Genomic DNA, 226,013 nt, shown 5'->3' with positions numbered 1-226,013 from the left:
CGCGTCCCCCGGCGTCGTTCGGGCCGATGAGGTCCGTGCCCGCCCTGAACCCGTTGTAGTAAACAGCCTGCGGATGGCCGGTTCCGTCCACATCGAACAGATGGCCGACATGGGAAAACGCATCCCATTGCGTCGAGTATTGCGTGTGAATGAGCACGGCGTCGTCGCACAGCACATCGGTCTGGCCCAGCGCTGCATCGCCGATCGGCAAATTGAACACGGGCCTGCCGTCCCGCACCGTCGGCGACAGCCGAGGAGGATGACGGCGTGGGTTCAGAACATTGCCCCCGGGAAGATTCAGCGGCAGGCTAAGGCAGAAGCTTTGCCCCGTTCGCACCTCCCGGATCGCGCGAAGCACGCTCTCGGGTGTGATCAGGTTGAGCCTCCCGAGTTGGTCGTCTTCGCCGAAATCACCCCAGTTCGACTGGGCCGGCCGGCGAACCCAGCGGCGAGTTCGCCCGGTGCCGGTCATGGCTCGCCGCTCTCGGACGCGGCGGTGGCCATGTTCCAGAGGTCCGGTCCGATGGGCCGGGTACGCTCCTCGAACGCGTGAGCGACCAGGCCGGCGACACGGCCGATGAGCGTGAGTGCCTTGCCGAACTCCGGACTCAGTCCCAGGTCCAGGAGCACGGCAGCCTTGCTGCCCGTGGCATTGAGCGGCATGGGTCGGCCGACATCGGCCGACAGCGACTTCTCGAGTTGCAGTGCAAAGCGAAAATGCCGGCCAAAGTAGCCCTCTTCCTCGGCGATGCGTTTCGCACGCAGGGTGCGCGGATCGCCATTGACGTGAATGGGGTGTCCGAAGCCGGGAATCTTGCGTCGCGCTGCGCGACTGCGCGCAACGGCGGCGTCGGCCAGCTCACCCAGTTGCGCGTCACTGGGATCGGCCACGCTTTTGAACGCGCCCATCGCTTCCTTCATGAAACTCGCGCTGACCTCGACCGTTCCAAGGAAGCGGCTGCCGGCTCCCAACAGACCCGCGGCCACCGCGCCCTGAAGCGATTCGGGCGCGCCATGCAAGGTCAGCCGCGTCGCCAGCGCACTGGGCGTCAGCCCGTGGTCGATCGATGTGACAAGGGAGTTGTTGATCACCCTGCGCATCTTCTGATCGGGGAACTCGCCCAGAATCGCCAGGCACAGGACATCCACGAAATCGTGCTTGTCCAGCAGGTCCTCGACAAGGTCGTGGCCGCGGATGCGGATGTGCTCGGCATCGCCGCCGCCGATGTAGCTCTTGAGCATGGTGTTCTTTCCCGGGACTCAGCGCGCCTCGGCGCCGGCGCTTTTGACGATCTCCCTCCATCGGGGCACTTCGGCCTCGACGAAGGACTGGAACGCGGTATCGGACAGGCCCATGGGGTAGCTCCCGATCTTTGCCATCGAAGCCTTCACATCGCTTGCTTCGGTTGCCTTGGCAATCTCCTTGGCGAGGCGGGCCACGATGGCGTCGGGCGTCCCGCGAGGAACAAACACGCCGGACCAACCTTCGAGTGCCGCGCCGGGATATCCGGCCTCTCCGACGGTCGGCACGTCCAGCAAGGCGCTCGGCCGGGTCTTGCCGTTGATGGCCAGCGCACGAAGACGCCCGCCCTCCAGGTGCTGCAGCACGCTCTCCGCATAGCTGAACGACAGATCCACGGTGCCCGCCAGCAGATCGGTCATCGACGACTGGTTGTTGTAGGGTACGTGGGTGAAGGTCACCTGCGTGGCGCCCTGGAATTTCGCCGCGGCCAGGTGCGTCTGCGTGCCGACGCCGGACGACGCGTAGGTCAGGTGCCCTGGCGCCACGCGTGCGGCATCCAGCATGTCCTTCAGCGTGCGCCAGGGCCGGGACGCCGGCGTCACCAGCACCGTGGATTGGCGAAACAACGAATGGACACCCCGCAGATCCTGAGCCGGATGGATGCGTCCGGTGGCATAGAGCGCAGAGTTGGCGGCCTGCGTCCCGTGCGTTCCGTACAGAAGCGTGTAGCCGTCGGCCGGTGCCCGCGCGACGAATTCGGTGCCGATGCTTCCGCCCGCCCCCGGCTTGTTCTCGACCACGACGGGCTGTCCCAGCGCTGCCGCCAGGGAGCGGGCGATCATCCGGCCCTGGTTGTCGGCAATGTTGCCGGTGCCAAACGGCACCACCAAGACGATTGGACGTTGGGGGTACGGCTGCACCTGCGCCTGCACCGCGCCGCTGCAAAGGACAAGGGCGGCGGTCCATCCGACCGCTCGACTGAAAAGACTTCCGCGCTGCAATTCGGTCTCCCTGGTTTTCAGTACGAATGACGGCCGGCCGTGGCGCCTGCATCCACGGGAACGATCGCACCCGTCACCCAACCGGACTCGTCGCTGGCCAGGTAGCGGATCGCGTGGCCCACATCCCAGCCGCTGCCCTCGGTCTGAAGGAACGAACGCTTGCGGCGAACCTCCCGGGTCTCCTCGCTCATGCCGCGGGCATAGACCATGGGCGTATGCACCATGCCTGGCGCGACGCAGTTGACGCGGATGCGCTGAGCGCCGTGGTGTGCAGCCATCGCCCGGGTCATGTTGACGACCGCTCCCTTGGACGTGGGATACAGAAGACTGGGGTGGCCGCCGATCAGACCGGCCACGGAGGCCACGTTGACGATCGCCCCCTTGCCGATGGCCTGCATGTGTGGAATGGCATGGCGCGCCATCAGCATCATCGACGTGACGTTCACACGCAGCGCCTGGTCCCAGGCCTCCAGGTCGAGATCGACGGCCGTGCCTTGCGGCCCGCCGATGCCCACGTTGTTCACCAGGATGTCGACGCGGCCCCATTGATCCACGGCCTGCGCCACGGCGCCCCGACAGTCTTCATCCCGACTGACGTCACACACACAGACGGTCGCCTCACCGCCTTCCTGGACGATCATCTCGCGCGTCCTTTCAGCCCATGCCTCGACGGCATCGATCAATAGCACGCGCGCGCCATCGCGCGCCAGGAGGATGGCCGCGGCGCGGCCATTGCCAATACCTTCCGCGCGTGCTCCTGCGCCGGTGACGATGGCGACCCGCTCCTCGAGGGAGCGATCGAATGAACGTTCGTTGGATTGCATATTTAGTGTCGCGTCACCGATCATCTGTCGGTCTGCGCTGGCCATCGAAGCGCATCGCGGCGTTGCATCGCTTGCCAATACGCTCGGTATGGGCCGCGCGATGCGCCTTGCGCTGCGCTCCGATGGCTGCGCGCAGCCTGCGACATCTGATCGGTGACGCGACACTAGAGTCCTCGAGGAAACCATCTTCAGTGAATCGATCTGGCCAAGCTGCCCCAATAGCGCTCGCGCAGCGCCTTCTTGTCGGGCTTACCGAGCGGGGTCAGCGGCAAGGCCTCCACGAAGTCCACGGTCTTGGGGGTGCACACGGCACCTTTTGCGTGACGCACGAACTCGCGAAGTTCTTCCGGGCCGACTCGTACGTCCGGCCGTATGACGACGATGGCTTTGACAGCTTCACCCCAGCGTTCATCCGGTACGCCAATGACGGCCACTGCGGCGACTGATGGGTGCTGGGCGATAACGTCCTCGATCTCCTTCGGATAGACGTTGAAGCCACCAGAAATGACCATGTCCTTGCGTCGATCCACCAGGTAGTAATAGCCGTGGGAATCGCGGCGCGCCATGTCGCCCGTGTGCAGCCAGCCATTGCGCAGCGCCTCTGCCGTCTGCTCCGGTTGTTTCCAGTAGCCGTCCATGACCAGGGGACTGCGCACACAGAGCTCGCCCACCTCATCAGGCTCGATCGGCTGATCGTTTGCGTCCAGTAGGGCCACCGTCACACCCGGATAAGGCATACCCGCTGATGCGAGCGTGTCCACGTCCGCACGGCAATGGTCCTCGGGCGTCAGGTGAAGGATGTTGCTCGGGCACTCCGTCTGCCCGTAACTTTGCGCCAGCACGGGCCCGATGCGGGAGATCGCTTCGCGAATGCGCGCGGGCGTCATGGGCGATGCGCCATATGACAACAGCTCCAACGAAGAGAAGTCGGCCGTCGCGCACCGTGGATGATCGAGCAACTTGTAGATCATCGTCGGCACCAGGAACACCGAACCAATCCGATGTTCTTTGACCGCGTCGATGAAGCGATCCGGATCGAATCCACGCTGCAGAACGAACGTGCCACCCAGTGCAAGCGTTGGCACGATCATGGCGCCCGCACCATGCGAGATCGGGGTCGGACACAGAACGCGTGTTCCTGGCCGAAGGCCGCGCGCGGCCATGAGCAGTACCGCCTGCATCCATACAGAACGGTTGGCGAGCATCACGCCCTTGGGCTTGCCGGTCGTACCACCGGTGTAGGCTAGGCGAATGATGTCGGTACTGGCTGCATGCGAGACCAGTGGGGCGGGCTCCATGGTGTCGGCCAGCTCCCAAAAATCGGCAAAGCCCTCGCAGGAACCGTGCGCGAACCATCGAGGCACTCCCGGACACCCCGCGCGCAGGGCCACCGCACGTTGCTGGTGAGCCTGCTCCGAGATGAACACGGAGGGATCGGCGTCGTTCACGATATAGACGTGATCGTCGTAGCCGCCCATGGCGTGCAACGTGACGGAACGCAGGCCGAGCAGGTACGCGGCGGCCATTACGACGAAGACTTCCACCCGATTGCCGGAAAGCTGCATCACGCCGTCGCCACGCTGCAATCCCAGCGATGAGAACGCAGCCATGGCCTTGCCGACGAGGCGACCCAGTTCCGTGTAGGTGATGGACCGATCGCCGTCGATGAACGCCACGCGATCGGGATACCGGCCGATGGCCGAGAGGATGATCCCGCCGATGCTCCCACCCTCGTGAGCCAGCGCTGCGAGCGTCGCGTTCGATGCCGTTGAAGAGACAGTCATTGCTTGGGCACTCCCGCTGCGGCCACGGCAAGCTTCCAGGTGGCCAGTTCATGGCGAATGAAGTCGCCGAACTCCTTCGGGGTTCCCCCTTTCAGCTCGCTGCCGGTGGCTGCTGCGCGCGAGGCGACCTCTTGCGATCTGATCGCCTGATTCCCGGCGGCGTTAAGGGCGCGGATGATGGACGCCGGCGTGCCCTTGGGCACCAGGAATCCGCCCCACGCGGCAACGTTGTAGCCTGGCACGCCTCCAGCATCGATGGTCGGCAGGTCCGGGAGGACCGGAGAGCGCTCCAGCCCACTGGTCGCAAGCCCGCGCAGCTTTCCGCCGCGAATGAAGGACAACGAGGCCGACAAGGTGTCGATCATGAAGTCGACCTGGCCCGACATGAGGTCGGTCAGTGCCTGCGAACTCCCTTTGTAGGGGACATGCAATGCGTCGACACCGGTTTTGCTGCAAAAGAGCGCCCCCGCCAGATGCTGTGTACTCCCCAGTCCAGCCGACGCATACGTGAGCTTGCCCGGCTTCGACTTGGCCAGTTGGATCAACTCCCGCGTGGAGGTCACACCCAGGTCGCTACGCACCAACAGCACCATGAGCGTACGACTCACAAAGAGCACCGGCTCGAAGTCCGCGACCGGGTCGTAGGGGAGCTTGGCGAACACATTGGGGTTGATGCCGTGGATGGTGCTGGTCGTATAGAACAGCGTGTAGCCATCCGGCGCACTGCGTGCAACGGCTTCCGCGGCGATGTTTCCCGAAGCGCCCGGCCGGTTCTCCACGACGATGGGTTGCCCCAACCCCTCAGCCATCTTCTGGGCGACCAGGCGGGCCGAATTGTCGGTGGCCCCGCCGGGAGGAAAACCCAGAACCAAGCGTATCGGCCGCTGCGGAAATTCACGCCCCTGCGCGCCCGCCAGGGCCGGCACGCAGCCCACGGCGGCCAACAGAAGAGCACGGCGCGAAAGCGGCGAAGCCGTGCAGATCTCGGAGGCGACCGAGCCCGAAGGAGCACAGTTGGTGAATCGATTCATGATGAGCCGAATCGTAGAATATGAATCGATTCACCAAATTGGGGTTTACCCGTTACCTCCTGCTCGGCTGATTGCCCCGCTGTGCTGAAATGCGTCCTCAAGCGAAGAAGAAAGCGCCTTTTCCCGTATGCAAGACAAGAAGATTCGAATTCAGGACGTCGCCGCGATGGCCGGCGTTTCGGTGGGCAGCGCCTCGCGCGTGCTCAATCAGGCAGCCAATGTCTCGCCAGATGTGCGCGCGAAGGTCGAGCACGCGATGGCGCAGCTGGAATATCAGCCGAGCCATACCGCGCGGGCTTTGCGCTCCAGAAGCAGCAGGACCATCGGATGCATGTTTTCCGACATCACCAATCCCCTTTATGCACGTGCATTCCGCACGCTTGAAGATGCTTTCCGCGCCGATGGGTACATGCTGTTGCTGGCGCATGGGCTGAACGATGTCGAACGTGAACTCGAAAGCCTGCGCACGTTCCAGACGCGCGGCATGGATGGGGTGATTTGTGCACCCGGACATGAGCGCGCTCCAGAGCTGGTGGCGTTGATGAACTCGATGTCGATGCCGATCGTGCTCTATGACCGAGAAATGCCTGATACGCGTGCCGATGCCCTCCTGTTCGACCATGTGCGTGGCATGAAGGACGCTTGCAACCAGCTGTTTGCATTCGGACATGAACGCATCGCGCTGGCACTGTGGAATGCAGACAGTCGGCCGGTCCGAAAACGCATCGAGGGCTACAAGGCGGCGTATTGCGCCGCGGGAATGGAACCACCGGATCTCATCCTGCGCCAGCCAACTCCGACCAGTTCCGTCTACGAAGACCTGCTGCGCATGCTCGAAGGTCCTGCCCCTCCTACCGCCCTGATCGCCCAAGGCACGCACATTCTTGTCAGCGCATTGAGGGCAGTCGCACGAACCGGGCGTCGAGTCCCGCAGGATTTCTCCGTCGTGAGCATTGGTGACAGCGACTTCACCCAAACACACGACCCGCCCATCACCGCACTGCGCACCGATGCGGAGCTTGTCGCTGCCCATGCCAAGGCACTACTTCTGGATCGTCTTTCTGGACGCGTTCAGATCGTCGCCCCTCCTCGCACCGTGGTAGCCCCATACGCTCTGATCGAGCGAGCCTCTTGGGCAACCAGGCGTTGAGCACCGCTGGATATGCGGCCTACGACGGCTGCTCTAGTGTCGCGTCATCGGTCAGATGTCGTAGGCTGCGCGCAGCCATCGGAGCGCAGCGCAAGGCGCATCGCGCAGCCAATACCGAGCGTATTGGCAAGCGATGCAACGCCGCGATGCACTTCGATGGCCAGCGCAGACCGACAGATGATCGGTGACGCGACACTAGCCCACGACGCCGTGGTGCAGGGGCTGAGCGAGTTGCCCTTCATGCGCGAGGTGAAGCACTGGGGCGTGCTGACCATCGGCACGGGGCTGGGCAACGCGAGCTTCACGAACCTGGCCTGAGGCCGCACTGGTGGGCTACAGGTCTTCCGGCTGCATCCCCTCGACACGCACGTTGACCGAAGCGCTGGCAACGTTACCCGCTGCATCGGCCGCAAGCACCTCGATGCTCGCGGCACCGGTCTTCGCAGGCGTCCACGAATAGGAATAAGGCGCGGCGCGCAGCGCGCACACGGCCTTGCCATCGATGATGAACTTCACCTCCGAGACGCCGACGTTGTCAGATGCCGTAGCCGTGAGCCGGCGTTGCCAACGCAACGGCAGGCACGGTGTCGGTCGGCGGATTGACGATCACGTTCGCGAAGGCGACCGCCGAGTTGCCGGCCATATCGAGCGCGATCACGCGAATCGTCTGCATGCCCGGCGCAGTCGGCGTCCACATGCAGGTGTACGGCGGCGCCGTGAAGGTGCAGATCGGCAGGCTGTTGGCACCGAGCACCTTGACGCCGAAGACGCCCACGTTGTCCACCGCCACCAGTGCAAGGGGCGTGGGCTGGCCCACCGTGGCCATGGCCGGCGCGGCCAGCGAAACGGTCGGCTTGTAGGCATCGGGAATGCCCAGCGGCAGGTCGATGGTGAAGGCCGCCTGGCCCTGCACCGCCTTCTGCTCGAACGCATCGAAGATGGTGAACCACGTCGCGCCCGGCGCACGGCCCGGTGCCTGCGCCTTCACGAGCAGGTTGGTCTTGCCGACCGCCAAGCAGTTGAAGCCGCAGCGCCAGTCGAACGCGAAGAGGCCGCTGGCATCGGCCACGCCTTGTGCGAGCGGCTCCAGCGGCTTCTGCGCACCGGGGTCGCGCCATACCGAGACCTGCGCGCCTGCCAACACCGCACCGGTCTCGCGATCCGTCACGCGCACCTGCGTGGCGGTGGTCGTGGCCATGTACTTCGAGCTGCCGAGCTTGGGCCAGTCGCTCCAGTCGGTGTTGATGTTGGCCTTGGTGCCTTCGGTGAAACGGATCATCTCCAGCGTGGCGACGCGGTTGACGGCGGGTCGAAGCGCTCTTCGAACACGGTCCCCAGCAGCGGGTCGAGGCGCCACTGCTGGCGCTGCCACCAGTAGCGGTCGGTGAGCTTGGCGAGTTCGAGGTCGGCCTTGGGCGCCACCTCGGTGGTGTCGGTCACGGCGATGGCGTTGTAGTACTCGCCGGAGCCGGCGCCGAACACGTGCTCCAGCTCGTGCAGCAGGGTCTTGAGCTGGCGGCCGAGGTAGTCCTTCTCGGTGGATTCGGGGGCGGCCCGCGTGATCGTGCGCGAGAGGCGCAGCGGGTCGTGGATCGCGGTCCAGTTGAGGTTCCAGGCTGCGGATTTCAGCGATCCCGGACAGCCATTTCAGGCTGATCGCGGACAGCGTTTCAGCGTGATGGCGGACGGGCGCAACGAGCGCGAGTGCCTAGGGCGTGTTAACAATCAAGTAATCCAGATATAAGTACAAACCAGATTGAGAAACGACAGGTAGTTACGCGCCAGCTTTTCATAACGAGTTGCGATTCTTCGGAATTGCTTGATCCGATTAAAAAAACGCTCGACCAAATTGCGCTCCTTATACAGATGTCGATCATAACTTCACTGTACCACACGATTGCGCCTGGGTGGAATGACCGCCGTCGCACCAGCGACCTGAATGCTGTCAATCAGGGCATCGGCATCGTAGCCCTTGTCAGCCAGTACCGCATCGGCTTTCAAGCCTTCCAACAGCGACTTGGCTTGTGTAATATCGGCTACCTCGCCACCCGTGAGCAGCCAACGCACTGGGCTACCGAGCGCATCGACAACGACGTGAATCTTGCTCGTCCATCCACCACGCGAACGGCCTATTGCCTGTGGCCCCTCTTTTTTTTGGCACCAGCAGCGTGTTGATGTGCACGCACCACCGTACTATCGATCATCAGCATTTTCAAATCTCTGTCGCCACTGACAATTTCGCAGACCCGCTGCCATACGCCCGACTCGCCCCAGCGTTTGAACCGCGTGTATGTCGTGTGCCAGTTGCCCAATTCTGCAGGCAAGTCTCGCCATGGTGAACCCGTGCGCATGATCCACAACACCGCTTCCAAAAATAGCCGATTGTCCTGGGCGGTCGCCCCAGGATCGCTCGGCTTACCCGGTAATAACGGAGATAATTTCTCCCATTGTTCATCACATAGTAGTTTTCTGACTTCTTGCATCTTGGACTCCTATTCATTCAAAGATCAAGTATAGACATAGTCCATTGATTGTTAACACGCCCTAGGAATTGCATAACGGGCAATCCCGATCTCGCAGAGGATCGCAGTCAGGCGTGGCCAGCTGATGGGTCTGGTCGATCAGCCGGGTCCGCAACGCAGGAGAGTGGACGCCGTTGATCCAATCAAGGGCCATCTCAGCACCCAAGCTGGCAGCCTGCACCGACACCGAAGCCGGAAATGGCACATACAAGCCCTCGCACCCATGGCCTGCCAAGATGTTAGGCAGAGCATCAAGGGTCGAGCGAAGTTCGCCTCTTCTGTAGCTGTGCCATAGGCATCGGTAGCACGCACCCGATGCGTTCGTTCTCAGGAGCGCACGCACAGCCGTTCCCGGCCCTTCGATCCAGACAGAAAGCATGGGCGTGGGTGCCATGAAGCGGCCGCACAGCCAATGTCCGAGGGATTCTTCGCCGGTGGCATCGATGAGTAGGTCCAGTTTTCCCAGTTGGGCCTGCCTGACATCCACGGGGAGCGCATGAACCTCGGCGCCTGGCGACAAGCGCTTGAGTTCCTTCACCATCGCCTCGGCCTTGTTCGACAACAGGTCCGGGAAGCCGAGGCGATGCCGTCCAATGTTTTGCGGAAGGAGGCCATCAAAATCCACCAGTGTGAGTTTCCCCCCGCATGAGCCTGCCCCGGCCTTGACCAGCATGTCCGAGAGGTATCCGCCGATCGTGCCGCAACCCACAAGTGCGATTCGCTTCCCTGCCAGCGTTCTCGACTTGGGGATGTTGCGCTGGGCCAGATACCGGTCATCAATTCGGATCACCGAGACGGGCATCACCTTCAGCCCAAAACTCGAATCCCTGCGATCAGCGAGCTTGGTCTTTTGACTCACTTGGTGGTCAAAGAGCACGGCAAAGCCGTAGGTCATCAGTGGCGATTCGATGATGATCAGGACGCCATTTGCTTTTTTGCTTTGCCCTTCCTTGACTCGTTCGTGAATCTTGCGCCGACACCGAGAGTCCAGGGTGCTTTGCCAAGCCAAGATATCCGCCACTGTCTCCGGTGGCCAGTGGCTGGTCAGTGGTCGGGGTTGTGCGGTGGTCTTGACCCGGTAAGTCAGCACCGTTTTATCGGTGACCTGGTAGCCGAGTGAATGCAGCTTTCTTGTTGTTCGATCTTCGTTGTCGGTTATGAACCAGAGCGGATTCCCATTGGCTTGCGCAACGATACAGTTCTGCCACCCCAGATCTTCGCCTTGCATGTCCACGAAGCAAAGCCAGCCGTTCCAGTAGGCAAAGAATTCTTCGGCAAGATCCTCGACTATCTCGCCTTTCAATATCTGCCCGAGCACCGCGGCCGCACGTTGCAGGCATGCCAAGGACTGCCCTACAGGGTCGTAGATGTCCATCACGACGGTTCCCTTGGCCAGATAGCAAAGGCCGCCATCCGCGCCAAGGTGAGGAACTGCGTTGGGCAGTGCAGGTGGTATTTCAAGCAGCCGAATGCGAGGCAGGTCGAAGAAGGTGGGGTCGAGCTGAACCTCACACAGACACCCCTTGTCTGCTCCGAGCGGGGTCAGCGGCCCCCGCAGCTTGAACCAACCGTCGTCCGTCTTACCGACAAACTCGAAGCCTTGCTGCTTGAAGGCTTCGATCACGTCCGCGACTGCGGCGACGCTGCTCATCCGGCTTTCGTTCGCCCGACCAATTCACTCGGACCATCTGTGGCCGGCGCTGCGGCAATGGTGGCGGCAACGGATACCACCTTGACCCGGTCCGGCTCGTTCGGAAAACGTGGACCGAACTCGCCTTGCATCCAGATGCAGGCCTGTGAAGGACTGCCGGCGTCGGTGGCACCGCGCAGCACCTTTTCCAATGCTTCGAACGCTTTCGCAGCCTCTTCGACGCCCTCTTTGCCAAGGCGTACAGTGAGTGACTCCGACTCATCCACTGGGTTGTTCACCCCCGCACGCAGCCGGGCCGGCAATGCCGCGACAACAGCCAACAATGCCAGGTCGTCGCGCCGATCCCGCTTCTCGAACAGCGGAGCCGCAGCGGCCATTAACAGAATCGAAGCCGGCCCGCCGCTGGACCACCGCCAATCACGGAACGCCTTCAAGTAGCGAATCACGCGGCGGAACTGTTCGCCCTTGGCTTCCACCTCGCCCAGAAACCATTCCTTCACGGGCCTGGGGTCCGAAGACATCCAGTTGCATTCACGATGCGCCAGCAGAACTTTGTCAGCGGGCAATGCCGTCCAGGCATCCCGCTCTGCCATATTCACCGCCTCCGTCAGCGAGTCATAGCCGTATCGCTCCATCGAGGCTTTCGCGAGCGTGACGAATTCTTCGTCGGGAATGGCGTACAGCGGAATGTCGATGTGGGCATACGCTGTAATGACGATCCGGATGCAGGTCGGCTTGTCGGTGACGAGCTTCCAGCGCTTTTCCTCGACCAGCGGCTTCAACGCTTCTTCTGCAGCGGCAAAGAACACCGTTGTTGCGCGGCTGGGACGCTTCGTCTGCGAGACAAAACTCAACGGCAGATAGCAACCATCATCGACATCCGCCTGCTGGGGCCGTTGTGCCGGGCCATTCAAGGTCTTGTACGCCCACGATCCTTGCGTGAAGAAGCGCGGCTGCGGCACGTCTTCCGTGTACCCACGTTCGCGCAGCACGCGCGGAATTCCGGTGCGAAGGCAGTTCCTGACATCATTTCGGGCGCTGGCGATCCAGGCTCGTTGCCCGGGCGACAGATCCAGCTCGTCATGCATGCAGGATTCGTCATCGACGGTGGTAAAGAAAAGCGGGCTCAGGTTCAGCATGTGGCCTCCGACACATTCTTGTTAGGGCCGTGATAGAAGGTGGGTGCGCCGGCCTTGTGCGCTCGAAACGGTTGGAAAAGCGGGTCGCCAAGCGCGCGCTGCGCAGCATGATTGCCGCGGTCCTTCAGCGTATTCGTGGCGCCGATGGAAACCCGGTCCAGCGCCTTCACGTCCTTGCTTTGATCGGGCGTGGCCTTGTCGTCGATCTGGAAGTAGTTGCTACCCAACGACTGGCGCAGCATGTAGTCCACCGACGACTCCTGGGCGGAGATCACCAGATCGAACAGCCCCCCGCGCCACTTGCCGAATCCGCGGTCGAGGCTGGCGCCGCCGCGGACTGTTGCACCGATCGTCATCGTGCCGATGGACAGCACCCGGACCAGTGCATTCTGTTTCGGCGCGAGGAACGTATTGACTTCGTGCAGCCCGAACAGTCCGGGCGCATTGCCGACCAATCCGCCATCAGCGAAGACGCCGCGGTCGTTGCGCGCCAGCGGAAAGTACACAGGCGCGGCGGCGGTAGCCAACGCCACATCGACGATCTTCAGGCGGTGATCCAACTCGAAGGAAGGATGGTGGGGCGTCTTGAAGAACTGTCCACGCCCCGTCGAGTAGTTGACGGTCGGCACGAGAACGCGGTGCTTCAAGTTGCCGATCGTGGTGTCTTGGAAGCGTTCGGTCAGCACACCCCGCAACCCTACCGAGTCGTGCTTGGCAGTCAACCAGAAACCCAGAAGGCGCCTCGCAAGACTGCGGCAACCAAAGATGCGGGAGCCTTGCTTTTCAAACAAAGCCTTGAGTTCAATGGCCGGGATTTCCGCGGCCAGCCCCAAGGCCAGCATCCCACCTGCGGAAGTGCCGCAGATCAGGTCGAAGTGCGAAGCGATGGGGCGGCCCAGCACGGCTTCGATCTTGGCCAGAACCGTCGCTGTGTACAGGCCGCGATAGCCGCCCCCAGACAGGGCGAGCACATGGTAGGTGGGCACGCCCGTCATGGCACTCAGCCTTTCGGCGGGAAGGAGTCGTTGCCGTGGCTGTCCTTGTCACGGATGCGGCCATCCGGGCGGTGGATGACCAGTTCGGACTGCTGGTTACGCGCGATGTCCCGCCCCGCGTCAATGGCCTGCTGCTGCGTGTCGTGCACGGAGGTTGCCCGCTGATTGCCGGCACCCTTGACGGCCCAACCGTCCTGGTGAGGAACTACATGCTGATTTTTGCCTGTCATGGCGAATTTCCTAAAGTTGAACCATCGAGACCCCGGCCAGACGGCCGGGTTGCCAATGACCACCTGTTGAAGCAAAATGCGTTGCTCTTGCAGACAACGGGCGAGTCAAGCCAAATCAACTTGCTGCAGTCGTAGAACTCACTTCTGTTGTCTGGCTGGACAACAATGTATCAGACTTGATGCCAGGCTGCAAATGGTGGGCTTGGTGCCGCAGAACGCAACTGCTGCGGACCGGACGCACAGCGGTGCCCGCCGCAGCCACAAGGAACGGAACGGATGTCACAAACAGGCCTAGGCGTCGCCCTCAAGACGCTACGCGAGCGCAGAACCCTCTCACTGCGCGAAATCGGTCAACTGTCTTCTGTGGACCATGCCTATGTCCACCGGCTGGAGTCCGGCGAGAAGACAAACCCCTCATCCGATTTAGTCGAGAAACTGCTGAAGGTTCTCAAACCAAGTGAAAGAGATGCTGCGCTGGTGATGTGGCTTGTCGACCATGCGGAGGCCGATCCCCGCCTTGTTGAATTCGTGCTGAACGATCCTTCCATCAGCATCGACATCTTTTCGGCTGCAGCAGGTGTGAGACATCGTGGAAATACAAGGCCCGATCCCGCGACACTGATCGCCCGTATACAGCGAGCATTCGAGGACGAGGACGACTGAACATGGATGAAGCGGATGTTAGACAGAAAGCGCGGGCCTTTGTTGCGAAGGTTGATGTGTCCGGCATCCGAGAAGACCTGACGCCCTATGTGGTCGCGGCCAACGCCAAGGTCAAAAAGGATGAACTTGGTGAGGGGGAGTCCGGCTACACGATCACCAAGCCGAATGGCAAGCACGTGATCACGGTGAATTCGCTGGAGACAGAAGAACGCCAACGCTTCACGGTCTGCCACGAAATTGCGCATATCGTCCTTGCGCTGGAATCGAGCCACGAAGAGGTGCCGTCCTGGTCCTATGCGAAGCGGCATCCGAACGAAATCGCGTGCGACACCTTCGCCGCTGAATTGCTGATGCCATATCAGCAATGGCTGTCGCTTGTGCCAAAGGAAGAACCTTCGCTGGAGCTAATCCAGCGCATGGCGGCCCTTTTCAGCACATCATTTCCCGCCGCAGCGTCGCGATTCGCCTCCCTCAGCGACATCCCTTGCGCCTTCGTCACCATGGAGCGCGGTGCAGTACGCTATGCGGCACGCTCCACCAGCTTGCGACAGGCGGGCGCTTGGATATCTCCCAGATCTGCCATCCCCGTCGGCTCCGTGGCTCACCGTCTCCGTTCTTCAGGCAGCAGTGCTGCGGACACGGATGAGGTTGCACAAGACATCTGGTTCGACAACTGGGAAAAGGGCCTCGACCTGTGGGAACTTTCCAGGCACTACGCAGGCACTGACACCACGACCTCGCTGCTGTGGTTCGACAACGAAGATTTACCCGAGGTCGAAGTGAACCGCTTCGGTGTACGCGTCGAGGACGATGGTGGCTTGGCTGAGCTTACTGGGCAACTGCCTTGGCCTGGGCGGAGCCGGCGTCGCTAGTAAAGCATGGCCAACGGCGACAACCACAACCCAAACTATTGAAGGAAGGCTGATGGGCCAAGCCTCGAAGCTGTTCAACGGAAATACCGACCAGACGCTCATCGGACGCGTCACCCCGACGACGGAGCAGCGAGAGTTCCTGCAGCAGCAATGGAACGACCTCGCCGACCACTTGAAGCAGGCACTTGCCAAGCACGGCTACACCATCTCCACGTGGCTTCAGGGCTCCTACAAGTACGCCACGCTCATCAAGCCGGTTCACCTCGGTGAAGAGTATGACGTTGACGTCGGCCTGTACTTCGAGTGGAACGACGACCAAGACGCAGAACCAACGCCCAAGCAACTCCGGGACTGGGTACAAGCCGAGCTTCTTGAGTACGAGAAGGCGTGCGAAGAGCTGAAGAAGGTGGAAGTGCCGCCTAAGGAGCGCTGCTCCCGTGCCTCATATATTCAACAGTTCCACATTGACACGCCGGTCTACCACCTCAACACAGACTCTGACGTCCGACGCTTGGCCTGTTTATCTGGGAAGTGGGAACACAGTGACCCGAAGAAACTCTATAAGTGGTTCAAAGAAGCGGTCAGCGGCGATGATCGTGACCAGCTTCGACGGCTTGTTCGGTATCTCAAGGCCTGGGCAGCAGTCTCCTTTGACGATGCTCCTGGATCCCGGCCGTCATCCATCTTCCTGACCGTCATTGCCACTGAGGCCTATCAGGACTTGTGGGCGCAGCGCCTTCTCGGCTTGGCTGATGACGATGCGCTCTTGGCAGTCATCAAGAAGATGCACGACCGATTGTTCGATGACCGCAAGGTCGAGAACCCGGTCGACAAGAACGAAGACCTCAATCGAATGACAGCGGAGGCATGGGACGGATTCTTGCCCCGGCTTGCTGCGTTACAGGACATTGCTGAGCGCGCTGGCGACGCCAAAGATGAAGCATCGGCCGCGCTTATCTGGTCGGAAGCATTCTCGTTCCTTATGCCGCTGCCGGAGACCGACCAAGTTGAGATAGTCGACGAAGGCTCCGGCCGAGCAGTCATGCAGTTGCCTGAGATTGAAGTCAAGGTGTGCACTGGGACTCCTCCTCGCCCCGTAGCAACGTATCGCAATGAGGTGCCAGGCGTGGCAAAGGACTGCATGCTCTCATTCGCCATTGTCAACCCGCATGTGGTCCCGGAGTTTGCGACGGTAGAGTGGACTGTCCGCAATGAGGGCCAAGAAGCCGACCAGCGGAGCGACTTGGGACACCGACGTGTTGGAATGCGTCTTCTCAGCGTTGAGGAGCACACCGCTTACGTGGGGCGGCACTTCATGGACTGCGTCGTTCGCTTGAACGGGCAGGTTTACGCAGTTCGGCGTGTGCCTGTCACCATTCGCGACGTTCAGCATGTGGCACGCAATCCTCCGAGACCTCCCTATACAAAGCTCCGGAGCCTTTTCCGCCGACGCCGGTGACACCTCGAGTTCGCACGGTGAGAGGGTGTCGTTGGCACGGTGTGAACAGCCTCACCAAGGAGTTGCGCCTGCAGCACATTGTCAGACTCAGGCGACTCAGGTAACTACCCGGGAAGGACATCAAACCAGCCCTGCTCTTACACAGAAGCCGACTTTGACTCAAGGCGTGCTTTGTCCCTCAGAGCATCCGTGAACGAGCGAATGTCGTCGCAATCCCGTGTCAGCAAGGTGAGGCTTATACGGCCAGTGGACGGCGAGTTCGTCCAGTAGTTACCTAAGAGTTCCTTGTCTTCGCCCCCGAGCACTAAATCCCCGTAGCCAAGGGTAGCCTTGTTCTCTGCGTTAGCCCTTCTGGTCATCTGATAGGCGTAGCGGAGGTTCGCATCTCCGGTCACCGGATGCGCATGGAGCGTTTCGAGGATGGATTCACCTGGTAAAGCAGACGTGTACGACTTGATGGACAAGGTTAGGTAGGTCTGCCTGACCTTGCCCCTGGAATCCGTACCCCATAGCGGAGTCACGAATTGGCTTGCTTGGCCTGAGCCGCATGCCAGTCTTGCTCGAACCGCACCGGGCTGACGTACGCCAGCGTGGAGTGCAGCCGGGTGCGGTTGTACCAGAGTACCCAGGCGATGACCTCGTCCTTGGCCTGGCGCCGCGTCACGAAGCGCTGCCCATGCAGTCGCTCCACCTTCAACGAACCGAACAGGGTCTCGCTGCAGGCGTTGTCCCAGCAGTTGCCCTTGCGGCTGCTTGAATTCCAGCGTGTAGCGCGCCCGCACTGTCTTCGTCATTTCCGTTTTCCTTGCTTGCATTGAACCACTCAGCAAGGGATACGTTTTTCGGGGGCAGGGTCACGCCTGCAGGCGCGACCAGGGCATACCAAATCGAAAACTCGTAGTTGGCCCATCCCGCTTCGGCGATCGTCGGCAGCGTCGGCAGTCCGGGAAAGCGCTGGCTGCTGGTGACTGCCAGTGGCCGCACCTTGCCAGTAGCGGCCTGAGGCAATGTGGTTTGCGGAGGATCGAACAGAATCGGAATCTGTCCTCCGACCAGATCGATCATGGCCGGTGCGTTACCTTTGTAGGGCACATGGCTGATCTCGATACCCGCTTGGCGGGCGAACAACGCTGCGGCAAGATACGACGCATTGCCAATGCCCGCAGAGCCATAGTTGAGTTTTCCCGGGTTGGCCTTGGCATACGCCACCAGTTCCTGAACCGTCTTGACTGGCAACGAGATTGCGACATTTAGCACCAACGGTGTCTCGCCAAAGCATGCCACATAGGAAAGATCCTTCAGGGGGCTATAGGGCAGATTCTTGTATTGGTGCGGCGCCAGCACAAGTGGTGACAAGCCGGAGATGCCAATCGTGTAGCCGTCAGCGGGCGCGCGGGCGATCTGTGAATGTGCGATCACGCCAGAGGCACCAGGCACGTTGTCTGCGACGATGGGCTCCCCCAACGAAGCCTCGGCCATTTTGGCGATGTTGCGGCCCACGATATCCAGCGTGCCGCCTGCCGGATATGGCACCACCAGTTTGATCGGACGTGATGGAAATTCGTTGGCGCTAGCCGCCACGGCGGCAACAGCGCCCGCCACTGCCAGCACCACCACTTGTATCCGCCGTCGCGCCGTTAAGAATTTTTCTTGATTCATCATGTGTAGCGTTCTATACGTAGGAAGTTATTCATATCTGGCAACGATTCGGCTGTATGGACCTCATGCACCAAAGAACCAAGGATGCGACTGGCGCCGAGCACGTTCGAAGTCGCCTATTTTTTTCGAGAGCGACAAGGTGGATCCGATTTCATCGATTCCCTCCAGGAGATGCGCTTTGCGGATGGAGTCCATTTCGAACTCAATGCACCATCCCGCAGGACAGGAGATCGTCTGCCGTGGGAGATCGACTTCGAGTTCGAAGCCGACTTGGTGGCTCACCTCATCGAAAAGTCTGTCCATCGTTTCGCTAGCAAGGACGATTGGCAAGAGTCCATTTTTGAAGCAGTTGTCGCGGAAGATGTCAGCAAAACTCGAAGCAATCAGCACACGGAATCCGTATTGCTCGATAGCCCATGGCGCGTGCTCGCGACTGGACCCGCAACCGAAGTTGGCCCCCGCGAGCAAAATTGACGCCTCGCGATAACGAGGCCAGTTAAGGATGAAATCGGGATTCTCAGGACGGCGACTGCAGTCCATGCCAAGCGAGCCAGCATCGAGGTATCGAAAACCATCGAACAGGTGAACTCCGAAGCCTGTGCGCTCAATCGACTTCATGAATTGCTTCGGAAGAATCGCATCCGTGTCGATGTTGGCTCGTGCCATCGGGACCGCGAGACCTCGGTGAAGGACGAAGGACTTCATAGGTGCGCTACTTTCGAAACTGACGTTCCTTGACCCTCACCAACTGCGTCAATGTGCTGTTGACAGGCGTCGCAATGCCCAGCTTGTTGCCCTGCGTCGGCACGGCTCCATTGATGACGTCGATTTCACTGATGCGCCCCGCCTCGTGATCCAGCAATGCCGAGGGCTTCGCGGCCGGCATCCGTGCCCCGAACGCCCTGACATGCGCCACGGGGTCGTCCACATCGATCTGAATTCCCAGCGCCCTGGCGACGCTCCACGCCTCAGTCGCCGCGGCCTGACTCACCGGCCCCATGCACGGGTCATTCATGACCTCCCCGACCGTCATGCCCGTCAACGCACAGGGCGCGCTGTATGCGACGTTGCAGATGAGCTTCTCCCACTGCATCACAGCGATATCACGGATTGCTTTCGCATCGAATCCCGCACTTTCCCATACGCGGGCCACGGCAACGACCCGCTCATACGGAAGACTTGAGTAGGCACCGAAGCGCAGCGCCTGCATCGCGTTGTGGTGAGCGTGCCCCGGCCCTTTCAGGGATGCCCCAAATCCGCTGGCGATGCCGACAGCAAGCCGGTCAACACCCACCACTTGCGCCACAGCATCAGCGCTGCCAAGGCCGTTCTGGATCGTCAAGACAATGGTTTCGGGGCCGATCATTGACAGCGTTTGCTGAGCGCCAGTTTCCACGTCGGAGGCCTTGACTGCGATGATGACCAAGTCCATCGGCTCGTCAGGCGCTGTCGTCGACGCGTGTGCGAAGGCCGTGAGATCACGCTGCGGTCCTTCCAGTCGCAACCCCCGACTGTTGATCGCCTCCACGTGTGCCTTCCAGCGATCCACGATCCATAACGAGTTCCCTGCGGACGCCAGCAATCCCGCATAGACGGAACCCATCGCCCCGCAGCCCACAATTGCGATTTTCATAACGACTTGCCCCTCACCTCTTGATCAGTTCAGCGATGGCCTCGCTCAACCCGGGCTTCTCCTCCAGGCCGAAGCCTGGTGCCTGAGTCGGCATGGCATAGCCTTCCGACACCATGCAGGCCGCCGAGTAACCGCCGAACGGCTGGAACACACCCGGATAGACCTCGCACCCGCCCAATCCCAGTCCGGTTGCGATGTGGAGGTTGATCAGATGCCCCCCATGCGGCTGAACCTGCTCACGAGAAAAGCCATGGGCTTCGAGTTCCTTCAGCGTTGCCATGTACTCCGTGAGACCGTAGCTCAGGCCTGCCTCCATCTGGAACACGTCGAGTCCTGGACGCATGCCGCCGAAGCGCATCAGATTGACGGTGTCGATCGTCGAGAACAAATTTTCCCCGGTAGCGATAGCGCCTCGATAACGGCTGGCGATTTCCGCGTTGAGTCGGAAATCCAGCGGGTCACCCACTTCCTCGTACCACCGCAGCGCCAGCGGCGCGATAGCATCGGCATAGGCGAGTGCAGTTTGCAGATCGAAACGGCCATTGGCATCGACGGCGAGGTGCTCTCCTCCCTCACTGATTTCGAGGGCCATGTGGATGCGTTTGAGATCCTCCTCGAGCGAGGCGCCACCGATCTTGATCTTGAAGTCGACAAAACCAAGGTCGCGGTACGCCTGAAGCTCACTGCGCAAGCGATTCGAGGAATCTTCCGGGTAGTAATACCCACCAGCCGCATAGACAGGCTTTGCCCTTGTTTGTGCAGGCCGCCCAGCTGCGCGTGCAATCGTCACATACGCGGGTTCATCGGCGAGCTTTGCATTGAGGTCCCAGATGGCGAGTTCGAGCGCCGCGACCGCGGTGGCGCGATCTCCATGTCCGCCCGGTTTCTCGTTCGTCATGGCGGCTCGGAAAATCGCCTTTGCAGAGAACGTTCTCCCGTCGCTCTCGAGCAGCGATTCGGGCGTGCACTTCAAAATGCGCGGGATGAACCGCTCATGAAGTAATCCATGTTGCGCAAAGCGGCCGATCGAGTTGAAGGCCACGCCAACCACCGGTTTTCCGTTGCGAACTACATCGCTGAAAACAGCAACCAGAGAAACAGTGTGCTCTGAAAAATTGACGAGCGCGTTGGATACGTTCCCTTTGAGAGGAACGGAGATTTCACGAATGTCTACGATACGCATAGAAGTTTGAGTGTGTGAAGGAATCGAATAAAAACGTCAGCGATGTCGCCAGGCGAACCACTTCGCAAACGACAGAAGGACCACTGACATGGCTTCGGAATTCGCGGGAGCAGGACTCATGACGATCGCCGGATGTCGACGAAGTGGCCCGCAATCGCTGCCGCGGCTGCCATCGCCGGACTAACCAGGTGAGTCCGACCTCCGACACCCTGCCGATCCTCAAAATTTCGGTTGGAGGTCGATGCGCAGCGCTCTCCGGACAGCAGGTGATCTGCATTCATGCCCACGCACATCGAGCATCCGGCATCGCGCCATTCAAAGCCTGCATCGATGAAGAGCTGGTGCAGGCCCTCGTTCTCGGCTTGTTGCTTCACGAGCCCCGACCCTGGGACCACCAGCGCCTGGCGGATCGAGGCCGCAACGTGCTTTCCCCGGATAACCTCGGCAGCGGCCCGCAAGTCTTCCAGGCGGGAGTTCGTGCACGAGCCGATGAATATTCTGTCCAGGCGAACATCGGTGATCGGCGTGCCTGGGGCAAGGTCCATGTAGCGCAATGCCCGCTCCATCCCCGCCCGTCGTGTACCGTCCTTCTCCGCCGCGGGGTCAGGGATTTTTTCGTCGACGGAGATCACCATGTCCGGCGATGTCCCCCAGGTCACGAGAGGGCCAAGCATGCCCACGTCGATCTCGATCTCGACATCGAACTGCGCGTCATGGTCCGAGACCAAGGCACGCCAGGTGCGCACGGCCAGATCCCAGCTTTCGCCACGAGGCGCCATCGGACGCCCTCGCAGATACTCGATTGTCTTGTCGTCGACAGCGACCATGCCACACCGGGCACCAGCCTCGATTGACATGTTGCACAGTGTCATTCGGGCTTCTACAGACAAGCAGCGAACGGCTTCTCCGGCGTACTCGATGGCGTAGCCTTGCGCGCCAGCGGCGCCGACCTTCGCGATCATGGCCAGCGCCATGTCCTTGGCGCTGACACCCGCTCCCGCAACACCGTGGAAGTTGACCCGCATGCGGGCTGGCTTGCGTGCCAGCAGGGTCTGCGTCGCCAGCACATGCTCCACTTCGGAGGTTCCGATGCCGTGGGCGATGGTGGCCAGCGCGCCATGCGTGCTGGTATGGCTGTCGCCGCAAACGATCACGCTCCCCGGCAATGACGCGCCTTGTTCGGGTCCGGACACGTGCACGATGCCCTGCCTGGGATCGGACAACCGGAACAACGGCACTGCGAATTCGGCGCAGTTCCGATCCAGTGCTTCGATCTGCGCACGCGCAAGGGCATCGTCGAGATGCGCAGCGCGATCCTTCGTGGGAACGTTGTGGTCCGGCATGGCAAGGTTGGCATCGCTGCGCCATGGCCTGCGGCCCGCTAGCTGCAGGCCGCGGAACGCCTGCGGACTCGTCACTTCGTGCAGAAAATGACGATCCACGTAGAGCAAGGTTGTTCCGTCCGCCCCCACATCCACCACGTGCTCGTCCCAGATCTTGTCGAACAAGGTGCGCTGGTTCATCTTGAATCTGCTCTTTGTAGAACGGTGGCGGCCCTCGACCGTTCGAGGGCCGGTTCACGCATCAATCGTGCAGTCCTCGCTCTGCGAGCCAGTCGAGGCAGATCGTTGCCGCTTGCTGCAACATCTCCGGCTGTCCGAGGAAGTAGTGCGTCGCCCCCTGAAGCACCGTCATGGACTTGTCGGTCGCGCTCGCAGCCTCGAATACCTGGCGCACATGGGACTGTGGCACGGCGTCATCGGCACTGTGCTCGATGGCCAGGAACGGAACAGTGAGAGACTTCGCACAGGTTACGCCATCTGCGTTGCTGTCATCCGGCGACCATTGGGACAACCAGGCGCGCAGCGTGGAAAAGCGCGCAATGCCCACGGGGCCGTTGTTCACCGTTTCGGGAATACCCATGAAGCACCGCCCGATCGGACGATCATTGGGCTCGATGGTCGGGTCGAGAAAGCGTGGATCCGCCATGGTTCGATGGGTAACAAACCCGCGCTCTACCTCCTGGCCACCTTTGCGACGGAGTGTTTCCAGGGTTTCCTTGACCCACGCGGTGCGTCGGCGCAGCCGTGCTCGCTGGCCCGCACGGAACGCGGCGAGGAAGTCGGCGCTGTATGGCGGACGGCATGTCGTCGCATACAAGTTCAGCCCAGGGTCAATGCGATCCGGATCGTTCTCATCCAACACCGAAGGGTCGATCCATTCCGAGAGCATCCGGGCCCTTCCCGTATGTGCTGCCTGGAAAATGAAGGCATCGGCGGGCATCAGGCCGGCTTGCTTGATACTGCAGGGGTCTCCAGCGGGCGTGGTGGATATTGTTGGATTTTCAGCTTGCGACTGGTACAGCAATGACAGCGATCCTCCACCGGACCAGCCAACAAGCACCACCTTCTCGTACTTCCAGACTTCCTTTGCATGGCGTATGTACGCGCCAAGGTCGACTACGACGTTTTCCATGATCAGCGCGCTGTCATTGCGTTGATATCGGCTGCCAGCGCACAGCACATGCGCCCCATGGCGAGCAAGTTCGCGGGGCATGGGCAGCAATTGCAAGGTCGACGCGGGATGCATGAACACAAGCAATGTCTTCGATGGGCGACCCACCGGGGTGTAACGAACCCCCTCCAGGTTCACCGTACCCTGTGTCCCTACAAAGCCGTAAACCTCCTTGAAGATGCTGGACTCAGCGTAGTGCAGGTGAACCCATTCAGTCTGGACCTCGTGGACCGGTGTGATTGTGCGCTTCATGGTGATATCTCCTTCAGCGCAAGACCGAGCCTTGGCCCGTCGCCCGCCGCAGCGACTTCTCCAATGTCCACGCGTCACATCCCGGGCGGGCCTCGCGGCGGTAACGCGCCATCTCGGTCGAGTCAGCGGTGTCGGTGGTCAGCTCCAGGCGAACACCGTTAGGGTCGAAGAAGTAGATTGAGCATACGAACCCATCGTGATCCACAGGCCCCAGTACCTTGACTCCAGCTTGCTCCAACTTGCGTTTGGCCTCTTCAACGGCAGCGACCGAGTCCACTCGCAGTGCCAGATGCTGTGCCCAGACCGGCGTGTTCGAGGAGGGCAACGGAACGGTGTCGTCGTCCAGATCGAAGAACGCGACGCAACTGCCATCCTTCATTTCAAAGAAGAGGTGCATATAGGGGCAGTATTCCCCCGTGCTCGGAACCTCTTCCGCGCGAACGACGTGAACCAGAGGCAGCCCCAGAATTCCTTCATAGAACTGCCGCGTCTCCTCCGCGTCACGGCAGCGATAAGCGAAATGGTGAAGACCTCGAACGGGAACGAATCCTGGCATGGTGAACTCTTGCAGTTGGTTTGAAAGTGAATGCGAAATCCGCCGGTGAACTAGTGTCGCGTCACCGATCATCTGTCGGTCTGCGCTGGCCATCGAAGCGCATCGCGGCGTTGCATCGCTTGCCAATACAGCTCGGTATGGGCCGCGCGATGCGCCTTGCGCTGCGCTCCGATGGCTGCGCGCAGCCTACGACATCTGATCGGTGACACGACACTAGCCCGACCCCAGATAAAGCTGAGAAAGATCGGTGCGCGCAGCGAGCTGGATCGATCGATCCGTGCAGACGATGCGTCCTTTGACAAGCACATAGGCGCGATCGCTGTGCTTCAGGGCAATGTCAAGTTTTTGCTCGACAAGCAACATCGTCATACCCGTCGAACGCAAGACTTGCAGCGCCTGGAGAATCTGCTGCACGACCATGGGCGCAAGGCCCATGAACGGCTCGTCCAACAGCAGCAGACGCGGCGCTGACATCAAAGCCCGCCCGATGGCCACCATCTGCTGTTCGCCGCCAGACAAAGTGCCGGTTCGTTGCAGACGCCGTTCCGCCAGTCGAGGAAATAGGTCGTACACATACTCGAAGCGGCTGCGGACCGCAGCGGCACTGCGCCCTTGTAGTCTGATGCTGCCAAGCAGCAGGTTGTCTTCCACGGTCATGGGTGCGAACACATGCCGGCCCTCGGGGATGAGCGCGAGTCCCTCGGCCACGATGCGATGACTCGGCATTCCGATCAGATCATGGCCGCTCATCTCTGCGCGTCCTGATCGAACAGGCAGGGTGGCGGTCAGAGCCGCCAACAGGGTCGACTTTCCAGCGCCGTTCGGCCCGAGCAGCGCCACGGTCTCCCCACGGCCCAGTCGCATCTTCACGTTGTGCAAGACCGGAGCCTGCCCGTAGCCCCCGCACAGATCATGAACATCAAGCATCAAGCGCTCCCTTCGGCGTTGTCGCCAAGATATGCGGCGGCTACGCCTGCATCGACGCGTATCTCGGCCGGTGTCCCATCGGCAATCTTTCGACCGAAGTTCAAGACGACGATGCGTTCCGTCAGCCCCATCACCAAGCGCATGTCGTGCTCGATCAGGAGTACTGCGACGCCCTGCTTCGCCACGCTGCGAATAATCTCGCAGAGGCGATCGCATTCGTCATGCGTCAGGCCTGCAGCCGGCTCGTCGAGCAGAAGCAATTTCGGCTTCGCCGCCATGCAGCGTGCGACTTCAAGCAGCCGACCCTGACCGAACGACAGTGTGCTCACGTCCGCCTTCTTGAAATCCCCCAGCCCGACAAATTCAAGGAGTCCATCGGCCCGGACCGCGGCCTCTCTCTCGGCGCATGCCGCCTGGTGCGAGAAGACAATCTCACGCCAAAGCGGCTTGTGCAGATGCAGATGCATGCCCGCCATGACGTTCTCGGTCAGCGACATGCCGGCAAATGGCCGGTTGTGCTGGAAGGTGCGGGCAATACCAAGCGCAGCCACTCGATGTGAAGGCAGACCATCCATGCGCCGGCCCTCGAAATGAATCGCTCCCGCCGAAGGTGGCAAGGCGCCGGCGAGCATATTGAAAGTGGTCGACTTGCCGGCCCCGTTGGGCCCGATCACACCAACGATCTCACCGACGTGAACCTTGAGATCGAGATCGCTCACGGCATGCAGCCCACCGAAGCGCCGCGACATGCCGAAAGTTTCCAGAAGAATTGAAGCGGTCAAGAGGAACTCCTGGCCGAGCGAGCACGCAGCCAAACGCCGACCAAACCACGCGGCTCCAGCAACATGATCAAGACCACGACGATGCCAAAGATCAGGGCGTGGTAATGCCCGATAAGAGGTGCAAGGAAAAGGGGCAGAACGAACACCAGAACCCCTCCGAAGATGGCGCCCCATTGGGAACCGACGCCGCCCACGATGACCGCAAAAAGCAGCAGGAATCCATACTCGATGCCAAACGCAGCGGGGTTCACGTTTCGATCAACGAAGGCGTAGCACATGCCTGCTGCGGCAGCCAGGCAACTGGCCAGCATGTATGCGGCGATCTTGGTCCGTGACACGTCGATGCCCATGGCCGAAGCCACGGCGGGATCGTCGCGCACGGCGCGGCACGCCCTGCCAAACTGCGAACGGTCGAGCCGACGCAGAAGCCCAAAGGTAAGCACCAGCAGCAAGATCACCGCGGCTGTGAGATTCATTCCTTCGAGGCGAAATCCCAAGACGCTCGGGACGCCGTAGTTGGCCAACCCGTTCGAACCGCCAGTCAGGGCCCCGCCTTCATTCAGCAACACGGTCACCAATTGCGCCAGTGCCAGTGTGGCCAGCGCCAGGTAGAAACCCTCCAGGCGCGTCGCGGGAATGGCCACTGCGGCTGAAACCACGATACACAACGCCAATGCCCCCATCGCAGCCAGCGGCAAAGGCAACCCCACCTGATGCGACAAGATAACGATTGCGTAGGCTCCTAACCCATAGAAGGTGAAATGAGACAACGCCAATTGCCCTGAAATTCCGAACAGGAAGTTGAAGCTCAATGCCAACGCACTCCACAGCAACAGCTTGCGGTAAACGTCTGTGTGGTACGCCCCCATCGGGATGGCGATAGCCAGCAACACCAGAACGACCAACAGATACTTCAGCGACGTTTTCACGCGCGCTCCTTTCTCAAGCCCAGCAATCCTTCAGGCTTGACCAGCAAAAATACAATCAGCACGATCAGCGGAACGCCCATGCTCAAACCTGCAGCGATCGGCAGATAGCGAATCGTGAGTTGTTCTACCAATGCCAGGAGCAGTCCGCCGAACAGTGCGCCGGCAACGCGATTCGCACCGCCAATCACCAAGGCGGTGAAGCCCTGGATGGCCAGCGGCAAGCCCATCATGTAGTGCACAGAGGTGGTCGGCGCCGACAGCAAACCTGCCATTCCCGCGACCACGGCACCACCGGCGAATGACATCGAGGTCACCCGGCCGAGGTTAATGCCCATCAATGCTGCAACGCGCCGGTCGATGGCAACAGCCGCGAAGCTCTTTCCAGTGAGGCTGCGCTCAAAAAATAGCCATGCCGCAGCGAAGATCGTCAAAGCCGTCGCGATGATGAAGAGGCTTTGGTAGGCTCCCGCGAACAGTCCAAATTCAAACCGGCCGAAGCCCAACCCAGCCGGGACGCTGTACGGGTCCGGACCAAATCCCAACGACAAGGATTCGCGAAAAACGACGAGCATGCCGAGCAGCACAAGCACTGGCGCCAGCGGTGGCGCGTGGCGTTCAATCAAGGGCCTCACCACTGTCCTTTCGGTGGCCCATCCTGCGAAGAACATGAATATGACGACTGCTGCCATCCCCACGGCATAGGGAAGTTCAAATTTCGACAGGGCCAGATAGCCAGCAAAACCACCCAAGGCTGCCCATTCGCCTACCGCGAAATTGATAATCCCTGTGGGACGAGCGATGAGCAGATAGGCCAAGGCAACAAGCCCGTAGATGCAACCGGTCGATACGGCGCTGACCAGAAGTTCGAAGAAGTCTTGCATAGCGAGAGCTGCGCTTGTTCAACGGGTTCCGGTGAATTGCACTTTGCCCTGGCGATCACCTTCGTAGATGCGCACCACCAAGCCATCACCATCGAAACCCGTGCGCTTTCCGTTGGCGAAGCCATAGCTTGCTCCCTGCGCTCCCAGCACGCCTACGAACCCCTTGGTTGCTTGCATCGCATCGCGGACCTTGAGCTTGTCCGTTCCGCCCGCACGGCGAATCGCGTCGGCCACAAGCATCACCCCGTCGTAACCGTAAGCATTGATGTTGTCGGGCGCAGTTCCGGCGGCCTTGGTATAGGTCGCGATGAACCGCTGCACTTGCGGCTTGGTGGGATCGAACGCATCGATGAAGACCAACCCGTCCAACAACCCCTTTGCGACCGATGCGTACTGAATGTTCGAGAAACTAAAGTTCCCGAGCAGTGGCGCCTTGAGGCCCAGCAGTCGATAGGCGCGCAGAATCAGTGTGTTCTCTGGAGCGAGGATTCCGGTGAGAAAGATCGCGTCCGGATTCGACGCCCGAACTCTCTGAATCTGGGCATCAGCGCTATTGGCGCCACGTGGAACCACTTCCTCACTGACAACTTGGATCTTTGCAGCTTCGATACCAGCCTTGAAAGATTGCGTCATCAGCTGGCCCAGCCCCGTGTTGTCACCAATGATCGCGACGCGTTTGAAGGACTTGCTTCGTGCATACGCGAGCAACGTCGAAACTTGCGAGGACGCAAGCGGTCCGGTCTGCCAAAAGTTGGGGTTGGCGATCTGCGTGGTCAGCGTATCGCCGCTGTTGCTGGGCGCGAGGTGCGGTGTACCTGTTTCAACGGTCACCGACTGCGCCTGCTGAGTGGCCGAGGTCCAGGAAATCGACAGGATGAAAGCCACACCAGAATCGACGAGCTTGCGTGCCGCTGTTGCCGAGAGATCCGGGCGGCCCTGATCATCTTCCACCAGGAGCTCGATCGGGCGTCCCAACACGCCACCGCTGGCATTGAGCTCCTTGGCGGCCACTTGCGCGCCCTGCAAAACAGGTTCCGCGTACGGCTTGGCGGCACCCACCCGGTCGGTAATGATGCCCAGCTTGATAGGTTGGGACGCTGCAGGCATCGCAGCGACGGAAATCAGCCCCGCCATCAGCAAGGAGGCGAGACGGGAAGTAGAAGAAAGGTGCATGGTGATGTCTCCGTTGTATTGATGTTCTTCAGGTTCAGACCGCAAGTGCGATGTGCGTTGCCGCGTCCGTCGTCACGGCCGAGCTGCCTGACTCCAGCAGTGAAATCCACGCGGCAAAGGCCTGCATCGCGGAGGCGATTGCTTGCTGCGTGGCGGCGTCGGTGAGGTTTCCGTTTTCATCGAACTTCGCCCGGCAATTGCCAATGAGAACTTCAGGGCGCTGCAGCACCAGCGCATCGAGCCCGAGCAGAACTTTGCGAAGCTCGTATTGATGCCTGGCGCCGCCGAAGGCGCCTGCGGTCGCCGAGAGAATCGCGACGGGCTTGCCCTTCAGCGGTCTTGACGGAAGTCGCGACAGCCAGTCGATGGTGTTCTTTAGCACGCCGCTGATTGAGAAGTTGTATTCGGGACTGGCGATCACAAGGCCGTTCGCGCTGCGAATTCGATCTCCCAGAAGCTCGACAACAGGCGGAATTCCCAGCCTTTCCTCATCTTCATTGAAGAGCGGAATGCCGGTACAGCAGGAAAATTCCATTGACATGCCGTGGGGAGCAAGAATTTCCGCTGCAGCGAGCGCGTGGCCATTGAACGAACCCGCCCTCAAACTGCCGTTGAGGGCGAGCACGGTCATCGGCGTTTGGAGTGATTGCCTCTGGAGATCGGTCATGGTCATGAACGGAAGAGGTGATTTGCCCATCAGAACGCGTGACGGATGCCGAAGTCATAGCCTGTCGACGTCTTCGGCAGGGCCTCCTGCCCTTGCGCGAACGCAGGGCCGGCCACCGACAACGCCGCACCGTGCTTGTTGCTCAAGCGGGCCACCGCTGCGTACAGCGCCGTGCGCTTCGACAGGTTGTGTACATAGCCGAGTGCGAACTTGCCGGCCTGCGGATTCTTGGCCGCATTCGACCCGGATGGCTGATTCTGGTCGTACTTGACTTGTGAGTACGACGCACGGATCAGCCCAGGTCCAATCGGAACAGTGACGCCCATGAGATAGCCTTTGAGCCCATTGTCTGGCGCCGAAACCCACGGGCGTGCCGAATCAACGGATTTCTTGGCACTCGAGTACTCTCCCATCAGCTTCGCAACACCGAAGTCGTACGACGCGCCGAGATTCCAGGTCTTCACTGCGGTAGTGGTTCCTGCGTAGAAATCATCCCCGATGATGGCGCTGCTGTAGGAGGCGGCGACATCCAGCGGTCCATTGGCATAGCCCGCACGGCCGCCGAGGTAGCGACCGGTGCGCTGCGTGTGCAATGTGGCCGGCGTCGCCGTACCCGGATCGAACTTTTCGCGCTCGTTGAAGGAGTACATCACCTGGCCATAGAAGCCGCCGAGGTTCGGAGGCAAGAAATAGCCAACGCTGTTGCCCGATCGAACATAGGTGCTGCCGGTTGCGGGTGTGCCTGCGAGCCATTTGCCAAAGCCGTGATTCGCCAAATAGAGCATGTTGGCGCCCACGCCGGCCGTGAAGAACGGATCGAACACAACGTCGTTTCGGAACGTCGGCGTGTAGTCGCGGCCTGCTCGGATTTCACCAAAGCCGCCCGATATGCTCACCGTCGATCGACGGGAAAACATCAAGATGCCCTGACCGTCATCGTTGGTGATCGGCGCTTCGAGCCAGAAACTGGCGGCCAGACCACCGCCAAGGTCCTCAGTCCCACGAAAGCCGAAGCGGCTGGCGTTGTACCCTGAGTTGGAGACAGCTTTCTGACTGGCCGTGACACCTGCGGTGTTCTCGTTTGCGTAGTAGCTGATACCTGCATCCACCACACCGAACATCGTGATGGAAGACTGAGCCGATGCGGAACCGGTGATGGCCAAGGCAGCCAGGGCGACGAGGGATCTTTTCACTGCGAGTCTTTCTGAGGGGGAAAAGCCAAAATGCGCGCTTTGCAATTCAGGCCATGCTGATATGTACGTCCGAAGAAGAGGACTGGAGGCGGCAGATGGGGAAAGGACTCTCGCGGACCCGAAGCGTCCCGCACCAAGTCCGCCTCGCGGCGTGATCTCTCTGCGTGGCGGCGGCAGGAGCGTCGACGACCTCGTTCAGGAGTGCCCTACGTTTCATCGCCAACGCATTCCGGCCATGCGCTGGCAGCTCACATGCACTCTGCGTGTGCTGTTGCCAAGAGTCTGCGCTCTGGGCTGAGTGCTTCTGCCATAGGAAGGCAGACCCGCTTGCACTGAAACTGCTCTCGATCTCATTTTTTGTCTCCATGGCTTTGCGACGATTTCGACTGAAGGAACGCCGTCGGCGCTCTTCCATCGGAAGTGGCACAGAGGGCCTTCAAGGCACCTTCTGGGAAAAAGTGTAAGAACCAGATCTCTTTTTTTATATCAACTGGATTGATACAATCAATCATCAGAATTTATATATCCCCACCTCATTCCGAGGAGACCAGTCATGGACCTGAGTGAATTCAATCTCAACTTGTTGACTTTTTTCGACGCTATCTACAGACATAGAAGCGTCTCGGCCGCAGCGCAAGAGCTTGATCTGACGCAGCCCGCTGTCACCGCGGCGCTCAACAAGCTCAGGGTGCATTTCGACAATCCGCTCTTCGTACGGACCTCCAACGGCATGCATCCCACACCATGGGCAGATGCGCTTGCTCCGAAGATTGCCCATGTGCTTGATTCAGTCCGAAGGCTGGACGAGCCGACACCGTTTCAACCGCAGTCGGCGAAGAATCAGTTCAAGATTTATGTGAACGACATCGGCATGATGTTGGCGCTCCCGAAGATCGTGCAGCTGTTGAACCAGGATGCACCGCATACTCAGCTGACCGTTATCGACCTTCGTCAAGACGAAGTCGTGAACGCGCTCGACGTTGGAGAAATTGATCTTGCGATCGGCTACTTTGTCGGTGTCCCAAACTGGGCGAGACAACAGCATCTGCGCGACACATCCTATGTCTGCGCAATGCGCAAAGATCATCCAAGCATCGGTGACACGATGACATTGACGCAGTACCTCAATGCGCGTCATGCGATGTACTGGACGCACGGCTCCACTTACGGCCGCCTGGACGAGGCACTAGCCAAACGTGGATTCTCCCGCGACATCGCCGTCCGAATTCCTCGTTTAGGAGCTATTCCTTTTTTGGCGGCTTTCTCCGACTTCGTCGTCACTATTCCGGAAGATCTGGGCCTTCTTTTCCGCGACCTCATCCCGATCAAGCTGGTTCCAGTGCCGATATCTCTGCCGAGCTTTCAGGTCAAACAGTACTGGCATGAGCGGCTCCACGCAGACTCCGCGCACAAGTGGCTACGGACACTCATATTGCAGATCATGAAGCAGCTGGATCTCGGGTGCGGATTTCAGCGATCCCGGACAGTCATTTCAGGCTGATCGCGGACAGCGTTTCAGCGTGATGGCGGACGGGCGCAACGAGCGCGAGTGCCAGGTGCAGCTCGTATTCCTCGTGGCAATGCCAGCGCGCCAGCGGCGTGGGAAAGCCGTGTTCCAGGCAGCGCACCAGTCCCACCTCGGTCGCGGGTTCGTAGTTGAGTTCGGGCGAGCGAGTGCATTCGACCTCGATCTCAGTCGGCCATTGAGATGAAGAGCGGTTGCAGGAACTCGTCATGGATTTTTCGTTGAGCAGTTGGGGAGCGTGTGCCCCATGTAGCGCAGCTCGCTGGCCGTCTTGCCCTTGCGGTACAGCTTTGAATCGGGGTCCGTCTTTGACTTGTGTGTTTCGTTGCTGCGTCGCTGCCCCTTGAAGTCCCCGCCGCTGCCGCCATCGTCGTCCCCGTCCTTGCGAACGAAGCTCTTGTGTCCGGCCCAGGCCTGAATCAACGTGCCGTCGACACTGAAGTGCTCGCCCGACAACCAATCCTTGTTCTCAGCCGTCTCCAGCACTTCGTTGAAGAAGGCGACCACCGCGTCGTGCTCGATCAGGCGCTGGCGGTTTTTGCTGAACACCGTCGGCACCCACACCGCGTCATCCATTGCCAGGCCGATGAACCAGCGAAACAACATGTTGTATTGGGTCTGCTCCATGAGCTGGCGCTCAGAGCGCACGCTGAACAGGATCTGCAGCAGCATCGCGCGCAGCAGCTTCTCCGGCGCAATGCTCGGGCGTCCGCCCTTGATGTCGGCCTCGTACATCCGAGAGAACAACCCGTCCATCTTGGCCAGTACTTCGTTGACCATCACTCGGATGCGGCGCAGCGGGTGATCGGCGGGAACGAAGTCGTCCAGCCGTCTCATGGTGAACAAACCTTCGGTGAATGTGTCGGGGCCGCGCATCAGAGGGTTTCGTGAGTCTGCAAAAACAACGCCTCAGGCCCACCTACGAGGGGTCCTTCGAGTGAGGTATTTCAGCAGCCTGCTAGTCCGCGAGAATCTGAGTGCACACTGACCCCATGATGACGGAAGTGAGGTCCAGCACGGATGCCGGCGAGCGCCTTTGTCGAGTGCGCGTTCATTCCGCCTGAATTCCCGCCTTGGCCGCGCGCGTCACCCATATGTCGCGCTGAGCCAATGCGAATTCTGCCTGCTGCTGCTGCGTATTTGGGCTGGCAACCATACCCAGGCGGGCGAGCTTGGCTACTACCTCCGGTTTGGACAGGGCCGAGGCGACCTCCTTGTTCCACAGCACCACGATCGGCTCGGGTGTACCGGCCGGGGCGGCCAGTCCCACCCAGACCACCAAGTCGAAACTGGGATAGCCGGCTTGTGTCATCGTAGGTACCTCAGGTAGGTCTTTCGCACGCTGCAGGCCCGTTATCGCTAGACCTCGGAGACGTCCAGCACGTAAAAAGCTAGTCACCACCGAGGCATCAGCCAACACGTAGTCGACCTGACCGCCCAGCAAATCCGTGATCGCCGGCGGCTGACTCTTATAGGGAATCGCGTCAGAAGGCGCATTGGCGACGATGCTGAAGGTTGCACCTGCGATCTGAGCCGAACCGCTGCCATAGGCGTAGCGCAGCGGGGTTTTGCGGGCCTGGGTCGCGAGTTCCTGCGCCGAATTGAAGGGTGCATCTGGCCGCACCACCAGGATCATCGGGATGGTGGCAATGCGCCCAATATGCACGAAGTCCTTGAGAGGATCGTAGCCAGGTTGCTTGAAGAGCGCACCAATACCCGAATGGGTGGAACTGCTAGTCAGCAGCAGCGTATAGCCATCTGGCACGGCCTTGGCGACGCTGCCCGCACCGATGATTCCGTTGGCACCCTGCTTGTTGTCCACGATGACAACGCCCATCCTGCTCCGCACCTCCTCCGCCACGATGCGTGCGACCGTGTCGGACGCGCTACCCGCGCCGAAAGGCACGACGAGTCGAACGTGTTTGTTGGGGTAATCGCCTGTGCTCTGCGCTAAAGCTGCTTGCCCAACGAGGGTAGCCGCTAGCAGCAGTCCTTTGACCAACTTCATGTACTTGTCTCCAGAATCGAAATGCGATGCTAGATACGACAGGCTAGTGTCGCGTCACCGATCAGATGTCGTAGGCTGCGCGCAGCCATCGGAGCGTAGCGCGCAGCTAATACCGAGCGTATTGGCAAGCGATGCAACGCCGCGATGCGCTTCGATGGCCAGCGCAGACCGACAGATGATCGGTGACGCGACACTAGGCTGGCGAATGAATAATTCGCATGACTCAATTGCTTTCTGGAATCAGTGACGATGCTCTGGAGCCATTGCGGACTGCCTCGGCAGTCTGCTCGCCTGAGGGAATGAGCCAGCGCAGCACAGGCTCCACCCCTTCAAAAATGTGCGTCTTGACGGATACGGCGCGCCTGTCGATCTCCCTACCGGGAACCTATCGCGCCTCGATGCCGAACTCCTGCATCCGTTTGATGATCACTTCGAAATCTCGTTTGTAGTTCCGGCCGAACTGCTCCTATGTCGTGTTCAGCATCTCGCGGCCGCGGTCGTCCGGCATCGCCGTCCGCACTGTGCAGGGCCGTGGGCATGCACAGTGCGGCTTCATCGAACTCGCCCTCGATCCCCAAGGCGGACGTGCCCGCATCGCGACGCTGACGCCGTCCGGCAGTGCCATACACGATCAGATCCGGGAGGCCGCGATGGAGAGCGAGCGTGCCTTCATGTCGGCCCTCGCGGCGGCGGAGCGCAAGCTTCTTCTGAACCTGCTGCGCCGCTTGCATGAGAGCCTGCCGGCGGTCGAGGCCGCTACCCGCGACCATTTCACCCAGCACCACCCTCACGCATTGCAGCGGCGAGGCCCCAAGGATTCGGAGTCCTGAACGCCTTCACTGCCGATGACCACCTCGCGGCAGATCGAACAGTCTGAGGGCGTTTTCTCCGAGCATCGCCGTACACCCTTGCGTACTCCAATCGGGCGCATCCCGGGAGCAACCAACGCAGGAGGGCTCAACCTCTGCACGTGCAGTCCATAGCTGTACCCAAGGCATCGCGCTCCTCATTCGGCCGTGATGTTCGCGGCCTTGATGATCTGCGCCCACTTGCGCGTCTCGCTGGCAATGAATGCACTGAACTCGGCGGCGCTGCCGCCACGCAGTTGCAGTCCCGCCGCCTCGGCCTTGCGGCGGACATCCGCGTCGGCCACCGCCGCGTTGATCTCCGCATTCAGCCGCTCGACGATGGGGGCCGGCGTTCCGGCCGGCGCGAGCATGCCGTACCAGCCATAGCCCACGACGGAAGGCAGGCCCTGCTCCCTGAAAGTCGGCGCGCTCGGGTATAGCGGCGAGCGCTCTTCTGTGGCCACGCCCAGTACCCGCAGCTTGCCGGCCTGGATGTGGGGAATTGCGGTCGAAATCGCCGTCAAGGTGGCGTCAATCCGCCCGGCCAGGAGCTCGGTGTAGGCCGGCGCATCGCCGCGGTACTGCACCACGATGCCCTTCGTGCCGGATGCGCGCAACAGGAACTCGGCCGTCAGGTGCGGCGCGGAGCCCGCCCCCGGCGATCCGAAGGTCGCGCCCTTCGGGTCGGCCTTCATCTGCTCGATGAACTCTGCGACCGTCTTGTACGGCGCGTTGGCATTGACTACCAGGAACAAGGGCGCGATGGCCGTGCTGGCGATCGAAGCGAAGTTCTTGTGCACGTCGTACGGCAGGCCCTTGTACAGCGCCTCGCCGATGGCAATCGGTGCGGCCGCGTGGAGCAGCGTGTAGCCGTCTGCCGGCGCCTTGGCCACGAAGTCGTTGGCAATGCGCGTGCCGGCACCGGCCTTGTTCTCGATGATGATGCCCTGGCCGAGCCGTCGGCCGAGGAAGTCGCCCAGCACACGCGTCAGGATGTCGTTCGACCCACCTGCACCGTAGGGAGAGACCATGCGGATCGGCCGCGCCGGCCATGCCTGTGCGTGGCTCGACGCGCTCCAGGGAAGTGCCAGACCGGCTGCAGCGGTGGCGAGAAGGTGTCGGCGGTTCATTGTGGTCATGCGTGCGTGTTTCCGTTGATTTTGTGGGTGTCAGATCGGCTGGATCGGCGGGTAGTCGAATCGCAGTTCCAGATGGTCGGCATGCGGTTGATACAGCCGCAGCACGACGTAGAACAGCTCGCCCTTCGGCGCCGGAAGCCAGTTGACGCCCGGCCCCGGGTCGTCGGCCTGCAGCCGCAGGGCCAGGCTGCCATCGGCGTCGTGGTGCAAGCCGGGCGTGCGATCGCCGATCGAATACCGGTGGATGGGGTTGGCCACGAAAAGACAGTCGCTGCGGCGGTACATCGTGAGCGACCAGAAGGCGCCCACCTTCAGTCCCTTGCCCGGCGCAAACCGCAGCTCGTAGCGCCGGGATCCATCGAGCGGCGCGCCGCGCGCGTCCACCTCGGCGGTGGGATACATCGCCTCCTCGACGCCCAGCGCGCCGATGAAGTTGCGCGCGATGCGGGCACGCGTCAGGTAGTCGTCGCTCCAGTGGGTCTTCACCATGACCGGGATCGCCCAGCCACCGCCCAGGTCGTGCGGCTGGTTGCTGGTGCGCAGCCGCTCGTAGACGGCAGGCAGCGACGCCTCAAGCTCGGCCGCGGCAGGAGGCCACGCCTGGCACTCCCCTGCCATCGGCGGATTGCGCCGCAGCGCAGCGCTCGTGATCGACAGGTACAGGTCGGCAGCCGGCGTGCCAGCATCGCGCCCGTCCATCCACGTGTCCACCCGCATCGCCGCGTCGCTGCCATCCAGGCGCACGAGCCGCATCTGGGCTTGTGTCTCGCGCACGCGCGCCGCGTCTTCGCCGTCGTCCTCCACGAGATGGCGCCCGATCAGCCACACGTCATCGCCCGGTGCGGCAATCGTCTGCGTGATGTCCACAGGGACGACGCCACGCCACGCGGGGCCATGCACCAGCGTGCGTTGGGGCCTGTTACCCGTCGTGCGGCGCCCGACGTAGGCGAAGGGATTCGTCCACGCGTCCAGCAGGCCGAGGGTCCAGTAGCGGTCGCCCATCTCGGGCGATTCGATGACGACCGGCCTTTCGGACAGGTCGAGCCAGGCATTGCTGTAGACCGTGTCGTTGTTGGGGCTGACGACCTCTTTGTCTTCCGGGCCGAGGCGACGGTGCGTGTGGGTGAACTGGTTGACCCACCGCATGGCCGACGCTGCATCCGGCGCAGCGAACCCGAGCACGGGGTGTCGGCGCGCGGTGGTCGCTGCGCGCATCCGCATCATCTCGAACAGCGGTAGCGTCTGGATCACGACGGCGTCGCAACCGTGCGCGAGGGGAACGATCTTCGAATTCATGGGGCTCTTCTTTTCCTGGGTCATGCCACCGCGCCAGCGCGGCGAAGTTCGTCGATCTCGTTCGCCGCAAGCCCGAGCTCGGCCAGGAGGCGATCGGTGTCGGCCCCGCACGCGGGTGCGGCGGGCGGCGTGGCACGCGGCGCGTCGCCCAGCCGGTAGGGCAATGCCAGCGACGGATAGCGTTCGCCGTCCGCCCCCAGTGCATCGACCAGTATTCCGCTGGCCTGCACGTCTGCGCTTTGCAGCACCTGCTGGTAGCTGCGGACAAAGCCGACCACGATCTGGTTGCGGCTCAGCAGCGCCACGCATTCTTCGCTGGTGAAGGACGAGAGGCATTCACGCAGCACGATGCGCAACTCACTGCGGTGCTGCACCCGCAGTGCGTTGGTGCAAAAGCGCGGGTCGGTCGCGAGCGGCTCGCGTCCCATCACACGACAGAACCGCGCCCAGTGCTCATCCGCATAGGCAGACAGCACGATGTGCCCGTCGCGCGTGGGCACCACCTCGGCCGCGGGCGCGTTGTTGGGCTGGCCGTCGCCGATGCGCGTCGGCTCGGGCGCGCCGCCCAGGTAGTCGCACCACGTGGTGGCCTGCAGATGCAGCGCCACCTCGAGCAGCGACGCACGCAGCGTCTCGCCGACACCCGTCTGCGCGCGGCCGTAGAGCGCAGCGAGCACCGCCTGGGCACCCAGGTGCGCCGCGGCCGCATCGATGATCGGTACCCCCACCTTCTGCGGGAGGCGGTCCGGCTCGCCCGTGACCGACATCAAGCCACTCTCGGCCTGTGCCGCGATGTCGTAGCCGGGACGCGCGCTCGAAGGCCCCAGGTCCCCGAAGCCCGAGATCGACAGGTAGATGACCTTGGGAAACCGTTCGCGCACCGCGGACGGCCCCAGGCCCAGCGCCTCGACGGCGCCGGGGCGCAGGTTCTGGATCACGACGTCGCTGTTTGCAATCAGCCGCCACGCGATCTCGCGACCCGCGTCGCTCTTCAAGTTGAGCGCGATGGACTGCTTGCCGCGGCTGTAGGCGCGGATCATCGACTCGCCGTAGCGGCCGATGTGCCGGGCCTGGTCGCCCGCAAGCGGTTCGATCTTGATCACCTGTGCGCCCAACTCGGCCAGGACCATGGCAGCGCCGGGCCCCGCGATGTACTGCCCCAAGTCGATCACGCGCACGTTCTTCAGTGGCGCTGCCGGGGCGGATCGGCCGGTTGTCTGTTTGGATTCGAAGTTCATTGGGCGCGACGTTATCGCCTTCTCCGATGATTGAAAATTCGATAATCGTGAGGGAGTGATCACGATTCGCTATACCCCATGGGGCCTGAAATGAACACCAAAACCGACCGCCTCGTCCGAACGCTGCGCCTGAGACACCTTGAGCTGCTCGTGGCGCTGGCCGAGACGCCCACGATGCGCGGTGCGGCGGCGCGGCTGCATCTGAGCCAGCCGGCCATCAGCAAGATGCTCGGCGAGCTCGAAAGCTGCTTCGGGGCCCGGCTGTTCGAACGCAGCCACCAGGGCATCCACGCCAACGCGCTGGGGACGAGCGCCGCGTTTCGCGCACGTGCCGTGCTGCATGAACTGGCCCGCGCCACCGCAGATGTGGACGCCATGCAAAGCGGCATCACGGCGGTGCTGCGCGTCGGCGCACCGTCGGTTACCGCCGCCGTGCCCGCCGCCATCGTCAAGCTGCGGGAACGGCTGCCGGGCGCCGCCGTGCAGTTGCGAGAGGGCCGCGTGCACGAACTCATTCATCGCCTGCTCGAAGGCGAGCTCGACTGCGTCTTCGGCGCCATCACGCCCGAGCTGATCTCCAGCGACCTGATCCCGCTGCTCGAGCCCGTCGTGCTGCTGAAAGACGAGCTGTGCGTGCTCGCCTCCGTGTCGAACCCGGGCGTCAACGCACGCAGGTTGCAGTGGGCCGACCTGCGTGCCGCTCAGTGGGGGCTGCCGCCCAAGGAAACGCTGGTCAGGCAGGCGTTCATGACCGTCTTCCTGAACAGCGGCGTGACGCCGCCCGTGCCGGTCATCGAGGCCATGTCCTCGGTCACGATCGGCACCTTGCTCCGCAAGGACCCTTCGATGCTGTGCGCGGTGCGGCTGGAGCATGCGCTGGACGAAGTCGCCCGCGGCGGCGTGCAGAGGCTCAAGGTCGGGCCCCAGGTCGTCCTGCCGTCGTTCGGCTTGTTCTTTCGGCGCGACGGCATGGCCCGGCCGGCGATCCTCATGGAGTTTGCAAATGCCATTCGAACCGTCAGTGGGGCCATCGCTCCGAAGAGGTGAGCAACGGTGCCGCATTCATGCGCTCCGCCGTTGCAAAGTCTAGTGAACCATAACGTTCAAATAGATAGTAAAATTACCTCCTTTGAGGACACGATGAACTTGACCGAAGCCGAAATCGTGGAACTGCGCCAGCAAGCCAATGGAAGGTCCGTTCGAGCGGATTTGGCGCGTCGTGCGCGTCTGATCTTGCTGCTTGCCGAGGGACTGACCTGGAGCGCCATCAGGGCCAAGCTCGATTGCAATGACAGCTACATTGCTCTCTGGAGCAAGCGCTTCGCCGCTGACCGTTTGGCAGGCTTGTTTTCTCGCCATGCCGGTCGCCAGCGCTACAAGGTCACCGACCGTCTTGAGGCGCGTGTGTTGGCGCGCACGACCAAGCACAAGCCCGCCGATGGCTCCACGCACTGGTCCACGCGCAAGCTCGCTGCCGAACTTGGTGGCAAGCCCATGCGCTACATCCGCAAGTACAACGAGCCACCCAAGTCCGTGCAGTGGAAGTACTTCGACCCAACTCGGAGAATTACTCCTTATTCAATCATTACAGTCCACTAGTATGTGTCCGCTTACGCCGACTGGATCGCGAAATGCTCGCGCCCAATAGCACCAATAACTCCCGATGGCTGCTCACTCCCAGGTGCTGGAACGCTCGATACCTGTAAGTCAACGCCGTTGTAGCGGAAATGCCCATCTCAAGGGCGGTCTCCTTCGTCGTCAGGCCAGAGAGCACGTGGGTGATGAGCTGGCGCTCTCGACCTGACAGCTTTGTCATGAGTTGGTCCTGCAGTGGGTGCTCTGCCATGGGTCGCCGGGTGAGCTCGACGTGGCGCATGACGGCCATCGCGATCACGGTGGAGTGTTGGCTTAGCCAATCTATGTCCTCGACTCCGTAGTCAGGGTACGAAAAGTTGCGGTACAGGTTGAAGGCGACGCGATAGCCATCCGGAAATACAGCCAGAAGCGACAAGCGTTCGCGGATGCCCGTTTCGCCGTAGCAGACACGACGATAGTTTTCATTGGCCACTTCGTTTGCCAGTTGGTGGCCTATCCACAACTGCAGCGCTTTGGAGGGCTTGCGCCGGGCCAGCCAAACCATGTTGGAGTCTTGCTGATCGAAGCCCAGACGCATGTACTCCACGGCGGTGAGTGATGCGACTTCTCCCACCGCGCTGGCGGTAGAAACGCGCTCCACTCGCCCGCTGCTGCGCAGTGCGAAAACAGTGCAATGGCTGACTGGCAACACGGCGCCTATCGCCCGCAATAGCAACCCCGCGAAGTCGTCCGCACCGATAGCCTGCAACAGTCCTACGGTCAATGCAACGGCTGGTTCAGGAGCCTGCCTTTGAAGCGCGGTCAGTTTCATTGCGGGTTTTCATGTCCTGATTTATTAGGACATTCTCGCACTGCCAGGCCAAGACAATACGGTCTGCTAAACGGTGAATTTGAGCAGGACGCAAATGCCACTTGAAAAAATTGGACCCTTCGAATACCGGCGCTTCGAGCCAACCTTGCCAGCGTTTGACAAGGTCGGCCACGAAGCCAAACGTCACCAGGTGCTTGTCGTAGGCGGAGGCCCTGTAGGGCTGGCCACCGCACTCGGCTTGGCGAACTGGGGCATTCGCAGCGTGGTGGTGGAAGCGGACGACTCTGTGTGCGAAGGAAGCCGGGCCGCCTGCATTTCGCGGCGTAGCCTTGAAATACTGGAGCGGCTGGGTGCTGTGTCGCCGTTCCTGCGCAAGGGCTTGCCTTGGACCCGCGGGCGCAGCTTCTACGGCGTGCAGGAGGTGCTGGTTTTCGACATGCCCACCGGCACAGGCGACAAGTACCCCCCAATGATCAATCTGGAGCAATACTACATTGAGCAGTACCTGCTCGACTCCATTGACGATGTCAACGCGCGTTCCCCCGGGATGGTCGAGATTCGCTGGGCAAGCAAAGTGGTGGAGTGCAGCCCAGGCAGCAATGGGGTGGAGCTGCGTGTCGAGAATGCCCTTGGCAACTACCAGACAGAGGCGGATTGGATCGTAGCATGCGACGGCGGTCAGAGCTTTGTCCGTTCCAGCCTCGGTCTCGAACTCAAGGGAATCGGTTACCAGGGGCGCTACGCGATCGTGGACATCGAACTTGCCAGCGACCAGCCTGCAGAGCGCCGTGCATGGTTTGACCCTCCATGGGCCCGTGGAACTACCATTTTGATGCACCGGCAGCCCGACGACATATGGCGTGTTGACTACCAGCTGGCTGCGGGCCTGGACGCTGCGCAAGTGCTTCAGCCAGAGCAGATCAGACAATTCGTGCAAACGCATCTGGACGCGATAGGTGAGGGCCACCTGCCATGGACTCCTGTGTGGACATCGCTCTACCGCGCGGGAGCGATGACGCTGGATGCTTACCGCCACGGCCGCATCCTCTTTGCCGGCAATGCCGCCCACGCCATGCCCATCTTCGGAGTACGAGGGCTCAACTCGGGCTTTGACGATGCGGACAACCTGATATGGAAGCTGGCCACTGTGGTGAAAGGGCTCGGCACGGAGGCTTTGTTGGACAGCTACAGCTCGGAGCGCGTACAGGCTTTTCACATCAATGCCGAGAGCGCTATGCGCAGCACCGAGTTCATGTCACCTCCCCACGGGGGGTTCGAGTTGATGCGCGAGGCATGCCTGTCTCTGGCAGGCCGCCATACCGGGATCGCACGTCTGGCCAACCCTCGCCAGACCCATGCCATTACCTATGCAGCGTCACCGCTCTCTTCCGACGGACGTGGCGGTGCTGGAGACTGGCCGCTGGGCGCGCCCCTGGCGGAGGCGGTGGTGCCGGGTGGCGGGCATCTCACGGACCTGCTGGCACGCAATGCATTCACCTTGCTGGCTTTCGGCCCCTGCCCAGCTATGGATGGTGTGGCCGCTGCAGTGGAGTCCCCGGACTGGCCCTACTTGCCTTGCGTTTGTGTGACGGTGCAAACAGACCCTGCGGCCCTCCCGGTGCCCTTCAACCCTCCAGAGGGGCCGGATGTGGTGTACCTCGTGCGGCCAGACGGGCACCTCTGTGGCCGCTGGGATTCACCCTCTGCAGAAACGGTACTGGCAGCCATTGAAGTGGCCTGCGGCGCCGAGAAAAGGACGCTCACATGAACGACAAAACCACCTACCAGGCCGCCGTGCAAGACCGTATCTACGCCCATTGCAGCAATGCCATCGCTGAAGCTGGGCGAGAACGGGAGTCGCTCTTCCTCGCGCGTTTGGCGCTGCTGCTTTTCGAGCAGGTCAGGGACGAGCAGCAATGCCTTGAAGCCATCGATGCAGCCTTGAATGAGTTGCCCACCCCTTCGCTTTCCGCCGGATGACCGGTTCGTACCGCCCACACGTAAAGGAAAAACCCATGAGTCGCCGTCACTTCGTTCTTCATGCCATTGCCGCCATAGCCCTGGCATCCAGCTCCTTTGCCCAAGCGCAGGGACAGTACCCGGACCAGATCATCAAGTGGGTGGTGCCGTACCCAGCAGGGGGTGGCACTGACAACCTGGCACGCACGCTCGCTGAAAGCATGCGAGTGGGTCTGGGCCAGCAGATCGTAGTGGACAACCGGCCAGGCGCCGCGACCAATATCGGCACCGAACTGGTAGCCCGCGCCAGACCTGACGGATACACCGTGATGTCCGCGGACAACGCGGTGCTCGCGTTCAACGAGCACCTGTTCAAGAAGCTTCCCTTCAGTCCGGAAAAGGATTTTTCCTACATCGGCGCCATCGGCAAGTTCCCTCTGGCACTGGTCGTTCACCCCAGCTTTCCTGCGCAAAACTTCAAGGACTTTCTCGCCTACGTCAAAGCGAATCCTGGCAAGGTGAGCTATGCATCAGTGGGGAACGGCTCGCCGCACCACCTGGCCATGGAGCTGTTCAAGAATCGTACTGGAACGTTCATCACGCACATTCCATACCGTGGGGCAGCTCCTGCCATGCAGGACCTCATGGGTGGGCAAGTGCCAGCGATGTTCCTGGATCTCGCCTCGGGCCTGTCCATCATCAAGAGCGGCAAGGTAAGAACGCTTGCGATCGGATCGCAGGCACGTTCACCGCTGCTGCCTGACGTACCCACTCTTGCTGAAAGCGGGGTGACCAATGCAGAGGTCTTCGCATTCCAGGGCCTTCTCGGGCCGGCGGGCCTGCCAGATCCCGTGGTGGTGCGATTGAATCAGGAACTGAACAAGGCCCTCGCCGACCCCGTAGTGCTCAAGCGCTTCACGGAGTTTGGCTTTGAACCCCTGCGAGGCACACCGGAGGACTTCAAGAAACTGGCTCGATCCGAATCTGCGCGTTGGGGCGAGGTGATTCGGACCAATCAGATATCTCTGGACTGAGCTAGCCATGACCATTGCATCCAACAACCCGCGCCCCGTCAGAGGCCTGCACCATTTCGCCTGGCGCTGCAAAGATGCCGAGGAAACCCGTCAGTTCTACGAAGACCTGCTGGGCATGCCGCTCGTGCATGTGATCCAGAACGACCACGTGCCGAGTACCGGTGAGCATTGCCCCTACGTCCACATTTTTTTCCGCATGCTGGATGGCTCCTTCATCGCATTTTTCGATCTTGGCGACAACACAGCCGCCTTGCCATCGCCAAACACGCCAAGCTGGGTCAACCACATTGCCCTGCGCGTAGCCAGCCGCGACGATCTCCACGCGATGAAGGCCCGAATCGAGAGCCACGGCGTGGATGTGGTGGGTGTCACCGATCATGACGGCTATATCGAATCGATCTACTTCTTCGACCCCAACGGGCTGCGCCTCGAGCTCACGGTCGAAGTGGCGAGCGCCGAGGTTGTGGCGGGGTTCGCTCGGGACGCGCACGAAGCGCTCGCTGGTTGGACGCACCTGAAACGCTCCAACTCCAGTTCAGCTGGGTCGGAGCGGAAGTCATCATGACGATGCCATTTCTGGATTTACGCCTGGCCACGCGCCGCAATGGCTCCCGTGATGGTGAGTTGATGCTGGTCAGTCCCTCAGGGCAGCGATGGCTGTCGGCAGGCCCCACAGTGAAAACCATGCAGGCGCTGCTCGACAACTGGGCTCTGCAGGCCCCCGAGCTGGAGAGCCGCCGCCGGTCGCTGGACGCCAGCGGTTGGAACGAGGGAGAGACATTCGACCCTGATGAATGCATGGCTCCGCTACCTCGGGCCTACCAGTGGGCAGATGCGTCGGTCTACCGCAACCACGCCCGGCTGATCTACCAATGGCGCAACGAACCCATCCCGCCACGCTATGAAGACGAGCCGCTGGTGTACCAGGGTGGTTCAGATGGGATGATCGGTCCGCGCGAACCCATCGTTGCGATCGACGAGGCCCATTTGGTGGATCTGGAGGCGGAGATAGCTGTGATCACCACAGATGTACCTATGGGGGTGACGATCGAGCAAGCAGCCGACCGCATCGCGTTGGTGGTGTTGCTCAATGATGTCTCGCTGCGCGGACTGATTCCTGGCGAACTGGCCAAAGGCTTCGGCTTCTACCAGAGCAAGCCTGCGACGAGCTTCGCACCGGTTGCCGTCACGCCTGGCGCGCTGGGTCCGGCGTGGAAGGACTGCATGCTGGATCTGCCCGTGCGCATCGAACTCAACGGCGAGCGCTTCGGCGAGCCGCATGCCAACAGCGACGTTGTTTTCAACTTTGCGCAGATCATCGCGCATCTGGCCCGTACCCGATGCTTGGTGGCTGGCAGCATCGTTGGCGCGGGCACCATCAGCAATGCGGACCCCGAATCGGGTAGCGCCTGCATTACGGAAGCGCGCGTACGTGAGCAACTCTCCGGCGTACCGCTGGATCGACTCCGCCCCTACCTTCGCCATGGTGACCGTGTGCGGATCTGCGCCATGGGGCCTCACGGAGAGCATGTTTTCGGTGCCATCGACCAGCAGGTGGTGATCCATTCGCCGGGCTGACAACTGCAAATCGCAAGCACGCGGCGCCGACATCACCGCACATGCGAGCCATGTGCGTGACGGGTCGGTGGTCGCATCTACGGAGGTCGCCATGAGTTCTGTTGAATTGAAGACTGGCTTGGCCGGCATGGCGGATGATCCAAGCGCTGGCTGTCGGTGGACTCTGAATGCTCCGGAAATACCGCTGGCGGACGGCTGGCGCAGCCGCACGTTGAGTCCAAGGATTGATGGGGAGATGCCCTTGGATGTGATGACGCAGCAACTACGGCAGTTCTGCGGCGACTTTTCGGTCGTGCCCATGGCGGGGCGGCGTGTGGTGCACGGGGGGATGGCTCCATCCCGTATCGGAGGGCTGGACGCTATCTTCATCGGTCAGGATCTGGAGCGCGTTGCCAGGGACGCGTATTGCATCCGACACGATCCGGGTGACAACTATTTTCTGATTTTCCAGGACCACGGGAAAGCACACATCTGCCAGGCTTGACTGCAATTCCAGATGCAGCCCGGTGACGTGGCGCTGGTCGATTCGACTCGCCCGATGGACTTTGTATTCGGCGGGCATCATTCACAGCAGATCTCGTTGCATCTCCCGCGTGAAGAAATGAGGAGCCGGTTCGGTCCACGTATCGAGAGCGGACTGGGCCTTCTTCGGCAGGATGCCCTCGGCCTGGCCATGCGCGCCATCCTCGCCAAGATGCTGGAGCCTGCCCATCAAGAGAGCTCTCACCTGAAGGAGGCATTCCTGGGGGTGTTGGGCTCTATGTTTTTGCCTGCGCCCCAGCTTTGCCATCCGCCCAAGGCTTGGCGTTCCTGCGTGTGCGGATGATCGCCGCAGCCTGTCGACCGGCGACGTGGCGATGGCCTTGCCGACCATATGCTCGGCGAGCGAGTCATAGAGCGGGCGGCTGATCATGCGGGAGATCAGGCTGGCCAGCAGGGCCCCGGCCATCAGGTTCAGCACCATCGCGTGCCCGTCGACCATCTCCATCACGATGATGAACGCGGTGAGTGGTGCCTGCGTCACCGCGGCCAGAAAGCCGGCCATACCCAGAGCAATCAACGCGGGGCCGAGATCGCTGCTGACCATCTACCCTACGGCATTGCCGATGTCCGCACTCATAGACGGCGAGGGCGCGCAGATGCCGCCCGGCACGCCGCACCAGGCCGTGGGCCAGGTGGCGATGAACTTGAGCACGGAGCGCGTGCCCGTCGATGGTGGTGTTGGGCGATAGCCAGCGCCGCGCGTACTGCACCAGGCCGGCGGCCACCTGCACCGAGGGGCCTTTTCGGCCAATCGACAGACCAGCCGCGAAACCTGCCGCGCTTACAGATTGAGATCGGGAGACTTAAATATATTCCAGAACAAGATTGCACCATGACAATTAATCAATTGCCGGAATGAAACAGGGTGCCAAAAATGTGAGTTCGGATGGCAAGAGCGCATTGCAGTTCACTTCATCCGGCGATCCATTCAATCAATCTTGCCCACATTGGCGTGGGTTCAGAGGCAACAAAGATGAAACTCAAAACCCTCGCGGTCTTCGGCCTGGTGGGCCTGATGGCATTGGCGTCCCAGGCGAGTGACTATCCGAATAAACCAGTAACGCTGGTGGTGGCGTACGCGCCGGGCGGGATGACGGATATCCTCACCCGCCGCATTGCGGCCACGCTGCAATCAAAGCTGGGAAGGCCGTTCATCGTCGAGAACCGGGCGGGGGCTACCGGCCAAATCGCGACGGACTACGTCCGTCGTCAAGCGCCAGATGGCTACACCGTCCTGGTGGGGGCCACTAGCCATGTCATCAATCCTGCGTTGAAGTCGTTGCCCTACGACGCCCGCAAGTCCTTCGCGCCTGTGGCACTTCTGGCTGTAAGCCCCAATTTTCTACTGGTCAACGCGAACAAGGGCATCAAGAACTTTGCCCAGTTTCAGGCGTACGCCAAGACTGGATCATCAATCAGCTACGGAACGGCCGGTACCGGCGGCGCGCCACACATTGTCGGCGAGCTGCTGCGCAAGCAGAGCGGACTGCCGCTGAATCACATTTCCTACCGCGGTGCCGGGCCGGCCATGGCCGACCTGATTGCTGGTCACGTGCCATTCGGCATTTCGGAGTCAGTCACTGCCAATGTCTATCTGGAATCCGGAAAGGTTCTTCCGCTGGCGGTGGCTTCCGCCAAGCGGCTGATACGTTACCCAAATGTCCCGACATTGAACGAGCTGGGTTTTCACAACTTCGATCTATCCACCTGGGTCGGCGTTTATGCGCCAGCGGAGACTCCGCAGCCCATTCTGGAGTTGCTCAATCGCGAGATGCGCGCCGCCATCGACCAGCCCGCCACTCGGGAGTACATCCACTCCACCGGATCCGAGCCTGGCGACCTGGATCTGCCCAAGTACCGGGCTTTCGTCGAAGCGGAGTTCGCCAAATGGAAGTCTGTCGTTACCGAAGCGGGTGTCAAAGATGAGTGAGCCCAGTGCGTCGCCTGAAGCGCGCTTCCATGCCGCGCTGGCCCAAGGGCGCTTCGAAGTTCAATGGTGTAAGGCGTGTGCGCGTGCGTTCTTTTTCCCGCGCACGCACTGCCCACATTGCCACGGTGCCGACCACGAATGGCGCCCGAGCACCGGGGTGGGCACGCTCTATAGCCACTCGGAGATTCCTGCCTCCAGCAAGACGCCTGGACGCAACGTCATCTTGGTCGACATGGACGACGGCTTCCGCATGATGTCCACGCTGCTCGACGCATGCGCCGCGGACCTGCAGATTGGCCTGCGCGTGCAGGCATCTATCGACCGCTTGGAAGACAAGCCACGCGTGGTGTTTCGAAGGATGACGACATGAACCACTGGGACACATCATTGCGAGGCAGCGTCGCCATCACAGGTTGCGCGACCGCGGCCATCGGCGATGCCGGTGGCTTGACAGATCTTGAGGCAACTTCTCTGGCTGTGCACGCTGCGGTCAAGGACGCCGGTTTGCAAATGAGCCAAGTGGACGGCCTCATGAGCGCCAGCCTCTCGTCTTCCATGTGGGTGGTCAAACTGGCGGAGTACCTGGGCATACGGCCCGCATTCTCCGAAAGTACTGGCATCGGCGGCGCCTCGTTCGTGGGGCACTTGTCAATCGCCGCAGCCGCGATTCGGGCCGGCCTGTGCCGCAACGTGGTCATCGCCTATGGCGCCACGCCACGCAGTGGGGGCAGCATCGCCGCGACTTCCCCCGTTCGCGCGCAACTGGACCCCTTTCCGTTCGAGGAACCTTACGCACCGTTCAATCCGCCCACGGGCTACGCACTGGTAGCGCAGCGGCACATGCACCAATACGGCACGACGCGCGAGCAATTGGCCCAGGTGGCACTGGCGGCCCGCTCGTGGGCCGCGCTCAACCCGGAGGCCTATCGCCGCGAGCCGATGGGCCTGGAAGAGGTACTGGGCGCACGCATGATTTCGTCACCGCTGACCGTGCGCGACTGCTGCCTGGTCACCGACGGCGCTGCGGCGGTGGTGGTGCAGGCGTCGGACGTTGCCCAGGATGGGCCGCGCAAGCCGGTCCATGTGCTGGGCACTGCCATGGCGCATTCGCACCGGCAGATCGCCTGCATGGAGGACCTGACCGTAACCGCCGCCCGTATCTCCGGGCCGTTGGCGATGGAGCGGGCGGGTATCACGACGAACGACATCGATGTCGTCCAGCTGTACGACGCTTTCACCATCAACCCCATCCTGTTTCTGGAAGATCTGGGCTTCTGCCAAAAAGGGGAAGGCGGCCCGTTCGTCGCCGATGGCCGTATCGCTCCAGGCGGCGCGTTGCCGGTCAACACCAACGGTGGCGGGCTGTCGTGCGTGCATCCAGGCATGTACAGCCTGTTCGGCATCGTCGAGGCGGTGCGTCAATTGCGCGCGGACTGCGGTGCGCGTCAGGTCGCGGGTGCCGCTACCGCGCTGGTGCAAGGCAACGGCGGCGTTCTGAGCGCGCAGGCCAGCACCGTATTTTCCATTCATCGAGGATAAATTCATGTTGCAAGAAAAAGTGGTTGTCGTGACCGGTGCCGCCAATGGCATCGGACGTGCTGCGGCAATGGCGCTGGCGGCCCAGGGCGCCCGCGTGGTGGTCAACGACCTGAGCGTGAGCCTGGATGGCACGAGTTCCGTGGGCCAGAGCGCGCAGCAGGTGGTGGACGAGATTCGCCAGGCTGGCGGCGAGGCCGTGGCCAATGGTGACTCGGTGTCGGAGTACACCTCGGCGCAACGCATCATCGAGGCCGCCATCGACACTTATGGACGCGTTGATGCGGTGGTGAACAACGCGGGCATCGTACGCGACAAGATGTTCCACCGCCTCACACCCGAGGACTTCGACGCGGTGGTCAAGGTGCATCTCTATGGCACGTTCAACCTGTGCCATGCGTCTGCCGAGCACTTCCGCAGGCAGGGTGGTGGCAGCCTGATAAACATGACGTCCAACTCGGCCGTCATCGGCAACCGGGGACAGGCCAACTACTGCGCGGCCAAGCTAGGCATCGTCGGTCTGTCCAAGGCGATCGCGCTTGACATGGCCGCCTTCAATGTGCGCTCGAACTGCATCGCGCCACTGGCCTGGAGCCGCATGACGGAAACCATTCCTTCCAAGACAGCGGAGCAGGCGCGCCACGTCGAGAAGATCCGCAGCATGGGCCCCGAGACGATCGCACCCCTCATCTGCTACCTGGCGTCCGACGCCTCGGCACACGTTTCGGGCCAGATCTTCGCAATCCGGTTGAACGAGATGTTCCTCATGAGCCAATCGCGCCCGGTGCGCTCGGTCCACCATTCGGGCGGCTGGACGCCTCAGACCATCGCCAGTCACGGCATGGCTGCGCTGCAGGCGTCCTTCATGCCGCTGGACACCTCGGCCCAGGTATTCGCCTGGGATCCGGTCTGAGGCGACATCCATGCTGGACTACCACCGCCTGAAGGCCACTCGCTTCGAGGAGATCGCGCAGACCTACGACGCCGATGCCACCATCCTGTACGCATTGGGTGTGGGCGCCGGCCTGGGCGGGGAGGGGGGGCTGGGCGACGAAACGGAGTTCCTGTACGAGGAGGTCCTGCGCGCGCTGCCCACCCAAGCTTCGGTGCTGGCCTATCCGGGCTTCTGGATGCGCTCGCCCGAGCACGGCGTGGCCTGGCAGCAAGTGGTGCACGGTGAGCAACGCATGCGTTTCCCAAGCCCCCTGACGGCCGCCGGTCAAGTGCGTTGCCAGATGGCGGTCAGCCGCGTTGCCGACAAAGGCGAAGGCAAGGGCGCGATCGTCGTGACGCGGCGCATCCTGTCTGACTCCATCACGCAAATGCCCGTGGCCATCATCGAGCAGACCAATGTCTGCCGCGGTGATGGTGGCTATGCAGGGGGCGATCCGGCGTTGAGCGATGTCCTGCCCCCGCCGATCCCCAGCCCCCCGGCGCGCGAGCCCGATCGCACGGTCCGCGTACCCACCAGTGCCCAACAGGCCGCGCTATACCGCCTCAACGCCGACCGCAACCCTTTGCACATCGACCCAGCAGCGGCGCGCCGTGCCGGTTATGACCGCCCGATCCTGCATGGCGCGGCCCTCCTCGGCTTGGTGGACCGGGTGCTGCAGCACGAGCTGCAGCAGCACCCGAACCACCGCCTGGGCGAACTGGACATGCGTTTTCGTGCCCCCCTCTTCCCCGGTGAAACTGTGGCCGTGGCGCTCTGGCGCACGCCGTGCGGGGTCATCTTCCGCTGCCGTTGCGAACAGGATCAGCGAGACCTCGCCACGGGTAGCGCGTCCTGGATTCAGATGGAACACCACGATGCGCGCTAAGACCTGCCACTCGGTCACCGAGGCGCTACGCGACGTGATGTCTGGCGCGTCGATCTACGTCGGCGGTTTCGGCGGTTCGGGCATTCCAGCCCGACTGCTGCGCGGTCTGCTGGACAAGCAAGGTGTGAAAGACCTCACCCTGATCAACAACAACGCCGGCGCGGGAGACACGAGTTTTCTGGGGCTGGTGCGTGCCGGCCGTGTGGGCCGCATCGTGTGCTCCTATCCCCGCATGCCCGGCAATGAGGTGCTGCGCGAACAGGTCGAAGCCGGTCGGCTGCAAGTGGACGTGATGCCACAAGGCACCCTGGTGGAGCGCATCCGTGCGGCCGGTGCGGGTCAGGGGCCGTTTTTCACACCCACCGGATTCGGCACGCCACTGGCGCAAGGCAAGGAGACCCGCATGTACAAAGGGCGTGGCTATGTGCTCGAGGAGCCGCTCGCGGCGGATTTTGCATTCGTGCGCGCCAGCCAGGCCGATACCACCGGCAACCTGGTGTCGCGTCACCGATCATCTGTCGGTCTGCGCTGGCCATCGAAGCGCATCGCGGCGTTGCATCGCTTGCCAATACGCTCGGTATTGGCGGCGCGATGCGCCTTGCGCTGCGCTCCGATGGCTGCGCGCAGCCTACGACATCTGACCGGTGACGCGACACTAGCGTACCGGTACGCGCAGCGCAACTTCGGTCCCATCATGTGCATGGGCGCAGCCACGACCATCGTGGAAGTCGAGCAGATTGTGGCACTCGGTGCGTTGGCGCCTGATGTGATCATCACGCCCAGCCTGTTCGTCAATCGACTCCTGCAGGACGATGCCGCATGAAACGCCTGGACCGTCGACAGATGGCCAAGCAGGTGGCCCGCGACTTGCCGAAGAACGCCGTGGTTGACCTGGGCATCGGCATGCCGACGCAGGTGACCGACTACCTGGCCGCGGAGCACGGCGTGTTCCTGCACAGTGAAAACGGCATTCTCGGCATGCGCCTGCTGGGCGGCGACGAGTCGCCGGATGTCGACCTCATCGACGCCAGCAAACAGTTCATCGCCTTGACCGAAGGGGCCGCCATCTTCGATCACGCCTGTTCGTTCGCCATCATGCGCGGTGGCCGCCTGGACGTGAGCATGCTGGGCGCCTTCGAAGTGTCCGCGAGCGGCGACCTGGCCAACTGGTCGCTCGGCCCCGATGATCCGCTGCCCTCCGTGGGGGGCGCCATGGATCTTGCCATCGGCGCCCGCGCGCTGTGGGTGATGATGCAAGCGCGCACGCGCGAAGGCCGGCCGCGCCTCGTGTCGCACTGCACCCTGCCGCTGACGGGTGCCGGCGTCGTCAATCGGGTCTACACCGATATCGGTGTCTTCGATCTGCGAGACGGCCACTTCGTCCCCCGGGCGCTGGTGCCGGGCCTGGACGTGAGCGCGCTGCACGAATGGATCTCCGGACCCGTGCGCCTGGACGGCCCAGTCGCGGTGATCGATCTGCCGCGCACACCGCCTTTGAAGGAAACCTCCACATGATTCGAACATCCCATTTTCTGGACGATGCGGCCACCTGGCTGGGGGAGGCACTGACGCTGCTGCGCGCGCAGCACGCCGAAGCGGCCTCGCACACGCCGTCCTGCAGGCAGGACTGGAACCGCATGCTGTGCGACACGGACCTCGTGGCCCTGACCTGGCCGGAGGACCGGGGCGGCCGCGCCCTGCCGACTGCCACGCTCATCGCATTTCATGAGATGTGCGCTCGGCACCGCGCGCCGCAACCCATCAACAGCATCGCGCACGCCATCCTCGCGCCAACGCTGCTGATGTTCGGCACGTCCGAACAGAAGGCGCGCTTCCTGCCGGGCATCCGCAACGGTACGGAGATCTGGTGCCAGGGCTACTCCGAGCCCCGCACGGGCTCCGACCTGTCTTCGGTGCGCACGCGAGCGGCGCGCCAGTCGAATGGCCACTGGCTTCTCAATGGACACAAAATCTGGACCACCCAGGGACACTTGGCGAAATGGTGTTTCGCGCTGGTGCGGACCGATCCTGCCGGCGTGGCACACCGCGGCCTGAGCTTCATGTTGGTCGACATGCAAGCACCGGGCGTTCGCGTCGAACCGATACGGCAGCTCACTGGTGAGACCGACTACGCCGAGGTGTTCTTCGAAAACGTCGAGGTGCCTGCCAATCAGGTACTGGGCGCCGAGGGCGAAGGCTGGCGCATCGCGATGGCTGCCGCCGAGTACGAGCGTGGCGTGTACTTCCTGCCGCGCGTGGTCATGCTCGAGCAGGAGCTGGCACAGTTACAGGACGAACTCGCCGCTGCCGCCGTGCCCCCCGCCGAACGGCATGTGCTGGAGCACCGACTGCAATCCATCGTCGACCTGTGCCGCGTCGTTCGATCGCGCGTGGACAAAGTGCTCGACGCGGTGGCGGCGGGTGAAACGCCCGGCATCGAGGGCGCCATGCTCAAACTGCTCTGGAGCGAAACCCGCCAGCAGGTTCAGGAGTTCCGCTTGGAGTTGCTCGGTGAGTCGGCTCTGTTGGGCCCGGAAGCCATCGACAGCCATCCCGAATCGGCTGCCGTGGTCCGCGAGTTCCTCTGGTCCCGCGCCGAAACCATCGTGGCGGGCACATCCGAGATCCAACGCAATATCGTGGCCGAGCGCACGCTCGGACTGCCCAAAGACCGAGGTGCCCATGCAAAGTGAAATGACAACCCTTCTGTTGTCCACCTTCGGCCGGCTCGTGGGTGAACGGCATCCCATTGCCCAAGCGCGCAAGGCACTGCCCTGCGACGCACCAGCACAGCAGGCGCTGTGGAGCGAACTGGCGGATGGTGGCTGGCTCGACGCCGGCTGCCGAGACTTTCAGCAGGAGAACGGTGCCCACACACTGCTGCTGGGCGAGATCACCGGCCGCTCGCTGATGACATTGCCCTACGCCAGCACGGCCTTCCTGCTCATGCCGCTGCTGGAAGCTGATGCCCGCCTGCTGGCTGATGGGCTGGTGTCGCCACTGCGCGACTTCCCCGCCAGTGTGCGGTGCAGCTCAGTGCAACAGGACGACGGTTGGATCGAGCATTTCGGCGAGGCCGCGCAATACCTGCACCTGCTGCCTGTGGAAGACGGCGCCTGGCGCCTGGAACGCCATGCGCCGTCCACCGTGGCCGTGCTGCCGGGCATGGACCCCACCATCGGCCTGGGACGACTGGGTCAGGTGGCTGTGACCGCCGGCACGTTGACATCCCAGGTGGTGCTGCCGGTGCTCCAGCGCCACTTCGCCTTCGAACTGGCCCATCTGGTGGGCGCGGCAGGCGCATCGCTCGATATGGCGATCGCCTACGCCAAAGAGCGTGAACAGTTCGGCCGACCGATCGGCCAGTTCCAGGCCGTCAAGCACGCACTGGTTGATGCCTGGATGGGGCTAGACAACGCCCGGTATGCGCTGCGCTCACTTCTGAGCGCAACTGCGGACGGCACGCTCGCGCCGGACCTCGCCGGCACCGCGCACCGACTCGCGGTAAGCGCCGGCCGGCGGGCTTGCAAGCTCGCCATACAGGTCCATGGCGGCATCGGTTTCGCATGGGAGCACGACGCCCACCTGTATCTCAAGCGCGTCTACCACCTGGCCATCACCACGCAGCGGTCGCTGGGCCTGCTGCAAGCAGCCGCATGAGCGGCATTCACTCGGAGATCGAACACATGAACACAGCCATACCTGAGTTCCGGCACAGCCGCGTCACGCGCGACGCACGCGGCATCTACACCTTGCACATCGAGGGCATCAAGAGCCTGAACATCCTGTCCACGCCCGTGACTCTTGGCGTGACGCAGGCCTGCCGCTGGATCGCGGCGCAGCCCGACGCCAAAGCGGTAGTCCTGCGCGGCATCAACGACAAGGCCTTCGTGGGCGGCGCCAACATCTTCGAGATGGCCGAACTCGAACCGGCGAGCGCACGTGCCTTCATCTCCTGCCTGCGCGACCTTTGCGATGCCGTGCGCGAAATCCCTGTGCCCACCATTGCGCGCATCGCCGGCCTGTGTCTCGGTGCGGGTCTTGAACTGGCGGCGTCGTGCGACATCCGTCTGAGCGCACACAACGGCGTATTCGGCATGCCGGAAGTGCGCATCGGCATTCCTTCGGTGATCCATGCGGTGCTGCTGCCCGCCATCATCGGCCCAGGCCCCACCAACTGGTTGCTGTTGACTGGCGAAACTGTCAACGCCGAGCAGGCCAAGCAATGGGGCTTCCTGGAATTCACGTGCGAGCTGGACCAGCTCGACGCCCTGGTCGAGCACAGCGTCGCACCCATCGCGGCCAGCGGACCGCGTGCTGTTCGTGCACAGAAGACGCTGCTGCGCCACTGGGAAAGCGACTCGATCCCGGTCGGACTGGACCGTAGCGTGCAGATGTTCGGTGCGTCCTTCGAAACGAATGAACCCCGCGAGTTCATGGCCCCGTTTCTGGCGCGCAAGCGCGAAGGGGTTGCACCGTGAGCGCGCAGCCCACTGGCAGCGCAGGGCCGCTCACGGGGGTGCGCGTGCTCGACATGAGCACCGTCGGCATGGGGCCCTTCGCCACCCAGATCCTGGGGGACATGGGCGCCGAGGTCATCAAGGTGGAGCCCCCCGAGGGCGACGTCTTCAGGACAGCCGGCCCCTCGGTGCACACGGGCATGGGTGCCGTGTACCTCAATTTGAACCGCAACAAGCAGAGCGTGACGCTGGACGCCAAGCAAGCTGCAGACCGCGAAGAGCTCCTGAGGCTGGCTGACGGCGCCGATGTCTTTGTCTCCAACGTGCGCCCGCAGGCGCTGGCCCGCCTGGGCCTCGGTGCCGAGGCATTGCGCGCACGCAATCCCCGGCTCATCTACTGTTCGGCCGTGGGCTTTGGCCAAGACGGCCCCTACGCCGGACGGCCGGCGTTCGACGACATCATCCAGGCCATGAGCGGGCTGGCGTCGCTGCAGGGCGCCAATAGCGATGCACCGGCCTACATCAACACCATCCTGGCCGACAAAGTGGCCGGCCTGACCCTGGCGTACGCCATTCCGATGGCGCTGTACGAACGCGAGAAATCCGGCCAGGGCCAAACCCTGGAAGTGCCGATGTTCGAGACGCTGGTGGCGTTCTCGCTGGTCGAGCATATGGGCGGACACACCTTCGATCCACCGCGCGGCGGCGCTGGTTATGCGCGCGTACTCTCGCCGCACCGAAAGCCGTACCGCACGAGCGATGGTTTCATCGCCTTGCTGCCGTACACAGACGCGCAGTGGCAGCGCTTCTTCAAGCTAGCGGGATGCAACGAGCTCGCCCTCGACCCGCGCTATGCCACGGCACAGGCGCGTGCCGGCTGCTTCGACGAGCTCTATGCAGACCTGGCCAACGTGGTGACGCAGCGCACGACGCAGGCTTGGCTCGATCTGTTGGGGGACGCCGATATCCCGCATTCGCGGATACTGGGCATCCCGGAACTTCTCGACGATCCCCATCTGGCCGCCACCGGTTTCTTCAAGCGCGTGGAGCATCCCACCGAAGGAACGCTGGTGGCTACCAATGTCCCGGTTCGCTTCTCCCGCACACCCGGCTCCATCCGCAGCTTGGCGCCATCGCAGGCCCCGAACAGGGTGCAGCAACAGGAGGCTGTCGGCGAGGCTTGAACTACGCGCATGAACATCACTCTCAAGCAGCTTCGCGTCTTCTGCGCTCTGTACGAACTGCGCAGCTTCACGGCTGCGGCACGCGCTGCGTTCGTCACGCAGTCGGCTGTCAGCAAGTTGTGTGCGGAGCTTGAGAGCGAGGTCGGACAACCACTGTTCGAGCGCTCGACGCGCAGCGTCACGCCCTGCGAGGGGGCTGCTGATTTCTATACCTACGCGCAACAGATTCTGAGCACAGTGCGCGCCGCAGAACGCAGCATGTCCAGCCTGCGTTCCCTGGAACGTGGCATCGTGGGTGTGGCGGCTTCGCCCATGGTGATGTATGGCCTTTTAGGTGATCCACTGGCCAGCTACCACCGCAACTACCCTGGCATCAAGCTCGACCTCTATGAGCTGTCCACGGACGAGACCATCACCTACGTTCGCCATGGCAAGGTGGACATGGGCATCGTCTCACTTGAGGTGAAGGATGCAGAATTGGCAACGCGGCCCATCTTTCGGGACTTTATGTATGCCGTTTGCACATCTGACCATCCTCTCGCGCAAGAGGAAAAGGTGTCTTGGTCCGAGCTCGCCAAGTACGACCACATTGGGCTGCACAGTGCTTATAACGTGCGCCGCAGCATCGATCGAATCTGCGAACAGCTCCATCTCGACATTCACTTCAAGATTGAAGCAAGCATGGTGACATCGGTGCTGGGAATGGTCCGCTCGGGCCTCGGCATCACTGTCGTTCCCGGCTACATCTGCGATTTCGCTCGGCACTTGGGCCTTGTGCTCGTTGAAATTCGAGGTGCCCCAAAGTATCCGGTGGAGCTTTGGCTAGTGCAACGCACCGCCACCCGTCCATCGCTCGCAGCCTCTGCGTTGCTTGAATGCGTTGAACAGCAACTGGAGAAGCGCCAATAGTTGTACCCAACGGCGATTCGGGCGCACCTTCAGGCATGCGACGCGTGGAGGCTTCCCGAGTCTTACCGTGACCTGCTCGGTTTGATCGAGACAGTTTTTCCTGGAAGACGGCGGGTTGCAGTTCTTTGCAGAGTTCCAGTTTGAACTCCGCCGGGGTCGCGTATTGCAGGCTGCTGTGGGGACGTACCTCGTTGTAGTCGGCCCTGCAAAATTCACCCGCCCGCGCTGGTGACCCCGATGACACGCATCGAGCGATGCGCATCTGCGGATTCGAGCGCCATCGCAAGCGCTGCCAGGAGCCCGATCAGGCGCAAGTAAAGGCCCTCGAGGCCCAGACGCCGCCACCGTGCCGACGACTGCGGTCGCCGCGACGAGTGGACGCGGAGGAACCCAGACGGCCGGCGGGGCTGCGGCAACAGTCGGCACCGGACAAGGTGGATTGACGAACCGGGCGCAAGCCCGCGCACCGGATGACTGGCCCTAGTGTCGCGTCACGGATCAGATGTCGTAGGCTGCGCGCAGCCATCGGAGCGCAGCGCAAGGCGCATCGCGCAGCCAATACCGAGCGTATTGGCAAGCGATGCAACGCCGCGATGCGCTTCGATGGCCAGCGCAGACCGACAGATGATCGGTGACGCGACACTAGACGTCTTCGTCAGAGGCCCCTCTACGGCCACACGGTCACGGGGCGACCCGGTCGGCGCGACCCGCCATCATTGAAGCCCAACGCCTTTCGTAATCCTGCCGCTGGAAGTCTTCCACCAGGAAGTCGATGAAGGCGCGGGTCTTCGCCGGGACGAGGCGGCGGTGCTGATAGACGATGTTGACCGACATCGGCGGCAGCTTCCAGTCGGTCATGACCGGAATCAGGCGATCCGCCACCAGGTCGTCGTAGATCACGTACATCGGTTGCACCATGATCCCCAGCCCTTGCACGCCCGCCACGCGCAGGACCTGGCCGTCGTTGGCTTCGAGCATGGGCTTGGTTGGAATCGTCACGGCCTCGTCGCCGCGCTGGAAGGTCAGCGAGTCGGGGGCGTGGTACGTGTACAGCAGCAACCGGTGCTCCGCCAATTCCCGCGGGTGGCGGGGCGCACCGTGGCGCTCGAGGTAGGCCGGTGAGACGGCCAGCACGCGCCGCGTGGTCGCCAGGCTTCGGATCACGAGGCTCGAGTCCGGTTCGGACTCGCGCGTGCGCAGCGCCACGTCGATGTTGTTGTCGATGATGTCGTAGTAGCGATTGGCTGCGACCACTTTCACGCGGATGTTGGGGTATCGCTGCGCGAATGCCGGTAGCAGCGGCGCGATGTGCTGCATCGACAGCGACAGCGACGCGGTCACGCGCAGCACACCCACCGGGTTGGACGTGGTCGCGTTGACCGCCTCGACGGCCTCCTGCATGTCGTCCAGGGCCCTCTTGCAACAGCGGTAGAAGTCCTGGCCGACGTCCGTCACGAACAGGCGGCGCGTGCTGCGTTCGATCAGCCTCGCGCCGAGGCGGCGTTCCAGGGCCGCGAGATGGCGGCTGGCCGACGGGTTCGACAAGCCCATGGCTTCGGCCGCCTTGCTCAGGCTGCCCAGCTCCACCACCCGCACGAAGAACTCGTACTCGGTCCAGTGACTCATGGGATTCTTCCGCCCAATGAAAATGTCATTTTCATTATCGTCATATATTTCCATTCGAGTCATCCATAGCATTCGCTTCGAACCTCCTCGCATGCGCTTTTTGCAGGGGAGGCACAGGAGCCCACGAATGCGAAACCTCGACGAGACAACGATCACCCAGGCGGTGATCGCGCGCCACGCGAAAACGACGAACCGACGCCTGAAGACGGTCATGACCAGTCTGGTGCGGCATCTGCACGGCTTTGCGCGGGAGGTCGACCTGACCGAGGCCGAATGGGTGGCGGGCATCGAGTTCCTCACAGCCGTCGGCCACACCTGCAGTCCGACCCGGCAGGAGTTCATCCTGCTGTCCGACACGCTGGGCCTGTCGACCTTGGTGGCCGCTCAGAATCATCGCAAACCTGTGGGCTGCACCGAGGCCACGGTGTTCGGCCCGTTCCACGTCGAAGGCTCTCCCGAACGACCGCTGGGCGCTGATGTGGCGAACGGGGCAGAGGGCGAGCCCTGCTTTGTGCGCGGCAGCATCCGCGGCCTGGCCGGCGAGCCGGTCGCGGGGGCCGTGATCGAGGTCTGGCAGGCCGATGCCAAGGGCCTGTACGACGTGCAGTACGAGGCGTTCGACGAGCACCGCGCACGTGCCACGCTGCGCTCGGCGCCCGATGGCGGCTACCACTTCCTCGGCATCGTGGCGACGCCCTATCCGATTCCGCACGACGGGCCGGTCGGGCAGCTCCTGGACGCGCTGAACCGCCACCCGTGGCGGCCTGCACACTTGCACTTCCGCATCAGCGCGCCGGGCTATGAAACCCTCGTGACCCACGTGTTCCGCGACGGCGACCCGTACCTGGACTCGGATGCCGTGTTCGGCGTGCGTTCGTCCCTGGTGGCCGACTGGGTTCACCACGAGGGCGGGCCGGCCCCCGATGGCCGGATGCTCGACACGCCGTTCTCGACCCTGGACTTCGACTTCGTGCTGAACCCGGCGCGCAAGGAGGGCTGACCCCATGATCAAGCATGTGGTCATGTGGAAGGTCTCGGGCGACACGCCCGAGGCGCGGCGCGCCACGCGCGAGAAGGTCAAGCAGCAGTTCAAAGGCTTGCGCTCGCTGATTCCGGGTCTGCTGGCATTGGAAGTCGGCCTGGACGTAAGCGGCGTCGACTACGCCTGCGACGTGGTTCTGTACACCGAGTTCGAATCGCCGCAAGCACTCGCGGCCTATGCCGAGCACCCCGAGCATCTGCGCGTCAGGCGCGAACTCGAGGGCCTGCGGGTGGCGCGCTATCAGGTCGACTACGTGCCTGGCGAGGTCTCGAACCATGCGTGACTTCGTCTACAACGCATCGCCCGCGCGGGTGGTGTTTGCTCCGGGCAGTCGCGCACGTCTTACGGACGAAGTAGCGGCGTTGGGAATCGAACGCGCGCTGGTGCTGTGCACCCCGAATCAATCGGCTCTGGCCGAGGCGGCCGCGGCCCTGCTGGGTGAGCGCTGCGTGGGTGTGTTCGATGGTGCGCGCATGCATGTCCCCGTCGAGGTGGCGCACAAGGCGTGCGCGTACGCCACATCACTCGGCGCCGATGGTGTCGTGGCGCTCGGCGGTGGCTCCACCATCGGCCTGGCCAAGGCAATCGCGCTCGACATGGGCCTGCCGATCGTTGCCATGCCGACCACCTACGCCGGCTCGGAAATGACGCCCATCTACGGATTGACCGAAGGCGGCGCAAAGAGAACCGGGCACGACGCGCGCGTGCTGCCGCGCACCGTGGTGTACGACCCCGAGCTGACGCTGGCGCTGCCGGTGGCGTTGTCGATCGCCAGCGGCCTGAACGCGATCGCGCATGCCGCAGAAGGGCTGTATGCGCACGACGGCAACCCCGTGCTCGACCTGATGGCCGAGGAGGGCATCCGCGCCCTGGCCGATGGCCTGCCGCGTGTGGCTGTAGCACCGCACGATCTCGCGGCGCGCAGCGACTGCCTGTATGGCGCTTGGCTGTGCGGCACCGTGCTGGGCCAGGCGGGCATGGCGCTGCATCACAAGCTGTGCCACGTGCTCGGCGGCAGCCTGGACCTGCCCCATGCGCAGACCCATGCCGTGATGCTGCCGCACACCCTGGCTTACAACGCCCCGGCCGTGCCCGAGGCCATGCGCCGCATCGCGCGCGCGCTGGGTCGGCCCGAGGCCGGCAGGGGCCTGCATGAACTCGCCAAGGAACTCGGTGCGCCCACTGCGTTGCGCGACCTGGGTGTGACCGTCGACGCCCTCGATCGCGTGGCCGACCTGGCGCTCACCAACCCGTACGCGAACCCGCGCCCGCTGCACCGCCAAGCCATTGTCGGACTGCTGGCGCGTGCCTGGGCCGGCGCACCGCCCGAACCCTGAGCTCCTGCGATCGAGCGATGCAAGCACAAGATTTCTAAAGGAGATCGGCGATGAAACGAATCACCCGTTGGGGCCTTTCACTCATGGCGTGCACCGGCATGGCCGCGGCCGGCGCCGCAGAACTTCGCATCGGCGTCATGACGACGCTCAGCGGTGCCCAGGCCGTGCCAGGCGTCGACATGCGGGACGGCATCGAGCTGGCCGTCAAGCAGCTCTCGGGCAAGGTCGGCGGGCAGCCGACCCGGCTGATCGTGGCTGACGACCAGTTCAATCCCGGCGCTGCCAAGCAGATCGCCGAGCGGCTGGTCAAGAAGGACAAGGTGCAGGTGCTCACGGGCATCATCTACTCGAACATCCTGCTTGCAGCCGCACCTGTCGCGCTCGAGAACGGCAACGTTTATCTCAGTTCGAATGCGGGGCCGTCGCAGTATGCGGGCGCGCAATGCGACAGCGGTTTCTTCAGCGTGAGCTGGCAGAACGATGCGGTGCACGAGGCCGCCGGAAAATATGCGCAGGACAAGGAGTTCAAGCGCGTGATGCTGGTCGCGCCCAACTATCCGGCCGGGCGCGATGCCACCACGGGCTTCAAGCGGTTCTTCAAGGGCGAGGTGGTCGAAGAGCTCTACCCCAAGCTGGGCCAGCTCGACTTCGCGGTGGAAATCGCGCGCCTGCGCGAACAGAGAGCCGATGCCGTGTACTTCTTCCTGCCCGGCGGCATGGGGATCAACTTCATCAAGCAGTACCGCGCCGCAGGCATCCCGGACAAGACCCGCCTGTTGACGAGCCAGTTCTCCGCCGACCAGGACACTTTCGCTGCGAGTGGCGATGCCATGCTCGGCATCTACAACACCGGCCACTGGTCGACCGACACCGATACCGTGCCCAGCCGCGAGTTCGTGGCCGGCTTCGAGAAGGCCTACGGTCGCTTGCCGAGCTTCTACGCCTCCCAAGGCTACGACGCGATCATGATGATCGACGCTGCGGTGCGCGCGGCCGGAGGCAACGCCGACGATCCCAAGGCGCTGCGCAAGGCCTTGTCCGAGAGCAGGTTCAAGTCGGTCCGCGGCAAATTCAGCCTCGGCCCCAATCGCTTCCCGGTGCAGGACTTCTTTGTCCGTGTCGTCTCGCGCGACCCCAAGGGGCGCCTCTACAACAAGACCGAGTCGCTCGTCCTGGGCGAGCATACCGACGCCTATGGCGCGGCCTGCAAGCACAAGTGAGCCAAGCCCATGCTGGGGATCGAACAACTCCTCAACGGGTTGCAGTACAGCTTCATGCTGTTCCTCTTCGCCGCCGGCCTGACCCTGGTGTTCGGGATCATGAATCTGGTCAACCTTGCGCACGGCTCGCTGTACATGCTGGGAGCCTATTTCGCTGCAGCACTGACGACGTTCAGCGGGTCCTACGTCGTGGGCCTCATCGGTGCGCTGCTGCTCATGGGACTGTTCGGCGCGGTGCTCGAGATCGTGCTGATCCGGCGGCTGTACCGGCAGGATCACCTGACGCAGGTGTTGGCCACCTTCGCGCTGATCCTGATCTTCAACGAGTCCGTTCGCATCGTGTGGGGTGTGCAACCGCTGCCCTACGACATGCCGGCCGCGTTGTCGGGCTCGGTGCCCATCGTCGGCGATCTGCGCTACTCGGCGTACCGGCTCGCACTCATCGTCGCAGGCGTTGTAGTGGCGCTGCTGCTGTACTGGATGGTCGCGCGCACCCGGGTCGGCATGTGGGTGCGGGCCGGTGCCTCCAACCGCGAGATGGTGCAGATGATGGGCGTGAACGTGCGGTGGCTGTTCACCGCCATCTTCGCGCTCGGCGCGGCCTTGTCCGGACTGGCGGGCGCCGCGCTGGCGCCGTTGATGTCGGTGCAGGTCGGAATGGGTGAGGAAGTGCTGATCCTTGCCTTCGTGGTCGTGGTCGTGGGCGGCGTCGGCTCGGTTCGCGGTGCGTTCATCGCCGCGTTGCTGGTCGGCATGGTCGACTCGCTGGGCCGGGCCTGGTTGCCCGGCCTTCTGGGCGCGGTGCTCCCGTCGCGGCTCGTCTCCGATCTCGGGCCTGCGCTGGCATCGATGTCGGTGTACCTGCTGATGATCGTCGTGCTCGCGGTCCGGCCGATGGGCCTGTTCTCGCCCGGCGCGACGAGCCTGTTACCGAAGTGGCGGCGCATGCGTCCCTCGCCCGTGCTCGCACGCAGCACCGCACCGGGGGGTGCGTCGTGATGAAGCGCGGAGCCATTGCAAGCTTCCTGGTGGGGCTCGGCCTTGCTGCATTGCCTGTGTTGCTCGCAGCAGCGGGGCAGGAGTTCTACCTGGGCCTGCTGACGCGCGTCCTGATCTACGCGCTGGCTGCCACCAGCCTGAACCTGCTGCTCGGCTACGGCGGCATGGTCAGCTTCGGCCACGCGGCCTTCCTCGGCATCGGTGGCTATGTGGTGGCGATCGCCGCGCAGCACGGCGTGGGCAGCGCATGGGTGGCGTGGCCCCTCGCGCTGGCGATCGTCGCGCTGCTGGGTGCCGTCATGGGGGCCATCAGCTTGCGCACCCGGGGCGTTCACTTCCTGATGATCACGCTGGCGCTGGCACAGATGTTCTATTACGTCTTCGTCTCGCTGCGCAGCTACGGCGGCGACGACGGCCTGTCGATGGCCCGGCGCTCCAGCTTCGGCTGGGAAGCCTGGTGGCCGACCGGCGGCGACATGGGCTTCTATTACCTCGCTCTGGTGCTGCTCGCTCTCGCGTTGTTGGTGCTGCACCGGTTGATTCCGTCGCGCTTCGGCAGCGTCCTGATCGGTGTGCGCGAAAACGAAACCCGCATGAGCACCATCGGGTTTCCGGTCTACCGCTACAAGCTCGTGGCCTTCGTGATCGCTGCGGTGCTGTGCGGCCTGGCGGGCGTGCTCAACGTTGAGCTCAATCGTTTCATCAGTCCGTCGGTGATGCACTGGTCGCAATCGGGCATGTTGATGGTCATGGTGATCATCGGGGGACTCGGCCGCCCGTGGGCCGGTGTGGTCGGCGCCGCCGTTTTCCTCGGTCTGGAGGAGGTGCTGTCTCACTACACCGAACGCTGGCAGTTGCCGCTGGGCATCCTGCTGCTCGCACTGGTGCTCGCCCGCGTGGCCGGTTGGAACTTGCCCGGCAGCGCGCGCAAGGAGGCGCAGCATGTCTGAGCCGCTGCTGGAAATCCAAGGGCTGCGCAAGCAGTTCGGTGCGCTGCGCGTGACCGACGACCTGCACCTGCAGGTGCGGCGCGACGAGGTGCATGCCCTGATCGGGCCGAACGGCGCCGGCAAGACCACGCTGATCCACCAGATCGCCGGCACGCTGGCGTCCGATGCCGGAACGATCACGCTGGACACGCACGACGTGACGGCCCTGCCGGCCAGCGCGCGCGTGCAGCGCGGCATTGCCCGCTCGTACCAGATCACCAACGTGTTCCGCCGCCTGAGTGTGTTGGACAACGTGGCGCTCGCCGTGCAGGCGCGGCGCGGGCACAGCTTTTCGTTCTGGCGTCCGGTCGTGCGCGACACCGCGCTGCGCGACGAAGCCGCGGCCGTGTTGGACCGGCTGGGGTTGGCCGAACACGCACTGCGTTCTGCGCAGAGCCTGTCTTACGGCGACCAGCGCTTGCTGGAAGTCGGCATTGCGTTGGCCACCGCGCCGCGCATGTTGCTGCTCGACGAGCCGATGGCCGGTATGGGCCCGCAGGAATCGAGCCGCATGGTCGAGATGGTCGAACGCCTGCGCGGGCACGTCGCCGTGCTGCTCGTCGAGCACGACATGGATGCCGTGTTCCGCCTGGCCGACCGCATCTCCGTGCTCGTCTACGGCAGCGTCATTGCCACAGGCACACCGCAGGAGATCCGCTGCAACCCGGATGTCGTGCAAGCTTATCTGGGCGGGGAGGACATCCGATGACTGCACTGCTGGACATCATCGACATCGACACCGCGTACGGACAAAGCCAGGTGCTGTCCGAGGTTTGCCTGCAGATCCAGGCGGGCTGCGCGCACGCCTTGCTCGGCAGAAACGGCATGGGCAAGACCACGCTCGTGCGCTCGGTCATGGGGCTGACGCCGCCCCGGCGCGGCGAGATCCGCTTCCTCGGCCAGCGCATCGACGGCTTGTCGACGAGCGAGATCGCGCGGCTGGGCATTGCGGTCGTGCCCGAGGGGCGGCAGATCTTTCCGAACCTGAGCGTGCGCGAGAACCTCACGGCGTTTGCCGCCACCCGATCGGGCGCCGGCCACTGGACGCTCGATCGCGTGCTGGCAATGTTTCCGCGCCTGGCTGAGCGGGCCGCCAACATGGGCAACCAGCTCTCCGGCGGCGAGCAGCAGATGTTGGCCATCGGCCGCGCGCTGATGACCAACCCGCGTCTGTTGATCCTTGACGAAGCCACAGAGGGACTCGCGCCCCTGGTGCGCGCCGAGATCTGGCGCAGCCTCGCACTGTTGCGCGAGACGGGGCTCAGCATTCTGGTGATCGACAAGTACGTCGAGCGACTCATCGAGCTCGTTGATCGCCACACCATTCTCGAACGCGGCCGTGTCGCCTGGGAAGGCGATTCAGGTGCGCTGGCGCAAGACCGCGCGCTCTGGCACCGCTATCTCGGTGTCTGAGCACCGACTGAATCAATCAAAGGAAAGGAAAGGCAAGGCATGACAAGCAACACTCCGGCATCGACGCCGCCGACCGTCGAACGGCCCATCACATGGCCCACCGTGGACTTCTCGCGTGTGCCCTACGACGTGTTCACCGACCCGCAGATCTACCGCCAGGAAATGGACAAGCTCTTTCGCGGCGAGGTCTGGAACTACCTCGGCATGGAGTGTGAGATTCCGGCCTGGGGTGACTACCAGACCACCTGGATCGGCGACACCCAGATCGTGGTCACGCGCGCCAAGGACGGCTCCGTCAATGCGTTCGAGAACAGCTGCGCGCACCGTGGCGCGCGCATCGTCGACAAGCTGCGCGGCAACGCCAAGCGCCACACCTGCCCCTACCACCTGTGGACCTACAACCTCGCGGGCGACCTCACCGGTGTGCCGCTGGAAAAAGGTCACAACGGCAAGGGCGGCATGCCGCCGTGCTTCGAAAAGAAGGACCACGGCCTGCGCACGCTGCGCGTGGCCACGCGCGGCGGACTGATCTTCGGCACCTACTGCGACACGACCGAACCCCTCGAGGATTACCTCGGCCCGCACAGCGTGGCGCAGATCGATCGCCTGCTCGTCCAACGCAAGCCCAAGGTCATCGGCTATCTGCGACAGAAAATTCCGGGCAACTGGAAGCTCTACAACGAGAACGTGCGGGACCCGTACCACGCCTCGCTGCTGCATCTGTTCCAGGTGTCGTTCGGCATCCAGACGCCGGCCATGCAGGGCGGCATCAAGCTCGACAAGGACGGCAAGAACACCTGGAACCATTCGATCATGGGGGCCAACGACAACGCGAACCTGGGCCAGCTCTCGGATGCCTACGCGGATACCGGCAAGCTCATGCCCGATCTGGAGATGCACGACCCGTCGTTGCTGCAGGTCCCGCTCGATTTGGGCGACGGCTATAAGACAACGCTCCTGTCGATGTTCCCGACCCTGATCGTGGCGCAGGTGGGCAACACCTACGCCGTGCGCCACCTGCGCCCCAAGGGACCGGATGCGGTCGAGCTGCACATCGCTTACCTGGGTTTCGAGGGCGACACGCCGGAGCAACTGCATAACCGCCTGCTCGCGGTCAACCTCATCGGGCCCGCCGGCTACATCTCGATGGAAGACGGCGAGGCGCTGCGCCTCGTGCAGGAAGGCGTCAAGGCCCGCCGCGGCGACCACTCGGTGCTCGAGATGGGCGGCATCGGCAAGCCGCACGACACCGACTACCTGTCGCAGGAGATTTCGATCCGCGGCTTCTGGCAGCACTACCACCGCATGATGGGCTTCGCCCCGGCGGGTACCCCGAATCGCGAAGAGGAGTCCGTCTGATGGCCCCGTCACTTCAACAGCGCGTCGAGCGCTTCAACTTCGATTACGCGGATGCCCTGAACCAGCGCCGTTTCGCCGAGTGGCCCGAGTCGTTCGCGGCCGATGCCTGCGACTACCGCGTGGTCTCTCGCGAGAACCATGACGCCGGCCTGCCGGCCCCGTTGATGGGCTGCTACACGCCGGGCATGGTGAAGGATCGCGTGTCCATGCTCATAAAGGAGACGCTCACGTACCGGCAGATGTACCTGCGGCACTACATCACCAACGTGCGCGTCCACGAGGAGGCCGACGGCACCATTGCCGCCAGCGCCAACCTGCTGGTCATGCAGAGTGACCTGGAAGGCAATTCGTCCATCTACATCGTCGGCTGCTACGACGACACGATGCTCGAGATCGACGGGCAGCTCAAGCTGCGCAAGCGGCTGGTGATCGTCGATTCGTTCAGCATCGACAACATGCTGGCCGTGCCGCTGTGAGCGAAGGGACGCCACAGCCATGAACACTGATTCCTGCATCGTCATCGTGGGTGCGGGCCTGGCGGGTGCCGAGGCCGCCTTCGCGTTGCGCGATGGCGGCCATGAGGGACGCATCGTGATGATCGGTCGCGAGGCCTGGCCACCGTATGAGCGCCCGCCGCTGTCCAAGTCCTTCCTCCAGGGCGACCTGGCGCGCGACAGGCTCTGGCTTCGCCCCGCCAAGTCGTACACCGAGCAGCACATCGAACTGCAGTTGGGCACTGAGGTCACGGCCATCGAACGCGCACGACGCTGCGTGCGCCTGGACACCGGCGAAGTACTGGGCTACGACAAGCTGCTTCTGGCCACCGGCGGTGAGGCACGCCGGCTGACGATGCCCGGTGCCGAGCTCGACGGCGTGTGCGAGCTCAAGTCGCTCGATGATGCCGTCTGCCTGCGAGGCCGACTTGTGGAAGGGCGATCGGTCGTCATCATCGGCGGAGGCTATGTCGGCATGGAGTTCGCGGCCACGGCCTGCAGGGCCGGTTGCGAGGTCACCGTGCTGGAGAGCCAGGCCCTGGTGCTGTCGCGCTCGCTCCCTGCGGTGATCGCCCGCTACCTGCAAGGCGAGCATGACAAGCGTGGCGTGCGCGTGCTGACGCAATCGAGCGTGGCGCGTATCGAGGGGGACGAGCGCGTCACCGCAGTGGTCCTCGCCGATGGCACGCGGCTCCCTGCCGATGTCGTGCTCGTGAGCATCGGCAACCAGGCCAGCGACGCGCTGGCACGGGGCAACGGCCTGCCGGTCGATCGCGGCATCGTGGTCGATCGCGAGGGCCGCACCACCGACCCCCATGTGTTCGCCGCCGGCGACTGCACGGTCAGTCGCCATGAAGGCTTCGACGCACCTGTGCGGCTGGAGTCGGTACAGAGCGCCACCTTGCAAGCCAGACGGGCTGCGGCGGCGATGCTGGGCCAGCCCGCGGTGAGCGATGAAGTGCCGTGGTTCTGGTCGGACCAGTTCGACATCAAGCTGCAGATGGCGGGGCTGCCCTTGCCAGGCGACACCGAGCTGCTGCGCGGTGACCCGCACGGCGGGCGTTTCAGTGTCGTCCACCAGAACGCTGACCGCATCACGGCGATTCAATGCGTCAACGCATCGGGCGACTTCGCTGCGGCCAAAAAAATGATCGCGCAACGGCGCAGCTTCGCGCCCGCGCTGCTGTGCGACCCGTCGGTCAGCTTGCGCGACATCCGTCTGGGTCGCTCGACGGACGAACCGACCCCGTAAATCGTGCCCGCATTTTTTCGAGAAAACCCCATGGTCGATATCGCCATCGAAGTCACGGACCGCAAAGGTCGCATCAGCCAGCTTGCAGGCACCGAGGGCCTGACACTCATGGACGCCCTCAAGAGCCAGGGGCTTCCCGTGGCCGCCACATGCGGCGGCGCGAAATCGTGCGCCACCTGCCACGTGTACATCGGCGAAGGTTCGCCGCCGCTCGATCTGCCCGATGAAGACGAAGTCGATCTGCTGTCGGAGTCGGACCACTACCGGGAGGGCGTGTCGCGCCTGAGCTGCCAGATCGTCCTGGTGCCGACGCTGGGCGGGCTGCACGTTGAACTGGCCCCTCAGGACTGAGTAACCGTCTTCCGAGTCAAGTGCCGTGCAGCGATTTATCCCAAGGTTTGCCGGTTCTGACCATGGCGTTGAGCGTGGTCAGGAGTTTGCGCATGCACGCCACCAGAGCGACCTTGGGCAGCTTGCCGGCAGCCTTGAGGCGTTCGTAGAAGGCCTTGATGGCCGGGTTGTAGCGAGTGGCAGTCAGCGTTGCCATGTACAGCACACGCCGGACCTCGAAGCGTCCTCCTTGCACCCGTCGTCGGCCCTTGCTGCTGCCGGAATCGTTGGCCATGGGCGCCACGCCTACCAGGGCTGCGATCTCGCGCCGGTTGAGCCGGCCCAGTTCGGGCAACTCGGCAATCATCGTGGCGCTGGCCACCGGACCAACGCCTGCGGCCGACTGCAGCAGCCGGTCCAGATCGCCGAAGTGCTCCCGCACATGGCCCACCATCTGCGTCTCCAGCTCATTGAGCTGTGCCTTGATGGCAGCCACGATGGCCTCGATGCTTGGGTGCAGCTTCGCGGGGGTGATCTGCAGGCGCTGGCGTTCGGAATGAAGCATGGTCAGCAGCTGGCGCCTGCGTGTGACCAGCGCAGCCAGCCACTGCTGGCACTCGTCGGTCAGGGGGCGCAGGAAGCGGCTCAGGTCTTCGCGGCGCAGCAGCACCGCGGCCAGCTCCGCGAGCATGCGTGCATCGACCGCGTCGGTCTTGGCCAGCCGGCCCATGGACTTGGCGAAGTCGCGCGCCTGGCGCGGATTGAGCACCGCCACGGGCAGGCCTGCGGCCTGCAGGGCACACGCCAGCGCCACCTCGTAGCCACCGGTGGCCTCCATTACCACCAGGCCCACATCCAGGGGCTGCAAAAGCGCTGCAAGGGCCGAGTGGCCTTCAGCATCGTTGGTAAACCGCTGGGCCCCGCTCTTGGGCTCCAGCACACAGACATCGATGTGCGCCTTGGCTACGTCGATGCCCACCGTCATTGAGGTAACAGACATGATCTTCAGATCCCTTGCTTGTGCATGCGCGCTCAAGCTTGGCGCGCGTAACCGTTCGGGCTTCACGAAGACCAGCGCGGCGGCCGTGCGTTCTGTACTCAGTCACGGGCTCCATCACCCCAGCCGCTACCAAACTGCACGGGCCCGTCTGGCCGCCTCAACGGCGTTCAGACTCTACCGCGCTGGGCCGGTTTAAAGATACAAGCTGTCCATGCAGATCGATCTGCGCGACATCGACTACTTCCTGGCCTGCGCCATGCATGGGCGCGTGACCCTGGCCGCGGAGGCGCTCGATGTCGGTTCGCCGGTCGTCATCGAGGCGATCCGGCGGCTGGAAGAAGAATTCAACATCGAGCTGCTGACCCCGGCATGTCGCCATTCGAGCCTCACACCGTGGGCCTTGAACTTCGCGGACGCAGTGCGAGGGCTCAGTGCGGGGTATGCGGATGCCGTGCGCGTGATCTCCGAGATGAAGAGCCAGAAGACCAGCGTGTTGCGCATCGGGTTTCCCGACCCGGGGCGCGCACGCCAGATGGCATTGCCGCTGTCGACGCTGCTGCGCGAACAACCGGGACTGCGCCCGTAGACAACGCACCCAGGCAAGGATGAGCGCAAGTGGTGTTCAGCCCTTGGCCCGCTGCAGCCGTGTCGTGAAGAAGAAGCGCTCGCCCGGGTGCGTGGCCACTGAACGCACGAGCACCCCGCCGTCCGCATCCAGGTAGTGCCGCAGAATCTGCAGCGTCGCGCTGCCAGCCTCGACGTGCAGTCGCTTGGCCATCGCGGCCGACGCGTCGACCGCGCGCACCTGCTGCACGATCTCGGCCACGCGCAGGCCGTAGTGCTGCTCGATGAGCGCACTGAGCAGTGTGTCGGGGGCGGCACGCACATGTGCTTCGAGCGCCTCGTACTTGGTGTCGACGTAGATGTCGGTCCAGCCCAGAGGCAGGCCCTGCGGGCCTGCCTCCATGCGCATGCCCGAGATTCGCAGCCAGCGCGTTCCCGCCGCGCACCCCAGCAGCCGAGAGAGCGCGGCATTGCTCGAGATGGTGTCGATCTCGGGCGCCAGGCGCAGGTGCGCGGCACCGTATTGCATGAGGTCTTCCACCGACGCCAGCGACTGCTGGAAGCCCGCGCGCGCCACCGCCGACTCCACGCGCGTGCCTACGTTCTTGCGCCGCGATACCAGCCCCGCGTCCTGCAGCGCCTGCAGCGCCATGCGCACCGTATGCCGGCTGGTCTGGTAGTGGTCGCGCAGCTCGAGCTCGGTCGGCAACAGCGAGCCCAACGGGAAGTGGCCCGAGGCGATGCCCTCCTCGAGATGGCGGGCAATGTCGGTGAAGCGCGGTTTATTCATCTTGGCCGTGATTGTGACCCAAGGGTAAACGCGCATCGTCCATATGTTCGGACATATTAAAGTAAATATGTCCGAACATATGAAGATCCATGCATGCCTTCCGCCTCCATCCCGATGGCCAGCACCGTCGTCGATTCGATCCTTTTTCGTGACGCCTTCGGCACGGCGCAGATGCGCGCGCTGTTCTCCGACCACGCGCTGATCCAGCGCTACATCGACGCCGAAGTCGCGCTGGCGCGGGCCGAGGCCAAGGCAGGTGTGATCCCCGCCGACGCGGCCGAGACCATCGCGCGCGAATCGCGCATCGGGCGCATCGATTTCGATCACATGCGCCATGAGACCGACATCGTCGGCTACCCCATCCTGCCGCTCGTGCACCAGTTGGTGGCGATGTGCGGCGACGCGGGCCGCTACGTGCACTGGGGCGCGACCACGCAGGACATCATGGACACGGCCGTGGCGCTGCAGGTGCGCGACGCGCTCGATGTCATCGATGCGCAGATCCGCGACCTGCGCGGCATCCTCGCGGACCTCGCGCGCAAGCACCGCGACACGCCGATGGCCGGGCGCACCCACCTGCAGCAGGCGCTGCCCGTGACCTTCGGCTACAAGGCCGCGATCTGGCTCGCGATGTTCGATCGCCACCAGCAGCGCCTGGCCGAGCTGCGTCCGCGCGTGGCCGTGGTCGAGTTCGCGGGCGCCGCCGGCACGCTGGCTTCGCTGGGCGACAAGGGCTTCGAGGTGCAGGCGGCGATGGCCGAGGAACTGAAACTTGGCGTGCCCGCCACCACCTGGCACGTGGCACGCGATGGTTTCGCCGAGGCGGTGAACCTGTTGGCGCTTGTGACCGGATCGCTGGGCAAGATCGCCCTGGACATCATGATCATGGCCTCGACAGAGTTTGCCGAGGTCTACGAGCCCTTTGTCAAAGGCCGCGGCGCGAGCAGCACCATGCCGCAGAAGCGCAATCCGATCTCCAGCGAGCTGATGCTCGCGGCCTCGAAGGCGGTGCGCCAGCATGCCGGGCTCATGGTCGACGCGATGGTGCAGGACTTCGAGCGCGCCACTGGCCCCTGGCATGCCGAGTGGATCGCGATTCCCGAGAGCTTCATTCTCACGGCCGGCGCGCTGCACCAGGCCAGGTTCGCGCTCGGCGGGCTGATCGTCGATGCACCGCGCATGAAGCACAACCTGGGCATCAGCCGCGGCCTCATCGTGGCCGAGGCGGTAATGATGGGTATGGCGCCCCACATCGGTCGCCAGCAGGCGCACGACGTGGTCTACGACGCCTGCCGCACGGTCAACGAAAAAGGCGGCACGCTGGCAGAAGCGTTGGCGGCATTGCCCGAGGTCACGGCGCATTTCGACCGCGCCGCGATCGAGCGCCTGACCGACCCCGTCAACTACCTCGGGCTCGCGCCGCAGATGGTGGACCGCGCGATCGCGCGGTCTGCCCAAGTGACGGCCTGAGTCGCCGCGAACCACCACCCGCCAAGGAGACAGACAGATGACCGACATGAAGAAGCTGGCAGCCCGCGCGCTGCTGGCCGTGGCCTTTGCCGCCGCCGCGCATGGCGCGTGCGCCCAGGCCTACCCGGCCCGACCGGTGACCTGGGTCGTGCCTTTCGCCGCAGGGGGGCCCACGGATGCGCTGGCGCGGGCCATGGCGGACAGGGTGGCGCGCGGGCTGGGCCAGCCGATCATCATCGACAACGCACCGGGCGCGGGTGGCACGGTGGGCACCGCGAAGGCATCGCGTGCGGCGGCCGACGGCTACACCATGCTCGTCGGGCACATGGGCTACATGGGCGCAGCCCCCGCGCTCTACAAGAAGCTCGCCTACGACCCGGTCAAGGACTTCGCGCCGGTGTTTCGCTTTCCGGACACGCCGCTGGTGCTGATGGTGCGCAAGGAGCATCCCGCCAAGGACATCGAGGCGCTGGTCGGCTTCGGCAAGGCCAATCCCGACAAACTCTTCATCAGCAACGCCGGTGTCGGCTCGAGCTCGCACCTCATCGCCGCCTTGTTCGCCGCCTCGGCCGGCATCAAGATTTCGCAGGTTCCATACAAGGGCGCGGGGCCGGCGTTGGTCGACGTGATCGGCGGCCAGGTCGACGGCATCTTCGATCAGACCAATACCGCCCTGCCGCAGATCGAGGAGGCCAAGGTCCGGGCACTGGCCGTGACGTCCAAGGCCAGGCTGGCGCAACTGAAGGACGTGCCCACGCTCGGAGAAACCGTCCTGCCCGGCTTCGAGGCTTCCACCTGGTACGGCATCTACGCGCCCAAGGGAACGCCGCAAGCCGTGCTCGACAAGGTGCAGCAGGCGTATCTGAAAGTGATGCGCGACAAGGCGTTCACCGACCGGCTCGCCGAGCAGGCGATACAGATGCTGCCGCCCGAGCAGTACACCGGCAGCGCACTCGGAAAGCACACCGAGGCGGAGGTGATGCGCTGGAAGGCCGTGGCGGCCAAGGCGCACATCTCCCTGGACTGATGGGATGGATGCGATGACAGCCATGCGCATCGAGTCCGACGCATTCGGGGCGATCGAGATTCCTGCCGACCGCTACTGGGGCGCGCAGACCCAGCGTGCGCTGGGCGTCTTCGAGATCGGCGAAGAGCGTTTCCCGGCATGCCTGATCCATGCCTTCGGCTTGCAAAAGATGGCCGCGGCACGCGCCAACCTGCGCTGCGGCGCGCTCGATGCAGCCAAGGCTGCGCCGATCATCGAAGCCGCAACCGAGCTGCGGGGCGGTCGCTTCGATGATCACTTCCCGCTGACCGTGTGGCAGACGGGCTCCGGCACGCAGACCAACATGAATGCGAACGAGGTCATCGCCAACCGTGCCAACGAGTTGCTGGGCCAGCCGCTGGGCACCAAGTCGCCGGTGCATCCGAACGACCATGTCAATGCATCGCAGTCGTCGAATGACAGTTTCCCGACGGTGATGCACATCGCCACCGTGCTTGAAATCACGCAACGGCTGCGGCCCGCGTTGCAGTTGTTGCAAGACCGCCTGCGCGAACGCAGCGAGGCCTTCGCGGATGTGCTGAAGGTCGCGCGCACCCACCTGATGGACGCTGTACCGATGACGCTGGGGCAGAGCTTCGATGCCTTCGCGCGCCAGATCGGCCACGGCATCGACCGCATCGACGCCACGCTGGCGCGCCTGCATCTGCTGGCACAAGGCGGCACGGCGGCGGGCACCGGGCTCAACGCGCCGCGAGGGTTCGACGCTGCGTTCTGCCAGGAGTTGAGCGCGCTGTGCGGCGCGGACTTCGCCCCCAACCCCAGCAAGTTCGAAGGCATGGCCTCGCACGATGCGCTGGTGGAAGTGTCGGGCGCGCTCAACGTGCTCGCGACCTCGCTGGTGAAGATGGCCAACGACGTGCGATTGCTGGGTTCCGGGCCTCGCTGCGGGCTTGGCGAGCTGCGCATTCCCGACGACGGTCTTACGAGCTCGATCATGCCGGGCAAGCGAAACCCGAGCATCGCCGAGGTGGTGGTGCAGGCCGCGCTGCAGGCGATGGGCAACCACGTGACCATCACCATGGCGGGCGCCTCGGGCAACTTCGAACTCAACGTGGCCAAGCCGTTGATCATCCAGAACCTGCTGCAATCGATCCGCGTGCTGGCCGATGCGTCCCGCGTGTTCGCCGAGCGACTGGTCAAGGGCATAGAGCCCGATCGAGCGCGGCTTGCGTCGAACGTTGATAACGCGCTGCTGGCGGTGACGGCCTTGAACCCCGTGCTGGGCTACGACCGTGTGGCGGGCATCACGCGCGCGGCGCTGGCGCAAGGCATCACCCCGCGGGCGGCCGCCATTGCTTTGGATCTGCTCAGCGGCGATGAGTACGACCGGCTCGTCGATCCTGCGGCGATGGCGGGTCACGCTTGAACTGCGTCCCTCGGCGCGCCAAGCCGTGAGCAAATCCAGCCAGCGCGACGATGCCGCCGCACACGGCAAGCGCCAGGTCAAGAACAATGGACATGTTGTCGCGGCTGTGCAGCATCAGGCCGACTGCGACGGAGAAAATCCCGGCCAGCGCGCGCGCTGCCCTGAGAAGGTGTGAACGAAGCCGCCATGCCCGCCCATCCCGCCCAGGCACGCCCCCTCGGCGTTGCAAATGCTCGCCATAGCCCGAGCTATGGCTGCGCTTTGCGCCTTGAGGGGACGCGCCTGGGCGGGCTGCTCGGCCACGCCGGATTCATTCGCACCTTCTGAGAAGCTGCGGCTTCAGCGCAGCATCGACGACATCGCCGAGCAGCAGTTCAGCACGCGCACGGCTGCTTCCACCGTGTCAGCACTGAAACGCAGCGTGACGCCGTCGACGCGCTCGAAGCTCGGCCATTGGCAGAACAGGTCGGCCATCATCGGCGACTGGGTGCGCAGCGTGACCACCTGCGGGCCCTTGAAGACCAGCGGACGTGCATTGGCACGCGCGGCCAGCGCTTCGATCACGCCGGCACGGATCGCCTGGCGCGATTGCTCCGACGAGAGCGACACGCCGCTGTTGAAGCCCGTCGCCTTCTTGGTCTGCACGAAGGTCGCGTGCGGAAAGAGCGCGCGGTTCTCGGCGATGAACATGTCGTCGCCGCTGCCCATCACCACGGGCACGCCGTACGCGCCGGCCAGCGCGCCGTAGATCCCGGCCTCGCCCAGTTCCTGATCGCCAAAGCGGATGCCCGCAAAGGCAAAGCCGTTGATCGTGTGCGCGAGGATGCCGCGGCCTTGCGCGCGCGAGTGGTAGCCGAGCATGCAGAGCGCCTGCACACCGTCTTCTTCCACGCCGGCCACCATGCTCAGGTAGCGCGGCTTGCCCTGCACGACACGGGCGCGTGCGTCGAGCATGTCGGGCGGCATGTTGCGAAAGCCGCCGTGCGAGTCGTTCACCAGCACCTCGGTGGCGCCGGCGTCGAAGGCGCCGGCAATCGCGGCGTTGGCCTCGTGTGCCATCAGCACGCGCGCGCGTTCGTATTCGGGGTTGCCCTGGCGTGTCTGCTCGTGGTGGTAGACGCCCGCCACGCCTTCGATGTCGGTGGAGATCAGGACTTTCATGAGCGTGTGTTTTCTAAACGAGAGGTGAAAGGGAAGACGCCGGCAGCAGTTCGCCGAGCGCAGCGCGGTGGTTGCCGTCGCGCCCCGTGACGGGCGTGGCGCGCCACAGCGCATGAAAAATAGCCTGCTCGGTGCTGTCGGCTGCGGCCTGGAACAGCCCGTCGAGCAGCGTGTCGTGCAGCATCGCGACGGCCGGCATGGGGCGGTCGGCGCGGTCGGGCACGGTGTAGGCGGTAGAGAAAGCCAGCACCAGGTCGCCGCTGCCGTGGCCGAAGACCGAACCGGTGCGGGCCAGCCCCGCGCCGGCGCGCAGTGCGAGGCGGCGCAACTGGCGCGCGTCGAGCGGTGCATCGGTGGCGACGACGATGATGATCGAGCCCTGCTCGGGCTCCGACGCTTCCTTCGATGCTTGCTGCAGTGCTGCGAGCTTTTCGCCCACTGCATGCCCGGCCAGCACCAGTTGCGGCTGGCGCCCGTAGTTCGCCAGCACCAGCGCGCCGACCGTGCAGGTCGTGCCGTCGACTATCGCCACGCGGCGCGACGCACTGCCGATGCCGCCCTTCAGTTGAAAGCTCGACATGCCGCGCCCCGCGCCGACCGAGCCCTGCGCAAAGTCCGCATCGGTGGCGGCCAGTGCCTGCAGATAGTCGGCCTCGGTCACGGCGAGCCGCTGGATGTCGTTGAGAAAACCGTCGTTGCACTCGAAGACCAGCGGGTTCACGGCGGGCAGCGTGCGGCCGGTCTCGGGGTTGGCCGCCGCGCACGCGCGGATCTGCGCTGTCGCCACGGTGCCGACCGAGAAGGTGTTGGTCAGCGCGATGGGCGTTTCCAGCACGCCGAGTTCGGCCAGTTGCACCAGCCCCACGCTCTTGCCGAAACCGTTGAGCACCACGGCTGCGGCCGGCACCTTGTCGCGGAACGGGTCGCCCGCGTGCGGACGGATCACGGTCACGCCGGTCTGCACCGGGCCGTCGGCCAGCGTGCGGTGGCCAACCGTGACGCCCGCGACGTCGGTGATGGCGTCGCGCGTGCCCGCAGGGAGGGTGCCGATGAAGGGCAGGGAGGTCGTCGAGGCCATGAAGCGAGAAAGAAGAACGAAGAACTTACTGGCGCTCGATCTTCGGATCGAGCGCGTCGCGCAGGGCGTCGCCCAGCAGGTTGAAGGCCAGCACGGTCAAGAAGATGGCCAGGCTCGGGAACAGCGCCACGTGCGGCGAGGTCACCATGTCGGCACGGGCTTCGTTGAGCATCGCGCCCCACTCGGGCGTCGGCGGCTGTGCGCCCATGCCCAGAAACGACAGGCTGGCCGCCGTGATGATCGAGGTGCCCACGCGCATCGAGAAGTACACGACGATCGACGAGATCGTGCCCGGCAGGATGTGCCGCACGATGATGGTCCAGTCGGACGCGCCGATGCTGCGCTCGGCCTCGATGTAGGTCTGCTGCTTGAGCACCAGCGTGTTGCCGCGCACCAGGCGCGCAAAGGCCGGCACGCTGAACACCGCCACCGCCACCACCACGTTGGTCATGCTGCTGCCCAGGATGGCCACCACGCCCAGCGCCAGCAGGATGCCGGGGAAGGCGAACAGCACGTCCGAGATGCGCATCACGATGCGGTCCCACCAGCCTTCGTAGTAGCCCGCCAGCAGGCCGAAGGCCGTGCCGATGATGCCGCCCACCAGCACCGACAAAAAGCCGGCTGCCAGCGAGATGCGCGTGCCCGCCAGGATGCGGCTGAAGATGTCGCGGCCCAGCGGATCGACGCCGAACCAGTGCGTGGCCGAAGGCCCGCTGTTCAGCGTGTCGTAGTCGAAGAAGTTCTCGGGGTCGAAGGGCGCGATCCATGGTGCGATCACCGCGATGCACACCAGCAGCCCCACGAAGATGGCTGCCACGATGCCCACGGGCTGCTTCTTGAAGCGGCGCCAGCATTCGCCCCAGGGCGTGCGGACCTTGCCCGCGGTTTGCCCCACGGCGACAGGAGAAAGAGGAACGATGGATTCGGCAGGCACGCCGGAATCTTGCGTCATGGCTGCGTGCTCACTTGTAGCGGATGGTCGGGTTGATGAGGCCGTACAGCACATCGACCACGAGGTTGATCAGGATGAATTCGAGCGAGAACAGCAGCACCAGCGTCTGGATCACCGGGTAGTCACGCATCTGCACGGCATCGACCAGCAGGCGGCCCAGGCCGGGCCAGTTGAACACCGCCTCCACGAGGATCGAGCCGCCCAGCAGAAAGCCGAACTGCAGGCCCATCATCGTGACCACCGGTATCAGCGCATTGCGCAGCGTGTGCTTGAACACCACGCTGGATTCGCGCACACCCTTGGCGCGCGCGGTGCGCACGAAATCTTCCTGGATCACTTCGACGAACGAGGCGCGCGTGAAGCGGGCCATCACGGCCGCTACGGCCGCGCCCAGCGTGATCGAGGGCAGGATGTAGTGCTTCCAGGTCGCGGCGCCCACCGTGGGCAGCCAGCCGAGTTGCACCGAGAAGATCTGCATCAGCAGCATGCCCAATGCAAATGCAGGAAAGGAGATGCCCGACACCGCCAGCGTCATGCCGATGCGGTCGGGCCATTGGTTGCGGTACACGGCCGAGATGATGCCGATGCCCATGCCGAAGATCACCGCCCACACCATGCTGGTGATGGTCAGCATCACCGTCGGAAAGAAACGCTCGCCGATCTCCGTCGACACCGGCCGCCGCGTGCGGATCGAGGTGCCGAAGTCGCCTTGCAGCATGTGGCTGAAGAAGCCCACGAACTGCTGCAGCAGCGGCTTGTCCAGCCCGAGCTCCGCGCGCACCATGGCCACGGTCTGCTCGTCGGCGCCCTGGCCGGCGGCAAGGCGCGCCGGGTCGCCGGGGAGCATGTGGACGAACAGGAACACCAGCACGGCCACGATGAGCAGTGTCGGGATCAGGCCCAGCAGGCGTTTGAGAAAGTAATTCAGCATGGGGTGCAGATGTCGCGTGCGGGCGGTGGCACAGTGCCGCCGCCGGCCGGACAATCCATCAGAAAACGAGGAACCGGCGATCAGTTCGACACGGCAATCGCGTCGAAGTTGATGTTCGCGTCAGGCATGACGTAGACACCCGACAGGCGCTTGGCGTGCGCCGACAGGTTCTGCTCGGTGACCAGCGGCACGCGCGGCAGGTCCTTGCGGATCTCTTCCTGCGCGGTCTTGTAGAGCGCGGCCTTTTCCTTGTCGTCCACCGTGATCAGCGCCTTGGCGAGTGCGTTGTCGACCACGTCGCTCTTGTAGAAAGACATGTTGTTGAGCTTCGGCGCCCACGATTCGGAGGCGAACAGCGGGCGCAGACCCCAGTCGGCTTCACCCGTGGACGACGACCAGCCCGTGTAGTACATGCGCACCTTGGCCGTCTTCGGATCGGGCCAGGCTTCGACCATCTCGGTGCGCTGGCCCACTTCGAGCGCCTGCACCTGCAGCTTGATGCCCACCTGTGCGAGCTGCTGCTGCACGAACTGGATCGTCTTCTGGCTGGTCGTGTTGTTGTAGGCGCCCCACAGCACCGACTCGAAGCCATTCGGGTAGCCGGCTTCGGCCAGCAGGGCCTTGGCCTTCTTCACGTCGTAGGGAATGGGCGCCATCTTTTCGGCGAACTTCACGCCCTGGGGCAGCACGCCTTGCGCAGGAATCGCATAGCCGCCGAAGGCCACCTTGGCCAGCGCTTCCTTGTTGATGGCGTAGCCGATGGCTTCGCGCACCTTCGGGTTGTCATACGGCTTTTGCAGCATGTTGAAGGCCAGGAAGCGCATGATGATCGAGGGCGATGCCATCACTTCGAGCCTGTCGCTCTTCTTCAGCAGCTCGGCCTGCTCGTAGGGAATGGGGAAGGCAAAGTCGGCTTCGCCGGTCTGCAGCATCGCGGCGCGCGTGTTGTTTTCGAGCACCGGCTTCCACTGCAGGTTGTCGATCTTCGGAAAGCCCTTCTTCCAGTAGCCGTCGAACTTCTTGGCCTTGACCGCGTCGGTCTGCTTCCACTCGACGAACTCGAAGGGGCCTGTGCCCACGGGGTGGAAGGCGATGTCCTTGTTGCCCCACTTCTTGAGCGCGGCCGGCGAGATCATCGCGGCCGAGGCGTGGGCCAGCGAGTGGATGAAGGGGCCGAAGGGCTCCTTGAGCGTGATGCGCACGGTGCTCGGATTCAGCGCCTCGACCTTGCCGACGCGGTTGAACTGGTTGCGGCGCAGCAGCTTGTTGTCCTGGTTCAGCACGCGGTCGAGCGTGACCTTCACGGCTTCGGCGTTGAAGTCGGTGCCGTCGTGGAACTTGACGCCGCTGCGCAGCCCGATGGTGTAGACCAGGCCGTCCTTGGAGACCTCGTAGCCCTCGGCGAGCGCGTTCTGCACCTTCAGGTCCTTGTCGAACTGGAACAGGCCTTCGTAGAAGGTCTTGGTCACGGCCGTGGTGATGGTCGTGTTGGTGTTGTACGGGTCCAGCGTTTCCGGCTGGTAGCCGATGGCCAGCACCACGTCTTTGGCAGCCAGTGCCGAGCCCGAGGCGGCGAGCGCGGCCAGGCCCAGCAGTGCGGATGCCCAGCGCATGGAGAAAGAAGATTGCTTCATGGAAGAACTCCAGTCGGTTCGTGGAAAAAATGCAGGGGGCCTGCGGTGAAAAAACGGTTCGGAATCAGAAAGCGCCGCCGATGGCATGCCGTGCCACGAAGTGGCCCGGCGCGACCTGCACCAGCGGCGGCACGTCGGGCTCGTCGCCCACGGCGCGGATCGGGCTGGGAATCTCGCCTTCGAGCAGTGCGCGCGGCTGGTGGCGGCGCGACGGGTCGGCCACCGGCACTGCCGCCATCAGCTTGCGCGTGTAGGCGTGCTGCGGCGCTTCGAACACCGCGCGGCGCGGGCCGATCTCGACGATCTGGCCCAGGTACATCACGGCCACGCGGTGGCTGATGCGCTCGACCACGGCCATGTCGTGCGAGATGAAGAGAAACGCCACGCCCAGCTCGCGCTGCAGGTCGAGCATCAGGTTGACGATCTGCGCCTGGATCGACACGTCGAGCGCCGACACCGATTCGTCGGCCACCACCACCTTCGGGTTCAGTGCGAGCGCGCGCGCAATCGCGATGCGCTGGCGCTGGCCACCCGAGAACTCGTGCGGATAACGCTGCGCCGCTTCGGGCGGCAGGCCGACTTTCTGCAGCAGCCAGTCGACGCGCTGCTGCGCCTCGGCGCCCTTGGCGATGCCGTGGATGAGCAGCGGCTCCATGATCGAGAAGCCCACTGTCACGCGCGGATCGAGCGAGGCGAACGGGTCCTGGAAGATGAACTGGATGTTGCGGCGCAGCGCCTGCAGCGCGCGCGTGGGCAGCTCGCGGATGTTCTTGCCGCCGAACTCGATGGCGCCGCTCTGGCTCTCGACCAGGCGCAGCAGCGAGCGGCCCGTGGTCGACTTGCCGCAGCCCGATTCACCGACCAGCGCCAGCGTTTCGCCGGGGTACAGGTCGAAGCTGACTTTTTCCACCGCATGCACGCGCCGCTTCACGCGGCCGAAGAGGCCGCTGCGCACGTCGAAGCGCGTCACGAGGTCGCGCACGCACAGGATCGGGCCGGCGTCTTCGCGCACGGTGGTCTGCGGCGTGGTGTTCGTGCAGGGCACGGTCTCGGTGCTGCCTTCGGTGCGCAGCAATTCGAACCTGGCGGGCAGGTCGGTGCCCTGCATCGCGCCGAGCTTGGGCACGGCCGACAGCAGCGCCTTGGTGTACGGGTGCTGCGGCGACGCAAACACGGCGTCGGAGCTGCCCGCTTCGACCTTGTCGCCGCGGTACATCACGAGCACGCGGTCGGCCATTTCGGCCACCACGCCCATGTCGTGCGTGATGAAGAGCACGCCCATGCGCATCTCTTTCTGCAGCTCGCGGATGAGCTGAAGAATCTGCGCCTGGATCGTCACGTCGAGCGCGGTGGTGGGCTCGTCGGCAATCAGCAGTTGCGGCTTGCACGACAGCGCCATCGCGATCATCACGCGCTGGCGCATGCCGCCCGAGAGCTGGTGCGGAAAACGGTCGAGCACGTTGCGCGCTTCAGGGATGCGCACCAGTTCGAGCATGCGCAGCGCCTCGGCGCGCGCGGCCGAATGGCTTTTGCCCTGGTGGATGCGGATGGCCTCGGCGATCTGCTCGCCGGCGGTGAACACCGGGTTCAGCGAGGTCATCGGTTCTTGAAAAATCATCGCGATGTCGGCGCCGCGGATGCCGCGCATCGTGCCGTCGCGGGCCTGCGCCAGGTCGAGCACGTCGCCGCTGCGGCGGCGAAACGCCATGCTGCCGCCGAGGATGCGGCCACCGCCATGTTCCACCAGCCGCATCAGCGCGAGCGAGGTGACCGACTTGCCCGACCCCGATTCACCCACCACCGCGAGCGTTTCGCCATGGTCGACGTGGAAAGACAGTTGCTTGACGGCATCGACCGTGCGCTCGGAGGTCGAAAAGCGCACGGTGAGGTCGTCGACGGCGAGGACGCGGCCGTCGGGCAGATTCAGGGCAGGAGTGGGCATGGGCTCGGAAAGAGAAAGCGGTCAGTGGCGCGAGCTGGTGCCACGGTCTTTGCGCGGAACACCGCAGAACCGGCTTTGCCGGGCCGCTGGTGCTGCCCCCGGCGAGGGGGGTGGCGAAGCGACACGAAGTGCGCGAAGACTGGGGGTGTGCTTCATGCTGCGAAGATGGCCGTCACCGGCGCTGCGTCGCCGCGCGCGTGGCCGCGGTACATGCCTTCGGTGTTGAAGGCCAGGCTCAGGTTGCCGTGGCGGTCGACGGCGATCAGCCCGCCGGGGCCGCCGATGGCGGGCAGCGAGCCGTGCACCACGGCGTGCGTGGCCGCTTCGAGCGTGGCGCCGCCGTAGGCCATGCGCGCGCAGATGTCGTGCGCAGCCGCGACGCGGATGAACATTTCGCCGCTGCCGGTGCACGAGATGGCGGCGCTGCGGTCGTCGGCGTAGGTGCCGGAGCCGATGAGCGGTGAATCGCCGACGCGGCCGACGCGCTTGTTGGTCATGCCGCCGGTCGAGGTGGCGGCGGCCAGGTGGCCATGCATGTCGAGCGCCACGGCGCCGACGGTGCCGAACTTCTTGTCTTCGTCCAGCGGCGGCTTGGTCATGGCGGCGCCTTCGTGGTCGGTGACCACGCGGCCCGTGTCGCGCACGCGGTACAACTGCTGGCGGCGTGCGTCGGTCGAGAAGAAAAAGGGCTCGACCATCTCCAGGCCGCGGTCGCGCGCGAAGGCCTCGGCGCCCGCGCCGGCCAGCAGCACGTGGGCGCCGTCTTCGAGCACGGCGCGCGCGGCGCGCACCGGGTGGCGCACGTGGCTCACGCCGGCAATGGCGCCGGCCGCGAGCGTGGCGCCGTCCATCACGGCCGCGTCGAGCTCGTGCGTTTCTTCGTGCGTGAACACCGCGCCGTAGCCGGCATTGAAGAGCGGGCAGTCTTCGAGCATCTCGACCGCGAGGCAGGTGGCGTCGAGCGCCGACAAGCCCTCGAGCAGCGCGGCCTGCGCGGCGCGCACGACCGTCTGCAGCGCATCGTGATACGCCTGCGCCTGCTCGGGGCTGGTCGTCGAGGTGCTGATGGTGCCGGCGCCGCCGTGGATGGCGATGACGGGCGTGGCGTTCTTCATCGGGAAGCTTTCTTCTTTTTCTTGCCGGCGTCGGAAGCGACGGCAACGGGAAGGAGGGCAGGCATGGAGACCTGGCCGCGCGCATGGCCCTGGCCCAGCCCGTCATGCAGCCACGGACGCACCGCCTGCAGGATGCGGCCGGCCGACTGCGCCGCGCCGGGTGCGCGCAGGGCGACCGCGCTGGTCAGTGCCTCGATCAGCGCGAGCACGCTGGTCTCGCAGTTGGGGCGGTAGCTGGTTTCGGTCTGGCAATAGAGCACCACGTCGGCCAGCGGCGCGATCGGGGCGTTGGGGCGGTCGGTCAGCGCGAGCACCGCGCAGCCCTGGCTGCGCGCGATCTGCGCCAGCGCCACCGTGTCGGTGAGGTAGCGCGGAAAGGTCAGGCCGATGAACAGGTCCTGCGGGCCCGCGTGCATCAGCGTGCGCGCCGAGTGCGTGACGCCGCTCACGCTGGAGAGCATGCGCACGTCGTTGCACGAACCATCGAGCCCGTGCTGCAGCAACCCCGCAAGCCAGGCGCTGGCGCCGAAACCGCCGATGTAGATCGAGCGCGCCTTCAGGATGCGCTGCACCGCGGCCTCGCAGGCGGCGTAGTCGAGCGACTGTCGCGTGGCTTCGATGTTGCGGCGGCTCTCGTCGAGCGCCGTGGCGAACACCTCGGCCACCGTGGTGGGGTGCTCCAGGTTGCCGCGCAGCCGCTCGATCGGCGCCACCAGCGACTCGAAGCCGCGCACGAGTTCGGCGCGGAAGGTGGCGTAGCCGTCGAAGTCCAGTGCCCGCGCGAAGCGGTTGGCCGTGGCGACCGACACGCCCGCGGCAGCGGCCAGTTCATCGATCGGCAGCGTCGCGACCTGCAACGGATGCGCGAGCACGAAGTCGGCCACCTGCCGGTGCGAACGCGTCAGCCGCGGCAGCGCCTGCGCAATGCGCTGGGCCACGGTGCTGCCTGGGGTGTCGACGTTGGTGCGCATGGGGTGGGCGATGCACCTTGGAAGGGTGCGTGTGATGTAAATATATTTACAAATATATGATGGATATGAAAATTTTCTGTCATTTTCGAAGGGTGCCGCAAGTAGCAGGCCAGGAGCGAAGGGCTTTGGCGCGGGCAGGAAGCGGCGTGTTTCCCTTGTGGGGCGGGGCGTTCGGGGCCGTTGGTGCGCAGGCAACAGGGATTACCCTGGTGTTGTCTTTTCATCCCTGGGGCGGGATCTGACGCATTGAAAACGAACGAATGAACTGCGGTGCCCGGGTCGCATGGCGACATTGACGGCGTCGTAGCCAGCCCTGAGTATCCCGAGCGGCGCGTCTTGCGCCGGGGAACGAGGAACCAGCATGAGATTGGAATGGCTTCGCCGCGCGCTCGCGGTGAGGGGCTGCTGTGTGATGTTCGCGGCCGTGTCCGCCTGCGGGGGCGGAGGGGGCGGATGGGGCGGTGGAGGATGGGGCGGTGGCTTGCCGATACTGCCTCCGACCACAGGGCCTGCGCCCCAGCAGCCGGCACCGACACCGACACCGACACCGACACCGACCGCATGATGTCCGAATCCATCCAGTCGGGGTTCACCGGCGCGCCTTACTCCCTCCCTTTTTTTGCGGTTACCTGCCCGCCGGTGACGACCAAGGCACCGATGCCTACCCCGTGATCTACGCGCTGGACGGCGATGCCGTCAACGGCTTGCTGCAAACGCGGTGCGCGAACCTCACGGAGCACCCGCATCTGTTTCACGAGAGGCCATATGATCGTCCGGGATGCGACATGGCTCCGAAATCGTGTCGTCAGTGGCGACACAATCTGCTGTCGATCCGGCAATGGCACTGGTCGCTGCCCAATTTTGCCGACAGCGTGGGCAAATTCCGTTCGCCGTGGCCGGTGCGCGCAGCCGTTCTGACGCCCATTTCCACCCATTTCCGGCTGCCCGATGCGGAGATTGGCGGCATCATTCTCCGCGCGATGCGCGGTAAATGGCTTGCCTTGCGGAGAATTGGGTGTTTAATCTCCGCATGACTTACGGAGAAAAACGCTGCATCTGGCAAACCGACGACTGGCCGAACTGGCGCTACGACCTGTCCGCGCTGACGTGGCCGTTGACCGAGGTCAGCCGCGCCCAGGGCCTGCTGCTGGGCCGTCTGGCCGACGTGGGGCTGGCGCTGCGCGATCAGGCCAGCCTTGCCGCGCTGACCGAGGACGTGGTCAAGACCAGCGAAATCGAAGGCGAAGTGCTCAACGTCGAATCCGTGCGCTCGTCCATCGCCCGGCGTCTGGGCGTGGACATCGGCGCGGTCGCGCCAGTGGATCGGAACGTCGAAGGCGTGGTCGAGATGGTGCTCGACGCCACCTCCCACGCCGCTGCCCCGCTGAGCACCGAGCGCCTGTGGGGCTGGCACGCAGCCTTGTTCCCGACCGGCTACTCTGGCATGGACAGAATAGCCGTCGGCCAGTGGCGCGAGGATGCCGACGGGCCGATGCGGGTGGTGTCCGGCCCGGTGGGGCGGCGCAAGGTTCACTTCCAGGCTCCGCCCGCCGAGGCGCTACCCGTCGAGACGGAGAAATTCCTGTCGTGGGCGAACGAGGAAACCGGCGAACCTGCGCTCGTGAAAGCAGGCCTCGCACACCTCTGGTTCGTGACACTGCACCCGTTCGACGACGGCAATGGCCGCATCGCCCGCGCCGTAGGCGACTTGTTCCTCGCCCGAGCCGACGGCAGTCCGCAACGCTTCTACAGCCTGTCGGCGCAAATCCAGCGCGAGCACAAGGACTACTACGACGTGCTCGAACGCATACAGAAGGGCCCGCTCGATGTCACCGGCTGGCTGTCGTGGTTCCTCGGCACGCTGGCGCGCGCAGTGGCCAGCGCGCAGACCACGCTGGACGCAGTGCTGGTCAAGGCGCGCTTCTGGCAACGCTGGGCGGGCACACCGTTGAACGAACGGCAGGTCAAGCTGCTGAATCGCCTGCTCGACGGCTTCGAGGGCAAGCTCAGCAGCAGCAAGTGGGCAGCCATCGCCCAATGCTCGCCCGACACCGCGCTGCGCGACATCACGCAGTTGCTGGAGCTGGGCGTGCTGAAGAAATCGCCCGGCGGCGGGCGCAGTACCGGCTACGAGCTGGCGGGCCAGTAGGCCAGTAGGTCGGTGGGCCGGTGGGCCGGTGGGCCGGTGGGCCGGTGGGCGCGGATGCAGCGGTCAGACGGCCAACGCAGACACCCCCCGCGCAGCTACCCGTCGCGCGAACAGATACGCACCCCGCAGGAAGTCCCCGAGCAGGCGCTGCGGCTGGCAAGCCGTGAAATCGCTGGCCGTTGAAATACGCGAACCGTTCGATGCAGGCGGCGCGCCGCTTGCCGCCGTGCATGGCATGAACTGCCTGCGCTTCCTTGAAGAGGCACATGCCGAATGGAAGAAGATGCCAGCCAGACGGGGGCGACGAAGTCATGTCCAGCATCTACCTACGCGAAGGCAGCCCATTGCGCGGCGTGCCGGGCAAGGCGGCGCGCTATCCTGCATCCTGCATTGTGGGCGCCGGTGAAACCCGCAGGTTTCGCCTCCGGAACCCCATCAGGGTTCCCCCTCGCTCCTCCGGGTTTCACCCCTATGCTGCGCTCAGGGGTTGCCCCTATAGTGGGCCGGCATCAGCAAAACTGCGGTGCCGGTTCCCTGGATTGTCTCGATGACAGCGCAGCCGTTGCCCCATCCCCCATTGCAATGGTTCTCGCCAGACTGCACGGCACCGCCCCGCAGGCCAAAGGAGGCGCCAGGTGACCATACCCGAATCCGCCAGTCGCCATGGCGAGCAGATTCTCAATGTCGTCAACGGACAGTTGTGCGGCCTGCAGCACAGCGCCGTGGTGACACGGTCCTGGACGCGCTGCCTGCGCGACTTCCGGCTCGACCCCGCGCAGCAGCGCCTGCCTGCGATCCTGACCCGGCCCGAGCTCAACGAGCGGCTCGACCGCATGAGCGAGCTGATCGCCTTCGCCCAGCCGCAGATGAGCATGCTCTACCAGAGACTGGCCGATCCCGATCTGGCCGTGGTGCTGACCGATGTCGATGGCGTCATCGTGCACATGCTCTCGTCGGTCGAATTCTCACAAGACGTCGAACTGCTGGGCCTGCGTACCGGCGCGGTCTGGAGCGAGCGCGAAGCCGGCACCAACGGCATGGGCACCTGCCTGATCGAAGCCGAGCCGGTGGCGGTGCGGCAAAGCGAGCATTACTTTGCGCAATACACCTCGTTGACCTGTTCGGCCGCGCCCATCTTCAATGAGCATGGCGTGCTGAGCGCGGTGCTCGATGTCACCAGCCGCTCGCCGCTGCTACAGCAGCATTCTCTGGCGCTGCTCGGAATATCCTGCCAGATGATAGAGAACCGGATGCTCGACGAGCGCTTCCGGCACGCGCACCAGTTGCACTTCCACAGCCGCCCCGAACTCGTCAACACCCTCGACGAGGGCAAGCTCGCTCTCGACGACAACGCCAGGGTGCTGGCCGCCAATCGCAGTGCGCTGCTCCAACTCGGTGGCTACGCGCTGCCCGCCCTGCTCGGCAAGCCCATCGACGAATTGTTCAAAACCTCATTGGCCGACATCCTGGAACTGTGCGCGCGCAACGGCCCGCACCCGGTGCCGGTGGATGGCGCGTACACCGCGCACCGATTCTTCATGCTGGCCCGCCAGCCCGGGCTTGGCAGCGGCGGCGCAGCGCCACTGCGCACGGCCGGCGTGCTCGCCGTCCCGGCCACCCCGCGCCACCCGGCCACACCGGCGTCCGCACAGGTGTCTACACAGGTGCCCACACAGGTGCCCACACAGGTGCCCATACCGGCGCCAGCCACCCGGCTGGCCTATGGCGACCCGCAGATGGAGGCGCAGGTCCGGCTGGCGCAGCGCGTGCTCACGCGGCGCATTCCGGTTTTTCTGCACGGGGAGACTGGCAGCGGCAAGGAGGTCTTTGCCAATGCCATGCACCAGATGAGCCCGGCGCGCGAGCGCGCCTTTGTCGCGATCAACTGCGCCTCGCTGCCGGAGAACCTGATCGAAAGCGAGTTGTTCGGCTACCGCGCCGGCGCGTTCACCGGCGCCCAGCGCGAAGGCCGGCGCGGCAAGATCCTCCAGGCCAACGGCGGCACGCTGTTCCTGGACGAAATCGGCGACATGCCGATGAACTTGCAGTCGCGCCTGCTGCGTGTGCTGGAAGATCGCCAAGTCTCGCCGCTCGGCTCGGAGACGGTGATCAAGGTCGACTTCCAACTGCTCAGCGCCAGCCATCGCGACCTGGCCGAACTGGTGCACAGCGGCCAGTTCCGCGCCGACCTGTTCTACCGGCTCAACGGCATCGAACTGCGCCTGCCGCCGCTGCGCGAGCGCAGTGACAAACTGCCGCTGATACAGCATATCTTGGCCGAGGAAGCGCAGCCGCTGCCGCCACCGACGCTGGCGCCAGAGGCCGTGCAGGTGCTGCTGCACTACCCCTGGCCCGGCAATCTGCGGCAACTGCGCCATGCGCTGCGCATCGCCCTGGCACTGTGTGACGGCGAGCACATCGCTTGCCGGCATCTGCCGGCCGACATCGTGCAAGGCGCGCAGCAGGCCGGCGCACCGCACGCCTCGGCACTGGCGGCGCAGCCCGACATGCAAAGCGACGAAGCCCGGACGCTGGCGCAGTTCAATGCCATCGAACTGAGCGAGCGCGACACCCTGCTGGGCCTGCTCGAGCAGCACCGCTGGAACGTCAGCACGGTCGCACGCTCGCTGTCCATCAGCCGCAATACGCTGTACCGCAAGCTCCACCGACTGCACATCCGCCTGGCCCAGTCAGCCCAGACCGGGCAGTCATAGCGGCGCCGGCCCTCGTGTCGCGTCACCGATCATCTGTCGGTCTGCGCTGGCCATCGAAGCGCATCGCGGCGTTGCATCGCTTGCCAATACGCTCGGTATGGGCTGCGCGATGCGCCTTGCGCTGCGCTTCGATGGCTGCGCGCAGCCTACGACATCTGATCGGTGACGCAACACTGGCAGGGCAGTGATTCCATTTCTGAATCATCCGTGCACTTTGTCGGCATCGCTTGCCGTGCATTCGTGCTGTCTGCGCTCCGCCTTCGCGTTCACGAACGATTTGGAAATGGAATGACGGGGCCGTGTCATCCATTGCCGATGAGCGCTGCAACGGGCGCAACCCATGCCAGGGGCTGCGCGGCCGGCTTTGCCAAGCCGCTGCTGGCGCCACGGGGGGGTTCACAACAGATGCTGCAACCGGGGCAGCGCGGCCAGCGCATTGGCGCTGGTGGTTGCGGCCAGCAACGGCAGCGGCTGGCCGCGCAACTGCGCCAGCACGCCGGCGATGCGCGGTAGTTCTTCGGGCGCATTGCGCCCCTGGGGCTGGCCTTGCGCACGCTGCGCGGCGCTGGTGTAGAGCCAGTGCGGGGGAATGTCGGGCGCGTCGGTTTCCAGCACCAGGGCGTCGCCCGGCAGTTCGCGTGCCAGGCGGCGCAGCCGCAGCGCCCGCTCATGGGTCATAGCGCCCCCGAAGCCCAGCTTGAAACCCAGGGCCATGAAGGCCCGCGCCTGTTGCAGGCTGCCATTGAACGCATGCGCGATGCCGCCCGGCACCGGCAATTGGCGCAGGCCCTGGAGCAGTTGATCGGCCGAGCGGCGCACATGCAGGATCACCGGCAGCCCGAAGCGGCGCGCCAGGTGCAACTGGGCGCGGTAAAAGCGTTCTTGCCGGGCCGGGTCCAGGCCCGGCACCCAGCCATCGAGGCCGATCTCGCCAACGGCCACCAGGCGCGGATCGGCCTGATGCTGCTCCAGCGCCCAGGCCAAAAGCGCCAGATCGCCATCATCGGCGCGCGCCGTGTACAGCGGGTGAATGCCCAAGGCATAGCTGTCGCCATGCCGGTGCGCAAGTGCACGAACGCTGTCCCAGTTGCCGCGCTCGACGGCAGGAATCACGCAGTGCCCCACGCCCTGGGCGGCGGCCCGGCGCCGCACCGCGTCGCGGTCGGGGTCGAACTCGGGTGCGTCGAGGTGGCAGTGGGTGTCGATCCAGAGGCTCATCGGGCGATGATGCTCCATGCAGCCGGGTGGGGCGGGTTTCATCCGTGTGTTGCAGCCGATGCCAGGCGTTCCTGAACCAACCGATCGCGCATGCCGACGCGACGGGCCTGCGTGTGAACCAGCCATTGCATGGCCCACACGCTGGCCACCGAGGAACTGACCAAGGTGGCGCGCCATGCCAAACGCGGCGCGCAGGTATTTTCTGATTTCTGCCGTAATCCACCGACACGCTGGCGCATGATGGCTAGCTAGACACCCCATCGAATCGACTGCGGACTTCATTCATGAAAAACCAATCTCTCTCGCAACGACGCGTCTTGGCCGCGACCAGCATCAGTTATATCGTCGTGATATTGGACACATCGATCGTCAATGTTGCGCTGGAACGCATTTCAAATGCCCTGCATACCCACATTTCGGGGTTGCAATGGGTGGTGAACGCTTACACATTGGCATTCGCCTGTCTTTTGCTGTCAGGGGGTACGCTAGGGGATCGCTGGGGGGCAAGAAATATTTACTTGGCAGGACTGGCCCTGTTCACCGCCGCATCGGCCTTGTGTGGATTCGCACCCGATTTGACCATTCTCACCATCGCTCGCGTACTGCAGGGTGTGGGTGCTGCCTTGCTGGTGCCGTGTTCGTTGACCTTGATCAATCATGCCTATCCCGATCCTGGAGAACGCGCCGTGGCATTCGGTGTCTGGGCAAGTTGCGGCGGTGCTGCAATGGCTGCTGGTCCGTTGGTCGGTGGGCTATTGATCAACATGTTCGGATGGCGCAGTATTTTCCTGGCAAACGTTCCGATCGGATTACTTGGAGTTTGGTTGACTTGGCGCGTAGCACGCGACAAAAGTGAAGCACAAATCCGTCATCTCGATTTGAGTGGTCAGTTGTCCCTCATTGTGGCGTTAGGCTCCCTGATCACGGTGCTCATCGAAGGGCCGGTGCTGGGTTGGCAATCTCTGCCGATTTTGATCGGCATTGCGGTGAGTATTGCCTCGGGAGGGCTGTTCCTGGTGATCGAATCGTTGCGCGATCAGCCAATGCTGCCACTGTCATTCTTTGGGAACGGATTATTTTCCGGGTCGGTGGTTGTGACCATGGTGTCGGCCCTCATCTTTTATGGACTCGTATTCATGCTCAGTCTCTATTTTCAACAAGTGCGTAATTATTCAGCGCTCCAGACCGGTCTCTCGTTTTTACCATTGACGGCGATGGTCACATTTGGGAGTATGATTTCGAGTCGCCTGACAAAAAAATACGGCCCGCGCTGGCCGGTTGCAGTGGCCCTTGGATTATATGCCACAGGATTTTTCGGATTGCTACCCGTCACTGCAGATTCACCATATTGGATGATAGCTTTGCCCCTGCCAGTGATCGGTCTCGCAGCAGGTCTTATCACGCCGGCTGCAACCACTGCACTGATGGGAACCGTCGAGAAGAGTCGAGCGGGAGTAGCCGCAGGTGTACAAAACTCGTCCCGCCAAACGGGTGCATCCATTGGGGTTGCAATTTTTGGGGCATTGTCTGTAGCCATCCATCCATTCAATGCCAGCATGCATACCGCCATGTGGATCGCAGCAGTCATATCACTGGCAGCGCTTCTGATATGGTGGTTGACGGCAATTTCCAATCATCGGTAAGTTGCAGTCTCTCATGGATCAGAGCAAAACCGGCATCGAGCCCCGCAGCGCGGCCACACCCGGCCGGCGGCCACGGCAACGATCGGTCGCAGGCCCGGGTACCGGTGCGCCGGCGCGCTCGGGTGGCGTCAGGTGGTCAGCGCGCTGCGCAATCGGTGCAGCCGCTCGCGGTAAGCGGCCCTGGCGGCCAGCGCCTGCTCCATGTCGACGCGGATGAAGCGCGCCTTGTGGTGGGGCTGCATTTGCGCGATGCGGTCCATGTCGGCGCTGATCACCGTGCCTATCATTGCGTAGCCTCCGCCGGAGACGGCATCGCGGTGCAAGATGATCGGCTCGCTGCCGCCGGGCACCTGTATCGATCCGTAGGGATAGCCGGCGTCGACGATGTTCGAGGGGTCGGAGCCGGCGCCAAATGGTTGCACACGCGGCTCGAACGCCAGCGCCCGGCCGCCACGGTAGCGGTAGCCGATGCGGTCGGCCTCGGGCGCGACCGACCAGCAGTCGTCAAAGAAACTGGCGGCCGAGTCCTGGTGCAGTCTGTGAAAGTACAGGCCGGGCAGAACCCGCAGTAGCTGCTCCTTGGGCGTGGCCACGGCGAACTCCGGCGGTGCTACGCGGCCAATGGCGGCTGGCCTGGCGGCCATGCCCAGCGGCAATATGTCGCCCGCTTGCAGTTTGCGGCCGGCAAAGCCGCCAAAAGCCCCCAGCCCGTAGGTGGAGCGACTGCCCAGCACCACCGGCACAGCGATGCCACCGGCCACGGCGATGTAGGCGCGTGCGCCGCTTTTCATGAAGCCGAAGCTCAGTTGCTGTCCGGCCTCGATCAGATGCGCAGCATGGCGCGCGACGGGCTGGCCCGCGATGCGCACGTCAAGCTCGGCGCCGGTGACCGCGATGATGGCGTCTTGCCGAAATTGCAGCCGTGGCGCCAGCAGCGTGCATTCCAGCGCCGCTGCCGTTTCATCGTTGGCGACCAGCAGGTTCGCCAGCCGCAGCGCGTATTGGTCGAGCGCACCCGATTGCGGTATGCCCAGGTGGTAGTAGCCCGGCCGCCCCAGGTCTTGCACCGTTGTCGCCAGCCCCGGCTCGATGACCTCGATGCCCACGGGAGCACCTTCGCCTTCGGGCGGCCGTGCGGCGCTCATGCTGATGCTCCTTGGCTGCGCAGGCTGGCGATCAGGCCGGCGTTGTAGCCGTCGGGGTCGGCCAGAAAGCGCTGCAATGAAAACCGCACCGGCCGGATGCGCAGGTCAAACGTGCCGGCCTCGACGGCGGCGCAGTCGCGCTCGTACTCTGCGCGCGTGATTGCGCGCCACTTGACGATGTCGCCAGGGCGAAAGAACACCATCATCTCCTTCAGATAGGCCAGCCGCCGCTCGGGATCGAAGATCGGCGCCGGCGTGACGCCAAACATCTGATAGCCGCCGGCTCCGCGCACCGAATACACGCAGCCGAAACAGCCGCCATGGCCCAGCGTCAGCCGGGGCGTGTCGGTTCGGGGGCGCAGGTACTTGGGCACTTCGATCTGGCGCTCGCGTTCGACCATCTGAAACAGAAACGGCAACCCGGCGACGAAGCCGACCATGGAGACGAACCAGGGCGCGCCCGAATGCGCGGCAATGAAGTCCGCCACGCTGCGGTGTCCGTTGGTCCGCGCGGCGTACTCGATGTCGGTGCTGGCCGGGTCTTGGTGGCGTTCGCGAAAACGCATCAGGCACTCATGGGTCCACGGGTCGTCGTAGAGCACCGGCAGCTCGATGATGCGGGTATCGAGCGCCATGTCGGCAGCGTCGGCCGTGGCTTCGATGCCTTCGAGCACCTCGAGCAATCGGTTCGGCGCGATCTGGTCCGGGTCGAAGCGCACCAGGTACGAGGCATTGGCCGGGCAGACTTCGGTGACACCGGCGATGCGGCGCTGGCTCAACGCAGTGGTCAGCGCCATCCCTTTGAAGAAGGCCGGCAGCGACATCTCCTGGCTGATCTCGACGAACAGGTGCTCGTCACCGCCGAAGGTGTAGCGGGCCGGGGGCAATCGGGTCGAGGGGGTCGATGGAGTCGATGGAGTCGATGGGGTCATGGCCTGATCCTGCGATAAGGGGTTTCACATCGGATGGGCGGCGAGCCAGGCTTCCAGGAAGCCGGTGTGCAATTGCCCGGCGCGCACCTGCGGGTCGCGCACCAGCTTTTGGTGCAGGCCCTGCGTGGTCGTCAGCCCTTCGGTGCCCAGTTCGTCGAGCGCGCGCTCCAGGCGCGCGAGCGCGGCCGGGCGGTTCTCGTCGTGCACGATCAACTTGGCCAGCAGCGAGTCGTAAAACGCCGGCACCCGGCAGCCGGGAAAAAGCATGCTGTCAAAGCGCACGCCGGGGCCGCCCGGAACTTGCAGCGACGACAAGGTTCCCGGGCAGGGCATGAAGTTTCTGGCCGGGTTCTCGGCATTGATGCGCACCTCGATGGCGGCGCCGCGCAGGGCAATGTCGCTTTGCTGCAAGCGCAGTGGCTCGCCGAGCGCGATGCGCAGCATTTCTTTGACCAGATCGACGCCGGTCACCATCTCCGTGACCGGATGCTCGACCTGTATGCGCGTATTCATCTCGATGAAGAAAAACGCGCGCGTGTCTTCGTCGTACAAATACTCCAGCGTGCCGGCGCCGCTGTAGTCCACCGCGCGGGCCAGCGCGAGCGCGCTGTCGCACAGCGCCTGGCGCGTCGCCGCGTCAATGGCGGCGCATGGCGCTTCTTCCCAGATTTTCTGGCGCCGGCGCTGCAACGAGCATTCCCGCTCAAAGCAATGCACGACGCGCTTGCCGTCGCCGAGGATCTGCACCTCGATATGCCGGGCCTGCCGGATGAAGCGCTCCAGGTAGACCGCAGCGTCGCCGAAGGCCGCTTTGGCCTGCGCCTGCGCCCGGCCCAGTTCCTGGCGCAATTCGCTCGCATCGCCGGCGATGTGGATGCCGCGCCCGCCGCCGCCCGCGCTGGCCTTGATCAGCACCGGGTAGCCAATGTCGCCGGCAATGCGGAGCGCCTCCTCGATCCCGTCCACCGCGCCGGCGCTGCCCGGCACGGTCGCCACGCCGGCGCGCTGCGCGGCCAGGCGGGCCGCCGCCTTGTCGCCCATCGTGCGGATCGCAGCGGCGCCAGGCCCGACAAACACCAGGCCGGCCGCAGTGACTGCTTCGGCGAAGGCGGCGTTTTCCGACAGGAAGCCGTAGCCGGGATGGATTGCCCCCGCACCGACCGACCGGGCCGCGTTCAGGAGCGCCGCGACATTCAGATAGCTCTTGCCCGCCTGCGCCGGGCCGATGGGCACCGCCTGGTCGGCCAGCCGGGTCGGCAGGCTGCCCGCATCGGCATCGCTGAAAACGGCCACCGTCCTGAGGCCCAACTCGCGCGCGGCGCGGATGATGCGCACGGCGATCTCGCCGCGATTGGCGACCAGCAAGGTGTCAAAGGCCGGCTTCATGGTCTTGCGCGCTCACGGGGTTTCGATGAACAGCAGCGTCTGGCCCGGCTCCACCGCATCGCCGTTGCCGACGGCAAAGCGCAGCACGGCGCCGTCCACCTCGGCGCTCACTTCGCTGAACTGCTTCATCACTTCGATCAGCCCGAGCACATCGCCGACGCGCACGCGGCTGCCTTCGGTGACATAGGGTGGCGCGTCCGGCGCAGCCTGGCGGTAGAAGATCCCGGGCAACGGGGACAGGACTTCGATCTGCGGCATGGTGGGTGCTCCGGTGGTGGTTGCTTGGGGCGCGCTGGGCCGCCGTGGTCGCCGGCTCAGGCGGTTTGAAGAACTTCCGGCAGGGCGGCGACCCGGATGGCGTTGTCGGCCAAAGCCTGGCGCAGGGCCTGCAGAAGTTCGAGCGCACCCGGGGTGTCGCTGTGGATGCACACCGAGTCGAAGCCGATGGCGATATCGCCCCCCTGCACCGTGCGCACCCGGCCCTCGACGCAGGCGCGCACCACCTTGTCGGCCACGGTGCGCGGGTCGAGCCGCCCGGTGCGCCGCGTGAACACGATCGAGCCTGTGGCGTCGTAGTCGCGATCGGCATAGAACTCGCGCACCACCGGCTGGCCCATCGCGCGCGCCACGCGGTAGGTCACCGACTGCTCCATGCAATACAGGCTCAGGCCGGGTTCGGTCAGTTGCAGCGCGCCCACCAGCGCCCGCGCCAGCGCTTCGTCGCGCGCGGCGTGCATGTACAGCGCGCCATGCGGCTTGATGTGCTGCAAATGCAGGCCCGCCAGGCGCGCGAACTCCCTGAGCGCGCCCAACTGGTAAATGATGTCGTTGACCAGTTCGGGGGCGGGGATGTCGATATGGCGGCGACCGAATCCAACCAGGTCGCGCAACCCCGGGTGGGCGCCGACCCCGACGCCATGCACCTTGGCCAGCGCGACGGTTCTGTGCATGGTGCCCGGGTCCCCCGCGTGAAAGCCGGTGGCGATGTTGGCCGAACTGATCAGCGGCATGATCTGCTCATCGATGCCGTCACCGATCCGCCAGGGGCCAAAGCCTTCGCCCATATCGGAGTTCAAGTCGATGCACTGCTTCATGGGGGGTCTCGTTGCGTTCAACCAGGACGCAAGATTAGCCGCCGGATGCGGCATCGAACAGTTCTATTTTCAACCCGTCAGGTATCTGAAATTCCGCGATCACGCCCGGTGGCGCAGGAAAATCCGGCCCGCCCGCCCAGGCCAAGGGTTTGCCGCAGGTCCATCAGGGCCTCTGTATTCTGAAAATCGGATGCCACAACGCTTGAAAACATGAGTTCATGCTGAGCATTCGCCAACTGAAGTATTTCTCTGCGGTCGCCGAACTCGGCCGGGTGTCCGAGGCCGCGGTGCAACTGAACGTCTCGGCATCGGCCGTCACCTCGGCGATCCGCGAGCTCGAAGAAATGCTCGGCCAGCCGCTGTTCGTGCGCCAGTCCAGAGGCGTGGAACTGACGGATGCCGGACGGCGCTTCCTCAGCCATGCCTACAACGTGCTTGCCGCAGCCGATGATGCGATGCGCATGCCCCGCGAAGCGGCGTCGGTCGCCGGACTGCTGAGCATCGCCGCCACCTACACCGTGCTCGGTTACTTCCTGCCCCATCACCTGCAACGCTTCACGCAGCGCTATCCGCAGATCGAAGTGAAGGTGCACGAGTTGCAGCGCGAAATGATCGAAGAGGGCCTGATCACCAACCGCTACGACCTCGGCGTGCTGCTCACCGCGAATGTGGTCAACAGCGAAATCTCCACCGAGACCTTCTTCGGCTCGCCGCGCCGGCTCTGGCTGCCCGCCAAGCACCCGCTGCTCGAGCGCGACCAGGTCACGCTCGCCGATGTGGCCGGCGAGCCGTACATCATGCTGACCGTCGACGAAGCCGCCTACAGCGCGCTGCGCTACTGGGGCAAAACCGCGCACCAACCCAGGATCCGGCTGCGCACCTCGTCGGTCGAGGCGGTGCGCAGCATGGTCGCCAACGGCCTGGGCGTGGCGATTCTTTCGGACATGGTGTACCGCCCCTGGTCGCTCGAAGGCCGGCGCATAGAAACCGTCACGCTCAAGGACGCCGTGCCCGCGATGGAGTTGGGGCTGGCCTGGAAAACCGGCGCGACCCACCAGCCCGCGATGCAGGCTTTTCGCGACTACTTCAGGCAGTCGTACCTGGAGCCCGCGCCGACCGCGCCGGGCCGCGCGCGCTGAAAACGCCGCGCGCGCGCCAAGCGCGCCTTCGGCCGGCAGCCATCAATCGGCCTGCTTGCGCAAATAGGCCGGGATATCGGCGTCGTCCATGCCGCCGGAGGACAGCGCATCGACACGGGCTGCGGCCTGGGAGCGGTTGGTGCGCCAGACGCTGGGCACCGACATGCTGCCGTAGTCGGTGGACGAGCGGCTGCCTGCTGCCATGCCCGTGGCCATGCTGCCCAGTCCTGCCACCGGTGTCTGCATCGACATCGGGCGCGCCCGGTTGTCCGTGCCGGTGCGCAGGCCGCCTTGCAGCACCGTGATCGGCTGGCGTTTGGTGTTCGGGTGCGGCAGGCCGGTGGCCACCACGGTCACGCGGATATCCTCGCCCAGGCTGTCGTCGTAGGCGGCGCCGAAGATCACATTCGCGTCCGGCGCGGCGTAGGCGTTGATGGTGCTCATCGCCAGGCGCGACTCGGCCAGTTTGAGGCTGGCCTTGGTGGCGGTGACCAGCACCAGCACGCCCCGGGCGCCCGACAGGTCTATGCCTTCGAGCAACGGGCAGGCCACGGCGTGCTCGGCGGCGATGCGGGCGCGGTCCGGGCCGCTGGCGGTGGCCGTGCCCATCATGGCTTTGCCAGGCTCGCCCATCACGGTGCGCACGTCCTCGAAGTCGACGTTCACATGGCCGTACTCGTTGATGATTTCGGCGATGCCGCCGACGGCGTTCTTGAGCACGTCGTTGGCATGGGCGAAGGCTTGCTCCTGGGTGATGTCGTCGCCCAGGACTTCGAGCAGCTTTTCATTGAGCACCACGATCAGCGAATCGACATTGGCTTGCAGGTCGGCCAGGCCGTTGTCGGCGTTGCCCATGCGGCGCCCGCCCTCCCACTGGAAGGGTTTGGTGACCACGCCCACGGTGAGGATGCCCATTTCCTTGGCCACGCGGGCGATCACCGGCGCCGCTCCGGTGCCGGTGCCGCCGCCCATGCCGGCGGTGATGAACAGCATGTGCGCGCCGCCAATCGCCTGCCGGATGTTGTCGATGGCGGCCTCGGCGGCTTCGCGGCCCTTGTCGGGCTTGCTGCCTGCGCCCAGGCCGCTGTCGCCGAGCTGTATCGTGCACGGGGCCGAACTGCGCGTCAGCGCCTGCGCGTCGGTGTTGGCGCAGATGAATTCCACGCCCTGGACATGGCGCTCGATCATGTGCTCGACGGCGTTGCTGCCGCCGCCGCCGACACCGATTACCTTGATCTGGGTGCCTTGGTGAAATTCTTCGACGTCAATCATTTGGATGGTCATGGAAAGCTCCTGGTTTTCAAATTCGTAGCCAATGGGGGAAGGGGCATCGGGTGGCCGGTCGTTCGCGGGCGTGGCGGCCCGGTGCTGCAGCGCCAGCGCTGGCGCGGCGCCCGGTGCTGGCGGCGGCGGTGCGGGTGGGCAGGGAGCCAGACAGGCGACGGCATGGTCAGAAATTCCCCACGATGAAGTCTTTGAAGCGCCCGAATGCGGTTTTCATCGAGCCGCTTTTTTGCGCCACCTTGAAGCCCCGCAGGCGGGCCAGGCGCGCTTCTTCGAGCAGGCCCATCACGGTCGCCGCGCGGGGCTGGGCCACCATGTCGGACAGGGCGCCGGCGTATTTGGGAATGCCGCGCCGCACGGGTTTGAGGAAGATGTCTTCGCCCAGCTCGATCATGCCGGGCATCATCGAACTGCCGCCGGTGAGCACGATGCCCGAGGACAGCATTTCCTCGTAGCCCGATTCGCGCACCACCTCTTGCACCAGGCGAAAGATTTCTTCCACCCGGGGGTCGATCACGCCGGCCAGCACCTGCCGGCTCAGCATGCGCGGGCTGCGGTCGCCCAGGCCCGGCACTTCGACCTGGGCCTCGGGGTCGGCCAGCAGTTGCTTGGCCCAGCCGCTTTCGACCTTGATGTCCTCGGCGTCCTTGGTCGGCGTGCGCAGCGCCATCGCGATGTCGCTGGTGATCAGGTCGCCGGCGATGGGGATCACCGCCGTGTGGCGGATCGCGCCGCCGGTGAAGATGGCCACGTCGGTCGTGCCCGCGCCGATGTCCACCACCACCACGCCGAGCTCGCGCTCGTCATCGGTGAGCACGGCCTGGCTCGATGCCAGCGGGTTGAGCATCAGCTGCTCGACTTCCAGCCCGCAGCGGCGCACGCATTTGATGATGTTCTCGGCCGCGCTTTGCGCGCCGGTGACGATGTGGATTTTCGCCTCCAGGCGCAGGCCGCTCATGCCGATCGGCTCTTTCACGTCCTGCCCGTCGATCACGAATTCCTGCGGCTCGACCAGCAGCAGGCGCTGGTCGCTGGAGATGTTGATGGCCTTGGCGGTCTCGATCACGCGCGCCACGTCGGCGGAGGTGACCTCCTTGTCCTTGACGGCCACCATGCCGCTCGAATTGAGGCCCCGGATATGGCTGCCGGTGATGCCGGTGTATACGCGCTGGATCTTGCAGTCGGCCATCAGTTCGGCCTCCTTGAGCGCTTGCTGGATGCTTTGCACGGTGGCGTCGATGTTCACGACCACGCCGCGCTTCAAGCCGTTGCTCGGGGCCACGCCCAGGCCGGCGATTTTGAGCTCGCCCTGCGGCAAGACTTCGGCCACCACGACCATGACCTTGGCCGTGCCTATGTCCAGGCCGACCACCACGTCTTTGCTGTGTTCTCGTGCCATATCAGTTTCTGCCCTTGTCGGTTGTGTCGTGCGCTGCCGTGGTCTGGCGCGGCGTGCCCGCCAGGGCTTGGCTCGGCGTACCCGCCAGGACCTGGCCCGGCGTACCCGCCTCGGGGCCGACGGTGCTGACGCCGCGCAGACGCAGCGCATAGCCGCCCACATGCCGCAGATCGGCCGATTCCAGCGCGCTCACGCGCCGGCCGTACTGCGCCGCCACCTGCGCCAGCGTGCGGGTAAAGCGCTGCGTGCGCTGCAGCACCTGCGGCGCACTGCCGCCGCCGAGTTCGACCACGGCCTCGTTGTCCAGCGTTGCGCGCCAGCCGCCACGGCCGGTCAGTTCCAGCCCTTGCAGGCGCAGCCCCAGCGATTCGAATACGGGTTGCAGCAGGCCATGCATTTGCAGCACCTGGGCCGAACTGCCGCTCGGGCCTTGCAGGCGCGGCAGGCCCTCGGGCTCGACATCGCCGACGTTGGCCTCGAACACCTCGCCCTGGCGGTTGACCAGCGCCGAGCCGCTCTCCGGCCCCCAGTACGCCAGCGCGTCATGCTCTTGCAGTTGCACCAGCAAACGGCCGGGATACCAGCGCCGCACCTGCGCCAGCCGCACCCAGGGCGCTTGCTCGAAGGCCGCGCGCGCGGCGCGCAGGTCGACGGTGAAAAAGTTGCCCGCCAGATGCGGCGCCACGTTGGCGCGCAGGGTCACGGCATCGTTGTGCACCAGTTCCCCTTGCACCACGATGCGGGCAATGGCAAAGCCCGGGTAGCGCAGCAGCCACCACAGCAGCGCTGCCAGCACGCACAGGGCGCAGCCCAGGTACAGGACCGAGGCGGTCAGGTTCATCAACTTGACATCCAGCGGTTGCGCCAGGGGCTCGGTCATGGTCATGCGCGGGCCGCTCCCGACAAGGCGCCTGGCGGCGTATCCAGCGTGGCCATGGCCAGCAAGCGCAGGCACAGGTCTTCGTAGCTGATGCCCGCCGCGCGCGCCGACATCGGCACCAGCGAGTGGTCCGTCATGCCCGGCGCGGTGTTGATCTCCAGCAGAAAGGGCTGCTGGTCGCTGGCGCGCAGCATGATGTCGGCGCGCGCCCAGCCCCGGCAGCCCAGCGCGCTGAAAGCCTGCTCGGCCAGGCGCCCGATGGCGCGCTCTTGCGCCTCGGGCAGGCCGCTCGGGCAGTGGTAGCGGGTGGCGTCGCTGAAGTACTTGTGCTGGTAGTCGTAGTTGCCATCGGGCGCGACGATGCGGATCAGCGGCAGGGCCTGCGCGCTGGCGCGCCGGCCCTGATCGAGCACCGTGCAGGTGAGCTCGTCACCGGCGATGAATTGCTCGCACAGCACCTCGGGGTCGTAGCGCGCGGCCAGCAGGTAGGCCGACGCGCATTGCTGCGCCTGGTGCACCTTGCTCAGGCCGATGGTCGAGCCTTCGCGCGCGGGCTTGACGATCATCGGCGCGCCGAGCGTCTGCAGGGCCTGCCCGGCTTCGGCGCCGCTGGTGACCAGCCGCCAGTCCGGCGTGGGCAAGCCCTCGCTGCGCCAGATGCGTTTGCTCATGGTCTTGTCCAGCGCCATGCTCGATGCCATCACGCCGGAGCCGGTGTAGGCAATGCCCAGCAGTTCCAGCGCGCCCTGCACCGTGCCGTCTTCGCCATGGCGGCCATGCAGCGCGATGAAGCAGCGCGCGTAGCCCTCGCGTTTGAGGGCGCCCAGGTCGCCCTGCGCGGTGTCGAAGGCATGGGCATCGACCGCGCGCGCGCGCAGCGCCCGCAGCACGCCGGCGCCGGACAGCAGCGAAACCTCGCGCTCGGCCGAGACCCCGCCCATCAGCACCGCCACCTTGCCCAGCGACGCTCCGTCCAGATGGGGATCAAAAAGGCTCATGGCGCAGTCCTTTGCATTGCGGTGTGCTCATCGTTTCGTAGCATTTCGAGTAGTTTGCCAGGCACGGCGCCGATCGAGCCTGCGCCCATGCACAGCAGCAGATCGCCGTCGCGCGCGTTCTCGGCAATGGCCTGCGGCAGATCGGCCACGTCGGCGACGAAGACCGGCTCGACGCGGCCGGCCACGCGCAGCGCGCGCGCCAGCGAGCGGCCGTCGGCGGCCACCACGGGCGCTTCGCCAGCGGCATAGACCTCGGTCAGCAGCACCGCGTCGGCGCTGCCCATGACCCGCACGAAGTCCTCGAAGCAGTCGCGCGTGCGGCTGTAGCGGTGCGGCTGGAAGGCCAGCACCAGGCGCCGCCCGGGGAAGGCGCCGCGCGCTGCCGCCAGCGTGGCCGCCATCTCCACCGGGTGGTGGCCGTAGTCGTCGATCACGCTGAACTGGCCGCCGTCCTTGGCCGGCAACTGGCCGTAGCTCTGAAAGCGCCGCCCCACGCCCTTGAAGCCCGCCAGCGCGCGCAGCACGGCTGCGTCGGGGATGTTCAATTCCACCGCCACGGCAATCGCCGACAGCGCGTTGAGCACGTTGTGCGCGCCCGCAAGATTGAGCTGCACCGCCAGGTCGGGCAGCGTGACGCCGTTGCTGCGCTGCACCGTAAAGTGCATCCGGGCGCCATCGGCGCGCAGGTCCACGGCCCGCACCTGGGCGTCTTCGGACAGGCCGTAGCTGGTGATCGGGCAGGTCACGCCGGGCATGATGTCGCGCACTGCCGGGCTGTCGACGCACAAGATGGCCGTGCCGTAGAACGGCATGCGGTGCAGGAAGTCGACGAACGCGCCCTTGAGCCGGCCGAAGTCATGCCCGTAAGTCTCCATATGGTCGGCGTCGATATTGGTCACCACGGCCATCACCGGCAGCAGGTTCAGGAACGAGGCGTCGGACTCGTCGGCCTCGACCACGATGTAGTCGCCGCTGCCCAGCTTGGCGTGGGCGCCGACGCTGTTGAGGCGCCCGCCGATGACGAAGGTCGGATCCAGCCCGGCCTCGGCCAGCACGCTGGTCACCAGGCTGGTGGTGGTGGTCTTGCCATGGGTGCCGGCAATCGCAATGCCCTGCTTGAGGCGCATCAGCTCGGCCAGCATCAGTGCGCGCGGCACCACCGGAATCTTCTTCGCGCGCGCGGCCAGCACCTCGGGGTTGTCGGCGGTCACGGCGGTGGAGGTGACCACTGCATCGGCGCCCTCGATATGCGCGCCGGCATGGCCCAGGCAGGTGCCGATGCCCAGCCCTTGCAGGCGGCGCAGCGTGGCGCTGTCGACCAGGTCCGAGCCCGAGATGCGGTAGCCCAGGTTGAACAGCACCTCGGCGATGCCGCTCATGCCGGCGCCGCCCAGGCCGACGAAATGGATATGGCGGATGGCATGCTTCATGCGGCCAACTCCTCGCAGGCGCCGACCAACTCTTGCGTGGCGCTTGTCTTTTGCATCGCGTGGGCTTTGAGCGCTTTGTCCAGCAGCGCAGGGCGCTCCAGGTTCGATAGCATCTGCGCCAGGCCCCGGGGCGATAGCTCGTGCTGCGGCAGCAGCCAGCCGCCCCCCGCGTCGACCAGCCAGCGGGCGTTGCGGGTCTGGTGGTCGTCGACCGCCGAGGGCAGCGGCACGAACAGCGCCGCAGCGCCCACGGCAGCGATTTCGCTGACGGTGCTGGCGCCCGCGCGGCAGACGATGACATCGGCGGCGGCCAGCGCGCAGGCCACGTCGTCGATGAACGGCCTGAGCTCGGCCTGCACCCCGGCGGCGGCGTAATGGGCGCGCAGGGCCTCGATCTGCGTGGCGCCGCTTTGGTGCAGCACCTGCGGGCGCTGCGCGGCCGGCAGCAGCGCCAGCGCCTGCGGCACGAGTTCGTTGAGCGCGCGCGCGCCCAGGCTGCCGCCCATGACCAGCAGTTGCAGCGGCCCGGTGCGCGCCGCAAAGCGCTCGGCCGGGCCGGCCTGCTGCGTGAACGCCGCGCGCAGCGGGTTGCCGACCCAGCGGGCTTTGGGCGCTGCGCTGCCGAACGCGCCGGGAAAGGCGGCGAACACCCGGTCGGCCCGCCCCGCCAGCAGCCGGTTGGCCAGCCCCGCGACCGCGTTTTGCTCATGCAGCACCAGCGGTTTGCGGCGCAGCAGGCCCATCAGCGCGCCCGGAAAGCTGATGTAGCCGCCCAGTCCCACCAGCACATCGGGCTGCACGCGGCGCAGCACCGCGCGCGCCTGCCAGAACGCGCGCAGCAGGCGCAGCGGCAGCAGCGCCAGCGTGGCCAGGCCCTTGCCGCGCACGCCGGAGAAAGTCACCGATTCCAGCGCAAAGCCATGCTGCGCAGCGATGCGCGCCTCCATGCTGGCCGGCGCCCCCAGCCAATGCACGCGCCAGCCGCGCGCGCGCAGCGCCTCGGCCACGGCCAGGCCGGGAAAGATATGCCCGCCCGTGCCGCCGGCCATGATCAGCGCGGTTTTGCTGCCCGTCATGCGCGGCCCCCGCGCATCAGGCGCTTGTTCTCATGATCGACCCGCAGCACGAGCGCCAACGCCACCAGGTTCATCAGGATTGCCGAGCCGCCAAAGCTCATCAGCGGCAGCGTCAGCCCCTTGGTCGGCAGCGCGCCCAGGTTCACCCCCATGTTGATGAATGCCTGCAGGCCGAGCCAGATGCCCACCCCCTGCGCGACCAGGCCGGAGAACACGCGCTCCAGCGCGATGGCCTGGCGCCCGATGTGCATGATGCGGCGCGTCATCCACAGGAACAGCACGATCAATGCGAGCACGCCCAGCAGGCCGAACTCCTCGCCGATGACGGCCAGCAGAAAGTCGGTATGGGCCTCGGGCAGCCAGTGCAGTTTCTCCACGCTGCCGCCCAGACCGACGCCAAAAATCTCCCCGCGCCCGATCGCGATCAGCGCGTGCGAGAGCTGGTAGCCCTTGCCCTGCGCATGTTCCGCGCCAAACGGGTCGAGGTAGGCGAACACGCGCTCGCGCCGCCAGGGCGAGTTGGCAATCATCAGCAGAAAGGCCGCCAGCAGCACGGCGACGATCAGCAGGAACATGCGGGCGTTGACGCCGCCGAGAAACAGGATGCCCATGGCGATCATCGCGACCACGATGAAGGCGCCCATGTCCGGCTCGGCCAGCAGCAACACGCCGACGATGGCCACGGCGCAGGCCATCGGCAGCACGGCGCGAAAGAAGCGCTCCTTGACCTCCATCTTGCGCACCATGTAGCCGGCGGCGTAGAGCAGCATGGCCAGCTTGGCCAGTTCGGAGGGCTGAAAACTCACCGGCCCGAGCGTCAGCCAGCGGCGCGCGCCCTTGACCACCTTGCCGGCCCCGGGCAGCAGCACCAGCGTCAGCAGCGCCAGCGTGGCGACGAACAGCCAGGGCGCCATCCGCTCCCACTGCGCCATCGGCAACTGGAAGCTCAGCAGCGCCACCAGCGCGCCGATCACCAGGGACAGCGCATGGCGGCTCAGGAAATGGGTGGACGCATAGTGGGCAAAGCGCGGGTTGTCCGGCATCGCGATCGATGCCGAATACACCATCACCAGCCCCCAGGCCAGCAGCGCCACCATCACCCACAGCAGGGGCTGATCGAACCCGGGCGGGCTGACCGGGGTGCTCGACGCGCGGCGGTACTCGGTGCCGCCCACGCGCACCGGCAGCCGGTCGGCAGCCTGGCCCGACTGGCCGTCGAACCAGCCGGTGATCCATTGCAGCAGTCGCGGCATGTTCATGCCAGACCCTCCATCGGCTGGCCGGCTGCCTCGGCCAATGCGCGCACGCTGGCGCAAAAAACCTGCGCGCGCTGTTCGTAGTCCCGGAACATGTCGAAGCTGGCGCAGGCCGGCGACATCAGCACCGCGTCGCCCGGCTGCGCGTGCTGCGCGGCCAGTTCGACGGCCCCGGGCAGGGTGGGCGCGTCCAGCAGCGGCACGCCGATGTCTTGCAGCGCGGCGCGGATCAGCGGCGCGTCGCAGCCGATCAGCAGCACTGCGCGGGCGTGGCGCGCCAGCGGCGCGGCCAGCGGCGCAAAGTCCTGCCCCTTGCCCTGGCCGCCCACGATGACGACCAGGCGGCGCCCGGCGCCCGGCCCGCCCTGCGCGCCCAGCCCGTCGATGGCCGCCACCGTGGCGCCCACGTTGGTGCCCTTGCTGTCGTCGAAGAACTCCACGCCATCGATGCAGGCCACGGATTCGACACGGTGCGGCTCGCCCCGGTAGGCGCGCAGACCGTACAGCATCGGCGCCAGCGGGCAGCCAGCGGCGCAGGCCAGCGCCAGCGCGGCCAGCGCGTTGACGGCGTTGTGCCGGCCACGGATGCGCAGTGCGTCGGCGGGGATCAGGCGCTGAATCTGTAGTTCTTGGGCGGGGACTGCGCCGGGCGGCCCGGGGCGGCGGCGCGCGCGCTGCGTTTCGTCGGCGGCGCTGGCCCGCACCAGCCAGGGCATGCCGCCCACGAGCTCGATGCCGAAGTCGCCGGCGCGTGCCGGCATGTCGGCGCCGAAAGTGATGTCCGCGCGTGGCTGCGGCGCCGGTGCTTTGGCCGCCCGGGGCCGCAGCGCTGGCGTTACCGGCGCAGAAGGCGCAGAAGGCGCCGACACCTGCATCACCGCAGCGTCCTGGCGGTTCAGAACCATCAGCGCGGTCTGGCCGAAGATGCGCGCCTTGGCCGCCGCGTAGGCGGCCATGTCGCCATGCCAGTCCAGATGGTCTTGGCTGATGTTGAGCAGCGCTGCCGCCGTCGGCTCGAAACCGGTGCTGCGCTCGAGTTGAAAGCTCGATAGCTCCAGCACCCACACCGCAGGCAGGGTGCCGGCGTCGATATGCCCGGCCAGCGTGTCGAGCAGGGTCGGGCCGATATTGCCGGCCAGCGCCACGCTGCGGCCGGCGCGCTGGAGCAACTGGCCGGTGAGCGCGGTCACGGTGGTCTTGCCGTTGGTGCCGGTGATGGCCAGCACGGTCGGCGCGTAGCCATCGGCGGCGCGCAGCCCGGCCAGCGCCAGCGCATACAGGTCCAACTCGCCGCCCATGCCGATGCCATGGGCGCTGCATGTCTGCGCCACGGCGGCCACGGCGGACGGGCTCAGGCCCGGCGAGCAGTACACCGCGTGCAGGTTCTGCCCCTCGACCAGGCCGGCATCGAAGGCGCCGGGCACGAAGCGCGCCCGGGGCAGTTCGCGTTGCAGCGCCGGCAGTTGCGGGGGCGCGGCACGGGTATCGGCCACGGTGACCTGCGCGCCGCAGCGCAGGCACCAGCGCGCCATCGCCAGGCCCGATGCCCCCAGGCCGAGGATCAGGATGCGCTGGTCTTGCAGCGCCTGCCGGAGGTCTGCGCCGGGCCGCCGCAGCGGCTCGGCCGCCAGCGCGCCGGGCACCTCGGCCGGGGGCATGGCCGGGTTGATGACCGGGTTGATGGCCGGATCGATGGCCAGCGGCATGGCCGGCGCAGCCTCCTCGGGGGCCGGCACGGAGGCAAAGATCTGCGCGACGAAATCGGCAGCGGCCTGCGCGGCGGAGATGGCCGGGGGGTTGACCGGGGGATTGACCGGGGGTTTTACGCGGGGTGCCCCGGGGGGGGCCTCGGGCACGGGCGCCCCGGCCTCATCCAGAGGCCGGGCGGGCAGGGTGGGCTGGGCGTTCGGATTCATCGCAGCTTCAATGTCGACAGGCCCACCAGGCACAGCAGCATGGTGATGATCCAAAAGCGCACCACCACCTGCGTTTCCTTCCAGCCGCTTTTTTCGAAATGGTGGTGCAGCGGCGCCATTTTGAGCAGGCGCCGGCCCTCGCCGTAGCGGTACCGGGTGTACTTGAACCAGCCCACCTGCAGCATCACCGACAGCGCCTCGGCGACAAAGATGCCGCCCATCACGGCCAGCACGATCTCCTGGCGCACGATGATGGCGATGGTGCCCAGCGCGGCGCCCAAGGCCAGCGCGCCGACATCGCCCATGAACACCTGCGCCGGATGCGCGTTGAACCACAGAAAGGCCAGGCCGGCGCCGGCCATCGCGGCGCAAAAGATCAGCAACTCGCCCGAGCCGGGGATATGCGGGAAGAACAGGTAGCGGGAATACACCGCGCTGCCGGTGACATAGGCAAACACCCCCAGGGCCGAGCCGACCATCACCACCGGCATGATGGCCAGTCCGTCGAGCCCGTCGGTCAGGTTCACGGCATTGCTCGAACCGACGATCACCAGGTAGGTCAGCAGCACGAAGCCGAGCACCCCCAGCGGGTAGCTCACGGCCTTGAAAAACGGCAGTTGCAAGCCGGCCTTGGGCGGCAGATCGAGCGCGAAGCCCGAGCGCATCCAACTGATGAACAGTTCCAGCACCTTGGCGTTGGAGTTCTCCGAGATGCAAAACACCAGGTACAGCGCCGCCATCAGCCCGATCAGCGATTGCCAGAGATACTTCTCGCGCGAGCGCATGCCCTCGGGGTTTTTGTCGACCACCTTGCGCCAGTCGTCGACCCAGCCGATGGCGCCAAAGCCGAGCGTGACCAGCAGCACGATCCAGACGAAGCGGTTGGACAGGTCGAACCACAGCAGGGTCGACAGCGCAATCGACAGCAAGATCAGCACCCCGCCCATGGTCGGCGTGCCGCTCTTGGACAGGTGCGACTGCGGCGCGTAGCCGCGAATCGGCTGGCCGATCTTCAGCGCCATCAGTTTGCCGATCACCCAGGAGCCTGCCGCCAGGCCGATCAGCAGCGCCGTCAGTGCGGCCAGCACGGCGCGCATGGTCAGGTACTGGAACACGCGCAAGAAGCCGAGTTCGGACGACATGCCCTGCAACCATTGCGCCAGCAGCAGCATCATGCGCCACCCCCGGCCTGTATCTCTTTGAGCACCTGCTCCATCCTCATGCTCCGGGAGCCTTTGACCAGCACGCTGCCGACATCGGGCAGGGCCTGGCGCACGGCGGCGCACAGCGAATCGATGCTGTCGAAATGCTGCGCGCCGGCAAACGCCGATGCCGCATGCGCCGACTGCGCGCCGAGCGCAAACAGCCGGTGGATGCCCGCAGCGTGCGCCTGCGCGCCCGCCTGCGCATGCAACTGCGCGGCCTGCGCGCCCACCTCGGCCATGTCCCCGAGCACCAGGAGCCGCGGCGCCGGCAGTTCGGCCAGCAGCGCGATGGCGGCGCGCACCGAGTCCGGGTTGGCGTTGTAGCTGTCATCGACCACGCTGATTTGCCGGCCCGCGTGGCGGATGCTGAAACTGCGCGAGCGGCCCGGCACCGGGCTGAAGCCGCTCAGGCCCTGGGCCAGCGCGGCCAGCGGCGCGCCGGCGGCCAGCGCGCAGGCGGCGGCGGCCAGCGCATTGCCGACGTTGTGCCGCCCGGCGATGTGCAAGCGTGTCGTGACCGGGCCTTGCGGCGTGGCCAGGGTCAGCGCCCAGGCGCCATCGACCCAGCGCGCGTCGGCGCCATCGACGGCCCCGCCGGCGCCAAAGCGCAGGCATTCGCGGCCGGCTGCCAGTTCCTGCCACAGCGCCTGGTAGTCGTCGTCTGCCGGGAACACGGCCACCCCGTGGGCCGGCAGGCTGGCGAACACCGAGCCGTTCTCGCGCGCCACGGCCGCCACGCTGTGCATGAACTCCAGATGCTCACGCTGCGCGTTGTTGACCAGCGCCACGCCGGGCTGCGCGATGCCGGCCAGCGCGGCGATCTCGCCCGGGTGGTTCATGCCCAACTCGACCACTGCGACCGTATGCCGGGCGCGCAGGCGCAGCAGCGTCAGCGGCAGGCCGATCGCGTTGTTGAAGTTGCCCTGCGTGGCCAAGGCCGCATCGCCCTGCCAGGCGCGCAATATGGCCGCCACCATCTGCGTTACCGTGGTCTTGCCGTTGCTGCCCGTCACCGCGATCAGCGGCAGGTCGAACTGCGCCCGCCAGCCCGCCGCCAAAAGCGCCAGCGCGGCCAGGCTGTCGGGCACCTCGATGCCCGGCAGACCGGCGTCCGCCAGCCCCCCCTGCGCCAGCGCCGCTGCCGCGCCACCGGCACGGGCCTGGGCCAGAAAGGCGTGGGCGTCAAAGCGCGGGCCCCGCAGCGCAACGAAAAGATCGCCGGCCTGCACCGTGCGCGTATCGGTGTGCACGCGCGCCACAGGCGTGGCGCCGGCGCCCACCAGGCGGGCCGCAGGTATGCGCGGTTGCAGCAGGGCAAAAGCCTGTTGCAGCGTCATCATCGCGGGCCTGGGCACGGGTGTGGACATGGGTTCGGGCCGGGGCTGCTCGATCATGCGCCGGCTCCCCGGGGCGGCACGGCGCGCTGCCGGGCCTGCATGGCGCGCTGCGCGTGGGCCCAATCGGAAAATGGCCGGCGCACGCCGGCCACTTCCTGGCTGTCTTCGTGGCCCTTGCCGGCAATCAGCAGCACATCGGCGGGCGCGGCCTCGGCCACGGCCTGCGCGATCGCGGCGGCGCGGTCGGGCTCGGTGCGCACGGCGCGGCGGCGGCTGATGCCTTGCAGGATCTGGCGCAAGATCGCGTCCGGGTCTTCGCTGCGCGGGTTGTCGCTGGTCAGCAGCAGTCGGTCGGCCTGCTGCTCGGCGGCTGCGCCCATCAGCGGGCGCTTGCCGGCATCGCGGTCGCCGCCGCAGCCAAACACGCACCACAGCCTGCCAGCCCGCCGGGCGGCCAGCGGGCGCAGGGCCTGCAGGGCTTTGGCCAGCGCATCGGGGGTATGGGCATAGTCCACGACCACCAGCGGCTGGCCCGCCAGCGCCAACTGCTGCATGCGGCCCGGCACGGGCTGCAAGCCTGCGCCGGCCTGCAGCGCCTCGGCCAGCGGCCAGCCCAGGCTGCGCAGCGTGGCCAGCACCGCCAGCAGGTTCTGCAGGTTGTAGTGGCCGATCACCCGGGTCGTCAGCCGCTGCGGCGCGGCACCTTCGCGCACCGTGCAGCGCAGGCCCTGCGCCGCCAGCGTGATGTCGCGCGCGGCAAGGCGGGCCGGGCCTTGGGTCGAAATGCTCCACAAATCCGGCACCCGGCCTGCCAGTTCGGCATGCAGTTGCGCTCCCGCCGGGTCGTCGATATTGATCACCGCCGCTTGCAACCCGGGCCAGTCGAACAAGGCCCGCTTGGCGCGCCAGTAAGCGGCCATGCTGCCGTGGTAGTCCAGATGGTCCTGCGTGCAATTGGTGAAGATGGCCGCGCGAATCTGCGTGCCCGCCAGCCGCCCCTGCTCCAGGCCGATCGACGAGGCCTCGATGGCGCAGGCCGACAGACCCCGATCGACAAATTGGCGCAGTGCGCGCTGCAAGCGCAGCGGGTCGGGCGTGGTCATGCCGGCGGTTTCCAGCACCGGGGGAACCCCCAGGCCCAGGGTGCCCGCCAGCGCGCAGACCGGGCTTTTTGCGCGCCCATTCAAAGCGTCGGCCAGCCACCATGCGGTGCTGGTCTTGCCGTTGGTGCCGGTGACGGCCAGCACATCGAGCTGGCGGCTCGGCTGATCGAACCACTGCGCGGCGATCGGTCCGGCGGCGGCCTTCAGGCCCGGCAGGCTGGCCAGGCTGGCGCCAGGCGCAGCCGGGAACGCAAAGGCCGCCACGCCCGCCTGCTCGACCAGGCAGGCCGTGGCGCCGCGCGCGATGGCATCGGCCACATGGGCGCGGCCATCGGTGCTGGCGCCGGGCCAGGCGATGAAGCCGTCGCCCGGGGCGATCAGGCGGCTGTCGCTGTGCAAACTGCCGCTCACGCGCGCGCGCAGCCATGGCAAGGCCGCGCCGGCGCATTGCAGCGCATGCGGCGTATGCAGCACATGCAGTGGGGCAGGCAGCGGCGCAGACATCACAGCGGCTCCTGCACGTGGGCCACGATCTGCGGCTTGACGGCCTGATCGGGCGGCACGCCCAACATGCGCAGCGTTTGCTGCACGACGCTGCTGAACACCGGCGCGGCCACCGCGCCGCCGTAGAACTGGCCGTTGCCGGGCTCGTCGATCATCACCGCGACGATGATGCGCGGCTGGTCTATCGGGGCCATGCCGGTGAACCAGGCGCGGTATTTGCCCGAGGCGTAGTTCTTGCCCACCTGCTTGCGCGCGGTGCCCGACTTGCCGCCGACCGAGTAGCCCACGGTCTGCGCCTTCTGGCCGGTGCCGCCCGGGCCTGCGGCCATTTGCAGCATCTTGCGCACTTGGGTCGCCGTGCGTTCGGAGAACACCGGCACGCCCACGGCGGCTGCGTCGCTCTTGAGTATCGTGGCCGGAATCACCCGGCCTGCGTTGGCAAACACGGTGTACGAGCGCGCCATCTGGAACAGGCTGGCCGACAGGCCGTAGCCATAGGCCATGGTGGCCTGCTCGATCGGGCGCCAGCTTTTGTACGGGCGCAGCCGCCCGGTCACCACGCCGGGAAAGCGCAGTTGCGGCTTTTGCCCGAAGCCGGCGGCCGAGAAGGTCTCCCACATCTCGCGCGCCGGCATCTGCATTGCGATCTTGGTCACGCCGACGTTGCTCGACTTCTGTATCACCCCCTCGACCGTGAGCAGGCCGTAGTTGTGCGTGTCGGAGATGGTCAAGCCGGTGACCGTGGTGCGCCCCGGGCTGGTGTCGACGATGGTCTCGGGGCGCACGCGGCCGCTGTCCAGCGCCAGGCCGACGGTGAACGGCTTGATCGTCGAGCCGGGCTCGAACACGTCGGTCAGCGCGCGGTTGCGCAGTTGCTCGCCGCTCAGGCCCTGGCGCTGCTCGGGCAGGTAGCTCGGGTAATTGGCCAGTGCCAGCACCTCGCCGGTATGGGCGTCGAGCACCACCACGCTGCCGGCCTTGGCCTTGTGGGCCATGACCTGATCGCGCAGTTTCTGGTAGGCAAAAAACTGCACCTTGCTGTCGATCGACAACTGCATGTCGCGGCCATCGACCGGGGGCATGGTTTCGCCCACGCCTTCGACCACGCGGCCGAACCGGTCCTTGATCACGCGGCGCGAGCCGGCCTTGCCGGCCAGCAGCGCGTCGAAGGCCAGTTCCACCCCTTCCTGGCCCTGGTCCTCCACATTGGTAAAGCCGACCACATGGGCGGCGGCCTCGCCCTCGGGGTATTGGCGCTTGTATTCCTTGCGCTGGTAGATGCCCTTGATGTCGAGCGCGGCAATGCGCTGGCCCTGCTCCCAGTCGAGTTGGCGCTTGATCCAGACAAAGCTCTTGTCCTCATCGGCCAGCTTTTTCTGCAATTCGGCCTGCGGCATGTCCAGCAACCCGGCCAACTGCCCGAGCTTGGCGCGGTCTGCGGGGCTGTCCTGGAGCACGTCTTCGGGGATGGCCCAGATGCTGGCCGCAGGAACGCTGGAAGCCAGGAGCAGGCCGTTGCGATCCAAAATTCGGCCGCGGTTGGCGGGCAACGCCAGTGTGCGGGCAAAGCGCACCTCGCCCTGGCGCTGGAAGAAGGCATTGTCGAACACCTGCACATGGGCCGCGCGCGCGCCCAGCCCGACAAAGCCCAGCGCAATCAGCGCCACGATGAGCTTGCTGCGCCATACCGGCGTCTTGCTGGCCAGCAACGGGCTCAAGGTGTAGAGCACGCTGCGGCTCATGGCTGCGCACCTTCGGACGCAAAGGTGGAGCCGGCGCCCGGCGCCATCCCTTGCGGGTCGGACACATAGCGGGTGATCGCGGGCGTGACCAGCCGCATGTTCAGCGGGCCACGGGCCATTTTTTCGATCCGCAGCGACGTGGCCTGCGCGCGCTTTTCCACTTGCAGGCGCTGGTGCTCGGTCTCCAGACGGAGCGCCTGGGTGTGGGCACGGTCGAGCGCGGTGAACAGCCGGCGCGACTCGTACTGGATGTGCACCAGATAGAGTGCACTGGCCAGCACCGTCAGCAGCAGCACCAGGTTCAAGCGGGTCATGGCGGCAAGACCTCGCCATGTTCGGCCCGGCGCGCATCGGGGCGTTCGGCCCGGCGCATATCGGAGCGCTCGGCCCCGTGTGCCTGCGTGCGCTCGGCCACGCGCATGATTGCGCTGCGCGCGCGCGGGTTGGCCGCCACTTCGGCGGCGTCGGGCCGCACACGCGCCAGCGCCAGCAGTTGCATGGCCTGCGGTGCGGCAAACGGCACCCGGCGATCAAACGGCTGGCGCGAATGCCTGGCGATGAACTGCTTGACGATGCGGTCTTCCAGCGAGTGAAAGCTGAGCACCACCAACCGGCCACCGGGTTGTAGCACCAGGAGGCTGGCCGCTAACGCCTGTTGCAGTTCTTCAAGCTCGGCGTTGATGAAAATCCGAAGAGCCTGAAAGGTGCGCGTGGCCGGGTTCTGGCCTGGCTCGCGGGTCTTGACCGCGCCAGCCACGAGATCGGCCAGTTCGGCGGTGCGCGCCAGTGGCCCTCGGGCCTGGCGCCGCGCAACAATCGCCTTTGCAATGAGGCCAGCAAACCGTTCTTCACCGTAGTCACGTAGCACCTGCGCAATCTGCCCGGCGTCGGCCGTGGCGAGCCAATCGGCTGCGCTGAGGCCGCGCGTGGTGTCCATGCGCATGTCCAGCGGGCCGTCGAAACGGAAACTGAAACCCCGCTCGGGGCTGTCGATCTGGGGCGAACTCACCCCCAGATCCATCAACACCCCGGCGAGACTGCCGGCGGGCAACTGCCCCAACTGGCCAAAACCCTGGTGCCGGATGGAAAAACGCGCATCGGTGATGCGCATTGCTTCGGCGATGGCCTCGGGGTCCTTGTCGAAGGCCACGAGCCGCCCCTGCGGCCCCAGCCGGCACAGGATCAGGCGCGTGTGCCCGCCGCGCCCGAAGGTCGCATCCACCCAGGTGCCCGCCGGCGCAGGCCCGGCGCGCGCCAGCAGCGCATCGACGGCTGGCTCGCGCAAGACGGTGGTGTGGCACGGGGCGGATGACACGGCGCGCCTCAAAAGGAGAAGTCCTTGAAGACATCAGGCATCGCGCCTTGCATCGCTTGGGCTTCCTGCGCTTCGTAGCTGGCCTTGTCCCACAGCTCGAAATGCCGGCCCATGCCCAGCAGCATGGTGTCTTTGGCAATGCCGGCGGCCTGGCGCAATTCGGGCGAGATCAACACCCGGCCCGTGGCATCGATCTCCACATCCATCGCATTGCCCAGGAAGATGCGCTTCCACCATTGGGCGGACATTGGCAATTCGGCGATGCGCTCGCGGAACTTCTCCCACTCAGGGCGGGGAAAGAGCATCAGACAGCCGTGCGGGTGCCGGGTGATGGTCAGCAGTCCGGCGGCGGTGGCCACCAGGACGTCACGGTGCCGGGTCGGCACGGACAGCCGACCCTTCGCATCCAGGCTGAGCGACGAGGCACCTTGAAACACGGACTGCATTCCCGATTCGGTTGACTTCCTCCAAGGCCCATATAGAGGGTCTGGGGCACTTTTTTCCACTTAATTGCACTTTTTTGCACTGTAGCAGGAAAAACCGACCGGACAACAGCGTGCCCAACAAATTTTTGTATTGAAATCAACGACTTGGCCGCCCCTGTGCAGGGGGGCGTAAAAAAATGCCGTTGATAAGTAAGTCCTTACATCAGTTTGTCAAAGTGATGTCTCAGCTTGGGAGCCGGCAGGACTCACAAGATGTAGCGCGACAGATCCTCGTTCAGGCTGAGCTGCTGCAGACGCTGGTCCACATAGCCCTCATCGATGGTGACCGTCTGGCCCGACAGCCGCGTGGCGTCGAAACTGACCTCGTCGAGCAGCCGCTCCATCACGGTGGACAGGCGGCGCGCGCCGATGTTCTCGGTGCGCTCGTTGACCTCGAAAGCGATGCACGCCAGCCGCGTGATGCCTTGCGGCACGAACGCCAGCGTCACGTCTTCGGTCGCCAGCAGGGCCTGGTATTGCTTGACCAGCGAGGCGTGGGTCTGGGTCAAAATCGCCTCGAAGTCCTGCACCGACAGCGATTCGAGCTCGACCCGGATCGGAAAGCGCCCCTGCAACTCGGGAATCAGGTCGCTGGGCCGCGACAGGTGAAAGGCCCCGGAGGCGATGAACAGGATGTGGTCGGTCTTGATCATCCCGTACTTGGTCGACACCGTGGTGCCCTCGACCAGCGGCAGCAGATCGCGCTGCACGCCCTGGCGCGACACGTCGGCACCGCTGGTTTCCTGGCGCGTGGCGACCTTGTCGATTTCGTCGATGAAGACGATGCCGTTTTGCTCGGCATTGGCCAGTGCCCGGGTCTTGATCTCCTCTTCGTTGACCAACTTGCCGGCCTCTTCGTCGGTGAGCAGTTTCATCGCCTCGGCGATCTTGAGCTTGCGCGTGCGGCGCTTGTCCTGCCCGAACTGGCTGAACATGCTGCGCAGTTGCTCGGTCATTTCCTCCATGCCCTGGGGGCCCATGATTTCCAGATGCGGGCGGCTTTCGGTGACGTCGATCTCGATGTCCTTGTCGTCGAGCAAGCCTTCGCGCAGCTTTTTGCGAAACATCTGCCGCGTCGTGCCGTCGGCTGCCGGCTCGGCGCCGTCAGCACCCCGGGGCGGCGGGATCAGCACATCCAGGATGCGATCCTCGGCGGCGTCCTCGGCGCGGGCGCGCACCTTTTTCATCTCGGACTCGCGCGTCTGCTTGACCGCCATGTCGGCCAGGTCGCGGATGATGGAGTCGACATCCTTGCCCACATAGCCCACCTCGGTGAATTTGGTGGCCTCGACCTTGATGAAGGGCGCATCGGCCAGTTTGGCCAGACGGCGGGCAATTTCGGTCTTGCCCACGCCGGTGGGGCCTATCATCAGGATGTTCTTGGGCGTAATCTCCTGGCGCAGACTGCCTTGCACCTGCTGGCGGCGCCAGCGGTTGCGCAGCGCAATCGCCACGGCGCGCTTGGCGCTCGACTGGCCGACGATGTGCTTGTCGAGCTCGGAGACGATCTCCTGGGGGGTCATCGAAGTCATGGTGGTTTTCCTGGTATCGGACAACGCACAGGCGCAGACGAATCAGGCGCCTGTAGCTATGAGAAAAAGAGTAATTTGCGGCCCCCGGCGCGCACCCGATGGCGCCGATCGGCAATGCACTCAGAGCGTTTCTATCGTGTGGTGCATGTTGGTGTAGATGCACAGTTCGCCCGCAATTTCCAGCGCCTGCTTGACGATGTCCGCCGCGCTCAGATCGGTGTGGTTGAGCAGGGCCTTGGCGGCGGCGTTCGCATAGGCGCCGCCCGAGCCAATCGCGATGATGCCCTGCTCGGGTTCGAGCACATCGCCATTGCCGGTGATGATCAGCGAGGACTCCTGATCGGCCACGGCCAGCATGGCCTCGAGGCGGCGCAGCACACGGTCGGTGCGCCAGTCCTTGGTCAGTTCGATGGCCGAGCGCACCAGGTGGCCCTGGTGCTTGTCGAGCTTGGCCTCGAAGCGCTCGAACAGCGTGAAGGCATCGGCGGTGGCGCCGGCGAAACCGGCCAGCACCTTGCCGTGGTGCAGCTTGCGCACCTTGCGGGCCGTGCCCTTGACGACGATGGCGCCGAGCGTGACCTGGCCATCGCCGCCAATGGCCACCTGCACGCCCTGGGGCGTCTGGCGGCGCACGCTCAAAATGGTGGTGCCGTGAAACACCGGGTGGTTTTGCAATGAATCCATGACAGCGGCAAATGGGAATGGCCCCGCATTTTGCCTTGGTGCGCAACACCCCCCCTGAATCGCCTGCGGCACCGGGCAGCGCCAGCGGCCTGGCAAAGCCCGCCCCGCAGCGTCCCTGGCTGGCCGTGCGTGGCCCGGGTCGTGGAAAACGGATGCCCTGTCAGCCCCGGCCGGCGCGCAGATGGCGCGGGCGGTTCAATCTTTTCGGGGTATCACCCAGGCATGCGCGTCGATGCCGATCACGTTGAAGAAAATCGCCACCAGCCGCTGCAGGTCGCGGAACTGAACCACATGGCCGCCGGACTGCTGCTCGGCCGCCCAGTTGAGCACTGAGCCGGCCGCCGTAAAGTCCATGCGAATGAGCTTGTCGCAGGCGATCGTGAATGGCACGCCGGGGCGCATGAATTGCTGCATCGGCTCGAGCAGATGCGTGGCGTCGCCATCGACATGACCGCTGAGCCGGGCCACGGGCGGGTTGTCGCCGTCCTGCGCTGCCGGGGAAGCGCTGCCTGCGGCCTGCATGTCCAGCGCCTCCTGCAGGGTGCCGTCCGCAGGTTGCGCCGGTGTGCCGGAGGTCACGCCCTCGTTGTCGGAGTAAGCGCAGCGCGGCGCCACCCAGGACGGGGGCGATACTTCATAGGTCACGCAGTATTCGAGCGCCACCAGCTCGAATTCGTCAGCCAGTCCCATCAGCCGCAGCGCCGCCATGCGCAGGCGCCACCACTCGGGGTTGCCCGAGCGCTCGCCCGATGGGGTCTTGGCCCTGAGCAGGGCGTTGAGCTTTTCCACGCCGGTAATCACGAACTGGCCTTCACGGTCGGCCCACTGGCCCAGATGGTCCGCCAGCAAAGGCACGGCCGCCTCGTCGATGCTCGTCAGGCGCGCCCAGGACAGGGCCCAGGGCGAAGCCGCGCGCATCAACGAGGCATGCAGGGCCGCCACGCTCGACACCGCCAGCGTGGCCGGCGCGTTCCAGTGGAAGTCGTGCCGCATCACGACCGCCGCAGCGTTGGGCTGTTCGACGACCAGGCCCAACTGCCCGGGCATGGAGAACCACAGCGGCGCCGAGCGGCTGTAGCGGGCGGCAAAGTCGATCGACAAGTTGTCGAAGCGGTCATGTTGTCCGATGGCGCGGTACAGGTCGAACAGCGTCATCCAGATGCCCAGTTGCTGCTCGGGCGTATCCTGCTGGCGCTGGGCCAGCACTTCCAGCAGGCCGGTCTCCGTTCCTGCGTGGTCGCCGTTGGCAAACCGGATCGCGGCTTCTTCCAGATCGGGGTCGTGCACGAACTCCTGCGCAGGCGGTGCCGGTGCGGGGGGCGTTGCCGCAGGGGGGGGCAAGGAGGGCTTGTCAGGCCGGCGTCCCGCAGACCGGGGTGCGGCGGCGGCCGGGCCACCAAAGTCCAGTTCCCCATCGAACATCAGCGGCTCTGGCGCCGGCTTGGGCTCCGGCAGGTCTATCAGGCCGGCAGGGATGGTGGGGAGATAGGCCGCACCGTCATGGTGCTCGGGGCGGTGGGATGCGCCGGCATGGCCGGCGGGGGGGCGGGCTGCACTGGCCGGCGGGCGGGATGCGCCGGTGACGCCGGCAGGTGAACGAGATGCGCCGGCAGACGAGCGGGCTGCGCCGGCGCGCAGGGCCTCCAGATCGGCAGAAACCGTTGGCATGTACGCCTGTGGGGAGTGCGGCTCGTCCTCCGGGTCGTGCTTGCTCTTCCACCACTGCTGCGACATCTGCGCTTCGATCTCGTCGATCTTCTTGAGCGTGACCGCGCGCTCGTCGGCGCGTTCCTCGGCGCGTTCTTCGGGCGCGATCACGCTGCTCTGAAAGAACGAAGGCCGCGCCGCAGGGTCTTCGATGCGCTGGCCATGCTGTTCGCGCTGGCGCAGCTTGCGCAGTTGATCGAACTCGCGGCGCCGCACGAAGTCATTGTTGCGCTTGCGCTCGATCATCTCTTTGAGCATCTGCTTGCTGTACGGGCTTTCCTTGTCGTCCGGCGCCGCGTCGAGTTCGCCCCAGTCGACCGTAGGGTGGCGCACGAACCGCACCACCTTCGATAGCAGTCCGCCGGCAGGAGCGGATTCTTCCTTGCTCATGGTTCGGAACCTGTGTTCATCTGGTCTGGGTCAGATTCAGTCGCCAAACATCTTTTGCTTGAGCTCGCGGCGTTGTTGTGCTTCCAGTGACAGCGTGGCCGTGGGGCGCGCGATCAGGCGGGCCACACCAATGGGTTCGCCGGTTTCGTCGCAGTAGCCGTAGTTTCCGGCGTCGATGCGGGCGATCGACTGCTCGATCTTCTTGAGCAGTTTGCGTTCCCGGTCGCGGGTGCGCAACTCCAGCGCATGCTCTTCTTCTATCGTGGCCCGGTCGGCCGGGTCGGGCACGACCACGGTGTCTTCGCGCAGGTGCTCGGTGGTTTCGCCGGCGCTGTTGTGGATGTCCTGCTTGAGCTGCGTGAGCTTGATGCGGAAAAACGCCATCTGCTTGTCGTTCATGTACTCGCTGTCGGGCATGGCCATGACTTCGGCGTCGGTCAACTCTTGGGCAGACTTGGTTTTCCAGTGGTGCGCCAGCTTGGGGTCTTTTTTGATCGCCATGTAAGTGGGCTGTGCTTGCGCGGTGGTGGGCATGGAGTGACGGTAGCTGGCTTTGGCAGCAGTCGAGGCCACTGTCTGCGCCATCGATGGTACGGTCAATTGGGCCAGTCGTGCGGAAGGCCGAGTCGTGCGCACGGGTACCTGCGAACCGGCTTGCAGCACCGCCGGGGCCGCCGCGCTGGCCTTGGGTGTCGTTGCAGCCGCCTTGGCCGGGGTCTTCGCAGCGGCTTGGGGAGCCGCCGGGGCGCTTTTCGCCGCCGCAGGGCTTGCCTTGGCGGCCCCTTTGGATGGGCTGGTATCGGCTTTCACTTGGCTGGTCTCCTGGCAATACGGGCAATCCCTCGACTGTGGTACAGCCAAGGGCGGGCGGACAACCCCTTGGCTGTGGTGCAGCCAAGGGCAGAAGGTCAATCTCCTGGCTGCACCACAACCAGGAGCGGTCGGACGATCCCCCCCCCCGGCTGCGCCACGGCCAAGGGCCGATGGCATGGCTTGCGGGAAAGGTTACCGGGGCGCTGCTTTTACCGGGCCGCGATTGTATCGATCTGTACTGATACCCACAAAACCGTTGCGCATACGACACAGGCCCCGGGTCGCGCCGGGACTGCCGCAGCGCCGGCCCCTTCAGACAAGGCTTTGTTCCAGCCCCTGCAAGAAGATGTCCCGGGGCAGGTCGATGCCAATGAAGACCATCTTGCTGGTGCGGGCCTCGCCGTCGGCCCATTGCGGGCCCAGATCGCTGCCCATGAGTTGGTGCACGCCCTGGAAGATCACCTTGCGGTCCGTGCCCTTCATCTGCAGCACGCCCTTGTAGCGCAGCATGCGCGGGCCATAAACGTTGACCATTGCGCCCAGGAAGTCCTCCAGCCGGGCGGGATCGAACGGGCGCTCCGAGCGGAAGACGAAGCTCTTGACATCGTCATCGTGGTGATGGTGGCCCGGGCCGCCATGCTGGTGCGAGGGGTGGTCGCAATGCGCGCCATGCGCGTGCTCGTGGTGCTCATGCTCATGCTCGTGCCCATGCCCGTGCGCGTCTTGTTCGCTCAGGAAGTCCGGATCGATGTCGAGCTTGGCATGCAGGTTGAAGCCCCGCAGATCGAGCACCTGCCCGATCGGCACGGCGCCAAAGTGCACGGCCTGTATCGGCGCGCGCGGGTTCATGTGTTTCAGGCGCTGAATCAGCGCCCGGGTTTCCTCGGCGCTCACGAGATCGGTCTTGGACAGGAAGATCTGGTCGGCAAAGCCCACTTGGCGCCTGGCCTCCTGGCGGTCGTTCAGTTGCCCGGTGGCATGCTTGGCGTCCACCAGCGTGATGATGGCGTCGATCAGGCAACTCTGGGCGACCTCGTCATCCATGAAGAAGGTCTGCGCCACCGGGCCGGGGTCCGCCAGGCCGGTGGTCTCGATCACGATGCGCTCGAAGTCCAGCAGGCCCTGGCGCTTTTTGCTGGCCAGCAGTTGCAGCGTTGCGCGCAGGTCTTCGCGGATGGTGCAGCAGATGCAGCCATTGTTCATCTGCACGATCTGCTCTTTGGACTCGGTCACGAGGATGTCGGTGTCGATGTTTTCGGCGCCGAATTCGTTCTCGATCACGGCGATCTTCTGGCCATGGGCTTCGCTCAGCAGGCGCTTGAGCAAGGTCGTTTTGCCGGAGCCAAGAAAGCCGGTAAGGATGGTGACGGGGATCAGGGACATGGGAGGCCTCATGGTTTGCCAACGGCGTCGGGGAGTTTAGCGGGGCCGGTGCTGCGTGATCCTGGCCCGGACGGGCTGGGGCGCTTTTCGGCGGCATGCGCTGGCCGCGTGGGTGCCGGGCCTTGATCGGGCGACGGCATTTTGTGCGCCCGTGGATGGGTCGCGTCATAGACCCGGGCCAGGTGCTGGAAGTCCAGCCGCGTGTAGACCTGCGTGCTGGTGATGCTGGCGTGGCCCAGCAACTCTTGCACGGCACGCAGGTCGCCGCTGCTTTGCAGCAGATGGCTGGCAAACGAGTGGCGCAGCATATGCGGGTGCACCGGGCTGGGCAGCCCGGCCCGCTGGCTGCGCTGGCGCAGGCGCCGCCAGATCGACAGGGTCGTCAGCCGCGCGCCGCGCCGGCCGACGAACAGCGCCGCGTCGAGCCGGGCCGCGCCGGCCGCGCCGAACGGTTTGGCGCGCAGCGCCAGCCAGGCGCGCAAGGCGGCGCTGGCCGCGCGGCCCATCGGCACGCTGCGGCGCTTGCTGCCTTTGCCAAGGACATGGACTTCGCCGGCCTGCAGGTCGACCCAGCCGCGCCCCTGGCGCTCGGTGTCGGCGTTGGGCACGGCATCGAGCCCGGCCAGTTCGCCCGCGCGCAGACCGCTGCCGTAGAGCAGTTCGGCCATCGCCGCGTCGCGTATCTGTAGCCAGATGTCGGCCTCGGTAGCGGCGCCGGCAGCGCCGTCGAAATCGGCCAGGCGCATGGCCTGGTCCACGCCCAGCGCCTTGGGCAGGGGCTTGGGAGACTTGGGCGCGCGTATGCCCAGCACCGGGTTGCGCCCGATCAGTCCCTGCCGCCCGGCCCAGATGAAGAACCCGCGCCAGCCCGACAGGATCAGCGCAATGCCCCGCCCGCTGCGCCCGGCGCTGTGCATCTGCGCCACGAAGCGCCGGATATGCGCGTCCGTCAGTTGCAGCAGCGGCAGACTCAGGCCCGCAGCAAACCGCGCCAGCTTTTCCAGGTCCAGCCGGTACAGCGTGAGGCTGCGTGCCGCCAGGCGCTTTTCCACGCGCAGATGCTCCAGATAGCGCTGCACCTGCGGGTCGGGCGCAGGTGGCGCCGACGGTGGTGGTGATGGCGGTGATGCGGGTGCGTCGGCCATGGTCTGGGTGCCGCAGGGCTGTGCCGGGCGACTGGTGCGCGGTCAGCGCAGACGCAGCAGCGCTGCACTGGCCAACTCTGCAATGCGCGCGAGGAAGTCGGTGCCCATGGCGGCGTCGAAGCGCTGCGGGTCTGGCGAGCCCAGCACCAGCAGGCCAAAAGCGGGGCTGGCGCTGTCGACCGCGCCTTCGCGCAGCGGCAACAGGGCCAGCGACGCGGCCGGATCGCCCGCCTGCTGCGCCAGCCAGAGCGCGGGCTCGAAGCCCAGGTTGGGGCCGCAAAACGGCATCGTGAGCGATGAGGCCAATGCGCGGGCGTCGTCGCTGGCGCCCTGGCTGAAGCGGGCATCGATGCCGGGTTCCCCCATGCCATCCAGGCCCTCCAATCCTTCCAGGCCCCACAGGCGCAGCGCGGCCTGTGGTATGTCGAACAGGGTGCGCAGACCATCGACGACGGCCTGCGGCAGCCCGCCCCGGTCCTCGATCTGCAGCAGCGCCGCGCTCCACTGGTGCAACTTGTGCGCGATGGTCGCGTTGTCGGTGCTGTTGCGCACCATCTCCATGATGCGCTGCTCCAGGCCCTTGATCTTCTCGCGCAGCATCTCGGCCTGGCGCTCTTGCAGGCTCACGGCGCGCGCGCCATGCGGGTTGGCGATCTGCACGCTGGCCAGCACCTGGGCATGGCGCTCGAAGAAGCCCGGCGTGCGGAGCAGAAACTGGGCGATATCGTCTTCGGTGATCGGGGCAACGATCGGCGGGAGGGTAGGAGCGGTCATGGGCAGGAGGGAAGTTCGATCTGGCCTTCAAACACCGTGGTGGCAGGGCCGGTCATGACAACGGAGTCGGTGGCGGCGCCACTCCAGGCAACGCTGACCAGCCCGCCGCGCATGGCGACCTGCACCTCGGAGTCCAGCAGCCCCAGGCGGATGCCGGCCGACACGGCTGCGCAGGCGCCCGAGCCGCAGGCCAGGGTCTCGCCGGCGCCGCGCTCGAACACCCGCAGCCGCACATGGCCCCGGTCGACGACCTGCATGAAGCCCGCGTTCACGCGCTGCGCAAAGCGCGCATGGTTGGCGATCAGCGGGCCGATTTCGGGCACCGGGGCGCGCTCCACATCGTCCACCAACTGCACCGCATGCGGGTTGCCCATGGAAACGATGACCAGCCAAACAGTGGCCGTGGTGCCATGCGCCGGTGTCTCTGGTGTCGCGTCACCGATCATCTGCCGGTCTGCGCTGGCCATCGAACCGCATCGCGGCGTTGCATCACTTGCCAATACGCTCGGTATGGGCTGCGCGATGCGCCTTGCGCTGCGCTCCGATGGCTGCGCGCAGCCTACGACATCTGACCGATGACGCGGCACTAGCGCCAAAGGCCATTTTTGCGCCAAACCCTGGGCCAGGGGCTGTAGACCCGAGGCATCGAAGGGCAGGCTGGCGGGCTCGAACTGCGCGCGCCCCATGTCGACACTGACGCGGCCATCGGGGTTGAGCCGCAGGGTGATGACGCCGCCACGGGTTTGCACGCGCAGTCGTTCCTTGTCCGACAGGCCCTTGTCGCGCACAAAGCGCGCCAGGCAGCGCGCGCCATTGCCGCACTGCGCCACCTCGCTGCCATCGGCGTTGTGGATGATGTACTCGAAGTCGATGTCTGCGGCCGGCGCCGGCCGCACGCCGAGAATCTGGTCGGCCCCGACGCCAAAGTGGCGGTCCGCCAAAAAGCGGTACTGGGCTGCGCTCAGCCCCAGGCGCTGCCGGGTCTCGTCGAGCACCACGAAATCATTGCCCGCGCCTTGCATTTTGGTAAAGCGAATCTGCATCGCCCGATTATCGCCGCTGGAACGGGTTGCGGCGCCAGGCGGCGGGCCTGCGGCTGGCGGCGCTTCATTTGCCCGCCATCCTCTTGAGCTGGTACAGCGCATCGAGCGCCTCGCGCGGGCTGAGCGCATCGGGGTTGATTCCGGCCAGCGCCGCTTCCACAGGGCTTGCGCTCTTGCTTTCGGGTTCTTCTTTCGGGGCGGCGAACAGGTCTACCTGCAACTGGCCTGCGCCGGCACGTTCTTCCAATGCCGCCAGCGTCCGGCGCGCGTGGTGCAGCACGGGGGGCGGCATGCCGGCGAGCTTGGCGACCTGGATGCCGTAGCTGCGGCTGGCCGGGCCGGGCTGGATTTCGTGCAGGAAAACGATATCGGCCCCCGACTCGGTGGCGCTCACATGCATGTTGATCGCATGGCGGGCCTTGGCGGGCAGGTCGGTCAGCTCGAAATAATGCGTGGCGAACAGCGTGAAGGCGCGGGTTTTGTCGTGCAGGTGCGTGGCAATGCCGCTGGCCAGGGCCAGGCCGTCGAAGGTGCTGGTGCCGCGCCCGATTTCGTCCATCAGCACCAGGCTGTGCGCCGTGGCGGCATGCAGGATGTGCGCGGCCTCGGTCATCTCCAGCATGAAGGTCGATTGCGCGTTGGCCAGGTCGTCGGCAGCGCCGATGCGGGTGTGGATGGCGTCGATCGGCCCCAGGCGGCAACTGCTGGCCGGCACATGGCTGCCAATGCTGGCCAGCAGCACGATCAGCGCGACCTGGCGCATATAGGTCGATTTGCCGCCCATGTTGGGGCCGGTGATGAGTTGCATGCGGGTGTTCGCGTTCAGCCGCGTGTGGTTGGCGATGAAACTGCCCGATGCCGTCTCGGCCAGCCGCGCCTCGACCACCGGGTGGCGGCCGCCCTCGATCTCGATGCAAGGCTCGGAGACGAACTGTGGCGCGCACCAGTTCAGCGTGAGCGAGCGCTCGGCCAGCGTGCACAGCACATCCAGCGTGGCCAACGCCTGGGCCAGGCGCGTGAGGGCGGGCACATGGGGCTGCAATCGGTCGAGGATCTGCTCGTACAGCCATTTCTCGCGCACCAGGGCGCGCTCGTTGGCCGACAGGGCCTTGTCTTCAAAGGCTTTGAGCTCGGGCGTGATGAAGCGCTCGGCGTTTTTCAGCGTCTGGCGGCGTCGGTAGTCGGCAGGCACGCGCTCGAGGTTGCTGCTGGTGACCTCGATGTAAAAGCCATGCACCTTGTTGAACTGCACGCGCAGGTTGGCGATGCCGGTGCGGGCTTTTTCGCGCGTTTCCAGGTCCAGCAGGAAGCCGTCGCAATCGGTCTGTAGCGCGCGCAGTTCGTCGAGTTCGGCGTCGAACCCGGTGGCAATCACGCCGCCTTCGCGCACCAGCGCGGCGGGTTCTTCGGCAATGGCGGCCTGCAACAGTTCGGCGCAGCCCTCGGGCGGGTGCAGTTGGTCAAAAATCTGCATCAGGTACGGCTCGGGGATTTGGCCATGCTGCGCCAGCAACTGCGCTTTTTGCAGCGTCTTGACCAAGCCCGGCAATTCGCGCGGGCGCACCTGGCGCAGCGCGATGCGGGCCGTGATGCGCTCGACATCGCTGGCGCCCTTGATCTGCTCGCGCAGCGTGGCCCAGGGGCCTGCGCCGGCTGCGGCGCCACGCAGCGCGGTGCTGGCCGACAGGCGCTGGCGCGCCTGGTGGCGCTCGCGGTGCGGCTCCAGCAGCCAGGTTTTGAGCAGGCGGCTGCCCATGCCCGTCATGCAGTTGTCGAGCAGCGAGAGCAGGGTGGGCGCATCGTCGCCACGCAGCGTCTTGACCAGTTCCAGATTGCGGCGCGTGCTGCCGGGCAGGTCGATCAGTTCATCGCCGCGCTGCGCCTGCACGCTGTGCACATGGGTCAGCGCGCGGCCTTGCGTGTGCTCGGCGTAGGCCAGCAGCCCGGCAGCGGCGGCCTGGGCCGCGCCCAGGTCCTGCGCGTCCCAGGCCTGCAGGCTGGCTGCACCCAGGTGCTCAAGTAACTTGCGCTCGCCCAGCGCTTGGTCGAACTGCCAGTCGGGCCGGGTGCGCATCGGGCAGTCGAAGGCGCCGCTCTGGCGCAGCGCCTGCAATTGCTGCTCAAAGCGCTGTGTCACGCCGGCGCTGTAAATGATCTCGCTCGGCGCCACGCGGGCCAGCCAGGCGCCGAGCTCGTCGTGGGCGCATTCGGCCAGGTGCACGCGGCCCTGCGTCACGCTGAGCCAGGCCAGGCCGCAGCGCGCACGCGCGGCCTGGTGCAGCGACAGCAGCAAGGATTCGGCCTTGTCGGAAAGCAGTTCGGTATCGGTCAGCGTGCCGGGGGTGATGACGCGCACCACCTTGCGCTCCAACGGGCCTTTGGCCGCGCCCACTTCGCCCACCTGCTCGGCAATGGCCACCGATTCGCCGAGTTTGATCAGGCGCGTCAGGTAGTTCTCCAGCGCATGGAAGGGCACCCCCGCCATCACCACCGTCTGGCCGCCCGACTGGCCGCGTTGCGTGAGCGTGATGTTGAGCAGGCGCGCAGCCTTTTCGGCGTCGGCGTAGAACAGTTCGTAGAAATCACCCATGCGGTAGAACAGGAGCGTCTCGGGATACCCGCCCTTCAGGGCAAGGTATTGGGCCATCATCGGTGTGTGGTGTTCGAGCGGGGCAGACATGCAGGGCGGCAGGAAGGGGCACGGTGGTGCCTGTATTTCGATAGCTGCTGGCGCAGGTGGATGGTCATGCGCCAGAGGTTCTTTGGTGGGCTCTTGATCCCGATCTGGTCCCCTCGACAGGAATCGAACCTGTATCTAGCGCTTAGGAGGCACTCGTTCTGTCCATTGAACTACGAGGAGGCAATCGTGCCATTGTAGGGGGCGCTACGGGCCGTCTTCCCCGGGAAGCCCGGGTCGAATGCGCCGCGCGCCAAGGCATTCGACAGTAACGGGCGCACTGCCCTACCATCTGGCCGATGGCCCATTTACCTTTACCTCCTCCCGCGATGAGCACGACCAAGACCTTCGCCTCCGCCGCCGACCTGCAAGTCAAGCAGGTGCGCTTTGACAAGCTCTCCGAGCACGCCTACGCCTACACCGCCGAGGGCGACCCGAATACCGGCGTCATCATTGGCGATGACGCGGTGATGGTCATCGACACCCAGGCCACCCCCGTGATGGCGCAGGACGTGATCCGCCGTATCCGCGAGGTCACCGACAAGCCGATCCGCTACCTGCTGCTGTCCCACTACCACGCCGTGCGTGTGCTGGGCGCCAGCGCTTACCGGGCCGAGGGGGCCGAGCACATCATCGCCAGCGAAGACACGCGCGCGCTGATCGTCGAGCGCGGCCAGTTCGACAAGGACAGCGAGATCGGGCGCTTTCCGCGTCTGTTCCAGGACCTGCAAAGCGTGCCCGAGGGCCTGACCTGGCCGACGCTGACCTTCCAGCAGAAGATGACGCTGTGGCTTGGCCAACTGGAGGTGCAGATCCTGCAACCGGGCCGGGGCCACACCAAGGGCGACACGGTGGCCTGGCTGCCCGAAGAGAAGATCCTCTTCAGCGGCGACCTGGTGGAGTTCGATGCCACCCCGTATGCCGGCGACGCCTATTTCAAGGACTGGCCGCAGACGCTCGAGCGCATTGCCGCGTTGCAGCCGGAAAAGCTCGTGCCGGGCCGGGGCGCGGCGTTGCAAACCCCGGCCCAGGTGCAGGCCGGCCTGGCCGGCACGCGCGCCTTCATCAGCGATCTGTACCACAGCGTCCAGCAAGGCGTCGCCCGGGGCGAGGACCTGCGCCGGGTGTACCAGGGGACATATGCCAGGTTGCAGCCCCGGTACGGCCAGTGGGTGATCTTCAACCACTGCATGCCGTTTGACGTGACCCGCGCCTATGACGAAGCCACGCAGTACCCGGACCCGCGCATCTGGACGGCCGAGCGCGATTTGCAGATGTGGCAGGCCCTCGAAGGCTGAGCCGACATGCGATGCCCGCCGCAGCCATCCCGCCCCGGCCCCGCACTGCCGGACAACTACGGGACCGAGTGCGAATACGCAGCGGACGAAAACCTGCGCCAGGCCAACGATTCCCGGTGAGCATGTCGTCGCAACCGGAGCGGCGTGGCGCGTTCTCGAATCGCTCTGTTCGCCGCGCGCGGCGACGCTTCTCATCCGCGACGGGCGGTCGCTAGTGTCGCGTCACCGATCATCTGTCGGTCTGTGCTGGCCATCGAAGCGCATCGCGGCGTTGCATCGCTTGCCAATACGCTCGGTATGGGCTGCGCGATGCGCCTTGCGCTGCGCTCCGATGGCTGCGCGCAGCCTACGACATCTGATCCGTGACGCGACACTAGATCGAATCCCGCAGCGCGGACGTTCCGGAGGGTGCCGAGTTCTGACTCAAGTTGCCCGGTACCCACCCGATCGAGGGTGAGTTCCAGCCCGAACAGTGCTGTGAGAACCGCGTCCGTCACCGCGACAGCGCCGAGGGAGTCCCGGTTGGACACGCCGCGTTCAGCGACCCGGTAGTGTCCTTTGCCCACGGCTTCCATAGCCTGCCCCCACAGTGCCCCGGATGTCGCGCGATGTGCCCGCTGCAGGATCGTAACAGCCAGGTCACGGCGCCCGAGGCGGGCGAGCCCTCTCGCGGTGTTTCCGGGCCATCCGCAGAAAGCACCGGCCGCCCCATGGTCGGGTCGGTCCGACTGGGGTGCAATGGGATCCTCGGGATCAAGCGCACGCATCCAGTCGCCCTCTAGCAAATGCTCCGCCACGAACGCCACCATTTCCTGGCGCTGTGAGGGCCCCAGTCGAGCGGTCAGGTGGTCCGCGACGTGAAAGAAATCAAGACAGTGCCCGATGGTTGTGCCACCCGCCGGAGTCATGATTGACCACCGGCCTCCGGGCACATACCGGGACAGCACCGCAGACGCAAGCTTCTCAGAGTCATCCGCCGCCGCTGCCGCTTCCTCAGGATGCCCCAACTGGGTGCACAACACCGAAAACTGCTGCAGCAGTCCCACGAAGGCCGCGTTGAACGACACCACGGCGTGACGATAGTTCGGAACACACTCGAGCAGCTCCCACGCATCATTGCCAAAGTCGATGAGGGTGTGATCGCCAAAGTTCGCACGTCCCGTCCGGGCGCGTGCCGCCAGCCCGCGGAGGTGGTCGAGCACCGACCGGTCGCCCGCGGTTTCGGTCAGTACGGAGGTGTCACCGGTGACACCGAGGTATACCGAGACCACGTGGAACAGCGACGTCGCATTTGCGGCGTAGTTGTTGCCCACCGGGAGCATTGCGTAGGTGTCGAACGAGTGGCACTCGGTGTATGGTTGCGCGAATGCCGCGACAATCCACGCACGCGTCGCGACGGGCTCCAACAGCGATGCGATTCGGGCAACCTCTGCTTGCTCCCAAAAATACGTGGTCGTTGCCCCCAGTCGTGGCCCGCCGGTAAGGAACACCGGACCAAGTTTGCTCACCCCGGTGTTCCGCATGTAGAGCGCGAGCAAGGCGCCGAGGTAGTACGTGCGCGCGACATCCGAATCTTCGGTGCTCAGAGTCGGTAGGTAACCCGAAAACTCTGTATTTCCGGGGGTAAAGGCGCTCCGCCACAGTGTGCGCCAGGCGTCGGCCGTGGCATCCCACCGTGCAGCGAAACTGCGTGCGGCGTGTACCGCGGTACGGCACGCTATATCCACCGAGGTGTCAAAGGCGAGCACAAACTCCACCTCCGTGCTCTGGCCCGCGGCAAGTTCTCGTGTCCACGTCGCCCTCCCGCAAGATCCGGCCACCACGATTGCATCGGGTTCGGTCGGGAAGGCGAAGACCGAGGCACATTCACTGTGCTTATCGGTGATTGTCACCACGCCAGCGAGGCGCGCAGCCTGCCAGCGTTGGCCATTCCACCACGGTTCGGTGCGGGCAATCTCTTCGCCGCCCAACCGCAGTGACGCTCCTGCTGCAGACACCCGCGCCTCCAATTGCAGCCACGTACCGGCCGCCGGAGTGACCGAGGAAGCAACGCGCTCGCCACCCGCGCTGAGCACAAGCCGACCGTTCTCGACGCTGATTTGGAGGGAATCGGGGTGGTTACCGTGGGTGACAATGACACCGGTTTGGCCCGGGTTGCTCAGGCATACAGCAAGGCTCAGGATTCCCCCCTCTCCGAGCCGCACGCGGCGTAGCCGCAGATCGGTATCGCGGGTGACGGGTATCTCATCGGGGGTGGGGGAGAGGTAGATCGTCTCCCCCACCCCCGATCGGGCAATGATGTTCCGAACAAGGGCGGTGACTCCGGGTGCGCGCACGCGTCCGGAGTCACTCGTGGAGTGATCGGGTAACTCGGTCTCAAGCAGCATCGGTTCGTCGTCTTCGTCGCGCTGGATACCGGGCAGTCGCGGACTGCCCAGGCGGATCCATCGGGCATCTTCTGCCACAACATTGACCTGGGTCGGGTGTTCTGCGGTGACCGCCGCACGGATGCGTTCGGTGGTGTAAAAATCGTGGTGATGTCCGTGATTCCACGGAGTGCCGTATGTCCACCCCCAGTCAACGGTGGACTGTGCCATCATCGCGAGTAGTTCTTGTTCGAGCGCCACTGATTGTGGTTGTGCGGAGTTATTTTGTACCCGAATTCGCCAGTTCACGTTCCGCTCGCGGAAACCGAACCGCACTTCTGTCTCTACGCTCAGGTCGGGTGTGTCGTGTTTGCGCTGCACACCCCACGCAGACCAACGGAACGCGGTTGCCGCGAGCGGCACCCCATTAACCCTGAGTGAGCCGGTGTGGTATCCGCCGCTGAACGGCGGCATCGCGAGCCAGGACAGTGAACTCAGATCGGCGTTGACATGGGCCTGACCCCACTGATTGCGCAGTGACGGCAGATGCACGATGTCCTCGCGGGACATCCACTCACCGGCCAGGCTGTCAAGCGGGAGAATGGCACCGTCGGGCACCGGAATAGCACCGTCGGGCACCGGAACGTCGCTGTCAAGAGCAGGGGCCTCGAGTGACACACTCATCCTTTTGATGCTCCTGACATGAGACCGTGAATGAATTCTCGCTGTGTGACCAGATAGCCCACGACCGGGATAAGGGCAGCGAGGAACATGATTCCGAAGAGCTGTCCGTAATCGGTTGAGTACTGCCCCAGGGACTGGTAGATACCGGTGGTGATGGTCTGCCCTTGCAGTGGGCCGAGGATAAAGAGCGGGTTGAGGAAGTCATTCCACACCCAGAGTCCCAGGAAAATCCCCACGGTCGCTGTTGCGGGGCGTAGCAGCGGCATGACGATCGTCCACCACACCCGCAGTTCACTGGCACCGTCCATTCGCGCCGCATCGATGACATCCCGTGGCACGGTTCGGAGGAACCCGACATACACAAACACCGCGAAAGACATGTACCCGCCACCGATATTGGAGAGGATCAGCCCCGGGTAACTGTTTGCGAGACCGACGCTCTGCAGCAGTGACACGATTGGTTGTAGCACAACCTGTGGTGGAATCATGAGGCCGAGCGCAAAGAGCGCAATCAACCCAGATTTCACCCAGCCGGTGCGCTCCGAAATCCAGAAACTTGCGGCGGCGGCGAGGGGGATAAGAACGAGGAGGGTCGCTGCCGTCACGACGATCGAGTTGAGAAGCCCGGTTTGAATGAGGGCATCGGGTCGGGACAGGGCATTGCCGATGTTCTCCCAGGTGAACGGCACGGGTGGCCCGAGGGGGTTGGCGAGAATTTGCGATTGACTCTTGAACGCGCTGACCAGCGCAATGTAGATGGGAACGATAAACGCAACCGTGACCAACCACGCGGCGAGTGCTCGCCCACGTGTAGTCCGGTTCAATAGAAGCGCGCTCACAGGTGGGCCTCCCGCCGACGAAGAAGATAGGTAACCCCGTAGGCCAGGACGGCTGTGAGGGCGAGTAACACCATCGCGATTGCGGAAGCGTATCCAAATCGGTTACTGGTGAAGGCCACGTCAATGAGGTAAAACGCGACCGATTTTGTGCTGTTGGCGGGGCCACCGCCGGTGAGAACAGCGATGACGTCGAACAGTTTGAGGGTTGTGATGAGGGTGAGGGTGACGCTAATGGTGGTGCCCGGGGCGATCATCGGCAGGGTGACATTGCAAAAGCGGTTGAGTGGCCCCGCGCCATCCATTCGAGCGGCTTCGTGCAACTCGGCTGGCACCGACTGCAGGGCCGCCGTGTACACGACCGTCGTGAAGGCGATTGTCATCCAGCTCACGACGACGCAGATCGAGAGTGTCGCCAATGCCGGTGTGCCCAGCCATGAGATCGGCTGCTGCGTCAACCCGGTGCCCTGCAGCACTGAGTTCAGCAGCCCATTCTCAGTGAGGATGCTGCGCCAAATGAACGCGACGATGACGCCCGAAAGAACCTGTGGAATGAAGACGAGTGTTCGCATGATCTTGTAGTGCCGGGCCGGGCCGTTGAGCAACATTGCGAACAGGAGACCGAATATGTTTGAGACCACCGTGACAAACAGGACCACGACGAGTGTGAAGCCCAGGCTGCGCAGGAAACGTTCGTCGTGCACCAACTCGGCGAAGTTCGCGAAACCAATAAATGCGTTCGTGGCGTTGAGCACGTTGCGATTGGTGAGGCTGGTGATGAAGCTCTGCACGAGCGGGTAGATCAGGAATGCGGCGTACAGCAGGAGTGCAAGCAGCGCAAGCGGTGCGAGCCCGATTCTGTGTCGGGCGCGAGTTTGAACATGGGTAGACACTTGTCGGTACCTTCTGCGGTTTTGCAAGTAACTGCGTGAGGGCGCGGGGAATCAGCAGGATTCCCCACACCCTCACGGCGCGCTGCGTGCTTATTTCTTTGTCGCAGCGGCCCAGTCCGCGTCCAGTTTCGTCAGCTGTTTTTTGACGTCGGAGTCAGAGAACACCGACTGTGCCAGCGCGTAGAAGGAGTCGTTGATCCCCGGTGCGAGTGCGTCGTCGTTGTTGACCCACCCGAAGGAGGACACCTTGGTATTGCTGTCGGTCACGTAGGAGTACGAGCTGTTGTACAGGCCGTTTACCGTGGCGCCAAAGTCTTTGATGCCGAGCTTTTTCATCATCGGGAAGGCTCCGTCGGTCTCGATGAGCACCTTGAGATTGGCGGGTGCGAGCGACCATGCCTGGGCAAATTTCTGCGCTGCGTCCACGTTCTTGGAGGCCGCGCTGACCGAGGTGGTGCCACCCACGTTGAACGGAATGACGACCGAGCCGTCGTCCGTCGGCCAGGGGAAGACTCCGATATTGTCTGCTTGCGCGGCGCTGACATAACTCGATCCGGTGAACCAGCTTCCCATCGGATACATCGCACTCTTGCCAGCGAGAAAGTTGCTGTTTGCGGTCTTGAAGTCAACGCTCAGCGCGGCCGGGCTGTAGGCGCCCATCTTGACGAGATCCACCGCCTTCTGCATCGCGTTGGCGAAGATTGGATCCGAGAGTTTTGCCTCCCCCTTGTAGAGCTTTTGGATCCAGGCGGGGTCTTTGCCGAGCACGTCGGCACTTGCCAGTCCGACCAGCGGCATGCTCGCTGCCCATGTTTCCGATCCCGCAAGTTCCAGTGGGGTGATACCCGCAGCGCGAAGTTTGGTGATCGCCGCCGTAAAGGCCGCCCAGGTGGTGGGAACGCTGATGCCGTTGTCCGCAAAGATCTTCTTGTTGTAGAAGACGAGCGGAATGATTTGCGAGTTGGTCGGCGGAATGTATGTTTCGCCACCGATCGCATTGGCCGTGGGTTGAAGGAAGTTGTCATCGAGCCACTTCTGATCGAACGGCTTCAGCAACTTTGCACCGGCGAAATCTTTCGGACTGATGGAGGCCAGAATGTCTGGAAATTGGCCGCTGGCCTGCAACTGTTTTGCATACTTGGTGCGGTCGGCATCGGGAGACACGATCTTTTTGATGGCGGCACCGGACACCTCTTTTGCGGCGGTGGCGATGGAGGTATCCCAAAATTTGGCGTCCAGTGCGGGAGTCTCGAAGACCATGAAGGTGAGCGAGCCTGCGCCACCCTGTGAACAGGCAGAGAGGCCCAGTGCGGTGGTGAGGGCAAGGACCGTGGCGGTCATTATGCGGCGGCGTGATGTCAAAGCAGTCTCCTCGATGTTGGATGGCGTTGGACGGACCAGTAGTCCGTGCTCGATTGCTGTGTTTTATCCATTTATTGGACTCGATTGATGCTAAGTAGGTACACGAGCACCGTCAATGTCGAGAGTTTTCAATCTGTCCTGTTTTGTAACGCGCAATCTGTCCGGTTTTATCGTCACCACAAAGGAGAAAATGACAAAGTGAGCGACCATGAATCGGACAATACTGTTACGTAAGATACGGAAAATGAGATTCGGGGAAGCCCGTGCCTGTGGGCGGGAGCCGGGACGGCCGCGCGCCCGGGCCAGTGAGGCCGCTGTTCGGGACGGTCTGCGCGAGATTCACGCCAGATGGCCCGTCTTGCGGCGGTCTGTCAAACCGCAATCCACAGAATTTCGATGAACAAGGAAATCATGACCCGCATTCGACTCGATGCAAACGCCGCTGCCGCTCAGGTGTGGGGCGTGCTCACTGATTTCGCACCCTGTCTGCGCACGATCCCGGCCGATGCGACAGAGAACTGATTCACAGCGAACGGTTGCCGGGCTGGTTGCCGGGGCCCGTCTTTGGCAGCATCCGCGCCGATACGGAACGCAGCTTCGTCGCGATGAATGAGGCGTTGCAGCAGCGTCTGGGCGCGATCTCGACGAGCGGCAAAGAGGATGGGCGTCAGGTGTGGGATGTGCCTTTGTCCGGCCCGGCCTGCCACTTTTGCCAGAATGGGCCAGGGTGGGCCAGGGTGGGCCGGGCGAGGGGCAGCGACCAGATCAAAGCATGGTTTTCGGGCGCACCAAGCTGCAAGCCGTAAGCGGCATGAAGCACGGGCAGACCCCGAACCGGTTTTCATGACGCTGCGCATCACCCACGCCCGATGCAACAGGCGCAGCCCGGACCAGGGGCGCCGCGCAGCGGGCTGTGCCAGGCCGCAGGCGACTCGGAGGATGGGTTACACCCGGCGCCTTCCTTGAAGCATCATCCCCCCCATGCCTGCCACCCTGTCCCTCTCCGGCGCCCTGGGCCATGCCCATGCCGACAAACGCATCGACATCCTGCGGCATATCGGCGTCTGCGGCTCGATTTCGCAGGCCGCCCGGGCCGTGGGCGTGAGTTACAAGGCGGCTTGGCAGGCGCTGGACACGTTGACCAATCTGGCGGGCGCGCCGCTGGTGGCGCGTGCCGTGGGCGGTGCGGGCGGGGGTGGGGCGCGGTTGACTGCGGCCGGGCGCGAATTGCTGGCGGCGGCCGATGCGCTGGCGCTGGCGCGCGGTGCGGTGCTGGCGCGCTGGCAGGCCGCGCCGGATGCAGGGCCTGCGCTGGCGCGGCTGGCGCTGCGCACCAGCATGCGCAACCAGTTGCCGTGCACCGTTGGGCCGTTGGCGTTGCAGGGGCAGATCGTGCGTGTGCCTCTGCGACTGGCGCGCACGGATGGCGAGGGTGGTGCGGATGGTGCGGATGGTGCGGATGGTGCGGATGGTGCGGATGGCGCGCTCGACCTGGCCGCGCGCATCACGCGCGAGAGTGCGGAGCTTTTGGGGTTGCAGCCGGGGCTGGCGGTGCAGGCGCTGTGCAAGGCCACGGCGGTGCGGGTGGAACGCGCGGGTGCAGCGCTGGCGGCAGAGCCCGGCATCTTGCGGCTGCCGGCCAAGGCCGTGCGCGTGGTGCGCGGCAGCTCGGGCGACGAGGTGTCGGCCGAACTGGCTGCGGGCTTGCAGTTGGTGGGCTTTGCGATGCCGGGCAGTGGCCTGCGGGCGGGTCACCGCGTGGCGCTGGTGCTGGAGGAAAACGCCGTGGTGCTGGCATTGGCGCACGGCTGAGGCCCTGGCCCCGGGGCCGGTGTGCGGTGAGCCACTGTGGGCTGTCGGCGGGGATGGGCATGGTGCAAAGCCCCAAGTTTCCTGATCCGATTTCCCAATCGTTCGTGAACGCGAAGGCGCAGCGCAGACAGTACGAATGTGTGGCAAGCGACGCCGGCAAAGCGCACGGATGATTCAGGAATGGAATGGGAGCCGCATGATGCGCCGTGTGCGGTGCAAGAAGTTTCACTGGGAGAATATCCGGCGCCGACCCGGGAATCACAGGGTTACCCCTAGGGATTGGAACATGGGCAGGGCCGAAGATACGTTCAGCCCCAATCCAGCCACACCCTCTGCATAGGAGATAGCCAGATGCAAGTCCAGTTCACGGTCAACGGGCGCGCTGCCAGTGTTGACGTTCCTCCCGAGACCCTGCTGGTGCATGCGCTGCGCGAGCAACTGAGGCTGACCGGCACCCATGTGGGTTGCGACACCAGCCAATGCGGCGCCTGCACGGTGCTGCTCGATGGCCGTGCGGTGAAGTCCTGCGCCATGCTGGCGGTGCAGGCGCAAGGGGCCGAGGTGACCACCATCGAGGGCTTGGCCGCAGCCGACGGCACGTTGCACCCGATGCAGGCGGCTTTCAAGGAATGCCACGGCCTGCAATGCGGCTTTTGCACGCCCGGCATGGTGCTGAGCGCGGTCGACCTGTGCCGCAGCCACCCCGACGCCGATGCCGGCCAGATCCGCGAATTGCTCGAAGGCAATATCTGCCGCTGCACCGGCTACCAGAACATCGTGCGTGCGGTGCAGGCCGGGCAAAAGGCCATGGCTTCATCCGCCTGACCGGACCCCCGAACCATCCATCCATTCCCAAGGAGGCAAAGACCATGGGTGCATCCGATTTTTCCAGGCTGCCGCATATCGGCGAGTCGCTGCTGCGCAAAGAGGACTACCGCTTTCTGACCGGCGCCGGCCAGTACACCGATGACGTGGTGCTGGCCGCGCAAAGCCATGCCGTGTTCGTGCGCTCGCCGCATGCGCATGCCAGGATCGAGCGCATCCGCACCGACGCGGCCAGGGCCGCGCCCGGCGTGCTGGGGGTGTTCACCGGCGCCGATGTGGCGGCCGACAAGATCAACGGCCTGCCCTGCGGCTGGCTCATCACCAGCACCAACGGTGCGCCGATGAAGGAGCCGCCGCACCCCATCCTGGCCCAGGGCAAGGTGCGCTATGTGGGCGACCATGTGGCCCTGGTGGTGGCGCAAACGCAGCAGCAGGCGCGCGATGCAGCGGAACTGGTCGAGGTCGATTACGAGGCGCTGCCCGCCGTGGTCCATGTGGCCGACGCCGCCGCAGGCACGACCGGCGCCGTGGCTGGCGCAGCGCTGCATGACATCGCCCCCGACAATCATTGCTTCAAGTGGGCCATCGGCGACCGGACTGCGGTCGATGCGGCCTTTGCCGATGCAGCGCATGTCACCAGGCTCGACCTGCTGAACAACCGCCTGATCCCCAACGCCATCGAGCCGCGTGCGGTCATCGCCAGCTACCAGCGCGCGAATGACGAATACACGCTGTATGTGAGCAACCAGAACCCGCATGTCGAGCGCCTGCTGATGACGGCCTTTGTGCTCGGCCTGCCCGAGCACAAGGTGCGCGTGATCGCCCCCGATGTGGGTGGCGGCTTCGGCTCGAAGATCTTTTTGTACGCCGAAGACGTGTGCCTGACCTGGGCCGCCAAGAAGCTCCAGCGCAACATCAAATGGGTGGCCGACCGCAGCGAATCCTTTCTGTGCGATGCGCATGGCCGCGATCACAGCAGCCACGCCGAGATGGCGCTGGACGAGGAAGGCCGCTTCCTGGCCCTGCGCGTGCACACCGATGCCAACCTGGGCGCCTACCTGAGCACCTTTGCCAGCGCCGTGCCCACCATCTTGTACGCTACGCTGCTGGCCGGCCCGTACCGCACGCCGCTGGTCCATGTCGAGGTCGATGCCTGGTTCACCAACACCGCCCCGGTCGATGCCTACCGCGGCGCGGGCCGGCCCGAGGCCACCTATTTGCTCGAACGCCTGGTCAGCCGCTGCGCCTGGGAGATGGGGCTGGAGCAGGACGAGCTCCGCAAGCGCAACTTCATCACCAGTTTTCCCTACCAAACGCCGGTGGCGTTGCAGTACGACATCGGCGACTACCCCGCCTGCATGGCGCAGGCGCAGCAACTGGCCGATGTGGCGGGCTTTGCGGCGCGCCGGGCGGCCAGCACGGCCAAGGGCTTGCTGCGCGGCATCGGTTATTCGTCGTACATCGAAGCCTGCGGCATTGCGCCGTCGAACATCGCCGGCGCGTTGGGCGCGCGCGCCGGCCTGTTTGAATGCGGCGAAGTGCGCGTGCACCCCACCGGCAGCGTGACCGTGTTCACCGGCTCGCACAGCCACGGCCAGGGGCATGAGACCACTTTTGCGCAGGTGGTGGCGGCGCGCCTGGGCATCGCGGTCGAGAGCGTGGACATCGTGCACGGCGACACCGGCCGCGTGCCCTTCGGCATGGGCACCTACGGCTCGCGCTCGATCAGCGTGGGCGGCGCTGCCATCATGAAAGCGCTGGACAAGATCGAAACCAAGGCGAAAAAAATCGCCGCGCACCTGATGGAAGCCAGCGACGCCGACATCGACTTCGCCAATGGTGAGTTCAGCGTGCGCGGCACGGACAAGAAAATCCCGTTCGCCCAGGTGGCGCTGACCGCCTACGTGCCGCACAACTACCCGCTCGACAAGCTCGAACCGGGCCTGAACGAAACCGCGTTCTACGACCCGACCAACTTCACCTTCCCGGCCGGCACCTACATCTGCGAGGTCGAAATCGACCCCGCCACCGGCGCCACGCGGGTGGACCGGTTCACTGCGGTCGACGACTTCGGCACCATCATCAACCCGATGATCGTCGAAGGCCAGGTGCATGGCGGGGTGGCGCAAGGCATAGGGCAGGCGCTGATGGAAAACTGCGTCTACGAGCGCGAGACCGGCCAGTTGCTCACCGGCAGCTTCATGGACTACGCGATGCCGCGCGCGGACGACTTCCCCGATTTCAAACTGGGCCATGTATGCACGCCCTGCACGCACAACTCGCTGGGCACCAAGGGCTGCGGCGAGGCCGGGGCCATAGGCTCGCCGCCGGCGGTGATCAACGCCGTACTCGACGCGCTGCGCCCGCTGGGCGTGCGCGACTTCGATATGCCGGCAACACCCCACCGCGTATGGCAAGCCATCCAGCAAGCCAATCCAAGCGCCAAAACCTGAGGAGCACCCGCATGTACGCATTCAGCTACGAAGCCCCCGCCAGCCTGGCCGACGCAGCCCGGCTGAGCGCCGCCGGCGGCAGGCCACTGGCCGGCGGGCAAAGCCTGCTGCCCTCGATGCGGCTGCGCCTGACCAACCCCGGGCAGGTCATAGCCCTCGATGGCATCGAGGAACTGGCCGGCATCCGCCGCGCAGGCAACGCCCTGGTCATTGGCGCGATGACGCGCCATGTCGATGTGGCCTGCAGCGCCGATGTGCAAGCGGCCATCCCGGCGCTGGCCGATCTGGCCGCGCATATCGGCGACCGTCAGGTGCGCGCGCGTGGCACGCTGGGCGGCTCGGTCGCCCACAACGACCCGGCGGCCTGCTACCCCTGCGCCGTGCTGGGCCTGGGCGCTACGGTCATCACGAACCGGCGCGAAATCAGCGCCGAAGACTTCTTCGTCGGCATGTACACCACGGCGCTGGCCGAGGGCGAACTGATCACGGCCATCCGCTTTCCGGTGCCCCAACGTGCGGCCTACCTGAAATTCAAACAGGCCGCCTCGCGCTTCTCGCTGGTGGGCGTGTTCGTGGCGCAAACCGGCAGCGGCGTGCGCGTAGCCGTCACGGGAGCGGCCAGCAGCGTGTTCCGCCACCGGGGCCTGGAGGCCGCGCTCAGCCAGAGCTTCACCCCCGCAGCGGCCGCCGCAGTGCGCATCGATGCCGGCGAACTGAACGCCGACATCCACGCCAGCGCCGCCTATCGCGCCCATTTGATCAGTGTGCAAACGCAGCGGGCGGTGGCGCAGATGCTGGGTTGATCACCGGCAGCACCCCTGCCTGGACTGGTATGTCTCCGGCACCGGGCATGCGATGTGGCAGGGGCCTTTTCTGATGAATCAAACGATGGCACTGGCGCCACATGCAAATCACTCGTCTGTGGCGTCTGTGGCCAGCGTCGGCAGGGCGGTTGCTCAATATCGTGATGCGTGATGACCGGTACCGGAATACATGGTTCATCGACGGGCTTGCAACGCAGCCGGATGCAGCAGGCAAAGCAAGGCGATATTCACCCACCTTCACCGGGAAACACAATGATTGAAATGCGCAGAAAAATCTTCCGGGCCGTTGTCACGGCGGCAGCGGCATTATCCGCATTATCCTTTGGTGCTGCACATGCGGCATGGCCGGATCGCCCGGTAACGCTGGTGGTGCCGTGGGCCGCCGGCGGCGGCACCGACGCGACAGCCCGCATCATCGGCGCCTTGCTCGAAAAGGAACTCGGTCAACCGGTCAATGTCGTCAATCGCACCGGCGGCAACGGCGTGGTGGGGCATCAGGCCATCGCGGGCGCCACGCCCGACGGCTACACCATCGGCATGGCCACGGTCGAAATTGCGATGATGCACCATCAGGGGCTGACCCAATTGAGCTACAGGGATTACACACCGATCGCCCTGCTGAATTTCGACCCGGCGGCATTGACAGTGAGCGCCGAATCTCCCTACAAAACCTTCGATGATCTGCTCAAGGCGGTAAAGGCCGCGCCCGGCAAGCTCAAGGCTTCCGGCACCGGCCATGGCGGCATCTGGCATCTGAGTCTGGCAGGCATGCTGAGCGATCTGAAACTGGACACGGTGGCCGTGCGCTGGGTGCCGTCCAACGGTGCCGCGCCTGCACTGGTTGATCTTGCTGCCGGTGGTGTCGACATCGTCGCAGCATCGCTGCCCGAAGCGCGCCCACTGATCGATGCCGGCAAGGCACGCCCAATGGTGATCATGGCCAATGCGCCGGCTGCGCTGTATCCCAATGTGCCGACATTGAAGAGCCTGACCGGCAGCAACTGGACCATGGGCGGCTGGCGCGGCATCGCTGCGCCCAAGGGATTGCCCGCCGACATTCAGGCCAAGCTGGCGCGGCATATACAAAAGATTTGCAACAGCAAGGAGTACAAGGACTTCATGGGCGGTCGCGGCTTCGGCATGATGTATGCCGACTCGGCCGAGTTCGGCAAATTCATGGAAAAGAGCGACACCGACATGGGACAAATCCTGAAAACACTGGGGATGGCCCCATCAGCGCGCTGACGGGCCGCTGCGGTGATGCCAATGCTGCGCGGCGCGGTTTTCCTGTCCGGCCTTGCCTTGCTTGGCACGGATTTGCCATTGCAGATGGCGGCCGACATTGGTTGACGCAACGCCATCGATGAATCTGCCGAATGCCCGCCCATGAAAATCAATGACACTCTTTCAGGCTTGCTGCTTGCCCTTTTTGCTGCTGCCATCTTCATTTACGCAGGCACATTCCCTTCCATGAGGCAACAAGTGGGCCCCGCCCTGTTTCCGCAATTGCTGGCGGGCGGATTCATGATCTGCGCATTCCTGCTGATCTGCAAAGGATTGCGGCAGACGCGTACCGAAGCCTGGTTCAGCCTGCCGCCGTGGTTCGGCGAGCGCCGCGCCGTTTTTGCCTATCTGCTGGTGCTGCTGTCCCTGGTGTTCTACATCTGCGCTTGCGAAGCGCTGGGTTTTCTGCCGACTGCCACGATCTTGCTGCTGTCGCTGTCCATGACCTTTGGCGCCCGCCTTGCGGTCGCCATGCCAATGGCCATTGCCAGTGCCCTGGGTATTCACTGCATCTTTTATAAACTCCTGAAAGTGCCGCTCCCTTGGGGCATGCTGGAATCCATTGCCTGGTAATGGAGCCGACGATGCTTGCAAATCTGTATGCGGCTTTCGCGCAGGTGTTCGACCCCTATGTATTGGCGGTCATTTTCGGTTCATCCATGTTTGGTTTGTTCATGGGCGCCATTCCCGGCCTGAGCGCGACCATGGCAGTGGCGTTGCTGGTGCCGGTGACCTTTTTCATGCCGGCCGTGCCAGCGGTGGCGGCGATGGTGTCCGCCACGGCGATGGCGATTTTTTCGGGCGATATTCCAGGGTGCCTGCTGCGCATTCCCGGTACGCCTTCTTCTGCAGCCTATACCGATGAAGCCTATGCGATGACCCGCAAGGGGCAGGGTGAAATCGCGCTGGGTGCCAGTTTGGTGTTTTCGGCAGTGGGCGGCCTGTTTGGCACTTTCGTGCTGATCCTGGCTGCGCCCGCGCTGGCGGAACTGGCGTTGAAATTCTCTTCATTCGAATACTTCTGGCTGGTCTTGCTGGGGTTGACCTGCGCGATTTTCATTGCTTCGAACAATCCGCTCAAAGGCTTTGTCTCCCTGCTCTTGGGCATGTTCATCGCTTCCATCGGTATGGGCAATCCAGCGGGTTTTCCGCGTTTCACATTCAATAACGCCAACCTGCTGGGAGGGGTATCGCTGGTGCCGCTGATGGTCGGCATGTTTGCCATGTCCGAGGTGTTGCGTTATGCGGTCTCCAAAGACGAACCGATGCCCATCGATGGTCGACCCGTGGGTAATGTATTCAAGGGAATGTGGAACCTGGCGCTCAAGTACCCGAAGTCGATCCTGCGCGGCAGTGTGCTGGGGACCCTGGTTGGCGCTTTGCCAGGCGCGGGTGCCGATATTGCGGCCTGGATGTCGTATGCGATGAGCAAGAAAATGTCCAGAGAGCCGGAGAAGTTCGGCACCGGCCATCCCGAAGGTATCGTGGAGGCGGGGGCCGCCAACAACTCGGCGCTCGCCGGTGCCTGGATTCCGGCGCTGGTGTTTGGCATACCGGGAGACTCGATCACCGCCATCGTGATCGGCGTGCTGTACATGAAGAACCTCAATCCGGGGCCGATGATCTTCGTTCAGAATCCGGTCTCGATATACGCCATCTTCATGGTCTTCATATTGGCCAACCTGCTGATGCTGCCGCTGGGTTTTGGCTGCATCAAACTGGCCAAGCGGATTTTGCGTGTTCCGCGCAATGTGCTGATGCCGCTGATTTTGCTGTTTTGTATCGTCGGCTCCTATGCCACCAACAACAGCGTGTCCGATGTCGGCACCATGCTGATATTCGGCTTGCTGGCCTATCTGATGGAGGTAAATGGCTTCCCGGTTGCGCCGACGATACTCGGCGTGGTGCTGGGCGGCATGCTGGAAGAGCATTTCGTCACCTCGATGATCAAGGCCGACGGTGAGTTTCTGGCCTTTTTCAGTCGACCCATCGCGGGGACACTGGGTGTGTTGACGATATTGCTGTGGCTGTTGCCACTGGTCTTGCGCGGCTTGCGCAGGAAACCGGCATTGGTGTGATGATTTTCTGATGAAAGCCGTGCTGGCCGGTCGGGCGTCGAACAAAATCGGTTGACCGATCGGTTGGCCGGACACTGCCAAATGAAAGGATGGTTTGCACCATGGCCGCACCCGAGCGTTTTTCCGCTGCCGAACTCAGGCAGTTTTCCACGCAATTGCTGCAAAAAGCCGGCTTGCCGCTGGCGCCTGCCGATGCGGTGGCGCGCACGCTGGTCGACGGCGACTTGCTGGGACACGATACCCATGGCCTGGCGCTGCTGGTTCCTTACGTCAGGGAAGTCAGCAAGGGCGCGATGACGACCTCCGGCGAACCGGACGTCGTCTCCGACCGCCCCGCCGCGCTGGTCTGGAATGGTCGCCGCTTGCCGGGACCATGGCTGGTGCACAAGGGCATCGATGCGTTGATTGCGCGTGCGCGCGAACTCGGCACGGCAGCGCTGGTGATTCACCACAGTCATCACATCGCCTGTCTCGCTGCGTATTTGCTGCGGGCCACCGAAGAGGGCTTCCTGATGGTGTTGTCGAGTTCCGATCCGGCGGTGCAAAGCGTGGCGCCGTTCGGCGGCACCCGTGCGGTATTCACACCGAATCCGATTGCCGCCGGCATCCCGACTTCCGGCACGCCCTTGCTGGTCGATATCTCGGCGTCGATCACCACCAACGGCATGAGCAATCGGCTGCACAAGGCGGGCCGGCAGTTCGAAGAAGAATGGATGCTCGATGCGCAAGGCAATCCCAGCCGTGATCCGGCCGTGCTGGCGGCCGATCCGCCGGGCAGCATTTTGCCGCTTGGCGGACTGTCGGCGGGGCACAAGGGCTTCGGCCTGGCGGTGCTGATCGAAGCGTTGACCGGCGGCTTGTCCGGTTTCGGCCGCGCCGATCCGCCGACAGGCTGGGGCGCCACCGTGTTCATGAGTCTGTACGATCCGGCGGCTTTTGGCGGCCAGGCGGCGTTCAGGCGCCAGATGGACCATATCGCCGAGGCTTGCCGCAGCAATCCGCCGCGTCCCGGCGTCGGGCAGGTGCGCATGCCCGGCGACCGCGGCATGGCGCGCCGCGCGCAGCAGTTGGAGCAGGGCGTGGCGTTGCATCCGACGATTGCGCCGATGCTGCGCGAAGCGGCCGGGCAGTACGGTCTGGCGTTTCCGGCAGCATGGAGCGCCTGAATCCGATGATCCGATGACCGCGCCGGGCGCCGTCCGCGCCCGGATTGCGTAAACCCTGAACGATATGGCAATGAACACTCCGACCCTGCCGCCGCCTTCCATCGACGCCCTGGTGCAGGCCTTGCAGCGCGCGGGCTATTTTGCCGACCGGCGCCTGGCCACGGCGGTGTTTCTGGCGCTCCGGCTGCAACGCCCGTTGCTGCTCGAAGGCGAGCCCGGCGTCGGCAAGACGGCGCTGGCGCAGGCGCTGGCCCAGGTGCTCGCGCGCAGCCTGATACGCCTGCAATGCTACGACGGGCTGGAGCAGCGCGAGGCGCTGTACGAATGGAACTACGCGGCCCAACTGCTGCACATGCGCGCCGCGCAAGGGCAGGGCGCCGACATCGCGCAGCTCGAGCGCGAGGTCTACCAGGAGCGCTACCTGATCCGCCGCCCCCTGCTGCAAGCGCTGCAAGCCCCGGCGCCCGGCGCGGTGCTGCTGATCGACGAGGTCGACCGCGCCGACGAACCCTTTGAAGCCTTTTTGCTGGAGTACCTGGGCGAGTACCAGGTGAGCATTCCCGAAATCGGCACCGTGCGCGCCACGGCCACGCCGGTCACGATACTGACCAGCAACCGCACGCGCGACCTGCACGACGCCGTCAAGCGCCGTTGCCTGTACCACTGGCTCGACTACCCCGAGCGCGAGCGCGAACTGGCCATCGTCCGCGCCCAGGTGCCCGACGCCAGCCAGGCGCTGGCCACACAGGTCGCCGAGTTCGTCGCCCGCCTGCGCAGCCAGCCCTTTGCCAACGCCTTCCAGCGCGCCCCCGGCATCGCCGAGAGCGTGGAATGGGCGCAGGCCCTGGTCGCGCTCGACACCATCGTGGTCGACCCCGAGGTGGTGGCCGACACGGCGGGCATCCTGTTCAAACAGCGCGAAGATGTGGCGGCACTGACCCGGGATCTGGCGCTTGAACTGCTCAAGCCGCTGGCGCTCTGAACGGCCGCGTTGCTGCCCCAGGCGCTGGCGTGCCATCCCGCAAATCACTGCAATGAAACCGCGCCTTTCACGCCAGCGCAGCGTTGCAAATCAGCGCCATGCCGACAGGTGTCGCAAGGATTTTCGCCTTGCCTTGGCACGAAACGCATCGATTCCATTGTGTGCAGCCATCGACGGGACGGCACACCAGTAGGCCGGAGCACGCATGACCGCCATCCCCCCTGCCCGATCCATCCCCGCCAGCTCGCAATGGGGCGACGCCCGCAGCGGCAAACTGGCCGACAACCTCAGCGGCTTTGGCCGCGCACTGCGCCGCGCCGGCGTGCGGGTCGATGCTGCGCGCATGGCGCTGGCCCAGCAGGCCGTGCTGCTGGCGGGTCTGCAGCGGCAAGACTTCAGCGCCGCGCTGGAGGCCGTGCTGGTCAGTGGCGAGCAAGACCGCATGGTGTTCCGTGAACTCTTCGATGCCTATTTTCGCAACCCCGACATCGCGCAAAAGCTGCTCGCACAGATGCTGCCCAGCGCCGAATCCAAAGCCGCGCCCAGCCGGCGCCGCCCGCGTGTCAGTCAGGCGCTGGCCCCGGTGCGCGCGGCGCGCGATGCCGCTGCGCCGCGCCAGGATGCGACGCTGGACTTCGACGCCGCAATGAGCGCCAGCGACTTGCAACGGCTGCGGCAAGCCGATTTCAACCAGCTATCGGCCAGCGAATACCTGCTGGTCGAGCGCCTGGCCCGCGACATCCGGCTGCCGCTGCCGCATTACGCCGCCCGCAGGCTGCGGCCGGGCGCGCGTGGCAGCCGCCCGCATTGGCCCGGCGCCATGCAGCGCGCCGCGCGCACCGGGGGCGAGCTATTGCAACTGCCGCTGCTGCAACGGCGCCAGCAGCCGCTGCCGCTGCTGGTGCTGGTCGACATATCAGGCTCGATGGAGCGCTACGCCCGCCTGCTGCTGGCCTTTTTGCACGCCGCCACCGCGCCGCGCCACACCCGTTGGGCCGGCGGCGCGGCGCTGCGCCGCGACGTGTTTGCTTTTGGCACCGGCCTGACCGACCTGACACCGGCCTTTCGCCTGGCCGACACCGACGCCATGCTGCAAGCCGCCAGCCAAGCCATCGCCGACTTTGCCGGCGGCACCCGCATCGGTGACAGCCTGGCCCAGTTGCGCCAACGGCATGCCCGCCGTCTGGTCGGGCGGCGCACGCTGGTGCTGCTGATCAGCGATGGTCTGGACACCGGCGCGCCCGAGCAGTTGACACAGGCGCTGGGCTGGCTGCGCCGCCACTGCGGCCGGCTGTTGTGGCTCAACCCGCTGCTGCGCTTCGATGGCTACGCGCCCACGGCACGCGGCGCCGCCGCACTGCACCGCCAAACCCATGGCATGCTGGCCGTGCACAACCTGAGCCGCCTGCAAGACCTGGCCGCCAGTCTGGCCAGCGTGTTGCGGCAATAGGCATAGGCATTGGACAATGCGGAAACAGGGCCACAGGACGATAGGCAACGACAGACAGACATGCTTGAATGCGCCGCATGAATCCCCGCACCCAGGCGCCCCATCCCATCACCGTAAACCCCCGAGGAAGCCACCATGCAAATGCAAGCCAGCCGCCCCCTTGCCGTCAGCCAGCAGCAGGCCTGGGAGGCGCTCAACGACCCCGAAGTCCTCAAGCTGTGCATCCCCGGCTGCGGCAAGATAGAACCCTGCGGCGAGAACCAATACGCCGTGGCCATGGCGCTCAAGATCGGCCCCGTATCGGCCAAGTTCACCGGCAAAATCACGCTGACCGACATCGTGCCGCCCGAAAGCTACCAACTGGCCTTCGACGGCTCGGGCGGAGTGGCCGGCTTTGGCAAGGGCCAGGCGCAGATCTCGCTGCAGCCCGACGGCGAGCATGACGCGCAATGCCTGCTGCACTACACCGCGCACGCCTCGGTGGGCGGCAAGATCGCCCAACTCGGCCAGCGCCTGATCGACGGGGCCGCCAAGACCATGGCCGAAGACTTCTTCCAACGCTTTGACAACGAAATGCAGCGCCGCCACCCGCGCGCCGAGCAGCCGCAGGCCCAGGCCGCGCCGATCGACGCCCCGGCGCCGGACGGCAGCCCGGCCACCAAGCCCCGCGTGCCAGCCGTCGTATGGGCCGCCGTCGGCATCGCCGCGCTGGTGCTCGTCACCTGGTGGCTCAGCCGCAGTTGATCCCGCAGCAAAACGCAGGCCCACCCATGGAAAACCTGGATCTGACCGTACTGCGCACCCTGCACGGCTGGCGCGCCGCAGAGCGGCGCGCACTGCTGGCCACCGTGGTGCGCACCTGGGGCTCATCGCCCCGGCCGGTAGGCTCGATCATGGCGCTGTGCGAAGACGGCGCCGTGGTCGGCTCGGTCTCGGGCGGCTGCATTGAAGACGACCTGATCGCCCGCCACACCCGCGCCCGGGCCAATCCGGCCCCATTGGCTCCCTCGGCCCCATTGGCCCCATTGGCCCCATTGGCCCCATTGGCCCCGACGGTGCCGGAACACGGCATCCCGAACGGGCCGCCGGCATTCGTCAAATACGGCATCAGCGCCGACGAAGCCCACCGCTTCGGCCTGCCCTGCGGCGGCACGCTGGAACTGCTGCTGGAATACAACCCCGACCCGGCCCGGCTGGCCGAACTGCTGGCCCTGCTGGCAGCCGGGCGCCTGGTGCAGCGCAGCGTGCGCCTGGCCGATGGCGCCGTCACCCTGTCACCGGCGACGGCGCCAGCCGACCTGGCGCTCGACGAGCGGCAACTGACCAACAGCTTCGGGCCGGAGTACCGGATGCTGCTCATCGGCGCCGGGCAACTGGCCGAATACCTGGCCACCATGGCCATGTTCAACGGCTTTGCCGTGACCGTGTGCGACCCGCGCGAGGAATACCGCCAAAGCTGGAACCTGCCCGGCGCCGCCCTGCTCAGCGACATGCCCGACGACGTGGTGCTGGCCTTCAAGCCCGACCGCCGAAGCTGCGTGGTAGCCCTCACGCACGACCCCAAGCTCGATGATCTGGCGCTGCTGGAAGCGCTCGAAACCGATGCGTTCTACGTCGGCGGCATAGGCTCGCGCCGCAACCACCAGGCGCGGCGCAAGCGCATGATCGAGCATTTCGGACAGACGCCCGACCGCCTTGCGCGACTTCGTGGCCCCATCGGCATCTACATCGGCAGCAAGACCCCGCCCGAAATCGCCGTCAGCGTGATGGCCGAAATCCTCGCGCTCAAAAACGGCGTCACCCTGCCGCATGATGTGGAAGTGGCCCAGGCCAAGAACGAGCGGGACTTGGCGCACAACGACCCGGGGACTGCGCTGTGCGGGGCCAGTCCTGCAAGCTCCGCCACAGGCCCACAATACGCCCCAAGACCGTAACCACCGCGCCATGCGAGGCACCGATGAACCACCCCACCAGATATATCCCTGCTGCGCTGCTCTTGCTCGGCAGCGCCTGCTTCGCAGGGTTTGCGGCCATCGGCAGCGCAGTGGCGCCCGACGGCCAGTTGCAAGAGCCTTTCGCGTTATTGCCGCTGGGCTGGCTGTGCACCACCGTGGGCGCGCTCGGCCTGCTGCCCCCACTCATCCGCCGGCTACGCCGCAAACCGTGAACCCAGCCCGCCTTTGCTGGCACCTGGCCCTGCTGCTGGCCGTCTCCACAGCCCATGCAGGCCGGCAAACCACGCTGCGCTCGCCGGAGCCGGGCGTACTCTGCGACCGCCATCTGTGCGCCAATGATCAGGGCATCTCCCGCCCGCTGACCGAAAAACACCTCGGCCCCCAAGCCGCGACCAAACTGTTCTCGCCGGGCGACTTCGACCTGACCGAGTTCAGCTTCGCCAACGGCGTTTTCTGCGACGTGAAAGAGCGGCTATGCCGCAACCATCGGTACTACGGCGCAGATGGCCAGCGCAGCGGGGCCGTGAACAAGAAATACACCCGGCTGCTGTTTGGCCAATGATCTGCCGTCTTGCCGGCGAATGGCCGCAAGCCGACCCCACCGTGGCGCCAGCGATGGCCGTCGGGATCACCCATGATGTGGTGTAGCAGCCGATCTGCAAATCCCCGTCTGCTTGTCCGGCGCGTCTGACCGTGGAGGATGGTGCAGGACGGATTGCTCCACGAATGACCGGGTCATTTTGGAGCAAGGAATTTACCGATCGGGCATCGGGAAGGAGCAGACGAAATCATGGAGTGCCTCCATGACCGTGCCGCCTGGACGCGCCTGCGCGCCGGCACCGCGTCGTCGGCACTCCCCAATGAAATGGCCCACTGGAGTACCCCCGCCTTCGGCTGCGGTATGAGCACCTCGGGCGTACATGAACGCCCCCTATGCCAGTCTCTCAATTCATGACAACGCGAAGGTGAAGATTGCTCCCGTACATTCGGACTGTGAGTGCAGCTTTTGGCTGCGGTCCCTGATGGGATCTGCTGGTTGGCGCCTCGATCGCTTACACGCACTCTGGGTGCTCCGCTCAGCACGGGCTTGGTCAACCACGGTCTTACCTGTCTTGCCATCACTTCATGATCGCCTGAGCAATCGGTGGTATTTCTCCCTGAAGTCGTTGTGTGGACTGTTGCTGCGCGGTTGGCCTTCGGCCACAAGACCTCGGCCGCCTTCTTGTAACCCATCTCGTAGTGCCGGTCATGGGCAAGCAGCGCCCAGACGATTCGAGCATTCTTGTTGGCCAGCGCGACCGCCGCGACATTCTTGTTGCGCCGCTGCACCACTGCGTTGATCCAACTGCACGGATCTGCTTTCTGCCCTGCCCGATAGATGACCGATCGCGCACCGTGTATCAGCAAGGTGCGCAGGTAGCTGTCGCCACGCTTGCTTATGCCCAGCAGGTTCGACTTTCCTCCAGAGGAATGTTGCCGGGGCACCAAGCCCAGCCACGCCGCCAGTTGTCGGCCGCCGTCGAAGTTCTTCGCATCCCCGATGGAGGCGACCAGTGCGCTCGCCGTGATGGGGCCGATGCCGGGCACCTGCGCGAGCCTGGTGCTGAGATCGCTGCTTCGATGCCATGCTTGGATCTGTGCCTCCAGCTCTTGGACCTGCCGCCCAAGCTCCTTGAGGTGGTCGAGCAGCCGCTGGACGAGCACGCGAAAGGATCCGGGCAACTCGTTGCCAGCGTCTTCGATCAGCTCCGGGACCCGCGAGGCGATGTAGCCGATGCCCTGGGGGACGATGAGACCGAACTCGCCGAGGAGGCCACGGATCTGATTGGCCTGCGCCGTGCGCGCCTTCACGAAGCCCTGGCGAACCCGGTGCAACGCCAACACCGCCTGCTGCTCAACATTCTTGATCGGCACGAAGCGCATGTTCGGTCGACCGACAGCCTCGCAGATGGCCTCGGCGTCGGCCGCATCGTTCTTGTTGGTCTTGACGTAGGGTTTGACGAACTGCGGTGCCATCAGGCGTACGGTGTGCCCCATTGTCTGCAGCTTGCGCGCCCAGTGGTGAGCGCTGCCGCAGGCCTCCATGCCGATCAAGCACGGCGGCAGGTTCACGAAGAACGTCGCCATCTGATCTCGACGCAGTTGCTTCTTCACGAGCACCTTGCCGTGCTCGTCGATTCCGTGGACCTGGAACACGTTCTTCGCCAGGTCGATGCCAACAGTCGTAAGCTTCATGGTGGATGCCCCTCTCGGTTCAAGTGGTTGATCAACATCTCCACTTTGGCACTTCGATGCCGTTACGGGTGGGGGCGTTCATCCCATTGCTTACCGGCTGCTCGACCAGTTTCTGCAACGAATGCCCAACCTGCGCTGACGAGACGGCGCCTGAAGACAAGGACAGACATGAAGCACCATTTCGCGCAGTTCAACGTGGCCTGGCTGAAGAAACCGCTGGACCATCCGGACATCGCCGACTTCAAGAACGGCATCGACCCTATCCATGAGCTGGCCGACAAGGCGCCTGGCTTTGTCTGGCGCCTGATCGCCGACGGCCATAGCAGCGCCACCACGCTGCGCCCTCTGGGTGAGGACGGCATCATCAACTTCACCGTCTGGGAAAGCCGCAAGGCGATGGCCAACTGGGTGTACCGCGACGAGCACGCTGGCGCGCTCAAGCGGCGGCGCGACTGGTTCCACCCACCGATGGAACCCGGCGTGGCGATGTGGTGGATTCCGGCCGGGCATACCCCGACGCTGGAAGAGGCGCTGGACCGGCTTCAGTACCTGCGCTCGCACGGCGCAACGCCGCTGGCCTTCGCCTTCAAGGACAGGTACACCCCCGAAGACGCCGATGCCTACCTGAAGGAGCCAGGCCGCCCGCCGTTGGGCGATCCGCGCATCGGCGCGGCGCAGGCCGAACGTTGCATTGACGCCTATGTCGCCGCCTGGAACGAGCCCGACGCCGAGCGGCGCATGCAGAAGCTGGCGCAGGTCATGACCGATGACGGCGTGTATTGCGACCCGGCCAAGCTCGCGCAGGGTCGCGCCGCCCTCGTGGACTACATCGCGCAGGTGCAAGCCAAGTACGCGGGTGGCCACATCGAGCGAACCAGCACGGTGGATGTGCATCACTACAGCGGCCGCTTCAACTGGCGCGCTGTCAAGGTCGATGGCACGCTGCTGCCCGAGAGCCTCGACGTCGTCGAGTTCGCGCGGGACGGGCGCATCCGCCGCGTCACCGGTTTCTTCGGCCCGCCAATCGCGCATTCGGCGCCCTGAACCCCCCAAAAAACCAACAACACCCCAAGAGGAGCGCATTCGTGCCACCCACCAGTCCCTTTGACCGGCGCCCCAGCACCGAGGCAGCCATGACCACCGGCCTGAGCGCTGCCGTTGAACAGGTGCTCGGGCCCCTGGAGACGTTTCTGCGCTTCGAGGAAGGCCCCGACCCCACGGGGCGCCGCTCAGTCTGGCGCGCCGCGCTTAACGAGTCTTTACCGCGCCAGGGGCAGGGCGCCCAGGCGGTGCTCGATGTGCTCAACGAGGTGGTCATCCCCAATGGCCTGCGCATCGGCTCGCCGGGCTTTTCTGGCTGGATCACCACCATGCCCTCCGTGGTGCCTGCGGTGGCCGGCTTCGTGGCCAGTCTGGTGGCGGCTCAGCGCTGGTACGCCTGGCCTGGCAACTTCCTGGAGATGCAGGCGCTCAGCTGGATGGGCGAGATGCTGGAGATGGGGCCGCACTGAGGCGGCACCTTTACCAGCGGGGGCGCTGTGGCCAACCTCATCTGCCTGGGCGCAGCGCGCCAGCATGCGGGCGAGCGCATCGGCGTGAACCCCACCGAGCAGGGCGCGGGCTGTATCCCCCAGCCGCGTGTCTATGCCACCGCCAGCCTGCATGATGTGGGCGTACGCGCGCTTTCCGTGCTGGGGCTGGGCGCGGTCGCGATGCGAACCGTCCCGATGGACGCTAGCCGCCGCCGCGCGGATAGCGAAGCGCTGGAGCGCATGATCGACGCCGACATCGCCGCCGGCTGCACGCCCGTGGCGGTGATCGCCACCGCAGGCGATGTACGCACCGGCACGGTGGACCCGGTGGACCGCATGCTGCGCATCGCGCATGACCGCGGCGTCTGGCTGCATGTCGATGGCGCCTACGGCGGCTTCGGCGTGCTCGATGAGCGGGTGCGTTCGCTGTACGGCGACATGGGTGCCATCGACTCGCTGGCGGTGGACCCGCACAAATGGATGGCGGTGCCGCTGGGCTGCGGGGCGGCCATCGTGCGCGACGGCGCACTGCAGCAGCGCTCGCTGGTGATCGGGCGGCCAGACTTCCACCACTTCGATCCCGCCACGCGTGCCGACGTGGGCTCGCCCTTCGACGAGTTCGGCGAGGGCTCGCTCTACAGCTCGGTCGATTTCTCGGCACGCTCGCGCAGCCTGACTGTGTGGGCCGCACTCAAGGAAATCGGCATGGACGGCATGCGCGCGCGCGTGCGCCGCCACCTGGACTGCGCGCGCCGTGTGGCGGAGCTGGTGCGCATGAACGATCGGCTGGAGTTGGTGGCGGAGCCTGAGCTGTCGATCTGCTGCTTCCGCTACATCCCCGCAGGCTCAAGCCGCGAGCCATCGACGGTGCTGGACAAGTTCAACGAAGCGGTGCTCAAGGGCATCCGTGCGCGTGGGCTATCGGTGCCGTCTAGCGCGGTTGTAGACGAGAAATTTGTGATCCGCCCAGCCTTTGTCGGCCCCAACACAGAGATCGCCGACGCCGAGTTGCTGGTGCGCGAAGTGCTGGCCATGGGCGACCAGCTCAGCGCCCGGTGAACACCGGTCGGCTGATCTTGCCGCTCGCGGCGGCTGCGCTGGCGGTGGATATCGGCGTTACTCGGCTGGGCTTTGGCCTGACCCTGCCGGCGATGAAGGCCGAGCTGCCCGGCACGTTCGGGCTGTACGGAATGATTGCTACCCTACACTTGGGTAGCTACCTGGTCGGCTCGATGCTGGCGCCGCTGGTGTTGCGTCGCCTGGGCTGGCGCTCAGTCTTCGTGTGGGCGCATCTGCTGGTCGCGCTGGGCTTGGTGGTGCAGGCGCAAGCTGCCTCGGTCGAGATGCTGGCGGCGGTGCGGGTGTTCCTTGGGCTGTCCACCGGGCTGGGCGTGCTCAGTGCGCTCGGCGCATCGCTGGAGTCGGTAGAGCCGCGGCGGTGGATGTTGGTCAGCGCCGTCATCTGGACCGGCGTCGCGTTGGGCATGGTGATTTCAGCGCCGGCAGGTAGTTGGGCGCTGGAGCAGACAGGCCGTTGGCGCACGGTTTCTATGGTGTGTGCGGCGCCCGCGCTTGTCATTGCGGTCCTAGCCGGGCTTGTGCCCTTTCCGCCCTATGCGGCGGCGCGGGCGGGAGCACACAAGGTGCGCATGATCGACGGACTGCGCCAGCTGCGCGACTCCACCTACCTGCTAGTGGCCTACGCGCTTTACGGGTTCGCGTACTTCGTTTATGCCACCTTCGCGCTGACGCGCCTGGTGCAGGGCCTGGCCGGTACGCTAACCTCGGCGGCGTGGCTGTGGACGGCCTTCGGCGTGACGGCGGCGGTCGGCTCGTTGGCAATGCCCTTGCTGATGCGAGGGCGGCTGCGCCCGCATGCAATGACGGCGACCGTTGCCATTGGCGCACTGGGTGCCCTGGCGTCTCTGGGCACTGGCAATGGCTTTGCGATTGCCAGTGCCATGCTTGTGGGCCTAGGGCTGACAGCCGCGCCCGCTGTAGCCAGTGCCTATGCCCGCGAGCGTGTGGATGCCGATGTGGGACCCAGTGCCCTCGCAGTGGCAACCATCGCATGCGCAGCAGGCCAAATGGCTGGCCCAGTACTCACAGGCGTGGTCATAGATGTTTTCGGCATAGAGTCTATGGCGGTGCTGGTGTTGGTTGGCTATGCACTGGCAACCGTGTTCGCTAAGTTGGATCAGCTTCATCAGATGCGGATGCACCAAAGTTCATGAGGAATCCAATCCGCAGTAAGGTTACAAGCATTGTCAATCGTTCGCTCGATCCTCAAAAGTGGTTTTGGGTTCAGTTCCGTATTCCACCACCACTAAAACTTGCAAAGACACTCTCTTTGCATTTCGATCAACCTCGTCACGACTCAAGCCTGGCGGGGTTTTTCACTTGGGCTTGCGGACTTGGCCACCCACCGCGAGGCCTGATTTTGGCGTTTCTGACCCGTTTTTCCTCTCTCTTTCTCTACTCCCTGCGGACGCGCAAACGGCCAAGTCCGCAAGGACGGGTCCTGCAAAATCAATGACTTACGCATGGTGGCGACCACGGATGTTTTTTCGAGCATCGGGCAGCATCGTAAAAACAGCGAGAGAAAGAATTCCGTCAAGTCTGCGCAGCAGGCTGTGTTTTGCCCGCACGAACATTGGAGACGACATTGGCAACACGCTGGCGCTGTGCCTGCCAGCACAGCGGCGCGTCGATGGCCAGATCGAAGAGCACCACTTCTTCGGGCAAAGTCTCGTCGAGGATCGCGGCCTGGATGTCCGGAGCCAAGGTCGTCAGGTTGACCATGCGGCTCACGTAGCTGCGGTCGATCTTGACCCTGCCCCCGAAAAACGTATCCCTTGCTGAGTGGTTCAATGCAAGCAAGGAAAACGGAAATGACGAAGACAGTGCGGGCGCGCTACACGCTGGAATTCAAGCAGGAGGCGGTGCGGCTGGTCCATGGCGGCCAGAGCATCGCAGCGGCGGCCAGGACGCTGGGCGTGGTGGAGCAGACGCTGTTCAACTGGGTCAAGGCGGATCGCCTGGGCAAGCTCACAGGCGCTGACAGCAAGGCAGTGAGCGTCGAGCAGATGGAGATCAGCCGGCTGCGCGCGGAGCTGGCACGCGTGAAGATGGAGCGTGACATCTTGGGAAAAGCGACGGCGTACTTCGCGAAAGCGCAGAGCTGAAGTACGCCTTCATTCACCGCAACCGCCAGGCGTGGCCGATCTCTGTGCAGTGCCGAGTCCTGCAGGCCAGCATCACCGGCTACCACGAACACTTCGTTCGTAGAGCCAGCGCGGCCCAGCGGCACCATCTCAGCGACGACGCGCTGCTGGTGCACATCGAGGTGATCCACGCCGAAACGCGGGGCGGCTACGGCTGGCCGCGCACGTGGAAGGAACTGCTGGCCAGGGGCATCCGGGTGGGCAAGGAGCGGGTGCGCAAGCTCATGCAACTGCACGGCATCCGGGCCAAGGGCAAGCGCCGCTTCAAGGTCACCACGGACAGCAAGCATGACCTGCCGATCGCCCCCAATCTGCTGGATCGACAGTTCGATGTGGCCGAACCCGACAAGGTCTGGGTGGGCGACATCACCTACATCGCAACCGACGAAGGCTGGCTGTTCCTGGCCGTGGTGATCGACCTGTTCAGCCGCCAGGTGGTGGGCTGGTCACTGCGCGAGGACATGACGCGCGACATCGTCATCGATGCTGTGCGCATGGCCTGGTTCAAGCGCCATCCGCGCAAGCATGCCGGGCTGATCTTGCACAGCGACCGGGGCAGCCAATACGCCAGCGAGGACTTCAGGGACGTGCTCGTCCAGTGCGGCATCACGGCCTCGATGAGCCGCAAGGGCAACTGCTGGGACAACGCCTGCAGCGAGACCCTGTTCGGTTCGTTGAAGGTGGAGCGACTGCATGGGCAGCGCTTCGTGACGCGGCGCCAGGCCAAGGACGAGGTCATCGCCTGGGTACTCTGGTACAACCGCACCCGGCTGCACTCCACGCTGGCGTACGTCAGCCCGGTGCGGTTCGAGCAAGACTGGCATGCGGCTCAGGCCAAGCAAGCCAATTCGTGACTCCGCTATGGGGTACGGATTCCAGGGGCAAGGTCATCTTTTCTCGATCCGCGATTTCCGCGAGGTTGCGTGCTTGCCCGCCCTCAATCTGCCGCAGCCAACGGTGACCACGGGCCAGGGCCACTTGCAACGCCGTCGGAGCACGTTGGCCGTTCAGCGAAGCAGAAATGCCCTGTGGCACAACCACCTGTCGCCGTCCGCTATAGCGTTGAATGCGGATCGGAATGGCCACCGTGACGCCGCCATCTTGCGCCCGCAACATCATCGCGTCCCCCGGAAACTCCACCGTGGTCAGTCTCATGCGGCAAATCGCCATGCTCGGCGGCTTCCTGGGTCGCAAGTGCGATGGACAGCCCGGCGTCAAATCGCTCTGGCTTGGCTTTGCCCGGGTCAGGGATTTTGTGCAGGGTGTTGAGCATATGCGCTTGCTTCAGGATGCGGGGGGAAGTTGTGTGTAAGGGCATGGGTTCAGCCTCTTGCTTTCAACGTGCCGCCCTTGGACAGCGGCTGCACCAGGTGCTGATACAGGCTGAGCCAGCCTTTCTTTTCACCCGGCACGAACGGTGCGAGCGCCGCGCGGCGGGCTTGCCACTCGCAGGCGTCGAGCAGCAGGTCTACCGTGCGTCCGGCGATGTCGATGGCCACGGTGTCGCCGTCGCGCACCAGCGCAATCGGGCCACCGTCCGCCGCCTCGGGCAGCACCTGCCCAATCGTGAAGCCGTGGTTCAACCCCGAGAACTGTCCGTCGGTGATGACGGCGATATCGTCGCCCAAATGCGCCCCATTGACTGCCGCTACGAACCACGAGGCCGACGCCACGCCCGGTCCTCCGCGCGCGCCCAAGCCGCGCAGTACGATCACCTGTCCGCTCGTGATTTCCCCGTTGGAAAGCGCCGCCATCGCATCTTCCTGGCTTTCGAATACGCGGCAGACGCCCCGGAACGCGCTCTGCTTGCCGCCCAACCCGAGCTTCATCACCGCACCATCGGGCGCCAGGCTGCCCTTGAGGATCACCACAGACGGGCCAGGGCCTATGGGGCGGGTCAGGCTGCCGATGATCTGTGCGTCCAGCACTTCGATGCCCGCCAGATTCTCGCGCAGCGTGCGCCCGGTGACGGTAAGAACTTCGGCGTCCAGCAGCGATTCGAGTTCTTTCATCACGGCGATGGCCCCGCCGGCCGCTTCGAGGTGTTCGATACGGCCAGGCCCATTGGGCTTGATCGCGCAAAGCAGTGGAACGGCCCGGGTGCCCTGCGCACTGCGACCCAGCGCATCCATGAGTTGAAACATGTCCACGTCGATCTCGCCCTCCGTGGCGATGGCTTGCAGGTGGCGCAGCAGGTTGATGGAGCCGCTGACTGCCAGGCCGACACGGATCGCGTTGGCGAACGCCGCAGGCGTCATGATGTCCTTGGGACGGAGGTCCTCATCGACGAGGCCTACGATGCGTCGCCCGGCAGCGCGCGCCAGTTCCTTCATGCGCGCACTGCGTGCAGCCACCGGCGCGCTACCCGGCAGCGCCATGCCCAATGCCTCGGCCATGATGTGCATGGTGTTGGCCGTGCCCATCCCCGCGCACACGCCCGGGCCTTGCACTGCGACCTCGGACAGGTCGGTGATGTCCTGGATGCTGATCTTGCCGGCAGCCAGTGCGCCGACGGATTCGAAAACGTCTTCGATATCGACCGGCCGGCCCGCGCGCTGGCCACAGCCCTGGTAACCACCGATCACGAGAATCGACGGAATGTTCAACCGCGCTGCGGCCATCAGATGCGCCGGCGCGGTTTTGTCGCAACTGCTCAAGCAGACCATGCCGTCCAGCACCGCGCCTTCGACAGCCACTTCGATGTCGTTGACCAGCAGGTCGCGCGCTGGCATCAGGTAGCGCCCACCACGACCGGCGCCGGTAATGAAGTCGCTTGGCGCGGTCGTTTTGACGATGAAGGGCAGACCGCCGGCGTCGAGGATTGCTTGCCGGACGATCCCGGCCACTTCGTCCAGATGGCTGAAACAGATCGACATCTCAGAGGACGAGTTGATGATGGCGATCTTTGGCTTGTGCATATCGGATTCCGGGATGCCCAGCGCGCGCCATTGGGCACGGCGAATGGCCCACCGGGTGGTGCCTGGCTCGAAGTTGGAACGGTAGTTTCTCATCGGATTCGGGTATCGAAGTGAGGGAACTCAGTCGCCCAGGATCGCGCCTTGTGCGCGCAATGTCCGGCGCAACGCATCGGTGTCGATGTCACGCGGCATGACACCCGCCGCAACCGCCTGCGCGGCGGCCACGCCGGCGGCTTCACCCAGCGCCATGCACACGGCGGCGACCCGCATCGATGCGTGGGCCTCATGCGAGGCCGAGGCGCAGCGCCCCGCCACGAGCAAGCCATGAAGGCCGGCGGGCAGCATCATTCGGTAAGGCAGTTGGTAATAGGTGCCTGGTGCGAGAAAGCGCCAGAGCGTGGCGCGGCCCACGCCATGCTCCTCCATGGGCCATGCGCTGCACGCCACCGCGTCGCGAAAGCGGCCTTGGTTGAGCACGTCGTGCTGCGTGAGCCAATAGTCGCCGCGCACGCGGCGGCTTTCGCGCACACCGATTTGTGCGCCAATGTCCTCGATGAAGCAGTTCTCATAGCCGGGAACGAAGCGGCGAAAAGCTTTCAGGTAGGCGCTGATCTGTCGTCGGCCCTGCACTTCCGAATCGGTCAACTCCTGCGTGTCCAGAGGGTCAGGCGCGCGACCGTCTTTGACGACTCGGGTGATATTCAGGTGCATGCTGGCGGGCCGGACGCTGAAAGCGCCGCCGCTGGTGCGTGGCAGATTGAGGCCGCAGGCCACGGCCTGCTCGAGGTGGCGCCGCAGCTCGTCGCGGTTCAACGCACTGGCGCGCGCCACGTCCACACCGCCCAAGCGAAACATGGTTGTGGGTGCCTGGATGACCTGCGGGTCGTGCTCGAAATCGGCCCCGGCCAGGGCGGCGATGTCGCCATCGCCCGTGCAGTCGATCACGACATGCGCTGCGCAGGCCCAGCGGCCATCGCGACCTTCAAAGATGGCGCCACGCACATGTTGATCCTCCCGCAGCACACCAACGGCCAGGCAGTGAAAGGCGAGTTGCACGCCGGCTTGCAGCACGAGCTCATCGGCGGCCAGTTTGACCAGCGTCGGGTCGTATGGGAGCGAGGCGGTTTGCAGCCAGCGCAACGGCTCGCGCGGCCCGCCCCAATGCGCCAAGCGCTCTGTGAACTCAGCCGCCATGCCGCCAACCACCGGGATCACTTCGGTTTCGGTTACGGTATACAGGCCGCAGAAGCTGCCCAGGGTGACCATGGACAGCGTGCCGCCCAGATAGCCGTTACGCTCGACCAACAATACGCGCGCGCCCTGGCGCGCTGCGGCCACGGCGGCCATCAGGCCGGCGCTGCCGCCACCGACCACCAGCACGTCCACCAGGTGGCGCACGGGCGTCTGTCGCGGCGGTTCGCTGATGGCGGCCAAGGAGGGAGATCGGTTCATGCCTGCACCACCGCGCCAGTGTCGGCATGGAACAGATGGACATGTTGCGTATCGGCCCGCAACAGCACGGTCTCGCCGCGCCGTGGCAGATTGCGCTCTCGCAGAGTGAACACCACCTCCTCTTTCTGATGGCGCGCGACGATTTGAGTCTCCGATCCCATGGGCTCTACGGTCACGACCTCGAACGGCAGGCCGTCAGCGCCAAGGTGCAGGTTTTCGGGGCGAATCCCGTAAACGACGCTTTGGCCTTCGCAGCCCGCACCATGGGCCGGTAGCGGCAGGCGCAATCCTCCACTGGAGACGAAGCCGTCTCCGGCCACGTTGCCGCTCAAGAAGTTCATGGACGGCGAGCCAATGAAGCCCGCCACGAATTGGCTCGTCGGGTGGTCGTACAGTTCCAGCGGTGCCCCGACTTGCTCGATCACACCGTCGCGCAGGATGACGATTCGGTCGGCCATCGTCATGGCCTCCGTCTGGTCGTGCGTGACGTAGACCATGGTGACCTTGAGCTGGTCGTGCAATTGGCGTATCTCGGTGCGCATTTGCACACGCAGCTTGGCGTCCAGGTTAGATAACGGCTCGTCGAACAAAAAGACCTGCGGATCACGCACGATGGCACGGCCCATGGCTACGCGCTGGCGCTGCCCGCCAGAGAGTTGGCGCGGCAAGCGCTCCAGCAATTGCGACAGTCCCAATATGGCCGCCGCCTTCTCGATCCGTCTGGCAATTTCGGCCTTCGTCTCGCCGCGCAATTCGAGCGCAAACGACATATTGCCCGCCACGGTCATGTGCGGATACAGCGCATAGTTCTGGAACACCATGGCGATGTCCCGGTCCTTGGACGGCACATCGTTGATCAGGCGCGCCCCTATGCGTAGCTGACCCGCGCTGATATCTTCAAGGCCCGCCATCATGCGCAGCAGCGTGGATTTGCCGCAGCCCGATGGCCCGACGAAAGCGACGAACTCGCCGTCGCGGATGAACAGCGACACGCCCTTGATGACTTCGATCTTGTCGTAGGTTTTGCGGATGTCCCGCAGTTCGAGAGAAGCCATTTCGTGCCTCCTTGTCGTCAGGCCAGACTGATGAATTTCTTGACCGTGTAGGCTTGGACGCCCTCGGTCCCGCCCTCGTGGCCCAGGCCGCTTGCCTTCACGCCACCGAACGGCGTTTCGGTCAGCGCCAGCGACAGGCTGTTGATGGCGACCATGCCCGCCTCCAAGCCGCGCGCAGCGGCCATGGCGGTGCCGATGTTCTGGCTGAACACATAGGCTGACAGGCCATAGGGCAACGCATTGGCGTGCGCCAGCACCTCGTCCAGATCGCTGAAAGGCACGATCGGGGCGATGGGGCCGAACGGTTCCTCCTGCATCAGGCGACAGTCGGGCGCAGGGTTCAACACCACAGTGGGTTCAAAGAAGCAGCCAGGCCGTTCGATGCGCCGACCGCCGCAGGCCAAGGTGGCGCCGCGCGCCAGCGCATCGGCGACGATTGCCTGCATGGCTTGCACGCGGCGCTCGCTGGCCAGCGGGCCCATCGTGGCCGTGGCGTCCAGCCCGTCGCCGACTTGCGTGGCTTGCGCTGCGCGAACGAACTCGGCAGTAAAGAGATCAAGTACCCGTTCATGCACGAAGAAACGGCTGGGCGCGATGCAGACTTGGCCGGCGTTGCGAAAACGTCCGGCGGCCAAGGTACGCGCGGCATGCAGCACATCGGCATCGGCGAACACCAGCGCGGCACCGTGGCCACCCAGTTCCATCGTCACGCGCTTGAGGCCATCCGCAGCCAATCGCGTCAGAGCTTTGCCTACCGGGATCGAGCCGGTGAACGAAATCTTGCGAATGATCGGGCTGGCAATGAGCCGCTGCGACACCTGTTCCGGCACGCCAAACACGAGAGCAATCACGCCAGCGGGTGCGCCTGCGTCTGCAAACGCGCGCACCAATTCGACAGCCGTGGCGGGTGTTTCCTCCGACGCTTTCAGGATGACCGTGCAACCCGCCGCGAGGGCGCTACTGATCTTGCGTGACGGCGTGCTGGCCGGGAAGTTCCAGGGGGTGAACGCGGCCACCGGTCCTGCGGGCTCGTGCACCACCATCTGCGTGATGTCCTGCCTGCGGCCTGGGATCACGCGGCCGTAGATGCGGCGGGCTTCTTCGGCCGACCACTCGATGATGTCGGCTGCGGCATCTACCTCGTCCCGTGCTTCGGTCAATAGCTTGCCCTGCTCCAGCGTCAGTGTGCGGGCGATGGTGTCGCGGCGTTGGTGCACCAGCGCAGCGGCGCGGCGCAGGATGTTGGCACGTTCGCTGGCGGGCACTTTGCGCCATTGGATGAAGGCCCGCTGCGCGGCTTGCAATGCGTGCTCGAGGTCAGCCTTGCTGGCATGGGGCAGATTTCCCAATACTCGACCGGTGGCAGGGTCCATGACCGGTTCGGTATTGCGACCTTGCGCGAGATGCCACTGTCCGTCGATGAACAAGCCCAGTTCAGGATAGGTGTGCATATCAAGCAGCCTTGCCGGATTGGTCGGTCAAAATCATGTCGGCGGCTTTCTCGCCGATCATGATGGCCGGTGCATTGGTGTTGCCGGAAATGAGGGTGGGCATGATGGACGCATCAGACACGCGCAGGCCCGAGATGCCATGCACGCGCAGCCGCTCGTCCACCACACAGTCGGCCGACGCGCCCATGCGGCAGGTCCCGACCGGGTGGTACACCGACATCCCCTTTTCCCGAAGAAACTTGTGCAAGCCGGCACGTGACGTCACCTCAATGCCCGGGCTGCGCTCGGTCTTGATGAGGCCGGCCAGTGGTGCGGTGCTTGCGATCTGGCGGGCCAGCACGAGCCCGCTGGTCAGCACCTCGATGTCGCGCGGGTCGCTGAGGTAGTTCATCCGGATTGCCGGCGCCTGTAGCGGATTTGCGCTCTGGATATGAACTGAGCCGCGCGAGTACGGTCGCAGTTGGCATACGGTGAGCGTGAAGGCCGAGAACCTGTGCAGCGCAGGCTTGTCTTTGCGGTCGGTGCTAAAAGGGTAGAGATGGAACTGGATGTCGGGACGGTCCAGATCCGGGCGGGTGCGCGCAAAGCCGCCTGCCACCCCCGCCCACCAACCCAACGGGCCCTTGCGCTGCAACATGTAGCGCAGCCCGATCCGGATGCGTCCGGCGATGCCCATCATGTCGTCGTTGAGCGTGATCGGCGCATGGGTCTGATAGATCAAGCGTCCCTGCATGTGGTCTTGCAGGTTTGCGCCGACGCCGGGCAGGTCGCGCACTACAGCAATCCGGTGTTGGCGCAGCAGCGCGGCCGGACCGACGCCAGACAGTTGCAGAATCTGCGGTGATTGGATCGCACCGCCCGACAGAATTACTTCCCGCCTTGCCATCACGCGCTGTTCGCGCCCGTCCTTGACATAGGCCACGCCGACGGCACGCAATGCATCGCCGGCACCTTCCAGCAGAATGCGGCCGACCTGCGCGCCGGTCTGTACCTGCAGGTTGGAGCGCGTCATCACCGGATGCAGATACGCTCGCGCCGTGCTCCTGCGCAGGCCACGCCGCGCCGTCGCCTGAAAGTAGCCCACGCCTTCTTGCCTGCTCCCATTGAAATCCGGATTGCGTGGCACGCCGTTGGCCTCCGCAGAAGCGATGAAGGCATCTGCGATCGGATGAGGCTCGGGCAGATCGCTCACGGACAACGGGCCACCAACCCCATGCCAGGCATCGGCACCGCGCTGTTGATCTTCGGCGCGCTTGAAGAACGGCAGCACGTCCGGAAAACCCCAGCCAAAGTTGCCCAACGCGGCCCATCCGTCGTAGTCCTGAGCTTGGCCGCGCACGTAGAGCAGGCCGTTGATGGAACTGGATCCACCAAGCACACGGCCGCGTGGCTGATCGATGGCGCGCCCACCCAAGGCCGGCTCGGGCTCGGTCTTGAACATCCAGTTGATCTCTTTGTCGAAGAAAGTCTTTCCGTAGCCGATGGGTATGTGGATCCAGATGTTGCGGTCCACGCCCCCGGCCTCAAGCACGACGACATGATTGACCGGGTCGGCCGACAAACGGTTGGCAAGTACGCAGCCGGCTGAACCGGCGCCGATGACTACGTAATCAGTTTCTACGGAACGCATAAAAATCTCCAGCGTCAATCAGCAAAACCGCAGTGCCGCTCAGTTCGCCAGACCGCTGGTCTGCAAGCCACGCACGAGGTACTTTTGACCGAACAACACAAGCAGCAGCCCAGGCAGTGCCAAAAGCACGTTGGCAGCCTGGATGAGCGCCCAGTTCAAATCCATCTGCTGCACGAACAGGCTCATGGCGATCGGTAGCGTGAACATCTGGTCGTCGCGGATCAGCATGAGGCCCAGGACATAGTCGTTCCACGAAGCCGCAAAGCCAAAAATGAATACTGCAGCCAGCGCCGGAATTGAAAGCGGCAGCATGATGCGATAAAAGGTCTGGAACTTGCTCGCGCCGTCGATCTGCGCGGCTTCTTCATATGACATCGGCAACGACTGATAGAACTGCCACATCAACCACAGACCGAACGGTAGACTCAGCGTGACATGCGCCAAGGCCAACCCGGACAGCGAGTTGAGCAGTCCGATCTTCTGGAACATCGCAAAAAACGGGATGCCCAGCAAGATTTCCGGGAACATGTAGGAGAACAGGACCACCTGCGCGAGCAGTGTCTTGTGTTTGAAACGCATGCGCGCCAGCGCGTAGCCGCCCAACGCGCTGCACGCCATCACCACGCATGCGGCGGCCAGCGCGACCTTCAGGCTGTTGGTCGCGTTGGCAAGGAAGTGGGTGCTCGATAGAAGGCTGACGAAATTATCGAGTGATGCGTTTTGTATGCCGAGCGACGGTTTGTACACGTCCTGCGCGTGGCCCAGGGCCGACTTCAGCATCCAGTAAAACGGGAACAGCGTGGGGATCAGCCAGAGTACCAGCAGTGTCGTCGGCGCGGCCCGGGCCAGCGTTATCTTCTTAGCCACGGGCGACCTCCTTGTCGGGCTGGAACAGGCGCATATAGACGATACCCAGCACCAGTAAAATGCCGAAGATGATGGTCGAGGTGGCGCCCGCTGGTCCATAGCTGTTGTCGCCAAAGGCGCGCTCGTAAGCGTAAATCGGCAATGTGCTCGTGGCTCCGAGCGGCCCGCCGGCCGTCAAGAGCCAGATCACGTCGAATCGGTTGAACATCCAGATGCCGCGCAACAGCAATATCAACAAGATCGAGGTGCGGATGATGGGCAGCGTGATGCGCGCTACCTGCTGCCACCAGTTGGCCCCGTCAATGTATGCGGCTTCATGGACGCTGCGCTCGATCGTGCCGAGGTTTGATAAGGTCACCAGAATCACGAAGGGCGTGAACTGCCAGACGCTGGCCACCGTGACAAGGCCGAAAGCCCAGGCGCCGTGCCCTGCGAAATCAACCGGCATGTCGGCCAACCCGCTTTGGAGCAGCAGATGATTGACGATGCCGTAGAGGTTGTTGGTCATCCAGTGCCAAACCAGCGCCGTGGTGACCGTCGGAATCATGTAGGGCAGTAGCGCGAGGCTGGTGAAGATCGGTTGGCCCGACTTGAACAGCAAGATGGCGATGCCCACGCCCAACACCATTTCCAACGCGGTGGTAAGCATTGCATAGCTGGCACCTATGCCCAGCGCGCGCCAGAACGCCGGATCGGCCAGCACGGCGCGGTAGTTGTCCAGCCCCGCGTAGGTCGTGCCGGCCTGAAACGGACCGCTGTGCGTGAAGCCCAGCAAAATCGCCCAAGCCACCGGGATGATCATGACCACGATGAAGACCAAGACCACGAGCGTGAAGGACACGCTGATGAAATCCAGGCGGGAGTTCCCCTCGCTCCTGGCGCGTCGGCTGCGCATGTCGGCCCTGTTCAGGCGAACTTGAGCAGGGCGCGGGCTGCTTGCGCCGCGTCGGTCACAGCCGCGTCCGGCGCGATGCCGCCCTGAATCACATTGGCCAGCATCTTGTTGTAGATCGTGCTGGTATAGACCTTGGCGCGCTGCCAAGCGGGTTTCTTGCCCGTGAGGTCGAACACCGGGTTGCGCGAACCGTCCCATGCCTCGGAAATGACCCGGGAAATTTCGGGCTTGCTTTTGACGTATTCATTGGCTTGGTAAGGACCTTCGAAATCCTTCTTGGCCACCGGCAATACATGCATCGGAATGGACCAAAGAAACTCGTAATAGCGCTGACCCTCGCGCAGGTAGTGGATGATGGCCTTGGCCGACTCGACATTCTGCGAATCTTTGAAAACCATGTAGCCCTCGGCAGACAGGCGATTGGCCGCAGCCATGCCGTAAGGCTGGACAAAGGGCTTGGTGACCTTCGCAATCTCGGCGTTGTTCTGCGATACCACCGCGAAGAAGCGCGCGCCAATGTAGTCGGCCATCGCGATCCTGCCCGATGCATACGAATTCATCACATCTGCCCAAGCGAAGTTGGTAGTGCTCGGCGAGTACTTGGACATGCGCTGCAGGAAGGCAAGCGTTTCCACCAAGCGTTTGCGGTTCTCGCCCTGGTCGAACAAGAGGTTGCCTTCGTCATCGAAGAAGGTCACGCCATTGGACATGGCATAGCTGTACAACGCGCTGACCGGGTTATCGCCACTGGTGTTGCTGTTGATGATGCAGCCGTACTGGCCGCTGCCCGTGAGCTTGGCCGCCGCCCTCTCGTACTCATCCCAAGTCTTTGGGGGCTGCAACCCGGCTTTCTCGAACAGGTCGGCGCGATACCACGAGTAGGTGAACTTGATGCCGTTGGGCACGAAAAAATCGTTCTTGCCGTCCGGCCGCACACGCCATGCGTCAGGCAGGACCGCAGTCAATGGGTTGATCGGCGCCAGCAATCCGCCGCGCGAGTACAGCAGCGCGTCTTCGATGTCGAGATTGACGATGTCCGGTGCGGTGCGGCTCTGCAACATGGACGACACCTGCTTGCGCACGGCCTCTGGCGACGTGAATAGCGGTTTGATTTTCAAACCAGGGTTGGCCGCCTCGATCTCGGCGAACAGGTCGCCAATCACCTTCTTGGTGGTTGGCAGCGACTCGTAGGTGAGATAGGTCACCGTGCCCTTGAGTTGGGTCGGCGCTGCGAGTGCGCGCAACGGCTGGGACAGCGCCAGACTGGCGCCAATGGTGGATTTCAGAAACCGGGCGCGCGTGATGTTCATCGTTGTCTCCGTTGGTTTTGATGGATGCAGTTCGACGGGCGTAGCCCTTAGCCCAAAGCGGGGAAAGGGTGGCGCCCCGTAGAGCCGCGGATGATCAGGTCGTTGGGCACCACGGTCTTGCCCGGGGTCTTGGTGGAGCCACCGATGCGCGCGACGAGCAAGTCGGTGGCGATCTGGCACATTTCATTGATGGGTTGGCGAATGGTGGTCAAGTCAAAAGCATCCCAGGCCGCCATGTCAATGTCGTCATAACCGACCAGCCAGAGGTCTTCCGGCACGCGGACACCGCGCCGTCGCGCGGCATCGCGGGCACCAAGAGCCAACACGTCATTGGCACAAAAGATGGCGTCGGGGGGTGTGGCCAGTTCGAGCAGACGCATGGCGGCGGCAAACCCCGCCGCGTATGAAAAGTTCTCGACATAAGCCGTCAACTGCTTTTTCAGCGGTGCGCCAAGCGCAGCGAGTTGGTCTCGGAAACCAAGGTCACGGTTGCGGATGGTGCTGGGTGCCTGCGGCCCTCCGATCAACGCGATGCGCCGCCGGCCGGTCGCCGCGAAGTAGTGCGCCACGCAGGTCCCTCCGGCACGGTTGTCCGACTCCACTTGATCCAGTGGCAAACCATCGACCACGCGGTTGATCAGCACCACCGGCAAGCCGGATTTGACGACCTCGCGCAAGGCCGAGGACTCGGCCGTGGCCGTCATCATCAACACGCCATCGACGGAGCGCTCCTTGATCGCATCGATCGCGCACGTCTCATCGCTCTCGTCGACGCTCCAAACCACCATGCGCAGACCCGCATCGACCATCTTCGGACCCAGCGTTTGCAGCATCAGCGGATACAGCGGATTGCCGAGACGCGACACCACGATACCGACTGTGCCGGTACGGCTGGTGCGCATGGCGCGCGCCATGACGTTCGGCCGATAACCCAGTTCGCCAGCGACACGGCGCACTTGCTCGGCCGTTATCGGCTGCACATTGCCGCGCTTGGCGAACACGCGCGAGACAGTAGCCTGGGAAACCCCGGCTGCATGGGCAACGTCCTGACTCGTGACGGACTTCAATCGATCGAAAACCATGGCTTCAAGTGGTGCCTGCATCTATCTGAAGATCAAAATGTATTCGTAGTCATTTTGTTTGTCAAGTGCAGTACGCCCAATGGAAGCGATCTTTTCCAAGAGGGTCCCAAGCCCGGACAACCCTGGCCAGAATGGCCGATACCTTGGCCGTCCGGATGAATGCCTTGGGGTTGGCGTTGTGCGCCGCGATGTATTCAGCGATGGCAGCTTGCCGTGCCCACGCTCCATGGGCAGACCTGGCTGCGTGCGGTCGAGTGATCAGGACGTCGAGGCAGTGGGATAGCGAGCGCGCTGAGACTCGGCGATCGATGTCCAGGCTTGGCGCGATGTTCTTGTCCGTGGCGCCACGCGCAGCAAGCAGCACGATCCGGGTGCGCAGTTGAACTGAATCCTTGGATCTTCATTTCACGGGGAAATAAACGTGGTCGTGCAAGGCTGTGGGGATGTGGTCGAAGGCTGGCGCGGTGGGCAACTCGTAGAGTTGTCCATGGCGTCGGCCGGTGCGCGCAGCGCATCGTCCACATGTCCACAGCCCGGGCCTGGGCCCGGCCCGGTTGGTTTGGCGCGGGCGTGCAGCCCGAGCTCTCCTGGGACTTCCAAGTCCGTGTATCAGTATCAGTAGGTGGCGCATGCCCCGTCTCTCGTCCTCAGCCCGAACGGTTGCAGGAAGTTTTGACTTCGCATGTACAAGCAGGGGCGATGATGAGCCTGCCAAATCCAACCTGCAATGCCCGCATCGCCGTGGGTGTCGACGTGTCCAAGGCCACTCTGGAGGTGGCCCTCAGCCAGGGCGCCAAGCCCTTGGTGCTGTCCAACGACGAGGCCGGTTACGCGGCGCTGTTGTCCGAACTGCGCCAGAGGGATGTTGGCCTGGTTCTGTTCGAGGCCACCGGCGGCTTCGAGCTGGCCTGCGCCACGGCGCTGCAACTGGCCGGCCTGGCGGTGGCGGTGATCAATCCGCGCCAGGCGCGCGACTTCGCCCGCGCGATGGGCTACCTTGGCCAAGACCGATCGCATCGACGCCTGCGTGCTGGCTGACATGGCCCGCACGCTGCTGGCGCGCGGCGATCTGTCCAAACTGGTCAAGCCGCTGCCCGATGAGCAGCAACTGCAGGGTCTGGTCACGCGCCGGCGCCAACTCATGGCCATGAGACATGGCCGAAGAGCATCGCATGCAGATGCCGGGCGTGCGTCAGCGGCGCAGCCTGAACACCATCATCAAAGCGTTGGAGCGCGAGATTGCCCGCGTGGATAACGATCTGCAAGCATTCATCGGCGCCAACCATGGCGAGATGGCCGCGCTGCTCGACAGCGTCAAGGGCGTTGGAAAGGCCGCGATCAGCACGCTCCTGGCCGAGGTGCCGGAACTGGGAAAGCTCAGCGGCCGCCAGGTCAGCGCCCTGGTGGGGGTGGCGCCGATCGATCGTGACTCGGGCACGATGCGCGGCAAACGCTCGATCTGCGGTGGCCGTGCCGATGTGCGCCGGGTTCTGTTCATGGTAGCGCTGGCGGCCTCGCGCCACAACCCGGTCATCAAAGCCTTCTACCAGCGACTGCTTGCCGTGGGCAAATCCAAGAAGGTCGCTCTCGTGGCTTGCATGCGCAAGCTGCTGACCATTCTCAACGCAATGGTCAGAAGCCGTAAACCGTGGGATCAGGCGCTCCATTCGGGTTGACTTTCAAGACGGTTGCTGAATCCCTGAATCCGCGCCTGGACGCGCCTGCGCGCCGGCAGAGCGCGCCGGCACCGCGTCGTCGGCACTCCCCAATGAAATGGCTCACTGGAGTACCCCCGCCTTCGGCTGCGGCATGAGCACCTTCGGGCGGCCGTTCGGGGTTCACGCCATGGCCTGACCGCCGTTGAGATCGAGCGTGGCGCCGGTGATGAAAGCGGCATCGTCCGAAGCCAGGAACGCGACGCTGGCCGCGACATCTTCGACTTCGCAATGCCGCTTGAGCGGAATCTCGTCCAGCACGCGCGCTCGCTCGGCAGGCGTGCGACGCTCGCTCCACAGGCTGCGCGTGCGCGCCGTCATCACGATGCCGGGGCAGATGCAATTGACCGTGATGCCATACGCGCCGTATTCCAGCGCGAGCTGGCGCGTCAAAGAGGCCATCGCGCCCTTCACGGCGGCGTAGTTGGCTCCGGCAATCAGGCTTCCGAAGCGGCCCGCCTTCGAGCCGAAGTTGACGATGCGCCCGACGCCGCGCGCGACCATGCCCGGCAGCACTGCGCGGCAACTCCACACGGCGCTCAACATGTTGAGCTCGATCACGCTCTGCCAGTGCGCGTCGGTCTCGTCCATGAAGTGGTAGGGCGTGTGCAGCGAACCGCCGGCGTTGTTGACCAGGATGTCGAAGGGGCCGAGCAACTGCTGCAGGGTCTCGATGCGGGTCGCGGTGTCGAGCACATCGGACGAATCCATGACGCTGGTGTGCAGCGTCAGTCCAGCCTGCTGCGCCAGCGCCGCGGCTTCGGCCAGCGCGTCCTCGTCGCGGTCGGTGACACACACCGTTGCGCCTTCGGCCGCCAGCCGCAGCGCGCAGGCCAGACCGATGCCGCGTGCTGCGGCCGTGAGCAGCGCCGCACGCCCGGAAAAGCGCTTGCAGTTGCGCGCAGGATCGGCCTCGCGCAGGGGCCCCGCGTGGCCAAAATCAATGCCCTTTGAACTCATGGGTGGCCTCAATCTGCGGTGATGTTGGCCAAGCGGATGACCTTGCCCCAGCGTTCGCTTTCGCTGTGGATGCGCTGCTTCAAATCATCCATCGAGCCCCCTGCCGTCTCGGCGCCCATCCGCTCCATCCGCGCACGGAAATCGGCCGTGCGCAGAATTTTGTTCACCTCTGCATTGATGCGCTCAAGAATCTGGTTCGGCGTGCCGGAGGGTGCCAGCAGCGCAAACCAACCCTGCGAGTCAAAGCCCGCTACGCCCGATTCGTCGAGCGTCGGCAGGTCCGGCGCCGAGGGGGAGCGCTTTAGCGTGGTCACGGCCAGCGCGCGCACGCTGCCGGCCCTGATGTGCGGCAGCGAGGCCGGCAGGTTGTCGAACATCATGTCGATTTGCCCGCCAATCAGGTCCTGCAGCGCCGGTGCGCTGCCGCGATAAGGCACATGCACGATGTAGGTGCTGGTCATGGTCTTGAACATCTCGCTCGATAGATGCGGCGTGCCGCCGACACTGGACGAGCCGTAGCTCAGCTTGCCAACGTGGCGGCGTGCGTAGGCGATCAGTTCTTGCGTCGTTTTCACCGGCAGTTTGTTGGCGACCACCAAGACGTTCGGAACCGATGCGACGACGATGATCGGCGCGAAGTCGCGGGCAACGTCGAAGCCCGGGCCCTTTTTGAACAGCAGCGGGTTGATCGTCAGCGTCTGCGGCGCACCGAGCACCAGCGTGTGGCCATCGGCCGGCGCGCGCGCTGCTTCCGCCATGCCGATGTTGCCGCTGGCGCCGCTGCGGTTGTCGACCACGAAGGGCTGGCCGAGCACCGCCTGCAGGCGCTCGGCGATGGCGCGCGCGACGATGTCGGTCGCTCCGCCGGGCGGGAAAGGCACGATCAGCCGCACCGGCCGGCTTGGGTAGGCGGGCTGCGTCTGGCCGATCGCCGGCAGGCTGGCCGCCGCCTGGGTGCCGGCCGCGAGGGCCAGGGCCTTCAGCGCGCTGCGGCGCGATGTCTGGCTGGGCATGTTCATCATGGAGTCTCCTTCTTGCGTGGCTTCAGTTCATCCATGTGCCACCGTTGATGTCGAGCGCATGGCCTGTCACGTACCGGGCGCCGCTGGAACACAGGTAATGGGCTGCATCTGCCACCTCGGCCGCAAGCCCGAGGCGGCCCAGCGGGATGCGGGCCGAGAGTTCGGCCCAGCGCTGTTGCGGGATCATGGCGCCCTCGATCGCGCCCGGCACCACAGCGTTGACGCGCACGCCGTCACCGGCCAGTTCAACGGCCAATGACTTCACCAGCGACAACACCCCGGCTTTCGATGCGCAGTAGTGCGGCTTGGTCCCGCTGCCCGATGCGGTGAGCGCGGCGTAGCCGGTGCGCGCGGCGCGCGACGAGACCAACACCATCGCCCCACGGCTGCGGCGAAGCAGCGCAATGGCCGACTGCGCGACCAGGAAACTGCCCGTGAGGTTGACCTCCAGTAGCCGGTGCCATTCGGCTGCATCGATCTGATCGAAGGGCTTGGCCTCTGCGGTGATCGCTGCCGAATGCACCAAGGCCGCAAGCGCGCCCTGCGTCGCCGCTCGTTGTATGAGCGCGGCGCACTGCGCCTGGCTGGTGACATCGGTCTGGATGAAGGACACGCCTTCGGGCAGTGGCGCCTGTGGCGGCTGCAGATCGGCGATCAGCACCCGGTGGTCGGCGCAGAAGCGTTGCACGCAGGCCCAGCCGATGTTGCTGGACCCACCGGTGACGATGGCGACGGGCTTCATGGCCACGCTCAGTAGTCCGAGGCCGCGATGTGGCTGGCCGCAGGGTCGATGGCCAGGTCGATGACCGTCGGCAGATCGGCGCTGCGGGCGGCTGCGATGGCGTCTTCCAGCGCATCGGCCTTGTCGACGCGAACGCCGATGCAACCCATGCCGCGCGCGATCTGCGCAAAGTCCATCGGCGAGAAATCGACTGCGATGCGGCGGCCCTTCATGTTGTCGCGCACCATGCCCAGGCCCTGGTTGTTGGCCACGACCACGGTGATCGGCAGGTGTTCCTGTACGCAGGTGGCGAGCGTGCTGAGCGTCATCGCCGCGCCGCCGTCGCCGATCACGCAGATGGTGTTGCGCTCCGGATGGACGAGCTTGGTCGCTGCCGCCGCCGGCAGGCCCCAGCCCATGCCGCCGATGCCACCGGGGACCACCAATTGGCCGGGGGTCCGCAGGCGCAACATGCTGGTGACCCAGATGCGGCTGTTGCCCGCGTCGAGCACCAGCATGTCCTGCGGCGTGAGCACGCGGTCGAGCACGCGCACCATGTCGGCGTAGTGCAGCGTGCCGCTGGCGGCCTCGGTCGGTGGCATGACGCCGAAGCCGTGTTCCTGGTTGTTCTGCGCGATCTTGCCGAGACGCGCCTGCTTGTTTTCCTCGCCCAGGCACTTGTCGGCCAGCATCTCCAGCACATCGGCGGCGTCACCCGTGAGCGCATGATCGACCGGGTAGACCCAGCCGGCATGGCGCGCATCGATGTCGACATGGGCGATGCGCTGGCGGCCCGGCTCGATCAAACCCTTGTCGCGGAAACGCAGGTAGTCCGGCCCGAGGCTGGCACCCAGTGCCACCACCAGGTCAGCGCCGCCAAGCATGCGGTTGGCGCTGCGGCTGCCCCAGGTTCCGAGCATGCCCACCGCGACCGGCAGCGTTTCGTCGATCACCCCCTTGCCGTTATAGCTGGTGGCCACCGCCAGACCGGCCTTTTGCGCGACCAGTGCCAGCAAGGCGCGCGCCCGATCGGTCTGCACGCCCTGCCCGGCCAGGATGACCGGGTTGCGGGCCTCTGCGATCATCTGCGCCAGATGGGCGACGCCATTGGCATCGGGGCGTGCCGGGGTGTGGCGCAGGTAGCCCTCTGAAGGATGGAGATGGACGCGCGGGTCGTCCTGCATCTCGCGCCGGATGATGGGCGACTTCAGCACCAGCGCGGCCGGGCCCATGCGCGGCAGTTGTGCGTGCTTGAAAGCCATCTGCAAGCCGTACACCGCCTCATGGGGTTCGGTCGCATAACCGGTGTACTTGGTCATCGTGCCCATGACCGTGCGCACGTCCGCAGCGCCGTAGTCGCCCGTCATGGTCTGATAGACGCCGTACATGCCAAAGCCGTCATAGCAGGAGGTGTCGGTCAGCACCACCATCGGCGAGCCGGCAAAGTGCGCTTCCAAAATACCGAAGGCGCCCGTGCTGGCCGCAAAGGGCCCCTGTCCCATGAAGACACCCGGACGCCCGGTCAGCCTGCCATAGACCTGCGCCATGACCGAGGCGATCTGCTCGCTGCGCGTGAGCACGACACGCAAGCGGTCGCGCACCCCATGGAACTCATCGAGCATCCATGTGATGCCCAGGCCCGGCAAGGTGAATGCATGGGTGGCGTCACATTCGAGCAGCGTGCGGACGAGCGCGTTCTTGGTGGTGGTCATTCGTTTCCCTGGATCTGGTCGCGATGCGATCGATACAAGCCTTTGCATCGTATTCAATGAATGTATTTTTCATCATGAATGCAAGCGATTGCATATAGATTACGCGACGACGGACAAAGTTTTCATTGGTGGAATCCCCAATACCCGGCACAGCCGACTCAGCGCGGCGCGGTCGGCCGCTGTGTCATGCCGGGTCGGCCCGTCGCAGGCCCGCAGCGGGTCCGTCGTCGATGGTGATGGGGGTGATGGGCCGGCCCGTACCGGGCAGGGTGGCGCAGGCGGTGTGCTTGTCCGGGCCACCGGGGCAGGGATTGGTCGTGTGGCGAGCCGGCCCGGGGATGCGATGCATGGCCTAGTGTCGCGTCACCGATCATCTGTCGGTCTGCGCTGGCCATCGAAGCGCATCGCGGCGTTGCATCGCTTGCCAATACGCTCGGTATGGGCAAGCGATGCGCCTTGCGCTGCGCTCCGATGGCTGCGCGCAGCCTACGACATCTGATCCGTGACGCGACACTAGCCGCCGGGTGCGATCAGCCCGCCGGGCGCTGCGCCGCCGCCGAGGTCGGCGACGGCCTGCACCCGACCGCTGCTGGGCGTCACGCGGCGCAAGATGCCGCACGCAATCCCGGCGCGCCGTATCGACCCTTCGGCCATCGCGGCCACCCGCTCGGGAAACCGTATCGCCCGGATGCGGTTTTCCGGCGCTTCATCTCATTCCATTCCTGAATCATCCGTGCACTTTGCCGGCGTCGCTTGCCGTGCATTCGTGCTGTCTGCGCTTTGCTTTCGCTTGCACGAACGATTTGGAAATGGAATCACGCCGTCTGCATGCCCCAGCGTCGCACGGTCCTGTTCTCGACCCAGCGGAACAGGACGCCTTCGACGATCAGCCCGATCAGGATGACGCCAAGAAGGCCCGCGAACACCGACCCGATGTCGAGTTGGTTCTTGCGTTCGTAGATGAACCAACCCAGTCCGCCCGAGCCTGAACTGACCCCGAAAACCAGTTCGGCGGCGATCAAAGTGCGCCAAGCGAAGGCCCAACCGATCTTGAGTCCCGCCAGCAGGCTGGGAAAGGCGGCGGGAACCAGGATCGCGGCGGTGTGGCGCCAGCCGCGCAGACCATAGTTGTGCCCCACCATGCGCAGCGTCGGCGACACAGCGCGGAAGCCGGAGTGCACGTTCAACGCCATCGGCCAGACCACCGAATGCACCAGCACGAACACCAGGCTGCCATTGCCCAGTCCGAACCACATCAACGCCAACGGCAGCAAGGCAATGGCCGGCAACGGATTCAGGAGCGCGCAGAGCAAGTCCAGCAGATCGGCGCCGATGCGCGTCGTGGCCGCCAAGCCCGCCAGCAGCATGGCCAGGACGATGCCGATGGCGTACCCCTGAAGCAGGATCATCAGCGAATATCCGGCGCGCCGGGGGATCACGCCCGAGACCGTTCCTCCGGCAAAGCTGTGCAGCGTCTGCAGCAGCGTCGGGAAGATCAGGTCGTCGTTCAGCCATCGGCCGTAGCCCTCCCAGATCAGTCCGATGGCCAGCAGTATCGCGATCTTCCGGAAAATGGGCGCTCCCCGAACCGGCCGGGCGGCAAGCGCCATGGTTCGCATGCTGCTCATACGGCTTCCTGCGGCCCTGGCGCGGTGGCGAAAAGGCTCTCGTGGATTATCTCCGACAGGCGCTGCCCGGACGGGTGCACCCGATCCTTGCCATCGCTCGTTACCTCGCCCTTCACCCGGCCGGGGTGCGGCGACAGCAAGAGGATCCGGCTTCCTATGCGGATCGCCTCCTGGATCGAATGGGTGACGAAGACGACCGTAAAGCGCGTTTCGTTGCACAACTGCAAAAGCTCATCCTGCATGGCGACGCGGGTCAACGCATCGAGTGCGGCGAAAGGCTCATCCATCAGCAAGATCTCGGGCTCCATCGCCATACCGCGCGCAATCGCGACACGCTGCTTCATGCCGCCCGACAGCATGTGCGGATAGGCGTCGCCGAAGTCGCCCAGCTTGACACTGGCGATGGCCTGCGCCGCGCGTGCGCGTGCCGCCTGGCCGTGCCAACGACCGGAAGATTCGAGCGCGAACACCACGTTGCCGAGAACGGTCTTCCAGGGCAGCAACTGGTCGAACTCCTGAAAAACCATCATCCGGTCCGGCCCCGGCGCGCGCACGGGCGTGCCGCGCAGGCGGATGCTGCCCGACTCCGGCCACAGGTAGCCGCCGATCGCCTTCAGCAAGGACGACTTGCCGCACCCGGAGGGGCCGAGCAGCACCAGGCGATCACCCTGCCGGATGTCGAAGCTCACGTTCTCGGTCGCAGTCACCGTGCGCCCTTCGCTGACGTAGCGCAGCGTGACCCGCTGCACCGCCAGCAAAGGCGCGGAACTGCCAGCGCCAGCATCGGGCTTCAATTTCCGGCCTCCCCGTCGAGCGCGGCAATGAACAGGCTCTTCCACGATGCGGGTTGCACCCTGATGGCCCCGGTCTCGTACATGAACTTCGCGAAACCCATGATGCCGCGCGGGGTGCTGTCGAAGCTGATCTGCGGGTCGTTCAGGATCTCGACGATGTTCTCCGGCGTCTCCTTGTCACCGGAAAGCCGGAGATAGACGGCTGCCGCCGCTGTCTTGTTCTCGGCAATCGAACGCTGCGCCTGGCGCAACGCGGCCAAGAAAGCCTGGACCATCTTCGGATGGGCGTCGTGGTAATTTTTCGTGGTGTAGATCACGTTGGTCGAACTCGGGCCGCCCAGCACCGAGAAGGTATCGATGACCGGCTTCATCCCGGCTCTCATCTCCCGATGGGAAAAGGGCGGCACCGTGAAATCCCCCGTGATCTCGCTCTTGCCCGACAGCATCAGCGCCATGCTGTCGGACAGCGGCATGGCCACCGTCAACTTGTCGAGGCGGTCGAACTCCCCGATGCCCCAGGCCTGTGCGGCCGCCATTTGCAGCACCACAGCCTGTGTCGACACCTTGACGCCGGAAACCGCAATCCGGTCCTTCGGCGTAAAGTCCTTGACGGACTTGATCGCCGGATTGCGCGTCATCAGGTACATCGGCATCGTGTTCAGCGCCGCGATTCCCAGCACCTGATTTCGTGAGCCTTGCGTGCGCGCCCACATGGTCAGAAACGGCGGCGGACCGACCACTGCGAAGTCAAGGTTGCCGGACAGCAAGGCATCGTTCATGACCGCGCCGCCGGAGAACTGCTGCCAGACCACGTTGACATCCTTCACGCCCAACCTGGCGGCGTGCTTCTCGATCAGTTTCTGCTCCTGCATGATCATCAGCGGGATATAGGCCACACCATATTGGCGCGCCACGCGCACATCCAGCGCCTGCGCGCTCCCCCAATGGACAGCGCCGATGGCAGTCAGCGCACCGAAGCGCGCGCCCTGCCGGCAAAGACGGCGCAGTGTGGTGAAAAGGGCCATGCTGTTTTCCCCTTCAGGCAAGGTGGCGAGATGTTTCCACGCACCGCGCAGGGCCGTGGAAGCGTTAAATGCAAGCGTTATATGCAAGCGTTTGCATTTTGGAGATTGTGCGCATGGCGGATCAGCCCATGAACTAGGGATATCCCCAGCAGGTCATGCGCAGCAGCGAACGCGCTTGCGCTTGCGCTTGCATTACGATGCTGGCTGCTTGCCGTCCGGAAACCAGTCCACCATGCCGCGTCATCCCGCTTCGTCCTCCCTCGCCTTGGCCGGAAATGCCGGGCGCGCCGTCTCGCTCGCCGATGTGGCCATGCTGGCCGGCGTGTCCCCCGGCACGGTGTCGCGCGCGTTGTCCAGGCCCGAGATGATCCGCCCGACGACGCGCATGCAAATCATGGCGGCGGTCGAGCGGCTCGGCTACGTGACCAACGGCGCAGCGCGCTCGCTCGCCATGCGACGCACCATGACGATCGGAGCCATCGTCCCCCGATTCGGCAGTTCTTCGTTCCCGACCATGATTCAGGCGCTCGAAACCCGGCTGGCTGCGCACGGGTACACGCTGCTGCTCTCGGCGCCCGAGCACAAACTCAGCAAAGAGCCGGCCATTCTTCGGACATTGCTCGAACGCGGTGTCGACGCCGTGGCCCTGCTGGGCGAAGAGCAGCTGACCCATGCACTACCCATGCTCCCCGCCTCGCGCATACCCTTCGTTCTGATGTGGGCGCCCCCGGAATCGGTGAACCATGCGGTCGGCTTCAGCGAACGAGAGGCTGCGGCGCTGGTGGTCGCGCACCTCGCGGCACTGGGCCACCAGCGCCTTGGATTCATCGGCGGGCGCACCGGCGACAACGCGCGCGCGCAGCGCCGCTTTCACGGCTTCACGGTGGAAGTTGCCAAGCGCGGCATGACGATTTGCGAGGCCGCCATGATCGAGACCGACTACGGCTTCGAGCAAGGCTACGCGGCCATGGACCAGATCATCGAGGACCTGGACCGCGCCGACCGGCCCACTGCGGTGGTGTGCGGCAACGACTACCTCGCGGCTGGCGCCTTGTCGGCGCTCGATCGCGCCGCCATCGAGGTTCCCCGTGCGCTGTCGATCATCAGCTTCAACGACAACGACTTCGCGTCCTACCTGCATCCGCCGCTGACCACCGTGCGGCTGCCAATCCGCGAGATGGGGGAACAGGCCGGCGCGTACCTCATTGCGCGGCTGCGCGGCGCCGCGCAGCCCGAGCGCGTGCCACTGCATGTGGGTCTCGTGGTGCGCCAGAGCACCGGCCCCGTCTTCGAGGGTGCGATTCGTCGCAAGCCGGCCAAGACGCGCTGAACGCGCCTTGAAGGCCGATGGCCTGCCTGCGGCAGCGGGTCGACCAGCGAAATCCAAGCCCACGGTCGCGGCCTGCATGGCTAGTGGTCCATAACGTTTAAATAGATAGTAAATTACCTCCTTGGAGGACACGATGAACTTGACCGAAGCCGAAATCGTGGAACTGCGCCAGCAAGCCAATGGAAGGTCCGTTCGAGCGGATTTGGCGCGTCGTGCGCGTCTGATCTTGCTGCTTGCCGAGGGACTGACCTGGAGCGCCATCAGGGCCAAGCTCGATTGCAATGACAGCTACATTGCTCTCTGGAGCAAGCGCTTCGCCGCTGACCGTTTGGCAGGCTTGTTTTCTCGCCATGCCGGCCGCCAGCGCTACAAGGTCACCGACCGCCTGGAGGCGCGTGTGCTGGCGCGCACGACCATGCACAAGCCCGCCGATGGTTCCACGCACTGGTCCACGCGCAAGCTCGCTGCCGAACTTGGTGGCGACATCTCGCACATGACCGTGGCGCGCATCTGGGCCAAGCACGGACTCAAACCGCATCGGCTCGAAGGCTATCTCGCCTCCAACGATCCGGACTTTGAAACCAAGGCAGCCGATGTCATCGGCTTGTATCTGAACCCGCCGCAGCATGCGGCCGTCTTCAGCGTCGACGAGAAGACGGCGATTCAGGCGCTCGATCGCAAAGACCCGGTGCTGCCGCTCACGCCGGGGCGTGCCGAGCGTCATGGCTTTGAGTACTTCAGGATCGCTCGCGGCGTATTCATCTCGGTACCCGATCTCAAGAGAAAGCTCATGCGCTACATCCGCAAGTACAACGAGCAACCCAAGTCCGTGAAGTGGAAGTACTTCGACACAACTCGGATAATTACTCCTGATTCAATAATTACAGTCCACTAGGATAGCTGTTCGCAGACCCATCATGTTGCAACGCTCATCCGTATCGAGATTGAGATTGATCTCCCTGGCCTGTTTTACCGCCTCGGCAGGATTGCTGTTCAGCAATACGTTCAGATGGGCGGAACGCTCGTAGAACCTGTCTAGCATTGATGACACAGCGCGGCTCCTAGGTTTTCCACCATTTAGTGAGCTGGATGAATCCAGCAACCGGGGCTCTCGCTGTCGAAGAACTCCACCTTGACATGTGCTCCCAATTCGTCGCGGATCGTCTGGAAGACCCGGTTGCAGTACGCCTGACCCCCTCCAAATACTGACACCGCCACACGATTGATGCCGGTGTCTTTCATTCGTTGCAGTAGGTGAATGTCTTGCTTGGCGAAGCCCCAGCCATAAACCACCAGCGTGTCCCGCTGCGATTTCAGCACCTCTCTGTATACGGTGGAGAGGTAGTAGCTGTTTTGGATGGAAGTAACTTTCTGCCGCCACGTTCCCTCGCTCACGAACAAAGGCACGACCTCTCCGTTTTGCCAGCGCTGCAGGACCGCCTCCAGCAGCCCGTCCTGAAGGTTGTGGATCTTGCGCTCCTGCTCGACCAGGTTTCGGCACAACACCAGACTGCCATGCGCATAGAACACCAGCGAGGTTGAACGTTCTCTCCGGATCGGCTGCCTGAATCGCTGCCAGTCATCGTTGAAGGTGCCACCTCCCACAAAGCAGTCCTTGAACGCATGCTGGTCGTCGATGGCCAACCCGTAGGTCATAGCCCAGTACACCACCAGGTCGTAGTTGAGCGAGATGACGGTTCTGAACCGCTTCAGGAATTGATAGATGCTCGGCAGGTGGGCGCTTACCGCACCATGCTCCGGATGAATGTCGCGGACTGTTTGGATGAGGCAGTCCCTAAGACCCACGTAGGCGGCATGGGTCCGCTCGTCCGGAATTTGTAGTAAACGATTGACGTTTGATGCCTGCCAGACGATACGAAGAACCAGCTCGAAGTCGTTGGTCCGAAAGAACTTGAACAACCGCTGAGCATCCACGGGGAGCAGGTTGTACTCGGCGGCATGTTGCAGCAGCGAGCCGTAGGAGAAGGTCGGACTGACGGAGATGCTGGCACCGTTGCCGAGCAGAATTGTGCATCCGTAGTTTTCCGCAATCGCTTCCCAGGGCCTGATCTCAAACGGCATGTTGTTGGTCCTTGTGCATTTAAGTCGCGAGGTTCATAGCTGTGGAATTCGCGCGAGATGGTTCTTGATCAGGAGCCAGCACATATTGAGCGCGAAGGAACGGCCAAGCCGCGTCATCTGATCTTCAGGGATTCCTACCGGGCGGTGTGCGCCTGGACTGAGAAAACCGAAAACACCGGCTAGGGCATGTTAACAATCAAGTAATCCAGATATAAGTACAAACCAGATTGAGAAACGACAGGTAGTTACGCGCCAGCTTTTCATAACGAGTTGCGATTCTTCGGAATTGCTTGATCCGATTAAAAAAACGCTCGACCACATTGCGCTCCTTGTACAGATGTCGATCATGACTTCGCTGCACCACACGATTGCGCCTGGGTGGAATGACCGCCGTCGCACGGTGCCCAATTCTGCAGGCAAGTCTCGCCATGGTGAACCCGTGCGCATGATCCACAACACCGTTTCCAAAAATAGTCGATTGGCCTGGGCGGTCGCACCAGGATCGCTCGGCTTGCCCGGTAATGACGGAGATAATTTCTCCCATTGTTCATCACATGGTAGTTTTCTGACTTCTTGCATCTTGGGCTCCTATTCATTCAAAGAGCCGAATATGGATATAGTCCATTGATTGTTGATACGCCCTAAACCCGCGCCACCACACTCTTGAGCTTGCAATAGCTCTTGATTCCTTCCAGACCTTTTTCACGGCCAAAGCCGGATTTGCGGTTGCCTCCGAACGGGACTTCGATGCCGCCGGCGAAGTATTCGTTGATGTAGACCTGCCCGGCATCGACACGGCGGGCGAAGCGGTAAGCCTGCGTGATGTCTCTGGTGTAAATGCCTGCCACCAGCGCGTAGTCGGTGCCGTTGGCCAGTGCGATGGCTTGTTCCAGATCGTCGGCTTGCTGCACCACCAGCACCGGGCCGAAGATTTCTTCCTGCACCACCGGGTCTTGCGCCGACCGTGCCTCGATCACCGTGGGGCGATAAAACCATCCGCCCGGCGCGTTCGCGGGCTGGGCGATGCTGCCGCCCGCAAGCACCGCATTGCCGCGCGCGGCGGCGGTGGCGACATGCTCGTGTATGCGGTTCAGATGCAGCAGCGAATTGACCGGGCCGACATCCGGCTGGTCCAGGCCGTGACCCAGCCCCAGTTTGCCGACCCGCTCCAGCAGCCGCGCCATGAAGCTGCCATGCAGTTTGCGTTCGATGATGAGGCGCGAGCCTGCCGAGCAGATCTGCCCGGCGTTCTCGTAGATGGCGCCGAGTACGCCATCGAGCGCCTGCTCGACATCGCAGTCGGCCAGAACGACCAGCGGTGATTTGCCGCCCAGTTCGAGCAGCACGCGCGTCACGTTGTCGGCGGCGGCGCGCATGACCCGTTGCCCGGTGGCGACCGAACCGGTGAAGGTGATGTGGCCAATGCCCGGGTGCGCTACCAGCGCTGCGCCCGCCGCCGCGCCAGTGCCGGTGACGACGTTGAGCACGCCCGCAGGCAGGCCGGCGGCGCTGGCCAGTTCGGCCAACAGCAACGCCGACAAGGGGGTTTGCTCTGCGGGTTTGGCAACCACGGTGCAACCGGCGGCCAGTGCCGGAGCGATGCCGCGCGCGGCGGTGCCGACCGGGTAATTCCAAGGGATGATCTGCGCCGCAACGCCGATCGGCTCCTCGACGGTAAAGCCGATGTAGTCCTTGCCGAGCGGAAAGCTGTCCCCCTGCATCTTGTCTACCGCGCCCGCGTAATACTCGAAGGCGCGTATCACGCCGCGCACATCGCCCTGGGCCTCGCCAAGCCGCTTGCCGCTATCCAGGCACTCGATGAGCGCCAGCCGGTCGGCATGTTGGCGCACCTGCTGCGCAATGGCCCAGAGCACGCGGCTGCGCTCGGCGGGCGCGGTCTCGCTCCAGGCAGGCAAGGCGCGCTTTGCAGCGTGCACGGCCGCATCGACCTCGACCTCGCCGCCGGCGGCAAATTGCGCAAAGACACGGCCACTGCCGGGGTCGAAGCTCTCCAGCGCAGCGCTGGTCGCGCCAGCCTGATAAGCGCCGTCGATGAATTGCGCGCACGGCAAGCCGCTGAGTGTGCCGGTGTTGCGAAATTCGGTGATCAGTGCGTCGAGGGAGGGGTTCATGCCTGCACCTCACTGACGGCGTGACGGGATTTTTCCAGCCATTGCGGGCAGATTTCCAGGCCCCAGCCCGGCTCGGAGGGAATCTGCACCTTGCCGTCCTTGACGTTCAAATAGTTGCGGAACAGCCCCTGTTCCCATGGGTAATAGTCTGCGCCTTCGATCGAGTATTCGACATAATCCCCGGCATTCTTGAGTGCACCCATGATGTGCAGCGTCACCAGTGTCACCAGCGAGTGATTGGCCGAATGCGGCGTCACCTTCAGGCCCGCCTGCTCCGCCATGCGCGCCACCTTCAGCATGCGCGTTACGCCGCCGATGTAAAAAACATCGGGCTGCACGATGTCCACCACCCGCTGATCGATCGCGTATTGCCACAACGTCAGGTCGCAATCCTGCTCGCCGCCGGTCACGTCGAGTTTCAGGCTTTCCTTGACCTCCTTGGTCCAGCGATGTTCCCAATAGGGGCAAGGCTCCTCGAAGTGGACGACGCCGTGCTCTTCCAGCATGCGCCCGACGGCAATCGCCTTGGCCGGTGTGTAGCAGCTATTGCCATCGACCAGCAAACGCGCGCCATCACCGAGTGCGCGGCGCATGGTCGGGACAATCGCCTCGGTGCGCCCCGGCCATTCATCCTGGTCATGGCCGCACTCCTTGCCGACGCGGAATTTGAAGGCGCCAAAACCATGTGCGTCGCGCAGTCTGGACAGCCGCGCAGCCTCATTCTCGGGCGTGATGTCGCGCTTCATGCTCGACGCATAAACCGGAAAGGCACGCGGCTGGCCGCCCAACAGTTCGCAGACGCTCTTTTGCTCCAACTTGCCGCGCAAGTCCCACAGCGCGGTGTCCAGACCGGCCAAGGCGCGAAATAAATAGGAACAGGGGAATTTGTGCTCACGCTCCGGGATGATATTGACCAGATGCTCAATATCCAGGGCATTCGCGCCCAAAGCCCAGGGCGCGATTTGCCGATGAAACACCTGCGCCGTGATATCCGCGTTATAGGTGGACATCTGCCCCCAGCCTTGCAGACCGGTATCGGTGGTGACACGCACAAAGCCAACGTGCCTGTTGCTGAATGTCTCGAGACGATTGATTTTCATTACGTATTTACTCCGGCCGGGTATCGCTCCTCATGACGGCCCGTTGCAATCAGCGTGGCCATCCGAGAGCCGCCGTGCCATTGGGCCATCGGGGATGCTATCTTCTACTCAAAATAGACTGAATCCAAACGTCCATTCTGGAAAAAATGGCAGTCCATTATGATGGTGCACCCACATGCCAGCACCAGCGTGCACTGATATTCAGAACGACGACACCGGCCACGATGAAGGCAAAGCCGAATATCCGTGGGTCCAAGGCATGGGCGTTAAGTCGTTCGTCGGGATGGGGTTCGGGACCTTGGCTGGGTAAGTAGAACACTTTGATCTGGTCTTTGTGCCGGCCACATAGCCCCAGTGAATCTTGGCGCCCTCGGTCTTGGCACGCTCGGATGCCATGCTTTGTGCTCCAGCGCGACACCCCACACTTCATCAAAAATGGACTGCCATATTTTTTCAAAATGGGTATTTGTGCCAAGCCACTGTTGGCGTAGCTTAGCGCTTGCCATCCGGGGTGCGGGGCCAAGCAGGCAGCGCCCTGCAAGAGCAGTCGGACAGGAAGCATGTCAATGGAGACGCGACGATGATGAAAATGAAGCGGCTTGTTTTGCTGACGGGCTTGGTGGGCCTGGCGGCTGCCGCAAGCGTCGCCTCCGCCGAGACCTTGAGACTGCTGACCTGGAGCGACCTGGCGCCAGAGGCGCTGGTGCAAAAATTCAGGCAAGAGACCGGCATCGAGGTGCAGGTTACGTTGTCGAACAATGAGGACATCATCTCCAGGCTGCGCGCCACCGGCGGCGCCGGGTTTGACTTGGCGCAACCCAGCCACGACCGGATTGTCGGGCCGCAGGCGGATTTTCGTATCTACAAGCCGCTGGATCTGTCCCGGGTCAAGCTCTCGCAGTTCACCCCCGGCCTGCTGGAGGCGACCAAGGCCAGCACTACCATCGCCGGCAAGGTCTATGCGTTGCCTTTTACCTGGGGCACTCTGGGTGTGCTGACGAACCATGCCAAGGCGCCCAAGGTGTCGAGCATTGCCGACCTGTGCGCCGATGCCTACAAGGGCCGGGTGGCGATGCGCATCCGGCGGCCCGCGCTGATGTTGATGGCGTTTGCCCATGGCGATGACCCCTTTGCCGCCTATGGCGAGCCGGACAAGTACCAAGCCATCATCGACCGCGCCGGGCAAAGGCTGGCAGCCTGCAAAGCCCATGTGAAAGCCTATTGGAACAACTCTGACGATTTGCTGAACATGATGCGCTCCGGTGAAATCGTGGCCACCGAGGGCTGGGATTCGCATGCCTTCAAGTTGCAGGGCGAGGGCATGGACATCGGCTATGACAAAAACCCGCTGGGCTGGATCAATACCTTCGTGCTGCCCGCCAAGGGCCGGGCCGATGGTGCCGCTTACCAATGGATCGATTTCGTGATGCGGCCAGAGAACGCCGCGCTCATCATGCAATCGTCGAGCAATATGACGGCCTCGGTGGGTGCGCAGGATGTGGCCCCTGAAAAGCTGCGCCAAAGCCTGCAACGCATCTATTCGCCGCAAGCGATTGCCAGCATCAGGTGGTTCCCGCAAATTCCCGCCGGCCTGGAACTGCGCGAGGGCAAGGTTCTCGATCGCGTCGCGGCGCAGTAGGTGCAGGGCTGCAATGGCCTGGGCATGTGCCTGGATGTGCCAGACGCATGGCGCATGATGTCTGCCATTCCGCTCGCCGGGGCAGGGGCAATGCCGGCAGCAGGTGTGGGCAAAGCGGGATGAAAAGTCCGATGAAATTTTGTGTCAACCCAAAGGAGATCGAGCCATGACGAAAGCGAAGCATTACCTTGCCAGTGTGCTGGCAGGATTGGTGGGCCTGGCCGCCACTGCCACCGCATCTGCCGAAACCCTCAGATTGCTGACCTGGGGCAATTACGCGCCGCCGGAGTTGGTCAAAAAGTTCAAGCAGGAAACCGGCATCGATGTGCAAATCACGCTCTCGAACAATGAGGACATCATCTCCAGGCTGCGCGCCACCGGCGGCGCCGGGTTTGACTTGGCGCAGCCCAGCCACGACCGGATTGTCGGGCCGCAGGCGGATTTTCGTATCTACAAGCCGCTGGATCTGTCCAAGGTCAAGCTCCAGCAGTTCACTCCCAGCCTGCTGGAGGCGGCCAAGGCCAGCGCCACCATCGCCGGCAAGGTCTATGCGCTGCCTTTTACCTGGGGCACCCTGGGCGTGCTGACGAACCATGCCAAGGCGCCCAATGTGTCGAGCATCGCCGACCTGTGCGCCGATGCCCACAAGGGCAAGGTGACGATGCGCATCCGGAGGCCCGCGCTGATTCTGATGGCGTTTGCCAATGGCGATGACCCCTTTGCTGCCTATGGCGAGCCGGACAAGTATCAGGGCATCATCGACCGCGCCGGGCAAAAGCTGGCGGCCTGCAAAGCCAATGTGAAAGCCTATTGGAACAACTCCGACGATCTGCTGAACATGATGCGCTCCGGCGAAGTCGTGGCCGCCGAGGGGTGGGATTTGCATGCCATCAAGTTGCAGGAAGAGGGCATGGACACCGGCTATGACAAGAACCCGCTGGGCTGGATCGATACCTTCGTGCTACCCGCCAAGGGCCGGGCCGACGAGGCCGCTTACAAGTGGGTGGATTTCGTCATGCGGCCAGAGAACGCCGCGCTCATCATGCAGTCGTCCGGCAATATGACGGCCTCGGTGGGCGCGCAGGATTTTGCCTCGGAAAAGCTGCGCAAGAGCCTGGAACGCATCTACTCGCCGCAAGCCATCGCGCACGTCAGATGGTTCCCGCCGATTCCTGCCGGTCTGGAGCAGCGCGAAGGCAAGATTCTCGATCGCATTGCGGCGCAGTAAGTCGGGATCGATGGCGACGCCAAACAAGTCCCTGCGATGGCCTTCCTTTCCGCTCCGAAGCGGGCTGTTGGTCATGGCACTCAAGCCTCCTGCGGCAACGGTGCGTCGAAGGGTGTCAGGCAGACTGCCTCAATGCGCCACTGGCGCAGGCGGCCAGGCGACAGACGGGTCCGCTGGCGGCACCGAGGTGAGCAGCAAACGGGTGTAGGGATGTCGCGGATTGGCGAATACCGCCTCGGTTTCGCCCTCCTCGACCACGTCGCCACGCTGCATCACGACCACCCGCGAGCACAGGTAGCGAACGACCGACAGGTCGTGCGAGATCAACACCAGCGCGATGCCGTGGCGCCGTCCCAGTTCGATCAGCATGTTCAGGACCTGGGCCTGCACCGACACGTCAAGCCCGGATACGATTTCGTCGGCCACCAACAGTTGGGGCATCACACACAAAGCCCGACCGATGTTCACGCGCTGCTTTTGCCCGCCCGAAAGCTGACTTGGAAAGCGCGTGAGCGCGTCCTGCGGCATTCCGACGTCGTTCAGCAGTTGGCGGGCATGCTGCTCGCGCGGGTTGCGCTGGAGCTTCGCCGCCATCTGGTCGGACTCGTAGGCCTGGGTCAGGAGCCGGAACACAGAGCGGCGCGGGTTCAGCGCGGAGTGCGGATCCTGGAAGATCATCTGCACTTGCTCGCGCGTGAGCCGCAGGGCGTGGGCACTCGACCGTTCCTGCCCATTCACCAGCAGCCGGCCGCTGGTGAGCGACTCGGCGCCGACGATCAGCCGCGCCACCGAACTTTTGCCGCTGCCGCTTTCCCCCACGATGCCGACGAACTCCCCGGGCTGCACCTTCAGCGAGAGCCGGTTGACGGCGATGTTGTGCACCTTGCGCCGACCCAGCAGGCCCCGGCGCGCGGAGTAGCGCAGCGTCGCGTCCCGGAGTTCCACCAGCGGCGGCGCAGCGGGGTCGCCGCGCGGCACTTTCCAAGCCCCACTGTGGCTGTCGTCGGCGGGCGCATGGTTCGCCGTGAGTTCCCGCGGCGCGATGCATCGGACCCAGTGCCCGGCAGCCTGTTCGACCAGGGCGGGCGGCTCCTGCGTGCAGGCAGGCTGCCGCTGCGGGCAGCGCGCGGCGAAGCGACAGCCGGTGATGGCTCCCATCGCCGCGACGCCCGGCATCTGGCCGCCGAGGGTCGGCAGCAGGCGCTGCGGCCCATGCACGTCGGGCGTGGCGTGGTCCAGCGCCCAGGTGTAGTGGTGGCGCGAGCGGCGCAGCACTGCGCGCGCGGGTCCGTATTCGACCTGCTCGCCTGCGTAGAACACGGCGATGTCGTCGCACACGTGGGCCGCCAGCCGCAGGTCGTGCGTGATCAGCAGCATCGCCGTGTGATGAATGCGCCTCTGCCCGGCGAGCAGTTGAAGCACGTTGGCCTGGCTGACGACGTCCAACGCGGTGGTTGGCTCGTCGGCGACGATGAGCGCCGGGTTGGCGACGAAAGCCATCGCGATCAGCACGCGCTGGCACTGGCCGCCCGAGAGTTCGTGCGGGTAGCGCTCGGCCAACTCGTTGGGCTTCGGCAGATGCACCGATTCCAACTGCTGCAGCATCGAGCGCTGCCGCTCTCGGGACGGCACCCCCAGGTGCGCGAGGTGCTCGTCGAAGGTCTGGGCGATGGTCAGCACCGGGTTCAACGCCGTCAGCGGTTCCTGCGGCACGAAAGCAATGCGCCGCCCCAGCAGTTGGCGCCAAGTCTTGCTGTCCAGCGTCAGCAGATCCAGACCATCGAACATGATGCTGCCGCGCGTGATCTCGAAGCCAGCCGGGGTGTGGCCGGCGATCACACGGCCGATCATGCTCTTGCCGGCGCCGGACTCGCCCACCAGCCCGAGGACCTTGCCGCGTTCCAGGGTGAGCGAGATGTCGCGCAGCAAGTCGACCTTCGCGCCACTGCGGCGGGCCGTCAATGTGAGATGGGAGATGCCGAGCATGTCATTCGCTGCGCAGGCGCAGCCGCGGGTCCAGCGCGACACGGACACCGTCGCCGAAGAGGTTGCAGCCCAGCACCGTGAGGATGATGCAGGCGACCGGAACCAGCATCACCCAGGCGGCGCTTTGCATGTCGGTGCGAGCGTCCGCCAACATCTGACCCCAGGTGGTGACCTGCGCCGGCACCGAAAGGCCGATGAAGGACAGCGTCGCCTCCACCACGATGGCGATGCCCATCTCGATGGAGAACAGCGTGATCATCAACGGCACTACCGCCGGCAGCACTTCGCGCAGCATGGTGCGCAGATGGCTGAAGCCCAGCAACCGAGCCGCCAGCACATAGTCACGGCGGCGGGTGACCAGCACGTCGGCCCGGATCACGCGGCAAAAGCGCGTCCAGTCCACCAGCACCACCGCCAGGATCACCTTGTCCACGCCTGTGCCGAGGCCGACCAGCAGGATCAGCGATAGCACCACGGGTGGGAACGACATCCAAAGGTCGACCACGTAGCTGATGCCGCGATCGACCACGCCGCCGAAGTAGCCCCCCAGCATTGCCAGGGTGCTGCCGAGCAGCATCGAGCCCAGCGCTGCGACGACGGCCACGGTCAAGGCCACGCGCGCGCCGTAGATGGCGCGTGACAGCACACAGCGACCCAGGCCGTCGGTCCCGAGGGGGAAAGCGGCGTCGCCCCCCGACGCCCACATCGGCGGCGTCAGCATGTGCAGCAGGTCCTGTTCCAGTGGGTCGTGCGGCGCCACCCAGGGCGCGAACACGGCCAACGACAGCATCACCAAAAGAATGCTGCCGCCCACCCACACGCGCGGCTGGCGACCCAACTGGCGCAACGCGCCGCAGGTGACGCCAGCGCAGAGGGTCGTCGGGGCCGTCGGGGCCGGCGAGGTGGGCATTGCCGTCGCGGTCATGGCGTTCTCAGTCGCGGGTTCAACACGGCATACAGAACGTCGACGATCACCGTGATCGCCAGCATCAGCACGCAGAAGATCAGGGCAATGCCCTGGATCAATGGCAGGTCGTTGCCCCTGACCGCCTGCACCATCAGGTTCCCGACGCCGGGGAAGCCGAAGATCATTTCCACCAGCAACGCGCCGCCGAACAGGAAGCCGAACTGCACGCCGATCATGGTGACCGTGGGCAGCGCCGCGTTTTTCAGCATGTGGCGCCACACGATGCGCGTTTCCGACAGCCCGCGCAGCCGCGCCGCTTCCACGTAGGGCTCGCTCGCGGCGTCGATCAGGCTGGAGCGCAGCACCCGGATCACGAGCGGCGCGAAGCCCAGGGCCAGGGCCAGCGCCGGCAGCAGCAGGTGCGACAGCGCCGTGAGCCAGGCATCGAAGCGCCCCACCAGCAGAAGGTCGATGACGGCGAAGCCGGTGATGTCGGGCAGCGCAACGCCTACGCCGACCCGCCCGCTGAAGGGCAGCACGGGCCACAGCACGCCGAAGGTCAGGATCAGCAACAGACTCCAGAGGAAGGAAGGGATTGACTGCATCGATGCCACCGCGAGGTCTGCGGCGGTTTCGCGCCGGCGCTGGTAGAGCGCGTAGGCCAGCACGCCGCCTGGCACGCTGATCACAAGCGCAAGCAGCAGGCCGGCCAGCGTCAGCTCCAGCGTCGCCGGCAGCGAGGACAGCATCAGGTGGGCGACCGGCTGGCGGAAGTTGATCGAGGTGCCCAGGTTGCCGTTGAATGCCTGCCACAGCCAGATGAGGAATTGCTGCGGCACGGGCTTGTCGAAACCGAGCTGCTCCCGCAGCACTGCGGCATCCGCTGCCGTGGCCGATGCCGGCAGCAGCAGCACCAGCGGATCCACCGGCAGCATGCGCAGCACGACGAACACCACCAGCGACAACAGCAGCAGGGTCGGGATGGCCAGCAGCAGCCGGCGCAGGACGATCGCGGAAATGAGCGGGAACATGTGGTGGATCCTGCGCGCGGCCTGTCAGTGGGCGAGGCCGGTTCAGCGGTACTTCATGTCAGCCGGCAGGATGTAGCCGTTGTCGAACAGGGTGGGCTGCAGCGCCGACGAATACGCCGCCGTGGCGACGGCCTGCAGCAGCGGGATGGCCCAGGATTGCCGCGATGATTCGACGTTGAGGGCCTTGTAGCCGGCCATGCGCTTGGCCTCGTCGACTTCGGTCATCAGGGCATCGATGCGCGGGGCCAGCGACATGTCCTTCCAGGTCGAGAAGCGCAGACGCGGGTCGAAGATGCGGCCGGCATAGTTCTCCGGGTCGCCGGTGCTGTTGACCCAGTTGTAGAGGAGCGGGCCCGCGAGCTTGCCGTTCTGCGCCGCCTCGACCAGTTTGGCCGGCGTGGTTTCCTCGATGGTGGCGTTGATGCCCACCGCCTTCCACATGCCAGAGATGGCGCGCGCCATGTCGTAGTCGTTCGGGAACACGCCGTTGGTGGACAGCAGCGTGAAGGACACCGGGTTGGCAGGGCTGAAGCCGGCAGCCTTCAGTTCATCGATGGCCTTGTTCTTGTCGTGGGGGAAGTGGAAATCGGGCACATGGGAGGGCGTGCCTTCGGGCGCCATGACCGACAGCGGCTTGGCGACGCCGTCGTAGAACGCCTTGGACAGGGCCGCCTTGTCGATGGACAGGTGCATGGCCGCACGCACGTGATCGTTGTCCATCGGCTTGACGTAGTTGGGAATCCGGATCATGTAGACCTCCGAGACGGGATAGGCCTTGGTCACGATGCCGGTCTTCGACGCCAGCCGATGCACTTCGCGCATCGGCAGTTGCGTGGCCATCCCGACCCGCCCGGACTCGGCCAGCGCGACGCGCGCCGAGCCTTCCGGCACGATCTGGAACACCGCCTGCCTGATCGGGGGCGCGCCGCCCCAGTACTTGTCGAAGCCTTCCAGCACGATGCGCGAGCCGCGCTGGTGCTCCACCATCCGGTAGGGGCCGGCGCCGATCGGCTTGGCGTTGAAGCCCTCGGCTCCCACCTTCTCCATGTAGGCCCTGGGCACCACGTAGACGGCAAGAAAGGCCAGGTAGATCGGGGCGGCCGGTGTCGGCCGGTTGAACACGATGACGCCCTTGGTCGGCGAGCTCAGCTCGATATCGCTGAGGGTGTTGAGCATGCCGCCGACCAGCAGCTTTTTGTCGGCCTGCGCGCGCTCGGCCAAGCTGTAGCGGACGTCGGCCATCGTCATGCGCGTGCCGTCGTGGAACAGGATGTCGTCGCGCAGGGTGATCGCGAGACGGGTGGCCTGGTTGTCAAGCCACTTCCACTCCTTGACCTGGCGCGGTTCGAGCTTCAACTGCGGTGAGTAGCGCAACGGCGAATCGAATACCGACTGATACAGGCTCTGGATGGCGGGAATGGACAGCGCGTTCGGATCCCATGTCGGCACATCCACCGGGTAGGCGATCGCCAGGGTCGACTTGCCCACGGTCTGCGCGCCGGCCATCTGCCACGGCAGGAGCGCGCCCGCACCGGCAGCCAGTGCGCCGAGCAGCAGATGGCGTCGGGCCGGGTCCTGCAACGCCCGCTGGAGTTCGGCATCCCGGGGGCGCGGGAACTGGAAATCTGTCATGGTGCATTTCTCTTCCGGGTGAAGGGGAGTGCGAACCGTCGCGCAGCGGTGGTGCGTGGTGCGACCTGGTGTCGCGTCACGGATCAGATGTCGTAGGCTGCGCGCAGCCATCGGAGCGCAGCGCAAGGCGCATCGCTTGCCCATACCGAGCTGTATTGGCAAGCGATGCAACGCCGCGATGCGCTTCGATGGCCAGCGCAGACCGACAGATGATCGGTGACGCGACACTAGGGACGGCGTTCATGGCTTGCTCGTTGCGCTCAGGGCTACGTAGGCGCTCTCTGCCGCCAGCACGAACCTGAACATGCTGTCGTGCGCGGCGACCGAGTCATGGCGTGCAAAGCTCGTATACAGATCCTGCAGCCCGGCGACCACGACCGGATGGATACCGGACCCACGCAAGGTGGACATCCGCACGGTCAACACCTGGTCGGAACAACGCATGATCATCGCCGCCAGCCGCTTGTTGCGCACGGCGCCCAGCCAGGTCTCACGGAAATCCACGTTGGCGCGGAACAGGCGCGGGAAATCCTCCGGGGCCTGGGCGGCCCTGGCCTCGCTCAGCGCTGCGCTCAACTGCGAGATGCCCGCCCGCGACAGGTCGCGAGCGGCGAGCGCCGCAGCACGCGGCTCCAGCAGCTTGCGCAGTTCGAACACTTCCATCACGTCCTTCGGATCCAGGGCGGGGATGCGATAGCCGCGCGCGGTACTGACCAGGACGCCCTCTGCCACCAGTTGCAGCAGGGCCTCGCGAACGGGCATGCGCGACATGCCCAACTGCGCCGCAATCTCGATATCCACCATGCGATCGTCCGGCGTCACCAGGCCGGTGCGCAGCCGGCCGCGCAGGGCGTCGTAGGCGATGGCGCTGAGGCTCTGGCGGCTCTGCGGCTGCGCCGCCGGCAAGTCCTTCAAAGGCGAGGTTGAACGAGCCACGATGGGTTTCCGTATACGGTTTGATCTTGATCCGGCATTCGATTCACGTTTTTTTCCTCTGAAAATGACCGCCGAAGCGGGCACGAAACGCAATTTTCCGTTTGCAGAAGCTGCTTCCTCGCTTTGCCAGTGGTTTCCAACTGGGTTCAGGCTTGAAGGACAAGACTGGACATTGACTTCAATGTGACACGAACAATATACTGTTGTCAACCGCTTCAAGCACGATTCCCGGCCGTGGTGGCCGGGGCGAAAAGCAGTGGAGCGCTTCCCCCCATGAACTCGCAAGCACCGCCGTTCGAGCATCCCTTCAAGATTCGGCTGGAACGTGGCACGGTGCTGCCCCTGGTGTGGCTGGCCCTCGGCAGCGCTGCGCTGGCCGAAATCGCCGCACGGTCCGTGCCGGCCGCCATCGTGCTCGACCTCCAGCATGGCCTGTGGGAGCGCGGATCGCTCGAGGCCGCCGCAGGCATTGCGGGGGTGTGCACTTCCGTCATTGCGCGGACGGCCGATTTTTCGGCGCCGGCCGTCGGCGCCGCGCTCGATGCTGGCGTGGCCGCAGTCATGGCGCCACTGGTGGAAAGCGCGGACGATGCGCGCGTCCTGGCCGGCGCCAGCCGCTATCCGCCGCAGGGCAGGCGCTCGGGCGGCGGCGTGCGGCCGCTGCTGGCGGGTGCCGACAGCATGCTGGCCGTCAACCGGCATGTTGCTGTAGGCGCGATGATCGAGACCGCGCTGGGTGCGCAGAACGCAGAGGCGATCTGTGCCGTCGCCGGCATCGACTTCATCTTCGTCGGCACTGGCGACCTGCAACTGTCGATGCCGGATGCCAGCCCCGGGCAACTGAAGGCCTGCTGCGCGCGCATCCGCGACATCGCCCACCAACAGGGCCTTCCCTGCGGGCTGTTCACCTCCGACGCTGTCGCCGCCCGGCAGGCGTTCGCCGAGGGCTACGAGTTGGCCGTGGTCGCCAATGACATCGGCCTGGCCGCACGCGGCTTCGCCGAGGCGGTGCAGGCGGCCCGGTCCTGACCTTCCAGACGAAAGACCTTCCCCACATGCGCAATGAACAAGCCATCGATGCCCTGATCCGGGTGCTCGGCGCCGATCTCGTGGCCACCGGCCTCGGCATCCCTGACCGGCGTCACGGCGACTGGAGCGGCGTGCCGGCCAGCGTGCCGCGCGCTCTGCTGCGGCCATACAGCACCGGGCAACTGGCGCGCATGCTGCACATCTGCAACGAGTTCGGGCAGCCAGTGGTTGCGCAAGGCGGTCTGACGGGCCTTGCTGGCGGCGCTTGCTGCGCTCCCGGCGAAGTCGCGGTGAGCCTGGAGCGCATGAACGCAGTCGAAGAGGTCGATGCGATCTCCGGCACGCTCACCGCGCAGGCCGGTTGCACGCTCGAGGCGGTGCAGGAAGCCGCCGGGGCCGCCGGCTTCCTGTTCGCACTGGACCTGGGCGCGCGCGGTACATGCACCATTGGCGGCAACCTCTCCACCAATGCCGGAGGCAACCGAGTCATCCGCTACGGCACCATGCGCGACCAGGTGCTGGGCATCGAGGCGGTGCTCGCCGACGGCAGCGTGATCGGCGGCCTGCACAAGATGGTGAAGAACAACACCGGCTACGACTTGCGCCACCTTCTGGCCGGGGCCGAAGGCACGCTGGGTATCGTCACGCGCGTGGTGCTGAAGCTGCATCCGCAGCCACGGTCGGTGTCCACCGCCTGGTGCGGCCTGCCGAACTACGAAGCGGTGACCGCGCTGCTGCAGCGCGCGCAGGCGGAACTACCGGGGGGCGTGTCGGCCTTCGAGGTGATGTGGCCCGGCTACCTCGACTTCATGATGGAGAAGGTCAAGGGATTGCGCGCACCGTTGCCGGGCCGTCACGCGATGAATGTGCTGATGGAAAGCGCAGGCGCCGACGATGTGCACCACCCTGCGGCCTTCGATGACTTCCTGGCCCGCATGCTGGAAGAAGGCGTGATCGAGGATGCCGCCGTAGCGCGCTCCAGCACGGACGCTCGCTCGCTGTGGGCGGTGCGCGATGCCACAGCGCAATTGCCTGTGCTGTTGCCCGGCATGGCGGCGTTCGACGTGAGCTTTGCGATCGCGGACATCGGCCGCGCTGCGCTGGAGTGCGAAGCCCTGCTGCGCGAGCACTGGCCGAACGGCACCGCCCTGGTCTACGGCCATCTTGGCGACGGCAACCTGCATGTGATCGCGCATGCCGACGGCGGCCGGCCGGAGACCCGCGCGCAGATCGAAGAACGGGTGTACGACCTGACACGGCGTTACCGCGGCGCCGTTTCTGCCGAGCACGGCATCGGCCTGCTCAAGCGCAAGGTACTGGGCCACACGCGCAGCCCCGCAGAACTGGCGGCGATGCGCGCTGTGAAGAACGCGTTGGACCCCAAGGGCATCCTCAACCCCGGAAAGGTGATCTGAGCATGAATGCATCCAGGATCAAGTTCCGCATCTGGGCGCAGGGCGCCACGGACCATGTGGGCCACCGCACTTATCTGGCGCAGTTGCTGCCGCACATGCAGGCCTGTGTCGACCCGGCGTTCGAGGTCGATTTCCACACCACCACGCCCTCCGTCACCACCGTGCATGCGCTGTCCGAGTTTCGCTTCTCGCGCGAGGTGATCCGCAACGCGATCCGCGCCGAGCGAGAGAGCTACGACGTGTTCTTCATGAACCACTTCCAGGATGTCGGCCTGTACGAGGCGCGCGCCTCGGTGAACATCCCGGTGCTGGGGCTGGGCGAGACCAGCCTGTTGCACGCTTGCACGCTCGGGCGCAAGCTGGGGCTGCTGGCCATCAACCACGCCTTCATCCCGACGCATGCAGACCAGGTACGGCGCTACGGCCTGGAGCGGCGTGTGGCCGGGATTCGCGCCGTCAACGCCACGATGGCCGACTGGATGGAGGCCTTTGCCTCGCCCGAGAAGAAGGCGGAGTTGGAACAGGTGTTTGTGCGCGAAGCCCGCCGGTTGATGGACGCGGGTGCCGACGTCATCGTGCCCACCGGCGGCATTCCCATGATGCTTTTCGGCGCACCGGGCGCCCATGTCGACGGCGCGCCCATCGTCAACGGTGTGACCGTGGTGCTGAAGGCCGCCGAAATGGCGGTGAATCTTCGCCGCCTGGGTGCCGCAGTCACCAGCCGCGTGGCGCACTCCGGGTTCGCGCTGCCGAACGAGAAGACGCTGGATGAGTTCCTGAACCATGGCTGATGCAGGCGAGCCGGTGCCGGCGTTCAAGGACAGGCTCGTCTGCGACGATGCTGCGGGCGAACTGCGCGATGGAGCACGATGGAGCGCGCCGCTATTTACTGCTGCGGCCCGATGCACTGATGGCCATGTTTCGCCTGCTGCCGCCGGACACCCGTGCACTCAGGCGCGCTGGAACAGGCAGTGCACCGGCAAGGCTCGGACAGCGCGCGCGCCTACCTGGCGCACAGCGGCGGCGACGTCGAAATGCTGCTGACGATCATCGAGCGCACTTCGCCGCAGCTTGGCTCGGGCACCTGGCGCTTCGAAGCGGACGGTGATCGGCTGCGCCTCGAATCATCACCGCCCCACCATGGGATTTCTCATGGGAGCAATCGGGTGCAGCCACTCGTCATGATTTGCGAAAGTCTCGATGGAAATGGAATCGAGAAATGATGAGTTGCCAAGGCCCTTGGTGGAATCAGCCGGTGCGCACCGGGGAGGGCCCTTCATGCGCGGCCAGAGGGGGGAGGCTGGCCGGTATGGTTTCTTCTTCCTGTCGCGCTTCGATTTTGACGATGACCAGCGACAGGTTGTCGCCATCCCCACGGGCCCGGGTGCGGGCTTTTTCTATCAGTATCTGCGTTGCTTCCCGGGGTGACAGCGCATCGACCACGGCGGCCAGCTCGGCCGTCGTGAAGTAATGCCAGACACCGTCGCTGCAAGCGAGCAGCGCATCGCCCGGCTGCAACTGCGCAATCAGATGGCTGGTCAGCGGGGGATCGCTGTCGGCGCCCAGGCAGTGGATCAGGATGTTCGATTGCGGGTGATCATTGGCCTGCTCCTCGGTCAGTTCGCCCCGGCTGACCAGTTCCTGCACATAGGAATGGTCGCAGGTGCGAAACGCCAGTTCGGCCCCCCGGAAATGGTAGATGCGCGAGTCGCCCGCGTGCATCCAGTGGCAGTCGCCCTGCGGGTTGATCAGAAAGGCCGCAATCGTGCTGTGGGGCTCCTGCTCGGACGAGATCGCGGTCAGCCGGATGACGATATGGGACTCTTGCACGATGCGCGCGAGCAGGTCCAGCGGGTCGTCGGTATCGGGCGAGTAGCGCTCGAACAGTTGCCGCGCTGTCATCATCACCTGGTCGGAGGCTTTGCGCCCGCCGCTGCGCCCGCCCATGCCATCGGCGACCACCGCCAGCACGCAGCCCTTGTGCCGCGCGTGGGCGATCAGTGTCACCTGGTCTTGCTGGTGTTCCCGGTCACCTTTGTGGATGGCGGTGGATGCGGTCAGTCGGTAGGTTTTGCTCATGCAGATGTGGTCGTGGGCGCCGGACATGCACAGGGCAGCCGTAGACGGCAGGATAAAGACGTATTATCCACCCGCTTGTAACACTTGCTTCTTTCTCCATGTTTGCGGCCGCGCCTTGAAACCCGGTTTTCACCCACCTTGCGAGCCGCCGATGGAGCCGCCGCTCGGGCCCACCGAGCCTGCGGGCCTGGATGCGCCGACGGCGCTGGCTGACATGGTGGCCGGGGTTTTTGCCCCGGGCGGCGTGCTGGCGCAGGCCGATGCGCATTTTCAACCGCGACCGGGGCAGACCCGGATGGCCATGGCCGTGGCGCGGACCATGGCCGCCGGCGGCCGCCTGGTGGTGGAGGCGGGCACCGGGGTGGGCAAGACCTTTTCCTATCTGGTTCCGGCGCTGCTCAGTGGCGAGCGGGTTTTGCTGTCCACGGCCACCAAGGTGTTGCAAGACCAGTTGTTCGCGCGCGACCTGCCCGGCCTGGCGCGGACGCTGGGCCTGCCCGTGCGCATGGCTTTGCTCAAGGGCCGCGCCAGCTATCTGTGCCTGCACCGCATGGAACTGGCGCGCCAGGATGCCTTGGCCCAAGAGCCTGGCGTGGCGCGCGCGCTGGCCAGCGTGCAGGACTGGTCGCGCCACACGCTGGCGGGGGATTTGGCGGAACTGACGGGGCTGGACGAGCGCTCGCCGGTGCTGCCCCTGGTCACATCGACCCGCGAGAATTGCCTGGGCACGCCCTGCCCGCGGTTTCGTGATTGCCATGTGCACCGGGCGCGGCGCGAGGCGCTGGCCGCCGACATGGTGGTCATCAACCACCATCTTTTCTTTGCCGATGGGGCGCTGCGCGAGTCGGGTCTGGCGCAACTGCTGCCCACGGTGCGCGTGGTGGTGTTCGATGAGGCGCACCAGATCAACGAGACCGGGGTGCAATTCCTGGGCGCGCAACTGTCTACCGGCCAACTGCTGGACTTCGGCCGGGATCTGCTGGTGGCCGGCCTGCGGCATGCCCGTGGCCTGGCGGACTGGAGCGGGCTGGCCGCCGGGCTGGAACTGGCCGCGCGCGATCTGCGCCTGGTGGCCGCAGCGCTGCCGGCCGGGACCCGGCTGCATTGGGGGCACGAATCGCCGCAAGGCGTTTCGTCGGCACCGCAAGGGCAAGGCGTTTCGGATCGAGAATGGGCGCCACGGGGCGCTCCCGACCCGGAGCCGGCACCGCAAGGCGTTCCAGCCCAGGCGTGGCAGAGCGCGCTGCAGCGCGTTGCATCGGCGGGCGCGCAGGCCTGCTCGGCGCTGGCGCCGGTCAGCGAGATGGCGCCGGACCTGCTGCGCCTGCACCAGCGGGGCTGCGAGTTGCTCGATGCCCTGGCCCGGTTCTGCGGCCCGGCGCATCCCGACGCGGTGCGCTGGGTGGAGGTGGCTGCGCAACTGCGTCTGATCGAGTCGCCGCTGGACATTGCCCAGGTCATGCGCGAGCGTCTGCTGGCGCCGCCGGCGGGAGGCGATAGCCCGGAGAAACCCGCCGCAGGCCCGGGCAGGGCCTGGATTTTCACCTCGGCGACCTTGGGCGAGGACGAGCAACTGAGCTGGTTCACGCAGCGGGCGGGGCTGCAGGATGCGGAAATTTTGCGCGTCGCCAGCCCGTTCGACTACGCCGCGCAGGCCGCCTGGTACGTGCCGCGCCATTTGCCCGCGCCGGCGAGTCCGGCGCACAGCCCGGCGCTGGCGCTATGGGTGGGCAAGGCCGCAGAGCAGTTGGGCGGGCGCACGCTGGTGCTGACCACCACGCTCAAGGCCCTGCGGGCCATTGGCGCGGCGCTCCAGCAGCAGTTCGCCGCCGCCCCGGGCGCGCGGCTGCAGGTGCTGGTGCAGGGCCAGTGGCCCCAGCGGCGGCTGATGGAGCGCTTTCGCGCAGGCGCAGACAATGGCCAGCCGGGCTGCATCCTGGTCGCATCGGCCACGTTCCGCGAGGGTTTCGACGTGCCCGGGGAGGCTTTGCAACTGGTGGTCATCGACAAACTGCCGTTTCCGCCGCCGGGCGATCCATTGGTTCAGGCGCGCATGCGGCGCATCGACCAGGCCGGGGGCCGGTCGTTCAAGGACTATGCGCTGCCTGAGGCCGCCGTGGCGCTCAAGCAGGGCGCCGGGCGCCTGATCCGGCGTGAATCGGACCGCGGCATCCTGGTGCTCGGCGACACCCGGCTGCTCACCATGGGCTATGGCAAACGCCTGCTGGCCGCCTTGCCGCCCATGCGGAAACTGGCATCGGAGGACGAATTCGAGGCCGCCTTGCTGGCCCTTGCCCGTGGTGCTGCCTGCGCCGCCGGCGCTACCAGATCTTCCACCACGGCTCCTGCCGGCGCTTGAAGCCGCCGCTCATGAAGCTGCTTTGCGGGTAGGACTTGTCCATCACCCGGCGCGCGTCGTCGCGCAGCGCGGTCATGCCCAGCGCATCGTAGGACTGGATCAGGATGTACAGCGCCTCTTCCTGCGCCGGAACGCCCTGGTAGTCGGACAGGGCCAAGTGGGCGCGGCCGATGGCCGCCACATAGGCGCCGTGCAGGTAGTAGTAGCGCGCCACATGCACCTCATACTGCGCCAGCGAGTTCACGATATAGGTCATGCGCTGGCGTGCATCCTGCGCGTAGCGCGATTGCGGAAAGCGGTTGACGAGTTCCCTGAACGCCTCGAAGGAGTCTTTGGCGGCCTGCTGGTCGCGCTCGGACAGGTCTTCGCGCGAGATGAACGAGAACAGGCCCAGGTTGTCGTTGAAGTTCGCCAGGCCCTTGAGGTACAGCGCATAGTCCAGCGCCGGGCTGACGGGGTGCAGCTTCATGAAGCGATCCAGCGTGGCCACGGCCTGGGCTTTTTCGCCGGACTTGTAGTGTGCATAGGCCTTGTCGATCTGGGCCTGCTGCGCCAGTGGCGTGCCGGCAGCGCGGCCTTCGAGCTTTTCCAGCAGCGGCACGGCCTTGTCATAGGCGCCGCTGCTCATCTCGTCCTGCGCTTCGGCGCGGATGCGTTCGGTGCTCCAGCCCGCCGTCCGGTCTTCGGTGGTGCTCGAGCATGCAGCCAGCAGGGCTGCCAGCAGCAGGGCAGAAACCAGGGGCAGTGGGGCGGGCAGCATCGCAGGCGGCTTTCGGCAAATGGAACACGGAAAACACAGGCGGGAACACGGGCCTGCGCGGCATTGTAGCGGCGGCAGGCGGGCGCCCGGCAGGGCTGCCGTCGGGCTTCCTGGTCGGGCTTCCTACAATGGCGCCATGTTTGTCCATCTGCGCATGCACACCGAATTTTCCGTCGTCGACGGCACCAACCGGATCGACGAGGTGGCCCGGGCCGCCGCTGCCGATGGCCAGCCGGCGCTGGCCATCACCGATCTGAACAACCTCTTTGGCGCGGTCAAGTTCTACAAGGCAACCCGCAGCCAGGGCGTCAAGCCCATCGTCGGCGCCGAGATTTTTCTGCCGGGACCCGCCGGCGCAGCGCCGGCGCGCCTGATCGTGCTGGTGCAAAGCCACCAGGGCTACCTGAACCTGTCGGAACTACTGACCCGCGCCTGGACCCGTGGGGTCGTCAAAAACCAGGCGCTGTGCCACTGGGCCTGGCTGGAGGAGTTGGCCGAGGGCTTGATCGTCTTGGCCGGGGCGCAGGCCGGCCCCGTGGGGCAGGCTTTGCTCAAAGGCGATGACGCCGGCGCTGCCGAGACGGCCTTGCGGCTGGCGGGGATGTTCCCGCACCGCTTCTTTATCGAATTGCAGCGTGCCGGCCGCGCCGATGATGAAAGCCATGTCGCGGCTGCGGCCGCGCTGGCGGCGCGGTTGCGCCTGCCGGTGGTGGCGACGCACCCGGTGCAGTTTGCCCGTGCCGACGACTACGAGGCCCATGAGGCCCGGATCTGCATCGCCGAAGGCGACATCCTGGCCAACCCGCGCCGGCAGCGCAAATTCACCCGCGACCAGTATTTCAAGTCTGCGGCCGAGATGCAGCGGCTGTTTGCCGACCTGCCGTCGGCCCTGGCAAACACGGTGGAAATAGCCCGGCGCTGCAACCTCACGCTGGTGCTGGGCAAGCCGCAGTTGCCGGACTTTCCCACGCCCGGCGGCATGCCGATCGAGGCCTATTTCCGCGTCGCCTCGGTCAACGGCCTCGAGCAGCGTCTGCTGTGCCTGTACCCCGAGCCGGCACAGCGCGAGCAGCAGCGCCCGCGCTACCTCGCGCGCCTGGAGTTCGAGATCGGGACCATCGTCGAGATGGGCTTTGCGGGCTACTTCCTGATCGTCGGGGACTTCATACAGTGGGCCAGGAACAATGGCTGCCCGGTCGGGCCGGGGCGCGGTTCCGGCGCCGGCTCGCTGGTGGCCTATGCCATGGGGATCACCGACCTCGACCCGCTGGAATACAAACTGCTGTTCGAGCGCTTCCTGAACCCCGAACGGGTATCGATGCCGGACTTCGACATCGATTTTTGCCAGGCCAACCGCGACCGCGTGATCGATTACGTCAAGGACAAGTACGGCAAGGACGCCGTGAGCCAGATCGCCACCTTCGGAACCATGGCCGCCAAGGCCGCGATCCGCGACGTGGGCCGGGTGATGGACATGAGCTACACCTTCTGCGATGGCATCGCCAAACTGGTGCCGGCCAAGCCCGGCATCTCGTACACGTTGCAGTACCCGCCCAACCCGAAAAAGGAAGGCGACAAGAACCACTACGTGCTGGAGCTGGAGCCGCAACTGGCCGAACGGATGCGCAAGGAAGAGGATGTCAGGACCGTGATCGAGATGGCGCAAAAGCTCGAGGGCCTGACGCGCAACATCGGCATGCACGCCGGCGGGGTGCTGATCGCCCCGGGCAAACTGACGGACTTTTGCCCCCTGTACCAGCCGCCTGGCAGCGCATCGGCCGTGAGCCAGTACGACAAGGACGATGTCGAGGCCATCGGCCTGGTGAAGTTCGACTTTCTGGGCCTGGCCACGCTGACGATTTTGCAGCTTGCGCGCGAGTTCATCGTCGGGCGCCACAAGGGGCAGCAGGACTTCAGCTACGACGCGATCGCGCTCGACGACGGGCCGACCTACCGCCTGTTCTCCGAGGGCCAGACCGAAGCGGTGTTCCAGTTTGAAAGCCGGGGCATGCAGGGCATGCTCAAAGAGGCGCGCCCGAGCCGGCTGGGGGACCTGATCGCGCTCAACGCCTTGTACCGCCCCGGCCCGATGGACCTGATACCGAGCTTCATCAACCGCAAAAATGGCAAAGAGCCGGTGCTCTACCCGCACCCGCTGGTCGAGTCGGTGCTGGCCGAGACCTACGGGATCATGGTCTACCAGGAGCAGGTGATGCAGACCGCCCAGTTGCTCGGCGGCTACAGCCTGGGCGGCGCCGACATGCTGCGCCGGGCCATGGGCAAGAAAAAAGCCGAGGAGATGGCCGAGCACCGCGCCATCTTCCGCAAGGGGGCGGCGGAAAAAGGACTCAGCCAGGAGAAAGCCGACGAGGTGTTCGACCTGATGGAGAAGTTTGCCGGCTACGGCTTCAACAAGTCGCACGCTGCCGCTTACTCCCTGCTGGCCTACCACACGGGCTGGCTGAAGGTGCATTACACGGCCGAGTTCTTCTGCGCCAACATGACCGTCGAAATGGACGACACCGACAAGCTCAAGGTGTTGTTCGAGGATGCCCGCAAGATGGGCCTGGCGTTCGAGCCGCCGGACGTGAACCGGGGCGGGCATCGCTTCGAGCCGGTCAGCAACAAGATCATCCGCTACGGTCTGGGGGCCATCAAAGGCACGGGCCAGCAGGCCATAGAAGCCATCGTGGCCGCCCGCGAAGGGCGCGGGGAGGGGCCACGGGGCGCCTGCAGCGGACCGTTCAAGAGCCTGTTCGACTTTTGCGTGCGCGTCGATCGCGCGCGCCTGAACAAGCGCACGGTCGAAGCCTTGATCAAGGCCGGGGCTTTCGACTCCATCGAGCGCCACCGCGCGGCGCTGGTCGCCTCCATCGACCGGGCCTTCGATTTCGCTGCGGCCACGCTGGCCAACGTGAACCAGGGCAGCTTGTTCGACATGATGGGCGCTGACGCCCATGGGTCGAGCCAGCAGGAGCCGGAACTGGTGGGCGCCGCCCCCTGGGGCATCAGGGAGCAACTGATGCAGGAGAAAACCGCTGTCGGGTTTTACCTGTCGGGCCATCTGTTCGACGAAGTGGCCGCCGAGGTGCGGCGTTTCGTGCGCACGGCGATCGATGAACTGACCGATAGCCGCGAGCCCCAGGTGCTGGCGGGCATCGTCTGCGACTTGCGCGTCATCAACGGCCAGCGCGGCAAACTGGCCCTGTTCCGGCTGGACGACAAAACGGGGGTCATCGAAAGCTCTGCGGACGAGGCTTTGTTCGACAGGCACCGCCAGCAACTCAAGGAAGACGAGTTCGTGGTGCTGCAAGGGCGCTTGCAACCCGACCATTTCAGCGGCGGGCTGCGGCTCAAGGTGCAGCAGGTATGGGACTTGGCCGCAGCGCGCTGCCGGTTCGGCAAGTACCTGCATGTGGTGCTGCGGGACAAAGCGCCCGACAAACTGCCCGACATTGCGCGCCTGGTGCGCGAATTCGCGCCGCGCAGCGAGGAGACGGACGAGGGCGAGCCGCTGCTGCACAGACTGCGCGTGCGCATCGGGCTGCGCTGCAGCGCCGAGGATGTGGCCGCTGTCGCCGAACTGCAACTGGGCGAGAGTGCCGGCTTTTACCCCAGCGATGCCGCGTTGGCGGCCTGGACGGAGCAGGCCGGCTCTGCGCGCGTGGTGTACGACGATGCTGCGGGCGCGGCATGAAAGCAAATATTGGCTGCGGCAACCGCTGGTGTTGCAGCAGCCGGCCGCGCGGGTCGCTAAAATGAATTTCATGGCAACACGAGCACCCACCCTGCCGCCCGCCACGCGGCCAGCGCCCGATGATGGCGGTGCGGTCGTGCTCGAGCGCCGCCCCGAAAAGACCCCGCCGCCGCAGATGTACCAGGTGGTGATGCTCAACGATGACTACACGCCGATGGAGTTCGTCATCGTGGTGCTGCAGGAGTTCTTCAGCAAAGACCGCGAAACCGCGACCCGGATCATGTTGAAAATCCACCTCGACGGCAAGGGCATCTGCGGCGTGTATTCACACGATGTCGCTGCCACCAAGGTCGATCAAGTGCTCGATGCCGCGCTCAAGGCCGGCCACCCGCTGCAATGCGTCAGCGAACCTGTTGCATGACAGGACATCGATCCCGATCTACAGTCATCCCTTGACCAGGCAAGCAACAAAGGAGTTCACATGATTGCCCAAGAACTGGAAGTCAGCTTGCACATGGCCTTCGTCGAGGCCCGTCAGCAGCGCCACGAATTCATCACCGTCGAGCATCTGCTGCTGGCATTGCTCGACAACCCCAGCGCCGCCGAGGTGCTGCGCGCCTGCTCGGCCAACATCGATGATCTGCGCGCAGCGCTGGCCAACTTCATCAAGGACAACGCGCCCCAGGTGGCCGGCACCGACGAGGTCGACACCCAGCCCACCCTGGGCTTTCAGCGCGTGATCCAGCGCGCGATCATGCATGTGCAGTCCACGGGCAATGGCAAGAAAGAGGTCACCGGCGCGAATGTGCTCGTGGCCATCTTCGGCGAGAAGGATTCGCACGCCGTGTACTACCTGCACCAGCAGGGCGTCACCCGCCTGGATGTGGTCAACTTCATTGCCCACGGCATCAAAAAAGGCGAGCCACCCGAGCCTGTCAAGTCGGACAGCCCGGCCGAAGGCGAGGAAAACGTCGCCGTCGAGCGCAACAACGAGAAGGCTTCGCCGCTGGAGCAGTTCACCCAGAACCTGAACCAGGCCGCCAAGGAAGGCCGGATCGACCCGTTGATCGGGCGCCACTACGAGGTCGAGCGCACGATACAAATCCTGTGCCGCCGGCGCAAGAACAACCCGCTGCTGGTGGGCGAAGCCGGCGTGGGCAAGACCGCCATCGCCGAGGGCCTGGCCTGGCGCATCACGCAAAACGACGTGCCCGAGATCCTGGCCGAGGCCGTGGTGTACTCGCTGGACATGGGCGCCTTGCTGGCCGGCACCAAGTACCGGGGCGATTTCGAGCAACGCCTCAAAGGGGTGCTCAAGTCGCTCAAGGACAAGCCCAACGCCATCTTGTTCATCGACGAGATCCACACGCTGATCGGCGCCGGAGCCGCCTCGGGGGGCACGCTCGACGCCTCCAACCTGCTCAAGCCGGCGCTCTCCAACGGCCAGCTCAAGTGCATCGGCGCCACCACCTTCACCGAGTACCGCGGCATCTTCGAGAAAGACGCAGCGCTGTCGCGGCGCTTTCAGAAGGTGGACGTGGTCGAGCCCAGCGTGGCCGAGACCATAGACATCCTCAAGGGCCTCAAATCCCGCTTCGAAGAGCATCACAGCGTCAAGTACGCGGCGGCGGCCCTGCAGGCGGCGGCCGAGCTCAGCGCCAAGTACATCAACGACCGCCACCTGCCGGACAAGGCCATCGACGTGATCGACGAAGCCGGCGCCGCCCAGCGCATCCTGGTCTCGAACAAGCGCAAAAAAACCATCGGCAAGGCCGAGATCGAAGAGATCGTGGCCAAGATCGCGCGCATTCCGCCGGCCAACGTCTCCAACGATGACCGCAGCAAGCTGCAGACACTGGAGCGCGACCTCAAAAGCGTGGTGTTCGGTCAGGACAAGGCGCTGCAAGTGCTGGCCAGTTCGGTCAAGATGGCGCGCTCGGGCCTGGGCAAGGGCGACAAGCCGATCGGCTCGTTCCTGTTCAGCGGCCCCACCGGCGTCGGCAAGACCGAGGCGGCCCGGCAACTGGCCTACATCATGGGCATCGAGCTGATCCGCTTCGACATGTCCGAATACATGGAGCGCCACGCGGTCAGCCGCCTGATCGGCGCCCCCCCCGGCTACGTCGGCTTCGACCAGGGCGGGCTGCTCACCGAAGCCATCACCAAAAAGCCGCATGCCGTGCTGCTGCTCGATGAAGTCGAAAAAGCGCACCCGGACATCTTCAACGTGCTGCTGCAAGTGATGGACCACGGCACGCTGACCGACAACAACGGGCGCAAGGCCGACTTCCGCAACGTGCTGATCGTGATGACCACCAACGCCGGCGCCGAGACCATGAACAAGGCCAGCATCGGCTTTACCAACCCGCGGCAGGCGGGCGACGAGATGGCCGACATCAAGCGCCTGTTCACGCCCGAGTTCCGCAACCGGCTCGATGCCATCGTCAACTTCAAGGCCCTCGACGAGCAGATCATCCTGCGCGTGGTCGACAAGTTCCTGCTGCAACTGGAAACCCAACTGGCCGAAAAGCGGGTCGAAGTCACCTTCACCGACGCGCTGCGCCAGCACCTGGCCAAGAAGGGCTTCGACCCGCTGATGGGCGCCCGTCCGATGCAGCGCCTGATCCAGGACACGATCCGCCGTGCGCTGGCCGACGAACTGCTGTTCGGCCGCCTGACGGAAGGGGGGCGCCTGACGGTGGACATCGAACCCAAGACCGACGACAAGGGGCAGGAAACCTCCGAGGTGCTGCTGGACATCCAGCCCCTGCCGAAGAAGGAACGCTCTGCCCGGGCCGAGCCGACGGAGCCTGAAGAGGCGACGGCAGACTGACACCCGCCCCCGGCGGATCTGCGGCAGCGCGCTGGCGGGCAGATCGGGTGGCGTCTCGTCATGACTGAACCCGATCTGTCTTTTCTCGACCCCGCTGCGTGGCGGCATCTCGCTCCCGTCGCACCCCTTGCGGCGCAGCGCGCGCCTGCCGCCGGCCTGTCTGCCGAGGCCCTGGTGGCCGAGCTCGAGCGCCAAAACGAGGTCTTGCGCTACAGCCAGGCCGTGGCCGAGAGCACCTACGAGCGCTTCGAGACATTGTTTGCCAGCGTGCCCCTGGCGCTGATGGTGCTCGATTCGCATGACGTGGTGGTGCAGGCGAATGCGATGGCGCACCGCTGTTTTCAACCCGGTGAACGCGACCGGCCGCTGACGGCCCTGCTGCCTTTCGTGCGCGCCCAGGATGCGCCGCGTGTGCAGGCCGCCTTTGCCCAGGCCCGGAATCAGGGGCACAGCCAGGCCAAGGAGGTGGTGTTTGCGATCGGCGCGGACGGGCGCATCACCGGCGACCTGCATATTGCGCGCATCGAGGCGCCCCAGGATGCCCTGCCGCAGTTCCTGTGCGCAGTGATCGACCAAGGCCCGCTGCTGGCCGAGCGGCAGGCGTTGCAGCGCAGCGCGCGCGCGCTGCAACAGCGCAACGGGCAGTTGCACGCCAGCCAGAAGCGGCTGGCCGCCGTGATCGATGCGGCGCTCGATGCCATCGTCTGCGTCGACCAGCACCAGCGCATCACGGTGTTCAACCCCCGGGCGGCGGCATTGTTCCAGTGCCACGCCAGCGACGCGCTGGGCAGCCGGCTGGAGCGCTTCCTGCCCGATGCCGCTGCGGTCTTGGCGCAGGCCCGCAGCGGCACCCGGGAGATGATGGCGCAAAGCGCCAGCGGCCAGCCATTGGCGCTGGAGGTGAGCCTGTCGTTCGAGCGCCATGCCCAGGGCCAGACCACCACCGTCTTCGCGCGCGACCTGACGGGCCGCAAAAAGGCCGAGGCCGAGCGCAACGAACTGGAGGCGCAGTTGCGCGAGTCGCACAAGATGCAGGCCGTGGGCACGATGGCCGGCGGCATTGCGCACGACTTCAACAACATCCTGGGCGCCATCCTCGGCAACGTGGCGCTGGCCCAGGCCGACTGCGCGCCAGACTCGCCGGTGCTGCAAAGCCTGCTCGAAATCGACAAGGCCGGCCGCCGCGCGCGTGATCTGGTGCGCCAGATCCTGACCTTCAGCCGCAACCAGCCGCCACAGCGCTCGGTCTTGTCGCTCGCCGATATGGTGCACGACACCGAACGCCTGTTGCGCGTCACCCTGCCCCCTGCCATCGGGCTACAGATGCAGTTGCAACCGGGCCTGCCATGGGTGCTGGCCGATGCCACGCAGGTCGGGCAGGCGCTGCTGAACCTGTGCACCAACGCCATCCATGCCATCGGCAGCGGGCGCGGCAGCATCCATGTCGAGGCCGCCACGGTGTCGGCCGACCAGCACCTGATCGAGCGGCTGGGCCTGGCGCCCGGCGACTACGTGGCACTGAGCGTGCGCGACACCGGCCCCGGCATGGACGCGGCCACGCTGGAGCGCATCTTCGAGCCTTTCTTTACCACCAAGCCCGTCGGCCAGGGCACGGGCCTGGGCCTGGCCGTCGTGCATGGCGTGATGCGCAGCCACGAGGGCAGCGTTGCCGTGCACAGCAGGCCCGGCCAGGGCAGTTGCTTCACGCTGTACTTTCCGGTGGCACCCGGCAGCGCGCAGCAGGCAGCGGCCGGGCCGGAACCGGTCGCGCCCGCCCTTTTTCCGGGCAACACTTCGGGCAACACTCCGGGCAGCGCGCCGGCCAACGCTTCGGCCGACATGCCGAGCCGCACGCCGGGCCTGGCGGAGAGCGTGCCACGCAGGCAGCCGCATGTGATGTATGTCGACGATGACCCGGCCCTGGTGTTTCTGGTGCAACGCCTGCTGCGCCGCCGGGGCTATGCGGTCAGCGGCTACAGCGACCCGCGCCAGGCCCGCGCCGCATTGCGCGCTGCGCCGCAGGACTATGACCTGCTGGTCACCGACTACAACATGCCCGGTTTCTGCGGCGTCGATCTGGTGCGTGAAGCCCGCTCGATCCGCCCGGAACTGCCCGTGGCCCTGACATCGGGCCATGTGACGGCCGAAATCGAGCAGGCCGCGCTGGCCGAAGGCGCGCGGGCGCTGATCCACAAACCCGACGATGTGCAGGCACTGTGCGCCACGGTGCAGGGCCTGCTCGCCGGCAACGACCCCGGCGCGCCGGCCATCTGATGGCCCGCCCTACCGCACCCGCATGCCGGGCTTGGCGCCGGGCCCGGGCGCGAGCAGGTAGATGCCGGGGTTGGCTTTCTCGTCGCCATGGCTGGCGGCCAGCACCATGCCTTCGCTCACGCCAAACTTCAGTCGGCGGGGCGCCAGGTTGGCCACCATCACGGTGTGTTTGCCGATCAGATCTGCCGGCTGGCAGGCGCTGGCGATGCCGCTGAACACCTGGCGCTGGCGGCCTTCGCCGATGTCCAGTGTCAGGCGCAGCAGCTTGGTCGAGCCTGCCACGGCCGCGCAGTCGACGATCAGCGCAACGCGCAGGTCGACGCGGTCGAAGTCGTCGATGCCGATGCCGGGGGCCAGGGCCAGGCCGCCGGGTTCTTGCGCGCCGGCAGCGGCGATCTGCGCAGCGGCCGGGGGCTGGAACAGGGCGGCCAGTTGCTCGGGCGTCACGCGCTGCATCAGGTGCTGGTAGGGCGCGATGGCCTGCACAGCGCCGCCCGCATCCCACCGCTGCATGTCCTGGCCGACAAAGTCCTGCGCGGCGCGGGCCAGGGCGGGCAGCACGGGCGACAGGTAGCGTGTGAGCGTGGCGAAGGCGTTGATCAGCACCGAGCAGACTTGGTGCAGCGCCTGCCCGTTCGCTGCATCCTTGGCCAATTCCCAGGGCTTGTTCCGGTCGACATAGGCGTTGACCTTGTCGGCCAGCAGCATGATCTCGCGCGTCGCCTTGCCGAACTCGCGCGCCTGGTACCACTGCGCGATGGTGTCGCGGGCGCCATGCAGATCGGCCAGCAGGGCCAGGCCGGCGGCGCCGAAGTCGCTGGTCAGCCGGCCGGCGAAGCGCTTGGTCAAAAAGCCCGCAGCGCGGCTGGCAATGTTCACGTATTTGCCGATCAGGTCGCTGTTCACGCGCACCATGAAGTCCTCGGTGCCGAGGTCCATGTCCTCGTTGCGCGCGCTCAGCTTGGTCGCCAGGTAGTAGCGCAGCCACTCGGCGTTCATGCCCAGGCTCAGGTATTTGAGCGGGTCCAGGCCCGTGCCACGGCTCTTGCTCATCTTCTCGCCGTTGATGGTCAAAAAGCCGTGCACGAACACGTTGTCCGGCGTCTTGCGCCCGCTCAGGTGCAGCATCGCGGGCCAGAACAGGGTGTGGAAGGTGACGATGTCCTTGCCGATGAAGTGGTACTGCTCCAGCGCCGGGTCGGCCATGTAGGCGTCGTAGTTTTGGCCGCGCTTTTCCAGCAGGTTCTTCAGCGCCGCCAGATAACCCACCGGCGCGTCGAGCCAGACATAGAAGTATTTGCCCGGCGCATCGGGAATTTCGATGCCGAAGTAGGGCGCATCGCGGCTGATGTCCCAGTCATCGAGGCCCTCGCTGCAGCTGCCGTCGGGGTTGCTGCGCAGGCCAAACCATTCCCGGACCTTGTTGGCCACCTCGGGTTGCAGTTTGCCGTCTTGCGTCCAGCGCTGCAGAAACTCCACGCAGCGCGGGTCGGAGAGCTTGAAGAAGAAATGCTCGGAACTCCTGAGCTCGGGCTTGGCGCCGGACAGGGCCGAGACCGGGTCGATCAGTTCGGCGGGCGCATACACCGAGCCGCACTGCTCGCAGTTGTCGCCATACTGCTCCTTGGCGTGGCAGCGCGGGCATTCGCCGACGATGTAGCGGTCGGGCAGGAACATGCTCTTGCCGGGGTCGAAGAACTGCTCGATGCTGCGCCGCTCGATCAGCGAACCATCGGCGCGGTCGCGCAGGTCGCGGTAGATCTGGCGCGCCAGTTCGTGGTTCTCCGGCGCATCGGTGCTGTGCCAGTTGTCAAAGCTCAGGTGAAAGCCGTCCAGGTACGGCTTGCGGCCTGCCGCAATGTCGGCCACGAACTGCTGTGGCGTCTTGCCGGCTTTTTCGGCGGCAATCATGATCGGCGCGCCATGGGTGTCGTCTGCGCCGACGAAGTTCACTTCGTGGCCCTGCATCCTCTGAAACCGCACCCAGATGTCGGCCTGTATGTACTCCATCAGGTGGCCGAGGTGGAACGGGCCATTCGCGTAGGGCAGGGCGGTGGTGACGAAGAGCTTGCGTGTCGACGGCATGGTGGGGGCGGCTTTCTCGGGCGAAGCCGGCAATTTTAGGCGTTTGCCGCGCTGCCCCGGTGCCGCGCCGGGATGGCCGCGCCGCTATCGCTCCAGCCGAAGAAGCGGCAGACCTGGCTGCGCATGGCCAGGGTGTCGGCCCGGCCCAGGGCCATTAGTTCCTGCGTGTAGCCGGCCTCGAACAGCAGGTAGCTGGCCAGCGCCGCGCCGCGCACGTCGGCCATGTTGGCGCTGACGCCGAGCGCGCCCAGCATGGTGCGAATCGGCGCGGGCAGGTCGCCCACATGGCGCGCGGCCATGGCGTCGAGCCGCTGCGAGGGGGCAATCACCAGCAGTTCGATGGGGCGCAGCGCGCTGTGCCGGCGCCGTTCTTCGGGAATCAGCGCCAGGGTCTGGTTGATGCGCTGCATCCGCTCCACATCGACCGCCAGCGCATCGAGAAAAATGCTCGACAGTGCATGCCCCGCCATCTGCGCCAGCGTCGGGTAGCCGGCGGCGGGGCTGGCGCCGGTGTCGTCCCTGGGCTCGTGCATGCGGCCCGCGCCAATGACCAAAATGCGCTCCGCTCCGAGGTGGATCGCGGGCGCCATCGGGGCCGACTGGCGCATCGAGCCGTCGCCGAAATACTCGGTGTGCCCGTCCACCGTGAGGCCCTTGGCCGGAAAGATGAACGGGATGGCCGAGGAGGCCAGCAGGTGCTGGTGCGTGATGCGATCCGGCATGGCCTTGCGCTGCGAGCGCACCCAGGGCTGCATCGGTTCGGCCGACTCGAAAAAAGTCACATGCTCGCCCGAGCTGTAGCTCGATGCCGACACGGCCAGCGCCCTCAGATGCCCCTTGCGGATCAGCCTGGGCAGGCGCGCCAGCGGCACCATGCGGACCAGCAGCCGTTCCAGCGGCGCGTTGTCCAGCAGCGAGCGCGGGCGCATGCGCCGCCAGCGGGCCAAGGCCCAGCCCAGCGACATCAGCGTCAGCCAGCGCGCGCCGCTGCGCATCACGCTCAGCGAATCGGCGCCGTACACCTGCGCGGCATGGATCTGGCGCCAGACCCGGGCCATGCGCTGCACCGCGCGGTCGAAGTGGTCGGCGCCCGAGGCCAGCGCCGCCGCGTTGATGGCCCCGGCCGAGGTGCCGGTGATGATCGGAAAGGGATTCGCCTGGCGCCCCGCCCCGCAGACCCGGCGCAGGTCGGCAATCGCCTCCAGCACCCCGACCTGGTAGGCGGCCCGGGCGCCGCCACCGGTCAGCAGCAGGCCGGTGGCGGGCGTTTCCGGGGCAGCCCCGGGGGCTTGCGGGCCGGCGCAGGCGGGCATGGTCGCCGCCTACCGGGCCTCGATCCGGTGCGCGGCAATCACGCCGCCCAGCAGCCGGGCGTCGGCCTGGATGCGGTTGGCCAGCCCTTCGGGCGAGGAGCCGACCGTCTGCCAGCCCTGCTGGAACAGCTTGTCGCGCATTTCCTGGCTGCGGGCCAGGTCGCCGATCAGCGCGGCCAGCCTGGACCGAATGGCGGCGGGCATGCTCGCCGGGGCGGCAAAGGCATTCCAGATTTCGAGTTGGAAATCCTCGATGCCGGCTTCCGCCAGACTCGGCAGTTCCGGGGCCAGCAGGCTGCGTCCGGCAGACGTGACGCCAATCGCGCGCAGCTTGCCGGCGCGCACCTGGGCCTGCGCCAATGCCGGGGGCAGCAGCGCCATCTGCAACTGCCCGCCCAGCAGCGCGCTGGCCACCTGCGCATAGCCGGGGTAGGGCACATGCACCGGGTTGATGCGGCTGCGCGACTTGAGCAGTTCGGTGCCGATATGGCCCACCGTTCCCACCCCCGGCGTGCCGTAATTCCAACGGTCGCCGCCTTTGCGGGCGGCGGCGAAAAAGTCCCGGGCGCTGGCGGATACGCCAGACGGGTCCACGGGCGCGGTCAGCACCAGCGGGGCGGTGCCGATCAGGCTCAGCGGCGCGAAATCCTGGAGCGGGTCATAGGGCAGGGCCGGGTTCAGTTGCTTGGCGATGGTCAGGTTGCCATTGATCATCAGGCCGATGGTGTGGTCATCGCGCGCCTTGGCCACGGCATCGGCGGCAATGTTGCCGCCCGCCCCCACCTTGTTGTCGACGATCACGGGCTGGCCCAGGGCCTTGGACAGAGGTTCGGCGAACAGGCGCGCGGTCAGGTCGGGGGATGAACCGGCCGGAAAGCCGACGATGATCTTCAGGGGCTGGTTCGGCCATGCCGCGGGGGCTGCGCCCTGGGCCCAGCAGGCTGCGCTCGCCAATGCGACGAGCCACAGCCAAGAATGACGGCAAACGAGGCGTGACATGGGGTCTCCTTATATCTTTCAGATCATTCAAACTTCAGTGGTCAAGGCGTGGTTGCCAGCCTTGATTGCTGAACTGGTTGACTCACCACCGTGCAGCCTGTGTCTCCTGCGAGCCCGAGCTCGAATTTCAGCCCAGGGCGCACGGTGGTGGTCTGTTTGTTCTGCCGCATCCCGAATGGTTGACCGAACACATTTCGTATTCATAAGGCTGGGAGCCACAGGACTTGTATGAGTGAACCCGTTTATGTAGGTATCGACGTGGCCAAGCGCACCTTCGAGGTGGCCACCACTGGTCAAGCACAGACCTTCAGTCTTGGCAACGATGAGGCCGGGCATGCCCAGTTGTGCCAACTGCTGGCGCCGCTGTCGCCGCGCCTGGTGCTGCTGGAGGCCACTGGCGGCTACGAGCAGGACCTGGCGCTTGCCTTGTCCGCGGCAGGCTTGCGTGTGTCGGTGATCAATCCGCGCCAAGCACGCGACTTTGCCCGCTGCATGGGCAAACTGGCCAAGACCGATCGCATCGATGCGCAGGCGCTGCGCGGCTTTGCAGCCTTGCTGGACGCCCAGGGTCACGAGCCGCGCATGCTGGCCGACGAGCAGCAGCGCGAGTTGACCGCCCTGGTGGTGCGCCGCCGCCAACTCGTGGCCATGCTGGTGGCCGAACGCCAGCGACTGGCCCTGGCACATCCCAAGGCCAAGCCCAGCATCCTGCGGATCATGGCTACCATTGCCGAGCAACTCAACGACCTGGACGGGCAGCTCAAGGAGCATGTCCTGGCACACCACGCCGATCTGGCGGCCTTGCTGACCTCGGTCAAGGGCGTGGGTCCCACCACGGCCAGCACGCTGCTGGCGCAACTGCCCGAGTTGGGCCAGCTCAATCGCAAGCAGATCACCTCGCTGGTGGGCTTGGCCCCCATCAATCGGGACTCGGGCACGCTGCGTGGGCAGCGCCACATCTTCGGTGGTCGCGCCGACGTGCGCCGCGTGCTGTTCGTGGCCGCCTTGGTAGGCACGCGCTTCAATCCCGTGCTCAAAGCCTTCTATGCAAGGCTGCTGGCCGCCGGCAAGCCCAAAAAGGTCGCTCTGGTCGCCTGCATGCACAAGTTGTTGGTCATCTTGAACGCCATCGCTCGCACCAAGTCGCCTTGGCGCAACGAGCTTGCTGAAGCGGTTTGACTTTGTCATTCAAGATGGTTGCTGAATCTTCGGGGCAGAAACGGCGCGGGGCCCGGTCAGGGGCCCCGTGAGGCAACTCTTTGCCGGCGTATTCGCTTGGGCGCTTGGGCAAGCTCAGGCGTATTTGACCAGCGCCTGCTTCATCTTCTTCATGGCCGCCACCTCGATCTGGCGGATGCGTTCGGCGCTCACGCCGTAAATGGCGGCCAGATCGTGCAGCGTCATGCCGCCCGTTCCGTCATCGTTGACCTTGAGCCAGCGCTCTTGCACGATGCGCCGGCTGCGCTCGTCCAGGCTGGCCAGCGCCTTGGCAATGCCATCGGTGGCCAGCGCATCCCGCTGGCGCGACTCGATCAGCGCCGTCGGCTCGTGCGAGGCATCGGCCAGGTAGGCAATCGGGCCAAAGGCCTGCTCGCCATCGTCCGATGGCGCCGGGTCGAGCAGCACATCGCCGCCGGACATGCGGGTTTCCATCTCGATGACTTCTTCGCGCTTGACATGGAGCTGCGCCGCGACGGCGTCGATTTCGTGCTCGGACAGCGTGTCGCGGTAGGTGGCAGCATCGGTGGCGCCGGCGTCGGCCTTGAAGCCCTGCTTCATCGAGCGCAGGTTGAAGAACAGCTTGCGCTGGGCCTTGGTGGTTGCCACCTTGACCATGCGCCAGTTCTTCAGGATGTATTCGTGGATCTCGGCCTTGATCCAGTGCATGGCGTAGCTGACCAGGCGCACGCCCTGGTCGGGGTCGAAGCGCTTGACGGCTTTCATCAGGCCGATATTGCCTTCCTGTATCAGGTCGCCGTGCGGCAGGCCGTAGCCCAGGTACTGGCGCGCAATCGACACCACCAGGCGCAGGTGCGACAGCACCAGCCGGCCAGCGGCGTCCAGATCGTTGTGTTCCTTGAACTGGCGCGCGTAGCTTTGCTCTTGCTCATACGTGAGCAGGGGCAGGCGGTTGACGGCGGCAATATAAGCGTCGAGGTTGCCCAGCGCAGGCACCAGCGTCCAAGGGTTGGCGGGAGCCAGGCTCAGCGTTGCGGAGCCGGATTGAATGGTCATTGCAAGAATCCTTTCCTCTGCCCAATCTTCCCAAGTGGGGGAATGTTAGCACTCTCTGCGATCGAGTGCCAAGGCCGGAGTTCCGTCGGCCGCTGCGTTCAGGCGGCCGGCGTCGAACGGGCCAGCAGTTCCTGCGCCCGCTCGCGCGGGCAATGAGGTCAGCGCGAGTGGGCGCGCTGCGCCCCGGGAAGATTTTTGCCGTTCGGCCGTGCGCACGCGCTCGCCGTGTCGCGCCCTGCGCGGCGCTCGCGCTGCTGCTGCGTCATCGGCAACCGGACCAGCGCCTGCGTCCCGGTAATGAAGATGCGCCCCTGGCGCAGCGTGTATTTGTCGTCCGGGTTGACGGTGGCGGTGCTCACGGAGGTACCTTCGCCTTCGGCTACGGTATGAGCGCCTTCGGGCGGCCGGGCGGTGCTCACGGGGCGCCTTCATCGTGGCACAGGTGAGACGCAGCGGGCAGCACGCAACACGGCGGCGCTTCCTGCTTCGACCTGGTGCGGGCATTGACCAATATTGTGCAGACACTTGTTTATCTACCTGTGTATGTTGGCACTTGTCTTGCGATCTGTTCATTGGTGTAAATACTATTGGACATGGCACTTGCCAAAGACTACAAACCGGTTTCGCGATGGCTTGCCATCGTGTCCCGGCGCCTGCGCTTCAGGCGCCGCCCCGGTTTTCATCCCGTGAAGGAGTTTTCCGATGAACATCCAGCGCATTCGGCCCAACGCCCGCATGAGCGCCGCCGTGGTCTGCAACGGCCTGGTTTTCGTCGCCGGCCAGGTGGCCGACGATGCCAGCGCCGATGTGGCGGGGCAGACGACGCAGATTCTGGCCAAGATCGATCAGTTGCTGGCCGAGGCCGGCAGCAGCAAGGAGCGCATCGTGAGCGCCAACATCTGGCTCGCGGATATCGCTACCTTCGGCCAGATGAACGGCATCTGGGACGCCTGGGTGCCGGCGGGCGAGCCGCCGGCGCGCGCCTGCGTGGAGTCCAGGCTCGCGTTCCCGCAGTACACGGTGGAGATCGCCGTGATCGCGGCCCAGGGCCGTTGATGCGATGAAGACCGTCATCCTCGGCGCTGGCGTGGTCGGCGTGGCGACGGCCTACTACCTGGCCCGGGAGGGGCACGAGGTGCTCGTGATCGAGCGCCAGCCAGAGGTGGCGCGGGAGACCAGTTTTGCCAACGCCGGGCTGGTGGCCCCCGGGCATTCCTACACCTGGGCGTCGCCGAAGGCGCCCGGGATCTTGCTCAAATCGCTGTTTCTCCAGGGCCAGGCCCTGCGCTTGAAACTGCGCCTGGATCCGCCAATGTGGGCCTGGGGCTTGCAGTTTCTGCGCCATTGCACCACCGCGCGCTGGCGCCAGAACACGACGCGCAAACTGCACCTGTGCCGCTATTCGCAGCAACTGCTGCAAGCGTTGACGGCCGCCGAGCGCCTGGAGTATCAGCGCACCGAAGGCGGGGCGCTCTACATCTACCGGGACGCGCCAGCCCTGGAGCGCGGGATCGGGGCGATGCGCGTGCTGTCCGACGCCGGCCTGCCGTTGCAGACCCTGACACCCGGACAAGTGGCGCAGCGCGAGCCGGCATTGGCCGACGCGCAAGCGCAGATCGCCGGCGCGATTTTCTGCCCCAGCGACGAAAGCGGCGACGCCCGCCTGTTCACCTGCCAACTGGCACAACGCTGCGAGCGCATGGGCGTGCAGTTCCTGATGAATCGCCCGATCGAAGGCTGGGAGCACAGCGCCGATCGCATCTCGGCGGTGCGCACGGCCGGCGGCACCGTGGCCGGCGACCACTTCGTGCTGGCGCTGGGCAGTTATTCGCCGATCCTGGCGTCACGCCTCGGATACCGCCTGCCCATTTATCCGGTCAAGGGCTATTCGGTGACGCTGCCGATCCGCCCCGGCGACCAGGCGCCGACCCTGGGCGGCGTAGACGAGCATCACCTGGTGGCCTGGGCACGGTTCGGCGACCGTTTGCGCCTGACCGCAACGGCCGAGTTCGCCGGCTACGACACCGGGCATGTGCCGCAGGACTTCGACGGCATGCTCGCGCTGGCGCGCCAACTGTTTCCCCGGGGCGCGGACTACGACCGCCCCGAGTACTGGTCCTGCCTGCGCCCGATGACGCCATCCGGCGCGCCCATTCTGGGCCGCACGCGCCATCGCAACCTGTTCCTGAACACCGGGCATGGCCATATGGGCTGGACGATGGCCTGCGGCACTGCCCGCATCGTCAGTGACATCATCTGCGGGCGCCAGCCCGGGCACAGCCTGGAGGGGCTGACCCATGACGCGAGAGGGTAGTCCGGTGCGCCATGCCGTCGACCTCGAGCGCGCTGCGCCCTATACCGTCGTGCCGTTTCGGATGGATGCCGGATTGATGGCGCGCGCGGCCATCGGACTGGTGGTGCTGGCCAGCGACCAGACCATGGAATACGAGTGGCGCCGCATCCTGACCGATGTCCCCGGCCTGGCGTTCTTCGCGGCGCGCATGCCCAGCCCGGCGGACATCTCGCCCGGTTCGCTCGCGGCCATGGAAAAAGACATTGCCGGCGCAGTCGATCTGCTGGTTCCCGGCGTCGCGCTGCACGTGGTGGCGTTCGGCTGCACTTCCGGGACCATCGTCATCGGCGAGCAACGGGTCTTCGGTCATCTTCGCGCCGCCAGACCCCAGGTGCGCTGCACCAGCCCCATCACCGCAGCCATGGCCGGGCTGCACCAGCTCGGGGCCAGGCGCATCGCGCTGATCTCCCCCTATGTCGTGGCCATCAACGCACTTTTTCGGCGCCACATCGAGGCCGATGGCGTGCAAGTGGCGCGCATTGCTTCGTTCAACCACGCCAACGACGCGCAAGTGGCGCGCATCGACCGCGCATCGCTCGAAAGCGCCATCGTCGGCGCCGGTTCCGCTGCGGATGTCGACGCGGTCTTCGTCGCCTGCACCAGCCTGCGCATGTGCGAGCTCACGCGCGATGTCGAGCAAGCGCTGGGCAAGCCGGTCATCTCCAGCAACAGCGCGATGGCCTGGCATGCGCTGCGTCTGGCCGGCATCGATGACCGGCTCCCGCGATGGGGGCGGCTGTTCGAGCAGCCAGCGGGCGCCCGGGCCGGCGGCCCGGACCCCGGCCGGCTTTCTCGGGCATTCTTTCTTGGGAGCTCCTGATGAAAAAACGCAATTGGCTTGCAGCGTGCGCCGCTGTCGCGTTGCAGGGCGCGCTGTGCACGCCCTGGCCCGCGCTGGCGCAGGCCAGCATACGGATCGGTGCCGTGCTGCCGTTGACCGGCCCGTCCGCCACCATCGGCGAGGACATCCGCCGCGGCATCATGCTCGGCGTCGATGAGGTCAACGCCAACGGCGGCGTGCTCGGCAAGAAACTGGCGCTCATCGTCGAGGACTCGGCGAACAACCCGACCACGGCGCTGACCGCTGCCCGCAAACTGGCCACGGTGGACAAAGTCCCTGCCGTCATCGGCGAATACTCTTCGAGCATTACCCTGCCGATGGCGCAGTACCTGGTCAAGGAAGGCGTCGCGCATGTCAACATCGGCAGCAGCAGCACCAAGGTGCGCGCGTTGGGCGGGGCCGCTTACAGCCTGATCGGGCTGGAAGACGCCGGCAACCGCCATGCGGTGCGGGATACTTACGGCATGGGCTGGCGCAAGATCGCCGTCATCGTGCCCAACAACGCCTTTGGGCAGGGCGTGGCCGAGGGCTTCAGGCACGAGTTCGAAAAGCTCGGCGGCAAGGTGCTGGCGCAGGTGCTCTATGCCGGCGGCCAATCCTCCTACCGGCGCGAGTTGCAGCAGCTCGCGCGCAGCAAGCCCGATGCCTATCTGTACTCCGCCTACGGGCAGGAATCGGCGGTCATCAACCGCGAGAGCAAGGAACTGGGCCTCAGACAGGTTCCCTGGTACGCCTACATCATGAGCATGTGCGTGTCGGACACCCCCGCCGAAAACGTCGAAGGCCAGATCGGGATGGATGTGGGCGCGGCCAAAGGCGAGTTGGGCAAGGCTTACGAAACCGCGTTCCGGGCCCGGCACAAGGAAGGCTTCAAATCCGCGTTCAACGGCTATGGCTATGACGCCGTGCGGATGCTGGCCGCCGCGCTGACGCAGGCCAAGGGCAGCAGTTCTGCCGATGTCCAAAGAGGTCTCAAGGAGGTCGGCGCCGGCGGGTTCGCCGGCGTCACCGGCACCATTGCCTTCGATGCCGAAGGCCAGCGCATCGACCCGCCCTACGACAACTTGCGCTACCAGGGCGGCAGGCTGGTGCCGCGATAAGCGCCAAGGCAGGCGCGAGGCAAGCACCGCAAGCAACCAGGCAAGCACCAGGCAGGCACGCGCGATGCTGCAATTTTTCATCGACACTTTGCTGCGCACCACCGATCTGGCGCTGATCGCGCTGGGTTTGAGCATGTTGTACGGCCTGGTCAAGTTTCCCAATGTGGCCCATGTCCAATATGCGATGTGCGGGGCCTTTCTCGCCTATGCCGGCCACAGCGCCGGCGCTCCGTTGGCCGCCGCGTTGGCGCTGGCTTCGGCGTTGACGGGGCTGATCACCTTGGCGCTGCAGCGCCTGGTCTTCAAGCGCCTGCTGCAAGGCGGCCCGGCGATCGCGATGATCGGTTCACTGGCCATTGCCATGCTGCTGGTGGCCGGCGTGCAGGGCATTGCCGGCTCTTTTCCGCGCATGTTCTCCCTGCCTTCGATGGACCCGGTGGTCATTGGCGCGGCCCGCATCACCCCGGTGCAGCTTGGGTTTTGCGCGACCACCATGGCGCTGCTGCTGTCGTTCGTCGGGCTGCTGTTTCGCACCCGGGCCGGCCGGGCGATGCGCGCACTGGCCAGCAACCCGATGCTGGCCGAAGCCTGCGGCCTGGATGCGCAGCGCATCACCTATGCCGTGACCTTCATCAGCGGCGCCGTGGCCGGCCTGGGCGGCGCCATGCTGGCATTGTCCACCGGTGCGCATATCAACCTGGGCTACGACCTGCTGCTGCCGGTGTTCGCGGCTGCGATTCTCGGCGGCTTGGGCAACCCCGTCGGCGCGGTCGCCGGGGCCTTGCTGATCGCGCTGACCGAGACCATCGTGACCCACCTCGACTTCGGCCCCCTGGTGGGGCAGGAACTGCGCTTCCTGCCCGTGGCCTACATCGGCGCCGCGTCGTTCCTGATCTTGCTGCTGACCTTGCTGTTCAAGCCCCATGGATTGTTCGGCGCGGAGGTGCGCCGTGTTTGATTTCCTGACCTACCTGCTGACCATCGGCGGCATCTACGCCATCATGGCGCTGGGCCTGAACATACAGGCGGGCTACGGCGGACTGCTCAATTTCGGCCATATCGCCTTTGCCGGCATCGGCGCATATGCCACCGGCATTGCCCACGCGCGCGGCTGGCCGGTGCCGGCCGGCATGGCGCTGGGCATGGCCCTGGCGACGGCCCTGGGGTGGTGCATCGGCAGGCTCGGGCGCAGGCTGGCGGCGGACTACTGGGGCAT

At 64.9% G+C, this 226,013-nt stretch carries 207 protein-coding genes, 1 tRNA gene and 13 pseudogenes (2 of these 221 running past the window's edge); 100 read left to right on the top strand and 121 right to left on the bottom strand.

The window, feature by feature from the left end:
• The 6 genes in view from VEIS_RS22645 to VEIS_RS22620 are tightly spaced (at most 23 nt apart) and all read right to left on the bottom strand, a layout consistent with a single transcriptional unit that may run on beyond the window.
• Window positions 1–472 carry the start of a cyclase family protein gene (locus VEIS_RS22645; protein ID WP_011812357.1) on the bottom strand. It extends 563 nt beyond the left edge of the window, so the window shows 472 of its 1,035 coding nt (coding positions 1–472); the start codon lies at window positions 470–472; its stop codon lies beyond the left edge, outside the window.
• The gene (locus tag VEIS_RS22640) at window positions 469–1,242 is read right to left on the bottom strand and encodes a citryl-CoA lyase (protein ID WP_011812356.1); all 774 of its coding nucleotides are present in this window, start codon (window positions 1,240–1,242) and stop codon (window positions 469–471) included. Before VEIS_RS22640 ends, VEIS_RS22645 begins: the two co-directional genes overlap by 4 nt.
• An 18-nt stretch (window positions 1,243–1,260) precedes the next feature.
• Entirely contained in the window at window positions 1,261–2,244 is a 984-nt protein-coding gene (locus VEIS_RS22635; RefSeq protein ID WP_011812355.1) for a Bug family tripartite tricarboxylate transporter substrate binding protein, read from the bottom strand.
• Window positions 2,245–2,261: 17 nt separating this feature from the next.
• Window positions 2,262–3,233, bottom strand: a complete 972-nt coding sequence (locus VEIS_RS22630) for an SDR family NAD(P)-dependent oxidoreductase (RefSeq protein WP_232287782.1) — start codon at window positions 3,231–3,233, stop codon at window positions 2,262–2,264.
• A gap of 23 nt (window positions 3,234–3,256) precedes the next feature.
• Window positions 3,257–4,852: an AMP-binding protein gene (locus VEIS_RS22625; RefSeq protein WP_011812353.1), complete on the bottom strand. Its 1,596-nt coding sequence runs from the start codon at window positions 4,850–4,852 to the stop codon at window positions 3,257–3,259.
• Entirely contained in the window at window positions 4,849–5,883 is a 1,035-nt protein-coding gene (locus tag VEIS_RS22620; protein ID WP_011812352.1) for a Bug family tripartite tricarboxylate transporter substrate binding protein, read from the bottom strand. Before VEIS_RS22620 ends, VEIS_RS22625 begins: the two co-directional genes overlap by 4 nt.
• 127 nt (window positions 5,884–6,010) lie before the next feature.
• On the opposite strand from VEIS_RS22620, the gene VEIS_RS22615 reads away from it, so the two are divergent.
• Entirely contained in the window at window positions 6,011–7,033 is a 1,023-nt protein-coding gene (locus tag VEIS_RS22615; RefSeq protein ID WP_011812351.1) for a LacI family DNA-binding transcriptional regulator, read from the top strand.
• 19 nt (window positions 7,034–7,052) lie between these two features.
• Here VEIS_RS22615 and VEIS_RS30015 read toward each other — a convergent pair whose 3' ends face one another.
• Entirely contained in the window at window positions 7,053–7,229 is a 177-nt protein-coding gene (locus VEIS_RS30015; RefSeq protein WP_232287781.1) for a hypothetical protein, read from the bottom strand.
• On the opposite strand from VEIS_RS30015, the gene VEIS_RS30010 reads away from it, so the two are divergent.
• Window positions 7,211–7,351, top strand: coding sequence for a hypothetical protein (locus VEIS_RS30010; protein WP_198138088.1), 141 nt, complete (start codon window positions 7,211–7,213; stop codon window positions 7,349–7,351). The two genes, VEIS_RS30015 and VEIS_RS30010, sit on opposite strands and share 19 nt — an antisense overlap.
• Window positions 7,352–7,366: 15 nt before the next feature.
• On the opposite strand, the gene VEIS_RS30895 is transcribed toward VEIS_RS30010, so the two are convergent.
• The 8 genes and pseudogenes from VEIS_RS30895 to VEIS_RS22580 form a co-directional block, all read right to left on the bottom strand.
• Window positions 7,367–7,549, bottom strand: coding sequence for an Ig-like domain-containing protein (locus VEIS_RS30895; protein ID WP_011812349.1), 183 nt, complete (start codon window positions 7,547–7,549; stop codon window positions 7,367–7,369).
• Between the two features lie 19 nt (window positions 7,550–7,568).
• A complete protein-coding gene (locus VEIS_RS30890) occupies window positions 7,569–8,312 on the bottom strand; it encodes an Ig-like domain-containing protein (RefSeq protein ID WP_049774003.1) in 744 nt (247 codons plus the stop codon).
• On the bottom strand, window positions 8,309–8,515 hold the full coding sequence (locus VEIS_RS30885; RefSeq protein ID WP_049774002.1) for a hypothetical protein: 207 nt from the start codon (window positions 8,513–8,515) through the stop codon (window positions 8,309–8,311). The genes VEIS_RS30890 and VEIS_RS30885 overlap by 4 nt, the downstream gene beginning before the upstream one ends.
• A 243-nt stretch (window positions 8,516–8,758) precedes the next feature.
• Window positions 8,759–9,516, bottom strand: a pseudogene (locus tag VEIS_RS27210) (IS5 family transposase).
• Between the two features lie 61 nt (window positions 9,517–9,577).
• Complete coding sequence (locus tag VEIS_RS22595; RefSeq protein WP_011812345.1) at window positions 9,578–11,206, bottom strand: ThiF family adenylyltransferase; 1,629 nt, start codon at window positions 11,204–11,206, stop codon at window positions 9,578–9,580.
• Window positions 11,203–12,345, bottom strand: coding sequence for a CBASS cGAMP synthase (locus tag VEIS_RS22590; RefSeq protein ID WP_011812344.1), 1,143 nt, complete (start codon window positions 12,343–12,345; stop codon window positions 11,203–11,205). The genes VEIS_RS22595 and VEIS_RS22590 overlap by 4 nt, the downstream gene beginning before the upstream one ends.
• A complete protein-coding gene (locus tag VEIS_RS22585) occupies window positions 12,339–13,340 on the bottom strand; it encodes a CBASS cGAMP-activated phospholipase (RefSeq protein WP_011812343.1) in 1,002 nt (333 codons plus the stop codon). The genes VEIS_RS22590 and VEIS_RS22585 overlap by 7 nt, the downstream gene beginning before the upstream one ends.
• A gap of 5 nt (window positions 13,341–13,345) precedes the next feature.
• On the bottom strand, window positions 13,346–13,570 hold the full coding sequence (locus VEIS_RS22580) for a DUF2188 domain-containing protein (RefSeq protein WP_011812342.1): 225 nt from the start codon (window positions 13,568–13,570) through the stop codon (window positions 13,346–13,348).
• Between the two features lie 276 nt (window positions 13,571–13,846).
• Here VEIS_RS22580 and VEIS_RS27205 point away from each other — a divergent pair, with 276 nt between their 5' ends.
• The 3 genes from VEIS_RS27205 to VEIS_RS22570 are packed head-to-tail and all read left to right on the top strand — an operon-like array spanning window position 13,847 to window position 16,564.
• On the top strand, window positions 13,847–14,233 hold the full coding sequence (locus VEIS_RS27205) for a helix-turn-helix domain-containing protein (protein WP_011812341.1): 387 nt from the start codon (window positions 13,847–13,849) through the stop codon (window positions 14,231–14,233).
• 2 nt (window positions 14,234–14,235) lie between these two features.
• A complete protein-coding gene (locus tag VEIS_RS22575; protein ID WP_011812340.1) occupies window positions 14,236–15,105 on the top strand; it encodes an ImmA/IrrE family metallo-endopeptidase in 870 nt (289 codons plus the stop codon).
• 52 nt (window positions 15,106–15,157) lie between these two features.
• The gene (locus VEIS_RS22570; RefSeq protein ID WP_011812339.1) at window positions 15,158–16,564 is read left to right on the top strand and encodes a CBASS cGAMP synthase; all 1,407 of its coding nucleotides are present in this window, start codon (window positions 15,158–15,160) and stop codon (window positions 16,562–16,564) included.
• Window positions 16,565–17,081: 517 nt separating this feature from the next.
• On the opposite strand, the pseudogene VEIS_RS22560 reads toward VEIS_RS22570, so the two are convergent.
• The 8 genes and pseudogenes from VEIS_RS22560 to VEIS_RS22525 form a co-directional block, all read right to left on the bottom strand.
• A pseudogene (locus VEIS_RS22560) lies at window positions 17,082–17,324 on the bottom strand (IS3 family transposase); the annotation flags it as partial.
• The gene (locus VEIS_RS22555; protein WP_265259916.1) at window positions 17,258–18,223 is read right to left on the bottom strand and encodes a Bug family tripartite tricarboxylate transporter substrate binding protein; all 966 of its coding nucleotides are present in this window, start codon (window positions 18,221–18,223) and stop codon (window positions 17,258–17,260) included. The pseudogene VEIS_RS22560 and the gene VEIS_RS22555, both read right to left, overlap by 67 nt.
• A gap of 63 nt (window positions 18,224–18,286) precedes the next feature.
• Window positions 18,287–18,928 carry a 3-isopropylmalate dehydratase small subunit gene (leuD, locus tag VEIS_RS22550; protein WP_041950288.1) on the bottom strand — a complete coding sequence of 214 codons (642 nt, stop codon included), beginning with the start codon at window positions 18,926–18,928 and terminating at the stop codon, window positions 18,287–18,289.
• Window positions 18,929–18,935: 7 nt separating this feature from the next.
• Window positions 18,936–19,856 (bottom strand): ketopantoate reductase family protein, encoded by a 921-nt coding sequence (locus tag VEIS_RS22545; RefSeq protein WP_011812335.1) that lies wholly within the window; start codon window positions 19,854–19,856, stop codon window positions 18,936–18,938.
• A 13-nt stretch (window positions 19,857–19,869) separates the two neighbouring features.
• Complete coding sequence (locus VEIS_RS22540; protein ID WP_011812334.1) at window positions 19,870–21,039, bottom strand: mandelate racemase/muconate lactonizing enzyme family protein; 1,170 nt, start codon at window positions 21,037–21,039, stop codon at window positions 19,870–19,872.
• Between the two features lie 116 nt (window positions 21,040–21,155).
• The gene (gene leuC / locus VEIS_RS22535; RefSeq protein ID WP_011812333.1) at window positions 21,156–22,562 is read right to left on the bottom strand and encodes a 3-isopropylmalate dehydratase large subunit; all 1,407 of its coding nucleotides are present in this window, start codon (window positions 22,560–22,562) and stop codon (window positions 21,156–21,158) included.
• 61 nt (window positions 22,563–22,623) lie between these two features.
• Complete coding sequence (locus VEIS_RS22530; RefSeq protein ID WP_011812332.1) at window positions 22,624–23,805, bottom strand: alpha/beta hydrolase family protein; 1,182 nt, start codon at window positions 23,803–23,805, stop codon at window positions 22,624–22,626.
• Window positions 23,806–23,818: 13 nt separating this feature from the next.
• Entirely contained in the window at window positions 23,819–24,361 is a 543-nt protein-coding gene (locus VEIS_RS22525; RefSeq protein WP_041950287.1) for a VOC family protein, read from the bottom strand.
• 53 nt (window positions 24,362–24,414) lie between these two features.
• Here VEIS_RS22525 and VEIS_RS29315 point away from each other — a divergent pair, with 53 nt between their 5' ends.
• A complete protein-coding gene (locus tag VEIS_RS29315; RefSeq protein ID WP_157048355.1) occupies window positions 24,415–24,567 on the top strand; it encodes a hypothetical protein in 153 nt (50 codons plus the stop codon).
• 7 nt (window positions 24,568–24,574) lie between these two features.
• Here the strand turns inward: VEIS_RS29315 and VEIS_RS22520 are convergent, their stop codons facing one another.
• Genes VEIS_RS22520 through VEIS_RS22490 form a run of 7 tightly spaced genes read right to left on the bottom strand, consistent with a single transcriptional unit; the run spans window position 24,575 to window position 30,913 of the window.
• Window positions 24,575–25,288 (bottom strand): ABC transporter ATP-binding protein, encoded by a 714-nt coding sequence (locus VEIS_RS22520; protein ID WP_011812330.1) that lies wholly within the window; start codon window positions 25,286–25,288, stop codon window positions 24,575–24,577.
• Window positions 25,288–26,070 carry an ABC transporter ATP-binding protein gene (locus VEIS_RS22515; protein WP_011812329.1) on the bottom strand — a complete coding sequence of 261 codons (783 nt, stop codon included), beginning with the start codon at window positions 26,068–26,070 and terminating at the stop codon, window positions 25,288–25,290. The genes VEIS_RS22520 and VEIS_RS22515 overlap by 1 nt, the downstream gene beginning before the upstream one ends.
• Window positions 26,067–26,999, bottom strand: coding sequence for a branched-chain amino acid ABC transporter permease (locus VEIS_RS22510; protein ID WP_011812328.1), 933 nt, complete (start codon window positions 26,997–26,999; stop codon window positions 26,067–26,069). The genes VEIS_RS22515 and VEIS_RS22510 overlap by 4 nt, the downstream gene beginning before the upstream one ends.
• Window positions 26,996–27,880, bottom strand: a complete 885-nt coding sequence (locus VEIS_RS22505; protein WP_011812327.1) for a branched-chain amino acid ABC transporter permease — start codon at window positions 27,878–27,880, stop codon at window positions 26,996–26,998. The genes VEIS_RS22510 and VEIS_RS22505 overlap by 4 nt, the downstream gene beginning before the upstream one ends.
• A gap of 18 nt (window positions 27,881–27,898) precedes the next feature.
• The gene (locus VEIS_RS22500) at window positions 27,899–29,053 is read right to left on the bottom strand and encodes an ABC transporter substrate-binding protein (protein ID WP_011812326.1); all 1,155 of its coding nucleotides are present in this window, start codon (window positions 29,051–29,053) and stop codon (window positions 27,899–27,901) included.
• 34 nt (window positions 29,054–29,087) lie between these two features.
• On the bottom strand, window positions 29,088–29,726 hold the full coding sequence (locus VEIS_RS22495; RefSeq protein ID WP_198137920.1) for an NADPH-dependent FMN reductase: 639 nt from the start codon (window positions 29,724–29,726) through the stop codon (window positions 29,088–29,090).
• Between the two features lie 23 nt (window positions 29,727–29,749).
• Window positions 29,750–30,913, bottom strand: coding sequence for a porin (locus VEIS_RS22490; protein WP_011812324.1), 1,164 nt, complete (start codon window positions 30,911–30,913; stop codon window positions 29,750–29,752).
• A gap of 553 nt (window positions 30,914–31,466) precedes the next feature.
• Here VEIS_RS22490 and VEIS_RS22485 point away from each other — a divergent pair.
• Window positions 31,467–32,414, top strand: a complete 948-nt coding sequence (locus tag VEIS_RS22485; protein WP_011812323.1) for a LysR family transcriptional regulator — start codon at window positions 31,467–31,469, stop codon at window positions 32,412–32,414.
• On the opposite strand, the gene VEIS_RS22480 is transcribed toward VEIS_RS22485, so the two are convergent.
• The 3 genes and pseudogenes from VEIS_RS22480 to VEIS_RS22470 all read right to left on the bottom strand — a co-directional run bounded on the left by VEIS_RS22480 (window position 32,401) and on the right by VEIS_RS22470 (window position 34,446).
• Window positions 32,401–32,649, bottom strand: a complete 249-nt coding sequence (locus tag VEIS_RS22480) for a cupin domain-containing protein (RefSeq protein ID WP_011812322.1) — start codon at window positions 32,647–32,649, stop codon at window positions 32,401–32,403. The genes VEIS_RS22485 and VEIS_RS22480 overlap by 14 nt on opposite strands.
• A gap of 23 nt (window positions 32,650–32,672) precedes the next feature.
• Window positions 32,673–33,314: pseudogene (locus VEIS_RS22475) on the bottom strand (IS5 family transposase); the annotation flags it as partial.
• 175 nt (window positions 33,315–33,489) lie between these two features.
• Entirely contained in the window at window positions 33,490–34,446 is a 957-nt protein-coding gene (locus VEIS_RS22470; RefSeq protein WP_011812320.1) for a Bug family tripartite tricarboxylate transporter substrate binding protein, read from the bottom strand.
• A 46-nt stretch (window positions 34,447–34,492) separates the two neighbouring features.
• Here VEIS_RS22470 and VEIS_RS27200 point away from each other — a divergent pair, with 46 nt between their 5' ends.
• Window positions 34,493–34,693 (top strand): hypothetical protein, encoded by a 201-nt coding sequence (locus tag VEIS_RS27200; RefSeq protein ID WP_157048636.1) that lies wholly within the window; start codon window positions 34,493–34,495, stop codon window positions 34,691–34,693.
• Between the two features lie 226 nt (window positions 34,694–34,919).
• Window positions 34,920–35,276, top strand: a complete 357-nt coding sequence (locus VEIS_RS25010) for a helix-turn-helix domain-containing protein (protein ID WP_011812319.1) — start codon at window positions 34,920–34,922, stop codon at window positions 35,274–35,276.
• A gap of 176 nt (window positions 35,277–35,452) precedes the next feature.
• Here VEIS_RS25010 and VEIS_RS22460 read toward each other — a convergent pair whose 3' ends face one another.
• The 3 genes from VEIS_RS22460 to VEIS_RS22450 are packed head-to-tail and all read right to left on the bottom strand — an operon-like array spanning window position 35,453 to window position 38,967.
• Entirely contained in the window at window positions 35,453–36,433 is a 981-nt protein-coding gene (locus VEIS_RS22460; protein ID WP_011812318.1) for a Bug family tripartite tricarboxylate transporter substrate binding protein, read from the bottom strand.
• A gap of 30 nt (window positions 36,434–36,463) precedes the next feature.
• Window positions 36,464–37,729 (bottom strand): DUF1254 domain-containing protein, encoded by a 1,266-nt coding sequence (locus VEIS_RS22455; protein ID WP_011812317.1) that lies wholly within the window; start codon window positions 37,727–37,729, stop codon window positions 36,464–36,466.
• Between the two features lie 20 nt (window positions 37,730–37,749).
• Entirely contained in the window at window positions 37,750–38,967 is a 1,218-nt protein-coding gene (locus VEIS_RS22450) for a CoA transferase (protein ID WP_049773998.1), read from the bottom strand.
• A gap of 90 nt (window positions 38,968–39,057) precedes the next feature.
• Here VEIS_RS22450 and VEIS_RS22445 point away from each other — a divergent pair, with 90 nt between their 5' ends.
• Complete coding sequence (locus VEIS_RS22445) at window positions 39,058–40,014, top strand: LysR family transcriptional regulator (RefSeq protein WP_011812315.1); 957 nt, start codon at window positions 39,058–39,060, stop codon at window positions 40,012–40,014.
• A 93-nt stretch (window positions 40,015–40,107) separates the two neighbouring features.
• Window positions 40,108–40,566: a helix-turn-helix domain-containing protein gene (locus tag VEIS_RS22440; protein ID WP_011812314.1), complete on the top strand. Its 459-nt coding sequence runs from the start codon at window positions 40,108–40,110 to the stop codon at window positions 40,564–40,566.
• On the opposite strand, the gene VEIS_RS22435 is transcribed toward VEIS_RS22440, so the two are convergent.
• Window positions 40,553–41,374: a helix-turn-helix transcriptional regulator gene (locus VEIS_RS22435; protein WP_011812313.1), complete on the bottom strand. Its 822-nt coding sequence runs from the start codon at window positions 41,372–41,374 to the stop codon at window positions 40,553–40,555. The genes VEIS_RS22440 and VEIS_RS22435 overlap by 14 nt on opposite strands.
• A gap of 94 nt (window positions 41,375–41,468) precedes the next feature.
• Between VEIS_RS22435 and VEIS_RS22430 the strand changes: the two genes are divergently transcribed.
• From VEIS_RS22430 to VEIS_RS29310, 6 genes are all read left to right on the top strand, one after another.
• The gene (locus VEIS_RS22430) at window positions 41,469–43,142 is read left to right on the top strand and encodes an FAD-dependent monooxygenase (protein ID WP_011812312.1); all 1,674 of its coding nucleotides are present in this window, start codon (window positions 41,469–41,471) and stop codon (window positions 43,140–43,142) included.
• Window positions 43,139–43,354, top strand: coding sequence for a hypothetical protein (locus VEIS_RS22425; RefSeq protein ID WP_041950285.1), 216 nt, complete (start codon window positions 43,139–43,141; stop codon window positions 43,352–43,354). Before VEIS_RS22430 ends, VEIS_RS22425 begins: the two co-directional genes overlap by 4 nt.
• A gap of 35 nt (window positions 43,355–43,389) precedes the next feature.
• Window positions 43,390–44,367 (top strand): Bug family tripartite tricarboxylate transporter substrate binding protein, encoded by a 978-nt coding sequence (locus tag VEIS_RS22420; protein ID WP_011812311.1) that lies wholly within the window; start codon window positions 43,390–43,392, stop codon window positions 44,365–44,367.
• A gap of 7 nt (window positions 44,368–44,374) precedes the next feature.
• Window positions 44,375–44,932: a VOC family protein gene (locus VEIS_RS22415; RefSeq protein WP_011812310.1), complete on the top strand. Its 558-nt coding sequence runs from the start codon at window positions 44,375–44,377 to the stop codon at window positions 44,930–44,932.
• Window positions 44,929–45,945: a fumarylacetoacetate hydrolase family protein gene (locus tag VEIS_RS22410; protein ID WP_011812309.1), complete on the top strand. Its 1,017-nt coding sequence runs from the start codon at window positions 44,929–44,931 to the stop codon at window positions 45,943–45,945. The genes VEIS_RS22415 and VEIS_RS22410 overlap by 4 nt, the downstream gene beginning before the upstream one ends.
• A gap of 91 nt (window positions 45,946–46,036) precedes the next feature.
• Window positions 46,037–46,429: a helix-turn-helix domain-containing protein gene (locus VEIS_RS29310; protein ID WP_157048635.1), complete on the top strand. Its 393-nt coding sequence runs from the start codon at window positions 46,037–46,039 to the stop codon at window positions 46,427–46,429.
• 360 nt (window positions 46,430–46,789) lie between these two features.
• Here the strand turns inward: VEIS_RS29310 and VEIS_RS29300 are convergent.
• Window positions 46,790–47,137, bottom strand: a pseudogene (locus VEIS_RS29300) (chloride channel protein); the annotation flags it as partial.
• 324 nt (window positions 47,138–47,461) lie between these two features.
• Between VEIS_RS29300 and VEIS_RS22395 the strand changes: the two are divergent.
• The 12 genes from VEIS_RS22395 to VEIS_RS22340 are packed head-to-tail and all read left to right on the top strand — an operon-like array spanning window position 47,462 to window position 58,327.
• On the top strand, window positions 47,462–48,418 hold the full coding sequence (locus VEIS_RS22395) for a tripartite tricarboxylate transporter substrate binding protein (RefSeq protein WP_011812306.1): 957 nt from the start codon (window positions 47,462–47,464) through the stop codon (window positions 48,416–48,418).
• Entirely contained in the window at window positions 48,411–48,788 is a 378-nt protein-coding gene (locus tag VEIS_RS27190) for a Zn-ribbon domain-containing OB-fold protein (protein ID WP_041950283.1), read from the top strand. Before VEIS_RS22395 ends, VEIS_RS27190 begins: the two co-directional genes overlap by 8 nt.
• Window positions 48,785–49,957: a thiolase gene (locus VEIS_RS22385; protein ID WP_011812305.1), complete on the top strand. Its 1,173-nt coding sequence runs from the start codon at window positions 48,785–48,787 to the stop codon at window positions 49,955–49,957. The genes VEIS_RS27190 and VEIS_RS22385 overlap by 4 nt, the downstream gene beginning before the upstream one ends.
• Window positions 49,958–49,961: 4 nt before the next feature.
• Window positions 49,962–50,867, top strand: coding sequence for an SDR family NAD(P)-dependent oxidoreductase (locus tag VEIS_RS22380; protein WP_011812304.1), 906 nt, complete (start codon window positions 49,962–49,964; stop codon window positions 50,865–50,867).
• Window positions 50,868–50,877: 10 nt separating this feature from the next.
• Complete coding sequence (locus tag VEIS_RS22375; RefSeq protein ID WP_041950282.1) at window positions 50,878–51,774, top strand: MaoC/PaaZ C-terminal domain-containing protein; 897 nt, start codon at window positions 50,878–50,880, stop codon at window positions 51,772–51,774.
• Window positions 51,764–52,597 (top strand): 3-oxoacid CoA-transferase subunit A, encoded by an 834-nt coding sequence (locus tag VEIS_RS30880; RefSeq protein ID WP_011812303.1) that lies wholly within the window; start codon window positions 51,764–51,766, stop codon window positions 52,595–52,597. The genes VEIS_RS22375 and VEIS_RS30880 overlap by 11 nt, the downstream gene beginning before the upstream one ends.
• A complete protein-coding gene (locus VEIS_RS22365; RefSeq protein ID WP_011812302.1) occupies window positions 52,594–53,289 on the top strand; it encodes a CoA-transferase in 696 nt (231 codons plus the stop codon). Before VEIS_RS30880 ends, VEIS_RS22365 begins: the two co-directional genes overlap by 4 nt.
• Window positions 53,286–54,467: an acyl-CoA dehydrogenase family protein gene (locus VEIS_RS22360; protein ID WP_011812301.1), complete on the top strand. Its 1,182-nt coding sequence runs from the start codon at window positions 53,286–53,288 to the stop codon at window positions 54,465–54,467. Before VEIS_RS22365 ends, VEIS_RS22360 begins: the two co-directional genes overlap by 4 nt.
• 1 nt (window position 54,468) lies before the next feature.
• Window positions 54,469–55,434, top strand: a complete 966-nt coding sequence (locus VEIS_RS22355; protein WP_011812300.1) for an acyl-CoA dehydrogenase family protein — start codon at window positions 54,469–54,471, stop codon at window positions 55,432–55,434.
• Between the two features lie 26 nt (window positions 55,435–55,460).
• The gene (locus tag VEIS_RS22350; RefSeq protein ID WP_011812299.1) at window positions 55,461–56,255 is read left to right on the top strand and encodes an enoyl-CoA hydratase; all 795 of its coding nucleotides are present in this window, start codon (window positions 55,461–55,463) and stop codon (window positions 56,253–56,255) included.
• A 53-nt stretch (window positions 56,256–56,308) separates the two neighbouring features.
• The gene (locus VEIS_RS22345; RefSeq protein ID WP_049774106.1) at window positions 56,309–57,418 is read left to right on the top strand and encodes a CaiB/BaiF CoA transferase family protein; all 1,110 of its coding nucleotides are present in this window, start codon (window positions 56,309–56,311) and stop codon (window positions 57,416–57,418) included.
• 9 nt (window positions 57,419–57,427) lie between these two features.
• A complete protein-coding gene (locus VEIS_RS22340; RefSeq protein WP_011812297.1) occupies window positions 57,428–58,327 on the top strand; it encodes a LysR family transcriptional regulator in 900 nt (299 codons plus the stop codon).
• Between the two features lie 304 nt (window positions 58,328–58,631).
• On the opposite strand, the gene VEIS_RS29290 is transcribed toward VEIS_RS22340, so the two are convergent.
• Window positions 58,632–58,970, bottom strand: coding sequence for a hypothetical protein (locus tag VEIS_RS29290; protein WP_011812296.1), 339 nt, complete (start codon window positions 58,968–58,970; stop codon window positions 58,632–58,634).
• 38 nt (window positions 58,971–59,008) lie between these two features.
• Window positions 59,009–59,953, bottom strand: coding sequence for a LysR family transcriptional regulator (locus VEIS_RS22335; RefSeq protein ID WP_011812295.1), 945 nt, complete (start codon window positions 59,951–59,953; stop codon window positions 59,009–59,011).
• Between the two features lie 127 nt (window positions 59,954–60,080).
• Here VEIS_RS22335 and VEIS_RS22330 point away from each other — a divergent pair, with 127 nt between their 5' ends.
• The 12 genes from VEIS_RS22330 to VEIS_RS22275 are packed head-to-tail and all read left to right on the top strand — an operon-like array spanning window position 60,081 to window position 70,409.
• Window positions 60,081–60,953, top strand: a complete 873-nt coding sequence (locus tag VEIS_RS22330) for an intradiol ring-cleavage dioxygenase (protein ID WP_011812294.1) — start codon at window positions 60,081–60,083, stop codon at window positions 60,951–60,953.
• A gap of 4 nt (window positions 60,954–60,957) precedes the next feature.
• Window positions 60,958–61,278, top strand: a complete 321-nt coding sequence (locus VEIS_RS22325) for a Dabb family protein (protein WP_011812293.1) — start codon at window positions 60,958–60,960, stop codon at window positions 61,276–61,278.
• Window positions 61,271–62,332: a maleylacetate reductase gene (locus VEIS_RS22320; protein WP_011812292.1), complete on the top strand. Its 1,062-nt coding sequence runs from the start codon at window positions 61,271–61,273 to the stop codon at window positions 62,330–62,332. Before VEIS_RS22325 ends, VEIS_RS22320 begins: the two co-directional genes overlap by 8 nt.
• Before the next feature lie 50 nt (window positions 62,333–62,382).
• The gene (locus tag VEIS_RS22315) at window positions 62,383–63,552 is read left to right on the top strand and encodes an ABC transporter substrate-binding protein (protein ID WP_011812291.1); all 1,170 of its coding nucleotides are present in this window, start codon (window positions 62,383–62,385) and stop codon (window positions 63,550–63,552) included.
• Window positions 63,553–63,561: 9 nt separating this feature from the next.
• Window positions 63,562–64,551 (top strand): branched-chain amino acid ABC transporter permease, encoded by a 990-nt coding sequence (locus tag VEIS_RS22310; protein WP_011812290.1) that lies wholly within the window; start codon window positions 63,562–63,564, stop codon window positions 64,549–64,551.
• Complete coding sequence (locus VEIS_RS22305; RefSeq protein WP_232287780.1) at window positions 64,488–65,501, top strand: branched-chain amino acid ABC transporter permease; 1,014 nt, start codon at window positions 64,488–64,490, stop codon at window positions 65,499–65,501. The genes VEIS_RS22310 and VEIS_RS22305 overlap by 64 nt, the downstream gene beginning before the upstream one ends.
• Complete coding sequence (locus VEIS_RS22300; protein ID WP_011812288.1) at window positions 65,494–66,249, top strand: ABC transporter ATP-binding protein; 756 nt, start codon at window positions 65,494–65,496, stop codon at window positions 66,247–66,249. The genes VEIS_RS22305 and VEIS_RS22300 overlap by 8 nt, the downstream gene beginning before the upstream one ends.
• A complete protein-coding gene (locus tag VEIS_RS22295; RefSeq protein WP_011812287.1) occupies window positions 66,246–66,953 on the top strand; it encodes an ABC transporter ATP-binding protein in 708 nt (235 codons plus the stop codon). The genes VEIS_RS22300 and VEIS_RS22295 overlap by 4 nt, the downstream gene beginning before the upstream one ends.
• A 39-nt stretch (window positions 66,954–66,992) precedes the next feature.
• A complete protein-coding gene (locus VEIS_RS22290) occupies window positions 66,993–68,312 on the top strand; it encodes an aromatic ring-hydroxylating dioxygenase subunit alpha (protein ID WP_011812286.1) in 1,320 nt (439 codons plus the stop codon).
• Entirely contained in the window at window positions 68,312–68,788 is a 477-nt protein-coding gene (locus tag VEIS_RS22285; protein ID WP_011812285.1) for an aromatic-ring-hydroxylating dioxygenase subunit beta, read from the top strand. The genes VEIS_RS22290 and VEIS_RS22285 overlap by 1 nt, the downstream gene beginning before the upstream one ends.
• A gap of 19 nt (window positions 68,789–68,807) precedes the next feature.
• Window positions 68,808–70,058, top strand: a complete 1,251-nt coding sequence (locus VEIS_RS22280) for an NAD(P)/FAD-dependent oxidoreductase (RefSeq protein ID WP_011812284.1) — start codon at window positions 68,808–68,810, stop codon at window positions 70,056–70,058.
• Between the two features lie 30 nt (window positions 70,059–70,088).
• Window positions 70,089–70,409, top strand: coding sequence for a 2Fe-2S iron-sulfur cluster-binding protein (locus tag VEIS_RS22275; RefSeq protein ID WP_011812283.1), 321 nt, complete (start codon window positions 70,089–70,091; stop codon window positions 70,407–70,409).
• 16 nt (window positions 70,410–70,425) lie between these two features.
• On the opposite strand, the gene VEIS_RS22270 is transcribed toward VEIS_RS22275, so the two are convergent.
• Window positions 70,426–71,388: an IS110 family RNA-guided transposase gene (locus VEIS_RS22270; RefSeq protein WP_011808318.1), complete on the bottom strand. Its 963-nt coding sequence runs from the start codon at window positions 71,386–71,388 to the stop codon at window positions 70,426–70,428.
• A 211-nt stretch (window positions 71,389–71,599) separates the two neighbouring features.
• On the opposite strand from VEIS_RS22270, the gene VEIS_RS22265 reads away from it, so the two are divergent.
• Entirely contained in the window at window positions 71,600–71,974 is a 375-nt protein-coding gene (locus VEIS_RS22265) for a LysR family transcriptional regulator (RefSeq protein WP_011812282.1), read from the top strand.
• 36 nt (window positions 71,975–72,010) lie between these two features.
• Here VEIS_RS22265 and VEIS_RS22260 read toward each other — a convergent pair whose 3' ends face one another.
• Window positions 72,011–72,742: a GntR family transcriptional regulator gene (locus VEIS_RS22260; RefSeq protein WP_011812281.1), complete on the bottom strand. Its 732-nt coding sequence runs from the start codon at window positions 72,740–72,742 to the stop codon at window positions 72,011–72,013.
• A 93-nt stretch (window positions 72,743–72,835) separates the two neighbouring features.
• Between VEIS_RS22260 and VEIS_RS22255 the strand changes: the two genes are divergently transcribed.
• Genes VEIS_RS22255 through VEIS_RS22240 form a run of 4 tightly spaced genes read left to right on the top strand, consistent with a single transcriptional unit; the run spans window position 72,836 to window position 76,819 of the window.
• Window positions 72,836–74,212 carry a class-II fumarase/aspartase family protein gene (locus tag VEIS_RS22255; RefSeq protein ID WP_011812280.1) on the top strand — a complete coding sequence of 459 codons (1,377 nt, stop codon included), beginning with the start codon at window positions 72,836–72,838 and terminating at the stop codon, window positions 74,210–74,212.
• 37 nt (window positions 74,213–74,249) lie between these two features.
• Window positions 74,250–75,239 (top strand): tripartite tricarboxylate transporter substrate binding protein BugD, encoded by a 990-nt coding sequence (locus tag VEIS_RS22250; RefSeq protein ID WP_011812279.1) that lies wholly within the window; start codon window positions 74,250–74,252, stop codon window positions 75,237–75,239.
• A gap of 13 nt (window positions 75,240–75,252) precedes the next feature.
• Window positions 75,253–76,644 (top strand): class II fumarate hydratase, encoded by a 1,392-nt coding sequence (locus VEIS_RS22245; protein WP_011812278.1) that lies wholly within the window; start codon window positions 75,253–75,255, stop codon window positions 76,642–76,644.
• 25 nt (window positions 76,645–76,669) lie between these two features.
• A complete protein-coding gene (locus VEIS_RS22240) occupies window positions 76,670–76,819 on the top strand; it encodes a hypothetical protein (protein ID WP_198137919.1) in 150 nt (49 codons plus the stop codon).
• Between the two features lie 164 nt (window positions 76,820–76,983).
• Here VEIS_RS22240 and VEIS_RS22235 read toward each other — a convergent pair whose 3' ends face one another.
• The 8 genes from VEIS_RS22235 to VEIS_RS22200 all read right to left on the bottom strand — a co-directional run bounded on the left by VEIS_RS22235 (window position 76,984) and on the right by VEIS_RS22200 (window position 86,428).
• Entirely contained in the window at window positions 76,984–77,805 is an 822-nt protein-coding gene (locus tag VEIS_RS22235) for a M55 family metallopeptidase (RefSeq protein WP_011812277.1), read from the bottom strand.
• Window positions 77,806–77,818: 13 nt separating this feature from the next.
• Window positions 77,819–78,883 carry a P1 family peptidase gene (locus tag VEIS_RS22230; protein ID WP_011812276.1) on the bottom strand — a complete coding sequence of 355 codons (1,065 nt, stop codon included), beginning with the start codon at window positions 78,881–78,883 and terminating at the stop codon, window positions 77,819–77,821.
• Window positions 78,884–78,908: 25 nt separating this feature from the next.
• Complete coding sequence (gsiD, locus tag VEIS_RS22225) at window positions 78,909–79,835, bottom strand: glutathione ABC transporter permease GsiD (RefSeq protein WP_011812275.1); 927 nt, start codon at window positions 79,833–79,835, stop codon at window positions 78,909–78,911.
• Between the two features lie 10 nt (window positions 79,836–79,845).
• Window positions 79,846–80,766 (bottom strand): glutathione ABC transporter permease GsiC, encoded by a 921-nt coding sequence (gene gsiC, locus VEIS_RS22220; protein ID WP_011812274.1) that lies wholly within the window; start codon window positions 80,764–80,766, stop codon window positions 79,846–79,848.
• 80 nt (window positions 80,767–80,846) lie between these two features.
• Window positions 80,847–82,400 carry a glutathione ABC transporter substrate-binding protein GsiB gene (gene gsiB / locus VEIS_RS22215; protein ID WP_011812273.1) on the bottom strand — a complete coding sequence of 518 codons (1,554 nt, stop codon included), beginning with the start codon at window positions 82,398–82,400 and terminating at the stop codon, window positions 80,847–80,849.
• Between the two features lie 64 nt (window positions 82,401–82,464).
• A complete protein-coding gene (locus VEIS_RS22210; protein WP_011812272.1) occupies window positions 82,465–84,342 on the bottom strand; it encodes a dipeptide ABC transporter ATP-binding protein in 1,878 nt (625 codons plus the stop codon).
• A gap of 152 nt (window positions 84,343–84,494) precedes the next feature.
• On the bottom strand, window positions 84,495–85,457 hold the full coding sequence (locus VEIS_RS22205; protein WP_011812271.1) for an isoaspartyl peptidase/L-asparaginase family protein: 963 nt from the start codon (window positions 85,455–85,457) through the stop codon (window positions 84,495–84,497).
• Window positions 85,454–86,428, bottom strand: a complete 975-nt coding sequence (locus VEIS_RS22200) for a MurR/RpiR family transcriptional regulator (protein ID WP_011812270.1) — start codon at window positions 86,426–86,428, stop codon at window positions 85,454–85,456. The genes VEIS_RS22205 and VEIS_RS22200 overlap by 4 nt, the downstream gene beginning before the upstream one ends.
• A gap of 668 nt (window positions 86,429–87,096) precedes the next feature.
• On the opposite strand from VEIS_RS22200, the gene VEIS_RS29285 reads away from it, so the two are divergent.
• The 5 genes and pseudogenes from VEIS_RS29285 to VEIS_RS27175 all read left to right on the top strand — a co-directional run bounded on the left by VEIS_RS29285 (window position 87,097) and on the right by VEIS_RS27175 (window position 91,479).
• Entirely contained in the window at window positions 87,097–87,462 is a 366-nt protein-coding gene (locus tag VEIS_RS29285; RefSeq protein ID WP_157048633.1) for a hypothetical protein, read from the top strand.
• Window positions 87,459–88,577 carry a Fic family protein gene (locus VEIS_RS22190; protein ID WP_011812268.1) on the top strand — a complete coding sequence of 373 codons (1,119 nt, stop codon included), beginning with the start codon at window positions 87,459–87,461 and terminating at the stop codon, window positions 88,575–88,577. The genes VEIS_RS29285 and VEIS_RS22190 overlap by 4 nt, the downstream gene beginning before the upstream one ends.
• Before the next feature lie 54 nt (window positions 88,578–88,631).
• Window positions 88,632–88,990, top strand: a pseudogene (locus tag VEIS_RS30875) (histone deacetylase family protein); the annotation flags it as partial.
• Window positions 88,991–89,212: 222 nt separating this feature from the next.
• Window positions 89,213–91,291: a sigma-54-dependent Fis family transcriptional regulator gene (locus VEIS_RS22185; protein ID WP_011812266.1), complete on the top strand. Its 2,079-nt coding sequence runs from the start codon at window positions 89,213–89,215 to the stop codon at window positions 91,289–91,291.
• 14 nt (window positions 91,292–91,305) lie between these two features.
• Window positions 91,306–91,479 carry a hypothetical protein gene (locus VEIS_RS27175; protein WP_232287779.1) on the top strand — a complete coding sequence of 58 codons (174 nt, stop codon included), beginning with the start codon at window positions 91,306–91,308 and terminating at the stop codon, window positions 91,477–91,479.
• 208 nt (window positions 91,480–91,687) lie between these two features.
• Here VEIS_RS27175 and VEIS_RS22180 read toward each other — a convergent pair whose 3' ends face one another.
• Complete coding sequence (locus VEIS_RS22180; protein ID WP_011812265.1) at window positions 91,688–92,509, bottom strand: TatD family hydrolase; 822 nt, start codon at window positions 92,507–92,509, stop codon at window positions 91,688–91,690.
• 129 nt (window positions 92,510–92,638) lie between these two features.
• Here VEIS_RS22180 and VEIS_RS31280 point away from each other — a divergent pair, with 129 nt between their 5' ends.
• A complete protein-coding gene (locus VEIS_RS31280) occupies window positions 92,639–92,761 on the top strand; it encodes a hypothetical protein (protein ID WP_265259773.1) in 123 nt (40 codons plus the stop codon).
• A gap of 32 nt (window positions 92,762–92,793) precedes the next feature.
• Window positions 92,794–94,152, top strand: a complete 1,359-nt coding sequence (locus VEIS_RS27170; RefSeq protein ID WP_011812264.1) for an MFS transporter — start codon at window positions 92,794–92,796, stop codon at window positions 94,150–94,152.
• A gap of 128 nt (window positions 94,153–94,280) precedes the next feature.
• On the opposite strand, the gene VEIS_RS22175 is transcribed toward VEIS_RS27170, so the two are convergent.
• Genes VEIS_RS22175 through VEIS_RS22155 form a run of 5 tightly spaced genes read right to left on the bottom strand, consistent with a single transcriptional unit; the run spans window position 94,281 to window position 98,709 of the window.
• Window positions 94,281–95,297: a 5-oxoprolinase subunit C family protein gene (locus tag VEIS_RS22175; protein WP_011812263.1), complete on the bottom strand. Its 1,017-nt coding sequence runs from the start codon at window positions 95,295–95,297 to the stop codon at window positions 94,281–94,283.
• Window positions 95,294–96,229 (bottom strand): 5-oxoprolinase subunit B family protein, encoded by a 936-nt coding sequence (locus VEIS_RS22170; RefSeq protein WP_011812262.1) that lies wholly within the window; start codon window positions 96,227–96,229, stop codon window positions 95,294–95,296. Before VEIS_RS22170 ends, VEIS_RS22175 begins: the two co-directional genes overlap by 4 nt.
• A 24-nt stretch (window positions 96,230–96,253) precedes the next feature.
• Entirely contained in the window at window positions 96,254–97,615 is a 1,362-nt protein-coding gene (locus tag VEIS_RS22165; RefSeq protein WP_011812261.1) for an acetyl-CoA carboxylase biotin carboxylase subunit, read from the bottom strand.
• Between the two features lie 12 nt (window positions 97,616–97,627).
• The gene (locus tag VEIS_RS22160; RefSeq protein WP_011812260.1) at window positions 97,628–97,873 is read right to left on the bottom strand and encodes an acetyl-CoA carboxylase; all 246 of its coding nucleotides are present in this window, start codon (window positions 97,871–97,873) and stop codon (window positions 97,628–97,630) included.
• 56 nt (window positions 97,874–97,929) lie between these two features.
• Window positions 97,930–98,709 carry a 5-oxoprolinase subunit PxpA gene (locus tag VEIS_RS22155; RefSeq protein ID WP_041950277.1) on the bottom strand — a complete coding sequence of 260 codons (780 nt, stop codon included), beginning with the start codon at window positions 98,707–98,709 and terminating at the stop codon, window positions 97,930–97,932.
• Window positions 98,710–98,927: 218 nt separating this feature from the next.
• On the opposite strand from VEIS_RS22155, the gene VEIS_RS22150 reads away from it, so the two are divergent.
• Window positions 98,928–99,848, top strand: a complete 921-nt coding sequence (locus tag VEIS_RS22150; RefSeq protein WP_011812258.1) for a LysR family transcriptional regulator — start codon at window positions 98,928–98,930, stop codon at window positions 99,846–99,848.
• Window positions 99,849–99,890: 42 nt separating this feature from the next.
• Here the strand turns inward: VEIS_RS22150 and ftsZ are convergent, their stop codons facing one another.
• From ftsZ to VEIS_RS22025, 26 genes and pseudogenes are all read right to left on the bottom strand, one after another.
• Entirely contained in the window at window positions 99,891–101,132 is a 1,242-nt protein-coding gene (gene ftsZ / locus VEIS_RS22145; RefSeq protein ID WP_011812257.1) for a cell division protein FtsZ, read from the bottom strand.
• 166 nt (window positions 101,133–101,298) lie between these two features.
• On the bottom strand, window positions 101,299–102,531 hold the full coding sequence (gene ftsA / locus VEIS_RS22140; RefSeq protein ID WP_011812256.1) for a cell division protein FtsA: 1,233 nt from the start codon (window positions 102,529–102,531) through the stop codon (window positions 101,299–101,301).
• A gap of 1 nt (window position 102,532) precedes the next feature.
• The gene (locus tag VEIS_RS22135) at window positions 102,533–103,411 is read right to left on the bottom strand and encodes a cell division protein FtsQ/DivIB (protein ID WP_041951181.1); all 879 of its coding nucleotides are present in this window, start codon (window positions 103,409–103,411) and stop codon (window positions 102,533–102,535) included.
• A 2-nt stretch (window positions 103,412–103,413) separates the two neighbouring features.
• The gene (locus tag VEIS_RS22130) at window positions 103,414–104,409 is read right to left on the bottom strand and encodes a D-alanine--D-alanine ligase (RefSeq protein WP_011812254.1); all 996 of its coding nucleotides are present in this window, start codon (window positions 104,407–104,409) and stop codon (window positions 103,414–103,416) included.
• The gene (gene murC / locus VEIS_RS22125; RefSeq protein WP_011812253.1) at window positions 104,406–105,839 is read right to left on the bottom strand and encodes a UDP-N-acetylmuramate--L-alanine ligase; all 1,434 of its coding nucleotides are present in this window, start codon (window positions 105,837–105,839) and stop codon (window positions 104,406–104,408) included. Before murC ends, VEIS_RS22130 begins: the two co-directional genes overlap by 4 nt.
• On the bottom strand, window positions 105,836–106,915 hold the full coding sequence (murG, locus tag VEIS_RS22120; protein ID WP_011812252.1) for an undecaprenyldiphospho-muramoylpentapeptide beta-N-acetylglucosaminyltransferase: 1,080 nt from the start codon (window positions 106,913–106,915) through the stop codon (window positions 105,836–105,838). The genes murC and murG overlap by 4 nt, the downstream gene beginning before the upstream one ends.
• Window positions 106,912–108,168, bottom strand: a complete 1,257-nt coding sequence (gene ftsW / locus VEIS_RS22115) for a putative lipid II flippase FtsW (RefSeq protein ID WP_011812251.1) — start codon at window positions 108,166–108,168, stop codon at window positions 106,912–106,914. Before ftsW ends, murG begins: the two co-directional genes overlap by 4 nt.
• A 2-nt stretch (window positions 108,169–108,170) precedes the next feature.
• Window positions 108,171–110,087: a Mur ligase family protein gene (locus VEIS_RS22110; protein ID WP_011812250.1), complete on the bottom strand. Its 1,917-nt coding sequence runs from the start codon at window positions 110,085–110,087 to the stop codon at window positions 108,171–108,173.
• On the bottom strand, window positions 110,084–111,262 hold the full coding sequence (gene mraY / locus VEIS_RS22105) for a phospho-N-acetylmuramoyl-pentapeptide-transferase (RefSeq protein WP_011812249.1): 1,179 nt from the start codon (window positions 111,260–111,262) through the stop codon (window positions 110,084–110,086). Before mraY ends, VEIS_RS22110 begins: the two co-directional genes overlap by 4 nt.
• Window positions 111,259–112,632 carry a UDP-N-acetylmuramoyl-tripeptide--D-alanyl-D-alanine ligase gene (locus VEIS_RS22100; protein ID WP_086014404.1) on the bottom strand — a complete coding sequence of 458 codons (1,374 nt, stop codon included), beginning with the start codon at window positions 112,630–112,632 and terminating at the stop codon, window positions 111,259–111,261. The genes mraY and VEIS_RS22100 overlap by 4 nt, the downstream gene beginning before the upstream one ends.
• 50 nt (window positions 112,633–112,682) lie before the next feature.
• Window positions 112,683–114,236 (bottom strand): UDP-N-acetylmuramoyl-L-alanyl-D-glutamate--2,6-diaminopimelate ligase, encoded by a 1,554-nt coding sequence (locus VEIS_RS22095; protein ID WP_011812247.1) that lies wholly within the window; start codon window positions 114,234–114,236, stop codon window positions 112,683–112,685.
• Window positions 114,236–115,978: a peptidoglycan D,D-transpeptidase FtsI family protein gene (locus VEIS_RS22090; RefSeq protein WP_011812246.1), complete on the bottom strand. Its 1,743-nt coding sequence runs from the start codon at window positions 115,976–115,978 to the stop codon at window positions 114,236–114,238. Before VEIS_RS22090 ends, VEIS_RS22095 begins: the two co-directional genes overlap by 1 nt.
• A complete protein-coding gene (ftsL, locus tag VEIS_RS22085) occupies window positions 115,975–116,292 on the bottom strand; it encodes a cell division protein FtsL (protein ID WP_011812245.1) in 318 nt (105 codons plus the stop codon). Before ftsL ends, VEIS_RS22090 begins: the two co-directional genes overlap by 4 nt.
• Window positions 116,289–117,293: a 16S rRNA (cytosine(1402)-N(4))-methyltransferase RsmH gene (rsmH, locus tag VEIS_RS22080; protein WP_011812244.1), complete on the bottom strand. Its 1,005-nt coding sequence runs from the start codon at window positions 117,291–117,293 to the stop codon at window positions 116,289–116,291. Before rsmH ends, ftsL begins: the two co-directional genes overlap by 4 nt.
• Window positions 117,294–117,301: 8 nt before the next feature.
• Complete coding sequence (gene mraZ / locus VEIS_RS22075) at window positions 117,302–117,730, bottom strand: division/cell wall cluster transcriptional repressor MraZ (RefSeq protein ID WP_011812243.1); 429 nt, start codon at window positions 117,728–117,730, stop codon at window positions 117,302–117,304.
• Between the two features lie 254 nt (window positions 117,731–117,984).
• On the bottom strand, window positions 117,985–119,310 hold the full coding sequence (gene hslU / locus VEIS_RS22070) for an ATP-dependent protease ATPase subunit HslU (RefSeq protein WP_011812242.1): 1,326 nt from the start codon (window positions 119,308–119,310) through the stop codon (window positions 117,985–117,987).
• Window positions 119,311–119,430: 120 nt separating this feature from the next.
• Window positions 119,431–119,994 (bottom strand): ATP-dependent protease subunit HslV, encoded by a 564-nt coding sequence (gene hslV, locus VEIS_RS22065; protein ID WP_041950275.1) that lies wholly within the window; start codon window positions 119,992–119,994, stop codon window positions 119,431–119,433.
• A 195-nt stretch (window positions 119,995–120,189) separates the two neighbouring features.
• Entirely contained in the window at window positions 120,190–122,091 is a 1,902-nt protein-coding gene (locus VEIS_RS22060; protein ID WP_011812240.1) for an STAS domain-containing protein, read from the bottom strand.
• A 36-nt stretch (window positions 122,092–122,127) separates the two neighbouring features.
• Window positions 122,128–122,901 carry an RNA polymerase-binding protein DksA gene (gene dksA / locus VEIS_RS22055; protein WP_011812239.1) on the bottom strand — a complete coding sequence of 258 codons (774 nt, stop codon included), beginning with the start codon at window positions 122,899–122,901 and terminating at the stop codon, window positions 122,128–122,130.
• A 315-nt stretch (window positions 122,902–123,216) separates the two neighbouring features.
• Complete coding sequence (locus VEIS_RS22050; protein ID WP_011812238.1) at window positions 123,217–124,287, bottom strand: CobW family GTP-binding protein; 1,071 nt, start codon at window positions 124,285–124,287, stop codon at window positions 123,217–123,219.
• Between the two features lie 8 nt (window positions 124,288–124,295).
• Complete coding sequence (locus VEIS_RS22045) at window positions 124,296–125,432, bottom strand: tyrosine recombinase XerC (protein ID WP_011812237.1); 1,137 nt, start codon at window positions 125,430–125,432, stop codon at window positions 124,296–124,298.
• A gap of 42 nt (window positions 125,433–125,474) precedes the next feature.
• Window positions 125,475–126,206, bottom strand: a complete 732-nt coding sequence (locus VEIS_RS22040) for a DUF484 family protein (protein WP_011812236.1) — start codon at window positions 126,204–126,206, stop codon at window positions 125,475–125,477.
• Window positions 126,203–126,673: pseudogene (gene dapF / locus VEIS_RS31765) on the bottom strand (diaminopimelate epimerase); the annotation flags it as partial. The gene VEIS_RS22040 and the pseudogene dapF (VEIS_RS31765), both read right to left, overlap by 4 nt.
• Before the next feature lie 120 nt (window positions 126,674–126,793).
• Window positions 126,794–127,249: pseudogene (dapF, locus tag VEIS_RS31760) on the bottom strand (diaminopimelate epimerase); the annotation flags it as partial.
• 64 nt (window positions 127,250–127,313) lie between these two features.
• The gene (mutS, locus tag VEIS_RS22030) at window positions 127,314–129,929 is read right to left on the bottom strand and encodes a DNA mismatch repair protein MutS (protein WP_011812234.1); all 2,616 of its coding nucleotides are present in this window, start codon (window positions 129,927–129,929) and stop codon (window positions 127,314–127,316) included.
• 105 nt (window positions 129,930–130,034) lie between these two features.
• Window positions 130,035–130,109, bottom strand: a tRNA-Arg gene (locus VEIS_RS22025).
• Between the two features lie 146 nt (window positions 130,110–130,255).
• Between VEIS_RS22025 and VEIS_RS22020 the strand changes: the two genes are divergently transcribed.
• The gene (locus VEIS_RS22020; RefSeq protein ID WP_041950273.1) at window positions 130,256–131,224 is read left to right on the top strand and encodes an MBL fold metallo-hydrolase; all 969 of its coding nucleotides are present in this window, start codon (window positions 130,256–130,258) and stop codon (window positions 131,222–131,224) included.
• Between the two features lie 191 nt (window positions 131,225–131,415).
• Here VEIS_RS22020 and VEIS_RS29275 read toward each other — a convergent pair whose 3' ends face one another.
• The 4 genes from VEIS_RS29275 to VEIS_RS22000 all read right to left on the bottom strand — a co-directional run bounded on the left by VEIS_RS29275 (window position 131,416) and on the right by VEIS_RS22000 (window position 137,344).
• Entirely contained in the window at window positions 131,416–134,274 is a 2,859-nt protein-coding gene (locus VEIS_RS29275) for a hypothetical protein (protein ID WP_011812232.1), read from the bottom strand.
• Entirely contained in the window at window positions 134,271–135,113 is an 843-nt protein-coding gene (locus tag VEIS_RS22010) for a carbohydrate ABC transporter permease (RefSeq protein WP_011812231.1), read from the bottom strand. Before VEIS_RS22010 ends, VEIS_RS29275 begins: the two co-directional genes overlap by 4 nt.
• Entirely contained in the window at window positions 135,110–136,003 is an 894-nt protein-coding gene (locus VEIS_RS22005) for a carbohydrate ABC transporter permease (RefSeq protein WP_011812230.1), read from the bottom strand. The genes VEIS_RS22010 and VEIS_RS22005 overlap by 4 nt, the downstream gene beginning before the upstream one ends.
• A 90-nt stretch (window positions 136,004–136,093) precedes the next feature.
• Window positions 136,094–137,344, bottom strand: coding sequence for an ABC transporter substrate-binding protein (locus VEIS_RS22000; protein ID WP_041950272.1), 1,251 nt, complete (start codon window positions 137,342–137,344; stop codon window positions 136,094–136,096).
• 417 nt (window positions 137,345–137,761) lie between these two features.
• Here VEIS_RS22000 and VEIS_RS31275 point away from each other — a divergent pair, with 417 nt between their 5' ends.
• From VEIS_RS31275 to VEIS_RS27890, 15 genes are all read left to right on the top strand, one after another.
• On the top strand, window positions 137,762–137,887 hold the full coding sequence (locus VEIS_RS31275) for a hypothetical protein (RefSeq protein WP_265259770.1): 126 nt from the start codon (window positions 137,762–137,764) through the stop codon (window positions 137,885–137,887).
• 459 nt (window positions 137,888–138,346) lie between these two features.
• Complete coding sequence (locus VEIS_RS21995; RefSeq protein ID WP_011812227.1) at window positions 138,347–139,177, top strand: TOBE domain-containing protein; 831 nt, start codon at window positions 138,347–138,349, stop codon at window positions 139,175–139,177.
• Window positions 139,178–139,528: 351 nt separating this feature from the next.
• Window positions 139,529–140,002 (top strand): (2Fe-2S)-binding protein, encoded by a 474-nt coding sequence (locus VEIS_RS21990; RefSeq protein WP_011812226.1) that lies wholly within the window; start codon window positions 139,529–139,531, stop codon window positions 140,000–140,002.
• Between the two features lie 44 nt (window positions 140,003–140,046).
• Window positions 140,047–142,455, top strand: coding sequence for a xanthine dehydrogenase family protein molybdopterin-binding subunit (locus tag VEIS_RS21985; protein WP_011812225.1), 2,409 nt, complete (start codon window positions 140,047–140,049; stop codon window positions 142,453–142,455).
• 11 nt (window positions 142,456–142,466) lie between these two features.
• Entirely contained in the window at window positions 142,467–143,258 is a 792-nt protein-coding gene (locus tag VEIS_RS21980; protein WP_011812224.1) for an FAD binding domain-containing protein, read from the top strand.
• Window positions 143,259–143,531: 273 nt separating this feature from the next.
• Window positions 143,532–144,524, top strand: a complete 993-nt coding sequence (locus tag VEIS_RS21975; RefSeq protein ID WP_011812223.1) for a tripartite tricarboxylate transporter substrate binding protein — start codon at window positions 143,532–143,534, stop codon at window positions 144,522–144,524.
• A gap of 141 nt (window positions 144,525–144,665) precedes the next feature.
• Window positions 144,666–145,136, top strand: a complete 471-nt coding sequence (locus VEIS_RS21970; RefSeq protein ID WP_011812222.1) for a tripartite tricarboxylate transporter TctB family protein — start codon at window positions 144,666–144,668, stop codon at window positions 145,134–145,136.
• A gap of 11 nt (window positions 145,137–145,147) precedes the next feature.
• Complete coding sequence (locus VEIS_RS21965) at window positions 145,148–146,641, top strand: tripartite tricarboxylate transporter permease (protein WP_011812221.1); 1,494 nt, start codon at window positions 145,148–145,150, stop codon at window positions 146,639–146,641.
• 101 nt (window positions 146,642–146,742) lie between these two features.
• Window positions 146,743–147,807 (top strand): Ldh family oxidoreductase, encoded by a 1,065-nt coding sequence (locus VEIS_RS21960; protein WP_011812220.1) that lies wholly within the window; start codon window positions 146,743–146,745, stop codon window positions 147,805–147,807.
• Between the two features lie 64 nt (window positions 147,808–147,871).
• On the top strand, window positions 147,872–148,789 hold the full coding sequence (locus VEIS_RS21955; RefSeq protein WP_011812219.1) for an AAA family ATPase: 918 nt from the start codon (window positions 147,872–147,874) through the stop codon (window positions 148,787–148,789).
• A 205-nt stretch (window positions 148,790–148,994) separates the two neighbouring features.
• Complete coding sequence (locus VEIS_RS21950; RefSeq protein WP_011812218.1) at window positions 148,995–150,239, top strand: vWA domain-containing protein; 1,245 nt, start codon at window positions 148,995–148,997, stop codon at window positions 150,237–150,239.
• Between the two features lie 135 nt (window positions 150,240–150,374).
• On the top strand, window positions 150,375–150,983 hold the full coding sequence (locus VEIS_RS21945; RefSeq protein ID WP_011812217.1) for a CoxG family protein: 609 nt from the start codon (window positions 150,375–150,377) through the stop codon (window positions 150,981–150,983).
• A 26-nt stretch (window positions 150,984–151,009) separates the two neighbouring features.
• Window positions 151,010–152,173, top strand: coding sequence for an XdhC family protein (locus tag VEIS_RS21940; RefSeq protein WP_011812216.1), 1,164 nt, complete (start codon window positions 151,010–151,012; stop codon window positions 152,171–152,173).
• Window positions 152,174–152,196: 23 nt separating this feature from the next.
• Window positions 152,197–152,406, top strand: coding sequence for a DUF3955 domain-containing protein (locus tag VEIS_RS27895; protein WP_041950269.1), 210 nt, complete (start codon window positions 152,197–152,199; stop codon window positions 152,404–152,406).
• On the top strand, window positions 152,403–152,756 hold the full coding sequence (locus VEIS_RS27890; RefSeq protein WP_011812215.1) for a YcgJ family protein: 354 nt from the start codon (window positions 152,403–152,405) through the stop codon (window positions 152,754–152,756). The genes VEIS_RS27895 and VEIS_RS27890 overlap by 4 nt, the downstream gene beginning before the upstream one ends.
• Window positions 152,757–153,418: 662 nt before the next feature.
• Here VEIS_RS27890 and VEIS_RS21925 read toward each other — a convergent pair.
• Window positions 153,419–154,429, bottom strand: a pseudogene (locus VEIS_RS21925) (IS110 family RNA-guided transposase); the annotation flags it as partial.
• A 168-nt stretch (window positions 154,430–154,597) separates the two neighbouring features.
• Between VEIS_RS21925 and VEIS_RS27155 the strand changes: the two are divergent.
• From VEIS_RS27155 to VEIS_RS21905, 4 genes and pseudogenes are all read left to right on the top strand, one after another.
• Entirely contained in the window at window positions 154,598–155,473 is an 876-nt protein-coding gene (locus VEIS_RS27155; protein ID WP_011812213.1) for a DUF3291 domain-containing protein, read from the top strand.
• Between the two features lie 89 nt (window positions 155,474–155,562).
• A complete protein-coding gene (locus tag VEIS_RS21915) occupies window positions 155,563–155,940 on the top strand; it encodes a hypothetical protein (protein ID WP_011812212.1) in 378 nt (125 codons plus the stop codon).
• Window positions 155,941–155,952: 12 nt separating this feature from the next.
• A pseudogene (locus VEIS_RS21910) lies at window positions 155,953–157,020 on the top strand (pyridoxal phosphate-dependent decarboxylase family protein); the annotation flags it as partial.
• Window positions 157,017–158,195 carry a YbfB/YjiJ family MFS transporter gene (locus tag VEIS_RS21905; RefSeq protein ID WP_011812210.1) on the top strand — a complete coding sequence of 393 codons (1,179 nt, stop codon included), beginning with the start codon at window positions 157,017–157,019 and terminating at the stop codon, window positions 158,193–158,195. The pseudogene VEIS_RS21910 and the gene VEIS_RS21905, both read left to right, overlap by 4 nt.
• A 379-nt stretch (window positions 158,196–158,574) precedes the next feature.
• Here the strand turns inward: VEIS_RS21905 and VEIS_RS30870 are convergent.
• A pseudogene (locus tag VEIS_RS30870) lies at window positions 158,575–158,796 on the bottom strand (LacI family transcriptional regulator); the annotation flags it as partial.
• Window positions 158,797–158,852: 56 nt separating this feature from the next.
• On the opposite strand from VEIS_RS30870, the gene VEIS_RS21890 reads away from it, so the two are divergent.
• A protein-coding gene (locus VEIS_RS21890) for an IS3 family transposase (protein WP_198137918.1) occupies window positions 158,853–160,039 on the top strand; the annotation gives its coding sequence in 2 pieces (ribosomal slippage) (window positions 158,853–159,108 and window positions 159,108–160,039; 1,188 coding nt in all).
• 299 nt (window positions 160,040–160,338) lie between these two features.
• Window positions 160,339–160,497, top strand: a pseudogene (locus VEIS_RS21885) (IS4 family transposase); the annotation flags it as partial.
• A 10-nt stretch (window positions 160,498–160,507) separates the two neighbouring features.
• On the opposite strand, the gene ilvD reads toward VEIS_RS21885, so the two are convergent.
• From ilvD to VEIS_RS21840, 9 genes are read right to left on the bottom strand one after another with little or no spacing between them, the layout of a single operon-like run.
• A complete protein-coding gene (gene ilvD, locus VEIS_RS21880) occupies window positions 160,508–162,196 on the bottom strand; it encodes a dihydroxy-acid dehydratase (RefSeq protein ID WP_011812206.1) in 1,689 nt (562 codons plus the stop codon).
• A gap of 27 nt (window positions 162,197–162,223) precedes the next feature.
• A complete protein-coding gene (locus VEIS_RS21875) occupies window positions 162,224–163,555 on the bottom strand; it encodes an FAD-dependent oxidoreductase (RefSeq protein ID WP_011812205.1) in 1,332 nt (443 codons plus the stop codon).
• Window positions 163,552–164,610: an ABC transporter ATP-binding protein gene (locus VEIS_RS21870; RefSeq protein WP_011812204.1), complete on the bottom strand. Its 1,059-nt coding sequence runs from the start codon at window positions 164,608–164,610 to the stop codon at window positions 163,552–163,554. The genes VEIS_RS21875 and VEIS_RS21870 overlap by 4 nt, the downstream gene beginning before the upstream one ends.
• A 17-nt stretch (window positions 164,611–164,627) precedes the next feature.
• Window positions 164,628–166,061, bottom strand: a complete 1,434-nt coding sequence (locus VEIS_RS21865) for an NAD-dependent succinate-semialdehyde dehydrogenase (RefSeq protein ID WP_011812203.1) — start codon at window positions 166,059–166,061, stop codon at window positions 164,628–164,630.
• Between the two features lies 1 nt (window position 166,062).
• Complete coding sequence (locus tag VEIS_RS21860; protein ID WP_011812202.1) at window positions 166,063–167,691, bottom strand: GMC family oxidoreductase; 1,629 nt, start codon at window positions 167,689–167,691, stop codon at window positions 166,063–166,065.
• 39 nt (window positions 167,692–167,730) lie between these two features.
• The gene (locus tag VEIS_RS21855; protein WP_011812201.1) at window positions 167,731–168,558 is read right to left on the bottom strand and encodes a carbohydrate ABC transporter permease; all 828 of its coding nucleotides are present in this window, start codon (window positions 168,556–168,558) and stop codon (window positions 167,731–167,733) included.
• Window positions 168,551–169,453, bottom strand: a complete 903-nt coding sequence (locus tag VEIS_RS21850; RefSeq protein WP_011812200.1) for a carbohydrate ABC transporter permease — start codon at window positions 169,451–169,453, stop codon at window positions 168,551–168,553. Before VEIS_RS21850 ends, VEIS_RS21855 begins: the two co-directional genes overlap by 8 nt.
• Before the next feature lie 11 nt (window positions 169,454–169,464).
• Complete coding sequence (locus VEIS_RS21845) at window positions 169,465–170,763, bottom strand: ABC transporter substrate-binding protein (RefSeq protein ID WP_011812199.1); 1,299 nt, start codon at window positions 170,761–170,763, stop codon at window positions 169,465–169,467.
• A 47-nt stretch (window positions 170,764–170,810) separates the two neighbouring features.
• Window positions 170,811–171,845, bottom strand: a complete 1,035-nt coding sequence (locus VEIS_RS21840; RefSeq protein WP_041950266.1) for a LacI family DNA-binding transcriptional regulator — start codon at window positions 171,843–171,845, stop codon at window positions 170,811–170,813.
• A gap of 702 nt (window positions 171,846–172,547) precedes the next feature.
• On the opposite strand from VEIS_RS21840, the pseudogene VEIS_RS21835 reads away from it, so the two are divergent.
• Window positions 172,548–173,521 (top strand): annotated as a pseudogene (locus VEIS_RS21835) (IS110 family RNA-guided transposase).
• A 162-nt stretch (window positions 173,522–173,683) separates the two neighbouring features.
• Here VEIS_RS21835 and VEIS_RS21830 read toward each other — a convergent pair.
• The 4 genes from VEIS_RS21830 to VEIS_RS21815 are packed head-to-tail and all read right to left on the bottom strand — an operon-like array spanning window position 173,684 to window position 177,975.
• Window positions 173,684–174,520 carry an SDR family NAD(P)-dependent oxidoreductase gene (locus VEIS_RS21830; RefSeq protein ID WP_011812196.1) on the bottom strand — a complete coding sequence of 279 codons (837 nt, stop codon included), beginning with the start codon at window positions 174,518–174,520 and terminating at the stop codon, window positions 173,684–173,686.
• Window positions 174,521–174,528: 8 nt separating this feature from the next.
• A complete protein-coding gene (locus tag VEIS_RS21825) occupies window positions 174,529–175,539 on the bottom strand; it encodes a Bug family tripartite tricarboxylate transporter substrate binding protein (protein ID WP_232287778.1) in 1,011 nt (336 codons plus the stop codon).
• A 25-nt stretch (window positions 175,540–175,564) separates the two neighbouring features.
• Window positions 175,565–176,284, bottom strand: a complete 720-nt coding sequence (locus VEIS_RS21820) for an SDR family NAD(P)-dependent oxidoreductase (RefSeq protein WP_011812194.1) — start codon at window positions 176,282–176,284, stop codon at window positions 175,565–175,567.
• Between the two features lie 8 nt (window positions 176,285–176,292).
• Window positions 176,293–177,975, bottom strand: a complete 1,683-nt coding sequence (locus VEIS_RS21815) for a thiamine pyrophosphate-binding protein (RefSeq protein WP_011812193.1) — start codon at window positions 177,973–177,975, stop codon at window positions 176,293–176,295.
• A 355-nt stretch (window positions 177,976–178,330) separates the two neighbouring features.
• Between VEIS_RS21815 and VEIS_RS31755 the strand changes: the two genes are divergently transcribed.
• Both VEIS_RS31755 and VEIS_RS29265 read left to right on the top strand, forming a co-directional pair.
• On the top strand, window positions 178,331–178,474 hold the full coding sequence (locus tag VEIS_RS31755; protein ID WP_157048631.1) for a hypothetical protein: 144 nt from the start codon (window positions 178,331–178,333) through the stop codon (window positions 178,472–178,474).
• Window positions 178,447–178,701, top strand: a complete 255-nt coding sequence (locus tag VEIS_RS29265; protein ID WP_198137916.1) for a hypothetical protein — start codon at window positions 178,447–178,449, stop codon at window positions 178,699–178,701. The genes VEIS_RS31755 and VEIS_RS29265 overlap by 28 nt, the downstream gene beginning before the upstream one ends.
• 89 nt (window positions 178,702–178,790) lie before the next feature.
• Here the strand turns inward: VEIS_RS29265 and VEIS_RS21810 are convergent, their stop codons facing one another.
• Genes VEIS_RS21810 through VEIS_RS21800 form a run of 3 tightly spaced genes read right to left on the bottom strand, consistent with a single transcriptional unit; the run spans window position 178,791 to window position 181,509 of the window.
• The gene (locus tag VEIS_RS21810) at window positions 178,791–179,603 is read right to left on the bottom strand and encodes an ABC transporter permease (RefSeq protein ID WP_011812191.1); all 813 of its coding nucleotides are present in this window, start codon (window positions 179,601–179,603) and stop codon (window positions 178,791–178,793) included.
• Window positions 179,600–180,397 (bottom strand): ABC transporter ATP-binding protein, encoded by a 798-nt coding sequence (locus tag VEIS_RS21805; protein ID WP_011812190.1) that lies wholly within the window; start codon window positions 180,395–180,397, stop codon window positions 179,600–179,602. The genes VEIS_RS21810 and VEIS_RS21805 overlap by 4 nt, the downstream gene beginning before the upstream one ends.
• Window positions 180,394–181,509 carry an ABC transporter substrate-binding protein gene (locus VEIS_RS21800; RefSeq protein WP_198137915.1) on the bottom strand — a complete coding sequence of 372 codons (1,116 nt, stop codon included), beginning with the start codon at window positions 181,507–181,509 and terminating at the stop codon, window positions 180,394–180,396. The genes VEIS_RS21805 and VEIS_RS21800 overlap by 4 nt, the downstream gene beginning before the upstream one ends.
• 145 nt (window positions 181,510–181,654) lie before the next feature.
• Here VEIS_RS21800 and VEIS_RS29260 point away from each other — a divergent pair, with 145 nt between their 5' ends.
• Both VEIS_RS29260 and VEIS_RS21790 read left to right on the top strand, forming a co-directional pair.
• Window positions 181,655–182,752, top strand: a complete 1,098-nt coding sequence (locus tag VEIS_RS29260) for a LacI family DNA-binding transcriptional regulator (RefSeq protein ID WP_011812188.1) — start codon at window positions 181,655–181,657, stop codon at window positions 182,750–182,752.
• Between the two features lie 133 nt (window positions 182,753–182,885).
• Window positions 182,886–183,647 carry an IS630 family transposase gene (locus tag VEIS_RS21790; RefSeq protein WP_011812187.1) on the top strand — a complete coding sequence of 254 codons (762 nt, stop codon included), beginning with the start codon at window positions 182,886–182,888 and terminating at the stop codon, window positions 183,645–183,647.
• Between the two features lie 182 nt (window positions 183,648–183,829).
• Here the strand turns inward: VEIS_RS21790 and VEIS_RS21785 are convergent, their stop codons facing one another.
• From VEIS_RS21785 to VEIS_RS21775, 5 genes and pseudogenes are all read right to left on the bottom strand, one after another.
• Window positions 183,830–184,834: a DUF4917 family protein gene (locus VEIS_RS21785; RefSeq protein ID WP_011812186.1), complete on the bottom strand. Its 1,005-nt coding sequence runs from the start codon at window positions 184,832–184,834 to the stop codon at window positions 183,830–183,832.
• 196 nt (window positions 184,835–185,030) lie between these two features.
• Complete coding sequence (locus VEIS_RS30860; RefSeq protein ID WP_232287977.1) at window positions 185,031–185,264, bottom strand: transposase; 234 nt, start codon at window positions 185,262–185,264, stop codon at window positions 185,031–185,033.
• A pseudogene (locus tag VEIS_RS30855) lies at window positions 185,237–185,413 on the bottom strand (transposase); the annotation flags it as partial. The gene VEIS_RS30860 and the pseudogene VEIS_RS30855, both read right to left, overlap by 28 nt.
• A gap of 62 nt (window positions 185,414–185,475) precedes the next feature.
• Window positions 185,476–186,966: an aldehyde dehydrogenase family protein gene (locus VEIS_RS21780; protein WP_011812184.1), complete on the bottom strand. Its 1,491-nt coding sequence runs from the start codon at window positions 186,964–186,966 to the stop codon at window positions 185,476–185,478.
• The gene (locus VEIS_RS21775) at window positions 186,963–188,066 is read right to left on the bottom strand and encodes a mandelate racemase/muconate lactonizing enzyme family protein (RefSeq protein ID WP_011812183.1); all 1,104 of its coding nucleotides are present in this window, start codon (window positions 188,064–188,066) and stop codon (window positions 186,963–186,965) included. Before VEIS_RS21775 ends, VEIS_RS21780 begins: the two co-directional genes overlap by 4 nt.
• A gap of 589 nt (window positions 188,067–188,655) precedes the next feature.
• Here VEIS_RS21775 and VEIS_RS21770 point away from each other — a divergent pair.
• Together VEIS_RS21770 and VEIS_RS21765 are read left to right on the top strand one after the other, a co-directional pair.
• Complete coding sequence (locus tag VEIS_RS21770; protein WP_232287777.1) at window positions 188,656–189,705, top strand: extracellular solute-binding protein; 1,050 nt, start codon at window positions 188,656–188,658, stop codon at window positions 189,703–189,705.
• Window positions 189,706–189,871: 166 nt separating this feature from the next.
• Window positions 189,872–190,933: an extracellular solute-binding protein gene (locus tag VEIS_RS21765; protein ID WP_011812181.1), complete on the top strand. Its 1,062-nt coding sequence runs from the start codon at window positions 189,872–189,874 to the stop codon at window positions 190,931–190,933.
• A gap of 129 nt (window positions 190,934–191,062) precedes the next feature.
• Here VEIS_RS21765 and VEIS_RS21760 read toward each other — a convergent pair whose 3' ends face one another.
• From VEIS_RS21760 to VEIS_RS30000, 5 genes are read right to left on the bottom strand one after another with little or no spacing between them, the layout of a single operon-like run.
• Window positions 191,063–192,961: a dipeptide ABC transporter ATP-binding protein gene (locus tag VEIS_RS21760; RefSeq protein ID WP_232287776.1), complete on the bottom strand. Its 1,899-nt coding sequence runs from the start codon at window positions 192,959–192,961 to the stop codon at window positions 191,063–191,065.
• On the bottom strand, window positions 192,921–193,844 hold the full coding sequence (locus tag VEIS_RS21755; RefSeq protein ID WP_011812179.1) for an ABC transporter permease: 924 nt from the start codon (window positions 193,842–193,844) through the stop codon (window positions 192,921–192,923). Before VEIS_RS21755 ends, VEIS_RS21760 begins: the two co-directional genes overlap by 41 nt.
• Window positions 193,841–194,857 carry an ABC transporter permease gene (locus tag VEIS_RS21750; RefSeq protein WP_011812178.1) on the bottom strand — a complete coding sequence of 339 codons (1,017 nt, stop codon included), beginning with the start codon at window positions 194,855–194,857 and terminating at the stop codon, window positions 193,841–193,843. Before VEIS_RS21750 ends, VEIS_RS21755 begins: the two co-directional genes overlap by 4 nt.
• A gap of 42 nt (window positions 194,858–194,899) precedes the next feature.
• Entirely contained in the window at window positions 194,900–196,717 is a 1,818-nt protein-coding gene (locus VEIS_RS21745; protein WP_157048629.1) for an ABC transporter substrate-binding protein, read from the bottom strand.
• A gap of 12 nt (window positions 196,718–196,729) precedes the next feature.
• Window positions 196,730–197,404, bottom strand: a complete 675-nt coding sequence (locus tag VEIS_RS30000; RefSeq protein WP_049773996.1) for a GntR family transcriptional regulator — start codon at window positions 197,402–197,404, stop codon at window positions 196,730–196,732.
• 22 nt (window positions 197,405–197,426) lie between these two features.
• Between VEIS_RS30000 and VEIS_RS29995 the strand changes: the two genes are divergently transcribed.
• The 5 genes from VEIS_RS29995 (at window position 197,427) to VEIS_RS21720 (ending at window position 201,092) form a co-directional block, all read left to right on the top strand.
• Window positions 197,427–197,612, top strand: a complete 186-nt coding sequence (locus VEIS_RS29995; RefSeq protein ID WP_198137914.1) for a hypothetical protein — start codon at window positions 197,427–197,429, stop codon at window positions 197,610–197,612.
• 86 nt (window positions 197,613–197,698) lie between these two features.
• Entirely contained in the window at window positions 197,699–198,454 is a 756-nt protein-coding gene (locus tag VEIS_RS25005; RefSeq protein ID WP_049773995.1) for an HpcH/HpaI aldolase family protein, read from the top strand.
• Between the two features lie 26 nt (window positions 198,455–198,480).
• Entirely contained in the window at window positions 198,481–199,869 is a 1,389-nt protein-coding gene (locus tag VEIS_RS21730) for an FAD-binding oxidoreductase (RefSeq protein ID WP_011812175.1), read from the top strand.
• Between the two features lie 2 nt (window positions 199,870–199,871).
• Window positions 199,872–200,660, top strand: a complete 789-nt coding sequence (locus VEIS_RS21725) for an aspartate/glutamate racemase family protein (protein ID WP_011812174.1) — start codon at window positions 199,872–199,874, stop codon at window positions 200,658–200,660.
• A gap of 153 nt (window positions 200,661–200,813) precedes the next feature.
• Window positions 200,814–201,092, top strand: coding sequence for a hypothetical protein (locus VEIS_RS21720; protein ID WP_041950264.1), 279 nt, complete (start codon window positions 200,814–200,816; stop codon window positions 201,090–201,092).
• A 25-nt stretch (window positions 201,093–201,117) separates the two neighbouring features.
• Here VEIS_RS21720 and VEIS_RS21715 read toward each other — a convergent pair whose 3' ends face one another.
• Window positions 201,118–201,948, bottom strand: coding sequence for a PP2C family protein-serine/threonine phosphatase (locus VEIS_RS21715; RefSeq protein WP_011812172.1), 831 nt, complete (start codon window positions 201,946–201,948; stop codon window positions 201,118–201,120).
• A 214-nt stretch (window positions 201,949–202,162) separates the two neighbouring features.
• On the opposite strand from VEIS_RS21715, the gene VEIS_RS21710 reads away from it, so the two are divergent.
• A complete protein-coding gene (locus tag VEIS_RS21710; RefSeq protein ID WP_011812171.1) occupies window positions 202,163–204,307 on the top strand; it encodes an ATP-dependent DNA helicase in 2,145 nt (714 codons plus the stop codon).
• Here the strand turns inward: VEIS_RS21710 and VEIS_RS21705 are convergent.
• On the bottom strand, window positions 204,270–205,067 hold the full coding sequence (locus tag VEIS_RS21705; protein ID WP_011812170.1) for an outer membrane protein assembly factor BamD: 798 nt from the start codon (window positions 205,065–205,067) through the stop codon (window positions 204,270–204,272). The two genes, VEIS_RS21710 and VEIS_RS21705, sit on opposite strands and share 38 nt — an antisense overlap.
• A 136-nt stretch (window positions 205,068–205,203) precedes the next feature.
• On the opposite strand from VEIS_RS21705, the gene dnaE reads away from it, so the two are divergent.
• The 4 genes from dnaE (at window position 205,204) to VEIS_RS21685 (ending at window position 213,871) form a co-directional block, all read left to right on the top strand.
• Window positions 205,204–208,764, top strand: coding sequence for a DNA polymerase III subunit alpha (gene dnaE / locus VEIS_RS21700; protein ID WP_011812169.1), 3,561 nt, complete (start codon window positions 205,204–205,206; stop codon window positions 208,762–208,764).
• Window positions 208,765–208,834: 70 nt separating this feature from the next.
• A complete protein-coding gene (gene clpS / locus VEIS_RS21695; RefSeq protein WP_198137913.1) occupies window positions 208,835–209,185 on the top strand; it encodes an ATP-dependent Clp protease adapter ClpS in 351 nt (116 codons plus the stop codon).
• 60 nt (window positions 209,186–209,245) lie between these two features.
• The gene (gene clpA, locus VEIS_RS21690) at window positions 209,246–211,597 is read left to right on the top strand and encodes an ATP-dependent Clp protease ATP-binding subunit ClpA (protein ID WP_011812167.1); all 2,352 of its coding nucleotides are present in this window, start codon (window positions 209,246–209,248) and stop codon (window positions 211,595–211,597) included.
• Window positions 211,598–211,657: 60 nt separating this feature from the next.
• A complete protein-coding gene (locus VEIS_RS21685; RefSeq protein ID WP_011812166.1) occupies window positions 211,658–213,871 on the top strand; it encodes a PAS domain-containing hybrid sensor histidine kinase/response regulator in 2,214 nt (737 codons plus the stop codon).
• A 9-nt stretch (window positions 213,872–213,880) separates the two neighbouring features.
• Here the strand turns inward: VEIS_RS21685 and metG are convergent, their stop codons facing one another.
• Genes metG through VEIS_RS21670 form a run of 3 tightly spaced genes read right to left on the bottom strand, consistent with a single transcriptional unit; the run spans window position 213,881 to window position 218,268 of the window.
• The gene (metG, locus tag VEIS_RS21680; RefSeq protein WP_011812165.1) at window positions 213,881–215,956 is read right to left on the bottom strand and encodes a methionine--tRNA ligase; all 2,076 of its coding nucleotides are present in this window, start codon (window positions 215,954–215,956) and stop codon (window positions 213,881–213,883) included.
• Window positions 215,957–215,991: 35 nt separating this feature from the next.
• Complete coding sequence (locus VEIS_RS21675; protein WP_011812164.1) at window positions 215,992–217,269, bottom strand: patatin-like phospholipase family protein; 1,278 nt, start codon at window positions 217,267–217,269, stop codon at window positions 215,992–215,994.
• Window positions 217,270–217,278: 9 nt separating this feature from the next.
• A complete protein-coding gene (locus VEIS_RS21670) occupies window positions 217,279–218,268 on the bottom strand; it encodes a Bug family tripartite tricarboxylate transporter substrate binding protein (RefSeq protein ID WP_011812163.1) in 990 nt (329 codons plus the stop codon).
• A gap of 228 nt (window positions 218,269–218,496) precedes the next feature.
• Between VEIS_RS21670 and VEIS_RS21665 the strand changes: the two genes are divergently transcribed.
• Window positions 218,497–219,447 (top strand): IS110 family RNA-guided transposase, encoded by a 951-nt coding sequence (locus tag VEIS_RS21665; protein WP_011808093.1) that lies wholly within the window; start codon window positions 218,497–218,499, stop codon window positions 219,445–219,447.
• 114 nt (window positions 219,448–219,561) lie between these two features.
• Here VEIS_RS21665 and rpoH read toward each other — a convergent pair whose 3' ends face one another.
• Window positions 219,562–220,503, bottom strand: a complete 942-nt coding sequence (gene rpoH / locus VEIS_RS21660; RefSeq protein ID WP_011812162.1) for an RNA polymerase sigma factor RpoH — start codon at window positions 220,501–220,503, stop codon at window positions 219,562–219,564.
• Between the two features lie 158 nt (window positions 220,504–220,661).
• On the bottom strand, window positions 220,662–220,922 hold the full coding sequence (locus tag VEIS_RS21655; protein WP_011812161.1) for a hypothetical protein: 261 nt from the start codon (window positions 220,920–220,922) through the stop codon (window positions 220,662–220,664).
• 283 nt (window positions 220,923–221,205) lie between these two features.
• On the opposite strand from VEIS_RS21655, the gene VEIS_RS21650 reads away from it, so the two are divergent.
• The 6 genes from VEIS_RS21650 to VEIS_RS21625 all read left to right on the top strand — a co-directional run.
• Window positions 221,206–221,559 carry a RidA family protein gene (locus tag VEIS_RS21650; protein ID WP_011812160.1) on the top strand — a complete coding sequence of 118 codons (354 nt, stop codon included), beginning with the start codon at window positions 221,206–221,208 and terminating at the stop codon, window positions 221,557–221,559.
• Window positions 221,560–221,563: 4 nt separating this feature from the next.
• Window positions 221,564–222,817: a D-amino acid dehydrogenase gene (locus tag VEIS_RS21645; RefSeq protein WP_011812159.1), complete on the top strand. Its 1,254-nt coding sequence runs from the start codon at window positions 221,564–221,566 to the stop codon at window positions 222,815–222,817.
• The gene (locus VEIS_RS21640; RefSeq protein WP_011812158.1) at window positions 222,801–223,676 is read left to right on the top strand and encodes a maleate cis-trans isomerase family protein; all 876 of its coding nucleotides are present in this window, start codon (window positions 222,801–222,803) and stop codon (window positions 223,674–223,676) included. The genes VEIS_RS21645 and VEIS_RS21640 overlap by 17 nt, the downstream gene beginning before the upstream one ends.
• Window positions 223,676–224,797, top strand: a complete 1,122-nt coding sequence (locus VEIS_RS21635; RefSeq protein ID WP_011812157.1) for an ABC transporter substrate-binding protein — start codon at window positions 223,676–223,678, stop codon at window positions 224,795–224,797. The genes VEIS_RS21640 and VEIS_RS21635 overlap by 1 nt, the downstream gene beginning before the upstream one ends.
• Before the next feature lie 64 nt (window positions 224,798–224,861).
• Window positions 224,862–225,755, top strand: coding sequence for a branched-chain amino acid ABC transporter permease (locus tag VEIS_RS21630; protein WP_011812156.1), 894 nt, complete (start codon window positions 224,862–224,864; stop codon window positions 225,753–225,755).
• A protein-coding gene (locus VEIS_RS21625; RefSeq protein WP_011812155.1) for a branched-chain amino acid ABC transporter permease crosses the window boundary here: on the top strand, window positions 225,748–226,013 show its beginning. The gene runs 622 nt beyond the window's last position; only the first 266 of its 888 coding nucleotides appear in the window; the start codon lies at window positions 225,748–225,750; its stop codon lies beyond the right edge, outside the window. Before VEIS_RS21630 ends, VEIS_RS21625 begins: the two co-directional genes overlap by 8 nt.

Source organism: Verminephrobacter eiseniae EF01-2, assembly GCF_000015565.1.
GTDB classification, from domain to species: Bacteria; Pseudomonadota; Gammaproteobacteria; order Burkholderiales; family Burkholderiaceae_C; genus Acidovorax; species Acidovorax eiseniae.
This window is presented reverse-complemented; position numbering and strand designations above follow the sequence as displayed.

Excerpts from the sequence above, each read along its gene's own strand:
- VEIS_RS27155 (WP_011812213.1), top strand. The coding sequence starts at position 154,598 with ATGAAGCACCATTTCGCGCAGTTCAACGTGGCCTGGCTGAAGAAACCG.
- leuC (WP_011812333.1), bottom strand. The coding sequence starts at position 22,562 with ATGAACCAGCGCACCTTGTTCGACAAGATCTGGGACGAGCACGTGGTG.
- VEIS_RS22135 (WP_041951181.1), bottom strand. The coding sequence starts at position 103,411 with ATGACCGAGCCCCTGGCGCAACCGCTGGATGTCAAGTTGATGAACCTG.
- VEIS_RS25005 (WP_049773995.1), top strand. The coding sequence starts at position 197,699 with ATGAACTCGCAAGCACCGCCGTTCGAGCATCCCTTCAAGATTCGGCTG.
- VEIS_RS22330 (WP_011812294.1), top strand. The coding sequence starts at position 60,081 with ATGCGAAACCTCGACGAGACAACGATCACCCAGGCGGTGATCGCGCGC.
- VEIS_RS21860 (WP_011812202.1), bottom strand. The coding sequence starts at position 167,691 with ATGCGTTCCGTAGAAACTGATTACGTAGTCATCGGCGCCGGTTCAGCC.
- VEIS_RS22430 (WP_011812312.1), top strand. The coding sequence starts at position 41,469 with ATGCCACTTGAAAAAATTGGACCCTTCGAATACCGGCGCTTCGAGCCA.
- VEIS_RS22545 (WP_011812335.1), bottom strand. The coding sequence starts at position 19,856 with ATGAAAATCGCAATTGTGGGCTGCGGGGCGATGGGTTCCGTCTATGCG.
- VEIS_RS22320 (WP_011812292.1), top strand. The coding sequence starts at position 61,271 with ATGCGTGACTTCGTCTACAACGCATCGCCCGCGCGGGTGGTGTTTGCT.
- ftsA (WP_011812256.1), bottom strand. The coding sequence starts at position 102,531 with ATGGCACGAGAACACAGCAAAGACGTGGTGGTCGGCCTGGACATAGGC.
- VEIS_RS22150 (WP_011812258.1), top strand. The coding sequence starts at position 98,928 with ATGCTGAGCATTCGCCAACTGAAGTATTTCTCTGCGGTCGCCGAACTC.
- VEIS_RS22230 (WP_011812276.1), bottom strand. The coding sequence starts at position 78,883 with ATGGCCTCGACGACCTCCCTGCCCTTCATCGGCACCCTCCCTGCGGGC.
- VEIS_RS21830 (WP_011812196.1), bottom strand. The coding sequence starts at position 174,520 with ATGAGTTCAAAGGGCATTGATTTTGGCCACGCGGGGCCCCTGCGCGAG.
- VEIS_RS21980 (WP_011812224.1), top strand. The coding sequence starts at position 142,467 with ATGTACGCATTCAGCTACGAAGCCCCCGCCAGCCTGGCCGACGCAGCC.
- murG (WP_011812252.1), bottom strand. The coding sequence starts at position 106,915 with ATGACGGGCAGCAAAACCGCGCTGATCATGGCCGGCGGCACGGGCGGG.
- VEIS_RS22335 (WP_011812295.1), bottom strand. The coding sequence starts at position 59,953 with ATGAGTCACTGGACCGAGTACGAGTTCTTCGTGCGGGTGGTGGAGCTG.
- VEIS_RS27205 (WP_011812341.1), top strand. The coding sequence starts at position 13,847 with ATGTCACAAACAGGCCTAGGCGTCGCCCTCAAGACGCTACGCGAGCGC.
- VEIS_RS21990 (WP_011812226.1), top strand. The coding sequence starts at position 139,529 with ATGCAAGTCCAGTTCACGGTCAACGGGCGCGCTGCCAGTGTTGACGTT.
- VEIS_RS21665 (WP_011808093.1), top strand. The coding sequence starts at position 218,497 with ATGAGTGAACCCGTTTATGTAGGTATCGACGTGGCCAAGCGCACCTTC.
- VEIS_RS22350 (WP_011812299.1), top strand. The coding sequence starts at position 55,461 with ATGAACACAGCCATACCTGAGTTCCGGCACAGCCGCGTCACGCGCGAC.
- VEIS_RS21715 (WP_011812172.1), bottom strand. The coding sequence starts at position 201,948 with ATGAGCAAAACCTACCGACTGACCGCATCCACCGCCATCCACAAAGGT.
- VEIS_RS22290 (WP_011812286.1), top strand. The coding sequence starts at position 66,993 with ATGACAAGCAACACTCCGGCATCGACGCCGCCGACCGTCGAACGGCCC.
- VEIS_RS22415 (WP_011812310.1), top strand. The coding sequence starts at position 44,375 with ATGACCATTGCATCCAACAACCCGCGCCCCGTCAGAGGCCTGCACCAT.
- VEIS_RS21725 (WP_011812174.1), top strand. The coding sequence starts at position 199,872 with ATGAATGCATCCAGGATCAAGTTCCGCATCTGGGCGCAGGGCGCCACG.
- VEIS_RS27170 (WP_011812264.1), top strand. The coding sequence starts at position 92,794 with ATGAAAAACCAATCTCTCTCGCAACGACGCGTCTTGGCCGCGACCAGC.
- VEIS_RS22440 (WP_011812314.1), top strand. The coding sequence starts at position 40,108 with ATGAACTTGACCGAAGCCGAAATCGTGGAACTGCGCCAGCAAGCCAAT.
- VEIS_RS22385 (WP_011812305.1), top strand. The coding sequence starts at position 48,785 with ATGAACCACTGGGACACATCATTGCGAGGCAGCGTCGCCATCACAGGT.
- VEIS_RS22455 (WP_011812317.1), bottom strand. The coding sequence starts at position 37,729 with ATGAATTCGAAGATCGTTCCCCTCGCGCACGGTTGCGACGCCGTCGTG.
- VEIS_RS22485 (WP_011812323.1), top strand. The coding sequence starts at position 31,467 with ATGGACCTGAGTGAATTCAATCTCAACTTGTTGACTTTTTTCGACGCT.
- VEIS_RS22280 (WP_011812284.1), top strand. The coding sequence starts at position 68,808 with ATGAACACTGATTCCTGCATCGTCATCGTGGGTGCGGGCCTGGCGGGT.
- VEIS_RS22375 (WP_041950282.1), top strand. The coding sequence starts at position 50,878 with ATGCTGGACTACCACCGCCTGAAGGCCACTCGCTTCGAGGAGATCGCG.
- VEIS_RS22625 (WP_011812353.1), bottom strand. The coding sequence starts at position 4,852 with ATGACTGTCTCTTCAACGGCATCGAACGCGACGCTCGCAGCGCTGGCT.
- ftsW (WP_011812251.1), bottom strand. The coding sequence starts at position 108,168 with ATGCCGCGACTGCTGCAATGGATCACCGGCTGGTTCGACGGCCAGTCG.
- VEIS_RS21635 (WP_011812157.1), top strand. The coding sequence starts at position 223,676 with ATGAAAAAACGCAATTGGCTTGCAGCGTGCGCCGCTGTCGCGTTGCAG.
- VEIS_RS22310 (WP_011812290.1), top strand. The coding sequence starts at position 63,562 with ATGCTGGGGATCGAACAACTCCTCAACGGGTTGCAGTACAGCTTCATG.
- murC (WP_011812253.1), bottom strand. The coding sequence starts at position 105,839 with ATGAAGCATGCCATCCGCCATATCCATTTCGTCGGCCTGGGCGGCGCC.
- VEIS_RS21650 (WP_011812160.1), top strand. The coding sequence starts at position 221,206 with ATGAACATCCAGCGCATTCGGCCCAACGCCCGCATGAGCGCCGCCGTG.
- VEIS_RS22270 (WP_011808318.1), bottom strand. The coding sequence starts at position 71,388 with ATGTCTGTTACCTCAATGACGGTGGGCATCGACGTAGCCAAGGCGCAC.
- VEIS_RS22380 (WP_011812304.1), top strand. The coding sequence starts at position 49,962 with ATGTTGCAAGAAAAAGTGGTTGTCGTGACCGGTGCCGCCAATGGCATC.
- VEIS_RS22340 (WP_011812297.1), top strand. The coding sequence starts at position 57,428 with ATGAACATCACTCTCAAGCAGCTTCGCGTCTTCTGCGCTCTGTACGAA.
- VEIS_RS21820 (WP_011812194.1), bottom strand. The coding sequence starts at position 176,284 with ATGAAGCCCGTCGCCATCGTCACCGGTGGGTCCAGCAACATCGGCTGG.
- VEIS_RS22235 (WP_011812277.1), bottom strand. The coding sequence starts at position 77,805 with ATGAAAGTCCTGATCTCCACCGACATCGAAGGCGTGGCGGGCGTCTAC.
- VEIS_RS29265 (WP_198137916.1), top strand. The coding sequence starts at position 178,447 with ATGGCTGCGCGCAGCCTACGACATCTGATCCGTGACGCGACACTAGCC.
- VEIS_RS21965 (WP_011812221.1), top strand. The coding sequence starts at position 145,148 with ATGCTTGCAAATCTGTATGCGGCTTTCGCGCAGGTGTTCGACCCCTAT.
- VEIS_RS22260 (WP_011812281.1), bottom strand. The coding sequence starts at position 72,742 with ATGAATAAACCGCGCTTCACCGACATTGCCCGCCATCTCGAGGAGGGC.
- VEIS_RS22095 (WP_011812247.1), bottom strand. The coding sequence starts at position 114,236 with ATGTCTGCGCCGCTGCCTGCCCCACTGCATGTGCTGCATACGCCGCAT.
- VEIS_RS22445 (WP_011812315.1), top strand. The coding sequence starts at position 39,058 with ATGAACACCAAAACCGACCGCCTCGTCCGAACGCTGCGCCTGAGACAC.
- VEIS_RS22205 (WP_011812271.1), bottom strand. The coding sequence starts at position 85,457 with ATGAAGAACGCCACGCCCGTCATCGCCATCCACGGCGGCGCCGGCACC.
- VEIS_RS22360 (WP_011812301.1), top strand. The coding sequence starts at position 53,286 with ATGATTCGAACATCCCATTTTCTGGACGATGCGGCCACCTGGCTGGGG.
- VEIS_RS22495 (WP_198137920.1), bottom strand. The coding sequence starts at position 29,726 with ATGACCATGACCGATCTCCAGAGGCAATCACTCCAAACGCCGATGACC.
- clpS (WP_198137913.1), top strand. The coding sequence starts at position 208,835 with ATGGCAACACGAGCACCCACCCTGCCGCCCGCCACGCGGCCAGCGCCC.
- VEIS_RS22470 (WP_011812320.1), bottom strand. The coding sequence starts at position 34,446 with ATGAAGTTGGTCAAAGGACTGCTGCTAGCGGCTACCCTCGTTGGGCAA.
- VEIS_RS22200 (WP_011812270.1), bottom strand. The coding sequence starts at position 86,428 with ATGCGCACCAACGTCGACACCCCAGGCAGCACCGTGGCCCAGCGCATT.
- VEIS_RS22155 (WP_041950277.1), bottom strand. The coding sequence starts at position 98,709 with ATGAAGCAGTGCATCGACTTGAACTCCGATATGGGCGAAGGCTTTGGC.
- VEIS_RS21950 (WP_011812218.1), top strand. The coding sequence starts at position 148,995 with ATGACCGCCATCCCCCCTGCCCGATCCATCCCCGCCAGCTCGCAATGG.
- VEIS_RS21945 (WP_011812217.1), top strand. The coding sequence starts at position 150,375 with ATGCAAATGCAAGCCAGCCGCCCCCTTGCCGTCAGCCAGCAGCAGGCC.
- VEIS_RS21840 (WP_041950266.1), bottom strand. The coding sequence starts at position 171,845 with ATGGTTTTCGATCGATTGAAGTCCGTCACGAGTCAGGACGTTGCCCAT.
- hslU (WP_011812242.1), bottom strand. The coding sequence starts at position 119,310 with ATGACTTCGATGACCCCCCAGGAGATCGTCTCCGAGCTCGACAAGCAC.
- VEIS_RS22420 (WP_011812311.1), top strand. The coding sequence starts at position 43,390 with ATGAGTCGCCGTCACTTCGTTCTTCATGCCATTGCCGCCATAGCCCTG.
- VEIS_RS22570 (WP_011812339.1), top strand. The coding sequence starts at position 15,158 with ATGGGCCAAGCCTCGAAGCTGTTCAACGGAAATACCGACCAGACGCTC.
- VEIS_RS21775 (WP_011812183.1), bottom strand. The coding sequence starts at position 188,066 with ATGAAAATCAATCGTCTCGAGACATTCAGCAACAGGCACGTTGGCTTT.
- VEIS_RS29310 (WP_157048635.1), top strand. The coding sequence starts at position 46,037 with ATGAGTTCTGTTGAATTGAAGACTGGCTTGGCCGGCATGGCGGATGAT.
- VEIS_RS22345 (WP_049774106.1), top strand. The coding sequence starts at position 56,309 with ATGAGCACCGTCGGCATGGGGCCCTTCGCCACCCAGATCCTGGGGGAC.
- VEIS_RS30880 (WP_011812303.1), top strand. The coding sequence starts at position 51,764 with ATGCGCGCTAAGACCTGCCACTCGGTCACCGAGGCGCTACGCGACGTG.
- VEIS_RS22285 (WP_011812285.1), top strand. The coding sequence starts at position 68,312 with ATGGCCCCGTCACTTCAACAGCGCGTCGAGCGCTTCAACTTCGATTAC.
- VEIS_RS21670 (WP_011812163.1), bottom strand. The coding sequence starts at position 218,268 with ATGTCACGCCTCGTTTGCCGTCATTCTTGGCTGTGGCTCGTCGCATTG.
- VEIS_RS22395 (WP_011812306.1), top strand. The coding sequence starts at position 47,462 with ATGAAACTCAAAACCCTCGCGGTCTTCGGCCTGGTGGGCCTGATGGCA.
- VEIS_RS22590 (WP_011812344.1), bottom strand. The coding sequence starts at position 12,345 with ATGCTGAACCTGAGCCCGCTTTTCTTTACCACCGTCGATGACGAATCC.
- VEIS_RS21630 (WP_011812156.1), top strand. The coding sequence starts at position 224,862 with ATGCTGCAATTTTTCATCGACACTTTGCTGCGCACCACCGATCTGGCG.
- VEIS_RS21995 (WP_011812227.1), top strand. The coding sequence starts at position 138,347 with ATGCCTGCCACCCTGTCCCTCTCCGGCGCCCTGGGCCATGCCCATGCC.
- VEIS_RS22110 (WP_011812250.1), bottom strand. The coding sequence starts at position 110,087 with ATGAATCCGAACGCCCAGCCCACCCTGCCCGCCCGGCCTCTGGATGAG.
- VEIS_RS27190 (WP_041950283.1), top strand. The coding sequence starts at position 48,411 with ATGAGTGAGCCCAGTGCGTCGCCTGAAGCGCGCTTCCATGCCGCGCTG.
- VEIS_RS21750 (WP_011812178.1), bottom strand. The coding sequence starts at position 194,857 with ATGTTCCCGCTCATTTCCGCGATCGTCCTGCGCCGGCTGCTGCTGGCC.
- VEIS_RS22130 (WP_011812254.1), bottom strand. The coding sequence starts at position 104,409 with ATGAGCCTTTTTGATCCCCATCTGGACGGAGCGTCGCTGGGCAAGGTG.
- VEIS_RS22255 (WP_011812280.1), top strand. The coding sequence starts at position 72,836 with ATGCCTTCCGCCTCCATCCCGATGGCCAGCACCGTCGTCGATTCGATC.
- VEIS_RS22410 (WP_011812309.1), top strand. The coding sequence starts at position 44,929 with ATGACGATGCCATTTCTGGATTTACGCCTGGCCACGCGCCGCAATGGC.
- VEIS_RS21770 (WP_232287777.1), top strand. The coding sequence starts at position 188,656 with ATGAAGCGGCTTGTTTTGCTGACGGGCTTGGTGGGCCTGGCGGCTGCC.
- VEIS_RS22020 (WP_041950273.1), top strand. The coding sequence starts at position 130,256 with ATGAGCACGACCAAGACCTTCGCCTCCGCCGCCGACCTGCAAGTCAAG.
- VEIS_RS22045 (WP_011812237.1), bottom strand. The coding sequence starts at position 125,432 with ATGGCCGACGCACCCGCATCACCGCCATCACCACCACCGTCGGCGCCA.
- VEIS_RS21970 (WP_011812222.1), top strand. The coding sequence starts at position 144,666 with ATGAAAATCAATGACACTCTTTCAGGCTTGCTGCTTGCCCTTTTTGCT.
- VEIS_RS22090 (WP_011812246.1), bottom strand. The coding sequence starts at position 115,978 with ATGAGCCGCAGCGTGCTCTACACCTTGAGCCCGTTGCTGGCCAGCAAG.
- VEIS_RS22060 (WP_011812240.1), bottom strand. The coding sequence starts at position 122,091 with ATGAGCAAGGAAGAATCCGCTCCTGCCGGCGGACTGCTATCGAAGGTG.
- VEIS_RS22585 (WP_011812343.1), bottom strand. The coding sequence starts at position 13,340 with ATGACGGGCGTGCCCACCTACCATGTGCTCGCCCTGTCTGGGGGCGGC.
- VEIS_RS21790 (WP_011812187.1), top strand. The coding sequence starts at position 182,886 with ATGAACTTGACCGAAGCCGAAATCGTGGAACTGCGCCAGCAAGCCAAT.
- VEIS_RS22210 (WP_011812272.1), bottom strand. The coding sequence starts at position 84,342 with ATGCCCACTCCTGCCCTGAATCTGCCCGACGGCCGCGTCCTCGCCGTC.
- VEIS_RS22295 (WP_011812287.1), top strand. The coding sequence starts at position 66,246 with ATGACTGCACTGCTGGACATCATCGACATCGACACCGCGTACGGACAA.
- gsiC (WP_011812274.1), bottom strand. The coding sequence starts at position 80,766 with ATGCTGAATTACTTTCTCAAACGCCTGCTGGGCCTGATCCCGACACTG.
- VEIS_RS21710 (WP_011812171.1), top strand. The coding sequence starts at position 202,163 with ATGGTGGCCGGGGTTTTTGCCCCGGGCGGCGTGCTGGCGCAGGCCGAT.
- VEIS_RS22580 (WP_011812342.1), bottom strand. The coding sequence starts at position 13,570 with ATGACAGGCAAAAATCAGCATGTAGTTCCTCACCAGGACGGTTGGGCC.
- VEIS_RS22530 (WP_011812332.1), bottom strand. The coding sequence starts at position 23,805 with ATGAAGCGCACAATCACACCGGTCCACGAGGTCCAGACTGAATGGGTT.
- VEIS_RS22425 (WP_041950285.1), top strand. The coding sequence starts at position 43,139 with ATGAACGACAAAACCACCTACCAGGCCGCCGTGCAAGACCGTATCTAC.
- rpoH (WP_011812162.1), bottom strand. The coding sequence starts at position 220,503 with ATGACCATTCAATCCGGCTCCGCAACGCTGAGCCTGGCTCCCGCCAAC.
- gsiB (WP_011812273.1), bottom strand. The coding sequence starts at position 82,400 with ATGAAGCAATCTTCTTTCTCCATGCGCTGGGCATCCGCACTGCTGGGC.
- VEIS_RS22160 (WP_011812260.1), bottom strand. The coding sequence starts at position 97,873 with ATGCCGCAGATCGAAGTCCTGTCCCCGTTGCCCGGGATCTTCTACCGC.
- ilvD (WP_011812206.1), bottom strand. The coding sequence starts at position 162,196 with ATGAGAAACTACCGTTCCAACTTCGAGCCAGGCACCACCCGGTGGGCC.
- VEIS_RS22100 (WP_086014404.1), bottom strand. The coding sequence starts at position 112,632 with ATGATGACGCTGCAACAGGCTTTTGCCCTGCTGCAACCGCGCATACCT.
- VEIS_RS22190 (WP_011812268.1), top strand. The coding sequence starts at position 87,459 with ATGACTTACGGAGAAAAACGCTGCATCTGGCAAACCGACGACTGGCCG.
- VEIS_RS22615 (WP_011812351.1), top strand. The coding sequence starts at position 6,011 with ATGCAAGACAAGAAGATTCGAATTCAGGACGTCGCCGCGATGGCCGGC.
- VEIS_RS21865 (WP_011812203.1), bottom strand. The coding sequence starts at position 166,061 with ATGCACACCTATCCTGAACTGGGCTTGTTCATCGACGGACAGTGGCAT.
- VEIS_RS21825 (WP_232287778.1), bottom strand. The coding sequence starts at position 175,539 with ATGAACATGCCCAGCCAGACATCGCGCCGCAGCGCGCTGAAGGCCCTG.
- ftsL (WP_011812245.1), bottom strand. The coding sequence starts at position 116,292 with ATGACCCGCTTGAACCTGGTGCTGCTGCTGACGGTGCTGGCCAGTGCA.
- VEIS_RS22245 (WP_011812278.1), top strand. The coding sequence starts at position 75,253 with ATGACAGCCATGCGCATCGAGTCCGACGCATTCGGGGCGATCGAGATT.
- VEIS_RS21645 (WP_011812159.1), top strand. The coding sequence starts at position 221,564 with ATGAAGACCGTCATCCTCGGCGCTGGCGTGGTCGGCGTGGCGACGGCC.
- VEIS_RS30890 (WP_049774003.1), bottom strand. The coding sequence starts at position 8,312 with ATGATCCGTTTCACCGAAGGCACCAAGGCCAACATCAACACCGACTGG.
- VEIS_RS22620 (WP_011812352.1), bottom strand. The coding sequence starts at position 5,883 with ATGAATCGATTCACCAACTGTGCTCCTTCGGGCTCGGTCGCCTCCGAG.
- VEIS_RS22250 (WP_011812279.1), top strand. The coding sequence starts at position 74,250 with ATGACCGACATGAAGAAGCTGGCAGCCCGCGCGCTGCTGGCCGTGGCC.
- VEIS_RS21845 (WP_011812199.1), bottom strand. The coding sequence starts at position 170,763 with ATGAACATCACGCGCGCCCGGTTTCTGAAATCCACCATTGGCGCCAGT.
- VEIS_RS21640 (WP_011812158.1), top strand. The coding sequence starts at position 222,801 with ATGACGCGAGAGGGTAGTCCGGTGCGCCATGCCGTCGACCTCGAGCGC.
- VEIS_RS29275 (WP_011812232.1), bottom strand. The coding sequence starts at position 134,274 with ATGAGTGTGTCACTCGAGGCCCCTGCTCTTGACAGCGACGTTCCGGTG.
- dnaE (WP_011812169.1), top strand. The coding sequence starts at position 205,204 with ATGTTTGTCCATCTGCGCATGCACACCGAATTTTCCGTCGTCGACGGC.
- VEIS_RS22480 (WP_011812322.1), bottom strand. The coding sequence starts at position 32,649 with ATGACGAGTTCCTGCAACCGCTCTTCATCTCAATGGCCGACTGAGATC.
- VEIS_RS29260 (WP_011812188.1), top strand. The coding sequence starts at position 181,655 with ATGCCGCGTCATCCCGCTTCGTCCTCCCTCGCCTTGGCCGGAAATGCC.
- VEIS_RS21915 (WP_011812212.1), top strand. The coding sequence starts at position 155,563 with ATGACCACCGGCCTGAGCGCTGCCGTTGAACAGGTGCTCGGGCCCCTG.
- VEIS_RS22300 (WP_011812288.1), top strand. The coding sequence starts at position 65,494 with ATGTCTGAGCCGCTGCTGGAAATCCAAGGGCTGCGCAAGCAGTTCGGT.
- metG (WP_011812165.1), bottom strand. The coding sequence starts at position 215,956 with ATGCCGTCGACACGCAAGCTCTTCGTCACCACCGCCCTGCCCTACGCG.
- VEIS_RS22180 (WP_011812265.1), bottom strand. The coding sequence starts at position 92,509 with ATGAGCCTCTGGATCGACACCCACTGCCACCTCGACGCACCCGAGTTC.
- VEIS_RS21960 (WP_011812220.1), top strand. The coding sequence starts at position 146,743 with ATGGCCGCACCCGAGCGTTTTTCCGCTGCCGAACTCAGGCAGTTTTCC.
- VEIS_RS21675 (WP_011812164.1), bottom strand. The coding sequence starts at position 217,269 with ATGCCCGCCTGCGCCGGCCCGCAAGCCCCCGGGGCTGCCCCGGAAACG.
- VEIS_RS30860 (WP_232287977.1), bottom strand. The coding sequence starts at position 185,264 with ATGGCGAGACTTGCCTGCAGAATTGGGCACCGTGCGACGGCGGTCATT.
- VEIS_RS22540 (WP_011812334.1), bottom strand. The coding sequence starts at position 21,039 with ATGCGTATCGTAGACATTCGTGAAATCTCCGTTCCTCTCAAAGGGAAC.
- VEIS_RS27895 (WP_041950269.1), top strand. The coding sequence starts at position 152,197 with ATGAACCACCCCACCAGATATATCCCTGCTGCGCTGCTCTTGCTCGGC.
- VEIS_RS22050 (WP_011812238.1), bottom strand. The coding sequence starts at position 124,287 with ATGTCCCTGATCCCCGTCACCATCCTTACCGGCTTTCTTGGCTCCGGC.
- mutS (WP_011812234.1), bottom strand. The coding sequence starts at position 129,929 with ATGTCTGCCCCGCTCGAACACCACACACCGATGATGGCCCAATACCTT.
- VEIS_RS22170 (WP_011812262.1), bottom strand. The coding sequence starts at position 96,229 with ATGACCCCATCGACTCCATCGACTCCATCGACCCCCTCGACCCGATTG.
- VEIS_RS21875 (WP_011812205.1), bottom strand. The coding sequence starts at position 163,555 with ATGAACCGATCTCCCTCCTTGGCCGCCATCAGCGAACCGCCGCGACAG.
- VEIS_RS21780 (WP_011812184.1), bottom strand. The coding sequence starts at position 186,966 with ATGAACCCCTCCCTCGACGCACTGATCACCGAATTTCGCAACACCGGC.
- VEIS_RS30010 (WP_198138088.1), top strand. The coding sequence starts at position 7,211 with ATGATCGGTGACGCGACACTAGCCCACGACGCCGTGGTGCAGGGGCTG.
- VEIS_RS22000 (WP_041950272.1), bottom strand. The coding sequence starts at position 137,344 with ATGACCGCCACGGTCCTTGCCCTCACCACCGCACTGGGCCTCTCTGCC.
- VEIS_RS22275 (WP_011812283.1), top strand. The coding sequence starts at position 70,089 with ATGGTCGATATCGCCATCGAAGTCACGGACCGCAAAGGTCGCATCAGC.
- VEIS_RS21955 (WP_011812219.1), top strand. The coding sequence starts at position 147,872 with ATGGCAATGAACACTCCGACCCTGCCGCCGCCTTCCATCGACGCCCTG.
- VEIS_RS22575 (WP_011812340.1), top strand. The coding sequence starts at position 14,236 with ATGGATGAAGCGGATGTTAGACAGAAAGCGCGGGCCTTTGTTGCGAAG.
- ftsZ (WP_011812257.1), bottom strand. The coding sequence starts at position 101,132 with ATGACCATCCAAATGATTGACGTCGAAGAATTTCACCAAGGCACCCAG.
- clpA (WP_011812167.1), top strand. The coding sequence starts at position 209,246 with ATGATTGCCCAAGAACTGGAAGTCAGCTTGCACATGGCCTTCGTCGAG.
- gsiD (WP_011812275.1), bottom strand. The coding sequence starts at position 79,835 with ATGACGCAAGATTCCGGCGTGCCTGCCGAATCCATCGTTCCTCTTTCT.
- VEIS_RS22365 (WP_011812302.1), top strand. The coding sequence starts at position 52,594 with ATGAAACGCCTGGACCGTCGACAGATGGCCAAGCAGGTGGCCCGCGAC.
- VEIS_RS22505 (WP_011812327.1), bottom strand. The coding sequence starts at position 27,880 with ATGCAAGACTTCTTCGAACTTCTGGTCAGCGCCGTATCGACCGGTTGC.
- VEIS_RS22265 (WP_011812282.1), top strand. The coding sequence starts at position 71,600 with ATGCAGATCGATCTGCGCGACATCGACTACTTCCTGGCCTGCGCCATG.
- VEIS_RS21785 (WP_011812186.1), bottom strand. The coding sequence starts at position 184,834 with ATGCCGTTTGAGATCAGGCCCTGGGAAGCGATTGCGGAAAACTACGGA.
- VEIS_RS22555 (WP_265259916.1), bottom strand. The coding sequence starts at position 18,223 with ATGAATCAAGAAAAATTCTTAACGGCGCGACGGCGGATACAAGTGGTG.
- VEIS_RS22460 (WP_011812318.1), bottom strand. The coding sequence starts at position 36,433 with ATGACCACAATGAACCGCCGACACCTTCTCGCCACCGCTGCAGCCGGT.
- VEIS_RS21975 (WP_011812223.1), top strand. The coding sequence starts at position 143,532 with ATGATTGAAATGCGCAGAAAAATCTTCCGGGCCGTTGTCACGGCGGCA.
- hslV (WP_041950275.1), bottom strand. The coding sequence starts at position 119,994 with ATGGATTCATTGCAAAACCACCCGGTGTTTCACGGCACCACCATTTTG.
- mraY (WP_011812249.1), bottom strand. The coding sequence starts at position 111,262 with ATGATGCTGCTGCTGGCGCAATGGTTGCAGGGCATGTCGTCCGAACTC.
- VEIS_RS22595 (WP_011812345.1), bottom strand. The coding sequence starts at position 11,206 with ATGAGCAGCGTCGCCGCAGTCGCGGACGTGATCGAAGCCTTCAAGCAG.
- VEIS_RS22355 (WP_011812300.1), top strand. The coding sequence starts at position 54,469 with ATGACAACCCTTCTGTTGTCCACCTTCGGCCGGCTCGTGGGTGAACGG.
- VEIS_RS22325 (WP_011812293.1), top strand. The coding sequence starts at position 60,958 with ATGATCAAGCATGTGGTCATGTGGAAGGTCTCGGGCGACACGCCCGAG.
- leuD (WP_041950288.1), bottom strand. The coding sequence starts at position 18,928 with ATGAAGTCCTTCGTCCTTCACCGAGGTCTCGCGGTCCCGATGGCACGA.
- VEIS_RS21985 (WP_011812225.1), top strand. The coding sequence starts at position 140,047 with ATGGGTGCATCCGATTTTTCCAGGCTGCCGCATATCGGCGAGTCGCTG.
- VEIS_RS21850 (WP_011812200.1), bottom strand. The coding sequence starts at position 169,453 with ATGCGCAGCCGACGCGCCAGGAGCGAGGGGAACTCCCGCCTGGATTTC.
- VEIS_RS29995 (WP_198137914.1), top strand. The coding sequence starts at position 197,427 with ATGGGTTTCCGTATACGGTTTGATCTTGATCCGGCATTCGATTCACGT.
- VEIS_RS22040 (WP_011812236.1), bottom strand. The coding sequence starts at position 126,206 with ATGACCGCTCCTACCCTCCCGCCGATCGTTGCCCCGATCACCGAAGAC.
- VEIS_RS22500 (WP_011812326.1), bottom strand. The coding sequence starts at position 29,053 with ATGCACCTTTCTTCTACTTCCCGTCTCGCCTCCTTGCTGATGGCGGGG.
- VEIS_RS21685 (WP_011812166.1), top strand. The coding sequence starts at position 211,658 with ATGACTGAACCCGATCTGTCTTTTCTCGACCCCGCTGCGTGGCGGCAT.
- VEIS_RS21765 (WP_011812181.1), top strand. The coding sequence starts at position 189,872 with ATGACGAAAGCGAAGCATTACCTTGCCAGTGTGCTGGCAGGATTGGTG.
- VEIS_RS22165 (WP_011812261.1), bottom strand. The coding sequence starts at position 97,615 with ATGAAGCCGGCCTTTGACACCTTGCTGGTCGCCAATCGCGGCGAGATC.
- VEIS_RS31280 (WP_265259773.1), top strand. The coding sequence starts at position 92,639 with ATGGCCCACACGCTGGCCACCGAGGAACTGACCAAGGTGGCGCGCCAT.
- VEIS_RS21870 (WP_011812204.1), bottom strand. The coding sequence starts at position 164,610 with ATGGCTTCTCTCGAACTGCGGGACATCCGCAAAACCTACGACAAGATC.
- VEIS_RS21815 (WP_011812193.1), bottom strand. The coding sequence starts at position 177,975 with ATGACCACCACCAAGAACGCGCTCGTCCGCACGCTGCTCGAATGTGAC.
- VEIS_RS21730 (WP_011812175.1), top strand. The coding sequence starts at position 198,481 with ATGCGCAATGAACAAGCCATCGATGCCCTGATCCGGGTGCTCGGCGCC.
- VEIS_RS22640 (WP_011812356.1), bottom strand. The coding sequence starts at position 1,242 with ATGCTCAAGAGCTACATCGGCGGCGGCGATGCCGAGCACATCCGCATC.
- VEIS_RS21810 (WP_011812191.1), bottom strand. The coding sequence starts at position 179,603 with ATGAGCAGCATGCGAACCATGGCGCTTGCCGCCCGGCCGGTTCGGGGA.
- VEIS_RS21705 (WP_011812170.1), bottom strand. The coding sequence starts at position 205,067 with ATGCTGCCCGCCCCACTGCCCCTGGTTTCTGCCCTGCTGCTGGCAGCC.
- VEIS_RS22525 (WP_041950287.1), bottom strand. The coding sequence starts at position 24,361 with ATGCCAGGATTCGTTCCCGTTCGAGGTCTTCACCATTTCGCTTATCGC.
- VEIS_RS22175 (WP_011812263.1), bottom strand. The coding sequence starts at position 95,297 with ATGAGCGCCGCACGGCCGCCCGAAGGCGAAGGTGCTCCCGTGGGCATC.
- VEIS_RS22315 (WP_011812291.1), top strand. The coding sequence starts at position 62,383 with ATGAAACGAATCACCCGTTGGGGCCTTTCACTCATGGCGTGCACCGGC.
- VEIS_RS21940 (WP_011812216.1), top strand. The coding sequence starts at position 151,010 with ATGGAAAACCTGGATCTGACCGTACTGCGCACCCTGCACGGCTGGCGC.
- VEIS_RS22520 (WP_011812330.1), bottom strand. The coding sequence starts at position 25,288 with ATGCTTGATGTTCATGATCTGTGCGGGGGCTACGGGCAGGCTCCGGTC.
- VEIS_RS21755 (WP_011812179.1), bottom strand. The coding sequence starts at position 193,844 with ATGACCGCGACGGCAATGCCCACCTCGCCGGCCCCGACGGCCCCGACG.
- VEIS_RS22435 (WP_011812313.1), bottom strand. The coding sequence starts at position 41,374 with ATGAAACTGACCGCGCTTCAAAGGCAGGCTCCTGAACCAGCCGTTGCA.
- VEIS_RS22450 (WP_049773998.1), bottom strand. The coding sequence starts at position 38,967 with ATGAACTTCGAATCCAAACAGACAACCGGCCGATCCGCCCCGGCAGCG.
- VEIS_RS31275 (WP_265259770.1), top strand. The coding sequence starts at position 137,762 with ATGAACAAGGAAATCATGACCCGCATTCGACTCGATGCAAACGCCGCT.